This window comes from Ignatzschineria sp. LJL83, from assembly GCF_054871845.1.
The window spans coordinates 1-166,804 of record NZ_JBTXLY010000003.1; the positions used below are offsets into that span (position 1 = coordinate 1).

Sequence of the window (166,804 nt, forward strand, 5' to 3'; positions counted from 1 at the left end):
AAAATCAACGTTTAGATAACCTTGATCCGCAAGCAGTTCAATATGTGGAAGATCTACTAAATAATAGACCTCGAAAGGTGTTAGGATATTTAACACCTTATGAGTATTTGGTCAAAAACGTACTTGTTGCGCTTCGTATTTGAATCTGCCTATCTAATTTTCGGTTAATATCTGATTCTCAAAATAATCTACAGTAGCTCGATCAATTCCGGCATTTGATTGATGATGTAAGTAGGATTTTCTTCTGAAATCGGGCTTCCGAAATTATAGCCATAAGTAAGCGCCACGCTTGCAACGCCGGCATTTTTTGCAGATTGAATATCATTACGAGAATCGCCCACAAACAGAAGCTCCTGTGGATATAAACCAAATGCTCCTAACGTTTGAAAGATCGGTGCGGGATGTGGCTTTCTTGCCGAAACATCATCCGCGCCCAATATAAGATTGAAAAATTGTGCTATTTGCAGATCTTTCAGTAATGCCGGCAAAAAGTGAGATGGCTTATTAGTAATAAGCGCCAGTTGATAGCCTTTCAGTTTCAGATAGACCAACGTTTCCATGACGCCTGGATAGAGCTCATTCCCACTTTTTAAAATCTCGGCATAGAGCTCATTAAAGAGTGCAAATCCTTCTTCAAATTTTGAAAGCGCCGTATCGCTGGCATCTTTCAGAGCGGTTTCCACTAAATTAACCGCGCCATTACCAATCCAAGTCGATACTTTGGCAAAACCGGCAATCGGATATCCTAAGCGTTCCAACATTAAATCGATCGCTTCTGATAAGCCTTTCGCGCTATTAATTAACGTTCCATCTAAATCAAAAGCCACTGCTTTTACGGTAATATCCACTTGAGATGTCATAAATCCGTCCTTTATTGATCGTTGTTCATCATGTTTCGTCATGCTCTACAAGAATTCATCGGTAAAATGATTCTTCAGCATTTATCCTGATTAATGATACATCTTAAATTGAAATCCTTTTATGAAATCCCTTTAATGTGAGAGATATTCTCATCATGACGGCATCTACGATCAAAATCACGAAAGCAGATTCTTAAATAATATATCAACGATATACCATTAATATTTTTGATATTCATATCAATAAATTGTTAACCACTCGATTTTTAACCCATTTTTAGGTATATTGCCCCTTTACCGATCCTTCGGTACTCTTTCAACCTTGCATGGAGATCGCGTAACAATGCATAATTTACCGCCTTGCCCACAATGTGGAATGGAACATACCTACACGGATACAGAATTTTTCTTTTGCCCAGATTGCGGCAATGAATGGTCCACAACAGAAACTGCGGAAGTAGAAGAAGGCCTTACAGCTCGTGATGCTCACGGTACGCCGTTAGTGGATGGCGATTCTGTCACTGTCATCAAAGATCTTAAAGTTCGCGGATCATCAATGGTGATCAAACAAGGTACGATGATTAAAGGCATTCGTATTATTGAAGGCGATCATGATATTGATTGTAAAGTGAACGGCACAAGCCTTCAGTTAAAATCAGAGTTTATGAAGAAAGCTTAAACCTTTCATCATGTAAAATGATCACAACAAAAAGCTCCAAAACGATTCGTTTGGAGCTTTTTATTTGCTTAGTTTAGGATTCTTATCCAAATTTTTTAAATATCTCTTTTGCGAATGTTGATCTAACCGAATCACTTCTTTCGCAAGATTCGTAGGCTATTCATAATCACGAGTAAGCTTGCGCCGACATCTGCAAATACGGCAGCCCACATGCTTTCATAGCCAAAAAGAATCGCTAAGAAAAACACAGATTTAATCCCTAATGCGATAATAATATTTTGTTTAATAAGCCCTACTGTTTTTCGTGAAATATCGATGAAATATGGGATTTTTTCCAAATCATCATCCATAATCGCTACATTTGCCGTTTCAATCGAAATATCACTGCCGATCGCGCCCATGGCAAATCCGACATCTGCTTTCGCTAATGCCGGCGCATCATTAATCCCATCGCCGATCATGCCAATCGCTTGTTGATTGATTTGATAACTTGAAAGAATTGCCAGCTTCTCTTCCGGCAACAGTGCGCCGTGCGCCGTTGCGATACCGAGTTCACCGGCAACATGATTCACAGCGCCTTTATGATCGCCTGAAAGCAGAATCGGTTGAATTCCTTGATGTTGCAGTGCCGATAACGCTTCCGGCGCATTGGTTTTTATGGGATCGGCAACTGTGAAAATTGCCCGAACAATCCCTTGATACGCAAAGATCGTTAAGCTCGCACCTTGTGCTTCAATGCGACCAAGTTCCGATTCCACCGCCATTAACGAAATATTATGGCTTTGCATCATTTTACGATTCCCAAGCAATACGATATTGCCGGCAATCTCGCCTTTCGTGCCATTGCCGGCAATGGCTTCAAAGTTTTCCACCTCTTTAAACGGAATGGTTTTCCCTTGAATAATCGCCTTTGAAATCGGATGATCGGATTTCGCCGCTAAACTAAATGCGAATTCCAAAAGCGCTCGATCTTCTTCCGAAAAGCTACTATCTACTAGCTGATCGCCCTTTTCCGTGAAAAAGAGCGTTTCACTTAATACCGGTTTTCCGAGCGTTAAAGTGCCGGTTTTATCAAATGAGAGATGCGTTAAGTGCGCCCCTTTTTCAATAAATTCACCACCTTTCACTAAAATCCCGTGTCTTGCTAAGGTCGTTAAAGCACTGACAATCGCTACCGGCGTTGAGATCACAAGCGCACAAGGACAAGCAATAATAAGGATCACTAAAGCTTTATAGATCGAATCAAACCATGAAACGCCAAACATTGGAGAAATCACGGCAATGAGAATCGCCACAATAAACACAATCGGCGTATAAATCGCCGCAAAGCGATCAATAAACCGTTGTACCGGCGCTTTTTTCACCTGCGCTTCTTCAATCGTTCTCACAATTTTCGCTAACGTGGAGTTTTCTGAAGTGGAAGTTGTCTGATAATCCACTTCGCCTTGCTGATTAATACTGCCGGCATACACAGTTTCACCCACAGACTTATCCACAGGCATACTTTCGCCGGTAATTGCCGATTCATCAAAGCTCGAAGTTCCCCGGATAATCACACCATCAAGAGGCAATCTTCCGCCGGGAATCACTCGTACTACAGAGTTTAAGGCAATGTCATCTACCTTTTTTTCTTCAACGCCATTTTCCGTAACAACGCTCGCCACATCCGGCGCAAGCTTCAATAACTTTTCCACAGCATTTTGTGCTTTTGTGAGAGATTTCGCTTCAATAATTTCAGCAAGCGTAAAGAGCACAATCACCATCGCCGCTTCCGGAAATATCCCCAGAAAAATTGCGCCGGTAACGGCAACGCTCATGAGCGCATTAATATTTAACGTGCGGTTTTTAAGGGCAACCCAGCCTTTTTTATAAGTCGTTAATCCTACTAAACCAATGGCCATAAAGGCAAATAATGCACTCCAAACCATGCCGAGATCCGCAAACTCACACACTTCAGAGATCGCCGCAAAAATACCGGCAAAGATTAAACGAGGCGTTTCATATTTCTCATAAAAAGACGTTTTATGAACGATTTCTTCGCCAGAAGTGATGAGTTGCGCGGTCATATCCACAGATTTGATGCGCGCCATGATCTTTGCAATATCGCCTCGATGAACAACATAAGCTTCTCGCTTGAGATAATTAAAATTGAGCGCATGAATATCCGTATTATTCGCTAAAGCTTTCTCGATCAGCACTGATTCCATCGGACAATCCATCTCTTGAATATAGAGAATATCTTGCATATATCCTTTTGGAATATCGCTATCTTGAATTGTGGCATTGTGTTCCGAACCGCCACAACAAGAGCCACGATCGTGAGGAGTTTGGCACTTTGTCATATCTGTTTCTTCTATTTTATTCATAATCTTCTACTGCGCTATTTCAGCGCATTCCTATTCTAAAGTTGATCTTGAATAGCGGATTGAAATATTCAATATCTCAATCCTAGATTCTATATTTGCTTTTAGGATATTAAACAGCCTATAGTTACTTCAGGGTCAAGCTTTCAATTAAAGGAGCGTTTATGAATATCGAAACAGTACCGGCAGAAAAAACTCAAACGGGAGCAAATAGTTATCGAATCGGGGAACTGGCAAGCATCAGTAAAGTGCCGGTAGAAACCATTCGTTATTACGAAAAAGAAGCCCTCATTGATGCGCCTGAGAGAACTGCAAATAACTACCGAATGTATCAAAATAAGCATCTCAAAAGATTGTTACTTATTCGTAATTGCCGAGCATTTGATATGAGTTTAGAAGAGATTCGGCAGATCATTTTCGCCACTGAAAACAACCATAATTGCTTGCCGATTAATGAGATTATTCAAGATCATCTTGTGCATATTGATCATCGAATCCAAGAACTTACGGCACTGAAAAAAGAGCTGAGTGATATTCAGGCTCGCTGTGAGCAGAATCATCAAGCCGATAATTGCTCGATTATTGATGAAATTAATCAATTAGAACCTGAGCTCAAACCCGCTTCTTCGCATCTCTCATAATTCTATTATTTTTATATATTTGGTTCTGCTTACGAAATAGGCTGATTCATGGCGGGAGCGAATGTTTGCATGCTTATAGGAATCATGCGCCCGCAATGAACCTCAATCCCTTTTCTACTCATAAAAGATTTTAAATCGAAAACTGACAAACTGAACAGAGAGATTGTGCGATTTCATCGGCATCAGCACGATCTTTTGCCCAATATAATCCTTCTCGTTTTTTAGGAGAAAGTTTGGCTTTTCCTAAAACTGCTTTCGTTTCATTATTTAATCCCGATAACACTACGATAATATTTTTCTTCGCTAAACGATCGAGCATGGTTTTAAAGGCGATGAGCCCTGTTAAATCAATCATCGGTACTTTATCAAGATGGATGATCATCACTTCAATATTGTGATTGAGATACGGCAAGCGATCTAAAGATTCGATGGTTTTTCTCGCAGGTCCAAAGAAGAAAGGCCCTCGAATCTCATAATGCAAAATCAGCGGTGCGGATTCTGCAAGCTCTTCCTGAAGCTCATCTTCAATACCTTTGCCATCCGCATCCATCTCCGGCGTTTCAATCAAAAACTCGGTTTCTGTATAAGTAGACATTCGTGCCATAAAGAGAAAGCTCGACAACACCATTCCCACCGCAACGGCAACCACCATGTCAAAAACGACCGTAAGAATCAGACAGAGAAATAGCACCGCAAGATCTTCTCTCGGCGCCATTTTCACAGTTTCCCGGAAGTAAGGAACATCCGCCATGCTCCAAGCAACCATCAACAATAATGCACCTAAGCTCGCCATCGGTAAATAACCTAGTAAATTGGCGAAAAAGAGTAACGTCAGCAATACAAACAGTGCATGAATCATGCCGGCAACAGGTGTATTGCCACCGGCACGAATATTCGCAGCCGTTCTCGCAAGCGCTGCCGTTGCCGCAAATCCGCCAAAACAGGGCGCAATAATATTCCCAACGCCTTGCCCAATGAGTTCTGCATTGGGATTATGCCGAGTATTCTTCATACCATCGGCAACTACCGAACAGAGAAGTGATTCTATTGCTCCCAATAATGCAATGACAAAGGCACTTGGCAGAAGATCTCGCACAAGCTGAAAGGTCAAAATACTTTCTCCATTTTCAGCAATCCATGGCAGGCTAAACTCCGGCAAAAAGTTGGGAATACCGTGAAAGATTTCGCCTTGATATTCATAACTAAACACGGATTGAATGGTTCGAAATTCCAAACCATAATGCGCCAAAAGCAATCCTAATAGCGCACTTGCTCCCAAAATAATCAAATGTGGCGGAAATTTACTGAAAATTTTCGGCAATAAAATCAGCCCCAAAAGCGTGAAAATGCCAAGGCTAACATCTGTCCAAGAAAACCTCGTTGCCATTTCGCCAATCGCCATAATTCTTTCAATAAAGTTATCGGCTTGAATCGGATCATTAATCCCAAGTAGATCCGGTATTTGAGTCATCGCAATAACAATCGCAATGCCGGCACTAAATCCTGCGGTCACTTGATATGGCACATAATGGATCATTTTCCCGATCTTCAAAATACCCATCAATAACAAAATCACGCCCGCCATGCTTGTGGCAAGAATCAATCCTGTTAACCCATATTGACTAGTAATCGGTTGCAAAATAACAATAAAAGCCGCCGTTGGCCCTGAAATATTAAACCGTGCGCCGCCACACATTGCGATAAAAAAACCGGCAACAATGGAAGTATATAAACCATATTGCGGTGCAACACCGGTATTAATCGCAAGCGCCATCGACAACGGCACAGCAATCATTCCCACCGTTAAACCACCAATGACATCATGCTGAAATTTGGAAAAATTATATCCTTGCAGCATTTGAATCAGAGGAATATTCCACAGCCATGAAAAATATCTCATCTCCACCTCAATTCCGGTTTTATCGTTAATCTTGAATTTTGCTTTAAAATTACTTCGGAAATTCTCATTAATCTTTACCTTATGATACTTAACGGAAAGTTAAGAAAATTTATAAGTAATTAGAAACATGAAGATCATTCTAACATATGGTGTTTTATCGAAAAGATATTCAAATTCCCTGATGAAGAAGGAATGCATTCAATATAAGAACGGTTTATTCACGGCGGGAGGGAATGTTTGCACTCTTGTCAGAATCTCGCGCCCGCAAATGAAGAGCTTGCTCCGAGATAAATGAATCATTAAATTTACGAAACACAAAAAAGACCTCGAAAGCGAAGCTTTGAAGTCTTTCTTATTAAAACTTGGATTTTATCTATTTCTTAGCTATTAATTGACGATCGAAATACCTAATTTCTTCAAATCTCTTTCTGAAGCAATGCCGGTTGCCGGCAATCCTGCTCGTTTTTGGAAGTTGTAAAGGGCTTCTGCTGTATAGCCATTAAAGAATCCTTTATCGATAAAGTCTTCATTTAAATCGCCGGCATTCATTAAGGCTTCTTGCAATAATCGCACGTTGATTCCTGTAGATCCTTGCTGTAATTTTGTCGCCATATCGCCATGTGCAATTTTCGCAAGATCATTCACATGCGCTAATAGATAACGATATTCCGTTCCCACTTCTAATGGCGATGGCATTGCCGATTGCCCTGATAAAATGCGGAAGGTTTGATACCATCCTGTTGGCATATTTGGAGGAACATGATCGCCTTCTACCACTTGGCAACCTGCGGAAGAGAAGCTGATGTTGGTCGGTTTTGTGGTAGATTGCGCACTATGAATATGATCATTCACAATGGATAAAGTCGGAGTGCCATTTGCGAGCTCATAATCATGATTCGGCTTATAAAAACGCCATGCGAGTACCGGTTGCAAACGACTTAAACGAAAAGCACCTTCTTCAAAAGGGCGATTATTCGGTTCATGTGCGCCAATAATATAGCCATAAGCACCCGTTCCTAAACAGTTTGCGATCTGCTTTGAAGGATCTTCTATCTGTTTTTGTTGCCAATAGAGATTTGGAACAGTGGATGCCGGAAAAAGTGCAATTTTATAAGTTTGTAAATTCCAAAGCCCAAGCAAACAGTGAAGGTTTTCACCATCTAACGTATTTTCGCGAATCACAGCATCCGTAAGCCACATGCCATATTCGCCCTTTTCAAGTTTGCCGGCACGAATGCCAAACAAGACGATATCGCCGATTAAAGAATAATGATGATTCTCCACTAATCTCGCCAAAGTGGCGCTACTTAACGTGAAAGCTTCAGAAGCTGTGGAAGGATTTGGAACATAATTCATTATAAAAATCTCTTAACGTTATCAATGAAAAATTCAGGCTACAACGGCATTTACTGCAAAATACTCTAACATATTCCCATAAAAACTACGATGTGCCGTGATATCTATCTCATTTACAAGAACGGAACTTCTTACGAAAGCGTGAATCTTTAGTAGAATAGATTTTGCCGGCACATTTACGGCAATCTAGGATTCTTATTTATTGATTCACGAAGAGCGCTTAATTATGTTAAAGATTCAGAATATTCCCTATTATTTGCAACTCATGCGAGTAGAAAAACCGATCGGAAGTTATCTATTAATGTGGCCAACGCTGTGGGGAATTTGGATTGCAAGCGATGGTGCGCCATCTGCCAAAGTGCTCATCATCTTTATGCTCGGCGTTTTTTTAATGCGCTCGGCGGGTTGCGTGATTAATGATATTGCCGATCGAGATATTGATAAATTTGTAGAACGTACGAAAGATCGTCCGCTCACTTCCGGCAAAGTTACGACCAAAGAAGCGGTTTATCTATTGATTCTGTTAGTTGCAATGTCGGGATTTCTCGCACTGTTTCTCTCATTTAAGACGATTCTGCTCAGTATTCCGGCACTTTTGATTGCGCTCTCTTATCCGTTTATGAAACGCTTTCACTCCTTGCCTCAAGCGCATTTAGGAGTAGCATTTGCCTTTGGAATCCCGATGGCATTTATGGAAATTCAAGGAACTCTGCCATTAACGGCGTACTTGCTCTTCTTTACCAATATTATTTGGACGCTGATTTACGATACGGAATATGCCATGAGCGATCGGGAAGATGATAAATCCATCAATATTAAATCTTCTGCCCTGCTCTTTGAATCTTGGCTTGGGGATAAAGATTATTACATCATTATTGGCTTACAAATTGCGATGACAACTTTGCTTCTTTCCATTGCAATGATCGAAGGTCTCAGCAGTTATTTTCTCGTTTCTATCTTTATTGTCATCAATCTGTTTTATTATCAGATTATACTCATCAAGAATCACGATAGAATGAATTGTTTCAAAGCTTTCTTGCATAATAATTGGGTAGGATTAGTGCTATTTATTGGGCTATTCTTAAACTACTTATCATAAACATTAAAATTCATAATCGTTAGGAGGTTTCATGGGAAATCGTTTATCAAAGATCGTCACAAAAACAGGCGATACAGGTACAACTGGCATTGCCGGCAATATCCGTTTAGAAAAATATCATCCACGTATTGAAACTATTGGTTTGATCGATGAACTTAATTCTCTCATTGGAATTGGCATTGCAGAGATTCAATCAACCTTACACGATTATCCAGAATCAACGCAAGAAGCGCTGAAAATCCTCATGAATGAGTGGTTTGATATTCAGCATGAATTATTTAATCTTGGCGGTGAGCTCTCCATGCCCGGCAATGATTTAGTGACTGAAAATGCCGTCAATACCATCGAAGAACAGCTCATTATCTATAATGAATTGCTACCTGCTCTAAAGGAATTTATTCTTCCTGGGGGATCTCCACTTGTAGCGAAAACTCACTATGTTCGCGCGCTCAGTCGAAAAGTAGAACGTGCATTATGGGCACTTAATAGTAATGATCCTGTGAATCCTCATTCATTAAAATATCTCAATCGCTTATCCGATTACTTCTTCATTACGGCAAGAATGATTGCAAAAATCACAGATACACCGGAAATTTTCTGGAATCATCATAGAAAATGAATCCTGTTTACGCCGTTGTATTAGAAATTAATGATGAGAATATTCAGTGGGCAAAAACGCATTACCCGCAGTTTTGGAATATTGATCTAGGCAATAAAAAACGCACGAGTTATTTATTAAGTCGTGCGCTTTTGCTTCATACATTACAATCTTATTTTCAAATTCATCAGTTGCCGGAAATCAGTTATAACGATCATCAAAAGCCGATCTTTACGAACTGTGATATCTCCTTTAATCTGACGCATTCCAATGATTATGTTGGACTGATTATCTCATCAGGATCGATTCCTTTAGGGATTGATATCGAAGCGATTCAGCCTCGACGCAATTTTTCTGGCTTGCTTAATAGAACATTCCAGCCTGAAGAAATCGAATGGATTTTAGAAAGAAAATGGGATATTTCGACGAATCCTAATTTAGATCTAACTCCCGATGAAATAACCCGTTTTTTCCTCTTATGGTCTGCAAAAGAGGCTTACCTAAAGGCTGATGGACGAGGATTGCAAGGGCTTCATTCAATTGTTCTGAATCCAATGCAATCCACCATGAAAGGTGATTTGAATCATGGTGCTTTACTACTTTCAACACTATCCTTCGCTGAAACTGCAAAAAAACCTAATTCTCTCGCCCTATATTTACCTTCAGAAAGATCGAGTCATTTTTCTCTTCAAATATTGTCTATCTCTTCACTGCTTCAATCAAATTACTTACCCATTCCAATTACATGGCAAGTGACAATGCTTGAAGAGGAATATTAAAATTTAGATAATCATATTGAAATATATTTATTTATATTTTTAATAATAGTGATATACAAAATTTATAAGTTACTTCAAATATTCAAAGATATTTAATTACTCTGCTGATTCTTCTGCTAATAAGAAATCTTCTTTTTTAGCGCCTGCTTCAACTTTCTCTTTCATCCATAAAGGCATTTTTCCACGGCCACTCCAGAGTTGCTCTGGGTTTTCTGGATTGCCATATTTCATTGGTACTTTACGGCCTTTACGACCTACTTTGTCTTTAAATACATCATGGAAAGAAAGACCAGAATGATCAAGAAGCTTCTCGATTTCTTTACGAACTTGCTCTGCTTCAGCAGCGCGACGGCTTTCGATCTCTTGGCTTAATTCTGTAATAAGATTTTCCATTTTATCAATTGTTAATACGTTTAAATTTAACTCTTTCATCACTTTTTGTCTCCATTCAATAAATGATTTTTAAATATTCAGATCATTAATAAACTCCAATTTATTAATGACCACTTCCTAGCAAACTCATTATATACATAATAATAATAATAATAAATATTTTATTTGTGTTTTATTGAAAAACATTGTCTGATTTTGGGATTGCGCTTAAAGTCTTCTGGTAAAGTTGCACTAGAAATATCTTTAATATCAAACAAATTTAACAACTCAGAATCGATCTTAAAACCTCTCAGATTCGTTGAAAACACTAGCTCACCATCTCTCACTAACAGCTTCATTGCATCTGTGATTAATTGTGAATGATCACGCTGAATATCAAGAATTCCTTCCATCCTTTTTGAGTTAGAAAAAGAGGGTGGATCCATGAAAATAAGCTCAAATTTATCTTCATTTCTTCTTAATAATGGCTTGTTTTGCATATTTTCTACACGAATTTTCAGCCATTCCATCACATCAGCTTGAACCAATTCATGACCTTCAAAATGTCCATTGAGCGCCAGATTTTGATCTGCCCAACTCAAATAGGTTTTTGATAAATCAACAGACAATGTTTCAGACGCACCACCATTTGCAGCATGCACTGAAGCACTTCCTGTATAACAGAACAAGTTTAAGAAACGTTTACGTTTTGCATCTTGTCCAATTCTCAAGCGAACATCACGGTGATCTAAAAATAGACCTGTATCTAGATAATCCGTAAGATTCACGAGCAACTTCGCATTGCCCTCTGTAATCTGGAAAAGATTTCCATCTTCCTCAGAATGTCTCTCATATTGCGTTTTACCACGTTGTCTTGAACGTTGTTTAATATGAATATTCGCAACTGACACATCATCAAATAGATGTTGAACAATCTGTACAATTTTATTAAAACGCATCTCTGCCACTTGACGTGTTACAGACGATGGCGCTTCATACTCATAAATCACAATATGATCTTTATAGAGATCAATCGCTACATTAAACTCTGGAATATCGGCATCATATACACGATACGCTTCAATACCTTGTCTATTTGCCCACTTTCCAAGATGTTTCGCATTCTTTGTTAAGCGGTTCATGAATGCTTCACCACCATCAGCGAGTAGTTCATCTAACACTAATCTCTGATCATTGGCATTTGCTTTTTCACGATTCACAAAAAATTGTGGTTCAATATTAAATTGTAAATACACACAATCTAATGCACCGTTCCAAAATTTATTGACCTTTTTCGCTCTGATACCCATCACGCGGCCAAGATCTGGATCTGAAGTAATCACACCTGCTTCAAATCCTTCATAATTTCTCAGAAAATCCCCAAGCTCCATATAAGTGCTCATTAACTGAGATTTATCACCTAAACGCTCACCATAAGGAGGATTCGTAACAATTAAGCCTGTTTTGAAGTTTTCATCACGTGCGTAGTCTTGGAAGCTCATATGTTTGAAAACCATATTTTTTAAGACTTTCGCTCTATCGGCATTCGCTTTCGTAATCCCGATCATCATAGAACTTCGCTCAACGCCCACTAACGTTCCTTGATAACGTGCTTCACCTTCTGCTGCTCTCTTTTTCGCAGATGCGTAGCATTCATCCCACTCAGCTTTCTTGAAAAGTCTCCAGCGCATAAAACCAAAGTCATTACGATATAATCCCGGCGCAATATCACGCGCCATGAGTGCGGCTTCAATTAAAATTGTTCCGGCACCACAAAGTGGATCAATAAAGTTTTGATGCTCTGCAGCTTTTTCTAACCATTTAGAACGATATAAAAGCGCTGCCGCTAAGTTTTCTTTAATCGGCGCAGCACCTTGTTCACTTCTAAAACCACGTTTATGAAGCGGTTCACCACTCATATCTAAATAGAGCGTATAACGATCTTCAAAAATGTGAACATAAAAACGTACATCGGGATCTTCTACATCTACATTTGGGCGAGTTCCCATAAGATCGTTGAAATAATCAACAATCGCATCTTTTACTCTTAGCGCCGCAAAGTGTGTATGGATGTTTCCTGCTCTTTTTGCCGTTACTTTTGTTGAAAAAGTGTCGGTTTCACGCATATGCGCTGACCATGAAAATAGCGCAAGTTCATTATGAAGTTGATCTAAAGATTCAAACTTCCCTTCTTTTAATTCTAAAAGTACACGTGATCCGCAGCGAATCCAAAGACATGCATTGTAAGCATCTTTAAACTCACCGTTGAAAGTGACACCTGTCCCACTTTCTTTGGCATCGATCCCAAGCGCTTCTAGCTCCTCTTTAACATATGGAGCAAGCCCTTGGGCACAGGTTACATAAAATTTTGACATAAAATCTCTCTAAAAACATTTAGTAATTACAATTATTATTCTCTCGTAACTCTAAACGATTTCTTGTGTCATTCCGTAATAATATAAGCATTGATTTTCTTAATAAGGTCGAAAGTATACTATAAAAATTAATCACTAACATATATTAACAATGGAAAATCTTCATTAAAAAAATATACTTAATAAAATCAGTCAAATAGAAAATGTAAATTTCAAATAATTGTCAACTTTATTCAAGAAAGTTGATATTATTCATTGTGTTAATAAGATCTATTTTCTCATTCATCAATAACTTTATCACTTGAAGTATTCCATATTATCTGTCTATATTAGAAGGAATCTGAATTTCGTCGCCTAGAGATAAAATAGCTCTCTAAAATAGAGGCATCGCCTAGATATGACAAGTAATTTTATAAATAAATATAGATAATTCACAATAAAAGGTAGATATATTATGAGCACAGACTTAAATAAAAAAATTCGCCATGAAGCGTATCTAGATAAAATCGTCTCTGCCGAGGAAGCGGCTTCTTGGATTGAAGATGGAATGACCTTAGGAATGAGCGGTTTTACACTTTTCGGTGAACCAAAAGTATTCCCAAGAGCATTAGCAGAACGTGGAAAAAATGAGAAATTCAAAGTAAATCTCTATACCGGTGCATCTTTAGGTCCTGATGCTGACCAAGCAATGGCTGAAGCAGATATCATTAATCTTCGCGTTCCTTATCAAGGAAATGCAGTGATGCGTAAGAAAATTAATAGCGGTGATATTAAATATATCGACCAACATCTTTCACACACAGCAGAAACACTTCGCCAAGGCAATCTTGGAAAAATCGATTACGCAATTATTGAAGCTGCGGCAATTACAGAAGATGGTTTAATCATTCCAACAGGCTCTGTAGGTAACTCGCCAATTTTCCTTGAGAAGGCAGATCATGTAATCATCGAACTCAACACAAGTACACCAGATAGCTATGAAGGCATTCATGATATCTACGTTCCTAGAGATCAAGGTGACAATCGTGAAGCGATTCCTGTATATGATGATCTCAGCAAACGTATCGGTACAATCGGTATTAAAGTAGATCCTGCAAAAGTTCGTGGCGTGATTCTTTCAGATCGCCCTGATATTCCTTCACCACTTTTTGAACCAAATGAAGAGACGCAAGCAATTGCTGATAACTTATTAGACTTCCTTGGTAATGAAGTAGAAACAGGTCGTTTAGGTCCAAACCTTGCACCACTTCAGTCAGGTGTAGGTTCTGTTGCGAATGCCGTTTTAAGTGGTATGGCAAAATCCGATCGTTTCAAAAATCTCACCGTTTCCTCAGAAGTATTACAAGATGGAATCTTTGACTTAATCGATGCCGGCGTTGTCGATTTCGCGGTTGCAACAGCGTTCTCACTTTCGAAAAAACGTGTCGATAACCTTGCAGCCGACCTTGAGAAATATAAAGATAAAATCCTTTTCCGTCCGCAAGAAATTACAAACCATCCTGAAGTGATTCGCCGTATTGGTGTGATTGCATTCAATACTGCGCTTGAAGTGGATATCTACGGCAACGTCAACTCAACGCATGTAAGCGGTACCCATGCAATGAATGGTATTGGTGGTTCTGCGGACTTTGCTCGTAATGCTCGCATTACAATCTTCGTCACACAATCTACGGCAAAAGATGGCAATATCTCGGCAATCGTTCCTTTTGTAACCCATGTAGATCATACAAACCATGAAGTTGATGTGATCGTTACAGAGCAAGGTTATGCGGATATTCGCGGTCTTTGCCCAACAGATGCGGCAGAGAAAATCATCGAAAACTGTATGCATCCTAAATATAAAGCGCAAGCTCGTAAATACTTTGAAGATGCAAAAGCGCAACGTGGCGGAAATACTCCACATCTTTTAGACAGAGCATTCTCATGGCATACAAACCTTGCAGAGAAAGGCACTATGCTTTTAGATGAAGCGTAATCTGCGTTTAGAGCGAAGCTTTAATAACTAAGTTCTAACAAATAACAACGTAGATCCAAATATGAATCATGACAAGCCGGCATTTATCATTGCCGGCTTTTTTATGCATGCTTTTCTATATGTTTTTCTTCGTGTTTTCTTCGTGTCTTCTTCGCATTTCAGGTTCATATTGCCCTATATAAAAGGTTTTTTTATAAAACAAATCTAATTTCATATCTTTTATATCTGGCAAAAATCTTTCAAAGACTCTGCTAATAATCATCAAGTACGACATACAACAAAGCCCTAATATTTTTATCATGATTCATAATGATCATTTTGTGCAGTGCAAGAGATATTTCTTTTATAAAAACAGTTCTTTCTCCTAAAAACTATGTTAATAATGTTAACAATTCATTTTTTTATCGTCATTTAACTTAAATTTTAGCCCCAGATCGTAAAGATAGAGTTTAATAATTTCAATAATGCTCAACATTCTATCGCTAAATATAATAAGCGAGTGGTAAGCTATTTTTTTTATAAAAGTCAGGAGGATTTATGGCTCGTGAGAATTGGAGCAACAAACTCATTTATATCTCAACCGTTGCCGGTGCAACTATTGGTTTTGGTGCAACTTGGCGTTTCCCATATCTTGTAGGGGAAAATGGCGGAGGCGCATACCTTTTTGTCTTCTTCATCGCCATGCTCGTTCTTGGTGTTCCGATGCTCGTTGCAGAACATCTGATCGGTCGCCGTTTACATACCAACGTTGTCGATTCCTTCAGTGGCAAAGGATTAGATCATCCCATCTCCAAACTTTGGAAAGGCGTAGGGATTCTTGCCATTCTCGGCGCCTTTGGAATCCTCGCTTACTATATGGTTCTCGGCGGTTGGGTCATGAGCTATATTGGCGGAATTTCTCTCGGTGAGATTGACCTCTCCACACCTTTAAGCGCAGAAACCGCGAAAAACTTCTTTGAAACATCCACAAGCAACCCTTGGAAAATGACAATCTATACCTTCATTTTCGTTGCCGTCAACTACTACATTTTAGTAAAAGGCATCATTGATGGCATTGAAAAAGTGATCCGTTGGGTCATGCCGATCTTCTTGGTTTTAGTATTTGCACTCATGATTCGTGCGCTTTTCCTTCCGGGCGCAATGGAAGGGGTGAAATTCTACATCATTCCTGATTTCAGCAAGATAAACTCTCAAGTAATTCTGCTCGCATTAGGACAAGTATTCTTCGCGCTTAGTATTGGTTTCGGGGTGATGGTCACGCTTTCTTCTTACTTAAGTAAGAAAGAGAACATCGTTGGAATCAGTATCAGTGCCGGCATTATTAATACATTAATTCCGCTCGCAATTGGTTTCATTATCTTCCCTGCGCTCTTCTCAGCGGGCATTGAACCAGCTTCAGGTCCTTCCTTAGTATTCCAAGCATTGCCGGCAGTATTCTCCACTATTCCATTTGGGGCATTCTTCGCAGTACTTTTCTTCTTATTGCTTCTCCTTGCGGCATTAACAACGTCATTAACGATCTATGAAGTATCCATCACAACACTCATTGAGAAGTTTAAAATGTCACGCCCTATGGCAACATTTATTACGCTTGGCACGATCTTCATCTTAGGAAACGTGCCGAGTATTTTGGCAGAAAGCACATGGAGCAATGTGACGATCTTTGGTAAAAACATCTTTGATGCGTTTGACTACATCAGTGCGAACATTCTCTTTATCACTACAAGTTTGCTCTCTGCAATCTTCATCGGTTTTGTATTGAAGAAAAAAGTGGTATTAGATGAGATCACGAATAATGGTTCGATTAATCAGAAAGTCGCTCCACTTCTTTTCTATCATATTAAATATGTGATTCCGGCATTAATCCTCATCATTTTCGCATTCTCATTTGGTTAATGATTGACGAGAACCCTTATTACCGATCATCAATGATCTAAAACAAAAGGCTTCCTGTAGTGGAAGCCTTTCTTTTTTCTGCGTAGTTTTATAGTTAAAATGGTTTTCGATAGTTTAATTGTAAAACAGAGGCTGAATCATCGCTGGTTCGAACGCTTGCATACTTCTCAAAATCCCGCGCCAGCAAAACCAAGCCTTATTCCCAATTGTTATCCTTCCTTGCTTTTATTACCTAACTTCGCTCGATTGAGCGTTAAAGAGTTAATCAATACGCTCACAGAGCTAAATGCCATTGCGCCACCGGCGAGGATTGGGCTAAGCAGACCAAATGCTGCAAAGGGAATGCCGACCGTATTGTAAATAAAGGCCCAGAAGAGATTCTGTTTGATCTTTCGCATCGTGAGTTCTGATAAGCGAATCATTTTCGAAAGATTCATAAGATCGCCATTCATAATAGTGACATCTGCCGATTCCATAGCAATATCTGTGCCCGTTCCCATGGCAATGCCGGCATCAGCTTGTGCAAGTGCCGGCGCATCATTCATACCATCGCCCACCATTGCGATAATTCTGCCCTTTGCTTGTAACTCTTGCACCACGCTCGCTTTATCTTCCGGCTTTAATTCCGCCACAATCTCTTCCGGCGTTAAGCCCACATCTGCACCAATTTTTGCCGCTGTTCTCGCATTATCGCCGGTAAGCATAATCACCTTAATGCCGAGCGCTTTAAGATTCGAAATAGCTTCTTTCGAGCTTGCTTTAATAGGATCTGCCATCGTAATCATCGCTAAGACTTCTTCTGAATTACTCAGCATCACCACCGTTTCACCTAAAGATTCATGCTGAATCACCGTATCTTTCAATGCCGAGAAATCAATATTAAGATCATCCATCAACCGAGGAGAACCGACAAAATAACGAATGCCGGCAATATCGCCTTGTAATCCCGCACCAATCAACGCTTGAAAATTTTCCACAACAGGAAGCGTTAAGGATTTATCCACACCATATTCCACAATCGCCTTTGCCAAAGGATGTTCAGAATGATTCTCTAACGCCACTAAAATAGCAAGCCTTTTGGCGGATTCAATATCCTGATTATCTGAAATTCCGCTCATTGCAAAATATTGCACGCTTGGCGAACCTTCCGTAATCGTGCCGGTTTTATCTAAAACAATGGTATTGATTTTAGAAGCTCGCTCTAAGGATTCACCATTCTTAATCAAAATCCCATTTTTTGCACCTAATCCTGTTCCCACCATAATCGCCGTGGGTGTTGCTAAACCGAGCGCACAAGGACACGCAATCACTAATACCGCAACCGCATGCATAATCGCCGTGCCCATATCTTGCGTCACAAAATAGCTCATCATGAGCGTTAAAATCGCAATGATAATCACCGCCGGCACAAAAATTGCCGAAACCCGATCTGCTACTTTTTGAATCGGTGCTTTACTGCCTTGCGCATCATTCACCATTTCGATAATGCGCGCTAAGGTACTATCGCTGTCGAGCTTGGTGGAAGTCATAATTAATGCACCGGATTGATTGAGCGTACCGCTAAAGAGTTCATCGCCGGTAGTTTTATCAATGGGTAAACTTTCGCCCGTTAACATGCTTTCATCAATGGTAGAATTTCCGGAAACCACAATGCCATCTACCGGAATGGTGTTGCCGGGATGTACTAATAATTTATCGCCGATAACCACTGATTCTATCGGCACTTCTACATAGCTTTCCGTAATTTTGCCGTCAAAATTTTGCACTTCTTCAATACGAATCGCGGTCTTTACCTGCAATGCCATTAAGCTTCGAATGGCGGCGCCGGTCTGCTGTTTTGCTCGCTCTTCCATATATTTTCCGAGCAGAATTAAGGTAATAATCACGGCACTTGTTTCAAAATAGAGATGCGCCGGATCGCCACCTAAAAAGCCGTTATACACACTATAAAAGAATGCCGCTAACGTTCCGAGGGATACTAATACATCCATACTCGGCGCTTTCGCTCGCAAAGATGCCCATGCCGCTTTGTAAAAGCGTAATCCAATTCCAAATTGAATCGGCGTCGTTAACACCAACTGCACCCAAGGTTCATGTAAAAAATGCACCCAAGGTGCATTCACGCCGAGAACCATTGCAATCATGCCAATCACTAATGGCGCACTTAAAATGGCACTTGTGATCAATAGCCATCGCATTTTTCGAGCATTTTTTGCTTCTTGTTCAAGTAACTCAAGCTGATGATCTTCATCATCAATCATTGCCCCAAAACCTGTTTTCTCGATTGAGGCAATGATTTCTGCTTCTGTAATCTTTTCGGGATCAAATTCAAACATCCCTTTTTTACTCGCAAGATTCACATTCGCACGATAAATACCGGCTTTTTTCCCGAGAACTCGCTCAATCCTGCCGGAGCAGTTCGCACATGTCATGCCGGTAATCGCTAATCGCGAAAACTCCCGATTCGTTAGCGATGCCTTCGTCTCTTCTCGATGAGTTTCCATCTGCTGATCTCCTACTATTTCTGAATATGACAGATACATTGCCCTTTAAAACAGTCACAAGGGATGTCATCTACGCAATCTAATTTTGCTCTTTCAATACTCGCTTCTAAAATGGCAATATCCTCACGAGAAAGCTCTCTTGCGGTAATTAATCCTGCCAATTTTTTCGCCCGATCTTTCGCACAAATAAACCCAAAAAGATCATTGGCCGTAGAATTCCATGCTTCACTTTCAAAAATCGTCGGGCAATAGATATATTTATTGCCGGAGCTTTTCGCTTCCACATACTCTTTCGCTACTAACCGTGACAATAATGTTTTGGTCGTTGTCGGTTTCCAATCTCGTTTTTTCTGTAAGACTTTCACAATCTCACTACTACCAAGATCTCCGTTTGCCCAAAGTACGCGCATCACTTCCCATTCTGATGGGGTAATTTCAATTTTTTTCATCTCTCCACCCTTTATCTACAAATATAGACGACTACAAATATAGATTTAAATCTCTTATTTGTCTACTTATTTATCTACTTTTTTCATAAGAACCATCTCCCAAAATCGGTATGCTTTATATCAAAGTGGCATCGATACCCATTCATTCGAGATTCTAAATTCCAAGCCCTCAAAAAACCTAAAACTTAGTCATTCCCAGCTCTGAGAATACGTCCTTTTTTATCTTCTTTTTTATCCAAATAACCTGTCTATTAATCTACATATCGTCTACAAAATCAAACATAAAATGATCTTTAAAATCAGTCATTGGAAATAACTAACAGATAAGTGATATATAACAATCTATGATGAAATTAATTGAAAATTAATACAATATTCAAGAACACAATCAACCTTTAAAAACCCTGATTTTCATCTGTTAGAAATATATAAGAGCAAGCAGATTAAACAATCCTTTTACATAAGTACATCTAACAAATAATCCATAAATACTCGTACTTTTGCCGGCATATAATGGCTTGTGGGATACACCAGATGCACTGGTTTCCCTTTCGGTCTAAGCTCCGGAAAAATCTCAATCACTCTGCCGGAAGCAAGATCTTCATCGACGGCATAATCAAAAAATTGCATGATCCCAAATCCATTCTTGACCGTTTCATATGCGCCAATGGAATCACTATGAATCATGCTCGGTCTAAAATGAAAAGGCGCATCTAAACCGGCAAAATGCCAAGGAATCACTTCCCGATTATGAGAAAAACGCAAACCAATACATTGATGATGCTGTAAATCATCCAAAGATGCCGGCATACCATATTTGGCAATATACCGAGGCGATGCAACTAATATCGGAATCGCATCATTCACATATTTGGCCACTAAACGATCATCCACCAAATCACCTACGCGCACCGCTAAATCAAACTCATCTTTTGTAAAATTAATATAACTATTACTAAACGATACTTCGATTAAGAGATTTTTTTGGTGCTTTTCCAAGAAGTCATTAATGAGCGGTAACAATTTCTTCACGCCATAACTATTAGGTACACTAATGCGCACAACGCCACTCGGCTCGATGCTATTGGAGATTTGAAGCTCAATATCTCGTATATTATCAACCGCTTCCGTACAGACTAAATAGTAACTTTTTCCCTCTTCCGTGAGTCGCATGGACCTTGTTGATCTATGAAAAAGCTTAATATTCAATTTTTTCTCAAGCCTTGATACCGCCTTACTCACCGCCGAAGGCGTTACGCCAATAGCGATAGATGCTTCCGTAAAGCTTTTACTTTCCGCCGCCCTACAGAAAATTTGAATGTCATTTAAATCGATATCTTGTATCAATTGCATAAATACCTCGCATTAATGCCTGTCAGGCATTAAAGAATTTCTGAGATAATATAGCAAACATCCTGTAAAAAACTTATGATTATTCCCGTTATTTCATAAAAAGTATTCGCCGATCTTCCTAGACGATGACTTCATTCCCGAAGATTTGTAATATTTTTAATGATTGAAAATTTATAAGAATTACAATGAATCATTCGTTCCAAATATTCATTTCAATCGTTTTATTTCAACAAATTTTAAAAACTTTAATTATAGGAATTTAAATCATGAGCACATTCATTTCATTAGCTGAAAAACGCCGTTCTATTTACCATCTTGGCAATAAACTTCCACAATCAAAAGAAGTGATTAATGACATCGTTCTTGAAGCGGCAAAACAAGCACCTTCTTCTTTCAACTCACAAAGTTCAAGAGTTGTGGTACTTCACGGCGATGCGCATCAAAAATTATGGGATATCACAAAAGCGGCATTACAAGCAATCGTACCTGCAGACGCATTTGCGGCAACAGAGGCAAAAATAAACTCTTTCGCAGCAGGCGCAGGAACTGTTGTGTACTTTGAAGATGAGCAAGTTGTAGAAGACTTACAAGCGCAATTCCCAGCATATGCAGCGAACTTCCCAAAATGGTCTGATCAAGCGCACGGCATCACAGCTTACGGCATTTGGCTTGCACTTGCAGAAGTGAACATCGGTGCTTCATTACAGCATTACAATGAACTTATCGAAGCTGCGGTAAAAGCTGAGTGGAATATTCCGGCAAAATGGTCTTTAAAAGCGCAAATGCCTTTCGGTTCAATCGAAACGCCGGCAGATCCTAAATCGTATATCGAAACGGATGCTCGTTTTAAAACCTTCGGTTAATGCGATTTAACCAACACAATTCATCATATTTTAGAGCGCCATCTACTACTTTATATGTATAGCGCTCCAATAATTTTTTAAATAAAATGTGATCGAACGCTACAAGAATCGTGACAACGTATTACCTGTCACGATTCACAAAAAACCCCAATAACTCTCTGCTAGGAACTATTATTGGGGTTTTTCTTTTCTATCATTCTAGCGATTTACTGCTCTATTTCACTTCGGCGCTGAATGCTCATCAAATCTCGAAAAGATCCCCTTTTCTCTCTGTTTATGTGTACTATTAATGAATCTATAAAACATTAAACTGATCTATATATATATCATCTTGGTACATTTAAATGATTATCAAGAATCAGCGAATACTATTTTCAATATTAAAATAAATAGGAGAATCCCATGCTTACGCTTTATTACACGAAAGGCTCTTGTGCGGAAGTTGTTTTAACAATGGCAAATGCTTTAGAGATTGAACTCAACGTTGTAAACGTCAATATCTCTCAGCCGGTTCCAAAACTCGAAGATGGCACGAACTTCTACAGAATTAACCCCAAAGGTTATGTGCCGGCATTACAGCTTGAAAATGGCGAAATCATCACTGAAGTTGTCGCAATCTGCGCCTATCTTTCAGAGCTTAAACCCGGCAATACACTCTTTCCACTCAGCGGAAAAGGGCTCATTGACCAAATCCAATGGTTCAACTTCATCGCAACTGAAATCCACAAAAACTTCATGCCATTTTTCTTCCGCTTATTCGGCAAAGAAACCGGCGATGAATGGATCAAAGTTTCCAGCTCAATCCTAAGCGCGCGCTATGAATATCTCGATAATCTCTTAGCAAATCAGCCATTTCTCACCGGCAACACAATGACCAGCGCCGATATCTACCTCAATCTCACATTAACATGGGCAAAAGTCGTGAGCGTTGATCTCAGAGAGTTCACGCATTTAACGCAATATCGAGCGAGAATGAAAGAAGCGTTGTAATACTAAATAGTTAGTTAAATCCTTATAAAATCAGATAGAGAAAATATATGATTTCAATATTGAATTCTAAGTTCGACACAGAATTAGATAAGATCCTTTTTTATCAAAAATATCCAGTAATGAAACCTTTTATTGGTTCAAAATATGGTGTGGAGTTCCCCAAGACTTTATTATTAGCTGAAAGTCATTATTTACCTAAAATTAATAGCGGTATTCACCTATGCCCTACAACATGGTATGAACTAAACCAATCTCATTTATCAGCAAATAAAAATATAGATAATGAGACAGAGTTATCGTGGATTAATACTCGTAATATTCTAAATAAACCCCGCCTTTCTTCCTCCAAAGGTCATGCTATTTATCGCAATATCCATCAAGCAATTAATGAGTTTTTTCCTAATACAAGGAGCGATAATAACTTCACACACTTTGCATTCATGAATACATTTCTCCGCCCAGCTGAACTTTCAGGAAAAAGTATAAAAATACAAGAAATAGATAAACAAAAATCTAGGGAAACAATTCAACAAGTCATCGACATCATTGATCCCGAAAAAGTAATTTTTATTTCTTCAAAATCCTTCAATGCGATAGCAAAAAATATAAATGCAAAAGCAATATATAAAACACCACATCCTGCTTGTATTTGGTGGAACAGAAAATCCAAAAAAGGCACTGGAAAACAACAACTTATTAATGCTCTTCTAGATAACAAATAATACTTAAACTAAATTTTTACCAATCTAATAATACCCGCACCAATAATATTTGGTACGGGTTCTTGAATGATCTTTATTTAATCTACGCTTTCTTCATGCTCACTAAAATTTTAGCTTCTGATTTATCGTTGAGTAACTTCTCAAAGCCATCTTCTACAATATTTTCTAACTGCGTTTTATTCGTAATCACTTGTTTGACATTAATGCGACCGGAAGCGATGAGATCGATGACTTGTGGGAATTCGTTTACGTACGCTAATGTGGGTTTGATCGTGATTTCTTTGGCTAATGCTTCGAACATATTCACGGCAACAGGTTCCATAAAGAGCGCTAATACTAAGATGCAACCTTTGCGTTTTGTTGCCGAGATCGTTGTGGCTAAAGTTGCTTTCACGCCGGCAGCTTCAAAGGATACATCTACGCCGTTGCCGTTAGTTTCTGCTAATACCGTTTGCACAACATCGACATTTAAAGGGTTTAACGTATGCGTTGCACCCATTTTTTTCGCTAATGCTAAACGCTCTTCTGAAACATCTGTCACAAAGATTTTGGTAGCGCCGGCAGCAAGTGCGCATTGTACGGTTAATAATCCGATCGGTCCTGCGCCGGTTACTAATACCGTTTGTCCTAACTGTAATCCGCTTTCAATAATGCCGTGATAAGCAACCGCCGTTGGCTCGATTAATGCGCCTTCTTCCATCGAAACATTATCCGGCAAGAGGTGGAGTTTATCGGCTTCTGTCACACAGAATTCCGCAAAACCGCCATCGCTCGCAATGCCCACAAATGCCGCATTCGAATGACGACAAACATGATAATTGCCGGTACGGCATTCAAGGCATTTTCCGCAATAGAAAATCGGCTCAACGGTTACACGATCGCCCACTTTCACATTCGTCACTTCCGAGCCAACTTCTACCACAAATCCGGCAAATTCATGCCCTAATGTTAAAGGAGCTTTCTGTCCTGAAAGCGGATGCGGTTCTTGAATCGGCACTAATCCTGCTTCAAAATGGGTGTAAATATGCAGATCAGATCCACAAATTCCCGCCCATTCCACTTCGATTTTCGCTTGACTTGGCAATACTTCTCTTAACTCAACATCGACAACTTTTAGATCTTTTGTTCCATATATAACAGCAGCTCTCATCGTATAAATCCTTTTATATTCAAATGTTATGCAAATGCAATATACTTCCGTGTATTAGATTCCAGTTTTTGGAAAAGTGACTACAACATATTTATTCGAACGTGAACCTTGTAAAACAGCCGTTCCTATTCACCATATCACATGTTGATCATTGTTCTCATGACATCGCCGGCTTACTCCTCCGGCTCATATCCCAAGTTCGGCGCGAGCCATTTTTCTGCTTCTTGTAAGCTCCAGCCTTTTCGTTTTGCGTAGTCTTTAACTTGATCTCTGCCGATTTTCCCAACGCCGAAGTAGTTCGCTTCAGGATGCGCAAAGTACCAGCCGGAAACTGCCGCTTGCGGATACATGGCAAAGCTATCTGTGATTTCAAGACCGATTCTTTCCGTTGGGTTTAATAGCTCCCATAAGGTGCCTTTTTCCGTATGTTCAGGACATGCAGGATATCCCGGTGCTGGGCGAATGCCTTTGTATTCTTCACGAATGAGCGCTTCGTTATCTAAGCTTTCATCCGGCGCATATCCCCAATATTCTCTGCGAACGAGTTTATGGAGATATTCCGCACAGCTTTCTGCTAAACGATCCGCAAGGGCTTTGAGCATAATGGCGCTGTAATCATCATGTTCTGCTTCAAATGCTTCGATATAAGGCTCAATCCCAATGCCGGCAGTACAGGCAAATGCGCCGATATAATCTTCCTCGCCAATAAAATCCGCAAGAGAGCGATTTGGCATATCATTCGGCCTTTCTGTTTGCTGACGAAGATGATGTAATCTCGTAAGTTCCTCTTTTCGAGCATCATCTTTGAATAAAATGGTGCTTTCGCCGGCATTTTTTGCAGGGAAAAAGCCGATGACCGCTTTCGCCGTGAGCCATTTCTCTTCTAAAATTTTCTGAAGCATCTTCTGCGCATCTGCGTACACTTTACGGCACTCTTCGCCGACAATTTCATCATCTAAAATATTGGGGAATTTGCCACGCAATTGCCATGATGCAAAAAATGGCGTCCAATCGATGGTATCCACCAATTCTGCAAGTGGAATTTCAAACTCATGAATCCCCATTTTTGCCGGTTTTACGACATTATCAAAGGCGAGTTTAAGCTTATTATCGGCTGCTTGATTAAAGGGAATGAGCTTAATATCTCGCTGACGCTCCAGATAGGCTACTCGGCGTTTCTCATAATCTTCTTTAATATTTTTCTTAAATTCATCTCGAAGTTCAGGGCTAATGAGCGACTGCGCAACGCCCACAGAACGGGAAGCATCTCGCACATGAACGACTGTATGATCATATTGCGGTGCGATTCGAACAGCAGTATGCGCAAGCGATGTCGTTGCGCCACCAATCATAATGGGAATATCTAATCCTCGGCGTTGCATCTCTTTAGCAAAACCCACCATCTCTTCTAACGATGGTGTAATTAAGCCGGAAAGCCCAATCACATCCACATTTTCCGCAATCGCTTTCTCGATAATACTCGGCGTTGGCACCATCACGCCCATATCGATTACTTCAAAGTTATTACATTGCAACACAACGCCGACAATATTCTTGCCGATATCATGCACATCGCCTTTCACCGTTGCCATGAGGATTTTACCGTTAGAAGTGCTCGTATCGCCGAACTTTGCTTTCTCTTCTTCAATAAACGGAATGAGATACGCAACGGCTCGTTTCATCACGCGCGCGGATTTTACCACTTGCGGTAAGAACATTTTTCCTTCGCCGAAAAGATCGCCGACGACGTTCATACCGGTCATGAGCGGACCTTCGATCACTTCAATGGGTCGATCAAAACTTTGACGTGCAAGTTCGGTATCTTCTTCGATAAAGCCATCAATGCCGTTCACAAGCGCATAGGTTAAACGCTCGCCGATCGGTAATTCTCGCCATTCTAGATTTTCTTCTTTCTTCTGCGCACCATCGCCTTGATATTTTTGGGCGATTTCAAGTAATCGTTCGCCGGCTTCCGGATCACGATTGAACATCACATCTTCAATGCCTTTTCGAAGCTCTTCCGGAATATCTTGATAAATTGCTAATTGTCCGGCATTCACAATTCCCATGGATAATCCACGCTGAATCGCATGGTAAAGGAATACAGCATGAATCGCTTCACGCACTAAGTTGTTCCCACGAAACGAGAAAGAAACGTTCGAAATACCGCCGGAGATATGCACATGCGGTAAGTTTTGACGAATCCATTCTGTGGCATCTAAGAAATCTAAACCGTAACGATTATGCTCAGAAATTCCGGTAGCAACAGCGAAAACATTTGGGTCAAAGATAATATCTTCCGGCGGGAAGTTCACTTCATTCACTAAGATATCGTACGCACGTTGGCAAATTTCTACTCGGCGTTCAAAGTTATCGGCTTGCCCATCTTCATCAAATGCCATGACAACAACGGCAGCGCCATATTTTTTCGCAAGTTTCGCATGGGCAATAAATTCATCAACGCCCTCTTTCATGGAGATCGAGTTGACGATTCCCTTGCCCTGAATGCATTTTAAGCCGGCTTCCAAAATATCCCATTTCGAAGAGTCGATCATAATCGGCACTTTGGAGATATCCGGCTCAGAAGCGATCAGATTCAAAAACGTGACCATTTCCGCTTCGGAATCGAGCATGCCTTCATCCATATTGATATCGATAATCTGCGCACCGTTTTCCACCTGATCTCGTGCAACTTCCAGCGCTTCAGCGTAGTTTTTCTCTTTAATCAGACGTTTAAAACGAAGCGATCCCGTAATATTTGTGCGTTCGCCCACGTTTGCAAAGAGCGAATCATTGACCGTTAAATTACAAGCTTCAAGCCCAGAAAGACGAAGGGATTTCACTTTCACTTCCGGCACTCTTGGCGCAATTCCTTCTACAATGGAAGCAATTTTTTCAATATGATCCGGCGTTGTACCGCAACATCCGCCGACAACATTGAGGAATCCTGATTCTGCCCATTCTTCCATCTCTTTCGCCATTTCAGCGCCACCGAGATCATATTCTCCAAAGGCATTGGGCAAGCCGGCATTGGCATGCGCCGAGAGATAAAATTCAGAAATACGGGAAAGCTCGGCAACATAGTTTCGAAGCATATCAGGACCAAGCGCACAGTTTAAACCCATGGAAAATGGGCGAATATGGCGAAGCGAGTTGTAGAATGCTTCCGTTGTTTGCCCTGTTAAGGTTCTGCCGGAAGCATCGGTAATCGTGCCGGAAACCATCACCGGCAAGCGGATATTGCGCTCTTCAAAAATCGTTTCTATCGCAAATAGTGCCGCTTTGGCATTCAGCGTATCAAAGATAGTTTCCACCATAATGATATCCGCACCGCCATCAATTAAGCCAGCAAGCGCTTCTAAATAGCCGGCAACTAAGATATCAAATGAGGTATTTCGAAAGCCAGGATCGTTCACATCAGGAGAGATGGAAGCCGTTTTACTCGTAGGACCAATCACGCCCACCGCAAAACGCGGTTTATCCGGTGTTGAGAACTCGGTACAAGCTTGTTTTGCAAGCTTTGCCGCTTCAAGATTTATCTCATACGCAAAATCTTCCATGCCGTAATCTGCCATCGACATTTTCGTGGCATTAAAGGTATTGGTTTCGATGAGATCAGCGCCGGCAGCTAAATATTGGCGATGAATATCTAAGATAATCTCCGGCTGCGTTAAGACTAACAGGTCATTATTACCCTTCAAATCTTTATGCCAATCCTTAAAACGCTCTCCTCGGAAATCAGCTTCATCAAGAGCACGTTTCTGAATCATCGTGCCCATTGCGCCATCTAAAATTAAGATTCGTTGCTCCGCAATTGCTTGTAGCTGTTTCTCGGTACTCATGTGACTCATCTCCTCACTCTTCTTTTGTTACGATCTACGGTTTATTCATACTTATCGTTTATATCGATCCATTTTGATCTATTTCGATATAAACCTTAGCAGATTATTGTTATAAATTCGTTTACGATATGTTTTAAATAGTAATCATTAACTTTATTGATATAACTCAAAAATTCACAAGATTTTTGAGTATCTCTGAAAAGTCTTGATTTACCGGTATTTCAAAGCTTTTATAAAATACAAAAAGATCTTCTCATCACGGCAATCTCTTTGATAACGCAATGTTTTTATCAAATTTTACTAAAAACAGACTTAACACAGATTCTATTTATCATGGACTTTTAAGGCTTGAATTTCATTAAAAAAATGTCAGGATTTGCTCTTAAAAGAGGCTACAAATGAGCTATCTTGCTGATAAATGAATATAAATTCATTCCCATATTCTTAAGTCAAAATAGAACTTTTATTCACTTATCCCAGAATCTTAAATGAATTATCACTTGCCTTTTATCTGCCAATTCTCCTATATTGATTCGATCGAGATATTTACAGATTAAACTTATAACTATAATTGTAAAGATTATGAGTAAATATCCTATCTTATCAAGAGCGGCGGAGGGAATGGCCCTGTGATGCCCGGCAACCTGATGACAATTAAGGTGCCAATTCCTTCATCATTCTGTTTTAAACATCATGACGAAAGATAAGTTGCGTAGAGCCAACACTTGATAAGACAAAAGTGCTGGCTTTTTTTATGCCGGCCGACATACCAAGTACAACGATAAAAGGACCCCAAATGAGTGCACAATATGTAGAGCTTTTAAACCAAAGTTTGACGGAAGTTCCTTCGGACGTAAATGTCTCTTTTGAATTTTTCCCGCCAAACAGCGAGCAGATGGTGACAACGCTAAAAAATTCAGTCAATCGTTTAAAAGTTTTAAAGCCAAAATTTGTTTCTGTCACATATGGTGCCAATGCTTCAACGCGCGATAGAACGCATAAAGTGATTCAAGAAATTGTTGAGAAAACGGATTTAACTGCCGTTCCGCACTTAACGTGTGTGGATACAACCACAGAAGAGCTCAACGAAATTGCCGATAACTATTGGGATTTAGGGATTCGTCATATTTTAGCGCTTCGTGGCGATCTGCCTAAAGGCGCGGAAAATCCCAATATCTACGCCGATCATTTAGTGAAAATCCTCAAAGATCGTCATGATTTTGATATCTCCGTTGCGGCATATCCCGAGATTCATCCTGATGCGAAAAATGCGCAAGCGGATTTACTGCATTTAAAACGCAAAGTCGATGCCGGCGCAAACTTGGCCATTAGCCAATTTTTCTTCGATATTGATGCGTTTTTACGTTTCCGTGATCGCTGTGTGGCTGTCGGAATTGAAGCGGAAATCGTGCCGGGATTATTGCCGGTTTCTAACTACGAATCCCTCATCAAATTCGCAGGTCCGCTTAATGTAAAAATCCCCACATGGCTTCATAAACGTTACGAAGGCTTAGAAAATGATCCTGAAACTCGTAATTTAGTCGGCGCCAGTATCGCCATTGATATGGTGCGAGTGCTGCGTAAAGAAGGGATTAAAGATTTCCATTTCTACACGCTCAACCGCTCAGAGCTTACTTATGCTATTTGCCATACTTTGGGGTTAAGACCAGATGCCGGCATTAAAGCATAAAATCTAAGATTCAAGATTCAAGATAGAAACTACTTCTCTAAAAAGCGTATCTCAAGGATATGCTTTTTTTATACCCTTTTTTATGCCTTTTTTAGGCCTTTTTTATCTCCTGTTTGATTCTGTTTTACATCCCTAATTCTCTTATGCCTGATATTGTGAATAATCTCTTTTTTTCAGCTTTTTCAGATTTTTAAGCTCCGCTTTTCCGCTCTCAATAACATTCGTTCAAACGCTTATAAAAAGATTTCATTGCTTTCTATCAAGGGATGCGTTATCTATAAATAGAATGCCAAAACAAAACATACATGAATAGTTTTATGGTTATTTACTTCGCTATTCAGTATTAAAAAAACCATTAAAAACTAATCCAAAAGCAATATAAAAATGAAGGAGTATTTAGAAAATGACGGATCAAAATTGGAGCTTTGACACCCTACAACTACACGCTGGACATATCATTGATGAAACACGATCTCGTGCGGTTCCTATTTATCAAACATCGAGTTATATCTTTGATAATGCGCAACATGCCGCAGATCTCTTCAGCCTTGCAGAACCAGGGAATACTTACACGCGCATTATTAATCCTACGACGGATGTTTTAGAAAAACGGGTCGCAGCCCTTGAAGGGGGCGTTGGCGCATTAGCCACAAGTTCCGGCATGGCGGCAATTCTCTATTCTATTTTAAATGTAGCAACGCCGGGAGATGAGATCATTGCGCTGAGCACTCTTTATGGTGGCACTTATACGCTGTTACATAATCGTCTGCCTTCTCAATTTGGGATTAAAGTTCACTTTGTAGAACCTGATGATTTGGCAGGTTTAGAAGCCGCGATTAATGATAAAACACGGGCAATTTTCTTTGAAAGTATTGGCAATCCAGATATTAACATTCCCCAAATTGATGAGATTGTTGCCATCGCCCAAAAACATCATCTCCTTACAATCGTAGATAATACCTTCGGCACACCTTACTTAATTAATCTCAAAAGCCACGGCATTAATATCATTGTCCATTCGCTCACAAAATATATCGGCGGACACGGTACTTCCATCGGTGGAATCATCGTGGATAATGGTAATTTCACATTCAAAGATAATCCTCGCTACCCTGGATTTAATACGCCAGATCCTGCATATCATGGTTTAGAATATGCCGATCTTGGCGAGGAAGCGTATATTCTTAAAGCGCGAGTTGAGCTCCTTCGTGATACCGGCGCTTGCATTAGTCCTTTCAACTCATTCCTCATTTTATTAGGATTAGAAACGCTCAGTTTACGTGTGGAAAGAATGACGGAATCAGCGCTTAAAATCGCTAAGCATTTAGAGAATCATCCGCTTGTTGATTGGGTCAAACATCCCGGACTTTCCTCCAATGAATTCCATGAACGCGCACAGAAATACTTCCCGAAAGGCGTTGGTGCTATCTTCACTTTTGGTGTGAAAGGTGGCAAAGAAGCGAGCATCAAGTTTATTGATCAATTAGAAATCTTCTCTCTACTTGCCAATGTTGCCGATGCCAAAAGCTTAGTGATTCATCCTGCCGGCACTACACATTCACAACTCGATGAAGAAAGCTTACGAAAAGCTGGCGTTTTACCGGAACTGATTCGCTTATCTGTGGGCTTAGAAGATGTGAATGACCTCATTGCCGATATTGATCAGGCACTAGAAAAATCTCAGGAAAATTAACTCGTTAGCTACATCAAAATAGCTAAATTTGAACTAGCCATATTTTTTCACTCAAAGATAAAGGGATAGCTCTTAGACTATCCCTTAATAATTCATCCATTATTGCGCTATCTTTCAATCTTCTTCCGGAAGAAAAATAATCGAATTCACTCTCTGCATTTCATAGCCAAAGGGATCGGGATTATCATTCCCAAATATGCCGTTAGCTTTATAGGAATCATAGAGCGGGGAAATGTAGTACATCACGTGAATTCCTTCATCTAAAGGATTATCATCGGCACATTCTGTGGTTGCGTATTCTGGCGGGCAATCATCCACTTCAAGCCATAGTTGATTCCCTATTTGGTATTGGAGTTTCACTGTTTTCAAAATCGCATCGGGATCGAATGCTTCCGAAATCTCCGGCAATCCTTTCCCCAATAATTCTTCATTCTTCAATACAACTTGTTTGAGGTCTTGATAACGCACATTCCTCTCTTCATTGAATCTGTTCACGGAAAAATGAGGTTCTAAGGCATATTCATCTAATGCTAACGCCGTAAATCCTTGCGTGAGATATTGCGCATAATAATCTGTTAATAGTGGTTCATTTTCTGAAAATTCAATCGCTCGATATCTGTCCCAAATATCGAAATAACCACTATAATCTTCCTCATAATGATCAATTCCCGGCGATGGTTTAAATTGATCAATAATTTCTAAATTTAGAATTTCCCCATCTTTTACAAGGCAAAGCGAAACATCCACATCCGTGACATATCGTGATCCATTCACATTTTTAGAAAAGAGAGATTTACATAAAATATCGCCTTGCGCATTCATCGCAAGCGGTGCGATCCTTGAAATAATTTCAGAGGCTCCCGATGCAAAACTGACATTCATACAAAGCAGTAACGATAAAATCCAACCATACTTTTTCATAGTATCTCCTCATTTTAAGATCTACGGATTTGTTCAAGATTAAGGTTCAATCCTTGAGGGATCTGCTTCTGCTTCCGGCAGAAAGATCACAGAGTTCACTCTTTGATAATCGTAGGGCATATCTTGGTAGTCGAAAGGAAAGGTATAAAAATTTAAATAGGCATTTTGGTAAGAATCTAGATATTCAGAGCCATCATCAGCTATATACGACAACCAAAGCTGATTATTTATTTGATAAAGAATCTCTGACTCGCAAATTTTATTTTTAAAATCAGTTGGTTCTGAAATATCAGGCTGCGCCTTTGCATTCACTGCAACTTGCTCAAGTTCAGCATAATTAACGCCCCATTTTTCTGAAAAACTTGTTAAAGAAAATTTTGGATCTAAACGATATTCTTCAAGATCAATCGCTCTAAATTCCTGCTGTATGAAATGCTCATACATATCTTCGACTAAAGGAGATTCTTTAGAAAAAATAATACTAGAAAAAAGCTCACTAAATAATTGTCGATTTTCAGCATTAGAGTTTCCTTCATCTTTTGGATCAGGAATAAATTGTTGTAATTCACCAATCAATTGAATAGTTTCATTTTTCACTAAACAGAGAGATATTTCCGCCGGCATTATTCTATGAGAACCCATCCAATTTTCTGTGAAATAGTGCTTACATAAAACATCGCCTTTATCATTGATCGCAATCGGCGTAATCAAAGAGCTCATGGAAGATGGTCCTGTTGCGAAACTCACGCTGATACAAAGCAGTAGCGATAAAATCCAGCCACATTTTTTCATAAAACTCCCTATATTGAAGATCTTAAATATCTAGATCAAAAAAATGCGATTCTTTACGAATCGCATTATGGTATTTATTAAATACCCGTTAAGTATCTATTAATATTAGATAAAAATCATCTATCAATCTTCAAAAGAAGATCTTAATCAAAGGGTCTTGGAATCGTGGATGGCACTAAAATGTGCCTGCCAACATTGTTTACATCTGTTTCTCCGCAGAATGCCATGCTTGTTTCAAACTCATTACGCATGAGTTCTAACGCTTTTGTCACGCCGGCTTCGCCCATTGCGCCTAAACCGTAGAGATAAGCTCTGCCGATCATGCCGCCTTTTGCGCCGAGCGCCACGGCTTTGAGAAGATCTTGTCCTGAACGAATCCCGCTATCGATAATCACTTCCGTAGAAGATCCTTGAAGCGCATCCACAATGGACGGCAATACGGCGATGGAGGAGAGTGCACCATCGAGCTGCCTTCCGCCGTGATTACTCACGACAATTGCATCTGCGCCAACGCTATTGGCGAGCTTTGCATCTTCGGCATCTAAAATGCCTTTTAAGATGATCTTTCCGCCCCACTCTTTTTTAATCCATTCAATATCGTTCCAGTTCAAAGTTGGGTCAAACTGTTGTGTTGTCCATGAAGCGAGCGAGCTCGGATCATCAATTCCATCCACATGCCCGACGATATTACCAAACTGCCGGCGTTTGGTTTTCATCATATTCCAGCACCAACGCTGTTTTGTGAGAAGATTCACCCAATTTCTAAGGGTTGGTTTTGGTGGCACAGATAAGCCGTTTTTAAGATCTTTATGACGTTGTCCAATCATCTGCAAATCAAGCGTAATCACGAGCGCATCACAGCCGGCAGCTTTTGCGCGATCAATTAATCGGCGCATAAATTCTCGATCTCGCATCACATAGAGCTGAAACCAAAATGGTTTATTCACCTCTTTTTTAATATCTTCTAATGATGCAATACTCATGGTGGAAAGCGTATAACGAATCCCAAACTTCGCGGCGGCCCTTGCTGCTAAAATCTCACCATCAGGATGCACCATTCCCACAAGACCTGTCGGCGCAATAGAGAGTGGCATCGCCATTTCAATGCCTAACATCTCTCTTTTGAGCATTCGATTTTCCATATTTCGGGCGACTTTTTGAATCAATTTAATCTTCTGAAAATCCGATTCATTCGCTTGATAAGTCGATTCTGTCCAAGAGCCGGAATCCACATAATCATAAAACATTTTCGGTACACGTTTTTTAGCGATCACGCGGAGATCTTCGATATTCGTAATGGTTGTCATAAAGGTCTATATGTTAATAATTGTTAGCTACAAAAAAGCACGTGAAGTAGAAAAAGAGAGATATACATTCATATTTAAAATAAAAATTTCAAAAAAGTTTCACATAATTGACTGATTTCTAATAATTTTAAATACTTTTAAAAAATTTACCATTAATTACTATACGTCTGAACAGCTTTTCTGACAACCTTTGGTTCACTTCGGAACTAGTTGTTTAAAATGATTAAAACGCACTCGGTCAACGATATAAATATTAAAGATATTTATTATTAACTATTGTTTATTATAAATTAACGATATTAAATTGACTTAATGTCACAAAAATACATACATATATGTTTATGTAAGTTTGTATATGATTGTTTTTGTTAATGTATTAATTTAACATCTGATAATCTGTATTTATTACAAGGACTTAGATGTGCTAAACAAAACCATTTTCATAAAAACTCCATTAGCCGCTGCATGCTTATTAGCTTTCTCCGTTAATATCGCTCTGTCAGCCCCTCATTTCATTGATGAAACAACTCCTTTAGAATCTATTAATGTTCGCGACGGTGTTTCTAATAACCGCGTGACGATTAAAGGTCATCCCGCTGGTGCAACTGTGATCTATGGATCAATTTACGATGTAAGCCAAGATCTGCTACATCCTACAACGAAAGATCTTCGTAACAATGCGATTATCCTCCAAAAAGGAAATCTTGAAAGCTTAGTCGCAGCTGAGTTTAAAGGAAGCAAAACTGCCCCAACTGCTCCAGGAAATGTCAGCAATAATAGTATTACGATAATTAATGAGGGATTCACTCCTGATAGTAGTGCCAATAATATTATTGCCGGCTTAAGTGTTGCTCATAATAATACTCAGCAAAACTCTCATGTTGATGGGAATAGAGTAACGATCAACAACAGTACTTCTATTGCCGGTAAGGAGTACCTGATTGTCGATGATGGTTTAACCTCTCCTTTTATCATTAAAGGAATCTATGGTGGTATTAATGTCAGTGCATCCGGCGCATCTGCAAATCGCAATAGCGTGATTGTAACGAACCAATCTAATATTAAAAACAATATTCATGGTGGTGTTTTAAATACCGCTAGAAGTACGGAAAATGCTCCTAATCTTAACGTCGATGAAGTAAATAACAATAGAATTGTTGTCACTGCTCGCAGTACCATCGAAGGAGATATTATTGGGGGTAAATATATTGGTGGTGCAAATACCCTTAATGGTGCTTATGCTTCCAATAACCGTATTACGTTAAGCGGAGATGTGAAGCATACCGGAGACATTTACGGAAGCCATGCCAGCTTACAAGGAAATGGTAAACGATATTACTCTCAAGGGAACGTGATCGTTGTTGCCAATAGTAATGTCAATGGCGATATTTACGGTGCATATTTAGAAAATGGTTCAGCACAAGATATTAAGTTAACCAATAACCATATTAAAATTGTAGGCGATAGCCACTTTAATCCTTCGGGCTCTATCTTTGGTGGATTAATCGCATCAGGTACACCATCTACAGGCGCATACGATGCTTTCACAGGAAATACCTTTGTATATTCTGGGAATAAGCCTTTAGTTGCCAATGAACTCGGCGGATTTGAAAGATATACGTTCAATATCCGTGCAGATGATTACAGCGCTCCTTTAGTACAAGTCAATACCTTGTATTTAGAAGGCACAATTCGTGATGAACTTGGTCGAGAATATACAAAACAATCGAGCGTAGATATTCAAGGAATTAATGCCGGAAGACGCTTGAACTATGGCGAGAAATTTATCCTCGTAAAAGCGGGAAATATCATCGGCGAAGGGACTAATTGGGGAAATATCGGCGGTATTGGTGGCATTGTTGAAGAAGAAATTGATGATGGCACAATGGAAGACCCTATTAATAATTCTCGCACTACTTTATTTACAACGTCTGCTCTACAAGGTATCTCTTTCCTATATGACCTAAAAGTTATTAAAGATAGTGAAACAGGGGAGATTTCAGCAGAAGTTATCGATCTCGATAATCCTGAGGAACCAGAAGTACCGGTTGACCCTGAGGAACCAGAAGTGCCGGTGGATCCTGAAGAACCAGAAGTACCGGTTGACCCTGAGGAACCAGAAGTACCGGTTGACCCTGAGGAACCAGAAGTACCGGTTGATCCTGAAGAGCCAGAAGTACCGGTTGATCCTGAAGAGCCAGAAGTACCGGTTGATCCTGAAGAGCCAGAAGTACCGGTTGACCCTGAAGAACCAGAAGTACCGGTTGATCCTGAAGAACCAGGGCAACCTGCAGGTAGATTAAATTCTCAACTAAAATCCCTCTCCGAAGGATATTTAGCAGGTGCAATCTTACCAACTCGTGGGGCGGATCTCTTAATCAGTAATGTCATCAACAACATTGATTCAACAACGGTTGGCTATCAAGCAATCGCACAATTAGGCGGTGGATTTACTCGATATTCAAGTGGTTCTCATGTTAAATCGACAGATTACTTAATGGTCTTAGGAGGCAGTTATACGAACTATGATGGGCTCACGCTAGGTGGATTTATAGAAGGCGGTAAAAGCGATTATAAAACGTATAATGAGTTCTCAGATCGCGATACGGTTAGAGCCAAAGGTGATTCGTATTACTACGGTCTTGGTGCTTTCATGAAATTGAAAATGGATGAGAATTTCTATACAGAAGCATCACTTCGCTACGGTAATACTAAAAACAAATATCATTCGGATGATTTCTTAACGAGTGATGGACTTCCTGTAGGTTATAACGCTAAATCTCGTTATTTTGGTGGTCATGTGGGATTAGGTTATGAGTGGACTGTGGCAGATACTATGGTATTTGATCTATCAGCTCGATATTTCCATACGAATGTTAGTGCTGAAGATGTAGAAATTGCCGGCGATCCGATCCATTTTGACAGCTTTAAATCTAATAGAGCAAGATTAACATTTGGTCTTACCAATCACTATTCAGAAAACTTCAGTTATTACGGAAGTATGAGTTATGAATATGAATTTGATGGTTCTGTAAATGCGACTACTCATAGTATTTATGATATAGAAGCACCAACCATTCAAGGCTCTACCGGTATTATTGGTCTTGGTATGGAATACATTCCCAATAATGCACGTAACTTAAAACTGAACGTGAATGCTGAAGGGTATGCAGGTAAAAGACGTGGAGGTAACGTCGGTGTTAGCTTCAAGTACTATTACCAACAAGATCCTAAAGGACAAAGCAGATATTAAAATAACTTAGAGATCTATTGAAAGATCTTAATAGTGCTTCTAAGTTTTTAAATAGGTTGTTTTAACAAAAAGAGAGTGAGTAGATGATTTTTTTTAAATGATCATCTACCGCTCTCTTTTTTCATGCCTTCTAAAAACATACCTATTGGCAATGACTTGTTTTTTTATTCAAAAAAACGGCTGAGATCAGCGGGGAATATAAATATATTTATTCAATGATTCAAATAATTATAAGATTTAAACATCGTTTCCTTGAAAGTATGTATTGACAGCAAATCTAAATAAATGCTAAACATATATGTAATGCCGATTTGACAAAATAGCTTGCGGGCATAAAACAGCTAAAGCATCCATCTCAAATTTGAGATTCTCCTTTAAACCGTGGTGCAACACTTAAGGGGAGCAAGCAAACAGCGGCAGACCATATTGCTAGTTTTAGTTTGTTAAGGAGAATTTTATAATGACAACGGTTAATCCTAATTTACCTATTCTTGATTATGCCCAATTCGTTGCTGGCGGCGAAGAGCGTGAACAATTTCTGAGAAATCTACGTTATGCAGCGCATGAAATTGGATTTTTCTATCTCAAGAATCATGGTATTCCACAAGATCTCATCAAAAAAGCGCAAGATCTCTCGAAAGAGTTTTTCCAACTTCCTTTAGAAGAAAAACACAAGATTCACATGTCTAATTCTCCGCATTTTAGAGGTTATACCAATGTGCATGATGAAATCACTCGTGAAAAACCCGATAGCCGTGAACAGCTCGATTACATGCCGGAATATGAAGCGATTCCTTTAGATCAAATTCCTGCAGATCAGCCGTGGTTACGTTTACAAGGTCCAAACCAATGGCCGGAGTCAATTCCTGAACTAAAACCTACTTTCCAAGATTTACAAGAACGTCAAACCGAACTTGCAAAATCTATGCTTACGGCATTTGCCCTTGCGCTTGGTCAAGATGAAAACGCATTTGCACATACTTACGCGCATAAACCTTCTGTCCTTTCAAAAGCGATCCATTATCCCGGCGTTGATGGCGAACAAGGCGTTGGTCCCCATAAAGATTCGGGCTATATCACTTTCGTGCAACAAGAAGATACGGCGGGCTTAGAAGTTCTCAAAGGCGATGAATGGGTATTAGCAGAGCCCATTGAAGGCACATTTGTTGTGAATATGGGCGAACTTTTAGAGATTGCATCTCAAGGTTATCTCAAAGCAACCCTTCACCGCGTAGCGCCTTCTCCGCTTGGTAGCGATCGTTTCTCTTTAGCGTATTTCTTAACCTCGCAATTAGATGCAACCGTGCCATTACTTCAATTACCAGAAGAGTTACAAGGCGGTGTTGCCGGCATTACTCGTGATCCGAAAAACCCACTCTTCACACAAATTGGTAAGAACTTCCTAAAGGGACGTTTACGCTCGCACACAGATGTTGCGAAACGATTCTATGCCGATATCGCCCTTGATTAATCCATATTCTCAAAGAGCGATTCGATAAAGCTGTTGAAAGAAAATCATTTATAACCACCAAACCTTCAACAATGCTTTTACCCATATAAAAAGTACAGAAACAGAAAAAGTATAACAATAATATGAAAACGATAAATACAATCAATACTGAACTATCCGCAAAGCCATCATTTCTATCGAGTAGCGTTAAAAAAGGACTGGTTGCGCTCTGCATGATCTCTTCTTTACTTCTCACGGCTTGTTCTGATGATAAAGATAAAAATGCGGCAGCTTCCAACAGTGCAAATACCCAAGAAGTGATCAAAATCGGTACTTCTCCCGGCGATTTTGGCGATTTAGTACGAGGTTATTTAGGACCTGAATTAGAAAAAGCGGGCTATAAAGTGGAGCTTTCTGAAATCACCGATATCGTCATTCCGAACGTCAGCGTGGAAGAAGGATCTTTAGATATCAATATCTTCCAACATAAACCTTACATGGAAGAATTTAACCGCGTGAGAAATGGCCATTTAGCGCCATTAGTACAAGTACCAACAGCGCCTTACGGCATTTATGCAGGAAAGCTTAAAAGCGTTGATGAGATCAAAGATGGTGCAACCGTTGGAATCCCTTCAAACGTGACAAACTTTTCTCGCGGATTATTGATTTTAGAAGGTTTAGGCTGGATTGAGCTGAATCCTGAAATTACCGACAAATTCCATATCGGCAAAAATGACATCATTGCTAATCCTTACAATATCGAAATCAAAGAGATTGAAGCACCGCAAATGGTCCGTGCAAAGCCAGATCTCGATTACGCCATTATCAACGGTAACTTCGCACAAGATGCCGGCATTCACTTCACGGAAGCGCTCTCCATTGAACCAAGCAAATACTTCGTGAATTGGGTCGTTGTGAATGAAAAAAATCTCAATGCGCCGTGGGCACATAAAGTAATCGAAATCGTGAATTCTGATGGTTTTAAAGAATTCTCAAGCAACCGTTTTGCCGGTTATAACTTACCGCTTGCGTGGGATTAATAATGATCATTCGCAAATAATTATTAGGCTTGAAACTCATCTTTATCTTATCTCCAAGCATCTCCAACTAGGCATATTCCTAAGATAAAGATGAGTTTTTCTAATACGGATTTTACTTTGCAAAAGTGGAACTCATAATTTCACTGAATCATGTCATGGATGACTTTCTTATTTTTTAATTCAACCGGGAATGCACTCCAATGCATTTACTTCAAAAGACTTACTCTAAAAGGAAATACCATGAAATCTCGTTGGAATATCTTCAAACACTTTCATTCAACTCGCGCGAAAATCTCTTTAATCCTCTTCACGGCAATCATACTTATCGGTTGCGGAGAAGATACCACAAAGTCTAATGCTCAAAATAGAGAAACACTGAAGTTATCGGCATCTGTCGGGGATTTCTCAGATTTTATTCGTCACTATATTGGTCCTGAGCTTGAGAAAAAAGGCTACGATGTAGAACTTCTAGAAGTCACGAGTGCGAATATCCATAACCTCAGCGTGCAAGATGGGTCTATTCATGCCAATCTCTTTCAACATAAACCATACCTTGATGATTATAATCTCAATCATAAAACGAATCTTACGCCATTAGTACAAGTGCCGACGGCACCCTTTGGTGTTTATTCCGGCAAATTGCAGAATTTAGATCAGATTCAAACTCGCTCAAAAGTAGGGATTCCCTCCAATGCTACAAATCTTGCTCGAGGTCTTTGGACATTAGAGCAATTAAAACTCATTAAGCTGAACGAAAATGCTCCTGATCGTTTCAAAGTGACACAAGCAGATATTACTGAAAATCCCTATAATCTACAAATCATAGAAGTACCGGCGGAACAACTTATTAGAGCAAGGCCTGATCTTGATTTTGCGGTTATCAGCGGGAATTACATCATTGCTGCCGGTGTTCACTTTAATGAAGCGCTATATATTGAGTCTAGTAAACATTTTGTGAATTGGATTGTGGTCAAAGATGGCAATATTGATCAACCTTGGGCAAAAGATATTGTAGAGATCGTCAATTCAGATGGTTTTAAAGAATATATTGCAGAAAATTTTGAAGGATATGATTTACCACCAAATTGGTAAGCGGATTCTTAGAAAATCCAAAAAAGAGCACCTACAAAAGTCCTATATTTTTCGATCGTACTTCTCCATGACTAGAAAAATATAGGACTTTTTACATTGATATATTCACATAAAACAAAATACTAAAATATTGGCAAACACTCCCGCCGATGACAAAGAGATGCCAAATGCCGTGCGCATGTTTTACTTTTTCATCTAAGAGAAAGAAAATCACGCCGAGCGTATAAACAACGCCACCCAATATGAGCCAAAAGATTCCCTCGGATGAAAGTGAAAGAGAGAGCGGTTTTGCGGCAATCACGATCAGCCAACCCATAATTAAATAAATCGCTATAGAAAAAATTTGGGTTCGCCGCCCAATCCACACCTCTTGAATCATCCCAATCAGACATAATCCCCAAGAAACGCCAAAGAGCGACCAACCCCAGCCGCCATTTAACGTCACTAATGTATAGGGCGTATAACTTGCGGCAATCAAAATATAGATGGCGCAATGATCGAGAACTTGAAACCGATCCTTCCATTTTCCGGGATGAATACAATGATAAATCGTCGAAACGACATAGAGAATAAAGAGCGCAGAGCCGTAAATGGAAACGCTCACGATTTTCCATGCATCTTGGTAAATGCTCGAATGCACGATCAGAAATACCATTCCTCCAAGTGCTAACAACGCGCCCAAAAGATGGGTATAGATATTAAGCTTTTCACCGTGTGGCATTATCGTTCCTTTCGTGATGTGATCAGCGAACAGATCAAAAACTTATATTATCACGCCAATACTTATACGAAAATTTAAGTGCCATTCCCTTTTTTTGATACTGTATAATGCAATGCTTAATTAGAATTCAAATGACTTATTAGTTTATGGAGTGAAAAATGCGTAAACGTACCTCACAAGTGAATCTCGAAAACTTCCGCAAAAAGCCTAAATCTTTTCGCCTAAAACCGCTTGCAGCCATTGTTGCTTCCGCGCTCATTTTAACTGCTTGTGGCAGTGATAAAGAGGCACAACTCGAAGAAGTGAGCATGTACCGCAATATGGAAGAATGCATCCGTTACAATCCAAGTGGCGATGCAAAATCACTCTGTGAAACCTCTTTCGCACAAGCACAACAAGAAGCCATTGAAACCGCGCCTCGCTTTGCAACTCGTGAAGATTGTGTCGCAGAATTTGGCGAATCAGGTTGCCAAGTTGCACCAGTAGATCAAAGTAATGCACAAGCACAACAATCAAGCGGAAGCTTCTGGATGCCGTTAATGGCGGGATTCCTCTTTGGAAAAATGATGAATGGTTTCGGCGCTCATAAGCCGCTCTATTCTCCACAAAGTGGTCCAAACCAAGGGAAATTCTACGGCGCGGATGGTAAAAGCTTCGGGAATATGACGCCGGGAAGCACAACAAAAGTAAATCCTTCAGATCTTAAACCAGGTGCGAAAGGTCAAACAATGCGCCGTGGTGGTTTTGGTCAGATGGTTTCAAAACAAGCATCGGCTTCTGCAACACAATCTAAATCTGCAAATAGTAGCCAAAATACGCAACGCCGTACAACAGGTGGTTAATCAATGAAGCGAGTTGCAATCACTGAACGTCCTCATTGGCAAGAACAAGCGCAAGAATATGGGTTTAATTTTCACACAATGTATGGCGAACGCTATTGGTGTGAAGATTTTTACTACCAACTCGGCTTAAAAGAGATTGAGTTTATAGAAGATGCTTCTGAAGAATTGCATCAAATGGCGCTAAAAGCCGTTGATCGAGTGGTAAAGAGCGAAAAGTTATTAGAAAAATTCCAAATTCCGCCACAAAACTGGCGCTATATTCGGGAATCTTGGGATCGCCAAGAGCCTTCTCTCTATGGCCGTTTTGACTTTGCTTATAACGGCGAAGGTCAGCTGAAAATGCTCGAATATAATGCCGATACGCCGACTTCTCTGTATGAAAGTGCATTCTTTCAATGGCTTTGGCTAGAAGATCAGATTGAAGCGAAAAATCTGCCGATGATTGCCGATCAGTTTAATAGCATTCAAGAGCAGTTAATCTCTCGTTTTGGCGATCTTCGAGCATATCACAATATGGATCAGCTTCATTTTAGTTGCTGTGAAGATTCGGAAGAAGATCGTGGTACGGTGCAATATTTGGAAGATTGCGCCAATGAAGCCGGACTTGCAACCAAATTTCTCTATATTGAAGAGATTGGCATTAATAGCGAGCTCGAATACACCGATCTAGAAGATGAACCCATTCAAGCGATCTTTAAGCTCTATCCTTGGGAATTTATGCTCGGCGAAGACTTTGCAAGTTATCTGGATATGGGCAAAACTCGTTGGTTGGAACCCGCATGGAAAGCGATTTTATCCAACAAAGCGCTTCTACCGTTATTATGGGAAATGTTCCCGAACCACCAATATCTACTGCCGGCATATTTCTCAGATGATAAAAAAGCAACAAGCTTAACATCCTACGTGAAAAAACCTCTCTTCTCACGAGAAGGCGCAAACGTGGAGATTGTTACCAATGGCGAAGTGCTAGAAAGTGCCGATGGTCCTTACGGCATTGAAGGTTCCATCGTTCAAGAATATGTAGAATTGCCGGCATTTGATGGCAATTATGTGGTTGTCGGTAGTTGGATGGTGGGCGATACGGCGTGTGGTTTAAATATCCGCGAAGATCATTCTCGTATTACCCAAGATCTGTCTCGATTCTATCCACATGCGATTATTGGTTAATTCAAAATAAAATTTTTAAACAATACTCGAGATCAAAAAAGCCCAACGGATTTTTATCCTTTGGGCTTTTCCAAACTGTTTACTACTTAAAAGGTATCTCTAAAGACAAGAAAACTAAAGATAATACATGTAGTTCCCTTCTTCTCCTTGCGCTTCTAGCGTAATATCTGCAAGGGTAATATTGGTCAGTATCTCGGCGATGCCATTTTTCATCGGCGAATAAACCATTTCGACCAATGCTCTTTCGATGTTTTGTGAAGTAGCATTTACCGTTGCATCATTATCTGCAAAGATTGCCGGCTCCACGCTGTGAAGGATATCGTACAACGTGATCTCTTTCGGGGATCTTGTGAGATAATATCCTCCTTGTGAACCTTTAATTGAACCGACAACTTCACCGCGTCTTAATTCTGAGAAGATTCGCTCTAAATAAATTTTAGAGATTTCGAGTTCCTCCGCAATCTCAAGCACCGTAATAGTTGGCTGAGATTCGTGTACGAGCGCCATTTTGACAAGCGATGCGAGTCCATAACGAGATTTTGCAGATAGTTTCATTGATCCCTCCGGAATATTTAATTGACAATCATTTCCTAATCCTGTTAATGTTATATCATTCAGATCAAACATATATTATAGGTATGCTTAATTTTCGTCAATAGAAATCAAGCATCCTCAGCAAAATAAGGAAAGTATTATGGCGACTATTTATGAGAGTTTAACAGATCTTATCGGTAAAACCCCACTTCTAAAGTTGAATCGCTTCTCAAAAGAGCAAGGTGTTGAAACGCCGATTATTGCGAAGCTTGAATACCTCAATCCAGCGGGTAGTGTAAAAGATCGTATTGCTTTTGCAATGATCGATACTGCAGAAAAATCAGGCGTTTTGAAAAAAGGTGCTGTGATTATTGAGCCAACAAGTGGTAACACCGGAATTGGTTTAGCATCTGTTGCAGCGGCAAAAGGCTATCGCATTATCTTAACAATGCCAGAAACAATGAGTATTGAACGCCGTAACTTATTAAAAGCATATGGCGCAGAATTAGTCCTTACGGAAGGCGCAAAAGGCATGAAAGGTGCCATTGCGAAAGCAGAAGAACTTGCTGCTGAAATTGATGGCGGCATTATCTTAGGGCAATTCGTAAATCCTGCAAACCCTGAAGTTCACAAAGCAACAACAGGCCCTGAAATTTGGGAAGATACGGAAGGTAAAGTAGATATCGTGATTGCCGGCATTGGTACAGGCGGTACAATTACAGGTCTTGGCGCTTACTTAAAAGAGCAAAACCCCAATATCCAAGTGATTGCTGTAGAACCTGAATCTTCACCAATGCTGTCACAAGGAACGGCAGGTCCTCATAAAATCCAAGGAATCGGCGCAGGCTTTATTCCAGATACGTTAGATACCAAAATCTATGATGAAGTGATCACCATTTCAGATACAGATGCGTTTGAACTTGCGAAAGAAGTTGCCGGTACAGAAGGTTTACTCATCGGAATTTCTTCAAGTGCGGCGGTAAAAGCAGCGGTTGAAGTCGCAAAACGTCCTGAAAACAAAGGTAAAAACATTGTTGTTATTTTCCCAGATAGCGGTGAAAAATATCTTTCAACGCCACTATTTGAAAAATAAGAATATATCCCCATTATGAAGTTAGAGCGTTTTTAACCTCCTTTTAAACGCCAAAGTTTGCCCAATCAGTATTTGCTGATTGGGTTATTTTTTGACTAATTGATGACTGACTAGAAGAGGTATACCTGCCGATGGAAGAGTTTTCTTGAAGTGCTTGCCATACTTACTCATTTATCTAATCGTTCTCTCATAATATTTGCAAATAACTTAATTTCCGCATAACCATTAGGTCCTGATGGTTTTCCCATAAATGGAATGACCATAATAGTTGTGGAGTCTTTCTCACAGCAATATACTCGCATTTCTTTCTCACCTAGCTGAACCATTTCTTTTTTGACATTATTAAGATCACAGCCAAAGAATCTAAAGTAATTATCTGCTTCTCCAACACTTAAACAGATAATCAATTTTGGTTTATATTTTGCGATTTGCGTTTGAAAAAACTCACCTCTTTCTGCAATCACCGCATCACTATATTGGCGATAATTATAGTAAGGAAGATCCGGCATATTATATTGATCATAGCTATCTGCTCCTTTAAATCTTAAAGGGCGCATATTAATTTTAAAGCCTATCCCAGCCTGCGAACTATCTTCATGAAAAGGATATAAAATCCTATTATTATCCACATATGCTTGGTCGCAATCATCTTCTTGATGTTCGGTATTGCCATATACTCCATAGAAATAAGCAATATATCGATTTAAATTTCCCGGCGCATAAATTGAATCATGATAATACTCATCTTGCCAAGAAAGTGGATTATGATAACGTTCGCTCTCTTTCGCAAAGCTCTCAACTTCTGCCTGATTATCATCAAAATCCCCACCATGCTCCATGCCACAAAACCAAATATCTGAATAAGGATTGCCACCATCACAGCCATAAAATGATTGCATTAATTTTGTTGCCAATTCGTTTTTTGAGCTCATATATTTCACCTTTACCTAAATATTTATACAATGGATTTCGATCATAAACTGATCTCAACTGTACCGAGTTCTTTAAAAAGTTCAATCAGATATACCCTAAATACTAATACTCAGTAAAAATAAAAAATTACCGTCTTAGCGCAGATAAAATGTATCTCTCTGCTGTGCATATTTTTTCATCTGATTGAGAAACTCTGTGAAATAGGTTTGCTCTGTTTGTGCTTCTCGATATGCAGCATAAAGTGTGCAGAGAAGCCCATTTCCTTCATCTACCGGCATTCGTAAGGTTTTTACTAATCCTTGACGCTCAAAGTCATACACAACCCAATCAGGAAGCGCCGCAATCCCGCGCTGATTACTCACTAACTGAATCAACATCGGCGTTAATTGCGTACGGCGAACGTGTTTTGGTTCCACATTTGCCGGCGTGAAATAGTGATTATAAATATCTAATCGGTTCAACTCCACAGGATGACAAATCAGGGTTTCTTTCGCTAATCGTTCCGGCGATAGATCCGTTTCATACAGAAGCGGATGTTGTGGCGATACTACTAATCTTGATTCATATTCAAAGAGCTTTGCATAATGAATACCGGCAACTTTTTTACGATCGGACGTAATCAGAACATCCACTTCCCCATCTAACAAAAGTTGATGTGGCGAATCTTCAAATGCCGTCATAAAGTCTAAATCAATATCGGGATAGGCTTGATTGTAAGCATTCAGAACATGAATCAACCAATCAAAACAGCAATGGCATTCAGAAGCAACCACCAATTTATGAGAGATATTTAGCTGTTGATCTTTAAGTTGCGTGACTGCACCATCAATCATCGGAATCACTTGTTGCGCTAAATCGAGCAGTAATAAGCCATTACTCGTAAATTGAAATGGGCGAGTTTTACGGGAAATAATCTCCACATCGAGCCATTTTTCAATACTTGCAATTTGGTGGGAAAGCGCCGAAGTCGTAATACAGAGCTGCGCCGCTGCTGCTGCAAAAGATCCACATTCAAATAATGCTTGAAGTGCCCGAAGATGCCGTAATTCCAACATAGTATTTCCCTTTACACTGCGAATTAGAGCTTCACATTATGACAATGTGAGAAGGTTTATGCTAGCAAAGATAAAAAAGCTAGTTTACCTGTTTGAATATAGGATTCTACTCTACACCAGATCTTAATCTGTTGACTTTTTTTTTACTTAATTAATACTAAAATCATTATAGCTTTTGAAAAATAATCCTATCTTTTATTAAAAATGGTGATACTTATGCTAAAAATATTGTTTGCAACGTCCTTAATGATCTCAGGGCCTCTTATTTCCTATGCCGATAACCAGCGTTATGCAAGCATTAATCACATTAATTCAGCATACATAAACCGTGGTATTTGCTCCTATAGCTTTATCATTGATAATGGTGGTGCATTTTCTGAGTTTCAGGATATGGAATTAACGATTAAAGCATTAGATATGTTCGGTCGGCTGATCAATTATCATACTCTTGCAATCGAGGCTTTCGGCTCTTCAAATGCGACGCGCTCAACAATGGCGTACTTAGAAATGGAATGCCCGGAACGAGAAATTTATGAATTTGAGGTTGTAGGTGCAATAGAGCATATTGGTAGCCGAAAAATGGAGTTACCGCTCAATATTTTTCATGCTAAAAACCCTAGATTGGCAAGAACAGCCATTCAAACAGCCCCAGGAACCGATACAATTCATAGAAATTTTATTGGAACATGGGTAACAGATAAAAGATTATGTACAAATCCTGAAATTATGAGCGATGAAGACTATATCGTCACTATCTCTGGAGAAACAGCTAAAATGAGAGGCTGGCAATATCGGAAAGTAGAAACATTTAATCTTAATGATGGCGAATCTTCTAATGATTCAGATGTATTTGGTGGTTGGGCTGAATTCTTTCAATTTGCGCCTGATTATTCTCAAACATATGGTACTCACCAGTCAGTATATCGTTTAAATAACAATGTGTTGTCAATGGATGATTGGAATATACAACTATATTCTTGTCAAAGATAAATTCTAAAACGATAAAAAAGCCTATTTCTATTGAAATAGGCTTTTGATATTTATATTACAAATAACAGTTACTAAATATTAGAACTCGTAGCGGAAATCAAATTTCACGCGAGTATCGCTATATGAATCTTTTCCTTTCGTTAAAGTCACGCTACCATCAGCATTCCAACCTAAACGATCTTTCGTTGCCATACCAAACTCTAACTGATAGAGATTTTTAGTACCCGCAATTGCATCAACTTCGTTCTGCTTGCCGCGGAATGTCACACGATAATCCTTACTGTTATGAAGATAATGAACACCAGCATAAGGTGCAAATGTTGCATTCGCATTGTATACACGCACTCCTAAACGAGTTTGTACATTCCCTTTATTTGCAGAAACATTCGTGCCACCCGCAGTTGTATAGTTATCTGCTTTCACATTCATCCACGTCACTTGTGCTTGTGGTTGAACACGAACATTTTCAGTTACAGCGAACGCATGCCCAGCTTCAATCGATGCAAGGAAACCTTTACTCGTATACTTTTCTGATGCTAAGCCCCAGCCATGAACTTTGTTACGAATATGTGCATATTGAACCCACGAATCAATGTAACTATCTTCAGAGAAATTATAGTTAGCATATGCCCCTACCGCAAAACCATCAGAGCTATGATCTGTTGTAAAGTTCGTGTAGTGGTTAATACTCTTACCATCACTCGTTCCATAAGCTCCCATCACACCAAAGTTAAATTTATCCCACTGCAATAAGTCTTTACCAATATGGATAGTATAGGCATTCACTGTTGCATTCAGATCCCTATCTATTTTCACACCAAAATCACTAAACATTCCATGTGTACGAATCCAAAATCCACTATCCCCTGGTAAATATTGGCGATCATGATAACGTATCGCAAACATCTCATTCGCTACTTTCAAGTTCGCAAGGTTCGCCGCAACTTCTGGAGCGATAATGAGTTCAAGAGGTTTTGTTGGTGGATCAACAGGAAAATTATCATCCGGATCTATAGGTTTACTCGGTTCTAGTGGCGTCCATGGAATCGGTGGATCTGTTGGATCGGTTGGATCTATAGGTTTACTCGGTTCTAATGGCGTCCATGGAATCGGTGGATCTGTTGGATCGGTTGGATCTATAGGTTTACTCGGTTCTAATGGCGTCCATGGAATTGGTGGATCTGTTGGATCGGTTGGATCTATAGGTTTACTCGGTTCTAATGGCGTCCATGGAATCGGTGGATCTGTTGGATCTATTGGCTTACTTGGCTCTAATGGCACCAAAGGTCTTTTATACTTACTTAAATACCAAGTTTTAGCCTTACCGTCATGATCCGAATGTGCTTCACTCGCATCACGCATTTCACTATTTAACCAATATTCAACTCCGCCTTCCGTTAAACGATCAGCTTGTGTCAAAGTAAAACCATCATGCTCGCCTAAAACATAAACTAATGATACCCCTTCAGCATCAACCCCATCCTTCTCTATGACGCCTTGAACATAAACTTTACTGGTACCCGTCGCCTTACCATGAATTACTAATAAATCTTTACGTTCCGTTGCCCCAGGATCAAACTCTGAACCATCTCCTTGAATGAGCCCTTTCCCATTTTCTGCTTTATCATACTTATCCGCAGTAATAACACCAAAGTGAATAGAACTGTTAGTTCCACCATGGTAATCGCCTTTAATATTTAATCTTGAACCTTTTTCTTCACCTTTATCAGAGCGACCACCAAGCCCTCGTTTAAGAAAAAGTTGCCCCTCATTTGTTAAATCTTTAAGTGTCTGATCAAATCCATTTAAATGTAAAACAGCACCTGCGTTAACAATATATGATGCGCCATCCGGGAACTCATATATTGCATCCCCTTCTAATTTTCCATTAACAAACTTGCCATTATTTGGATCATTAATAAATTTAGTATAATCGTCTGTAAAACCACCTAGCTCTTCTTTATTATCGTCGATCTCATTATTGTAAATTCTGATCACTTCTCCTTGATGATGAATAAATAAATCACCATTACCATCCGCTCTAATATCCGTTTCTTTCGTTAATTGAGCGTGAAGATCATGAGCCTTCTCTATATCGTATAATCCAGCTCCTAAAGATTCATTTCCACCAGAAACAACTGTTCCCCCTTTAATAGTAAATGTACCTTTAAATTGATGATTTATAGAATCTGGTAATGCATATCTAGTAGGTGCATGAGGATTGTCAGGATCCCTGTACTTCTTCAAAAGATGCTTTTCTGTCATCAGATAGAGCGTACCACCGCCCTCTTTTACATAGTCGGCTCTATCAGTAAGCTCTTCAGCCAAACCAAAATTGCCACCAGCAAGCCCAAAATCAAAAGTACCATTTTGGTGATTTCTAAACTGTTTAGGAATCGGAATTTTGAATGCCAAATCCGGAATAGCCGGATTTGGAGCGGATTGCGAAACTTTAGATAGACTATCAATGAATAATGGGGTTTCATTCGCTTGAACAAACATATTAGAACTCACTAATACTGACGTGACTCCTAAAATTTTCCCAAAATTCAAATGACTCAATGGTCGTTTTTTAGCACCCGTTAAGGTGGGTACAAATTTACTCATATATTAATTCCTCACATACACATCTTTAGTAAAAAAAGGTGATTTTTGATCTAATTTTGCAAAAGATTGTATATCTGCAAATATCTAAATCAAACGGATAATTTTCATATATGAATTATGATAATGATCTTTTTTATTATATTCTATTAACTATTATTAGATAATATTCATCAATATATATATAAATGAAGTTTTGATTGATAGATTAATTGAGAACAAATCATCATTTTCATTAAAAATATATTAATATTCATCATATTATCATTAGATTATATCCCTCATTTACAAAAATTGACCTATGTCACATATTGCATGCAACTTTTATTTTATTTATTGTAAAAAAGTTTCTAAAAGCATTTTTATGATTAAAATATCAATGGATATTGCCACCAATAAGCAATGAAAAATCCAAAAAAATTTTCAGATACACTAAAAAAATAAACTATTAAGTAGTCGTTTATTTTTAATATTTCCTTCCGCCTTCAAAATAATTCACATTATCTGTAAACGAATAAACCAAATATATATTCCGAAGATATCGGAAACAACAAAAAGCCCTTAGCAAATGCTAAGGGCTTTTTTAATCTGGCGGAGGCTGTGGGATTCGAACTCACGAACGGTTTAACCCGTTGCCGGTTTTCAAGACCGGTGCCTTCAACCACTCGGCCAAGCCTCCAATAGAGAAGGACAATTATAATGATAATTTTGTTCTCTGCAACTACTTTAAGTATCTATAGGCAAAAATATTTCTTAATCTTTAAAATTTCACGATAATTCAGTTAGTTATAGACTTGCATTTATAGATCAATCATATTTATTCTTACTCAATATGAAACCCTGAATGAAACTGAACTTGCCCTTTGGGTTCGCCAAGAGTATTGAACAATTTTACCATCACATATTCAGAAGAAATCCCTTCCACAATCAGATCATGCTGATGACGAAATCCAAACCGTTCATAATATTTCGGATCTCCAATCACAATACAACCTTCTGTGCCACTTTTTAATAATCTGTTTAAGCCTTCTTGAATGAGCTGACTTCCAATACGTTGGTTCTGATAATTCGGTAAAACTGAAACAGGTGCCATGACAACCCAATTTAAATCTTGCCCATTAATACTGATTCTCGAAAATGCAACATGTCCTATCAGTTGCCCTTCTAACTCAGCCACTAATGATAAACTTAACGCATCAGCTTCCCGTAAATTATTCACTATCAGATGCTCTATTGTACCTTTCTCGGAATCTTGATGTGGATGATCTTTAAAAGCAGCAAGTATCATCTGCTCTATTTCTTGCTGATCTTTTATGTATTCTGGACGAATGATCATATGAGCCCTTTAAAGAAATTAGCTAATGCCACATCATAACCCTCATTCTGAAATATGAGTATTACAAAGACTAATTCAAACATAGAAAAAGCCCTTAGCTAATGCTAAGGGCTTTTCAATCTGGCGGAGGCTGTGGGATTCGAACTCACGAACGGTTTAACCCGTTGCCGGTTTTCAAGACCGGTGCCTTCAACCACTCGGCCAAGCCTCCAATAGAGAAAAACAATTATAATGGAATTGTTTTTCTTCGCAACTATTTTTTAACTGTTTACGCCACTTTGAGCGCTAATTAATCAATTGTGACGATTCTTAGGCAGTTTGTGCCGCCTTGTTGGAAATTGAAAGAGCCAAATGTTACTAAGATTCGATCACCCGTTTCTACCGCATTATTATCTTTTAATACTTGCACCACTTGACGCTGAATTTCATCATCTGGAGAGGGTTTAAAATCATAAAAAATTGGATTTACCCCTCGGCAAATCGTCAATCGTCCGCAAGTATCTTCATTACGGGTAATGCCGTAAATGGGAAGATCCGTCGTCACGCGGCTCATCAATAATGCCGTTGTACCTGTTTCTGTTAAACATGCCACTGCTTTAATATCGAAATGGTTTGCTAACACAATCGATGACATTGCAATCGCTTCATCGGTTCTTTCAAACTTAAATGGTTCTTCACGAAGAGAGTAAGTGCCTTGCATGCCGGAAGAGTAATTCTCTTCACTTTCAGCCCCTAAACAGATCTCAGACATCGCAGCAACGGTTTTAATCGGATATTTCCCAACGGCTGTTTCTGCCGATAACATGACCGCATCCGTACCGTCTAATACCGAGTTTGCAACGTCCATCACTTCTGCTCGTGTTGGCGATTGATGTTCAATCATCGATTCCATCATTTGTGTTGCCGTAATCACTGCTTTATCTAATTGACGTGCACGTTTAATAAAACGTTTTTGAACACCTACTAATTTCGCGTCCCCAATTTCAACCCCTAAATCGCCACGCGCAATCATAATCGCATCTGATGCTTCAATAATTTCATCGATATTTTCTAACGCTTCTGTACGCTCAATTTTTGCAACAATGCCGGCATTTGAGCCCGCTTTTACTAATAATTCACGCGCTTCCGTAATATCTGCCGCTGTTTTTGGGAAAGATACGGCAATAAAGTCTGTGTTAAAACTTGCCGCACAGATGAGATCTTCTTTATCTTTTTCTGTTAGAGCTGCCGCAGATAAACCGCCACCTTTGAGGTTCACACCTTTACGGTTTGAAAGCGGACCTGCAACCACCACTTTTGTTTGAATTTCATGTTCTGTAACGCCGGTAACATCCACGATAATATTGCCATCATCAAGCAGTAACGTATCGCCGATTTTCACGTCATTCACCAGCTCTTTATAAGCAATACCCACACGTTCATTATTGCCGGCATCATCTGCTAATTGTGAATCAAGAATAAAGGTTTGACCTTCGACTAATTCTACGCGCCCATCGACAAAGTTTTCGATACGAATTTTAGGACCTTGCAAGTCAGATAAAATCCCGACACGAATCCCAAGCTTATCTGCTGCCGCTCGTACCGCTTCTGCTCTAGCGATATGCTCAGCATGCTCTCCGTGAGAAAAGTTTAAACGCACGATATTCACGCCGGCTTGAATAATACCCTCAAGAACTCCTGGCTTGTCAGTTGCAGGACCTAATGTTGCTACAATTTTAGTACGACGCATTGATGATTACCTCTCTTTGACTATGGAAAACTCGCATTGAAAATGAAAAAGCGCTATTCAATGGAGTATAGCGTTAATTTAAAAAGTTAGCTCAAGAAATCGTGAGAAAAGCGCCACAATATCCCCTTTTGCGATATAATAACCGCCATGAAAATGGATTTCTTTCCAAAGTCTTCCGTGAGCGGACGTTCGCTCATTAATCTACTTCGAGCAGAAGCTGATCATTAGAGTACAAAATAATATGACCAATAAAATATTTAACGAAGCCCTCATTGCTAAATACGATAAAGCTGGCCCACGCTACACTTCTTACCCAACGGCGGTACAATTTACAGAAGAATTTGGAGAAAAAGAGTATATCGAAGCAGCGAAAGCTTCCAATGCAAGAAAAAATCCGCTGTCACTCTATTTTCACGTTCCATTTTGCGCAACCATCTGTTTTTACTGTGGCTGTAATAAAATTATTACCAATAACCGCAAAAGATCGCAGCCTTATTTAGATCGCCTTTATAAAGAGATCGAAATGCAAGGTGCTCTTTTTGATAATAAAGCGCCGGTAAAACAGCTCCATTGGGGCGGTGGTACGCCAACGTTCTTATCTCATGATGAGATGCAATCGCTCATGGATAAAACTCGTGAAGAATTTAATATTCTTCCAAATGATGAAGCGGAAATTTCTATCGAAGTTGATCCTCGTGAAGCCAATGCCGATACGGTAAGATTTTTAAGATCTCTCGGTTTTAATCGCCTCAGCATGGGTGTTCAAGATTTTGATGATAAAGTTCAAGTTGCCGTCAATCGTATTCAGCCTAAAGAAATCACCATTGAAACGTTAACTGCCGCAAGAGAATCAGGCTTTAGTTCTATCTCTTTAGATTTAATCTACGGCTTACCATTTCAAACTGTTGATAGCTTTGCTCGTACGCTCGATGAAGTGATTACCTTATCTCCAGATCGTCTTTCGATCTTTAACTATGCACACATGCCGCATATCTTTAAGACGCAAAAGCAGATGAATCCTGAAGATATGCCGTCTCCGCAAGAGAAGCTCTTAATCTTAAAACAGATGATTGAGCGCTTAACAGAAGCAGGATATGTCTATATCGGTATGGATCACTTCGCAAAACCAACAGATCAGCTCGCAATTGCGCAGAAAGAAGGTCTGCTCTATCGTAACTTCCAAGGTTATAGCACGCATTCAGATTGTGATTTAGTGGGCATGGGAATTTCTTCTATCTCACAAATCGGCGATATCTATGCACAAAATGCGAAAATTATGCCGCAATATGAAGAGATGATTGATAACGGTAAATTACCGATTATGCGCGGTGTGAAACTCACACAAGATGATCTGATTCGTCGTCATGTGATTACTGAAATCATGTGTAATCTCAAACTCGATCTCGATCAAGTGAGCAAAGATCTCGGTATTGATGCTCGTGAATATTTCAAAAACGATCTGCCGGAACTCAATGCCATGCAAGATGATGGTTTGATTATTATCGAAAACGATAAGTATTTCGTGCAAGATTCAGGTCGTTTACTAATTCGTAACATCGGCATGGTATTTGATGCATATTTACGAAAAAATGATAATAGATTCTCACGAGTGATCTAAACCGTAGTTTACAAAATTACAAAGGCATTAAATATTCATATAAAGCAGAGATAAAAGTAAAAATAGATATCAATAATCACATTGAAAAAATACATTATTAATTTGCGGCATTAATACAGGATTAATGCGGGATTAACAAAACTGTTTTTATTAATATCTTTCGCAAATATCTTCTATAAATCATTATCATATCGTATCAATTGATAATGATTCATAACGCCATCGGGCGCTAGGAAACTTGGGTAATAGAGTTTTCTAGCGCCCGATTTTTATTTCTAATTTGCTATAAAAAAAAAGCTATGATAGCTTAAAAACATTCTTCAAAGAGAACAAATGGGCGCTTAATGAATCATTTCAAATATAAAAATAGTCCCTATCCGTGACACAATCATCAAAATATCCACCAGAAACATAAAAAATATAATAAAAAAGAGGTCAAGATCAATAAATTTGCTTAAAAAAATCAACAGATTATTTAAATATAAAATAAGATAAATTTATGTAAATATTCAGATAGCTTGTCATTGATTGGCAAATTCCTTATTTCAGATACTTCGATTTCAATTCTGATGAATCAGTCTAGTTTCAAAAATACATTATAAAAAAGATTAACCATTACCAGATACATCATTCAATAACCATAAAATCACCATAACCATCATTAACTATTTCAATTACTGAGGAGGATGACTATGTCCAATGCAAATCAGGAGAATTACAATCGCGAATACGATGAAATGATCGCAGCGATTGGTAAGAATCCGAAATTTTATACGGTCGTCAAAAAGAAGCAGTTCTTTAGCTTAACGCTATTGGCTTTAACATTAGGTTTTTATATTTTACTCATGCTTGCAGTTGCATTTGCACCGAATCTCGTAGGGGAACCTATTTCAAAAGATTCTGTCACTACTTGGGGAATTCCTGCAGGGTTCTTCCTCATTATTTGGACTGTCATTCTGACCGGCGTTTATATTAATCGCACCAATAAAGTATATGACCCAATGACTGAAAACCTTATCAAGGAGGTTGCGAATGAAACACTTAAATAAGCATTTAACCGCAGCTTCTATTCTTGCGTTACCACTATTCACAAGTGCGTTTGCACAGTCAGGCGGAGAGAAGAATTGGACAGCTATTATCATGTTCTTCATCTTCGTCATCGCAACACTATTCATTACTTTCTGGGCGGCCAATAAAACGAAATCAGCATCTGACTTCTATACTGCGGGTGGCGGATTATCAGGCTTCCAAAATGGACTTGCCATTGCCGGTGACTATCTTTCATCTGCATCATTCCTTGGAATTTCCGCAATGGTATTTACCTCAGGATATGATGGTTTAATCTACTCCTTCGGTTTCTTCATCGGCTGGCCTGTGATTCTTTTCCTCATGGCAGAACGCTTTAGAAACTTAGGGAAATTCACATTTGCTGACGTTACAGCGTATCGTTTAAAACAAACCCCCATTCGTATCTTAGCGGCATTCTCCACAATGGCGATTGTTCTTCTCTATTTGATCGCGCAAATGGTAGGAGCAGGTAAACTCATTGAGCTTCTCTTTGGTTTAAGCTACGGCGTTGCGGTAATGATCGTTGGGGTTCTCATGGTTGTATACGTTCTCTTCGGAGGAATGCTTGCGACAACGTGGGTTCAAATGATTAAAGCAGTTCTAATCCTCTTTGGGGCAACAGTCATGTCAGTTGTGGTATTAGCATGGTCAGGATTTGATCTTGGCACACTCTTTAATGCCGCTGTTGAAAAGAGCCCGAAAGGCATCGATATCATGAAACCAGGTCTTCAATTCCCGAATCCTGTAGATGCCATCTCATTAGGCGTTGGTTTAATGTTCGGTACTGCCGGTCTTCCACATATCTTAATGCGTTTCTTCACAGTAAAAGATGCGAAAGAAGCAAGAAAATCTGTACTCTATGCCACTACATTTATCGGTTATTTCTATCTCTTAATGTTCATCATTGGATTTGGCGCAATTGTGTATGTAATGGGTGTTCCAGAGTATATGAGCGGTGAATCTCTCATTGGTGGAAACAACATGGCCGCAATTCACTTAGCGCATGCTGTAGGTGGAAACTTATTCTTAGGATTTATGTCTGCAGTAACGTTTGCAACACTTGTTGCGGTCGTTGCGGGATTAACCCTTGCTGGTGCATCTGCAATCAGCCACGACCTTTATGCAAACGTGATCATGAAAGGAAAGCCTGTCATGAAAACTGAGCTTAAAATCTCTCGTTACACAACGATTGCTTTAGGTGTGATTGCGATTCTTCTTGGGATCATGTTTGAAAACCAAAACGTTGCATTCGTAGTAGGACTTGCGTTCTCAATCGGGGCTTCTGCAAACTTCCCGTTACTATTCCTCTCTATGTATTGGAAAAAACTATCAACACGTGGCGCGGTCATCGGTGGTGCGGCTGGTTTAGTTTCAGCGGTAATCATCATTATCTTAGGTCCTGAAGTTTGGGGAAATGTACTTGGAAATGGCGAAGGCATCTTACCGTATAACAACCCTGCACTCTTCTCGATTCCTATCGCATTCATCGTCACAATGATCTTCTCACTGACGGATCATTCTGAAGAAGCGAAAGCAGAACAAGCAGTATTTAGTCCACAATATGTTCGTTCACAAGTAGGTGGAGAAGGTATTGCAGATGCAATCATGCAATATCGTCAAGTAAACCATCCTGACTTTAACCAAGAACAAAAATAAATTGAATTGAGTTGTGGAGTGAAACTAAGCGCTTCACTCCCACAACTCGAAACAATGTCGAAGCAGTCCTTATGCAGTTGTTTGTCCCCGCTATGCGGGGATTTTTTTATCTCCATTTCCCCTCATTCATATTGTTTCTTATATCTCCTATTTACCCATATAAAAACACTATGAATGCCGTTCTTAAAGAATACGATATCGTTAAAAACTTCTATCTTTCTCATAAAATAATTCAACTATAAGAAGCTCAACATTCCTCATAGAAATCGGTACAATGACCCATCAAATAACATCAATGAAATAGCACAAATGAGAGATTCATTTAATTCAATCATAGGAATTAAACTAGGGATTTAAATATGACATATTATATTGGCGCCCATGTGAGCGCTGCCGGTGGTGTACAAAATACCGTTAAAAATGCCGAAGCGATTGGCGCAAATGCATTTGCATTATTCACAAAAAACAATCGCCGCTGGGAAGGTCCACCGCTCAAAAAAGCAGATATTGAAAGCTATAAGCGTTTTCTAGAAGTTTATAAATTCAGCCCAAAACATATCTTGCCACATGCAAGTTATCTCATTAATCCCGGCCATCATGATATCGAGCAACTTACAAAATCTCGTAATGCACTCTTAGATGAATTTCAGCGTTGCGAACAATTAGGGATTGAGCTTATTAACTTTCATCCCGGTAGCCACTTAAATAAAATGCCGATCAATGAATGTTTAGCGACCATTGCGGAATCCATTAATATCGTTTTAGAGCAAACAGAAGACGTCACAGCGGTCATTGAAAATACCGCAGGACAAGGCTCAAACCTTGGCTTTGATTTTGAACATATCGCAAGAATCATTGAAGATGTAACAGATAAATCTCGTGTTGGTGTTTGTATCGATACTTGCCATGCATTTGCCGCAGGATATGAACTTCGTACAGAAGAAGGCTGTGATAATACCTTTGCGGAGTTTGATAAAGTTGTGGGATTTGAGTATCTCAGAGCGCTTCACTTAAACGATTCTAAAGGTGCTTTTGATAGCCGAGTGGACCGTCATCATAGTCTTGGGAAAGGGGAGATTGGTGAAACACCTTTCCGCTACATTATGCAAGATGATCGATTCCGAAATATGCCGTTAGTATTAGAAACCATTGAGCCGGAAATTTGGAAAGATGAAATTGCATGGTTGCGTTCTTTAGAAAAATAACCATAAGAAATTCGTAGAATTCTTAAAAACAAAACCCCAAATATCATGCTACAACAAGCAGAAATATTTGGGGTTTTGTTCGTTCATCTTTATAGATATTCCTATAAATATGCCGCACTCGCAAAAATCACCCTTCTGATTATCCTTTTTGGCTTTCAAATCACTTTAAATCCTATTTAAAAACACGCTTCTTTTACATGAATGTTTCACGTGAATCATTACCAGTTTTTACTGATTTTGTAAGAAAGTATCAATTTCTGCTCTCCAAGGAACTGCCGGTTGAGCACCTTTTTTTGTCACCGCAAGCGCAGCGGCTGCATGCGCAATTTTTACGGCATCAAGAAGCGCTTTATCTTCTAATAATGCCGTGACTAATACACCATTAAATGTATCGCCGGCACCAATCGTATCTATCGCTTTCACAGAAAATCCCGGCACCAGTTTCTTGGTTTCATGTGAATCATCTCTCTTTTCGCTAACCCACGCACCTTTTTTACCTAAGGTGATGATGACCGTTTCAATCCCCTTTTCATGCAAAATCATTGCTGCTTTTTCAGCATCGTCTTCTGTATCAATGGTAATGCCGGTTAGGATTTTGGCTTCTGTTTCATTCGGCGTGATGATATCAATATTCGCTAAAAACGCATCAGATAACGCTTTTGCCGGAGCTGGATTTAATACCACTTTCACACCTGATTTTTTCGCGGTTTTGGCAGCTAATTCTAACGCTTCAATCGGTGTTTCAAGTTGCATCAAAAGCATATCAGAAGCTTCAATATTCGGTAATATCGGTGTAACAAATTCAGAGGTTACATGAGCATTGGCACCGGCATAAATCCCGATCATATTCTCCGCTTCTTGATTCACAAAGATGAGCGCTACGCCGGTTTTTTCATCTTCAATCACCTCGATTAAAGTCGTTTGAATCTGATCTTTTTTAAATTGCGCTATTGCCTCTTTCCCAACTTCATCATTTCCAACCGCCGCAATAAAGGTAATATCTGCGCCTGCCCTGCCGGCAGCAACTGCTTGATTAGCGCCTTTTCCGCCTAAAGCAACTTGATATTGATCTCCCGCCAAAGTTTCTCCTGGCGTTAAAAAGTGTGGGACATTCAAAATATAATCCACATTACAGCTTCCTAAAATGATCAGTTTCTTCTTCATGGCTTGGTTCTTCATGCTTAGCTCTTCTTGACAATGATTCTTCTCAGAATAAATCGTTACAACTAACTCGTCAAGAACCTACATCAATGAGTTATCAATCCGACAATAAGACCGATATCCATAGTTTTCAACCTCCTTCTTAATCCATTAATTACAAAAAATAACAATCATATAACTTATCTTGAGAAAAATATCTACGCAAAGGGTCTTGCTTTTTTAATAGCCCTAGCCTATATCTAAAGATAGCTGAAAAGATTCAGAAAAAATCATAACAATTTATAAAAAGAGCCGTACCGACGATTCATACTTTCTGTATCACCATACTAATAATAGATATTAAAAAATATCACGTCAGCTTCTGCTAGGGAATCTTAGCAACCAAACAAAGGAGATCATATGAAAAAAACACTTCTCGGGCTTGCGCTTTGCGGCCTTATTTCTATACCTAGCATTACTTTCGCTGAAGAGCTTACCGGCACTTTAAAGAAAATTAATGATTCGGGCTCTATCACTTTAGGGCATCGCGAATCTTCTATTCCCTACTCTTACTACGATAATCAGCAAAATGTCATCGGTTATTCTCATGATGTGAGCCTGAAAATTGTTGAAGGGATTGAGAAAAAACTCGGCAAAAAGATTGATATCAAACTGATGCCAATTACTTCGCAAAACCGTATTCCGCTCATGCGTAATGGCACCATTGATCTTGAGTGCGGATCCACTACTCATAATACTTCACGTGCGCAAGAAGCAGGATTTTCCAATACCATCTTTATTATCAATATCCGCATGGTAACAGATGTTAATTCTGGAGTTTCTGACTTTGAAGATTTAGAGAATAAAGTCGTTATCACCACTGCCGGCACCACTTCTGAGCGAATTCTGCGTAATATGAATGCCGAGAAAAATATGAATATGCGTATTCAAGCGGCGAAAGATCACGGCGATGCTTTTATGATGCTTGCGGATAATCGAGGTGTGGCATTCGTGATGGATGATTCTCTACTTTACGGCGAACGTGCAAAATCTCCACAACCTGATCGTTGGGTTGTAACTGGAGAGTCACAAGATCAAGAAGCATACGCATGTATGATGCGAAAAGATGATCCGGAGTTTAAAGCAGTTGCCGATGAAGTGATTGCAGAAATGTCGGCATCCGGTGAAATGGCGAAGATTTACGAGAAATGGTTTACCCAGCCGATTCCTCCTCGCAATGTGAATCTTGATTTCCCATTGTCTGAAAGCATGATTGAGCTCTTTAACAATCCAACGGATGTTCCTTATCAGTAACATCTTCTCTGAATCACGGGATTTTTATGATTGATCATCGATTGAATATCATCTATTGAATCATGAATAACACTGATAACTCTTCTTTCCCATGATTCTCATTTACAAAAAGGTGCGAAGCCATCATCAATTTCGCACCCTTTTTTGTACGCTTTTTCGTACTAAATATATTCCATATTTCACTGTATACACTATAAAGGTTTCACTATGTTTGAATTAGATTTTTCAATCTTATTTCACGAGGCCGTTATTAACGAAACCTATCTTGATTGGCTTCTAGAAGGCGCAAAATGGACGATTATCTCTTCTAGTGCTAGCTGGTTTTTAGCGCTCGTACTCGGCATTATTGTCGGCACCATGAGAACGCTTCCAAGTAAAACGCTTCGTTTTTTGGGCGCGACTTATGTGGAGTGCCTTCGAAATGTTCCGTTAATCGTGCAACTCTTCTTTTGGTATTACGTTTGGCCAAATCTCATGCCGACAGCCATGGGCGATTGGATTAAAGGTCAAGATCCGTTAGTCCAAATGATGACTGCCGGGATTTTATGTTTAGGACTTTTTACCTCTGCAAGGATTGCAGAGCAAGTTCGCTCAAGCATTGAATCTCTTGCCGGTGGACAAATGCGTGCGGCGCTTGCAAGCGGTTTATCACTGCCACAGGCTTATCGCTACGTGATTTTACCGCAAGCGCTTCGTATTATCTTGCCACCAATGACTTCTGAATTACTCAATATCTTTAAGAACTCTTCCGTACTACAAACCATTGGTTTAGCGGAGCTGACAAGACAAGCAGCGCAAATCAATGATTACACGGCAAAAGCGTATGAATCATTTATTTTAGTCACCGTTGCCTACATCATCATTAATGTCACATTGATGTTTATTATGAAAGCAATTGAACATTTCACCCAACTTCCCACGCTGAAAAAAGGAGCTTAAAATGGATAACTTTTCATTCTCAAGCCTTTTCTCAATCATTGGCGAAAACTATGAATTCCTTCTACAAGGAATGGGCGTTAGCTTACAGATCACGGCGATTGCCATTGTTGTTGGAATTTTATGGGGAATTGTTTTAGCAGTTTTAAGACTATATGCACCGAAACCCATTGCCTTGCTTGCCACGGGTTATGTAAACCTCTTTCGCTCCATTCCGCTTATCATGGTGTTGATGTGGTTCTATCTTGCAATTGGCCCAACGGTTCAGCAATATTTTGGTATTGGGAATAGCTCTAGCGTTCGGCTGATTTGGGCGATTGTGGCATTCTCACTCTTTGAAGCGGCTTACTATTCGGAAATCATTCGTGCCGGTTTTAAAAGCGTGCGCAGTCAGCAGATGTCAGCATCTCTTGCTCTTGGCATGACGAGAATCCAAGCAATCTACTACGTCATCCTACCGCAAGCACTTCGCAATATGGTACCGCTTCTCTTAACTCAAGCCATTATCCTCTTTCAGGATACTTCGCTTGTTTACATTATGAGTTTAAATGATTTCTTTAGAGCCACAGATATTATTGGTTACAACAATAATGCCAAGATGGAGATGATTCTCTTTGCCGGTTTTATCTACTTTATTATCTGCTTTTCACTTTCAAGTCTCGTACGAACGTTGCAAAAAAGGAGACGCACAGCATGATTACGTATAAAAATGTTAGTAAATTTTATGGGGATTTTCAGGTTTTAAAAAACTGCTCGACAGAAATCGCTGAGAAAGAAGTAGTGGTCGTTTGTGGTCCTTCTGGATCTGGGAAATCTACGCTCATTCAATGCGCTAATGGCTTAGAGCCGTTTCAAGAAGGCGACATTATTATTAATGGCCACTCTCTTGCAAGTAAGAAAACCAATATCAATAAAGTTCGCACGCAAGTGGGAATGGTATTCCAGCACTTCGAGCTTTTTCCTAATATGAGTATCGAAAAAAATCTCATGCTCGCACAAACTAAAGTGCTAAAACGTAGTAAAGATGAAGCGCATCTCAAAGCATTAGCGCTTCTCGATCGTGTAGGTTTAAGCAAACATTTGGGAAAATACCCAACACAACTTTCCGGCGGACAACAGCAACGTGTCGCCATTGCAAGAGCACTCGCAATGGATCCCGTTGTAATGCTCTTTGATGAACCCACTTCTGCGCTTGATCCTGAAATGATTCATGAAGTATTAGCGGTCATGACAGAGCTGGCGCAAGAAGGAATGACGATGATGTGCGTGACCCATGAAATGGGATTTGCACGCCAAGTGGCAGATCGCGTGATCTTCATTGATGCCGGAGAAATTTGTGATGATGTTTCCAAAGAAGAGTTCTTCAACGGCGATCCAAGCCCAAGAGCACAACTCTTCTTAAAAAACATCTTCCAGTGTGATTAATAAAATGTTACATAAATATCATCAAATCATAATCACCAAAGCTTTAAGATTTTAGATATCGCAGTATTACTCCATAATACATGTGGTATCTAACTAAAAGGTGTTATAGGACATTTATAAAACATTCCTATAACGCCTCTTTTTTTATCACTATTTACTATTTCTATTCCAAATCTAAAAAATCTACCTCATTTAATGCCATCTGACTTTTAAACCAATATAGCTATCATTAAAATATCCTTTCCGACTTCAGCCTATTAATAGATATCCCACAGCACAAAAATTTACCAAATAATTAATATAATGCATTATCTATAATAATAAATATAAAGCGACATCTAATTAATCATTTCTAATTTTTAAATTTTTCAAGATAGGCAATAATGAATAAATTTTTTATTTTTTTACTAAGTTGCTCCCTGCTTGCAGGATGCGCATCTCAACCGAACTATATATATGAAGCTCAGGAAAATGATGCAAAGATAAAGTTCTCTTCAGACTTTGATTCATATACTTTCTTTTATCTACAACATCAAGGATTACCCTATAAACGCTTAGCATCCTTTCTTCAAACATCTATCATTAAAGATGCTACAACCAAAGAAGAGGTTGTCTACGTACCTAAAAATACTGCTTTAATTCTTGAAGCTCAATATGCGAACAAAGATTTGGCTAGTATCTACTCTGCTACAAGAACCTGTGGTCCTTTAAAGACAATATTGATTACAAAACCTAACCAGACTTACTTAGTGAGAATGAATAAAACAAATCATAATGAAGGAAAGGGCTTTTTTGATAAAAAAGTTGATGAGCAATGCTTCTTAACTATTATTGATGAAAAAACCCAAAAATCTGTATTACTTAAAAAATAACTTAGAAACGATTGATAGAAAAACTATTTCTCCTCTATCAATCGCTCCTATTTATAGCTCATCTAACTTAAAACAAGCCACTTCATGCGGAAAGCCTTTGCTATCGAGATAGGTTTTAATCTCAGGCTGAGATTGCCGGCATTTCTCAAATGCATACTGACATCTTGCATGAAATGCACAGCCTTTCGGTGGATTCAGAGGGCTTGGAAGCTCGCCTGTTAAAGTGATTTTCTCTCGTTTATTTTCCGGATTTAATCTCGGTGTTGCCGATAATAACGCCTGCGTATAAGGATGCATCGGTTCGAAAAAGAGCGCTTCTTTCGAAGCTTTTTCCACAGATTTTCCTAAATACATTACTAACACATCATCAGCAATATGCTCTACTACCGACAGATCATGTGAGATAAAGAGATACGATAATCCAAGCTCATCTTGCAAATCCATCATAAGATTCAAAACTTGCGCTTGTACTGACACATCAAGCGCTGAAACAGGTTCATCAGCAATGACGATATCGGGATTGAGCATTAATCCCCGCGCAATAGCAATTCTTTGGCGTTGTCCGCCGGAGAACATGTGCGGATAACGATCATAAAACTCCGCCCGAAGCCCGACTTTCGCCATAATTTCTAACACTCGCTCTTTCCGCTCTGAGCTTGATAGAGAGGTATTAATCAATAACGGCTCTTCTAAAATCGTCCCCACTTTTTTCCGAGGATTGAGAGAACCATAAGGATTTTGAAAAATAATCTGAATTTTTTGCCGGCGAAGTGCCGAGGTTTTCGGATCATTCTTTAAGAGCGATTCGCCATTATAGAGAAGCTCACCACTTGTCGGCGCTTCAATCATCGTTAACACTTTCGCTAAAGTGGATTTCCCACAACCAGATTCGCCGACAACCGCTAATGTCTTCCCTTTCTCTAAGATAAAAGAGATGCCATTGAGCGCTTTAACTTCGCCCTTCCCTTTCAAAAACCCTCGGCTCACGGGATAAAACTTCGCAAGATCATCCACCTTTAAAAGCGGTTCTGACGAATTTACGGATTGTTGAGAATTAAGATGCGTCATATAACACCTCCACTTTTAAATCTTGAACTAATGGGAAATGGCACTTCACAAAGCGATCATCGATCTGCTTCAATGCTGGTTCTTCTTCCATACAAATTGGCTGTTTATAGGGGCAACGAGGATTTAAAAGACAGCCTTTAGGACGATCATATTTCCCCGGAACAACGCCCGGCAGGGATTCTAATCGAGCTTTTCCTTTGGAAAACTCCGGCAATGATTTCAGCAATGCTTCCGTATAAGGATGATATGGCTGACGAAATAGCTCTTCTGCTTTTGCAATCTCTACCACTTGCCCTGCGTACATCACTACGATTTTATCGGCAGATTCTGCGACCAATGCTAAATCATGAGTAATCAGAAGAAGCGCCATATCTTGCTCTTTCTGAAGCTTCAAAAGAAGCGACATGATTTGCCCTTGAATCGTCACATCTAATGCCGTTGTAGGTTCATCGGCAATCAATAATTTCGGACTACACGCAATCGCCATGGCGATCATTACCCTTTGACTCATGCCGCCGGAAAGTTGATGCGGATAGAGATTAAAGCGATTTGCCGCATCCGGAATCCCCACTTCTGTGAGAAGCTCGATGGTTTTTGCTTTACGCACTCGCCCACTTCCGCCTTGATGCGCTTTGAGCGTTTCCATAATCTGATATCCCACCGTAAATGAGGGATTCAGAGATGTCATGGGATCTTGGAAGATCATAGCAACATCATCGCCTAAAATTCTTCTGCGCTCTTTTCGGCTCAGTGTTTGAAGATCTTTACCATCGAATTCTAAACTATTAGCAGTGACTGTTCCCGGAAAATCTATCAAGCCCATAATAGCTAATGAGCTCACCGATTTACCAGAACCCGATTCGCCAACAATGCCGACAACTTCGCCACGATCTACCGTATAACTAATGCGATCTACGGCACGAAAACGATCCGATTTTTCACCAAACTCGACCGTTAGTGTATCTACTTTTAAGAGTGTCATAATTATCTGCTCCTTGAGATATTAAACTTTCAGTTTGGGATCGAGCGCATCACGTAGCCCATCGCCCATTAAGTTAAATGCTAATACCGTTGTTAAAATCGCAATCCCCGGGAAAGCCACAACCCACCATGCAGATTGCGCATATTGCAGAACATCCGATAACATCGTTCCCCACTCCGGCGTGGGTGGCTGCGCCCCCATTCCAAGGAATCCAAGTGCCGCCATATCTAAAATCGCATTCGAAAATCCGAGTGTTGCTTGCACGATTAGAGGCGCTAAACAGTTTGGCAAGATATTAATAAACATCTGTCTAAAATTACCGGCGCCGGCAACTTTAGAAGCAACGACATAATCTTTCTCCATCTCGCTAAGTGTGGTCGCTCTTGTTAATCGCACATAATGCGGTAACGCCACAAAGGCAAGTGCAATAGAAGCATTGACAATAGATGGTCCGAAAATCGCTACTAAGACAAGCGCTAATAATAGACTTGGTAATGCGAGCATAATATCGACAATGCGCATAATGACGGCTTCAACAACGCCGCCAAAATACCCAGCTAATAGCCCTAATGTAATCCCTAAAATTAAGGAAACCACAACAACGACAACACCCACTAATAACGATAAACGCGCCCCATAAATCAAACGGCTTAAAATATCTCGTCCAACGTCATCCGTTCCTAAGATAAATTTCCAAGAACCCCCTTCCATCCAAACAGGCGGTACCAAAAGCTCTCCTCGAAACTGCTCTGAAGGCGAATGCGGTGCAATGAAGTTTGCAAATACCGCAACAAATACAATAAACAGAATAAAGTAGAGCCCAAGAAGCGCCCCTTTATTCTTCTTAAAGTAGAACCAAAATTGTTGCAGATTCCCTTGTGGTTTTTTTACATCCAGAAGTTCAGGTGCAACAGGTCGATTCTCTTCAAGCTTCATTTCCCCATCTTCTAAGATCACATTGAGATCATTATTATGATTATTACTCATCTGATCCTCCTATTTATGTCTGATACGAGGGTTTACAACCCCGTAAAGCAGATCGACAACTAAATTCACAAGAATAATTAGCGTTGCCACTAATAAAACGCCTCCTTGAACTACAGGATAATCTCGGCGTTGAAGCGCTTCAATTAGCCAACGTCCAATGCCGGGCCATGAGAAAATAGTTTCCGTTAAAATCGCACCGCCGAGCATGGTTCCTACTTGTAAACCAATCACAGTTACCACCGGAATTAAGGCATTACGAAGTGCATGAATTAAGATAATACGCGCACGTCCCAAACCTTTTGCTCTTGCCGTTAAGATATAATCCTCGTTTAAAACTTCTAACATCGATGATCGCGTCATTCGTACAATGACCGCCAATGGAATCGTACCCAATACGATTGCCGGCAAAATCATATGCTGTACAGCATCTTTGAAATCGCCCTTTTCACCGAAGAAAAAGGTATCAATGAGCATAAATCCTGTGAGTGGATCTTGATCATCTAAAAAGACCATATCGCTGATTCTTCCTGATACTGGTGTTAAATCAAGCTTCACCGACACAAGCAAAATCAGCATCATTCCCCACCAAAATATCGGCATGGAATATCCTGTGAGTGAAATTCCTACAGCAGTATGATCAAAGACTGATCCGCGTTTTACGGCAGCTAAAACGCCGGTAGGAACGCCAACAACCACCGCAAAAATCATGGCGCAAGTTGCAAGCTCTAAAGTCGCTTTAAAACGTGGCACAAATTCTGTCCAAACAGGTCTTTGCGTCACAAGGGAATTTCCTAAATCTCCGTGAAAAATGCCTTTGAGATATTCCCAATATTGGATGATGTATGGTTGATCATAGCCAAATTGCGCTCGCAGTTCGGCATATCTCTCAGGAGAAATCCCTCTTTCACCGGCAAGTAGTAAAATCGGATCTCCGGGGATCAGATGGATGAAAATAAACGTCAAAAGGGTAATTCCAATAAAGGTTGGAATAATCATCCCAAGACGCCGAAAGAAGAATTGAATCATAATAGTTCCAGTATTTCTAAGTAAAAATCGGCATAAAATTCAAATAAAAGAGCGCCAGATTTGCAGCTGGCGCTTTCATCTTAACGACAATTAAGTCATTGAATTTATTAATTTTAAAAGAACATTGTAGTTATGTTATTTTTCCTCAATGTCCACTTGATAGAAGTTATGTGTTCCAAGCGGATCAATCGTATAATTCACGACTTCTTTGCGCATTGGCATATACACCGTTGAGTGCGCAATGTTCAGTACAGGCTGATCTTGATGTTGAATTTCTTGTGCTTTGCGATACAGCTCTACACGTTTGTCATGATCTGTTGTAGAGCGCGCTTCTAAGAGCAACTTGTCAAACTCCTCATTACACCAACGAGAATAGTTAGAACCAGATTTCACAGCATCACAGCTTAAGAGGAATGAATAGAAGTTATCAGGATCTCCGTTATCGCCTGTCCAACCCATTAATACGGTATCATGCTCTCCTTTACGGATTCTTGTGAGATACTCGCCCCACTCATAGGTGACGATATTTGCTTTTACGCCGATTTTCGCCCAATCTGATTGAATCATCTCTGCCATTCTTCGAGCATTGGGATTATAAGGACGTTGTACCGGCATTGCCCAAAGTGTGATTTCTAAATCTTTCACACCCGCTTTATCAAGGAGTGCTTTCGCTTCTTCAACGTTATATTGATAATCTTCAATATCATCGTTATAGCTCCACATTGTCGGTGGAATGAAGTTTTTCGCCGCTTGTGCATTCCCTTGGAAAATTGCATCAATAATATCGGCTTTATTCACCGCTAAACTCAGCGCTTGTCGTACTTCGAGCTGATCTAGTGGTTTTTTATCCATATTAAATGCGAGATAACCAATGTTTAAACCTGTTGATTCTTGTACTTCAAGATTCGGATCTTTCTGCATACGATCTAAATCTGCAAGATTAGGATATGGCATGACATGACATTCGCCTTTCTGCAATTTTGCAAAACGCACCGCAGCATCCGGCGTAATAGTGAATACTAAGCGATCAAGCTTTGCAGGCTCGCCAAAGTAATCATTAAATTTCGTGTAAAGAATACGAGAATCTTGCTCGTAAGTTCTAAATTGGAAAGGTCCTGTACCAATTGGTACAAGATCGATCTGCTCTGGTTTGCCTTTCGCTAATAATACTTCGCCATATTCCGCCGATAAAATGGAAGCAAACGCCATAGCAAGATTCGCTAAGAATGGAGATTCTGCGCGAGTTAGGGTGATTTTTACAGTATGATCATCCACCTTTTGCACAGATTCAATCAGCTCGTTAAAGCCCATTGCTTCGAAATATTCGAACTGTCTGCTCGATACATTATGATAAGGATGATCCTTATCCATCTGTCTTTCAAATGTGAAGATCACATCATCAGCATTGAAATCACGGGTTGGTTTAAAGTCACGATTACTATGGAATTTCACACCTTTGCGTAGATGGAATGTAAACTCTTTGCCATCTTCACTCACATCCCAAGATTCTGCTAAACTTGGCTCAAACTCTGTTGTACCGAGCTTAAATTCTGTTAAACGGCTATAAATCGGAATTCCACTGGCATCAAAGGTTGTTCCTGTTGAAGATAGCTGGGGATTAAATGTCTCCGGCGATGCTTCTGAACAGTAAACTAACGTTGCAGCACTGGCACTTCCCATTGCGAGTGTTCCGGCAATCATGAGTGCACTTAAGCCTTTTTTAACGGCGCGACTCATTTTTGATGGCTGTCTATAATCCGTCATAATTTCTCCTCCACGATCTTTATAAGGAATCCAATCCTTTAGCAGATCTGATTTATTAGTATATTTAGTAAAATATTTCGTAGAAAATTAAAAATATTTTATTCATCATTTTCTACAAAAAATAAGCATTAATAATAAGTACCTCTATTTATCTAAAATAGCAATACTCATTGTATACATTTTCCGCAATTGACACGGTTTTCACAGAAAAAGTGGTTATGAAATCAGATAATATCTAAAAATATAACGATCTATGCAAAATCTATACCAACAACAAGATTCCCAAAACTAAAAAATGCCAAAATCTCTTTTGGCATTTCAATGAAAACATCAAAGTTCCCTCTACTTTTTCCTACTTCTCTTCAATATCTACTTGATGGAAGTTATGCGAACCAAGCGGATCAATCACATAATTCACAACTTCTTTCCTCATCGGCATATAGACCGTTGAGTGTGCGATATTAAGCACCGGTAGCTCTTGATGATGAATCTCTTGCGCTTTACGGTAAAGTTCCACACGTTTGTCATGATCTGTTGTGGTGCGCGCATCTAATAACAGCTGATCGAAATCCTCATTACACCAACGAGAATAGTTCGAACCCACTTTTGCACCATTACAGCTTAAAAGGAATGAGTAAAAGTTATCAGGATCGCCATTATCGCCCGTCCAACCAATCAGAAGCGTGTCGTGTTCTCCTTCACGAGTTCTTGCTAAATACTCGCCCCACTCATAAGTAACGATATTCGCCTTAACACCAATCTGCGCCCAATCTGACTGAATCATCTCCGCCATTCTGCGCGCATTTGGGTTATAAGGACGCTGCACCGGCATTGCCCAAAGCGTGATTTCCAAATCTTTCACGCCGGCTTTATCAAGGAGTGCTTTCGCTTCCTCAACGTTATATTGATAATCTTCAATATCGTCGTTATAGCTCCACATTGTCGGTGGAATGAAGTTTTTCGCTGCTTGCGCATTGCCTTGGAAAATCGCTTCAATAATATCGGCTTTATTAATGGCAAGGCTCAATGCCTTTCTGACATCGAGCTGATCGAGCGGTTTTTTCTCGGTATTAAACGCTAAATACCCAATATTCAAACCCGTTGATTCTTGCACTTTGATATCTGAATCTTGATTCATGCGCTCGATATCTGCAAGATTTGGGAATGGCATCACATGACATTCTCCTTTCTGCAATTTTGCATAACGCACGGCGGCATCTGGCGTAATAGAGAATACTAAACGATCAAGCTTCGCAGGCTCGCCGAAATAGTCATTAAATTTTGTGTAGAGAATTCGAGAATCTTGCTCATAGGTTCTAAATTGAAACGGTCCTGTACCAATCGGTACGAGATCGATCTGTTCAGGCTTCCCTTTCTCCATCAAAACATCGGCATATTCTGCCGATAAAATAGAAGAAAATGGCATGGCAAGATTTGCTAAAAAGGGTGCATCTGCACGAGTGAGCGTAATTTTTACCGTATGATCATCCACCTTTTCCACAGATTCAATCAGCTCGTTAAAACCCATTCCTTCAAAATATTCAAACTGACGATTCGAAACATTATGATAAGGATGTTCAGGGTTCATCTGTCTTTCGAAAGTAAAGACAATATCATCGGCATTGAGATCACGGCTCGGTTTAAAATCTCGATTACTATGAAACTTTACGCCTTTGCGTAGATGAAAGGTATATTCCGTGCCATCTTCACTCACTTCCCAAGATTCCGCCAAGCTCGGTTCATATTCTGTAGTGCCGAGTTTAAACTCCGTTAAACGGCTATAAAGCGGCACGCCGCTCGCATCAAATGTGGTTCCAGCTAATCCTAATTGAGGATTAAATGTTTCCGGCGATGCTTCCGAGCAATAGACCAATGTCGCCGCACTCGCACTTCCCACCGCCAATGTTCCGGCAATCATCAATGCGCTTAAACCTCTTTTCACAGCACGGCTCATGATTGAGAGCTTCATCTCATTCTTCATCACATTTCTCCTTTAGTGATACATTTTTAATTATTATTAGTCGCAATTTGATGTTTTATCGTGGCTTTATAAAAATTCACGATAAATCATCAATATTGATAACAAGTACCGCTATTTCGCGAAAATAGCAACTTTCGATCTCGGATTCTCATGAATTAGAATCAGGTTGATGGATATCTAAAAGCGCATTTACTTATTAGTTATTTCAAATGGGTATCTTCTTTTAACTTCAAAATCTGCGATGCATTTTCGCCGATTTGATCAAATAGATGCACCATGATGGATAATCCTTCTCGCGCAATTTCCGGCAGAAAATGTTCATTCGGGCCATGTTGTCCACAAGCAGGATAGGAATGAGGAATCCATAAAGTTGGGAGATTGAGGTATTCAGAAAAAGGATGATTGGGAATGGATCCACCAATATTGGGTAAAAGTGCCGGTACTTTTCCAGTTGCCTCCTCCATTCTCATCATTACCCAAGAAATGAGTGGGTGTTCAGGATTAAACCTCGTTGCCGGGAAAAAGTTTAACTGTGAAACTTTGATCTGTGAGAAACCTTTTTCTATAAGCACTTGTTCAATTGCTGGAATCACGTTTTCAATATCCGTTCCCACAACAAACCGAAGCTGACATACGGCAATGGCTTCATGAGGAATGGCATTCATGGGGTTTTCAGGGTTGCCGGCAATAAACGAAAGGACTTCAAACGTATTCCAGCCAAACAGTTGTTCTGAAGCGGTAAATCCTTTCTCGCCCCAATTATCATGAACCTTAGGATCTGTTTCAGAAAAATGGAGAGGAATATTCCGTAAAATCTGCTGTAACGATTCTGTAAATGCCGGCGGTTTTAACGCATCAATGCGAATTTCGCCTGTTTCACTCACGATGTGTGTAATGCCATGCATAAGTTCAATGGCGGGATTACTGAGTAATCCTCCCCAATTGCCGGAATGATATCCTTGATCTCGCGCTGTAATTTTCAGCTCTATATTTAAACAGCCCCGAGATCCAAGAAATAGCGTAGGAACTTCAGCACTCACTCTTGGGCCATCAGATGCGATAAAAAGATCTGCTTTTAAACGATCTTTGTGTGCCAATACAACTTCTTCTAATCCCGGAGAAGCAAGCTCTTCTCCCATTTCAAACAGGATTTTACAGTTAAATCCAAGCCCGCCTTTTTCCTTTAAAATAATCTCAAGAGCGGTGAAATTTATCGTATGTTGCCCTTTATTATCCGCAATTCCTCTGCCGTACCACTTCCCATCTAGAATCGTAATATTCCACGGCGTTAAACCTTCTTGCCACAATGCATCTTGCCCTTGCACAACATCGCCATGTCCGTACATTAAAATCGTGGGAAGATCATCGGCTTCTATTCGTTCGGCAATTAAAAAAGGTTGCTCATCTTGCAAAACAACCTCTGTTTTAAATCCAAGATTCGATAATTCCGGAATAATAATCTCTTCCAAATATCGATATAACAGCGTTTGATCCTGACAATTTTGGCTGACTGAAGGAATTGCGATACGAGGTTTTAAGCGCTCTAATAGCTCGCCTGAATCGATAAAATCTTCCACAAATGCTTGGTATTTTCCTTGCATAGCTTCTCCTCCAATCCTTTATCTGCTCTAATTTTTAACTGAGAATCTTTTACTTAAAAAAACTGCAAAACCCATTGCGATAATGGATTACTTGGCTCTAATAAGAGCTTGATTGCCATGGCAATACTCATCACGATGAGTAATGGTCTAATCACTTTTCCACCATATTTTACGGCAAAACGTGCGCCTAATTGTGCGCCGATAAATGCGCCAACTGCCATTAACACGCCGAGTAAAACCTGCATCTCTCCTGAAAAAGCGAAAACTAAGAAAGAACCGATATTTGACGCAAAATTTGCGAGCTTTGTTTCGGCAATGGCGCTCACTAAAGTGCTTCCAAGCATTAGAACGAAAGCCACCATAAAAAAAGAGCCAGTTCCGGGCCCGAAAATTCCATCGTAAAAACCGATAATTGGCACGAACGTTAAGAGAAAAAGGGTACGAGAAATTTTCGCCCTCCGCTCTTTTCCATCTAAATTTGGCGAAAATACAAAGTAAGTTGCCACGCATAACAGCAAAATCGGCACGACAATTTGTAAGAACATGTCCGGCAATCTCGTTGCCAATGAAGCGCCGATAATCCCACCGGCTAATGCCGCAAAAAAGACCCATTTGGATTTTTTCCAATCAATCAAACCTTGACGAAAAAAGGCAAAGGTTGCCGAGAAAGATCCGGCTGAAGATTGTAGCTTATTCGTTGCTAATGCTTGCACCGGCGTTAAGCCCGATAACAAGAGTGCCGGCAAGGTAATCAATCCGCCGCCACCAGCAATTGCATCAATAAAGCCGGCAACTAGCGCCACAGCCATTAATATCAGGATCATTTCTCCTGCCATAATTTCCCCACTTTTATCGTTGTTATACTAAGTATTGATGAATATCGTCATCCATCTTTTATAAATTGTTATGCGCTCTATTGGATCGCCCAATCAATAGGCAAAATCTGATTTCAAAATTTCGTTTCATTGTAGCAGAGTCATTTCAAAGCTTAACATTCATTCAAGATCTCTCAATTGATAAAATAAACATCTCCAACAAATGAATCGGGAATCCTCGTGCTTTTAACCCATCCGCTCTTTTCATGAGGTTTTTCTCGCAACTCTCAGAAAAGAGCTTATAATTGCAAGCCTTATTATTAGAATGAATCTATGCCGTTATGAAATCTGCCAATCTTCCCTCTTCCCATTTTGACCTTATTATTATCGGTGCCGGCGCTGCGGGATTAATGGCTGCGGCAAAAGCAGGACAAGCGGGATTATCGGTGTTACTTCTCGATCATGCGGCAAAAATTGGCGAAAAAATTCGCATTGCCGGCGGTGGATTTTGTAACTTTACCAATACGCATATTGATGGATTTGATGCATCGAACTTTTATGTATCGGAAAATCCTAAATTTGTGCGCTATGCACTTTCAAACTATACGGCGCAAGATTTTATCGGGCTTGTGGAAAAGTACCATATTCCCTATACCGAAAAACATCGCGGACAACTCTTTTGCGATCGGGAACAGAAAGCATCTTCTAAAGATATTATCGACATGCTTCTTCGGGAATGTGAACTTGGCAACGTAATATTAACGATTAACTGCCAAGTGCAATCTGTGACAAAAGATGATTCCATATTTCAAATTCAAACAGCGCTTGGGAATTTCTCCGGCGATGCGCTGATTATTTCTACCGGCGGTTTAGCGATTCCAAAAATTGGCGCAACGGATTTTGGCTATCAAGTCGCTAAATCCTTTGGGCATAGCATTATTCCCACAAGGCCGGCATTAGTTGCACTTCATTTTGACTTTTGGGAACAGGAAGGTTTCACGGAGCTTGCCGGAATTTCTCTGCCTGTCGAGGTTTCCACCAATCCCGGCACAAAATCAAAACATCGTGTGACTTTTTCGGAAGACCTTCTCTTTAGACACAAAGGCTTATCAGGTCCCGGCATTTTACAAATTTCCAGTTACTGGGAAGCCGGCAAAACCATTACGTTAAACTTTGCGCCCGATGTGGATATTACAGCTGAGTTACAAATATTAAAGCTCACGCAAAAATATCATTTAGAACGTGCCATTCATGAACTTGTGCCGGAAATGCCGAAACGCTTTATTCAGTTTTGGTTAAACAGAGCGCCTTTTAAAGAGTATCTTGCCGTGCCATTGCCGGAGATTCCTCATAAAATTTTGGAAAGCTTAGGCAAACTTCTGAATGAATGGACTATTACGCCAAGCGGAACTGATGGTCATAAAACCGCAGAAGCAACACGTGGCGGAATCAATACGAAAGAGCTTCAACAAAAAACTATGGAAAGTAAGCTCACGGACAACCTCTATTTTATCGGCGAAGTAGTAGATATTGTCGGTTGGCTCGGCGGTTATAACTTCCAATGGGCTTGGGGTTCGGCAGTTTGCGCTTCTACTGCGATTATTCAACGAAAAGCGGAGCTTCAATAACAGTATCTTTATTTCGTGATTTCAGTTAAATCATCAACTAATCAATGATGAATTATTATGAATCTGCCGATTGCCGATTGCCGATTGCCGATTAGGATTTTAAAAAGATTCATATTGCTGGTGCGAGATTTTCAGAAGCATGCAAACATTCGACCCAGCGATGAATCAGCCTCTGTTTTACCATTGAACTTTCATCTATTTTTCCCATTATTTCCCCGATAAATAACTTTAACGAACGCTTTCCTATCGCATTTTTTCTGAATGTTTATAATAGGAAGAATATTTATGAGCATTTGCACTGAACGAACCATTAATTTGTGATGAATTTCATCATAAATATAAATATTCCGGCAAAAACACGCTCTATTGATTTAAATTTTATGAGATTAAAAGGCCTTATGTCTTACTACACTGAAAATGATCCCAAAATTGGGCAGATGAACCGCTTAACGATTATCCAGAAAACAAAAATGGGACTCATTTTAGAAGGCGATGTGCTACTTCCACAAAGAGAGATTCCAAAAGATCAGCCAACGAGCATTGGCAAATGGTTAGATGTATTTGTCTATTTGGATAACAACAATCATCTGGTTGCTTCCCCGAAAAAGCCCTACACAGCAGTTGGCAAGTTTGCCGATCTGCAAGTGGTGGAAATTAGCGATTACGGTATTTTTGTGGATTGGGGATTGCCGAAAGATCTTCTTATTCCTTTTAGTGAGGAAGTTGGCACCACAAATGCCGGCGATTTTGTCATTGTTTACACTTACATTGATGAAGTATCGGAGCGCATTACGGCAAGTATGAAGCTTGAGAAATTCCTCGATCAGGATATCCATCATTATTCGGAAGGCGATCCTGTGGAACTCATCGTTGAGAGCAAAACAGATCTTGGCGTGAAAGTGATTGTCGATCATAAATTTTGGGGCTTAATCTACCATAGCGATGTGGTGAGCGACCTTGAAATTGGCGATGAAATCTTAGGATTTGTAAAACACGTTCGTGAAGATGGCAAGATGGATATTGCCGAACAACCGGTGATTAATACGGTTGAAGCTCGTGATACTTTGGAAGATGCGATTATGCGCAAACTCAGCGAATATGGTGGTTCAATGCCACTCAGCGATAAGAGTTCGCCAGATGCGATTCATAAAGCATTCGGCGTGAGTAAATCAGCGTTTAAACGTGCTTTAGGGAATCTTTACAAAGAACGTAAAGTGATCGTGAAACCTGATCAAGTCGTTAAAAACCTCTAGTTCTATACTAGAGTTTTATAAGCATATCGAAACATCTAATCTGACACGATTTTGAATTTCCTTTGGTAGCTTCTATTCGCATATTCCAAGCCCAATAGAAGCTACTTCGGTATTGTTTTTTCTGCTCTTTCTATGCTTTCTCTGTTGTATCCGCATCTATAAGTGAGTTTTCCATGATGGATTCCCTACTCAATTCGCTATTATCGATTTTACAAACGGATTATCTAGGGCTGTTCGCCACCGTGATTGGCTTGCTCTATCTCTATTTAGAATTTAGAGCGAAGAAAAGCATGTGGATTGTGAGCATTGTTATGGCAGTGCTCTATATCTATATTTTTTATAGTTCTCAGCTTTATGCAATGAGTGTGATTTACGGTTACTTCTTTCTGATCTCTATTTGGGGCTGGAAAGCGTGGCACAAAAAGCAGTTATCGCCAGCGGGATTAGATGCTTCACAGAAAAGTACCATTCCGCTGGAAAGAATGCCAAAAAAGTGGATTCCCAAAATTGCATTCTATCTACTACTTTCATCATTCGGAATCGGCACAAGCTTATTCCTGTTTACAGAAACAACATGGGATATTCTGCTCGGCGATACGATTGCTACAAGTCTGAATGTTGTCGCGATTTGGATGGCAACTCGCAGATGGGCAGAACAATGGTGTTTACTCATTCCGGCAAATCTACTGACCGGCATCATGCTCCTGCTTCAAGCGCAATATCCTGCCGGCATCATGTTTGTGATCTATTTTATTGTCTCTATTTTTGGCTATTTTCATTGGCGAAAACTTGCGAATCTCGCAAAAAACTCTACAGAAAGTTCCACGTGAAACAATTAGATACTACGAATAACAAAACCATCAAAATTAATCCGGCATTGCTTTAAAGTACGCGTCTTCTATTCCTTTATCTTTCATCTCTTCCGGCATATTCCAACATTCAGTGCCGGTAAGCCCTGGAATATCTTCTGAATAGAACCTTGGGACGATTCCTTGCTTCTTCTGCTCTAAATAGTTTTTCCAAACTTTAATGGCAACACTGCTTAATAGCGTAATTACAGCCAGATTAATGATCGTAACCGCTCCTACGACTAATGTTACCAGACTCCATAAGCCCTCGATATTAATCGCTGTGCCAAGGAGTAAACAGACTAAAACGAATATCCGATAGCTAAAGAGCCACTTCGTATTACGCGTTAAATAATAGAGACTTGATGCACCATAATAATAGTTCGCCATAATGGCTGCAAACGATGTCAGCAGTAAAATAATAGACATATAATAAGGTGCAATTTCTCCTAAATGCACTGTGATGGCAGCTTGTGCTAATAAAAGACCGCCCGGTGCACCTGAAGCATAAAGACCCGATAGTAAAATCACAAAAGCCGTTAATCCACTCACAACGAAGGTATCAATAAACACTCCTAAGCTTTGGAGCAAACCTTGCTTTGCCGGATGCCTTGTATTTGCCGTTGCAGCTGCAATACTCGCACTTCCCATCCCCGTTCCATTAAACAGTAATCCTCGTTTGGTACCTTGAATAATGGCAGAAGCGAATCCTCCCGCAAACATCTCTTTTGTGCCAAATGCATCTTGCACAATTAATATAAAAACTGCCGGGATCTCTTTAATGTTGATAATGGCAATCACTAAAATTGTACCAAAATAGAGGAGAATAATGATTGGAATGATGATTTCCGTAATATGGGAAACTCGTCGTAATCCTCCTGAAATAATCACAATGGTCAGTATTACTAATACAATGGCAATAAACACCGTCGTATCCACTTGGTACGTTGCCGTGATCATATTATTAATGAGATTGGATTGCACCATATTCAATAATAGACCAAATACAATGATAACTACTAAGGCAATAAAGGCTCCAAACTTGGGGCTGTTGAGGCCTTTTGCAGTATAGTAAGAAGGACCTCCATGATAGAGATCATCCTTTTTTACTTTATAGAGTTGCGCCAAAATACTTTCGATAAACACGGCGCCCATACTTAAAAAAGCAATGACCCACATCCAAAAAACAGCACCAGGGCCCCCATAGCTAATGGCATAGGCAACACCGATCACATTTCCGACACCAATACGCCCCGACATGCTTAAACTGAATGCCTGCCACGGCGTGATTCCGACATTACCGTCCGTTCTTTCGAATAAAGAGCTCCATGTTTCTCGTATATATCGTATTTGGATGAAACCTGTCTTATAAGATAAATAAATGCTTACCGCAAAAAATAGAGGCACTAAAAAATAGAGCCAAATAGTGTCTCCTATTACACGATAAAACAGATCATTTATCATATTAATCACGCTCCAAATCGAATTAGTAAACTTTTGTCACATAACTAATTTTAATTAAATAATTGTAAATAAAGTTAAACTGTAAATATTTATCCTAAAAGAAGGTAATAATCCCCATAAAATATCACATTAATCTCTAATAAACATGGATATTTTCAAATCTTTAACCCTATAAATAACGGATGAAGGATGTGGTTTTAGGTGCAACTTCAATGGTTGCGGCAACAGGACAATGACTCTCTACATACGCCATTAATGCCTCAATCTGTTCTTTAGAAGCCGATGTTTCAATATGATAAATCGTTCTGATAGCACTGAATCCGACAGGAACATTCGGATCGCCCATATATCCGGCGGAATCAAAATCTCCTTCTACTTCGATTTCTAATTTGGAATAGGTAATTTTTTGTTGATGCGCGCCCATTTTAAAGACTAAACTTTTACAGCTCGCAAGCGCTCCTAAAAGAAGCTCCATCGGCGTCATGCCGGTATCATCTCCAAAGGGTTTTGGCTCATCCACAATCACGCTGTGATCTCTCGCCGTAATTGCAACCTGACAGCGCTCTTGAATTGCCGCTTTCGCTCGATAAACTTTTTGTGTTTTCATTATTAATCCTTTTATACATTTGATAGAAATTAATAGCATTCATAAAACTCATAGATTTTCATAGAACTCATAGAAGTTGAGGTTCGCTTTTGCGTCTCGTTTTGAGGATTTATGCTTGCTGAAACAGTCTTTTTAATCCTTCTCTATAATAGCCCGATTATCAGGAAGATATGTGCTAACATCGTAAACAATGTATGAATAATATATGGATAAATAGATACATAATGATTCGTTATTAAGGAGCCATGTTTTATGAAGCAATCTTCTACTTCTCGCCGGAAGTTTTTAAAGGTTAGTGCATTAATGCCACTCAGTGGGCTTTTTCTCTCGACAGCAACAGCACAAATCTTCTCTCAAGATTCCTCAAAAATAGTGCCTATTCATGAAAGCTCGGCGCATGATCAAAGCTTCAATAGATACCTTCGAGCAGATATTCGAAGTGTCGATTTTGCTTCTCATAACTTTCGGGAATTTAAGGCAAGCCTTTAAGAATAAATCCTATAGCTTTCAACAGACAACAAAAAAGCCTGATTCTCATCAGGCTTTTTCTATCAAGCTTTGCTTTTGATTACATCATGATTTCTTCATGATGACGTCAGCAAAAGCGATTATTCAAACTCATCGCCGGAGATAATATCAATATTGAGCTCGCCATCAACGATTACAGAATCTCCCGCTTTGAAATCTCCACGTAAGAATGCTTTCGCAAGTGGGTTTTCAAGATGCGTTTGAATCGCACGTTTCAGCGGTCTTGCACCAAATACCGGGTCATAACCAATATCGCCAAGCTTATCTAAGCCTTCTGCCGTTACCGTTAAGATCACATCGTGTTCTGCTAAACGTTTCACAACACGACTGACTTGAAGCTCTGCAATCTCGCGGATTTGCTCTTTTCCAAGCGGATGGAATACAACGATATCATCGATTCGGTTGATAAATTCCGGACGGAAATGCTCGCCCACAACGCCCATCACAGATTCACGAATCGCTAAGTATTGATCTTTCTCGCTCAAATCGCTTAAACGATTCGATTGTTCTTGGATCAAATGTGAACCTAAATTCGATGTCATGATAATCACAGTATTTTTGAAATCTACCGTACGACCTTGACCATCTGTTAAACGTCCATCATCCAATACTTGTAACAAGATATTGAAAACATCTGGATGCGCTTTTTCCACTTCATCAAGCAAAATCACAGAATAAGGACGGCGACGAATTGCTTCTGTTAAATAACCGCCTTCTTCATAACCTACATATCCAGGAGGTGCACCGATTAAACGCGCAACCGAGTGTTTCTCCATGAACTCAGACATATCGATACGAAGCATCGCATTTTCATCATCAAAGAGGAATGATGCTAATGTTTTCGTGAGCTCTGTTTTACCAACGCCGGTAGGTCCTAAGAATAAGAATGAACCAATCGGACGATTTGGATCTGATAATCCCGCTCTTGAACGACGAACCGCATCGGATACTGCTGTAATTGCTTCTTTCTGACCGATCACATTTTCGCCCAATACTTCTTCCATACGAAGGAGTTTTTCACGCTCGCCTTCCATCATGCGATTTACAGGAATGCCGGTCCATTTCGACACAACATCTGCAATCTCATTGCCGGTGACTTTCGTTCGAACGAGTCGATGTTCACGCTCTTCAATATCTTCCGCTTCCTGAGATTCACGAAGTTTTGCTTCTAATTCTGGAATCAATCCATATTGCAATTCACTCATCTTCGCAAGATCGCCGGAACGTTTTGCCGCTTCAAGCTCAATACGCGCCTGATCAAGATCTTCCTTCAATGAAGTGGCGCCTTGCATCAAGCTCTTTTCAATTTTCCAAATCTCTTCTAAGTCCGCATACTCTTTCTCAAGTTTTGCTAACTCTTCTTCCAAGTTCTCAAGACGTTTTTTCGAAGCATCATCGGTCTCTTTCTTAATCGCTTCACGCTCGATTTTGAGCTGAATGATACGACGATCAAGCTTATCCATCGATTCTGGTTTAGAATCAATTTCCATTCTAATTTGGCTTCCCGCTTCATCGATCAAGTCGATTGCTTTATCTGGAAGCTGACGATCCGTAATATAACGATTAGAAAGTACTGCCGCTGCAACAATTGCCGGGTCCGTAATTTCAACGCCGTGATGGATTTCATAACGCTCTTTCAATCCGCGAAGAATCGCAATGGTATCTTCAACCGTTGGCTCTTCTACCAGTACTTGTTGGAAACGTCTTTCAAGCGCCGCATCTTTTTCGATATATTCACGATATTCGTTTAAAGTCGTTGCACCCACGCAGTGAAGTTCCCCACGAGAAAGTGCGGGTTTCAAAAGGTTTCCGGCATCCATTGCGCCATCGGTTTTCCCTGCGCCCACCATCATATGAATCTCATCAATAAAGAGAATCACTTGGCCATCGGCTTTCTCAAGCTCGTTTAATACAGATTTTAAACGCTCTTCAAATTCCCCACGGAATTTTGCGCCGGCAATTAATGCCCCTAAGTCTAAAGATAAAACGCGTTTACCTTTTAAGCCTTCCGGCACTTCGCCATTGACGATACGTTGTGCTAAACCTTCGACAATCGCCGTTTTACCAACACCAGGTTCCCCAATTAATACAGGGTTATTTTTTGTTCTTCTTGACAATACTTGAATGGTACGGCGAATTTCATCGTCACGACCAATCACAGGATCGAGCTTTCCAAGTTCCGCTCTTTCCGTTAAATCGACAGTATATTTGTTGAGGGCTTCACGGTTCCCTTCAGCATTTGGATCTTGCACGCTCTCTCCTCCTCGAATTGAATCGATCGCTTTATTTAAAACTTCTTTCGTAACGCCGGTACTTTTTAAGATTTCAGCTAACTTTTTATTTTCATCTAAGATGCCTAAAATAAAAACTTCTGAAGAAAGGTAGCCATCTCCACGGCGGTGCATCTCTTTTTCAGCGGCAACTAATACGCGCTGTAAATCTTGGCTCACGTGAATATCATTGCTTCCCGACACTTTTGGGAATTTCTCAATCGCTTCATTCACTTTTTGATTTAAAAGTGCAATATTCGCGCGGCATTGTCTAAATAGGGGTAATACTGAACCTTCTTTTTGATTCAGCATGGTGCTTAACACATGCTCTGGTTCAATATATTGGTTATCGTTTGTGAGCGCTAACGTTTGTGCGCCACTTAATGCATCTAAAAACGCTTGTGTAAATTTTTCTTGGTTCATCCAAAATCTCCATATTTGTTATTCAATATCTGATTGAAATATTCGTGTGATCTTGTTCTCGCTTATTGTCTGATGCTCTTATTGAAGAACTTCGATCTTTTCTCTTACCATTACAAAATGGGGTGCGATTTCCACATTTCAAGAAACTATTTACAAAAAAAGACAATTAATAATATTCAACCTATTAATTGTCTTTCCACAAGCCTGTTATTTAATGTTAAATTTTTTTCAACCTTTTTCTGTCAAAAGATCAATAATCGCCTCATGATTTCGCTCTTGTGCAAGAGATAACGCCGTAAAACCCTGCTCACTCTGCAATGTGGAATCTGCTTCTTGCATTAACAAGCTTTTTACAATATCCACCAATCCCATGCTTGCCGCTCGATGAAGCGCCGTAAATCCAAGATGATCCACCAAATTCACATTAGCATTCAACTGTAACAACTTCTCAACACCTTTGAGAGATTTGAGTTCCACCGCATCCATCAACGGCGTTGTTTGCGCTAAAGAACGCGCATTCACATCCACACCATGATCTGCCAACACTTCCATCATTTCATGCTGATCGGTATAGAGCGCCCAATGTATCGGCGAAAATCCATCTTGCGCTAAGAGATTTTTATCCACTAAATCTTGCGATAAAATGAGCTTCACAGAATCTTGATCATTATTGGCAATGGCAATGTGATATGCCGTTGTACTTCGAATCGGTTTATTCGAGGAAAAAATCGCATCTTCATCAAATACGCCCACTTTCGCACGATGACCAAAGAGAGAAAACGCCCAAACTGCCGCACGATTTGGCTCCGATTCAAGCTCATTGAGTAACGGCACCGGCACAGTTTCATTAAGTACATAACTCAGCATTAAGAAATTCACGAGGGCAATCGTCTGATTATCCGTTTCATAACCGCTATCTAAAATCACGCCTTCAATCTCCACAATCTTCAAGCGATCCGCTTCCATCTCAACGCGCGCTTTCGCCACTAATTCTCGTGACCAACTGCGGACAAAATAGATAAACGCACCATCAAAGAAAATCGCCCAACGATCTTCCGGCGATTGCGGTACAAACAGCGATCCTGGATATAACTTACCGGCAATATGATATTCCAAATCACAAGTCACAACACGATCTTGCCCACTTTCAGAAGCCGGCGATAATCCCGAAAATGAAGCGCCATCTTCCATGCTATAAGAATCCAAATTCTTCAGCGCCGCATCTTCAATATCGCTTCCAAGCTGAAACGTAATCGGTCTTAAATCCAAAAGCGGCACCCCATAAGGGTTTTGATCATATCGAATCCACGGAAGCTCCGTCGCCGTATCTTTTACTTCTGCCATAAGTGCTTATTCCTACATTTATTCATTATTCTTAAAAGCTAGTTTAACAAATAAATGGAGAATGCCGAATCCATTTGGATTACCTTTGGATTCCCTTTACCAATCCGTTCTTATGTTAAGATTAAACAATCTTATTTCTTATAAAAGGTCTTCAGTTCATGCTTAAAAACCTGCCTATTGCAACCCGAACATTGATTCTTGCCAATGTCGGGATTTTTATTCTCACAAGCTTACTTTATGAGTTAGACGTGATCAATTTCAGCAAAATTTTTTCTAGCTATTATCCTGAATCGTCACAATTCAGTTGGTATCAACCTTTAACTCATATGTTTTTACATGCAGATCTTGGGCACCTTTTTTTTAATATGCTTGCGCTTCTGATTTTTGGAGCAACCGTAGAATCCCACTTAGGAACCAAAAGATTCCTTTTTCTCTATTTTATTGCCGGCATTGGTTCATTCATTCTTTTTAATATTCAATCCTACTTCACTATTGAAGCTCTTAAAGAAGCTGTTAACAATATTCCTAGTCCTGAAAATTTGAATATCCCCAATATCGTCAATGATTCTATTACAAGAGATATTATGGGAAACTTCTCAGCTCTGAGCTATCACAATACAATTTCTGCGGTTTCAGACCTCATACAAGCTTACATCACGCCAATGATGGGCGCTTCCGGCGCAATTTACGGCGTTTTAGTGGCATTCGGCTTTCTCTTTCCAAATGCCGGTTTATCGCTGATTTTTGTGCCATATCCGATTAAAGCTAAATACTTTATTCCGGGATTAATCATCTTAGAAATCATCTTAGGTTTAATGAATTTATCGTGGAATCCTGTGGCGCACTTTGCCCATATTGGCGGTGCTGTTGCCGGATTCTTACTAGTTTTCTACTGGAAAAAACAGGGAGTCATTCGTTAATGAGAAATCTCTTTCCTGCTATGCAAAAAAGTGGTCAAAAATGGATGCTCCGCACTAGCCTTGTTTTGTCGTTATCGCTATTTACGGCATCAAGCTTTGCAAATCCTCAGATCATGATTCAACCGGCGGAGCTTCAAAGAGTTGCTGAGCAGATTTATAAAAATGAAACCGGCGGGAAAATCGACAATCTTGCTGTGTGGAATAACGGCGAGAACTTTCCTTCTCTCGGCATTGGTCATTTCATCTGGTACAAGGCAAATGAGCCGGCACATTTTGAGGAAACATTTCCGAATTTAGTAGTTTTTTTAGCGCAAAATCAGCAAACGCTTCCTAAAATTTTACAAACAAATCGCACAGCACCTTGGCAATCTCAAGCGGAATTTAATGCCGCCAAATCTCGGGGAGAGCTCAATGAACTGATGCAGTTTTTAGCCAATACGAAGGATTTGCAAGCGCTCTTTATCTATCAGAGATTACAAGGTGCGCTTCAGAAAATGAAAGCGGTTTCTGAATATCCTGACTTTATCGAGATGAAGTTTTATGAAGTTGCCGGCAGTCAAAATGGATTATATGCGCTCATTGATTATGTAAACTTTAAAGGCGAAGGAATTAATCCATCGGAACGTTATCGCAATCAAGGTTGGGGGTTAATGCAGGTTTTGGAGAATATGGATCTCACTTTTGCCGGCAATACTAAAGCAGAAATAGATGCCACAACCTTAGCAAGCTTCCGGCAATCCGCTGAAAAAGTCTTAACAGATCGCGTGAATAACGCAGATCCAGCAAAAGGAGAATCTCGCTGGCTTCCCGGCTGGAAGAATCGTATTCAAACTTATCGACCCTAAAGAAGCATCTCGTTCTTTTAAAAGTGATTCATCACTCATATAAAAGCTGATTTGTGGCGGGAGGGAATGTTTGCATGCTTTCAACAACTTCTCGCCCGCAATTATGGTCATTTCGATTTAAAGTTCTCAAAAGAATGAGGATTGCTGGCATGAGATTTTTAGAAGAGTGCAAACATTCGACCCAGCGATGAATCAGCCTCTATTTTACAATTGAGTTTTCTTAAACCGATTTCACTAGATAATCTTTAACTCAACGAATTCTCCTGATAGAAACAAAAAAGCTGAATCCTTAAAAGATTCAGCTTTTTTCATGTTGTATATCTCTATCTCTCTCAATGAGATCAGTAAGAATCATCATAGATTCAGAGATGATTCTTACTGATTATGCATTTGCTGCTTGCTCTGCATTTAACTGTGCTTGACGCTCTGCATATACCGCTTCAAAGTTAATTGGCGATAAAATTACTGGCGGGAAACCGGCATTTGAAATTAAGTTATCTAATGCTTGGCGCACATACGGATAAAGGATATTCGGGCAATATCCGCCTTTTAATCCTGCTAATTGTTCTGCTGGGAAGTTTGCTAATTGAAAAAGACCTGCTTGCTCAACTTCTGCAAGAAAAAGTACTTTCTCTTCAAGTTTCGCTGTAACTGTTACTTTCAGAGCAACTTCATGAATATCCCCTTCAATCACACTCTCTTCATTGCTGAGTTGAATTTGGATTTCTGGATTTGATGCTGCTTTAAATGCTTCAGGTGCATTTGGAGATTCTAATGATACGTTTTTAGTATAAATTCTTAAAATATCAAATGCTGCTTGGTTTTCTTGACTCATTACTTTCTACCTTTTTCAAATATAAAAACAATCAGTTATTGTGGAAGTTTTCCTGAAAGATAGTCATCTAACTGACCTCTTTTATCTAACATCGTTAAATCATCGCAGCCACCTACATGAAAATCCCCAATGTAGATTTGTGGCACCGTATTTCTACCTGAACGAGTTTGGCACTCTGCCCAAAGTTTTGGATCGCTATCTACATCAATTTTTACAGGTTTTACACCATGACGCGCTAAGATTTCAAATGCACGACGGCAATAACCACAAGTGTCTTTGTAATATACTTCTACTGTTTTCATAAAATTCTCCTTAATTTTTTGAGAGCGGCAGATTCGCTTCCTGCCAACCGGCAATCCCGCCCACTAATACATTGAGTGATGCGTTTGGATGTTGCTTACGAAGCTTGATGCATGCTTCATTCGCGCGCGGATCTGTATCGCTATAGACAATAATTTGTTTTCCACCAAACTGATCTAAGCTCTCTAATTTTTTCTCAAGCTCAGTTGCCGGAATATTCACAGCATTCGGAATATGGAGTTTTTTGAAATCTTTTTTGCTTCTAATGTCGATAAATACGGCATTATCATCATTATATTCTCTAAGCGCATCAGTCACACTAATACGGTATTTTTTCCCTCTTGCTGAGTTAATCTCATTTGCAATCAGAAGGACAACGACAACAACAAATGCCGCGATAAACATCCAGTTCTGCTGGATAAAAGGCATGATAGAATCCATATTTATTACTCTTATGTTTTTGATTATTGTATTTTCGGCATGACGATAAACATCACGCAACCATCGGATATACTACGCTATTTTCAGGGTAAATGATACCAATCCCGGTTAATCCTCAGTGCTTGGGACAAGTGTAAAAGGATCAATGGTGAATATATGGCGACTGAGCTTCCCATTTTCAAGTTTTAAGTAATCTCCTTTTTCATCCCAATCACTTAAAACATAACGTTGATACTTCTCTAAATGCAGATGTTCTCCTGCTCGATGTGTATGTCCATGAATGATCGTTTTGACATTTTTCGCCTCAAAAAACTGATCCACATAACTATTCGTGACATCGACAATCGCTTTTTTAGGCGCATTTTTACTTTTAGTACGAATTTTATGAGCGAGATTTAATCGGTATCGTTTAGGAAGTCTTTTTAAAATCCAGAGTACAAATGGATTTCGAATCCATTTTTTATAACGCTGATATTCCACATCTTCAATGCAGAGCTCATCGCCATGAATTAGCAGTAAGCTATTATCCTCAATCTTCAAAGATTCGCCCACTAACTTCATATTCGCTTTCTTGGCATAACGAGCACCTAATGCAAAATCACGATTGCCGGGAATAAAGATAATTTCCGTACCCAAATTTGCAAGATTCGTCAGCTTTTCTGCCACAGATTCCGTGAGCGCCGTTTCAATATCATCGCCCGCCCAAAAATTAAAAAGGTCTCCCAAGATATAGAGCTTATCGGCAGTTGGCGCAATATTTTCCACGAAATAAAAGAAAGCCGTAACGATATCGTTACGACTTTCACTTAAATGGATATCGCTGATAAAGAGCGAGATCGATTGTTTAGACATTCGCCAATTACTCGCCGATGATTTCAACGCTATCAATGATGATATCTTCAACAGGAACATCACCATGACCACGGCGTGAAGTAGTTTCTACTTTTGCCATTGCATCGATAATATCCATACCATCTGTTACTTGACCAAATACAGCGTAGCCCCAACCTTGTGGTGTTTGTGATTTATGATCAAGGAATGCGTTATCTACTAAGTTCACAAAGAATTGTGATGTTGCAGAATGTGGATCCATTGTACGCGCCATTGCGAGTGAACCACGAACGTTTTTCAAGCCATTGTTTGCTTCATTTTGAATCGGCGCACGATGACCTTCACGTTTATCTTCCATTCCCGGTACTAAACCACCACCTTGAACCATGAATCCTGGGATAATGCGGTGGAAAAGTGTTCCTTCAAAATAGCCATCTTTTGCGTATTGAAGAAAGTTTTTCGCAGTTTCTGGTGCATTTTCATGATCTAAAGTAACTGTAAAATCACCTACATTTGTATGGAACTTAAGCATGCTATATTACCTCATTATTAAGGCTGATGATTTCTCATCAACCTTCTATTATTTTAAATTCAATTGTTGAAATCGTTGATCGTCAGATTCTAATCTCAATCGTTTAAAATCTGAATGTTAAATCCTTTCAAATCTTAACGCTTTGAAGATTACTCTTCTGGTAGAACTTTCTCTAAAGAGTAGTTCAGCGGTGAATCTGTGTTGATGATTTTACCATTTTTATTCGCCGGTCTAAGAACATTCTCTCCCACAAAGTAGCGAATCTCACCATCAGGGCCACCGCTTGTGCCTTCTAATGTAACAACTTGCCCGGCTTTGTTCCACGTGAAACGGCCTTGATTATCAAAGGTTTGATCGCCATTTTTCGTACCTAAATAAGTGGTTTTATAATCGTAATTACCGTTGTAATCGAGCGTTAATTCCACATCAATTCCACTGCAATCAGCGCATGGAATCTGCCCTTTATACACGCCGGCATAATCGAGTGCGCTTTGTGCACTATGCTCTTTATAAAATTCTTCAGTACTGTTTTGCTCAATTACTTCCGGCGTTACGGCTACTTCAGGTGCTGAAATCGCCGGAGTCGATTCTACGGGCGCTACATTTTCTGACGGCGTGGGAGCAGATGCTGGTTCTACTGTTTTATCTGCTGAATCATTACAGGCGGCTAACAGTAAAGATGCCCCTAAAACAAATAAGAGTTTTTTCTTCATAACGTCTATTTCCTATGAGATTAAAATTTCAGTATCTAAGATTATGGCTTCTCAACAAATTTAGCACTTTCAATGATAATTGGATCTACCGGCACATCTGCATGCATGCCTTTATTACCGGTTTTCACTTTCTCGATGTGGTCAACAACATCCATTCCTGACACTACTTTTCCAAAAACAGTATACCCATTGCCATCTTGTCCTGGGTAATCTAAGAAGGGATTGTTTTGAGTATTAATAAAAAATTGGCTTGTTGCAGAATTGGGATCCATCGTTCTTGCCATCGCAATCGTGCCACGCTCATTTTTAAGTCCATTATTTGATTCGATCTTAATCGGTGCACGCGTCTGTTTCTGATTCATATCGCTATCAAAGCCCCCGCCTTGAATCATGAATCCATCAATCACACGGTGAAAAATCAAACCATCAAAAAAACCATCATCTACGTAGTTCTTAAAGTTTTCTACAGTCACAGGTGCTTTCTCTTCATTCAGTTCAAGCACAATATTACCAGCTGTTGTATCCATTTCTACATACAAATTGGGAGCTGAAATGCTATCTGCTGAGAAACCGATATTTGAAACTAACCCTGCAACCATTGCACTCATTAAGACTAATTTTTTCATATTTACTCCTAAGTAAAGATTCACACCAAGCGTGATTAATATTCTGTATTCTAAATGAAATAGACTTATTTCGAAATAATTTTACACTTCTAAAATTTCATAAGACTAATTATAGGATGGATTAACTTTATCTTTATAATATTCTCATTAATCCTTAATCGCGTATTATTCCGAGATAGCCATATAAAGCAATAAAAAAGCTCGACATTTTCGAGCTTCTTTATCAATTTGTTCTATATCCAAATCTATCTTAGACGATTTTATTGAAGAACTTCTAAATAAACAGCTTCAATTTTCACTCTTTCAGGATTACGGCTTTGATCTAGCTCTCCTAAAATTTTAACTTTAACATCCGGAGTGATAGGTTGTCCGCGCCAAACTTTACGATCAATCTCCACGATAATTTCACCTGTTGCATCTTTAAACAGATATTTTTCATGATCTCTGCCTTGTTGCTGAATAATATTACCTTCTACTGTGACATAGGTGTCATCCGCCATTTGGCGAACATCGGCAACATTACTCGTGACAAATGGCGAGACAAATGTGACTGCTGGCGTTAATTCTGCTGCACTTTCACCGGTAAATTGCGCTTGAGCGACCGTTGTTGTACCTACTAAAACAGCTGCGATTAGTAATTTTTTCATCAAACTCCATCCTTGTTTTATCATTGAAATTTATCAAAATGATCACTGATGATCTTATGAAACTTTTTTCATTATAACGAAAGAAGATGATTAGTTAAGCTCTTTTTCAATTAGTTAAATTTTTCATAAGGAATTCTCAACTTTCAAAAAGATTCTTCAAGGTTTCTTAAAAATTGATTGTCATTTTTCTTTACTTAAAACTTTAAAAAGAATGAATACTGCTGGCACAAAATTTGTAAAAAACTGCAAGCATTCGACCCAGCCATGAATCAGCCTCTATTTATAATCGGATTTTCTTAAATCGATTTCACTATATATATACCGATTAAATCAAGCGAAGAATTTCGTAAAAAGGTTTCTAAAAGAATGTTGGTAAATAAGTATTTGTAAAAAATAATTGATCAGAAAGGATTGATCAGAAAACTTTCCCTAGAACAAAGAGAAGAACAGAGGCAAGAAAAAAGGTGAGAATTATCTCACCTTTGAATGTTTTGAATACCTTTGAAAATTTTATATTTATAAATTTTGTATTTATATTGTTTATACTTTCATTTTTATGAATGACTTCATAGCTTAATACAGCAATTATGCACGGCTCGAATACTCTTTTGTTTCTGTATTCACAACGATCATCGTGCCATTTTCAATATACTCCGGCACAGATACCGTAATGCCGGTCGATAATTTTGCCGGCTTATTACGTTTCGTAGCACTTGCACCTTTTAATTCAGGCGCAGTATCAACAACTTCTAATACAACCGTTTGTGGCAATGAAAGCGCAACAGGTGCATCATCAATTAATGATACGTAATAACCGACAACTCCTTCAAGAATAAAGCCGGCATCACTGCCTACAAGCTTTTCACTCAAATAGTATTGGCTGAAGTCTTCGCTATCCATAAATACAAAGTTATCGGCATCTTTATAAGAATAGGTTGCTTCTCTTTTGCTTAATTGCACATCATCTAATTCATCATCTGCTCGCAGAGAGAGATCTAATTTATGATTATCAGGAATTGAGAACATTTGGATTCTAAACGTTGTATTACCACCTCTTGCCGTTGGCGCTGAACGTTCCACTTCGCGCACCAAATAGTAGAGATTATTGTGTAATATGACATCTCCACGACGTACATCATTCGCTTTTTTCATCTGAATATCCTCAATTCCTAGTAAATCATTCTTGAATATCTCAAGAAAGATAACGGCTTATAAAACAATTAGCTTCTAATATTAAGACTTATGCTCGCGCGGATCAATATCAAAATAATCTAAACGTTTTTTCAACGTTGAACGAGTAATTCCTAAGATTTCAGAAGCTTTTGACTGATTACCATCAGTATATTCTAAAACTTTCTCGAAAAGAGGACGCTCAACTTCGTTGATCACTAAACGATAAAGATTCGGTGGGTATTTCCCATCTAACATCCCTGAAATTTCGTCTAACGCTTCTTTTACTGACTCACGCAATGGAATATGGTCTTTAAGACGCTCACGAGAAATCATTTTTTACTCCTAAAATATCTATTTAATTTAAAAATACTAATTTGAAAGAAATCATGGACTTTAACAATCCATAAAAATTTGGCGAATCCAATCGAGTTGATGTTCTGGTACTCTTTCCCGCAACATTTGACTTCGTAACGCTGTGGGAATTTCTCGGTCCCCTAAGTACCACAGGATGTGTTTACGAGAAACACGAATCCCTTTCTCAACTCCATAGAATTCATGAAGTTCACTAATATGGCTCAATACGGTTGCTAAACGCTCTTCAGCTGTTGGGATATACTCTTTCCCTTCCACTAATGAACGAAACAACCACGGATTCCCAAGCGCGCCTCTACCAATCATCACGGCATCTGCGCCGGTAATGGTGAAGACTTTGTTCGCTTTTTCAATGGAATCAATATCTCCATTTGCCATTACCGGAATTTCGACTGCTTCTTTAATTTTCGCAATCGTCTCATATTCCGCTTCGCCAAGAAAACGATCTTCTCTCGTTCTTCCGTGAACAGCTAAGGCTTGAATCCCAATATCTTGCGCATATTTCGCAATCGTTACGCCATTTTTATGTTCTCGATCCCATCCTGTACGGATTTTTAAGGTCACAGGAACATCCACTGACGCAACCACTGCTTTTAAAATTTCGATTACTAAAGGTTCATCTTGTAACAAGGCTGAACCTGCTGCTTTTTTACAAACTTTTTTTGCCGGACATCCCATATTGATATCGATGATCTGCGCACCACTTTCGACACTGTGTCTTGCCGCATCTGCCATCATTTCAGGATCATATCCGACAATTTGGGCACTCACCGGCGTCACTTCACCATCATAGGCAAAGCGAAGCTGTGACTTTTCCGTTTCCCAGAGCTCGGAATTAGCATTTACCATTTCACAAACGGCAAGCCCTGCACCCATCTCTCGACAAATTTTACGGAAAGGAAGATCTGTTACCCCCGCCATCGGTGCAAGCACATATGGCGATGATATTTGATAATGCCCGATTTTCATTACTGTTTTTTAATGCCGTACAAACGTGTCCAGCCATCTAATGTTTTATCAGCTTCAAAGGTAAACTGATCTTGATACGCTTCTTTTACAAAGACCGCATCATGCTCTAATAACCCTGCCAATACAAGATGCCCGCCTGGTTGCACTAAGCTTCCTAAGATCGGCGCTAATTCAACAAGCGGACCCGATAAAATATTAGAAAGCACAACTTTTGCTTGTCCTGGTTTAAAGCCTTCCGTGAGAGATGCTTTGACTTCTACATTATTACGCTCGGCATTTTGCTCCGTTGCGTAAATCGCTTGTGGATCAATATCGGTACTGAAACACTCTTTTGCACCCAAAAGAAGTCCGGCAATCCCGAGGATTCCAGAGCCACAACCATAATCAATAATGGTTTCGTGATTAATCTCTTGATGATTTTCTGATAACCACTCTAAGCAGAGCGCGGTCGTTGGATGCGTTCCTGTACCAAATGCTAAACCTGGATCTAAGCGAACCGTTGCAATTTCTGGCTCAGGAGAAGGAAGATGAGTTGGGCAGATCCATAAATTTTCACCAAATTTAATCGGCTTATAATGATCTTGCCACGCACGCACCCAATCTTTATCTTCCACTTCATGTGTTTCTACAATAGGAAGATCGGAATCCCCTAAATAGTGAGATAAAAACGCCTTAATCTCATCCACATCGCAAGGCACTTCATAAAGCCCTGTGACGAGCGTATTGCTCCATAATGGCGTTTCTCCCGGAAGCGGTTCAAAGATTGGCTCATCATCACCATCTTTCATGGTCACTGCCACTGCTCCTGATTCAACTAATGCTTCATCTAATGCTTCTGCTGTAAATCGCATGTCAGCTTTCAGAGTTAACTCAAACCATTTATTCATCGTTCACCGGGGTCACTAATTTATTGAAGGGGGAATACTAGCTAAGATGTGAAACATAATCAAGCAAAAATGCCGTTGACCGTTCATTATATATTTCTTAGCCGGAGGTAGATCATAGCAAAATTTTAGACTGTTTTGCGCATTTTTTTGACTATTTTCACTTTCAAGTCAATAAAGTGCAGTTCGCTTCTGCAAATAATCTTTCATAAACAATTTGTTCAAAACCTCGGCATTTTTTCTAAAATAAGATTAGCGCTCTCTGAACTTTGAAACATAGTACACTTAAGCCTTACAAATCTTTAGTGTCACCGTTTTTTTATGAAATTTTTAGCTGAAAGAGGTTATGAAATGAGTGAGAAATATGATCTCAGAAAAATAAAATGGCGTTCACGCCGAGGAATGCGCGAACTAGATGCATTATGTGATCGTTATCTTGCGAACCACTTCGAAAGTGCACCGGATACAGAAAAAGATCTCTATCTTTCCCTATTAGATATGCAAGATCCTGAGCTCTATTCTCTATTGATGCATCGTGCGGAATACCCTACGCCTGAGATCAAAGCACTTGTTCTCAAGATGAATCCTGATCTTTTGGACGAATAGATCCAATAATTCCATTTAGAAGAGATGGGCTTATCACTTTGATTCCATCTCTTCTCAAAATATTCAAGACAAGAAAAATCCCAATACCTTTCGGTATTGGGATTCTCTTTTGTATGGTGCCGGCACCACGAATCGAACGCGGGACCTACTGATTACAAGTCAGTTGCTCTACCAACTGAGCTACGCCGGCTGAACTACATTTCAGAATTAGGATTATAGAGAGGAAGATTCTATCTGTCAACACTCTCGATTAAATATGACCACCAGATAACGATAACTATCTGATATTCATAATTTAACAACTATTATTATCAATACTATTACCCCAATAATAGAGAGAAATAACACGATTCTAATAAAAACAAATCAAGATGTAATGACATATTTAATGACATTAAAATACAATTTGAGGCGCTTCATCCAAAAAATTTGATAAAAAAGTCGTAAGTAGTCATCAAGGCTTCAATACTATTTTCATTACAACAACATTAAAACAAACAAAAATCATCGTAAATCACTCCATCTAAATAATTCCGTACTTCTTAGAAAAATGATTTATCTTTTTCGGAATAAGAAAAATCCCAATACCTTTCGGTATTGGGATCTTCTTTTGTATGGTGCCGGCACCACGAATCGAACGCGGGACCTACTGATTACAAGTCAGTTGCTCTACCAACTGAGCTACGCCGGCTGAACTACATTTCAGAATTAGGATTATAGGGAGGAAGATAAGGACTGTCAACCATTGAGCAACAATCAATCAAATCTTCTTGTTTTACTGTTATACCTCGGCAATTCCCCCTCGTAAAAGCGCATTTTTCACAGTATGAAGCGCTCGTTTTTCATTGTGATGCGCATCAATCACAGCTCGGTCTCGAACATCCAATATTCCTTCTTGAGCCTTTTCTTGCAAAATTTTCGTAATTTCCGCACGATATTCACGATGAGAAAGGTTTAACAGCGCATCTGCCCCAAATTTTTGAATGGCTTCCTGAATCCACTCTTGTACATTTTCATCTTCTAAAGATTTCAAAACAACTGCCGAATGTAATCCCGTTGTTTTATCGAGATGAAAGCCTAAATGAGCGATCTGATAACCGATAGATTCCCAAAAAAGTAGTAAATTCTGTGTTAAACCAAAGCTTACAGAGATAAAGTCCACTAACGTTTCTACTTTAGATTCTAAAAACTGTACCATTCTTTGCCCAATCCCTAAACGCCGTAAGGGCTCAATCACAGAGATTCTCGAAATCCGAACCGATTGTTGCAACATGGCTTCAGGAAAATAACTTTGTCCTACTAACATCTGCGCGACTAAATTTCCTTTCGGCCGGCGCACACCATTAAATACCGCTTCTGTTAATGCCGGAGATAATCCACCTTCCTCCATTGCCCAAATCGCACCTATTAATCTTTTCTGATAATAAGCGAGCACAAATACCTGATTCGGCGCATCCATTAAACGCCGTAAATCCTGAATATTTGTTTGGTAATGTGTGTCATTTAACAGTTGATATAGAGCAACTAATTTCGGAAGATTCTCCCGAAGCTCATGGATATTCTCATAGTTATAAAATTCGCAATACAATTCGTAATCTAATGCGCCATGAATCTCTGTTTCTAAACCATCCCAATTATTTTCTACATTGTTTTCGAGGTTAATTACTTGATTCATTCCAATCAGGGAAGATTCCACTTCTGAAAGAAACGCCGTATCGGTTAACAGCTCCTTCGATTCAACTTCCTTCAACTCAAATCTCAACGCATCACACAATTTCGTGAGCGCATCTTTACCGGAGAATCTTTTAAGCTGATGAAGCTGGTAGGAATGATCAATCAATACGAGATCGCCGATCTTCTCTCGTAATCCTTGCCCTGTGCCTTCATAGTTTTCTACCGATGAAATCATTAATACTTTCTGAAATCGCCGGCATAATCTCTCTAAATGCGCTAACGGCATCTTTGCAGCTTCTTCAATAATTAAGGTTTGTGGTTGTTTGTCATTCTCGGCAATACTCAGAAAAAGCGCATCCGGCGCTCTGAAAGGTAAATTTTCAATATGCAGATATTGCGTAATCGCATTTTGATTGGGAGCTGTTAACACAAATGCTTCCGGCGATTCTTCAATCATTGAAGCACCTAACCAAGACTTACCAGAACCACGCGCAGAAAATAACGTATAAATGCCGGCAGATTTCTCTAGGAAGTCTTGTTTAATCACCATCTGTTCTGAATCATCTAATTCTAAAAAATGTTCCTGGGCTTTTGATCTTTCGGGAATGATTTTAGGAATCTCTATTGATAATTCATCAATCTCGGTTGGTGCAATGACCTTTCCATTTTTAAAGAAATACGCATAACGCACCAACATGGCTTGAAGATATTGATGAAAATAGGGCGTTGCAATCGGTTCTGAATGAAATCTTTCGCTCTCTTTCAATCCCAAAACATCTTGCGTGAATAAAACCAAGATTCCGCCAGCACCGATGGTTGCGGCAATCGAAAGAAAATAATCTAAAGGAAAACCCTCTCGAATATCTAGCAATACCGCTTCTGTGGTTAATCCTAAATATTCCCGTGTTTTATTCAGTGGCAGAATAATTGCTTTTGAATTCGCTAAAAGAGATTCTTCATCTGAAAAGCAGATACCTTTTGGAAATAGCTCTAAAAACTCAGAGATCAAGTGAGAAATATCCACATCTTTCGCATCGATCACCACAACGGATCGTTGCTGTACATTTTGAATTATTTGCAATTGCTCAATCAACATCTTCTACCTTATTTTTCGTGAGATTTTAGAATTAGAAAAAGGAAGATTTCTTAAATGACAACGACATTCCTTCTCAAAAATAATTCATGAACCCATTGTGAATGATCTTTTATTCAAGGATTCCTCATTTATCATACGTAAAAATAAAACGATAAATAGAGCAGATACAAAAAAGCCCCCACTAAGTGGAGGCTTTTTAAATTCTATGGTGGGTCATGAGGGATTCGAACCTTCGACCAATTGGTTAAAAGCCAACTGCTCTACCACTGAGCTAATGACCCGTAGAAGAGTTAGTATTATAGAGATTTTTCTTTAATGGTCAACTCTATTTTCGCTATTTTTGACACATTTTTCTTAAAAAATGCATAACTTATTCATTTATCAAAAACAATTTCACAAAAAATCACGTAATTTTCATCCAAGAACTATCTGTAAAAGCTAAATACTTTCGTAAAATGGAAAATATTGATCGTAAATTTAAATAGGGGATACTTTAAAATACTTTGGCAATGTTTTGGAAAGGGTTTTCAATACGAACAAGACCTTTCTGAATCTTTAAGTTTTTTAAATCTGCTAATGAATGAAATCATTCTTACTTTGGAAATCTATCATGCCAGCAATCTCAATTATGTATCGAGATGCCGAGATCGCTCTTATTGTTAGACTTTACTTCCTAATGGGAATGTCGGCAGAATCTAAATAACAGACATAAAAAGACCTCCACATAAGTGGAGGTCTTTTTATAATTGGTGGGTCATGAGGGATTCGAACCTTCGACCAATTGGTTAAAAGCCAACTGCTCTACCACTGAGCTAATGACCCCGAGGAATTAGTATTATAGAGAAATATTTTTCATCGTCAACTCTCAACACATCATTTTTACGGGTTTGCATAAAATAGAGGCACAATAAAATATTAACCACCTGTTTTTTAGTGGTTTTTTATAACTATATTTTTTACAAGAATGTTTTAAAATCACATAAACCTCATCTCTACCACGTTTCTAATCGTCCATACCATATCTCTAATATGGGAATTCCCCCTCCTAAACCTAATATCTTTAGAGCTTTTAAAATGTTTATAGCTTTCCTTTTAATCTCAAAATTGTGCCAATGAAACCTTTCTCCAAAGCCATTCGCAATTTTCTTTTAACATTCTCTAAAATACGCTTTTAACCCTAAAATCCTTGCTTGAAATAACTTTACACTCAATCTCCTTAGACAATAAAATTATTCTCTACTATGATCTTTGATTAAGGAGATAGAAAACATCTTTTTCTTCTAACCTCTTCTATATCAATCTCAAAGGACTTTTACGATGAAAAATCGTGTATTTGGAAGCACGCTAATTATAGCGGGAACCGCCGTCGGTGCTGGAATGCTTGCCATGCCACTCACTTCGGCACAAATGGGATTTGGCATGACTTTCGCCATTCTCTTTTTCTTATGGATATTATTAACCTTTACGGCGTTGCTCTATGCGGAAGTACATCAATACAGTCCCAACGATGCCGGCATTGCCGGAATTACAGAGCAATACTTTGGTCTTACCGGCAAGCTCATCGTCAACTTCATCCTGCTCTTCTTTATGTACGCCGTTTTAACAGCCTATATTACGGGAAGCGGAAACTTACTCTTTAATCTAATTCCAAAGTCTTTAGATCTTGATCCAGAAAAAGCACAAAAAATTGCAGCGCTCGCATTTGCAGTGTTATTTGGAATTATCGTAACCATTGGGATTGCGCTTTCTGATATTACCAATAGACTCTTTTTTGGATTGAAAGTCCTAAGCTTTATTGTTTTACTCTATTTCCTCTTCGGTAAATTTTCTGTCACAAACTTACAATATGCGCCGACAAACAATTTATTAGTCTTCTCGGCACTTCCGATCTTCTTTATGACTTTTGGTTTCCATATCTGTACGCCCACCATTAATGAATACTTACAAGGGGATAATCATAAACTACGCCTTGCATGTATTTTCGGATCTACCGGCATTTTCGTGATCTATATTATTTGGCAGATGGCAACGCACGGCGTATTGGAACAATCACAATTAATCGCAATTTTAAATGAAGATCCAAGCTTAAATGGCTTAATTCATGCGTTTGAAGTAACCACCGGCAGTAAAACCATTAGTGAAATTGTGAGAATCTTCTCTGTTTTAGCATTAACAACGTCCTATATCGGCGTATCACTTGGGTTATCGAATGCCGTAAAAGATCTATTAGCACACTTTAATATGAGTAAAAACAACTTGATGGTGGGAGCGATTACCTTTATTCCGCCGATCATTGTAGGCTTTACTTATCCAAATATCTTCTTAAGCGCCTTTAGCTTTGCCGGCGTAATCTTTGCATTTATCGGCGTGATCTTACCGGTCGCTTTAGCGTATAAATCTCGTAAATTAAATCCAGATGCTAAACATGTTCGTGGTGGCAATCTCTCGCTTATTCTTGCAGTGATCAGTGCGGTGGTGATTATCTTCGTAGGTTCATTCCCAGAGTTACTGAATCTACCTAGCGTTGTCGGTTAATCAATAGATAAAAATCTACACATCAAAAAGGCTACTTCATCAGTAGCCTTTTTTATATCTATGACCCGTCCTGAATCACTACATATCTGTCACTAACCTATTCTTAATGAATTTCAAAACTGACCATTTCTTGTAGTTTGTCAAAATCTAATAATTTAATTTGTCGGTGATTTACTTCAATCAATCCTTGATCTTGTAGCTTTTTCAAAAGGCGACTGACTGTTTCAACCGCTAAGCCTAAATAGCTACCAATATCCGCTCGTGACATACTAAGTGAAAATTCAGTGGCTGAGTAACCTCGGCGTTTTAATCTCGCGGATAAACTTAAGAATAAAGCGATTAATCGCGCTTTTGCCGGTTGAGAGCCGATCATTGTCATCATCTGCTCATCACATTTAATCTCGTGACTCATAATCTTTAGCAGTTGTCTGGAGATATTGGGAATCGTCACTGCAATGGTATCTAGTTGATTATAAGGGATCTCGCATAAACTCGTTGTTTCAAGCGTTTTAGCTCCACAAGTATGTATACCCGAACTTAAAGCATCTAATCCAATAATTTCCCCAGGAAGATAAAAACTCGTGACGTGCTCTGTGCCATCATTCGCAACTTTATATGTTTTAACTGCCCCAGATCTTACCGCATATAGCGATGTAAATGGATCTCCAGGATAAAATACATGTTTTCCTCTAGAGAGAGGTTTACCACGTTGAACGATTTTTTCTAATTTTACAAATTCATTATTTTCTAAACCGACAGGGAGACACAGTTGTTGTAAACTACAATTCCCACATGCGACTTTTATCTTTTTTTGCATGCCCTTTACCTCAAACTAGATTTTTAATCTTTATTATTTTATTATTCGAAGTGCCATTATTGCGCAATAATACCACAACTAACTGCAACAATCACTTTAACAATATAAGATTAATTACAACCGATTGATTTTATAATTATTTATTTTAAATAAATGATAAGAACCTATAATCTTAAGGGAATATCAATATTATTTTTATATAGTTTTTATATGTATAGTTTGATTAATATATCTCAAATATATAACAACTGTTATACATTTTATTTTATTTCTTTGCCTTTATTACACACCCATATCCGCAAGATTTAATAAAACCACACCCACCACAACAAGAGTCAAACTGATAATCTTTTGAATTGTAAGCTGTTCTTTAAAAAAGAGCGTTCCTGAAATTGTCATTAATACCGTGGATAATCCTGCCCAAACGGCATATCCGATACTCATATCAATTCGGCTCATGACTAAAGTAATCAGAAACAAGAAGAGACTATAGCCAACAATAACGCCCGCAAGCGTCCACTTGGAAGATCCGCAACCTAGAAGTTTTAAACTCGTTGTCGCAAATGCACTACAGAAAATAGCAACGATTAATAAAATCCATACATTCACGCTCGCTAAAAAAGTCAATATCTCAGTCATTGACTACCTTTTTTTGTTGTTCAAATGTCAATCCAACAACTCCTAGGCTAATCAAAACAAACGCGATAATTTTCATATTCGATAGATATGCATCAAAAAATAGAATATCAATAATAGAGATCGCAACCATCCCAATCGCCGTCCAAAGGGCATATGCAATCGAAATTTGAACTTTTGCAATACATGCCACAAAAGCGACAAATCCTAAGCCATAAAATATAAGCATCAATATTGAGGGTAAAATTTCACTAAACCCATTTGACAATTTCATGCAAACAGTTCCTATTACTTCGAAACAGATTGCAATCGCCATTAATAATACAGCTGGCATAATCACCTTCTATCCATCATCGTTTAAAATATCGTTGTCATTCTACACACTTTTCAGCGAATCTTCCGATCTTATTCACATCTTCAAATCAACATACATCTGCTTTCATCGGGAAAGAGAACGTCTATCTATAATAATCTTTACATTATGTATCATAACATCTCTGCGGTGCTCCAAAAGTTATTCCACAACTTACAGTTCATCACAATTTTTAAAGATAAAACACGGAAATAAATACTTCCTTTTAATATACGTATTTCAATAAGATAAGTAGAAGCAATTCATTCAGGAAATACAAAACTATTGATTTATTCACATAAACACAAATTATGACTTGCATTTATGTGAAGGATATATATAATAGCTTTCTCATTGACGCGGGGTGGAGCAGTCTGGTAGCTCGTCGGGCTCATAACCCGAAGGTCGTTGGTTCAAATCCAGCCCCCGCAACCAAATATAATAATAAAAGCCCGTTCTTAAACGGGCTTTTTGCTTATCAATTTTTTATGGGAAATGACCTCTATGCGTAAAGACCCTTATAACCTTACAGAACTTCTTTCGCCATCTATCGAGGCAATGGGATATCAACTGTGGGGTATTGAATTTCATCCGAACACAAAAAATGCCATTCTCCGTATCTATATTGATAAGGCAGATGGCATTGGTATTGAAGATTGTGAAATCGTCAGCAATCAAGTTGCCGGTCTTTTGGATGTTCATGATCCTATTACCATGGCATATACGCTTGAAGTATCATCTCCGGGAATGGATCGTTACTTCTTCCATCCTGAGCAATTCGCAGAATATAAAGATCAATTGATCTCTTTCCAATTACGTTCTGCCATGAATAACCGTCGCCGTTTTCAAGGAAAGGTCGTTGATGTGACAGATACTGATTTAAGCATCATCATGAAACTTGAAAATGATCAATTTTCTGAAGAGCCTATTTTAGTTCCTCTATCAAATATTGACAGAGCACAACTCGTCCTCGACTTTTAACATTTATAACAGAGACTTTTCAACATGAATAATAAAGAAATAATGCTCGTTGCGGAAACTGTATCTAATGAAAAAGGCATCTCTAGAGATGAGATCTTTGCGGCATTAGAATTTGCATTAGCGGCGGCAGCTCGTAGAACTTATACCATTGATGTAGATCTTCGTATTGAAATTAACAAAGCAGATGGTTCATATAGAACTTTCCGCCGTTGGATGGTGGTAGAAGATCAGCTTCCACAAGAAGAGCAAGTTCCTACTCGCCAAATCACTATTTCTGCAGCACAAATTGATGACCCTGAAATTGAATTAGGGGAATTTATTGAAGAAGAAATTGAAAATATTCCTTTTGCGCGCATTGGTGCACAAACTGCAAAACAGATTATTTTCCAAAAAATTCGTGAAGCTGAAAGAATGCAAATGGCTCGCCGTTATGAGCATAAAATTGGTGAACTCATTCGTGGTACGGTAAAACGTATTGATCGCGGTAACTTCTATATTGATATCGGCGATAATGATGAAGCTTTCTTACCAAAAGAAAACATGATTCCTCGCGAATCTCTTCGTATCGGTAATCCCATTAGAGCGGTTTTAGAAGAAATCAGTGAAGATAACCCAAGAGGCCCTCAGATTCTTCTTTCAAGAAGAAGTGATAGCCTCATCAAAGCGCTTTTCGAAATTGAAGTACCAGAGATTAACCAAGGGGCGATCGAAATTATCGCAGCAAGCAGAGATCCAGGAAGCCGTGCGAAAATTGCTGTAAAAACACACGATCAACGTATTGATCCTGTGGGTGCTTGCGTGGGAATGCGTGGTTCACGTGTACAAAACATTACTAAAGAACTTGCCGGTGAGCGTGTTGATATTGTGCTTTGGGATGAAAACCCAGTGCAATTTGTCATTAACGCAATGTCTCCTGCAGAAGTTCTATCCGTTGTGGTAGATGAAGATCGTCACATGATGGATATTGCGGTTAGCCAAGATAAGCTTTCTCAGGCGATTGGCCGCGGCGGACAAAACGTTCGTTTAGCATCAAAACTCACAGGTTGGGAACTCAACGTGATGGGGAATGATGATGCACAACAAAAATATGAGAAAGAATCAGGTCGTATTCAAGATCTCTTTATGGATGGACTTAACGTGGATGAAGAGGTTGCTGAAATCCTCATCCGTGAAGGTTTCTCAACCATTGAAGAAGTTGCCTATGTTCCTGTTGTAGAAATGCTAGAAATTGAAGAATTTGATGAAGATATTATCGAAGCACTTCGCGATGCTGCACTTGAAGCATTAAATAATAAAAAAGCACTTCTTCAAAACTTAGGTGAATCAGCACCCACCCCTGAGCTTATTCATGCGCTCGATGAAAACGAGCTTCTCGCAATTACCCTCGCAAAAAGCAATATTCGCACACTAGATGATTTAGCAGAACTCTCTACTGACGAATTATGTGAGTTAATCGAGATCGATGAAGAAGATGCAAGTAAGTATATTATGGCGGCAAGACAGAGCTGGTTTGAATAATATGAATAAATAATTTTAGATAGACATAGAGTGTCTACTTGGAAGATAAGAATGAGTGAACAAGATAAAACAAAAAGCCCATCAAAAATTACGTTAAAGCGTAAAACCCATACCGAGCTGAAAGTAGAAACAGCTCCTGGGCAAGCGCGCACGGTGCCTGTTGAAGTGCGCCGTAAACGTACTTATCAAAAAATTGAAGATAATGTTGTAACACCTGATGAGAATAATCTTGCAGTTACCGCCGAAGAAACGAATACACCTGTTGCTAATGCTGAAACTGTAGCTCAAAACAATGATGTTCCTCCGGTAGACACCCCTAAAGACACTAAAACGACTGAACAAGAAGTTACGACTTCAAAGACTACAGATAAAGTTGAAATGGAAGCAAAACGTAAAGCGGAACAAGAAGCAAAACGCCTTGAAGCAGAGAAGCTTCAAAAAGAACGCCAACTCGCAGCTAAAGAACGTGCAGAGCGTGAATTAGAAGAGAAAAAAGAAGCAGCAAGAGCTAAAAAAGAGCAACGTGATCGTGCACAGCAAGAAGAGATCGCTCGCCTTAATAAAATGGCTTCAGCAACTGAAAAACCTGTTTCAAAAGTAGCAATTCAATTCCAAACACAGGAAGAGCCTGTTGTGGAAGAACCTATTGTTGAAGAAGAGATTATCGATGAAGTCGTTGCGAAACCAGCAAAACGTTTACCAAAGTCAGATGATGACAATAAATCTGATAAAAAATCACGTAAAGCACCGGTAACTCGCCGTAAAGATCGTGATAGCGATCGTGCTGAGATTTCATTGAAGCGTGAAAACAAACGTAATACTCGTCGTCAGCCAAAACGTTCACAACAGCCACAGCAACATGGTTTCCAATTACCTACGGTAACAAAACAAATTGAAGTTGAATTGGGTGAAACTATTAGCGTTGCGGATCTTGCACACAAATTATCTATTAAAGCAGCAGAAGTCATAAAAGCTTTAATGAATCTTGGTTCAATGGTGACAATCAACCAACTGCTTGACCGTGAAACAGCGGCAATTGTCGTTGAAGAGATGGGTCATACCTTTAAATTTGTAAGTGAAAACCCATTAGAAGATGAGTTAATCGCTTCAATTGAACAAGGTGGCGAAAACCTCCTTAAACAACGTCCTCCTGTTGTCACAATCATGGGTCACGTTGACCATGGTAAAACATCACTTCTTGACTATATTCGTAAAGAACACGTTGCAAGCGGTGAAGCAGGTGGAATTACACAGCATATCGGTGCTTATCATGTGAAAACATCTAAGGGCGTGATTTCATTCTTAGATACACCAGGACATAGTGCGTTCGCCGCAATGCGTGCTCGTGGTGCGAAAGTAACGGATATTGTTGTATTAGTAATCGCAGCAGATGATGGCATCATGCCACAAACAATCGAAGGTATTCAGCATGCGAAAGCATCAAATACGCCGGTAATTGTTGCAGTTACTAAAGTCGATAAACCAACCGCTGACAAAGATCGTATCATGTCAGAGTTAACACAATATGGCATCGTTTCTGAAGAGTGGGGCGGTGAAAACCTCTTCGCATTTGTTTCTTCAAAAACAGGGGAAGGGATTGACCATCTTCTTGATCAAATTCTTGTTCAAGCAGAAGTGTTAGAGCTGAAAGCAATCTCTGAAGGTCCTGCTCGTGGTTCTGTGATTGAATCGAAACTCGATCGTGGTCGTGGTCCTGTTGCCTCTATTCTTGTTCAATCAGGTTGCCTCAAAAAAGGCGATATCTTACTTGCCGGTTATGAATATGGCCGTGTAAGAGCCTTAATTGATGAAAATGGTCAACAAGTAGAAAGTGCATCTCCTTCAATTCCAGTAGAAGTGATCGGTTTATCAGGTGTTCCAAATGCCGGTGATGAAGTAATGGTGGTACCAAATGAGCGAAAAGCTCGTGAAATCGCGCTTTTCCGTCAAGGAAAATTCCGTGAGATTAAATTAGCAAGACAGCACAAATCAAAACTTGAGAATCTCTTCAACTCTATGGGTGAAGCAGAAACTAAACGTCTTAACATTGTTCTTAAGGCAGACGTTCAAGGTTCTATCGAAGCGATTGTGGATGCATTACATGAACTTTCTAATGATGAAGTCACAGTAACAGTTGTTGCAAGTGGCGTGGGCGGTATTACTGAATCTGATGCAAACTTAGCGGTTTCTTCAGATGCGCTTGTAATCGGATTTAACGTTCGTGCGGATAACAGTGCTCGTAGAATCATCGAAGAAGAAGGCTTATCGCTCTACTACTACAGCGTCATCTATGATGTGATCGATGAAGTGACGAAAGCATTAATCGGTAAACTTGCGCCACAATTTAAAGAACAAATTATCGGTATTGCCGAAGTTCGTGATGTATTCAGATCTCCGAAACTTGGTGCGATTGCTGGCTGTATGGTAACTGAAGGTTTAATCAAACGTCACAGTCCAATTCGTGTTCTTCGTGATAACATAGTAATCTATGAAGGTGAACTAGAATCACTACGCCGCTTTAAAGATGACGTTAGTGAAGTTCGCGCAGGCATTGAGTGTGGTATCGGCGTGAAGAACTATAATGATGTTCGCGCAGGAGACCAAATCGAAGTATTTGAAACTGTTGAAGTAGAACGAAAACTATAATGAGTAATAATTCACGTTTAAAACGCATAGATGAGCAGCTCCGTCAGGAGCTCTCTATGCTAATTAGAAAAGAAATCAGTGATCCACGAGCAAGTATGGTTTCAATTACTTTAGTTGAAACTGTTCGAGATTTTTCCCACGCGAAGGTGTATGTCACATATTTAGGTCCTGAAGAGGAACGAGGAGAGATCATTGATCTACTCCATGAATATGCGCAAGAATTTCGCCGTCAACTCGGGAAAATCCTCCGCTTGAGAACGATTCCTCGTTTTCACTTTATTTACGATGACCTTCTTGAAAAGAGTAATGCAATGACCTCTCTTATCACGGAAGCGATTCGTTCAGATGAACAAAAAGCCGAGAAAAATCGCACTGATGAACAAGAAGATTAAACATAAACGCCGTCATATTGACGGCATTTTGCTTTTAGATAAACCGAAAGGGATTACAAGCAATCATATCCTTCAAAGAGTTAAACGTCTTTTCAATGCTGAAAAAGCAGGGCATAGTGGCACGCTTGATCCCATGGCAACGGGAATGCTTCCAATCTGTTTTGGAGAAGCCACCAAATTTGCCGGACAACTCCTTGATAATCATAAGTCCTATCAATTTACCTGTAAGCTTGGAGAAAAAAGCTCTACCGGCGATGCAGAAGGCGATATCATCGACACAATGCCGGTGCCGGAAAATCTGACGCAAGCGAAGATTGAAACCATTCTTGAATCCTTCTTAGGAGAAATTGAGCAAGTTCCGCCCATGGTGTCGGCACTTCATCATGAAGGAAAGCGATTATATGAGCTCGCGCGAGAAGGGATTGAGGTAGAGCGTAAAGCTCGAAAAATCACAATTTTGTCGCTGACACTGGATGACATCTCTGAGGATTCCTTCACCGCAACCGTGGCATGCTCCAAAGGAACCTATGTTCGCGTCCTTGCCGAAGATATTGCCACAAGCCTAAAGACATTAGGTCATCTGACGATGCTACGCAGAATTACCATCCATCCCTTTGAAAATGCAACGCTTATTCCTTTTGCAGAAATCGAAGCGCTTGAAGGGGATTTTGAAGCATTAGATCAATTACTTCTCCCCATTGATACAGCACTGACAGATCTTCCGATATTAACCTTTAATCAGGAAGAATCTACACGTATACTTCATGGACAAAGAATACATATTGAAGGTACACTCGAACACGATCTATATCGTCTATATAGTGACGATCACCAATTTTTAGGGATCGGTGCGCCCAATACGCCAACATCTATTGGCCCTAAGCGCATCATCCAAAAAGGCTAATTTTAATTGAGTAACATTTTTTAATTTTTATCTTTATTTTGGAGGTTTTATGACTTATCAACATATTAAAGTTCCTGCGGGCGAAAAAATTACGCTTACTGAGAACTTTGCTTTAAACGTTCCTAACAATCCAATCATCCCTTTCGTTGAAGGTGATGAAGTGGGTGCAGAAATCACACCTGTGATGAAAAAAGTTGTTGATGCTGCGGTTGAGAAAGCGTATGGCGGATCTAAGAAAATTTCTTGGATGGAAGTGTATGCCGGTGAAAAGTCTACAAAAGTATACGGCGATAATGAGTGGTTACCTGCGGAAACGTTAGATGCGCTCAAAGAGTTTGTTGTATCGATCAAAGGTCCTTTAACAACACCTGTTGGTGGCGGTATTCGTTCATTGAACGTGACAATGCGTCAAACACTCGATCTTTACCTCTGCATGCGTCCTGTTCAATACTTCCAAGGCGTTCCTTCCCCTGTGAAAGAGCCTGAAAAAGTAGATATGATCATCTTCCGTGAAAACTCAGAAGATATCTATGCCGGCATTGAGTGGGAAGCTGGATCTGCGGATGCGAGAAAAGTAATTGATTTCTTACAAGATGAAATGGGCGTTAGCAAAATCAGATTCCCAGAAACTTCAGGAATTGGTATTAAACCAGTATCCATTGAAGGAACTAAACGTCTTGTTCGTAAAGCCATTCAATACGCAATCGACAATGATAAGCCAAATGTAACACTCGTTCATAAAGGCAATATCATGAAATTTACAGAAGGCGGTTTCCGCGATTGGGGATATGAGCTTGCTCGTGAAGAGTTCGGCGCAACCTTAATTGGAAATGGTCCTTGGTGTGAATTCAAAAACCCTAAAACTGGGAATATGATTACCATTAAAGATAGTATTGCGGATGCTTTCTTACAACGTATTCTTTTCGAACCTGAAAAATACACCGTTGTAGCAACCCTTAACTTAAACGGTGACTACATCTCTGATGCATTAGCGGCTCAAGTAGGTGGAATTGGAATTGCGCCAGGTGCAAATCTTTCAGATTCAATCGCAATTTTTGAAGCAACTCACGGAACAGCTCCTGATATTGCCGGCAAAAATATTGTAAACCCAGGATCAATGATTCTATCTGCTGAAATGATGTTACGTCATTTAGGTTGGACAGAAGCTGCAGATCTTATCATTAAAGCGCTAAATGGGGCTATTGCTTCGAAGAAAGTCACAGCAGACTTCGCTAAGATGATGACAGACGCAACACAAGTATCTACAAGCGAATTTGGGGATGTCATGATTACGAATATGTAATCATTATTTTCTTGGAATCAGAAAAAAGCCTCTAATAAAATTAGAGGCTTTTTTAATGTTCGGTTATTTTTGTTCTATAGGTTACTAATTAATGCATAACTAACAATTCAATGGAACAACTATATCTCGACTCTCTTTAATTAAACAGGTTTACAAACAGTTGTTTGAAGACCACGATCTGACTCTTTCGCTTCAAACTCAACTTTTTGACCTTCCGCTAAAGTACGAAAGCCATCACCTTGGATAGTAGAGAAATGTACGAATACATCAGCACCACCGTCATCAGGAGTGATAAAACCGAATCCTTTAGATTCATTGAACCATTTTACAGTTCCAATACGCATAAAAAACCTCAAAAATAAAACTTATATGATTTAGAATCATATATAAAAATAGAAACTGCCTACTGCAAGTATTGCCGTAAACAGCTTCTAACATTAAGCGCAAATCTATCTAAATGCAAGATATATATTTTAATTCTTTAAAGGCTTTCATATGCACATAGCGTATTTATCACTCGGTTCAAACCTTAATAATCCTATTAATCAAGTAAATAGAGCCATAATAGAAATTGAAAATATTCCTGAAATACACCTGTTAATATCTTCATCTCTTTATAAAACACCACCGATTGGTCCTGAACAACCTGATTTTATTAATGCTGTTGTTAAAATTTCCACAACGCTTTCAGCTCATGATCTTCTGTTAAAGATGCAAAAAATTGAGCTAGATCATCAAAGAGAAAGAACCATTCATTGGGGTCCTCGAACATTAGATATTGATCTCATCCTCTATGACCAAGACACCATTCGTACCGATATTTTAACAGTTCCCCATCCTTTCATGCAGGAACGCGCCTTCGTGTTAGTGCCTCTTTTAGAAATATCTTCAGACTTACAAACACCGCAACATGGCGATTTAAAAATGATTTTAAAAACATTAGAAGATCGAAAAGATATTCATAAAATCTTAGAAAAAGACCTCATTAACAAGTAATACAAAGATAATATTCTTATAAACCACTTCAAAATAAAAGCGTTAAATAATTTTTTGTTTAAAAAGCATAAATAAAAAGTCACCAGATTTTTAATAAAACAAATCCTCTCAAAAACATTAATGCATTCAATTTAGAGCTGATTTAACAAGTATATATATCCTCATTAATCTTCATTCAATTTCTACAAATAACTCTCCATTTTCACTAACTACAATAGGTATTTCTATGAAAAAAATCGTAATTGCAAGCAACAATGCCGGCAAAATTGCTGAATTTAAAGCACTTTTCAGACCGTTAGGAATTGAAGCACTCTCCTTAAAAGATGCCGGCATTATTTCCGATCCTGAAGAAACAGGACTGACATTTATTGAAAATGCGCTCATAAAAGCAAGAAATGCCGCAAAACTGAGCGGATTACCAGCATTAGCAGATGATTCTGGCTTAGTAGTCCCTTTTCTTAACGGCGAACCAGGAATTTATTCCGCACGATATAGCGAATCAGGAAATGATGAGGCGAATAATCAAAAACTCTTACAAAAATTAAAAAACTGCCAAAACAGTGAACGCGCCGCTTATTTTAAGGCTGTTTTAGCACTAGTTCGTGATGAAACAGATCCTGTTCCACTCATTGCTGAAGGAGAAGTTCATGGCTTTGTCACGGAAAAATTAGAAGGCAATAGCGGTTTTGGTTACGATCCTCTCTTCTATTATCCTGATAAAAAACAGACTTTTGGTGAAATTTCGAGTGAAGAAAAAAATCAAATTTCTCATAGAGCCATTGCTCTTCAAGAATTATCCAAAAAACTAACCCTATTATAATCATAAGGTTAAACCACTTATTCACAGCTCTTACAAATTTATAATGGATAAGTTATCCACAAAAATGTGGATAAGTAGTGGATAACTTTACATTTTTTTATCGACAAACTCATACAGAGTTTTATGCAAGGACTTTTCAACAGCAAAAAATAGGCTTAAGATAAGTTATTCACTGTTTTTACCCAAAATCTGTGGATAACTATAGCTGCTCATCATCATCTATTCTTTATAAAAGAGATGATATTAATAAAAGCTCACAAAAATTTATTCATTTGATAGCAGTTTGGATCCGATCATTTATCCAATGATCTATAAAGCTTAAAAGTATGAAATTTACTGATTCAGTTTTATTTTTTATATAACTCGTTAAAAATACGATGAAAACTCAAATTTAGTAGAGAATTTGTATGTCAAAAAGAACATTATTTATTGGATTTATGTTATTTGCCCTTTTCTTTGGCGCAGGTAACTTGATTTTCCCTCCTACAGTTGGACAATTAAGTGGGGATAATTTTATTCCTGCCATACTAGGTTTTATTGTCACAGGTGTTGGTTTACCGCTTATCGGTATTATTGCCGGTTCATTTTCTGAAAATGGCTTTCAATCTGAAGCTAGAAGAGTCAGTCCTCTATTTGCCGTTATTTTCATGGTTGTGATTTATCTCACAATTGGACCCTTCTTCGCGATTCCAAGAACCTCAATGGTGTCCTATGAAATGGCGATCCTTCCTTTCTTAGAAGGGGGTGTTGAAACCTTTAGTTCTAAGATCTTATTTTCAGTTGTTTATTTTGGGATTGCGTTCTATTTGGCACTTAACCCCACAAAACTGGTTGAGAGAGTCGGAAAGATCCTCACGCCACTTCTGTTAATTACGATCGTTCTCTTAATCATCAGCGCTTTCTTCAAATTAGATGAGCCTATTACAGCGATTAGCCCACAATTTCAGAAAGATCCTTTCTTTGTAGGTTTCTCTGAAGGTTACCAAACGATGGATACCATTGCAGCAGTTGCTTTTGCGATGATTGTTGTGACGGCCGTAAAAGCGACTGGATTAACTTCCCAAAAAGAAGTCTTTAAACAATCAGCAATTGCTGCTGTCATTGCCGGCCTTGGTCTTGGACTTGTTTATGTTTCTTTAGCTTGGATTGGTAATAACTATCCGTTAACAGCACAAGAAGCGAATGGCGGAAATATGGGAACGTCCATTTTAACGGGCGTTGCACGTTTAACGTATGGTGAAGCGGGGCGAATTTTATTAAGCTTGATTGTGTCTCTTGCGTGTTTAACAACAGCAATTGGTCTTATTGTTGCAGTGAGCAGTTACTTCAACAAACTCTTCAATAAAATTTCTTATCCAATCTACGCAGTGATTTTTACGCTCATTAGCTTTATTTTGGCAAGCCAAGGCTTAAGCTCAATTATCATGGGTGCAGTGCCTATCCTTTTAATCATCTATCCATTAACGATCGTTTTAATCGTTTTAATCTTCATTGATAGATTATTGAAAGGAATTCCAAATCTTGCTTTCCAATTAACGATCTATACAACACTTGTCATTAGCACGTTATCAGTGGTTTTAGGGTATATCGGAGACTCCACATTTAAGCTCAAAACAACTGAACTTCTCTCTTACCTTCCATTTGAAGAGAGTTCCATGGGTTGGATGGTTCCGGCAATGATTGCATTAGTGATTGGTATCGCTGTTGGGAAGATCCTCAATACGAAACAAGGTTAATACCTTAAGGTAGTTCACTATTAATATCTAATAGTAACAACTACTTATACCAATAAATTTAAAAGTCGCTTTTGCGACTTTTTTTATGTCTTTTATATTTAAGCCATAGCTATAATTCTCAGCTTGTAACTACCGCTTAGATCTTCAAATGCTTTCTAATATTTCTATATTTTCTATATTTCCAATAAACAATATAACTATTTGTTTATATTCGTAAGCGTATCTCGCAATAAAAATATTTTTCAAAAAAATAGCGCTGTCATTTCATTATGACGAGATTTTATAACTCTTAAAATTCGCTTTAGGATAATTATCCGCAAAAAAACGGTAGAAATCTGTGGATAACTTTAAGATAAACATTAGGCTGACTTATCAGTTTCTTCATCCAAAGATTTATATCAAGAGATATTCACATAAAAAATAGGGGTTAAGACTTGATTAATCCTACGAAATAGGGATAAATTGTGGATAACTCTGTTAGCTTGTCATCATCTATATTTTAAAAAAGAGATGAATACTAATAAGTAGTAACAAGAATTTAAATATCTTTTTCAGTTCGAGGTTCACATGTTAAAAAAACTATTAATCGGAAGTTCCTTACTTCTTGCATCTCAAGTTATGGCTCAAGAAACGATCAAAATCGGGATTGAAGGTTCATATCCTCCTTTTAGTTACATCTCTGAAACTCAGACAATTGAAGGCTTTGAACCAGATTTAGCAAAACTGTTTTGTGAAAAGATGGAACAAAAATGCGAAATCGTTCAAGTGGATTTTGATGCGTTAATTCCATCACTCAACACTAAGCGCATCGATGCCATTTTGGCATCAATGTCCATTACTGAAACTCGCAAAAAAGCCATTAATTTCAGTAATAAGTATTATCAAACACCTGCAAGATTTGTGATTCCAATTGGAAAACAGATCGACATCACAGATGAAGGATTGAAAGGGAAAAAAATCGGCGTTCAAAGTGGGACAATTCATGAAATCTACATGAATGAAAAACACAAAAGAACCTCAGACGTAAGAAGTTACCGAAGTCTTGATGAAGCAATGCTTGATTTAGAAACAGGTCGAATTGATCTCGTATTCGCAGATGCAGTTCCTTTGGATATCGGATACCTTCAAAAAGATTACGCAGATAAGATTGAATTTATTGGACCAGGATTCTTTGAAGAAGAATGGCTTGGAGAAGGCGTAGGCGTTGGAATCCGTAAAGGAGATAATGAGTTATTACAACGATTTAATGATGCGATTCAAGCAACAAGAGATGATGGTTCTTACAAAGAAGTCGAAGCAAAATACTTTACTTATGACGTTTATGGGGAAGAGAAAGAATAGAAAAGCTGTTTTTGCTTAAAAAAGAGACAACAATAGAGATTAAAGACGCTTTTTAAGAAAATGAAATATCGCTTGAATCTTGATTTTAAGCAAGCTTTCAAAAAATGCTTCTATTCTGAACGATAGACAAAATGGATCTTATTTTTATAAGATCTATTTTTTTATCCCCTGAAAAATGTGGATAACTTCTGTATAGCTCTGACATACTTTCTAAAGCCCATACGCCAATAGGAGCTTCTTCCAGAGTTGTGATAAGATCCTTAAAGATCGAGATAGATTCAGGATTGATCCTATTGTTGTTTTATCGAAAAATTGAGTGATCTGATTTTAAAATTTTTTTAAAAGAATGAAGGTGATATGGAAAAACTATTTTTACCAAAAAAAGCAAAAGCTCAGGGAGAAGTGATTATTCCTGGTTCTAAAAGCATTTCAAATCGTATTTTGTTGTTAGCGGCAATGACAGAAGGCGAAACGTTGATTCATAACTTATTGAAAAGTGATGATACTGAACGGATGCTCGAAGCTTTAACGCAGTTAGGGATTGAGGTAAATCTAGTCGATGAAGCAACTCGAACATTTCGTGTAAAAGGTTCAGGCTTAGGGTTTCCCAATAAAAAAGCAGATCTATTTTTAGGAAATGCCGGCACCGCATTTCGTTCATTAACAGCAGCACTTGCCATTAATGGTGGAGAATACGAGCTTTCAGGAATTCCAAGAATGCATGAAAGACCGATTAAAGATCTTGTCGATGCATTGCAAGCGCTAGGATTTGAGATCGATTATTTAGGAAATGCCGGATATCCACCACTGAAAGTAGGCGGTGGATCGTTACAAAAACATCAAGTATCCATTAAAGGAAATGTTTCAAGCCAATATCTTACGGCTCTGTTGATGACATTGCCGAAGTTACAACAAAAGATTGAGATCGTGATTGATGGCGAATTGATTTCAAAACCGTATATTGAAATCACATTGATTTTACTTCGCGCATTTGGTGTTGAGATTCAACATGATAACTATCAGAAATTTATGATTCCTGATAATGCGCAATATAAAACGCCGGGAGAATTTTATGTGGAAGGAGATGCATCAAGTGCTTCTTACTACTTGGGATTAGGATTATTGGAAGGTCCTTTAACGGTGAAAGGGGTTGGAACATCTTCTATTCAAGGAGATATTCAATTTATTGAAGCGCTAGAACTCATGGGCGCTGATGTCACTTGGAAAGAGAATGAAGTGATTGTGGCAAAACCTGTTGATGGAATCATCAGAGGCATTGATTTGGATTGTAATCACATTCCAGATGCGGCGATGACGTTAGCGACGTTAGCAGTGTTTGGAGATCAAAAAACAACCCTGAGAAATATTGGAAGCTGGCGCGTGAAAGAGACAGATCGCCTTCATGCAATGGCAACGGAACTCACAAAGCTCGGTGTAAAAGTGGAAGAGAGCGCAGAATCATTAGTGATTTATCCACAAGATAAGTTACTGAAAGATGTGGAGATTGAAACGTATGATGATCATCGGATCGCTATGGCATTTTCCCTCTTAGCATTTAAAGAAGCATTAACAATTATAGATCCAAAATGTGTGGATAAGACATTCCCGACTTATTTTGAACTCTTTGATAACGTTACGAACTAACGTATTATTAAACAGTGATAGTTATATCTTGCTGTAAAAACCGATTATCTTGAATTTTGGTAACCATGACGAATGTTTAAAAGTTCCTTTAAAACACTTTATAAACAGGGATTTTCATTAGTAGAACTAATGATCCTATCGGTCATTGTTGCCATTTTAATGGCGATGTTTTCTCAAAATGTGCTCGGTATTAATGATGAATCGAAGATTACAAAGGCACATCAAAATTTACGGTCGATTGAAGGCGCTTTAGGAATTTTTCGTGATGATCTGTTGCGATATCCTTCTAGTGAAGAGGGATTAAAAGTGTTAGTGGAACCGATAGATGATCCTCGTTGGAAAGGGCCTTATATTCAAAAAGAGATGATTATCGACCCATGGGATATTCCTTATTATTATGAATTAACGCCAAAACAATACTTTATTATTACTTTAGGGCAAGATCGAAAGATCAATGGTAAAAATTTGAATCAAGATATTGTGTATCAAAAGCATTTAACACTTTACCCTTTTTCCCCTTTGTCTGAAGCTGAAAACTCAGAACAAACAGACCATGAATAAACCGCTTGTGGATAACCTCTTGGATAACTTAGAGTCTTTAGATATCTCTACTGCATTGCCGGCAAAGCCACTTTTAGAAGTGTTATATCAAGATGATGAGATCATTGCCGTAAATAAGCCGAGTGGTTGGTTTGTGCATCGTTCGTTATTAGATCCAAAAGTCACTGATATTGTTTTACAACATTTGCGGGATCAAGTGGGGAAGTATCTCTATCCGATTCACCGTTTAGATCGACCCACTTCTGGGGTTTTACTGTTTGCATTTACGGCAGAAAGTGCGCGATTTCTCTCAGAACAGATGATGAATCATACGGCTGAAAAAGAGTATTTAGCCATTGTGCGTGGATATGTGGAAGCTGAAAATGAGAAGATTGATCATACTCTTTCTTTTATTAAAGATAAGATTGCGGATAAAGATTCTGGAGAAAAAGAGGATCAGGAAGCGATCAGTTATGTTTCGGGAATACATAAAGTAGAACTAAACTTATCCACAGGGAAATACCCAACCTCTCGTTACTCTTTAGTTCGTTTAAAGCCGATTACGGGTCGAAAACATCAGTTAAGACGACATATGAATCATATTTCGCATCCGATTATTGGAGATACGACTTATGGGGATTTAAGGCATAATCGGTTGTTTCTAAAAGAGTTTAATATTGATCGATTAATGCTTCATGCGAATAAAATCACAATGATTCATCCAACCACAAAAAAGGCACTTACAATTGAAGCGCCTTTAGATAGCTTGTGGATAACTCTGTTAATAGAGTTTGGATGGGAATCACTAAAACTTTAGAGTGGCGTGAACGTTTCTAGAATAATTTCAAAAAGATCCTCTAATTCACGTTCAACAGGATTTCGAACTCTTTCTTCTTCTAGGATTTCGGTATCTGTTTCAGGAAGCTCTGTAACTTCATTGAGATAATCAACTTTTTCACAACCATCAATATCCCCTAAGTCGCAAGCGCTTTGATACCATGTTTTTGCTAATCCTGTATTCTCAGCAACAAATTCCCCATGTTCATACATATATCCCACATTGTAAGCGGACTCTTTATGACCTAAGTTTGCTGCCGTTTGATACAGTTCAAAAGACTTTTCTTGATCTTGTTCTGTCCCTAAACCTTGATCATGCATTGTGGCTAAGTAAAAGAGACTTTCCGAATAATTATGATGGGCGGGTTCCATTTTTTCGAGATAGGAAAGCGCTTTTGTATAATCTTCGGAGAAACTATCGCTATTGCCATTACCGTTATAAGCCATGACACCGAGATAAAAATTGGCTTCAGAAAAGTTTTTCTCAGCCGCTTTCTCTAGTAATGTTGTAGCTTGAGCATAAGTATGATTATTACCACTCTCAAGCGCTTCTAAATAAAAAAGATATCCCGCTAAGAAGAGGTTCTCTCCATTATTATCTGTTTGAATATTTTCTAATAATAGATCTGAATTTTCTGATAAAAAGACTCTTGCCCGTTCAGGATCGGCATTTAAAATAGAAGTTGTCGTAAGTTCTAAAGGCGCTACAGGCGTTTCATGTTCCATGATTTGATCAAAGAGAGAATCCAATGCCGGAGAAGCGGCATTATCTTCTTCTAATAACTGAATCGCTTCACAGCCATCTTCATAATTGTTATCACAGGATTTTTGATACCACTCTTTTGCCAGCTCAAGATCAATATCGACAAATTGGCCATATTCATACATGTAACCCACATTAAAGGTGGAAGGATTATGATCTAATTCTGATGCTTCTTTAAAGAGGGCAAAAGATATTTCATAACTTTGTGGAACACCTTCTCCTAAGTCATATTGCACACCACGGCTAAAGATGGCTTCAGGATGCTTTGCGAGTTTTGGATGAGAATAGAGTTCTAGAGATTTATGATAATCTTGTTGAACGCCATTGCCGTAATAGTAGAGCTCAGCTAACTCATACATCGCATTATCAGCACCTAATTCAATCGCTTTTTCGAGCAAGACTTTAGCTTTAATATAGGCGCTCGAATCATATTGATCATCACCGATGGCATTATAGTAAAGACCTAATAGATAGATTGCGTCACTATTTTTTTTCTGTGCTTGTAGAATAATATCAGGTAGAGATTCATTGAGCTGGTTTAGCTGATAATAGGTATCAAGCTCAGTAATCTCAGCAGGATTTGGAAGCGCTTTTCCCGTTGCAGAAAGTGCCGGGTATTCAGAAATAATATCAGTCATTAAATCATCAAAACTAAGCGTGAGATATTTTAGGCGCTCAGTATCGTTACAACTACTTTCATCCCCTAACTCACAAGCTTGTTGGTAGAGTTCATTGGCTTTTTGAAGATTGATTTCCGTAATAGAATCAGTGCCATTTTCATAGTAATAGGCAAGGGTTCTTAATGCCGGTTGGCTCTTGAGCGCTGCCGCTTTTTCAAAATAGGCTAAGGATTTAGGATAATCAACTTGAAACTCATCTGTTTGATAGAGGCTTCCTAAGCTAAAAAGCGCTTCTTTTTGATTTTGAAGAGCTGCTTTCTCATAATACTCGGCTGCGGTTGCATAGTTACGTGAAACCCCTTCGCCGTAGTAGTAGATCTCGCCTAAGAGATAACTTGCTTCTTTTGAACCGAGAGCTTCCGCTTGGAGAAAATACTCTTTTGCCTTTAGATAATCTTCCTCATTACTATTATCTTCGGCTTCTGAATAGTGATAAAAACCTAAGAGAAAAAGATCATCAGCTTGATTTTTTGCAGCCCCTTTTTTAATGGAATCGAGCTGATTGATCAGCGCTGAATGACGATCATAATGATCCATCTCTATAAAGGCATTGACAGGTTCAGTTGCAATCACAGTGGATTGTTGTTCGAATGTTTGATTGATGTAGTCTTCTAAGGGCGTTGTAGCAATTGCCGGAAGAATCAGACTAGAAAGAACTAACGATAATAATATTTTTTTTGCAGGACGTTTAAACATATTTAAATTACCTAGAAAATAGTTTTAGAAGAATAGAGCTAAAATTTCAAAAGAATATTTTGTATACAATATATAAGTTATATTTTAAGTAATAAACAGTATAAACGGAAAGTGGAAGAAATCAGCAGAAATAAAAAAGGCCTTGAACTTTATTTTGTTCAAGGCCTGTGTCTAATAATAGATTAGCGCTTCATCGATATAATGAATAGTCGCTTATTAATCTAAAGCTTTTCCTTTTGTTTCCGGAATCAGGAAGATAAAGGCTAATGCCGATAAGAGATAAACGCCAGAGATTAAACCAAGCGCATAACTAATACTATATTGCATCGCAAGCGTTCCGATAATGAGCGGTGCAAAACCGGCAATTCCACGACCTGCGTTAAAGATAATGTTTTGTGCTGAAGAACGAGCCTCTGTTGGGTAATGTTCAGAAAGAAGTGCGCCATATCCGCCCATCATACCATTTACGAAGAATCCTAAAATTGCACCTAAGAACATTAGTACATAGTAGTTAGATTGTTGGAAGTAGATCCAAACGAATGCCGCGCTCACAAGTAAGAACACAATATAGGTCGGTCTTCTGCCAAATTTATCTGAAGATGAACCAAACGTTAATGTTCCGATAATCATTCCGATTGTGGTAATTAATGTCCAATAGAATGTGCCGGAAAGGGTAAAGTTATGTTCTTTTGCAAGCATCGTTGGCATCCAAATCATAATGCCGTGGAACCCAAAGTTCTGAACGCTTGTTGCGATCACTAAACCAATGGTCGTTAAAGTGGTACGCGTATCTTTAAACAGAGGTTTGATCGAGATTTTGTTACGGTTTTCTCTTTTTACTTGTAACCAAATTTCAGGCTCTTTAAGATTACGGCGCGTCCACCATACTAAAATTGCCGGCAATGCACCGATTAAGAACATTCCATGCCAACCAATATAAGGGGAGAGTAAGCTCACAAGTGCTGCAAGTACGATCCCCACTTGGAAACCAATGGCAACCACAGCGGTTGCGCGTGAACGTTTTTTAGCAGGCCAAGTTTCAGCCACTAACGTCATTCCGATTCCAAATTCACCACCTAATCCAAGACCAGCAATAAAACGAAATACTGTGAACATTTCTGCAGATGTTGAAAGGGCAGCTAAACCGGTAAAGACTGAGAAGAGAAGAATGGTCCAGTTAAACACACGAACTCGGCCATATTTATCAGCGAGCATTCCGAACACGATTCCACCAATCACCGTACCGATAAGCGTAATCGTTTGGATCATTCCACCTTCAGCATCCGTTAAACCAAATTCTGATTTAATGAGAATAAGCGCAAAGGCTAAAATCATAATATCAAGGCCATCCATTGCGTAGCCTAAAGTGGAAGCGAGTAGCGTCTTCCGATCCCCTTTTTCAATAACGGGGGCGTGATTGTGCTGTGTCATAAAGAATCCTTTCATGAACATTTTGATAAAAAATGAGAAATAATGCGAGATTAAACGGCGAATATTATAGCAACTGATCGAGAATTATACATATTTAAAATTTTGATCAATTTTCGGAAAAACGTTGAATTATGGTAACAAAGAAAATACAATGCATCTCGTCAGCGTTAAAGGTAACGCTTGTGGTTCGTAACCATCCCACACTAAAAAACTAGGAATTAACAAAATGACACAAAAAAGTGCGCAGCTTGAAAATTTAACGTTACTTGGTAATCAAGCGACAGCTTATCCTACTGACTATTCTCCTAATATATTAGAATCATTTAAGAATAATCATCCTGGTAGAGAGTATTTCGTCAATTTTCATTGCCCAGAGTTCACAACACTCTGCCCAATGACAAATCAGCCAGATTTTGCAACGATCTATATTTCATATGTTCCAACTATTGAAATGGTTGAGAGTAAATCATTAAAACTCTATCTCTTTAGTTTCAGAAATCATGGATCTTTCCATGAAGATTGCGTGAATATTATTTTAAATGATCTCGTGAAATTAATGGATCCACTCTATCTTGAAGTGCGTGGTGAATTTACACCAAGAGGGGGAATTTCGATTCATCCTTACGCAAACTACGGAAAAGAGAACACAAGATGGGTTGAAGTTGCTGAGAGAAGATTAGAAAATTTTTCATTCTAATTAAGTCATCCAAACTGCGATATTCACAAGATATTTAAACGACGTTGAACCTTAATAAACAGCAACTAGCAAGACGTAAATCTTAATAGAATCGATTGGAGTATGAATTTTATCTCCATTCCAATTAGAACTCATATGACTCATCGATTATTTACTGTTCTAGTTGCTGTTTATTAACCTTATTGAATATCGCTAGAATCTCTAAAAATCAAAATTATCTCCTTCAAATATCACCGTGTGAAACATGGTGATTTTGTCATTTTTATAAAAAGGTTTCACATGGAACATTCAGTTTTTCGATTGGAAGATCGGACAAAAGCATTACCGTGGTTGGTTCTTTTCCATATCGTGGTCATTGCTTCAAGTAACTTTTTAGTACAAATCCCCATGTCCTTATTTGGATTTCATTCCACTTGGGGATCATTCAGTTATCCTTTTATCTTCTTAGCAACGGATTTAACGGTAAGAATTTTTGGTGCAAGACCGGCAAGAAAAATTATTTTCTGCACCATGTTTCCGGCATTAATTATCTCATACCTTGTTTCTGTCTTATTTGATGGCGGAAGTTGGCAGGGTAGTGGTGCGTTTGATTCATTTAATCGCGGCGTTGCACAGATTGCCTTTGCAAGTTTCTCGGCATATGTCATCGGGCAGATTATGGATATCGTCGTATTCAATCGCTTTAGAACTAATTACCAATGGTGGATCGCACCATTTCTTTCCGGCATTATTGGCAATCTCATCGACACGGCAGCTTTCTTCGGCATCGCTTTCTACAAAACGGATGATCCTTATATGGCGGAACATTTAGTAGAAGTGGCTAGTGTGGATTACCTATTTAAAATGGGTGTTTCAGTATTACTCTTCTTGCCGGCATATGGTGTTATTTTGAAAATCATTACCGATATGCTCTTAAGAAGCCATCGGAAAGCAGTTTAATAAACGTTAAAATATCAAATAAACTGATCAAAAAAGATAAAGTTTGAAAATAAAGCGCCGAGATAAAAATGATATCTCGGCTTTTTTGTGCCGGAATATTTAATCTCTATCTGGAAAAAATGAACAATATCAAAAATAGGGTTTTAGAGAGAAAAACGACAATTTATACCATCTTTTTTAGAAAAAGTTTTAAAAACAGAGATAAATAGCGACTATTAATTGAAAAAAATAAACATTACTTACTCGTTGATATAACAATATTATTCTTGGATTTATTTTCAAAAGGTTAATTAAATAATCCATATTATATTATTTATAATTTGGGAAACGCTATCTGAGTTTGCTATGTTGTTAACGAAGGATATGAAACACGCTTTTAGAGCCGATAATCAGGATCTTTAATCCATAAAACTGTGAATCGTTTTATGGAAAAGCGAATATTGAATAGTCATAAAATAAGAGTTCTTACCAATAAAAAAAGAACCGATATAACAAAATATTTGAAAAGAAGCATTCAAAAAAGAAACTTTTAATCAGGATGAGGTTATACCAAAGGAGACTTAAGCAATGAGTATTTTTTCCGCAGGCAAGCGATTTCGAGAAGCGTTATTAGAAGAATCGCCTCTGCAGTTAATAGGTGTGATTAATGCGAACCACGCATTATTAGCAGAACGCGCAGGATTTAAATCGATCTATCTTTCAGGAGGAGGCGTTGCCGCCGGATCGTTAGGAATTCCAGATTTAGGAATCACTACTTTACAAGATGTATTGATTGATATTGATCGAATCACGAATGTGACAGAACTTCCCCTCATTGTTGATGCGGATGTAGGATTTGGAAGTTCAGCATTTAATGTGGCGCGTACGGTAAAGTCGTTTATTAAATCAGGCGCCGCTGGCTTACATATTGAGGATCAAGTTGGTGCAAAGCGTTGTGGACATCGTCCGAATAAAGAAATTGTTCCTTTAGAAGAGATGGTCGATCGGATTAAAGCTGCGGTTGATGCGAAAACAGATCCTGATTTCATGATTATTGCTCGAACAGATGCATTAGCTGTGGAAGGATTAGAAGCTACTTTAGAACGAGCAGAAGCATATATTGAAGCAGGTGCCGATGGATTATTTCCAGAAGCGATTACTGAACTTGCGATGTACCAACTATTTACCAGTAAGATTCAAGCGCCGGTACTTGCTAATATTACCGAATTTGGACAAACGCCACTTTTTACACTTGAAGAATTGAGAAGAGTGAATATCGCTATTGCTCTCTATCCATTATCTGCTTTTAGGGCGATGAATAGAGCAGCAGAGAATGTGTATCAAGCAATCCGAAAAGATGGAACGCAAAAAAATGTCCTCCCACTTATGCAAACACGGGAAGAACTGTACCAGAGTATTCGTTATCACGATTATGAAGATCAGTTAGATCAATTGTTTGCATCAAAGAAAAAGTAGCTGCTTGATAAATTTATAACACTAAAAAAGCACTATTTTTAATTCATAAAGATCTATAAAGATTCATTAAGATTTTCTCTCTATTGAAAAAACACAAAGAACATTGCGTTCTCTATTGTGGGGATTACTACAATTAAAATATGGCATCAAAGTAATCTATCTGTATGAAATAATTATAAAAATATCCTAAGGAGGATAATATGACAACAACTGCATCTAACACTTTTCGACCTAAAAAATCCGTAGCACTTTCCGGTACAATTGCGGGAACCACGGCATTATGTACCGTTGGACGGAATGGTAATGAGCTTCATTACCGGGGGTACAACATTATGGATCTTGCAGAGCATTGTGAATTTGAAGAGGTTGCGCATCTCTTAATTCACGGGAAACTTCCTAATGAAAATGAGCTGAGATTATATAAGAAAAAACTCCAAGCCCTTCGTGGTCTTCCTGTTTCCATGAGAAAAGCGCTCGAAACATTGCCCATGTCCGTTCATCCCATGGATGTTCTAAGAACGGGCGTTTCATTATTGGGATGTATTTCTCCTGAGAAGGATGATCATAATATTGCCGGTGCTAAAGATATTGCGGATCGCTTGATCGCTTCTTTAGGATCGATTCTCCTATATTGGTATCACTATAGTCATAATGGTGTACGTATCGAACTTGATAGTAAGGAAGATTCTATCGGCGGGCATTTTCTCCATCTTCTTCATGGTAAAAGACCTGAAAAATCGTGGGTTGATGCCATGCATACTTCACTGATTCTTTATGCTGAACATGAATTTAACGCATCAACCTTTACGGCTCGAGTGATCGCCGGTACAAACTCCGATATCTATTCTGCAATCGCAGGAGCGATTGGTGCTTTACGAGGACCAAAACATGGAGGTGCTAATGAAGTCGCTTTTGAAATTCAGAAGCGTTATGGCTCTCCGGATGAAGCGGAGGAAGATATCTTAGAGCGAATTGGAAATAAGGAGATCATTATCGGCTTTGGTCATCCTGTGTATACGGTTGCAGATCCGAGGCATGAAGTGATTAAGCAGATCTCGTTAGCATTATCAGAAGAAGCGGGCACAACTCGAATGTATAACATTGCAGATCGAATCGAAGAAGTAATGAAAAGTCATAAAAATATGTTTCCAAATCTCGATTGGTTTTCGGCGGTTTCGTATCACATGATGGGCGTTCCTACAGCAATGTTCACCCCACTTTTTGTAATTTCTCGTGCATCAGGTTGGGCTGCTCACATTTTGGAACAGCGGAAAGATAATAAAATTATCCGCCCGGGCGCTGAATATACAGGCCCTGAAGAACTGCAATTTATTCCTATTTGGGAGAGAGAATAATCTCTAGAGATTTGAGATCAATAGGATCTGCATTATGAATTTTATGAAATGAATGTAACGACTTACTCAATTTTAATAATTAATAGGAGATTTTATAATGGTACAAAAACATGCTCAAACATACGATCAAGTGCTTCAAGATATCGTAGATTATGTCAGAGATTATGAGATTCAATCTGATTTAGCATATGACATTGCCCAATACTGCTTAATTGATACGTTAGGTTGTGGACTTGAAGCTTTAGATTATCCAGAATGTGCAAAATTAATGGGACCGATTGTACAAGGAACGATTGTGCCACAAGGTGCAAAAGTACCGGGAACGCAGTTTCAGCTAGATCCTGTGCAAGCAGCATTTAATATTGGGGCAATGATTCGCTGGCTCGATTTTAATGATACATGGTTAGCAGCAGAATGGGGACATCCTTCCGATAACTTAGGGGGCATTTTAGCGGTGGCAGATTGGCTTTCTAGAGTGGCGATTGCTAATGGAAAACAGCCTTTAAAAATGAAGGCAGTTTTAACCGCCATGATTAAAGCTCATGAAATCCAAGGATGCATTGCGCTTGAAAACGCCTTCAACCGTGTGGGATTAGATCATGTTGTGTTAGTGAAAGTCGCATCAACGGCAGTGATTTCAGAGTTATTAGGATTAACTAGAGAAGAAGCTTTAAGTGCTCTTTCTCTCGCTTTTGTGGATGGGCAATCATTACGTACATACCGCCATGCACCGAATACGGGCTCTCGTAAATCATGGGCAGCAGGAGATGCGACTTCTCGAGCGGTTCGTTTAAATCTCATGGCTCAAAAAGGAGAAATGGGATATCCCTCGGTTTTGACTGCTAAAACTTGGGGATTTTATGACGTCCTATTTGAAGGAAAGCCTTTTGAGTTCCAAAGAGATTATGGTTCTTATGTGATGGAAAATGTGCTTTTTAAAATATCCTTTCCGGCAGAATTCCATTCTCAAACAGCTGTTGAATGCGCTATGACTCTGAAACAGGAGCTCGATAAACTTGGAAAAACCGCTGATGATATTGAGCGTATTGATATCAGAACCCATGAAGCCTGTATTCGTATTATCGATAAAAAAGGACCATTGAATAATCCTGCAGATCGAGATCATTGTATTCAGTATATGGTGGCTGCTCCCCTTATTTTTGGACGCTTAACAGCAAGTGACTATGAAGATAGTATTGCAAAAGATCCTAGAATTGATCAGCTGAGAGATAAAATTATCTGTACAGAAGATCCTGAATTTACCAAAGACTACTTTGATCCAAACAAGCGTTCAATCGCCAATGGGTTAACTATTACGTTGAAAGATGGAACAAAACTCAAAGAAGTAATGGTGGAATATCCTATTGGTCACGCTCGTAGAAGAGAAGAGGGAATGCCGGTATTAGTTGAGAAATTCAAGACTAATCTCGCAAGACGTTTTCCTGTAAAACAGCAGAAAGCGATTTTAGATATTTCATTAGATAAACAAAAACTTTGGGAAATTTCCGTTAATGAATATGTAGATCTTTATGTGATTTAATATATTTCAGGCAGGAAGAAACTCTTTAAATGGATAAAGGCTTAGAGAATATTTTCTGAGCCTTTTTATTACTCTAAAAATATTAATCATCAGACTATCTGAACAATTGTTTAGTTTTAATAGATGACTAAACTCGAAAAAACAATATATATTGTTTGAAAACCAACTTCATTTGAACTAGATAGGATCCGTACAGATTATGAAAATTAAAAATATGATCTTTAGCATCATTATTTTAATGGTTGGCATGGGATTTGGACGCTTTTTATATACGGCAATGATGCCTGTTTTATTGAAAGAAACGCAGTTTAGTTTTGATGAACTTTCGTATATCGCAAGTAGTAACTATTTAGGATATCTTCTCGGGGCGATATTATTATCATTTTCGATCTTCCATAGTTCTCAATATTTAAAGGTATCTTTAGTTTTTAGCTTATTATCGACTGCATTTTTTCTCTATTTATTATCTGTTACTACGAGTTTTGCAGATGTTTTCAGTATTCGTTTTTTAGCTGGAGTGAGTAGTGCGGGAGCTATTATTTATGGCTCGATTACTATTATTAAGTATTTTTCTTCAAGCTTTATGACGGCTACTTTCTTTTCGGGCGTTGGGCTTGGAATTGTAGTTGGAAATGAGCTTGGAATTGTAGTTGGAAATGAGCTTGTCAATTTAGCCTTAGAACGGCAATATTCATCAGAGATGATTTGGTTTTATATAAGTCTATTTGCGTTTATATTGTCGGCTTATATCCTACTATTTTTTCCTAAAAAGGAATCTGAAAACAGATTAAGCGAGGAGAATGTTTCCCGTGAAACACAAACAATAGCTCATAAAAAAGATGAAATATCTTGGATCTCTTTAATCATACTTTATGGTTTTGCAGGATATGGATATATCATCATTGCGACATATTTACCGGTGATCGCTCAATCTTTACCTCAATCACTAATGACAGATCACTTATGGTCACTGGTAGGAGTGGGCGCAATTTTCAGTTGTTATCTGTGGCTTTTTATTGAGAGAAAAGTAGGGGTGATTACCGCACTATTTTTCAATTTACTATTACAAAGTACATTTGTATTTTTATCTATATTTTCTAATTCAATAGGGTTATTGATGATGAGTTCTTTAGGCTTAGGACTCACATTTATGGGAACAACTTCTCTGGTTATGCCTTTAGCAAGACGACTAAAATCTCTTAAAATATTTAACTTGGTTGGCTTAGTAACGCTCACTTATGGGATTGGGCAAATATTAGGGCCAATGATGACGAGCTTGATACAAGCTTTGACAGGATCTCTACTATTAGCAATTATTTCTGGAGCGATATCTTTACTGATCGCAAGTTTGATTGTTTTATATGAAAAAATAAAATCAGCGAAAGTAACGGAATGAATATCGTGAAATCGCTTGAAGAAAGAATTTATGGTATATACTCAATAAAAATATGTAATAAAAAAGAGATCTGGAAGGATCTCTTTTTTGTTGTATCTATTTCATAGAAGAAAATATGTTTTGAAGTTTCTTATTTAATAAGAAATTTCACGATTTATTTTTTCTCTTCTTTAGCAGTTTTTTTGGAATATTCTTCCATTCCAACTTCAATTTCTTTTCCTAAGAAGTAGGAAATTGCAGTTCTAATAACAACAATACCACCAAGAATTAGCATGTCATCAATGGAAGGATTCATAATCGTTTCGATAATATCGGAAGCGATTAAAACTTCTAAACTTAGGAGAACGTAAGAGCCGAGATAGATTTTAATATTGTTGTTTTTTGTGGCAACTTCAAAATGGTTTCCTCTTGAAAACTCATTTTTTATAAAATCAATCGCCGCTTTTACAGCACCCACAAGTAAAATGATGACCGAAAAGGCATTGAGAATATCGACAATATAACGAACAATTTCTTCTATGAGCATGATCTTTATTTACCCCAATTACCAGGATCTTTATTCCATTCTGTTAAGGCAATACGCTCTTCTTCAGTGATAATATCTTTTGCTAAAGCTGTTTCAAGAAGTGCAGGATAGTTACTTAAAGTTGCGTAACGAATATCTTCTTTTCCAAAGTTTTCTGCCGCAATTGGTAACTCATAAGAGAAAATTGCTGCAACGCCGATCACATCAGCACCTGCTTCACGAAGCGCATGAGCACATGTAATAGAGCTGCCACCTGTTGAAATTAAGTCTTCTACGATCACAACTTTTTGACCCGGTTGGATAATCCCTTCGATCATATTTCCACGACCATGTTTTTTCGGTGAGCTTCTTACATATACCATTGGCTTTTCTAAAACAGCACTGACCCATGAAGCGTGTGGAATTCCTGCTGTTGCAGTTCCGGCAATCACTTCTACTTCAGGAAATTGTTCTTGAATGAGTTTAATAAGATTCTTAGAGATAAACTTACGAACTTCTGGGTAGCTTACAATTAATCTGTTATCACAATAGATCGGTGATTTAATTCCAGAAGCCCATGTGAATGGCTCATTTGGTGAAAGTGATACGGCATTAATAGAAAGTAATGCTTCGGCAACGTCTTGTTTTATCATAATGATCTATCCCATTCTTCTTTAACAGTGTAATAAGCTTGTAATGGATCTTTCGCTTGAGTAATTGAACGACCCACAACAATGTAACTTGAACCATTTTTCTTTGCTTCATATGGTGTCATGATACGTCTTTGGTCATCCGCAGCATCTGATGCAAGGCGGATTCCCGGTGTTACGCAGAGGAAACTTTCTCGCGTGTTTTCTTTTACCATTTTGGCTTCAAGCGCAGAACATACAACGCCATCTAAACCTGAGTTATTTGTCATCTTACTATAGTTGATCACAGACTCGAGTAAGCTTGTTTGAATATTTTGCTCACTTTGCATCTCTTGCTCGCTCATGCTTGTGAGCTGCGTTACAGCAATAAGGCGAGGTCTTTTAGAATGACCGCTTCCGATCTCTAAACCTTCCATTGCTTCTTCCATCATTCTTTTACCGCCGGCAGCATGAACGTTGACCATATCTACGCCCATTTTTGCTAAACCGATCATCGCACTTTTTACAGTGTTAGGAATATCGTAGAGTTTTAAGTCTAAGAAAACTTCATAACCTCTCGCTTTTAAAGTTTCAACAAGCATTGGACCTTCATTGTAGAACAGCTCCATGCCGATTTTGATATATAACTCTTCTTCTCTTGGCATCATTTCCAAGAACGCTTTGGTCTCAAGATAGTTTGGGAAGTCGAGGGCAATAATAGGTTTTGTCATTGTGTGCGTCTTTTTGTTATTTTTTCCAAAAAAAAACCGACTGGTTGTCGGTTATTCATTTAAATAAGAAGAACGGTAAGTACATGTTTTTGCAAAATCCATGATATTCTCCTTATTAGATATTCTTTTTACGTTTTCAAAAATTTGCAATATTTTAGCACTAGATTTCAAAAAGATGAAGCGTTTATTTTTTAATTTAAACGGCAAAAAATGTAGCTTGTGGATAACTTTGTAGATAAGTAGAGAGATAACACTTAGGAAAAGCTTTGGATAAAGTTTCTATGGAAGCGTGATAGAAAGTCTTAAGACTGTTTTAATACAGCGCAGAATAAAGGATCAATAAAACTAAAAGAAAATAATTCTCAATAGAGATTAAATTTCATTTGAGAATTAAAACATTGAATGATAGACTCCATTTTAAATCTAAATGATATTCATTATCATTTTGTATTAAGAGAAGATTGAAAAGAATAACCAGATAAATGATCCCTCTTAATAACGATTAAACATTCCCGAAAACGAAGGATGAATAAACCGCTAATCCTAACATTTCCATAGGATTCCATTTTTGAGATAAGAGAGATTTTGATGAAAACTTTATTAAAACGCAGTCTATTATTGTTACCTTTAATGATGAGCCTTACTTTGGCGGATACCGAAAAAACTGCAACAGGAATCGTGATGGATTTTGGAGCGGTGGATACTTTAGTTGTACTTGATAAAGCAGAAGCTATTTCCGCAATTCCTATGCGTAATCTGCCGACCTATTTAAAAGAGTTAAATACTGCCGATATTCAAGATGGCGGTGGTATGAAAGAACCTAACTTAGAGGTTTATGCAGAACTTAAACCGGAGTTTATCGTCATCTCTCCTCGTCTTGCCGGCAAAGTAGACGTGCTGAGTGAATATGCGCCGGTACTGAATTTTACGGCAAATCCAGAAGATTATTATGCATCCGTATCTCAAAATATTTTGGCATTAGCGAAACTTGTGGATGCGGAAGATTCAGCCAATGTTTCTTTGAATCAGTTAAATTCAGAGCTAGATGAAATTAAAGCGAACATTGCGAAGAACGATAAAATAGCGCTAACGATGATGCATAATGCCGATAATCTTTTCGCTTCTCCAACGAGTGGTTATGGCAAGTTTATTCATCATTTCTTAGGTACAAAAAATGCCGTAAAAGCACCGATTGAAGGTAGACAAGCAATTGATATCGATTACTTAAACGAGATCCAACCTGATGTTATTTTTATCATTGATAGAAGTGCTGCAATTGGGCAAACGCCAATGAATCTTGAGAGCTTTCAGTCGGAAATCATCTCGAAAGTAACCTTAGAGAATGGCAAAGAGATTAAAGTCGTCTACTTAGATCCAACGCTTTGGTATTTATCCGGCAATGGTTTAATGAGTATTGAACTTCAGGCCAAAGAAGTCGCTACTGGACTTCAGTAATCTCATATTTCAAGAATGAGTAAATTGTAGAATCTCCTAAGAATAGTGTCGTCAGCGAAGTTTTACTTCCATGAAATATTCGTCTGAAATATTCATCTTTAAAGGAGATTTTCAAAAGATTTTATAGAAGTTTCTGCTCTTGACCCTGACTATTAGAAATGAAAATTTGTTGACTTCCTCCAAAAAAAATGCAAATTATATCCTAAGAATTTCTAATTAAGTCAGGGTTCTTTTTTATTGTCATATTAAAGATTGAGAATAAAAAACCTGAGAAATAGTGCACTTAAGCACAATTTAATTAGAAATATTCAACGAATATTGAAATATAAACATATGTCTTGAACATATACTGAATTTACACTGTTTTAGGAAAAATCCATGATTGCTAATCTTTCTACTCGCAATATCCGACGTTGGTGGTTACGCGCATTTTTGAGCGGGCAATCATTGTACTTGAGTGGAAAATAGAAAAGTAAAACAGTGAGAATAATTGAAGAGCCTGCAATATGCGGGCTTTTTTTATGGCTTTCAGATTGCGGTTCTACACACAAAAGAGAGGAAAAAATGTCAGAAGCCGTATTTAAAAGATCCGAAATTTATACCATTAGCCGTGAAATTTCGATCGACTTTGAACCATTCACATTATTCAAATATTTAGTAAAGGCTGAAGAAAAACCATATGCGATGCTCTTTGAATCAGCCAGAACGGATGATCAAAGTGCCCTTAAAAGCATGATGATCACGAAGGTTTCCTTAAGAATTACGGCGCTCAAAGATATTGTAACGGTTACGGCAACGAGCAAGATCGGCAATACGTTACTGACATTTTTACAATCAGAGCTTAGGGATTGCGTGATTGAATCTGGAGAAGATCTCGGCAATCTTTATGCCAAGTTTCAGTTTGAGAATGATCAAACCCGTTTTCCGCGCGGAGTTCTTACCATTTTAGATCCGCTGTTAAGCTTGAAGAATCCAGAGTTTGATCCCTTTATCGGCGGGCTTTTTGGTTATGATTTAGTGGGCGAATATTATCAGGTGAATATTCCTGAAAAAGGGCGAGAACGAGATCTTTGCCTCTACTTTGCAGAAGAGATGATCGTATTAGATCATCAGGCAAAACGAGCGACTTATGAACACCTCTATCAAGATTTAGGTACATCTAGAATGGAATCGTATCGAACGTTTTCTCTACAAGCGGAAAAGTATGAAACATTAGCGCGAAAGATGAGTGAAGCAAGCATTACCAATACGACTAAGGTATTTACGATATCCTCAGAGTTATCCACAACTAAAGAAAACAACATCAATAATGCCGAGAATCAGTCATCTTCGGAGCTAGTACAGAATTCAACGCAAAAAGGTTCTCCACAAAGTTATCCACAGGATAACTCGAAACATCCCATTGTAAATAGCGATAATGGTGTAGAAGTGCCGGATAGTGCACCTTTTTCAGAAGCCGTTGCGAGTTTTATTGAACAGATTCATGATGGGAAACTTCAGCAGATCGTGCCATCTCGCGCCTTTACGCTTCCATGTGATGATCCTTTTGCGAGTTATGCCATTTTAAAACAAGCTTATCCGAGTCCTTATCTTTTCTACCTGCACGATAGCGATTTCACGCTCTTTGGCGCATCGCCGGAATCCGCCCTTAAATATATGCCGGAAACCCGAGAGCTTGAACTCTATCCCATTGCCGGCACGAAAAAGCGTGGAATGATCGAAGGCGAGATTGATTTAGCGCTAGATCTTGCGATGGAACAAGAACTTAAAACAGATAAAAAGGAAGTCGCTGAGCATTTAATGTTGGTGGATTTAGCGAAAGAGGATCTGGCGCAAATTTCAGAAGTCGATTCTATTGCCGTGAAAGATCTCATGAAGATCGATCGTTACCGATATGTGATGCATTTAGTTTCAAGGGTTTCCGGCAAGCTTAAAACAGGATTATCCCCCATTGATGCCTATTTAGCGGTGATGAATATGGGCACCTTGACCGGTGCTCCGAAGGTCTATGCGATGGAAGAGATTTACCGTTATGAAACAGAAGCAAGAGGCAGTTACGGCGGCGCAATTGGCTATATTCAAGGCACGATGTACGGAGATCGTTTCGATAGTGCCATTGTGATTCGCTCGGCATTTGTGAAAGATGGTATTGCGAAAGTGCAAGCCGGTGCCGGCATTGTGGCGGATTCCATCGTAATCAGTGAAATCGAAGAGACGGAAAATAAAGCCAGTAGCGTGATTATGGCCATCTTAAAATCCCAATTAAAAGCATCTTAAGGTATCTATAAAGCTTCTAAAAATCTCTTGAAGTTTATAGATACAACATAACCTCCTAAAAGTGTGATACGCTCGAATAAGGCTAGTTTTTCAAGGTAAAGCTAGCCTTATTTTTGAGTTTAAAAGAGAGATCATGAATGTGCTTACAAAGCGTGATTCATTTGCAATTTAAGCATTGATAATTTACCCAATTATCAATTAGTTAATGCCTTCTTTTTTAAGGTTTTACGTTCTTGAAATCTTAAGTTCTTAAACCCAAAAATCAAACAGAGATTCACTGGATTGAATCTATCAAGCTATTACATAACTTATTCAAAATAACGATTGATCTCTTTCACTTAAAGGTTAAAGAGCGGTCAATGTTACGCGATTCAAACATATTATTGATGAAAACAGAGGAGTATTTCACCATGCAGGGATTCATTCGCTTAAGCCAATTTGTTGGCAAGACATTTGCCTTATGGGTTCTGCTATTTGCAGGGTTAGCGTTCTTTTCACCCGATACTTTTAAGGTTATTGGCCCTTATATTCCATGGCTTTTAGGAATCGTTATGCTCGGAATGGGAATGACTTTAAAAGTGACGGATTTTAGCGAGATTATTAAGCATCCAAAAGCGGTTATTCTCGGCGTTGTCGCACAATTTGTCATTATGCCCCTACTCGCTTTTGGACTTTCTATGCTCTTTTCTCTACCGCCGGCAATTGCGGTAGGCGTGATTCTTGTGGGTTCTTGCCCTGGTGGCACGGCTTCCAATGTGATGACTTACTTAGCGAAAGGAAACATTGCATTATCAGTAGCTTGTACGTCAATTTCCACCTTATTAGCACCGCTTTTAACGCCGGTAATTTTCTATCTTCTTGCCAGCCAATGGATTGATATTGCCATGGGCGCAATGTTTATATCCGTCATTAAGATGGTATTACTCCCAATTGCGCTAGGAATTGTGCTTCGCATGATCTTCAAATCGAAAATTGAAACCGCAACGGAAGTATTACCGCTTGTGTCTGTTATTGCTATTGTTCTGATTGTAGCAGCCGTTGTGAGCGGTAGTAAGCAAGCGATTATCGATTCAGGATTACTGATTTTTGGTGTAGTGATTTTACATAATGGCTTAGGATATTTATTAGGATTCTGGGCTGCGAAGTTCATTAAATTAGATTATAGCGATTCTAAAGCCGTTTCCATTGAAGTTGGGATGCAAAATTCAGGATTGGGCGCGGCATTAGCGAAAACACACTTTGCCATTGATCCTGTAACGGCGGTTCCAAGTGCCATTTTCAGCTTTTGGCACAATATTTCAGGTCCGATCTTAGCAACTTACTGGGCTTCTAAGACAAAATCTAAGGAAAAAAACGGTTAATCCACGGATTTCAGAAAGAATCTGTATTAAATGATTTGTTGTAGGATTCACAAGATTCATTATTAAGATGCTTCATGCTTATAAGGCTCTATCTATTTAGATAGGGCTTTTTTTTGCTTTAAAACTATACAAAGCATCATTTTTAGTGATAAATTATTAACCAATACCGCTTCAACTTATTGAAATTATATTTAAGAGATATGGATTGCTTGCTTTGTGATCACTCGTGATAAAAGAGCGTTTAAACCTATTCTAAGAATCGAAATTAAAACTCTAAAAGGGCTGAAAATGAAGGTTTTTAGCTATTTATCGGGATTTCCTTCCGATAATTATTGGTTTTAGCGTATGAATTTTTGCTGAGGTTCATGTTTCTATCCATGCGCTATCTATTTTGGGAGCTATTGCCGAAGAGGTATCAGAAAACAAGATATAGCACCCTTTCAGAAGCCTTAAAAACCGCTATCAATCACAAAAAGAGATAGATGGGATTATCATATAATCATAAAATATTAGGCAAATGTTTTTCGGAGATTATATAGATAATTTAGAGGCAAGATCAGCGGTGAAGTGATCCTTTATTGAAATGATAAGAACACCTGAATAACAGATAGAGTCATCCGGATTTTTGAATCTTATAACCCAAGATATGTCTGATAAATGTTGCTGTTTCCCCATAGATATTCATGGCTGAATTCATCTAAAAGGCTGAGAAGTAATTAAAAGCTTATAACGGGTTATAGGTGGCTATAGATGATTTAAGGGGGATTTCCTTAATATATCAGTTGGATAGGATTTTTCGGGTTGTCTGTTTTGAGTGATGTGCTGTATAACCTTTCATAAGCCTGCTTTTAGGTTTGTTGGGCTATTTAGTGTTTAGTATTTGAATGGATATGACTGCTATTGTTAGTTTGTTTCGGTGATTTAGGATCTTTTGCGAGTAGCGATTACGAAAAAACCACTTTAAGATCAATGATCAAGTGGTTTTGTAGCGGGCATTCTAAATGCTTTGTAGTGAGTTTGTAGCGATCGTGTAGTTGGCGGATTGGGAGCTTACCGGCATCTGGGTGGGATTTATGGATTGATGAATCAGCCGGAGTTAATATCGAACCAATATCGAATTGATATCTTTAACTGTTTGTAATGTTAGGGATATTTGTGATGAATAATGGAGTGAAAAGATCGCTCGGCAAGCGGTTTGATAAAAGGATTCCCGTATGACAGTTCTTTGGGAAGCTTTTGAGAGGTTTTTTAAGGGAATTTTTAATAGAATTTTGAATGGGTTAAAGAATAGATGGCAATGAAAATAGAGCAAAAAGTGAAAGGGATTACTCTGTTTTTGCTTTAACAAATATTCACAAATAATAAAAAGACGTAAAAAACCTCAAACAGACTGTTATTCACAAAAATTCACAGATCGTTTGAGGCTCGTTTTTTAAAGATATTTTATAGTGAGCTTATGGAAAACACTTCCATAAATTAATCTTTAGATATGAAGGTGTTATGCCGGCCCTAATGGTAATCCTAATGAGTAATAGATCAGAAATAGTGCCGTCCATGTAGTAATTAAGATCAGCGAATAGGGAAGCATGATGGATAAGAACGTTCCGAACTTAATCTTCGGATTGTATTGTGCGATTAAGGCTAATACCATCGGCAAATAGGGGTTTGTCGGTGAGATAACGTTGGTGGTGGAATCCCCAATTCGATACGCCATCTGAATCGCATCCGGATCAATGCCGAGAAGCATGAGAAGCGGTACAAATACCGGCGCCATCATTGCCCATTGTGCTGATCCACTAAATACCACAAGATTGATTAATCCCGCTAAAATCACAAGTGCACCGAGCATGATGACATTGGGAAGCTCAATATTCACTAAGAAATCCGCACCGGAAACCGCCAGCCAAATGGAGAGATTCGTCCAGTTAAACCAACCGATAAATTGCGCGATGAAGAAGACGAGCACAATATATCCGCCGACATTTTTCAGGGAATTTGCCATTAAGGTTGGGAAATCATCAAACTTTGTGATTTTGCCGGCAAGAACGCCATACACAATCGCTGTTGTGATGAAGAACGTCATAATAATAGGAATCACACCATTTAAAAATGGCGAAGGCACAAGCTGACCATTCGGTCCACGAAGCGGAGAGCTTTCTGGATAAACCGTTACCACTAATAGCGCAATAAATAAGAGTGCAAACAGTCCAGTGATTTTTAATGCTCTTTTCTCTTTTTTAGAGACCGCATATTTTTGACCTTCTGTTGCCGCATGTTGGCTAAAATCTTGCTCTAAAGGAAAACGCGGTTCGATTAAACGATCCGTAATCCATGTGCCGATAACCGTTAAGAAAGGCACCGATAGAAGCATGAAATACCAGTTTGCTGCCGGCGTAATCTCGGCGCCGCTAATAGTTGCCGAAGCTTCATTGGTAATGCCGGATAAAAGCACATCTGTGCCGGCGATGAAGATATTTGCCGTAAAACCTGCCGCAACGGCGACAAATCCTGCACAAATTCCCACCACAGGATTTCTCCCCGTTGCCGCAAAAATAATGCCGGCAAGTGGCGGTACCAGTACAAACGCCGCATCGGAAGCAAGGTTGCCGATGATTCCAACAACAAAGATGGATGCCGTCACAAATTGTTTCGGTGCATGTAGTAGAAGCGATTTAATTGTCGCATCGGCTAAGCCCACTTCTTGCACTAATCCCACCGCAATCATCATACAGAGCACTAAACCGAGCGGTTTAAAGTTGATGAAGTTGCTGACGGTGGATTGCAAAATATAGACTAAACCTTCTCCGCTTAAGAGATTACGAATCGTGACAATTTCATTAGAAACGGGATGGGTAACGTTTAAATTAAGAGAGCTCATAATTGCGGAAATAATGGCAATAATGAGGCAGAGCATCATAAAGAGATAGAGCGGATTGGGAATACGATTCCCAAATGATTCTATTCGATCGAACCATGTTTTTTTCTGCATTTGCTGCATAGATAATCCTCCAAACCTGAAACAAGTTTTCCGAAATAGGTTTTCTGAAACAGGTATTTAATAGCCGGCTTATTAGAATTGTATGTTGCCGAAGTGAAAGGGATGTGGAAAGTTTAAAATAAAATAAGCGGTAAAAGCTCCTTTTGAATAATGATGAAATAGATAAGATAAAAATAAAAACAGAATGAAGCTGTAATTGTTGAGGCTTGGTATTGATTAGAATTGGCATTAATGATGGAAATATCAGTAATGCTCAATATTGCTATTCTGATGCTGCAATCGGTTTAAGAAAGTGTTTTTTTTATAAAAAGGCTGAAACATCGCTGGCTCGAATGCTTGCATGCTTTTGGGAATCGCATGCCAGCAAGATAGATCTTTTGAAGTTTCAGGGTTTCGAAGACTTAAAACCTTAAATCTTTAAAGCCTTGAAACCTCAAATTCTTAAACCGAAATAATGCTATTATTCAGAATAAGAACGTACCAATTCCACGAAAAAGCTTGCGCCTAATGGTGTAATTGCATCATTAAAGTCATATTTACTATTATGTAATCCGACATTTTGATGCTCGGATTCGCCATTGCCGATAAAGAGATAGCATCCCGGCACTTCTTCTAGGAAAAAGGCGAAATCTTCGCTAGTCATCTGCTCTTTAATATCGAGTTTTACATTCTCTTCGCCCACTAAATCTTGCGCAACTTCGATCGCACGCATTGCTTCCGCTTCGGTATTAAAAGTCACGGGATGACTGATTTCTCCATATTTGAGCGTGGCTTCCATGCCGAAAGCTTTGGCGATATTGGGCACTAATAGTTCAAGTTTTTGCTTAATATCCTTACGAACCGCTTTGTCGTGAGTTCTAAAGGTGCCGGACATTTCGGCATAATCGGCAATCACATTTGTGGTATCGCCACAATGAATTTGCGTAATGGAAACGACGAGGGAATCTGTGGGATCAATGGTTCTTGCCACTAATCCTTGAATCCCTTGATAGATATGCGTTGCCACTAACAGCGGATCTTGCGTGTTATGAGGCTGCGCTGCGTGCCCGCTTTTTCCTTGAATAGTAATAAAAATACGATCAGAGCTCGCCATAATACTTCCCGGTTTGATGGCAAATTTTCCGGCTTGTAATGTGGGCCAATTGTGCATTGCGTAGATGGCATCGAGCGGATAACGCTCCAATACTTTCTCTTTAATAACCATGGTTTCAGCGCCGCCTCGTCCTTCTTCCGCAGGTTGGAAAAAGAGTACGACTTTGCCGGAAAAATGACGATGTTTCGCTAAATATTTGGCAGTCATTAAGAGCATGGTTGTGTGCCCATCATGTCCGCATGCATGCATTTTCCCATGATGCTGGGATTTATGATCAAACTGATTCTCTTCTTGAATGGGAAGGGCATCAATATCGGCGCGTAAACCGATGGTTTTTCCCGGTTCAATCCCTTTAATGGTGGCAATCACGCCGGTTTTTGCAAAAGACGTATCAATCGTATCAACGCCGTAAGATTCGAGATATTCGACAATCTTTTTCTGTGTTTGCAGCTCTTCAAATCCCAGTTCTGGGTGTTGATGAATATTTTGGCGGATCTCTGTGGCTTCCATCTGCCATGATTGAAGCGTTTCTAAAGGTGTCATTGTGAATCCTTTGCATAATATCCGGATTTGCCGGCATTTATGGTGATTTTAAATGGGAATAAAGTGGAAAAGGAATTCATCAGATCAATCAGATTAATAGGATCAATCAGATGAATGATTAAATCGGATTTAATGAAATATTGTTTTTCATCATTTTCGGTAATTTTTTACTGTTCCTTTGAATTTAGCGAGAGTTTGCCGGAAGCGCAAGTGTCAAAATAAGGTTCAAGAATGCGCGGTAACCATTTTCAATGGCAATATCGCTGCTAAATTCTTGATCGTTATGACTAATGCCGTTCACGCTGGGAATAAAAATCATGAGCGTTCTCGCAACCGTTGCCATGAAAGCAGCATCATGACCGGCGCCACTTGTCATCAATTTGTAGCTCAAACCCAATTTTTTCGTAATTGTTTCACATATTTTTGCAAGCGATAAATCAAGCGGTACAGGTTCAGTTTGTGTCATCCATTCTAAAGTGAAATTGGTCTTTTTCTCAGTAAGCGCCCGTTGTAATCGTTCGATAAATTGATGTGCAAGCGCATTATCGGTGGTACGAATATCAATGATGATTTCACATTTTCCCGGTACTACATTCATGGCATTGGGGAAGTTGCGGATATTGCCACAGGTTGCGACAAAGTATTGGGGATTTTCGGCGCTGTCAGAGGAAATTTCTGCGGAGATCGCTTCGGCAATTTTTTGAGTTTCGAGAATGCCGTGAGAAGCCATCACAAGCGCATCTTGTCGTAATGACATTGGCGTTGTGCCGGAATGATTACTTGTGCCCTCAAAAGTAAGCTTAATGCGATTAATGCCGACAATGCCGGTCACAATACCGATATCAATATTGAGCGCTTCCAAAACAGGACCTTGCTCAATATGAAGCTCAAGGAAGATATCTTGATCTTCATATTGATCGTTTGAATGGCTTGTATGACTATTTTCCGGCATTTGAGTATTTGCGGAAGATTCAGAAGAAATTAATGGCGGTAAAGTCGGCAATTGTTCCGGATTTCCGCCCATTCTTGAAATGGCTGTTTCAAGACGTTCTTTTGTATCAGGATGTGAAAGGGCAAGATGATCTTTCGTGAGCGCGCCGGTTAATGCTCGGCTTCCGATACAAGAGATTCCCCAATCGGAGGTTTCTTCGGCGAGGAAATCAATAAACTCTAAGGTTTTTACCGGCGTAATATTGCGAGAAGTGAAATAGCGCAGCACTTCTAAGCCGGCAACAACGCCTAAAATCCCATCATAAGCACCACCGCCGGGAACGGTATCGCTGTGCGATCCAAAATAGATTCTGGTATTCGATTCGCCTTGTAATACGGCTCGTAAATTGCCGGCATTATCAATAAAAGGGGAAAGTCCCATCGCTCTGAGTTCAGCAATTAACCATTCCCGACCTTCCAAATACTTCTCTGTAAACGCTCGGCGCGTGAAGGGAATGTTGGGTTCAGTAATGGTTTTTAGGGTTTCAATGTCTTGTAACATACGATCAATATTGGGCATTTTAAGGCTTCCTTCTATAGTGAAATCGGTTTAAGAAAGAGTTATGGCAGGATAGGAGCTGATATGTGGCTGGATCGAAAGCTTGCATTCTTATTAATATCCCGCGCCAGCGAGAAGAATCCCTAATAAATTTTCTTTCCCATTGTGGCTCAGACTAAAACATATTAAAAAAGGTTTCATCCAATATAGATGAAACCTTCTGTTTGGTATTACTACTATTTAAATCCTCAAAAAAACTTAAGCTAATGAAGCATTGGGAAGCTTATTAATCAGTTTTAAAGGGATTTTTCGGCTATTAATAACCAGAATCGCAACCACGATGATAGAACCAATAATATCTGTCGTTGTTTCAGGAATAATGAGCATTAATGCGCCGGCAGCTAAGATAATTCTACCAATGGCACTGAAGCCCGTTTTGTAATATCCTTCCACGGAAGCACTCAACGCAATAATGCCAATAATAGACGTAATTGTAATACTGATAATGTCGAATAACGGTGGCATTGGGAATTCAGTTGCATTCATCGCTAAGCCGGTTGTATCGATCATTAACATCGCCGGATTATAGACAAACATAAACGGTACGATAAAGCCGGCAATGGAAAGCTTGAGCGATTGCCAGCCGGTTTTCATCGGATCTCCGCCGGCAATTCCAGCTCCCGCAAAGGATGCGAGCGCTACGGGCGGCGTAATATTGGCAAATAGCCCGAAGTAGAACACAAAAAGATGCGCCACAATCGTTGGAATTCCGATATTCGCTAATGCTGGAGCTGCGATGGTTGCCGTGATGATATATGCCGGAATCGATGGTAAACCCATTCCTAATACCATGGAAGCTACCATTGTGAGAAGAAGCGTAATAAATAACATACCTTCGCCAGTTCCAGTAATGGCGCCGATGAGATCGGTTGCTGCTGACGTTAAGCTTAATACGCCGATCACAACACCGATGACCGCACAGGCTGCCATCACGGAAAGCGATTGTCTTGCACCATCTTCTAAGGCTTCAAAAATGTTTTTGATGCTCATGCGCGTTGTTTTACGGAATTGGCTCACGACAATGGCGATCGCAATGGTATTAAATGCCGCATAAGCGATCGGCATATTATTTCCAAGGAAATAGACGAGCGCCACAATGGGTAATAGAAGATGACCACGCTCTTTTAATACTTCTTTGATGCGTGGTAAATCTGCTTTTGGAATCCCTTTGAGATCATCTTTTCCGGCTCTAAAGTGAACTTGGGCAATCACGCCTAAATAGTAGAGAAGTGCCGGGAAAAGTGCTGCTAAGGCAATCGTGCCGTAAGAAATACCGGTGGTTTCCGCCATGATAAACGCACTTGCGCCCATGATTGGCGGTAAGATTTGTCCGCCCACAGAAGCACTCGCTTCAACGGCGCCGGCAAAGTTTTTGCTGTAACCCACTTTTTTCATCATCGGAATAGTGAAAACGCCAGTTCCTACAACGTTCCCCACCGCTGATCCGTTAATACTTCCCATAAAGCCACTGGCAACAACGGCAACTTTCGCAGGTCCACCTTGTTTATGACCGGCAATCGCTAATGCTAAATCGTTGAAAAGTTGTCCCATTCCTGATTTATTCAAGAACGCGCCAAAAAGGATAAAGAGGAAGATAAAGGAAACAGAAGCACCGACGGCAGAAGAGTACAAACCTTCCGTTGTAATGTAGAGATGGCCAAAGATATCGCTGAGATCAAACGGACGTGTTTGCAGGATTCTTGGCATAAAACTATAACTACTAATAAACGGATAGATCAGGAAAATCGCCGCTAACGTTGGCAAAATTAATCCCATCACTCGGCGAGCGGCTTCCATGACTAATGCAATGGTCATAATAGAGAGCACGATATCGGTCGTATTGGCAATTCCGCCACGAACCGTTGCAATCGAATTATATTCTCTAAACAGATACGCTAAAGAAACAAACGAAAGCACAACTAAAATCCAATCGTACCAAGCAACCTTATCTCGGCGCTGCGTTCGATATGCCGGATAAATTAGAAATACCAAAGCAATCCCCACAGCCACGTGTGTTGCACGATAGAGAAGCTCCGGCATTGGGTTGTAAGTTGTCCATAAATGGAAGAGAGAATAGAAAATTGCAAAACAAGAGATGAAAATACGAAGATTTTTACTGCTAGGCGTTCTAACAATAGATTCTCGATCAAATTTCTCTAAAATCTGTTCCGTATCTGCCGGAATAGTTTCTGCAATATGATAGGGTTCGACATTATTACGACTCATGACAGTTCCTTGTGAATACACGTTGCCAAAAATTGAAAGGTTGATTGCGAATTTGAATCTCGCTGTAGCGATCAAATTCTCGATAGATTTCCCATGGATTTCCTTGAGGAGAATCATTAGGAAGATTATTGGGAAGGAGAATGGTGGAATAAACTTCATGATCGATTACCCAGTTTATTTCAGGCATAAACTGATTAATCTGATAATGAATCATGGAATCATTGCTCTCGATTACTTTTCCATCGTGGGGAACGCCGGCACCAAACGTTTTAAATTGCGTTTTAGTTAAGAGAAAACCGGCATCTTTCCGCTCATATTGTTCAATCCATGGCGTTTTATCCACAGAGTGAATCCAAGAAAGTGCAAATTGTGGGTTTTCGATCTTACATTGAAAGCTGGGCGTGATGATCAGCGTAAGTCTTTGGGAAGATCCCATTAAGCTGATTAAAAGCAATAAGGTGGTACATAGTACCACCATCATTGTTACGAGAGAGATGGAGGAAGCGTGCTTATTTCGCCGCTTGCTCATCGTAATATTTTTTTGCGCCAGCATGGAGCGGTGCGACTAAACCCTCTTGTGCATCTTCAAGCGAAATTCCTTTTGCCGCTTGGTGCGCATTAGCAAGGTTATCTAAGTTCTCGAAGAATGTTTTTGTGAGTTTATACACATCTGCTTCGCTCATATCTTTACGTACAACGAGTGCATTCACGATCATTGCCGTTGGAATCGGCGCATCATTACCGTAAGTGCCGGCAGGAATTTCTGCTGAAAGGAAATATGCCTGATCTTTTGAAATCTCATCTACCATTGGTTTTCTGATCTCAACGAGTTGCAGATCATATCCTTGCTGAAGTTCCATAATCGATGCATTTGGTAAACCACTTGTTAAAACTGCTGCATCAATTTTTCCGCCGCGAAGCGCATCAACGGCTTCAGCAAAACCTAAGTAATCCACTTGCAGATCATTATAAGTAATGCCGTGACCTTCTAGTAATGCGCGAGCATTCATCTCTGTACCGGAGTTTAAGTCACCTACAGCAACGCGTTTTCCTTTGAGATCATCCATCGTTTTAATCCCGGTTTTTTGGGAAGTCACGATTTGTACATAGTTTGGATAGAGTGCCGCAACTTGTTCAACATTCTCGATTTTTTTCGGGAATGAACCTGTGCCGGCAACCGCTTGGCTTAATACATCGCTCATTACTAAGCCCATTTCCGCTTTACCTTGATCCACAAGATTCACGTTTTGAATAGATGCACCGGTAGATTGTGCTTTTGAGTTCACATCATAGGTTTTGGAATAGATCTGACCAAGCGTTGTTCCGATAATATTATAAGGACCAGATGATCCGCCGGTAACAATCGTGACATAACGCGTATCTAACGCTTTATCATTATCCGCACTTTCTGCTTTATCATCGCCACAAGCGACTAAAACCGTTGAGAGCGCAGTAATCATTAATAATTTTTTAAGCCCAAATTTATGCATCATGCAAATTTCCTCCAAAAGCGTGTCATATAAAGTTGTATAAGATTGTTAGGATTCTTATATTTTCGTTTTTATTTATTATTAGTATTCTGCTTATTTGTAGCCTAAAGAATGAGGCTTGTATAGTGTTTTCATTGTAAAAAACGAGAACTTTCAGAAGAGTTGCATGCAAGACTTAGGCATTATGCGCTTTTTCATAAAATACGAATATTTACCATTTTTGATAATAAACCATAAATATTTTGATATTTACGGGGTTTCGTTAGTTTTCCGGTTGCCAAAACACAAAAGGATTCGATTATAAAAACGGATCGAAAGAAGATATTGGAGGATAATTGGCGAAAAAGTAAGCCTTTAAAAGTAAAGCATTAACCGTCAGTTCCTCAGAAGAGGTATACTAAAGACCATCTGTTTTCATCAGTTTTTATCTGATTCATATTGTTTGATTGTTGTTGTCGTTTGGTTATTAAAGGATCCTTATGCGCTTAAACTCCTACGAGGTTGTTCCGGCATTAAAGAAGCATTCATCGAAGATTGCGGCGTTGTTAGTTGCCGGCGATGAGCCTTATTTGTCGTTAAGTCTTGCAGATCAGGCGCGTGCTTTCTATCGTGAAAATGGCTTTCAAGAGCGAGAGTTATTTGAAGTCGATGGCAAGTTTGATTGGGGAAATTTCACGAACGCAACGCAATCTCTATCGCTCTTTTCAGAGCAAAAAATTATTGAACTGCGTTTTAATAATTCACCGGACAAAAAAGCGCAAGGAATCATAGAAGCCTATTGCGAGAATCCTATTGAAGATATTTTCTTGCTGATTTCCGTGCCGCAACTCAAAGCGGCACAACAAAAAACAAAATGGGTCATGGCGATTGATAAAGTGGGTATAGTTTCAATTCTCTATCCGCCTCGTGTGCATGAATATCCCGGTTGGATTTTTAATGAAGCGAAAATGCGCGGATTAAAGCTTGATAAAGATGCCGTAGATTTGTTAGCGCAAAATAATGAAGGAAATCTCTTTTCTGTGGTTCAAGAACTCGATTATTTAGCGCTCTATTACGGCGATAAAGTGATTTCTGCCGAAGATTTACGAAGCGCTTTAACGCAGAGTTCAAAATTTATCGCTTTTGATCTGAGCGATGCGATTTTATCCGGCGATATTGCCCGAATTAACCGCATTATTACGGCGTTTGAAGAAGAGGGCGAAGCGGCAACATTGGTAAATTTCTTGTTACAGAAAGAGATCTCACTATTAGGAGAAATGTTACTCGATTTGAATAATGGGCAAAATATGCAACAGGTTCTATCGAAAGTTTGGCGCAATAAACAGCCTCTGTATCAGCAAGCACTTTCTCGTTTGAATCTTCGAGCGTGGAAAAATGCCATGAAAATGGTGGTACAAATCGATGAAGCCATCAAAGGGCAGATCAAAGAGAATCCATGGAATGCCATTCGCCGAGTGGCTTTTGCGCTTTCAGGACAAAGATTGCTCTCATTAAGTGCCGTTCCTACGATAAAATAAACGATTCGTTATAAATGCCTTATGGATGGTTTATGGAATGCCGGTAATTAGTTTCTATCAGTTATTTTTTATTTTATTTACATTCATCGATGAAGCATTTAAAAAGCGTGATTAAAATAGCGGTAGAAAATCCTAGAAGCCTATAACTGCGGGCGAGAGATTGATAAAAGCATGCAAGCATTCCCTCCCGCCACAAATCAGCTTATATATGAGCGCATGAGATTAAACGAATAAACGATTCAGTGAATAAACTTCGGGTATCACTTTACATCGCAATTCAGGTATTATTCATATCCGACCTCAATACCGATTTATTCAATAGATTCCCTTCAACAGATCAATAGATAAATATGCCACAGCACGAATTAACAACGTTATTGGAAGCCATTTTAATGGCATCAGAAGTTCCGCTTTCTCTCAAAGAGATCTTATCGATTTTAGAAGAGGAAGATTATGCCGAGAGCGATATTATTAGAGCGCTGTTTGAATTAGAAACTCGCTATCAAGAAGCTGCCGGCGGCATTGAACTTGTGGAAGTGGCTTCTGGTTGGCGCTTTCAAGTGCCGGAACGTTTCTCTGCGTGGGTTGGGAAATTATTTGAAGCAAGACAGCAACGTTATAGTGCGGCATTTTTTGAAACATTAGCATTAATTGCGTATCAGCAACCGGTTACTCGCGGCGATATTGAGGCGGTTCGTGGTGTAACGGTGAGCAGTAATATTATTAAAACCCTTGAAGATCGGGAATGGATTAAAGTTGTGGGCCGAAAAGAAGTGCCGGGAAGACCGATGTTATATGCCACAACAGAACAGTTTTTAGATGACTTAAATCTCAAATCCTTAAAAGAATTGCCGGCATTACCGGAATTAGAAACGCTCTTTAAGGAAGTTGCGATTGAAGAGAGTCAGCAGGAATCGCTAGTGATTTAATAATTTCCATTACTTATTTATGATTATGATGCCCAATCAGTATATTCAACCCATACCCGATCTCTTTTATGAGTAATTAATACTTTCATGATTGCTCTTTGAGATATAGCCCCATGCCTATCGTGGGGTATTTCTTTGGTAATAATCACTTTGTAGTTTTCTTTATGAATCACGTATTCTCCAATATGGTTATCGCTTTTAAATTGGTATCGGACAGATTTACGATCTTCTGCAATTTTTGTGATTTCAATATAAAAAGCCATTTTAAAACCTCTCAAGTAATTTTGTGCTAGTTGTTTGAAGATATTTCTCCCAGTTGTAGTAAAGAAGCTCTTCAGAGCCAGTTTCTCCACTTATAGGCATATATCGAACGATATTTTCGATGCTATCGGGGTAATCGAAATTAGCATAAAGTTCTTCTACAAATGATAATGGATCATTTATTTCATTTTTATAATGAAAACATAATGTTAATAGTAGATATAATCATGTTTCATTTTCTTCAAAATGAGAGTTATCATTGAACATTAGCTGATTTAATAGATTCTCTATTTTATAAAATTCATCTTTTTGTAAACATGCTAATTCAAAATGTTGGCTACTTGAGTGATTAGTTAAAGTTCCTAAAGCAAACTGAATCAAATGTGTATCCTTGATAAATTCTTTTTGTAAGCCAAAATACAATTCTTTCCATGTAATCCAAGGCGCATAAGTTATTAAAAACTGATTATTTAAATATTTGCTTATAATTTTATTCATTTTTCTGATGATGGATCTCTGACAATCATATTCTGACATACAACTCATTATAATAATCAATTATTTACAAGTATCTTTTAAACAGTTTTTGTTTTTAAAACCTGTATTTACCGCTTATTTTTAACATTGAAAATAATGACAATTCAAAATTGTATTTAAAATTTAGAAAAAGCTTAATAATGTGTTTGATTCCTTTATACTAACTTTCTTACTTAACTATAGAATGAGTGATTATGTTCAGACCTTTACCGCTCTTTATCGGCCTGCGTTATACGGCTGCTAAACGGAAAAACAACTTTATTTCCTTTATCTCTTTTGTTTCAATCGGCGGCATTGCACTCGGTGTAATGACCATGATTGTGGTTCTTTCTGTCATGAATGGATTCCAAAAAGAGGTTGCCGAACGTAGTATTGCGATGGCGTTTCATAACCAAATTTTAAATGATCAAACGGGATCAGTGGAAAATTGGGAAGCCATTATGGCGGTTGCCTCTCAGGAGGATAATGTCATTGGTAGCGCGCCTTTTATCGAAGGGCAGGGTTTGATTAATTCCTCCGGCACCATGCTTCCAGTACAAATTTACGGGGTTGATCCGGCATTTGAAGAAAATGTATCGCCGGTTGCCGAATCGATTACGGTGTGGAACGAAGCGCGTGGCGAATATGAAGCCGGAACATTCGATATCCTCAATGAAACCCCATTTAGTATCTTAATCAGCCGAGATATGGCGAGCCGTTTAGGCGTTGGGATTAATGATTATATTTCGGTAATTACGTCTGATATTAACGTCACGGTTGCCGGCGTTTCGCCAAGAATGAAACGTTTGAAAGTTGTAGGTTTCTTCCGTGCCGGCGTATATGAATATGATATTAGTAATGCATTCATGAATATTAAAGATGCCGGCGTTCTCTATCGTGTGCCAAAAGGTGAAGTGACCGGCGTTCGTTTGAAGCTTGATGATCCGATGAAAGCTCGTGAAACGGCATATTATCTTCAAGTAAAACCGGAGATACTAGAAAATTATACGGTGTATACTTGGGTGAATCAGTTTGCAGCGCTCTTTAAGATGATTGAGATCGAAAAAATCTCCATGTTCCTGATTATGAGTTTAATCGTTGCCGTTGCCGTATTTAACGTGGTTTCCATGTTAGTGATGGTGGTTACGGAGAAGCAATCCGAGATCGCAATTTTAAGAACCTTAGGAATGCCGCCGAGAAAAATCATGGCGATTTTCATGGTGCAAGGCACGTTTATCGGCTTCTTTGGCGCAGCCATTGGGATTGTTTTAGGATTATTGATCGCTATTAATGTTGCGAGCATTGTGAAATGGATTGAAGGATTAGTGGGGAAAACCCTCTTCGAGCCAAGTATTTATCCGATCTCTGAAATTCCTTCAATTGTACTCTTCTCAGATGTCGCAACGATTGCCGGCATTGCCTTTATTCTTGCGAGCTTAGCAACGTTATATCCTGCTTGGAAAGCTTCCAGAACTCAACCTGCGGAGGCGCTTCGTTATGAGTAATATCGTGTTAGATGTGCAAAATATCTCTAAAACTTTTGTCGATCAAAAAGAAGAAATTACGATCTTTAAGGATCTGAGTTTTCAGATTAAAAAGGGTGATCGCATTGCGATTATCGGCTCTTCCGGCGCCGGTAAAAGTACATTAATGCATGTGATTTCCGGCTTAGATAAACCGACAAGTGGCGACATCTATCTCAATGGTCATCACTTTAATCGGGAATCTGAAGCGAAACGTGGGTACCTTCGTAATGAATATTTAGGATTTATCTATCAGTTTCATCATCTATTGCCGGAGTTTTCGGCGCTTGATAATGTTGCGCTTCCATTAGTAATTGGCGGTGCTGATATTAAAAAGGCGAGAGATGAAGCGAGAAGCTTGCTTGATCGAGTGGGATTATCTCACCGTTTAACGCATCATCCCGGCAAACTTTCCGGCGGTGAAAGACAACGAGTTGCCATCGCAAGAGCACTTGTGACAAAGCCTGCGGCAGTATTGGCAGATGAACCCACCGGTAACTTAGATGAAGAGAATGCTCATGCGATTTTTGATCTGATGTGTGAAATTAATGATGAAATCGGCACAGCGCTCATTGTCGTGACGCACGATAACTCTTTGGCGCGTAAAATGGATCAATGTTGGCGCTTGCAAGATTTGAAGCTTCAGCCGATTGATCGAGCAGATATTTAAATAGAAGATTTAATAAATAGAAAACTTAAGATAGAACGCTATTTTTATATAGAGATGAGATATGCCGGCATTTTCCGGCATATTTTTGTGATGAACTGTTGCAGAAATGGATTTCGAAACGGATTTTTTGATGATACTTTTTTAATCTGAGATCACGATTGGTTTCATCATAATGAAATGATGTTTAAAATTTTTCTAACAATACTATTTCCCTAAAACAGGATTTTTAAGAGGTTATAAATGGATTGGTTGATGCAAATCATCGATGTTTTTTTACATGTAGATGATTATTTAGAAGTGATTGTGCAAAATTATGGGTATTGGATTTATGCAATTTTAATCTTAATCGTATTTTGTGAAACGGGTTTAGTCGTTACGCCATTTTTGCCGGGAGATTCTCTACTGTTTGCCGCCGGCGCATTAGCAGCGATTGGACTCATGAATATCTGGATTCTCTTTTTCACATTATTAATTGCCGCAATTGTGGGTGATGCTGTGAATTATCAGATCGGAAAAACCTTAGGAACCAAGCCGTTTAAAGAAGATGCGAAGATTTTTAAACTGAAATATCTCCAAAAAACGGAAGAGTTTTATGAAAGACATGGCGGAAAGACGATTATCTTGGCGCGTTTTATCCCGATCGTTCGTACCTTTGCGCCATTCGTTGCCGGCGCAAGTACCATGTGTTATCGCCGTTTTGGTTTCTATAATATTACCGGAGCACTTCTTTGGACAAGCAGTATGCTTGGTGCAGGATTTTTCTTGGGAACGATTCCGATTGTGCAAGAGAATTTCTCGCTGATTGTTTTAGGAATTGTTTTTGTTTCAGCGCTTCCTGTAGGGATTGAAATTTTAAAGGCAATTGTCATGAAATATCGAAATAAAGTTGCGCAAATAGAAGATAAAGAATAGACTTTTACAGATTCTTATCTTTCTACCATTTCTATATTTTTTGTAAGCCAAGTAACTTTGATGGCTATTTGAAGAAATGCGTGGGCGGTCGTTACGCCCAATTCCCACAAAACAATCTTATGTGCTAAGTGAATTTAGAAAACCTCCCTATACTTTGAATAAAATTACTTTATGAATTTAACAGAATTAAAACAGAAAACCGCTCAAGAACTAGTAGCAATCGCCGAAGAATTGAATATTCAAGGTTTGATGCGTGCTAAAAAACATGAACTGATCTTTGCGATTCTCCAAGAACAAGCCGACAAAGGTGGCGAAGTCATTGGTGATGGCGTATTGGAAGTATTAAATGATGGCTACGGATTTTTGCGTGGCGTAGATAGCTCATTCTTAGCAGGACCTGATGATGTGTATATCAGTCCATCTCAGATTCGACGTTTTAATCTTCGTACAGGTGATACGGTTTCTGGCGTGATTCGCGCACCGAAAGATAATGAAAAATACTTTGCGCTTGTGAAAGTGAACGAAGTGAACTACGAGCCGATTGGTAAAAATCGCCGTAAAATTGCCTTTGAAAACCTCACACCCATCCATCCTGATGAGCCATTAAAAATGGAGCTTGGAAATGGATCAAGTGAAGATATTACGGCAAGAATGATTGATATTATTGCGCCGATTGGAAAAGGTCAGCGTAGTATGATCGTGGCACCGCCGAAAGCCGGTAAAACCATTATGATGCAAAATATCGCACAATCGATTGCGATTAATCATCCGGAAGCATATCTCATTGTGCTTTTAATTGATGAGCGTCCGGAAGAAGTGACAGAAATGCAACGCTTAGTAAAAGGTGATGTTGTAGCATCCACCTTTGATGAGCCAGCTCTTCGTCACGTTCAGGTTGCAGAAATGGTGATTGAAAAAGCACGTAGATTAGTAGAGCACGGCAGAGATGTGGTGATTTTACTCGATTCAATGACGCGTTTAGCGCGTGCTTATAACACGGTGGTTCCTTCTTCAGGAAAGGTTCTTTCAGGTGGGGTAGATGCGAATGCACTTCATCGTCCGAAGCGTTTCTTTGGAGCTGCGAGAAATATCGAAAATGGCGGAAGCTTAACGATTATTGCAACGGCAATGGTGGATACGGGTTCGAAAATGGATGAAGTCATTTTCGAAGAGTTCAAAGGAACCGGTAACTCAGAGATTCAATTAGATCGCCGTATTGCAGAAAAACGTATCTTCCCGGCATTGAATGTTAACCGCTCAGGAACACGTCGTGAGGAATTACTCATGAACCCTGAAGAGTTACAGAAAATGTGGATTCTTCGTAAGTTAATCCATCCGATGGATGAGATTGAAGCGGCAGAATTTATGCTTGAGCGCATGAAAGATACAAAAACAAATGCTGAATTCTTCCAAATGATGAAAGGTTAGTAGACGAAAGGCTGCTGAAAAATTTGCAAAGAATGGGGGTTTGCAGTAAAATCCCCATCTTGATTATTTTTTAATGCAGTAAACTTTTGATTGACGAATCTTAAGAGCATTTAAAGATAGGCCAATAACATTAATTAATGGATAAATATTATGTCAAAAGAAAATCAAATCAACTATCGTCCAGTTGTATTCCAAGATGCATCTAGCGATTTCGCAATTTTAACTCGTTCAACAATTTCTACTAAAGATACAATCAAATGGGAAGATGGTAATGAGTACCCATTAGTGCGTATGGAAGTTACTTCTGCATCACACCCATTCTTCACAGGTCAACAAAATATTCTTGACGCTGAAGGTCGTGTTGATCGCTTCCGTAAAAAATACGGTCGTTAATTTCCTGAACGGGAAAATTGATACATTAAAAAAGCATCTCCTATTGAGATGCTTTTTTTTTAGATGTTTTTCCGGTGCTACCTAGCAATATCTATTATAATCAGACAAATTTTTATTCATTATTTTCTATATACACTTCACATACACTTTCTTGTATATTTTCTTGAAAGCACACATTACAACGCTTACTTTTACTCAATTTCTACTTACTAAAGATCAATCCTTATGTTTAAGTCTATTATCCAAAATCTGTTATTTAAAATGGATCCAGAAAAATCTCATTCTCTCTCTTTTACCGGCATTCGTCTTTTTAATAAAATTCCTTTTTTACAGAAAACGATGATTGATTCAAAAGTATTGGACGATCCAAGGCTAGAAAGAGACGTGTTCGGATTAACATTTAAACATCCTGTAGGATTGGCCGCTGGATTTGATAAAGATGCCAAGATCTATAAAGAGCTTGGAAGCTTAGGATTCTCATTTGTGGAGATTGGCACCGTGACGCCGAAAGGTCAGCCCGGCAATCCGCCGAAACGTCTCTTTAGATTAGTAGAAGACTCGGCCATCATTAATCGAATGGGGTTTAATAACGATGGCGTAGATGCTGTAAAACTGCGTCTATTAAAGCGAGATCACGGTTTAATTATCGGTGGCAATATTGGGAAGAATAAAGTTACGCCTAATGAAAATGCCGTAGATGATTATTTAATCTGTTTTGATGCGTTATTTGATGTGGTGGATTATTTTGTGGTGAATGTGAGTTCTCCAAATACACCAAACTTACGAGATTTACAGGAAAAAGAACCGTTATTAGCACTTCTCAAAACGCTCCAAGCTAAAAATTTAGAATATTCACACCCCAAACCGATTTTACTCAAAATTGCGCCGGACTTATCAGAATCTCAATTGAAAGAGATTGTGGAAATTGTGGATGAAGCACATATTGCCGGCATTATTGCGACGAATACAACCATTTCCCGTGAAGGTTTAATCTCAAAAGACAGAGATGAAATGGGCGGATTAAGTGGTGCGCCCTTAACGCAAAAATCTCTTGAGGTTGTACGCTTTTTAGCAAAAGAGAGCGATGGACGCTTTCCAATTATTGGTGTCGGCGGAATTATGAGCGCTGAAGATGCTTTAAATCAATTAGATGCCGGCGCTTCTTTGGTGCAATTATATAGCGGATTTATTTATGAAGGTCCGAAATTAATAGAAGAAATTAACCAAGCACTATTGGCTCGATTAGAAAATTGAATTGGGACTTAACGGGTAAGGCTATTTTAAATTATCATTTTATGTACTAAGATGAGCGGATAACATTATTTATCTCAACTTTGAGTTTTTTTATTAATAAGACTAATGTGGCGCATTATTTAAAAATGTAAAACAACGGTCGGAGGAATGTAGTATGAGTACAAAAGATACTGTTACCTTTAGAAATAATAGAACAGGTCATGAAGCTGATTTTCCTATTTTGGATTCAGTGTATGGCAATTCTGTTATTGATATCGCAAAATTGAACAATGAAATGTCAATGTTCAGCTATGACCCAGGTTATGTATCAACAGCAAGCTGTGAAAGTGCGATCACTTATTTAGATGGTGATAAAGGTGAATTGCTCTATCGCGGTTATCCTATTGAACAATTAGCAGCACAAAAAGATTATCTTGATGTTGCTTACCTTCTTTGGAACGGCGAACTTCCGAACGAAAGTGAATCAAAAGACTTTAAAGAAATCATCATGACGCATTCTTTAATGCATGAAAACATGAAAAGTTTCCTCCAAGGTTTCCGTTACGATTCACATCCAATGGCAATGTTAGTAGGTTCAGTTGCGTCAATGGCAGGTTTCTACCATGACAAAATGAACATCTATGATCCAGAACACCGCATGATCATTGCGCATCGTTTAATTTCAAAAATGCCAACGATTGCAGCGGCTGCTTACAAGCATGGTAAAGGTCAGCCAATTCGTTATCCACGTAACGATCTTTCATATGCAGGTAACTTCTTGCAAATGATGTTCTCTACACCTTGTGCAGATTATGAAATTGATCCAGTTGCAGAAAAAGCAATTGACGTTCTTTTCACACTTCACGCAGACCATGAACAAAATGCTTCAACGTCAACAGTACGTTTAGCAGGTTCATCAGGTGCAGATCCATTTACAGCAATCGCATCAGGTATTGCATCACTTTGGGGACCTTCACACGGTGGAGCGAACGAAGCGGTATTAGTAATGCTTGAAGAAATTGGTCATGTAAGCAATATCGATAAATATATCGCTAAAGCAAAAGACAAAAATGATCCATTCCGCTTAATGGGCTTCGGTCACCGTGTTTACAAAAACTTTGACCCACGTGCACGTATCATCAAAGGTATCGCTGACCAGGTTCTTGCAAAATATGGTAATGATCCATTAATGGAAATTGCTGTGAAATTGGAAGAAATTGCACTTAAAGACGAATACTTCGTACAACGTAAACTCTATCCAAACGTAGACTTCTACTCAGGCATTATCTATAAAGCATTAGGTATTCCAGTAGAAATGTTTACACCAATGTTTGCAATCGCGCGTACAAGTGGTTGGATTAGCCATTGGGCTGAGATGATCGGCGATCCAAACATGAAGATTGGTCGTCCACGTCAACGTTATATTGGTTCAAAAATCCGTAACATCAAATAAATTGATTGAACCTCAAGTTGATCTTTGAGCGATTACGATAAATAATAGAAGGTGTAGCTATTTTGTAGCTGCACCTTTTGCATTTTTATAACATCTATTTGGAGAAATTTATGTCTGCAATTAACTCGATCATTGCACGAGAAATTTTGGATTCACGTGGCAATCCGACAGTTTGGGTACAGGTTACTTTAGAATCTGGTATTAAAGGCGAAGCAGCAGTACCAAGCGGTGCATCAACAGGTGCTAAAGAAGCGGTTGAGCTTCGTGATGGCGAAAAACGTTACGGCGGTAAAGGCGTATTACGTGCATGTGAGAATGTAAATGGCGTAATTGCAGAAGCACTGAAAGGTGTTGATGCAGCAGATCAAAAAAATGTAGATGACATCTTATTAAAATTAGATGGAACAGATAACAAATCAAACCTTGGTGCTAACGCACTTTTAGGTGTGTCATTAGCAGTAGCTCATGCTGCAGCAAATGAGGCAGGTTTACCACTTTATGCATATCTTGCAGATCGTGAAACTTACACATTACCAGTACCAATGATGAATATCGTAAATGGTGGTGCGCACGCAGATAACTCTGTAGATGTACAAGAATTCATGATTCTTCCAGTAGGCGCTTCTTCATTTGCAGAAGCAATTCGTTACGGCGCTGAGATTTTCCATGAGCTTCGTAATGTATTGACTGAAAAAGGTCTTGCAACAGGAGTGGGCGATGAAGGTGGTTTTGCGCCAAACTTGGGTTCTAACGAAGAAGCGTTAGAAGTAATCATGACTGCGATTAAACGTGCAGGTTTTGAGCCAGGAAAAGACGTTTTTTTAGGTCTTGATATTGCGGCATCTGAATTCTTTAAAGATGGAAAATATGTTTTAGCATCTGAAAACAAAGAATTCACTTCAGAAGAATTTGCAGCATTCTTGGAAGATTGGGTAAATCGCTATCCTATTATCACGATTGAAGATGGTATGGATGAAGAAGACTGGGCGGGTTGGGATGCGCTTACTAAGAGAATTGGTGATCGTGTACAAATCGTTGGGGATGACCTTTTCGTAACGAATACAAAAATCCTACAAAGAGGGATTGAAGAAGGCATTGCAAACTCCATCTTAATCAAACCAAACCAAATCGGTACATTAACTGAAACAATTGATGCGATTAACATGGCAGATGATGCAAATTATACTGCGGTTGTTTCACATCGTTCAGGCGAAACTGAAGATACAACTATTGCAGATATCGCAGCAGCATCTGTGGCAACACAGATTAAAACAGGTTCACTTTGCCGTTCAGACCGTGTTGCAAAATACAATCGCTTAATCTGCATCGAAGCAGAATTAGGGGATAAAGCAGTATATGCCGGTAAAGATGGTTTTAAAGCAGTAAAATTTTAGTGAACAGACTGAATAATTTAGTGATTTTTTAGAACTCTAATGAGTTTTAAACGCTAAATGTAAAGAAAGTAATATGGCTTACAGCATCATAAAGTCATATTACTTTTTGCTTTTAAGCTTTTAAAAAAAGCTATTAAGTCACTAAATTACAGCGATTACTAAAACAAATTTGAATTAGGACTAATATAGTACTATATTAGTCCTATATTTATTTTTAGAGAGTCTTTACATTGAGAATTACCCGAGAAACAGATTATGCACTTTTAGTGTTAACAAAACTCGCTACTGAAGAGGAGCGAATGAGTGCATCCACATTAGCCGAGATCTGTGGCTTAAATGTTTCGCTTGTGGGAAAGGTTTTGAAGTTGCTTGTAAAGGCAGAACTTCTAACTTCCACACGAGGTGTTTATGGCGGGTATAAACTACATAAAGATCCTGAAGAGATTACGCTCGTAGATGTGATTGTCGCAATTGAAGGTCCAATGGCAATGAATGCTTGTAATGATCTTGAAAACCCTTGCGATAAATCTCATGGATGTAATTTAGCACCGCACTGGAAAGTGATTAATCAGAAGTTATATGAGAGTTTTTCCAAAGTAAGTTTGCAATCTCTTTTAGGTTCCCCCAATGATTTAAAGGTAGATATTAATTTATCTAACACTTCTTCGAAGCCTCTGTAAAACCCACTTTAGTAAATGATGAGAATGATTGACTATGACAGCAGAAATCACAGAAAAAGATAGAATTGAAGCGCTTGCTGGTGAAGAGTATAAGTATGGCTTCACGACAGATATCGAGCAAGAAACCCTTCCACCTGGATTGAATGAAGATGTGATTCGCCAAATCTCGGCAATCAAAAAAGAACCAGAATGGTTATTGGAATATCGTTTAACGGCATATCGTGCATGGCTTGAGATGGAATCTCCAGATTGGGCGCATTTAAATGTTGATCCTATCGATTACCAAGCGATCTCTTATTACTCTGCGCCAAAATCAATGGCTGATGGTCCTAAGAGTTTAGATGAGGTGGATCCTGAGCTTCTTTATACTTATGAGCGTTTAGGGATTCCTCTTGAAGAGCAAAAAATTCTTGCCGGCGTTGCCGTTGATGCAGTTTTTGACTCTGTATCTGTTGCGACAAGTTATAAAGGTCGTTTATTAGAGCAGGGCATTATCTTCTGTTCTTTCAGTGAAGCGGTACAGGAATATCCTGAGCTTGTGAAAGAGTATTTAGGAACGGTTGTTCCACATGATGATAACTACTTTGCGGCACTCAATGCTGCAGTATTTACAGATGGCTCATTTGTCTATATTCCAAAAGGCACGCGTTGCCCAATGGAACTTTCTACTTATTTTCGTATCAATGCTTCAAACACAGGACAATTCGAGCGTACGCTCATTGTTGCTGAAGAGGGAAGTTATGTATCTTACCTTGAAGGTTGTACAGCGCCTCAACGTGACGAGAACCAATTGCATGCGGCAGTTGTGGAGTTAGTTGCGAAAGAGAAAGCGAGCATTAAGTATTCGACGGTTCAAAACTGGTATCCCGGCGATGAGAATGGAAAAGGTGGAATCTACAACTTCGTAACGAAGCGTGGAATCTGTGATGGCTTCCAATCAAAAATCACTTGGACACAAGTAGAAACAGGATCTTCGATTACTTGGAAATATCCAAGCTGTATCTTAAAAGGCGATGAGTCTGTAGGTGAGTTCTACTCGGTAGCGCTTGTGAAAGATCGTCAACAAGCAGATACCGGCACGAAGATGATTCATATTGGTAAAAATACTCGTTCAACCATTATCTCTAAAGGGATTTCAGCGGGATATTCAGAGAACTCTTATCGTGGACTTGTTCGCATCGGACCAAACGCAACAGGATCACATAACTATTCACAGTGTGATTCACTCTTAATGGGCGATAAATGTGGTGCGCATACATTCCCATATATTGATGTTCGTAACTCAAGCTCAAAAGTAGAACATGAAGCATCTACTTCTAAGATTTCAGAAGAGCAACTATTTTATTGTCAGCAACGTGGACTTTCCGAAGAAGATGCCATTAACCTTATTGTGAATGGTTACTGTAAGGAAATCTTTGATGAATTGCCGATGGAATTTGCCGTAGAAGCGCAGAAGTTAATTGAACTTCGCCTTGAGGGCAGTGTGGGTTAATCAACACTCACGAAATGAATCTTGGCTTTGCCGGCAAATGGTCTGCAAAGCTGACACAAAATACAATAATTATATGAGAGCAGAAACATGTTATTAGAAATTAAAGATCTACACGTAGAAATTGATGGTACAGAAATCCTTAAAGGCGTTACATTAGATATCGAAGATGGAAAAGTACATGCAATCATGGGACCAAATGGTTCAGGAAAAAGTACTTTAGCGAATGTGATCGTGGGTAAAGAGGGTTATGAAATCACAAAAGGCGATATCCTTTTTGAAGGAAAAAGCGTTTTAGAGATGGATCCTGATGAGCGTGCTCAACTTGGTATCTTCTTAGGTTTCCAATATCCTGCAGAATTACCGGGAGTGAACAATCACTACTTCTTACGTAGCGCATTAAATGCAATTCTTCGTTCACGTGGTGAGCAAGAAGTAGATGCACTTGAGTTCTATGAATTACTTCAAGAGAAGATGAAAACCGTAAAAATGGATTCATCATTCTTAAAACGTTCAGTGAACACAGGTTTCTCTGGCGGTGAAAAGAAGCGTAATGAAATTTTACAGATGTTAGTACTTGAACCAAAATTCGCAGTATTAGATGAAACGGATTCAGGACTTGATATTGATGCGCTTCGTGTGATCTCAGAAGGTATTAACTCTCTTCGTAATGAACAACGTGGTTTCCTTTTAATTACGCATTACCAGCGCTTATTAGATTACGTGCAACCAGATTACGTTCACGTAATGACAGACGGTAAGATCGTAAAAAGCGGTGGCAAAGAGTTAGCGCTTGAGCTTGAAAAAGATGGTTACGTAGCATTCCGCGGTGAAGAAGCGGGCGGCACACGTATACATAACTAAGGAGAGCTTCATGCTAACAATTTATAAAGAAAACGCTGCGCGGGAGCGTTTTAAAGATACCCCGTTCCGTAAGATATTTTCAGTTGAATGGAGTGCACCTGTTTCACGTGAAACTTCTGCACCTGTAAATGAAACATTGCCGGAAAATGCTGTAATTTTACCAATCTACAATGGTGAAGTGAGTGCGCGTTGGATCAATGATCTCTCATTGCCGGAAGGTGTTTTGGTTCGTGGATCAAGCAATCTTCTTGAAATTCGTATCGTTGAAGGCGTTACAGTAGATCGCCCAATCGTTATCTACAACTTCACAGAGAGCCAAGATACGGCAATCCAAGTAGATTTTGATATTGTTCTCACCGTTGAGAAAGATGCGACAAGTTCTATTCTTTTAGTTGAAGCAGGAAATGGACAATATCTTAATATCGGCCGTATGAATGTGGATATCGCAGAAAATGCAGATGTAGAATTTATTCGTGCAAGTTTAAACAGCGCACAAGCATCGAGCCTTTTTGACTTTACAGCAGAGCAAGCAGCAAGCAGTAAAGTGCATTATATGAGTTATCAAACGCATGGTGATTTAACGCGTTCAGATATTAATCTTCATATGAATGGCGAAAATGCCTATAGCGAACTTAATATTTTAAATATTGCGGAAGGTCGTGAACATATCTCACATGTGATCAATATGGATCATCGTGTGCCGAACTGTGAAAGTAATCAGCAAGTGAAAAACATCTTAAAAGATCGTGCAGAATCGATCTTTGATGCGCAGATTCATGTGTATCAAGATGCGCAAAAAATCAATGCAGATCAGATGACGCGTTCACTTTTACTCAATGATGGTGCAAGAGCATTAACGATTCCTCGTTTGTTAATTTATGCAGATGATGTTCGTTGTACGCATGGTGCAACGGTTGGGTTTATCGAACCAGATCATCTCTTCTATCTTCGTTCCCGCGGAATCTCAGAAGCTGAAGCAAGAACAATTTTGATTAAAGCATATGCTTCAGAGATTTTAGAAAGTGTGAGCAACGAATCTATTCAAGAGTGGTTATACCATCGTTTGGATCAAGATATCGAAACACTTGCATAGTTTTTGTTTCAAGATCGTTTAAGATCACTTGAAAGTAGGTATATCCCTGTTAATTGTCGAAAGCGAGTTGTCGCAATCGTCGCAGAGATATACCTATTTTAGTAAGTAGCTATTAGATATTGGATTTGGATTTAAGTTTGAATTTAAATTTGAATCATCAGTCAAAACTGATTCATAGTGGAAAATCCTCAACGTATCCCCATCATAAACAGAAAGATTTTCATCTATTTCCCCAAAGAAATTTTATAGAGGCCTTGTATGATTGCATTACCTGAAATTCGTCAGCAGTTCCCGATTTTTAAAGAAGAGGTTAAAGGACATCATGTCGCTTTCTTAGATACCGGCGCATCCGCTCAAAAACCACAAGTGGTGATTGATGCTGAAAAAAACGTTTATGAAAAGTACTATGCGAACATTCATCGAGGCGTTTATTACTTTAGTGAAAAATCCACGCAAGAATATGAAGCCGTTCGAAGCATTGCACAGCGTTTTATTAAAGCGGTAGATGAGAGAGAAATCATCTTCACAAAAGGTGCAACAGAAAGCATTAATCTTGTGGCACAAAGCTACGGCAGAATGGTTTTAAATGCCGGCGATGTGGTGATCATTTCTGAAATGGAACATCACGCAAATATTGTGCCTTGGCAGATGATCTGTAATGAAACGGGCGCAACGTTGAAAGTGATTCCCATTAACGATGCCGGCGAGCTTCTATTAGATGAATATGTGGCGATGCTTGATGAGAATGTGAAAATCGTTTCGGTCACGCAAGTTTCAAATGTGCTTGGCACAATTAATGATGTGAAGTTCATTATTGAGAAAGCACATGAAGTGGGTGCAAAAGTTCTGATTGATGGAGCGCAAGGTGCTGTGCATCAGCCACTGAATGTTGTGGAACTTGATGTGGACTTTTATGTTTTTTCTTCACATAAACTGTATGGTCCGACCGGCGTTGGTGTTCTCTATGGGAAAAGAGCCTTATTAGAAGCGATGCCTCCTTATCAAACAGGTGGCGATATGATTGATGTTGTCTCTTTTGAAAAAACGACTTTCGCACCACTTCCTAATAAGTTTGAAGCAGGAACGCCAAATATTGCCGGCGTCATTGCATTCGGTGAAGCAATGAAGTGGGTAGAAAAAGTTGGCTTTGACACAATCGTTAAACAAGAAGATGCATTACTAGAATATGCAACCGAGAAACTCAATGAGATTCCGGAAGTTCGTATTATCGGTACTGCAAAAGAGAAGGCGGGCGTGATCTCATTTGTGGTTAAGGGAATTCATCCACATGATATCGGCACATTGTTAGATCATGAAGGTGTTGCCATTCGAGTAGGGCATCACTGTGCCCAACCGCTTATGAGAAGAATGAAAGTACCGGCAACGGCAAGAATGTCTTTCGGCGTATATAACAATAGTGAAGATGTCGATCGTTTAATCGCAGGATTGAAGAAGATCATTTCCCTTTTTGCCTAGATGACGATATATGTATGAATGCCGGTAATGTTAAAACGAAGAGCTGGAACATTTTGAAGTAGAGAAAGAATCAATACAAGAAGAGCTATCTATAAAGAGTAGGTAGCTTTTTTTGTTTCTATTCTATTTATAGATAGTACTTATATATGAGAGCTAGAAATTTATAGGCATCCGTTATCAGATAGTTCTCAGTTCTTAGAGCTATATAGAACGATATCTGTTGAATGCCACATAAGAGCGTATATATAAAGAGTAGAAGAAGCTAGGAAAGGCGCATATCGGAAATATTAGGTTTGTTTTGGTGTTTTTGAACTATTTTAGGATATTCAGAAGGAGCTCCAAAGACTTTTATATCGCTTATTTGATCTTTTTTGAAAATAATCCGCTAATAAACATTCTATAAATCATGTATTTGAGTTGTTTGCTCAAAACAAGCGCAGAAGTTTACTTGCCAAAAAAAAATAAAGGCGTAATATACACCTTCTTGATTGACGGTAACGTTGAGAAAGGTTCGGAAGGAAGTGGGTTTTGATAGGTTTGTAGTTTGGGCTTATCGGTGAAAATTAGCTTCTCTCTTTTAAGTTTAAGTTCGGTTTTAGAGAAATTTTGAAATTGAATCAGTGCTTAAAAAGAGATCAAAAATAAAATTGACAACTTCGAATCACTTCTGTAATATTGTTCGTCTGCTTAGGGCGGTGAGAGATTCACCGGGCGGTCAACGAGATGTTGATTAGCTTGCTAAACACTAGCTCCTGAAGTTCTTTAACAATTTAATCTTAAGTAAGTTTGTATGGGGGCTTGTATGTTTTTGCGATAGCAAAAAGTATATAAGTCTAACCACGAACAATTCCAGCAACTATTTTTTTATAAT

At 39.0% G+C, this 166,804-nt stretch carries 137 protein-coding genes, 7 tRNA genes, 1 pseudogene and 2 riboswitches; of the genes and pseudogenes, 75 read left to right on the plus strand and 70 right to left on the minus strand.

All coding sequences use genetic code 11. From position 1 onward, the window contains the following. Positions 1 to 188: 188 nt before the first annotated feature. On the minus strand, positions 189 to 860 hold the full coding sequence (locus ACYSN2_RS02835; protein WP_461748747.1) for a phosphoglycolate phosphatase: 672 nt from the start codon (positions 858 to 860) through the stop codon (positions 189 to 191). A gap of 343 nt (positions 861 to 1,203) precedes the next feature. Between ACYSN2_RS02835 and ACYSN2_RS02840 the strand changes: the two genes are divergently transcribed. Beyond that, positions 1,204 to 1,539: a zinc ribbon domain-containing protein YjdM gene (locus ACYSN2_RS02840; protein WP_461748748.1), complete on the plus strand. Its 336-nt coding sequence runs from the start codon at positions 1,204 to 1,206 to the stop codon at positions 1,537 to 1,539. Positions 1,540 to 1,670: 131 nt separating this feature from the next. Here ACYSN2_RS02840 and ACYSN2_RS02845 read toward each other — a convergent pair whose 3' ends face one another. Further along, positions 1,671 to 3,905, minus strand: coding sequence for a heavy metal translocating P-type ATPase (locus ACYSN2_RS02845; protein ID WP_461748749.1), 2,235 nt, complete (start codon positions 3,903 to 3,905; stop codon positions 1,671 to 1,673). A gap of 161 nt (positions 3,906 to 4,066) precedes the next feature. Here ACYSN2_RS02845 and ACYSN2_RS02850 point away from each other — a divergent pair, with 161 nt between their 5' ends. Continuing rightward, a complete protein-coding gene (locus ACYSN2_RS02850; protein WP_461748750.1) occupies positions 4,067 to 4,543 on the plus strand; it encodes a MerR family transcriptional regulator in 477 nt (158 codons plus the stop codon). A 130-nt stretch (positions 4,544 to 4,673) separates the two neighbouring features. Here ACYSN2_RS02850 and dauA read toward each other — a convergent pair whose 3' ends face one another. Together dauA and ACYSN2_RS02860 are read right to left on the minus strand one after the other, a co-directional pair. Further along, complete coding sequence (gene dauA / locus ACYSN2_RS02855; RefSeq protein ID WP_461748751.1) at positions 4,674 to 6,443, minus strand: C4-dicarboxylic acid transporter DauA; 1,770 nt, start codon at positions 6,441 to 6,443, stop codon at positions 4,674 to 4,676. Between the two features lie 387 nt (positions 6,444 to 6,830). Beyond that, a complete protein-coding gene (locus ACYSN2_RS02860; RefSeq protein ID WP_461748752.1) occupies positions 6,831 to 7,799 on the minus strand; it encodes a peptidoglycan-binding domain-containing protein in 969 nt (322 codons plus the stop codon). A 226-nt stretch (positions 7,800 to 8,025) separates the two neighbouring features. Between ACYSN2_RS02860 and ubiA the strand changes: the two genes are divergently transcribed. From ubiA to ACYSN2_RS02875, 3 genes are read left to right on the plus strand one after another with little or no spacing between them, the layout of a single operon-like run. Beyond that, complete coding sequence (ubiA, locus tag ACYSN2_RS02865; RefSeq protein ID WP_461748753.1) at positions 8,026 to 8,898, plus strand: 4-hydroxybenzoate octaprenyltransferase; 873 nt, start codon at positions 8,026 to 8,028, stop codon at positions 8,896 to 8,898. 31 nt (positions 8,899 to 8,929) lie between these two features. Beyond that, positions 8,930 to 9,517 carry a cob(I)yrinic acid a,c-diamide adenosyltransferase gene (locus ACYSN2_RS02870; protein ID WP_461748754.1) on the plus strand — a complete coding sequence of 196 codons (588 nt, stop codon included), beginning with the start codon at positions 8,930 to 8,932 and terminating at the stop codon, positions 9,515 to 9,517. Continuing rightward, a complete protein-coding gene (locus ACYSN2_RS02875) occupies positions 9,514 to 10,275 on the plus strand; it encodes a 4'-phosphopantetheinyl transferase family protein (protein ID WP_461748755.1) in 762 nt (253 codons plus the stop codon). The genes ACYSN2_RS02870 and ACYSN2_RS02875 overlap by 4 nt, the downstream gene beginning before the upstream one ends. Before the next feature lie 96 nt (positions 10,276 to 10,371). Here ACYSN2_RS02875 and ACYSN2_RS02880 read toward each other — a convergent pair whose 3' ends face one another. Together ACYSN2_RS02880 and rlmKL are read right to left on the minus strand one after the other, a co-directional pair. Beyond that, on the minus strand, positions 10,372 to 10,707 hold the full coding sequence (locus tag ACYSN2_RS02880; RefSeq protein ID WP_461748756.1) for an H-NS histone family protein: 336 nt from the start codon (positions 10,705 to 10,707) through the stop codon (positions 10,372 to 10,374). A 122-nt stretch (positions 10,708 to 10,829) separates the two neighbouring features. After that, positions 10,830 to 13,022 (minus strand): bifunctional 23S rRNA (guanine(2069)-N(7))-methyltransferase RlmK/23S rRNA (guanine(2445)-N(2))-methyltransferase RlmL, encoded by a 2,193-nt coding sequence (rlmKL, locus tag ACYSN2_RS02885; RefSeq protein WP_461748757.1) that lies wholly within the window; start codon positions 13,020 to 13,022, stop codon positions 10,830 to 10,832. Between the two features lie 454 nt (positions 13,023 to 13,476). On the opposite strand from rlmKL, the gene ACYSN2_RS02890 reads away from it, so the two are divergent. Then, positions 13,477 to 14,997, plus strand: coding sequence for a succinate CoA transferase (locus tag ACYSN2_RS02890; RefSeq protein ID WP_461748758.1), 1,521 nt, complete (start codon positions 13,477 to 13,479; stop codon positions 14,995 to 14,997). A gap of 537 nt (positions 14,998 to 15,534) precedes the next feature. Further along, positions 15,535 to 16,893: a sodium-dependent transporter gene (locus tag ACYSN2_RS02895; protein ID WP_461748759.1), complete on the plus strand. Its 1,359-nt coding sequence runs from the start codon at positions 15,535 to 15,537 to the stop codon at positions 16,891 to 16,893. 209 nt (positions 16,894 to 17,102) lie between these two features. Here the strand turns inward: ACYSN2_RS02895 and ACYSN2_RS02900 are convergent, their stop codons facing one another. The 3 genes from ACYSN2_RS02900 to ACYSN2_RS02910 all read right to left on the minus strand — a co-directional run bounded on the left by ACYSN2_RS02900 (position 17,103) and on the right by ACYSN2_RS02910 (position 21,199). Beyond that, complete coding sequence (locus ACYSN2_RS02900) at positions 17,103 to 19,397, minus strand: heavy metal translocating P-type ATPase (RefSeq protein WP_461748760.1); 2,295 nt, start codon at positions 19,395 to 19,397, stop codon at positions 17,103 to 17,105. 14 nt (positions 19,398 to 19,411) lie between these two features. Continuing rightward, the gene (locus ACYSN2_RS02905) at positions 19,412 to 19,846 is read right to left on the minus strand and encodes a CopY/TcrY family copper transport repressor (protein WP_461748761.1); all 435 of its coding nucleotides are present in this window, start codon (positions 19,844 to 19,846) and stop codon (positions 19,412 to 19,414) included. A 456-nt stretch (positions 19,847 to 20,302) separates the two neighbouring features. After that, complete coding sequence (locus tag ACYSN2_RS02910) at positions 20,303 to 21,199, minus strand: LysR family transcriptional regulator (protein ID WP_461748762.1); 897 nt, start codon at positions 21,197 to 21,199, stop codon at positions 20,303 to 20,305. 266 nt (positions 21,200 to 21,465) lie between these two features. On the opposite strand from ACYSN2_RS02910, the gene ACYSN2_RS02915 reads away from it, so the two are divergent. From ACYSN2_RS02915 to ACYSN2_RS02925, 3 genes are all read left to right on the plus strand, one after another. Further along, positions 21,466 to 22,062, plus strand: a complete 597-nt coding sequence (locus tag ACYSN2_RS02915) for a nitroreductase family protein (protein WP_461748763.1) — start codon at positions 21,466 to 21,468, stop codon at positions 22,060 to 22,062. A gap of 402 nt (positions 22,063 to 22,464) precedes the next feature. Beyond that, positions 22,465 to 23,052 carry a glutathione binding-like protein gene (locus tag ACYSN2_RS02920; RefSeq protein WP_461748764.1) on the plus strand — a complete coding sequence of 196 codons (588 nt, stop codon included), beginning with the start codon at positions 22,465 to 22,467 and terminating at the stop codon, positions 23,050 to 23,052. Between the two features lie 47 nt (positions 23,053 to 23,099). Continuing rightward, positions 23,100 to 23,774: a hypothetical protein gene (locus tag ACYSN2_RS02925; protein ID WP_461748765.1), complete on the plus strand. Its 675-nt coding sequence runs from the start codon at positions 23,100 to 23,102 to the stop codon at positions 23,772 to 23,774. Positions 23,775 to 23,856: 82 nt separating this feature from the next. Here the strand turns inward: ACYSN2_RS02925 and ACYSN2_RS02930 are convergent, their stop codons facing one another. Then, positions 23,857 to 24,924, minus strand: a complete 1,068-nt coding sequence (locus tag ACYSN2_RS02930; protein WP_461748766.1) for a 2,3-butanediol dehydrogenase — start codon at positions 24,922 to 24,924, stop codon at positions 23,857 to 23,859. Between the two features lie 173 nt (positions 24,925 to 25,097). After that, the gene (gene metH / locus ACYSN2_RS02935) at positions 25,098 to 28,766 is read right to left on the minus strand and encodes a methionine synthase (RefSeq protein WP_461748767.1); all 3,669 of its coding nucleotides are present in this window, start codon (positions 28,764 to 28,766) and stop codon (positions 25,098 to 25,100) included. Between the two features lie 597 nt (positions 28,767 to 29,363). Further along, positions 29,364 to 29,476, plus strand: a riboswitch (SAM riboswitch). A gap of 86 nt (positions 29,477 to 29,562) precedes the next feature. Between metH and metF the strand changes: the two genes are divergently transcribed. Continuing rightward, positions 29,563 to 30,456 (plus strand): methylenetetrahydrofolate reductase, encoded by an 894-nt coding sequence (gene metF / locus ACYSN2_RS02940; protein ID WP_461748768.1) that lies wholly within the window; start codon positions 29,563 to 29,565, stop codon positions 30,454 to 30,456. Positions 30,457 to 30,859: 403 nt separating this feature from the next. Then, on the plus strand, positions 30,860 to 32,149 hold the full coding sequence (locus ACYSN2_RS02945; protein ID WP_461748769.1) for an O-acetylhomoserine aminocarboxypropyltransferase/cysteine synthase family protein: 1,290 nt from the start codon (positions 30,860 to 30,862) through the stop codon (positions 32,147 to 32,149). A gap of 114 nt (positions 32,150 to 32,263) precedes the next feature. Here the strand turns inward: ACYSN2_RS02945 and ACYSN2_RS02950 are convergent, their stop codons facing one another. From ACYSN2_RS02950 to ACYSN2_RS02960, 3 genes are all read right to left on the minus strand, one after another. Continuing rightward, positions 32,264 to 33,070 (minus strand): hypothetical protein, encoded by an 807-nt coding sequence (locus tag ACYSN2_RS02950; protein ID WP_461748770.1) that lies wholly within the window; start codon positions 33,068 to 33,070, stop codon positions 32,264 to 32,266. A gap of 39 nt (positions 33,071 to 33,109) precedes the next feature. Continuing rightward, on the minus strand, positions 33,110 to 33,862 hold the full coding sequence (locus ACYSN2_RS02955) for a hypothetical protein (RefSeq protein ID WP_461748771.1): 753 nt from the start codon (positions 33,860 to 33,862) through the stop codon (positions 33,110 to 33,112). A gap of 143 nt (positions 33,863 to 34,005) precedes the next feature. Then, entirely contained in the window at positions 34,006 to 35,169 is a 1,164-nt protein-coding gene (locus tag ACYSN2_RS02960) for an alpha-hydroxy acid oxidase (RefSeq protein ID WP_461748772.1), read from the minus strand. Positions 35,170 to 35,590: 421 nt separating this feature from the next. Between ACYSN2_RS02960 and ACYSN2_RS02965 the strand changes: the two genes are divergently transcribed. The 4 genes from ACYSN2_RS02965 to ACYSN2_RS02980 all read left to right on the plus strand — a co-directional run bounded on the left by ACYSN2_RS02965 (position 35,591) and on the right by ACYSN2_RS02980 (position 42,004). Further along, the gene (locus tag ACYSN2_RS02965) at positions 35,591 to 38,422 is read left to right on the plus strand and encodes an autotransporter outer membrane beta-barrel domain-containing protein (RefSeq protein WP_461748773.1); all 2,832 of its coding nucleotides are present in this window, start codon (positions 35,591 to 35,593) and stop codon (positions 38,420 to 38,422) included. A gap of 460 nt (positions 38,423 to 38,882) precedes the next feature. After that, positions 38,883 to 39,893 carry an isopenicillin N synthase family dioxygenase gene (locus tag ACYSN2_RS02970; protein WP_461748774.1) on the plus strand — a complete coding sequence of 337 codons (1,011 nt, stop codon included), beginning with the start codon at positions 38,883 to 38,885 and terminating at the stop codon, positions 39,891 to 39,893. 122 nt (positions 39,894 to 40,015) lie between these two features. Beyond that, positions 40,016 to 40,912 (plus strand): MetQ/NlpA family ABC transporter substrate-binding protein, encoded by an 897-nt coding sequence (locus ACYSN2_RS02975; protein WP_461748775.1) that lies wholly within the window; start codon positions 40,016 to 40,018, stop codon positions 40,910 to 40,912. 240 nt (positions 40,913 to 41,152) lie between these two features. After that, positions 41,153 to 42,004 carry a MetQ/NlpA family ABC transporter substrate-binding protein gene (locus tag ACYSN2_RS02980; protein WP_461748776.1) on the plus strand — a complete coding sequence of 284 codons (852 nt, stop codon included), beginning with the start codon at positions 41,153 to 41,155 and terminating at the stop codon, positions 42,002 to 42,004. Positions 42,005 to 42,095: 91 nt separating this feature from the next. On the opposite strand, the gene trhA is transcribed toward ACYSN2_RS02980, so the two are convergent. Then, positions 42,096 to 42,725, minus strand: coding sequence for a PAQR family membrane homeostasis protein TrhA (gene trhA, locus ACYSN2_RS02985; RefSeq protein WP_461748777.1), 630 nt, complete (start codon positions 42,723 to 42,725; stop codon positions 42,096 to 42,098). Between the two features lie 158 nt (positions 42,726 to 42,883). Between trhA and ACYSN2_RS02990 the strand changes: the two genes are divergently transcribed. Continuing rightward, positions 42,884 to 43,567 (plus strand): DUF1190 domain-containing protein, encoded by a 684-nt coding sequence (locus tag ACYSN2_RS02990; protein WP_461748778.1) that lies wholly within the window; start codon positions 42,884 to 42,886, stop codon positions 43,565 to 43,567. 3 nt (positions 43,568 to 43,570) lie between these two features. Further along, positions 43,571 to 44,734 carry a glutathionylspermidine synthase family protein gene (locus ACYSN2_RS02995; protein ID WP_461748779.1) on the plus strand — a complete coding sequence of 388 codons (1,164 nt, stop codon included), beginning with the start codon at positions 43,571 to 43,573 and terminating at the stop codon, positions 44,732 to 44,734. 114 nt (positions 44,735 to 44,848) lie between these two features. On the opposite strand, the gene ACYSN2_RS03000 is transcribed toward ACYSN2_RS02995, so the two are convergent. Then, positions 44,849 to 45,289 carry an RrF2 family transcriptional regulator gene (locus ACYSN2_RS03000; protein WP_461748780.1) on the minus strand — a complete coding sequence of 147 codons (441 nt, stop codon included), beginning with the start codon at positions 45,287 to 45,289 and terminating at the stop codon, positions 44,849 to 44,851. A gap of 139 nt (positions 45,290 to 45,428) precedes the next feature. On the opposite strand from ACYSN2_RS03000, the gene cysK reads away from it, so the two are divergent. Further along, positions 45,429 to 46,361, plus strand: coding sequence for a cysteine synthase A (cysK, locus tag ACYSN2_RS03005; RefSeq protein WP_461748781.1), 933 nt, complete (start codon positions 45,429 to 45,431; stop codon positions 46,359 to 46,361). 167 nt (positions 46,362 to 46,528) lie between these two features. Here cysK and ACYSN2_RS03010 read toward each other — a convergent pair whose 3' ends face one another. Both ACYSN2_RS03010 and ACYSN2_RS03015 read right to left on the minus strand, forming a co-directional pair. Continuing rightward, positions 46,529 to 47,293 carry a hypothetical protein gene (locus tag ACYSN2_RS03010; protein ID WP_461748782.1) on the minus strand — a complete coding sequence of 255 codons (765 nt, stop codon included), beginning with the start codon at positions 47,291 to 47,293 and terminating at the stop codon, positions 46,529 to 46,531. Positions 47,294 to 47,428: 135 nt separating this feature from the next. After that, a complete protein-coding gene (locus ACYSN2_RS03015) occupies positions 47,429 to 48,349 on the minus strand; it encodes a LysR substrate-binding domain-containing protein (RefSeq protein WP_461748783.1) in 921 nt (306 codons plus the stop codon). A gap of 216 nt (positions 48,350 to 48,565) precedes the next feature. Between ACYSN2_RS03015 and ACYSN2_RS03020 the strand changes: the two genes are divergently transcribed. Beyond that, on the plus strand, positions 48,566 to 49,339 hold the full coding sequence (locus ACYSN2_RS03020) for an IrmA family protein (protein ID WP_461748784.1): 774 nt from the start codon (positions 48,566 to 48,568) through the stop codon (positions 49,337 to 49,339). Between the two features lie 78 nt (positions 49,340 to 49,417). On the opposite strand, the gene ACYSN2_RS03025 is transcribed toward ACYSN2_RS03020, so the two are convergent. The 5 genes from ACYSN2_RS03025 to pyk all read right to left on the minus strand — a co-directional run bounded on the left by ACYSN2_RS03025 (position 49,418) and on the right by pyk (position 55,008). Continuing rightward, positions 49,418 to 51,946, minus strand: coding sequence for an autotransporter outer membrane beta-barrel domain-containing protein (locus ACYSN2_RS03025; protein WP_461748785.1), 2,529 nt, complete (start codon positions 51,944 to 51,946; stop codon positions 49,418 to 49,420). Between the two features lie 586 nt (positions 51,947 to 52,532). Continuing rightward, a tRNA-Ser gene (locus ACYSN2_RS03030) sits at positions 52,533 to 52,622 on the minus strand. Positions 52,623 to 52,766: 144 nt separating this feature from the next. Continuing rightward, complete coding sequence (locus tag ACYSN2_RS03035) at positions 52,767 to 53,279, minus strand: GNAT family N-acetyltransferase (RefSeq protein WP_461748786.1); 513 nt, start codon at positions 53,277 to 53,279, stop codon at positions 52,767 to 52,769. Between the two features lie 121 nt (positions 53,280 to 53,400). Next, a tRNA-Ser gene (locus ACYSN2_RS03040) sits at positions 53,401 to 53,490 on the minus strand. A gap of 78 nt (positions 53,491 to 53,568) precedes the next feature. After that, complete coding sequence (gene pyk / locus ACYSN2_RS03045) at positions 53,569 to 55,008, minus strand: pyruvate kinase (protein ID WP_461748787.1); 1,440 nt, start codon at positions 55,006 to 55,008, stop codon at positions 53,569 to 53,571. A gap of 241 nt (positions 55,009 to 55,249) precedes the next feature. Between pyk and hemN the strand changes: the two genes are divergently transcribed. From hemN to nfo, 4 genes are all read left to right on the plus strand, one after another. Next, positions 55,250 to 56,626: an oxygen-independent coproporphyrinogen III oxidase gene (gene hemN / locus ACYSN2_RS03050; protein ID WP_461748788.1), complete on the plus strand. Its 1,377-nt coding sequence runs from the start codon at positions 55,250 to 55,252 to the stop codon at positions 56,624 to 56,626. Positions 56,627 to 57,318: 692 nt separating this feature from the next. Next, a complete protein-coding gene (locus ACYSN2_RS03055; protein ID WP_461748789.1) occupies positions 57,319 to 57,675 on the plus strand; it encodes a DUF485 domain-containing protein in 357 nt (118 codons plus the stop codon). Next, positions 57,659 to 59,350 (plus strand): cation acetate symporter, encoded by a 1,692-nt coding sequence (locus ACYSN2_RS03060; protein ID WP_461748790.1) that lies wholly within the window; start codon positions 57,659 to 57,661, stop codon positions 59,348 to 59,350. The genes ACYSN2_RS03055 and ACYSN2_RS03060 overlap by 17 nt, the downstream gene beginning before the upstream one ends. A 359-nt stretch (positions 59,351 to 59,709) precedes the next feature. Further along, on the plus strand, positions 59,710 to 60,555 hold the full coding sequence (gene nfo / locus ACYSN2_RS03065) for a deoxyribonuclease IV (RefSeq protein ID WP_461748791.1): 846 nt from the start codon (positions 59,710 to 59,712) through the stop codon (positions 60,553 to 60,555). Between the two features lie 228 nt (positions 60,556 to 60,783). On the opposite strand, the gene rbsK is transcribed toward nfo, so the two are convergent. After that, entirely contained in the window at positions 60,784 to 61,734 is a 951-nt protein-coding gene (rbsK, locus tag ACYSN2_RS03070) for a ribokinase (protein ID WP_461748792.1), read from the minus strand. 381 nt (positions 61,735 to 62,115) lie between these two features. Between rbsK and ACYSN2_RS03075 the strand changes: the two genes are divergently transcribed. From ACYSN2_RS03075 to ACYSN2_RS03095, 5 genes are all read left to right on the plus strand, one after another. Further along, positions 62,116 to 63,009: a glutamate/aspartate ABC transporter substrate-binding protein gene (locus ACYSN2_RS03075; RefSeq protein ID WP_461748793.1), complete on the plus strand. Its 894-nt coding sequence runs from the start codon at positions 62,116 to 62,118 to the stop codon at positions 63,007 to 63,009. Between the two features lie 207 nt (positions 63,010 to 63,216). Next, on the plus strand, positions 63,217 to 63,948 hold the full coding sequence (locus ACYSN2_RS03080; protein ID WP_461748794.1) for an amino acid ABC transporter permease: 732 nt from the start codon (positions 63,217 to 63,219) through the stop codon (positions 63,946 to 63,948). A 1-nt stretch (position 63,949) separates the two neighbouring features. Beyond that, complete coding sequence (locus tag ACYSN2_RS03085; RefSeq protein WP_461748795.1) at positions 63,950 to 64,642, plus strand: ABC transporter permease subunit; 693 nt, start codon at positions 63,950 to 63,952, stop codon at positions 64,640 to 64,642. Further along, positions 64,639 to 65,370 (plus strand): amino acid ABC transporter ATP-binding protein, encoded by a 732-nt coding sequence (locus ACYSN2_RS03090; RefSeq protein WP_461748796.1) that lies wholly within the window; start codon positions 64,639 to 64,641, stop codon positions 65,368 to 65,370. Before ACYSN2_RS03085 ends, ACYSN2_RS03090 begins: the two co-directional genes overlap by 4 nt. A 383-nt stretch (positions 65,371 to 65,753) precedes the next feature. Beyond that, on the plus strand, positions 65,754 to 66,242 hold the full coding sequence (locus tag ACYSN2_RS03095; RefSeq protein WP_461748797.1) for a hypothetical protein: 489 nt from the start codon (positions 65,754 to 65,756) through the stop codon (positions 66,240 to 66,242). 51 nt (positions 66,243 to 66,293) lie between these two features. On the opposite strand, the gene ACYSN2_RS03100 is transcribed toward ACYSN2_RS03095, so the two are convergent. The 8 genes from ACYSN2_RS03100 to ACYSN2_RS03135 all read right to left on the minus strand — a co-directional run bounded on the left by ACYSN2_RS03100 (position 66,294) and on the right by ACYSN2_RS03135 (position 76,487). Beyond that, positions 66,294 to 67,310: a peptide ABC transporter ATP-binding protein gene (locus ACYSN2_RS03100; protein ID WP_461748798.1), complete on the minus strand. Its 1,017-nt coding sequence runs from the start codon at positions 67,308 to 67,310 to the stop codon at positions 66,294 to 66,296. Continuing rightward, positions 67,297 to 68,292: a dipeptide ABC transporter ATP-binding protein gene (gene dppD / locus ACYSN2_RS03105; protein ID WP_461748799.1), complete on the minus strand. Its 996-nt coding sequence runs from the start codon at positions 68,290 to 68,292 to the stop codon at positions 67,297 to 67,299. The genes ACYSN2_RS03100 and dppD overlap by 14 nt, the downstream gene beginning before the upstream one ends. A 21-nt stretch (positions 68,293 to 68,313) precedes the next feature. Next, complete coding sequence (dppC, locus tag ACYSN2_RS03110) at positions 68,314 to 69,228, minus strand: dipeptide ABC transporter permease DppC (protein ID WP_461748879.1); 915 nt, start codon at positions 69,226 to 69,228, stop codon at positions 68,314 to 68,316. Between the two features lie 60 nt (positions 69,229 to 69,288). Beyond that, positions 69,289 to 70,305, minus strand: a complete 1,017-nt coding sequence (gene dppB / locus ACYSN2_RS03115; protein ID WP_461748800.1) for a dipeptide ABC transporter permease DppB — start codon at positions 70,303 to 70,305, stop codon at positions 69,289 to 69,291. A gap of 135 nt (positions 70,306 to 70,440) precedes the next feature. Beyond that, positions 70,441 to 72,042 carry an ABC transporter substrate-binding protein gene (locus ACYSN2_RS03120; protein ID WP_461748880.1) on the minus strand — a complete coding sequence of 534 codons (1,602 nt, stop codon included), beginning with the start codon at positions 72,040 to 72,042 and terminating at the stop codon, positions 70,441 to 70,443. 379 nt (positions 72,043 to 72,421) lie between these two features. Beyond that, complete coding sequence (locus tag ACYSN2_RS03125; protein ID WP_461748881.1) at positions 72,422 to 74,038, minus strand: ABC transporter substrate-binding protein; 1,617 nt, start codon at positions 74,036 to 74,038, stop codon at positions 72,422 to 72,424. A gap of 212 nt (positions 74,039 to 74,250) precedes the next feature. Continuing rightward, a complete protein-coding gene (locus ACYSN2_RS03130; RefSeq protein WP_461748801.1) occupies positions 74,251 to 75,651 on the minus strand; it encodes a M20 family metallopeptidase in 1,401 nt (466 codons plus the stop codon). Positions 75,652 to 75,704: 53 nt separating this feature from the next. Further along, on the minus strand, positions 75,705 to 76,487 hold the full coding sequence (locus ACYSN2_RS03135; RefSeq protein ID WP_461748802.1) for a TSUP family transporter: 783 nt from the start codon (positions 76,485 to 76,487) through the stop codon (positions 75,705 to 75,707). Positions 76,488 to 76,807: 320 nt separating this feature from the next. Between ACYSN2_RS03135 and ACYSN2_RS03140 the strand changes: the two genes are divergently transcribed. The 3 genes from ACYSN2_RS03140 (at position 76,808) to pnuC (ending at position 80,177) form a co-directional block, all read left to right on the plus strand. After that, positions 76,808 to 78,094 (plus strand): BaiN/RdsA family NAD(P)/FAD-dependent oxidoreductase, encoded by a 1,287-nt coding sequence (locus ACYSN2_RS03140; protein WP_461748803.1) that lies wholly within the window; start codon positions 76,808 to 76,810, stop codon positions 78,092 to 78,094. Between the two features lie 398 nt (positions 78,095 to 78,492). Then, the gene (locus ACYSN2_RS03145) at positions 78,493 to 79,347 is read left to right on the plus strand and encodes a CvfB family protein (protein WP_461748804.1); all 855 of its coding nucleotides are present in this window, start codon (positions 78,493 to 78,495) and stop codon (positions 79,345 to 79,347) included. A gap of 173 nt (positions 79,348 to 79,520) precedes the next feature. Continuing rightward, on the plus strand, positions 79,521 to 80,177 hold the full coding sequence (pnuC, locus tag ACYSN2_RS03150) for a nicotinamide riboside transporter PnuC (protein WP_461748805.1): 657 nt from the start codon (positions 79,521 to 79,523) through the stop codon (positions 80,175 to 80,177). 36 nt (positions 80,178 to 80,213) lie between these two features. On the opposite strand, the gene ACYSN2_RS03155 is transcribed toward pnuC, so the two are convergent. Continuing rightward, positions 80,214 to 81,659: an alanine/glycine:cation symporter family protein gene (locus tag ACYSN2_RS03155; RefSeq protein WP_461748806.1), complete on the minus strand. Its 1,446-nt coding sequence runs from the start codon at positions 81,657 to 81,659 to the stop codon at positions 80,214 to 80,216. A gap of 169 nt (positions 81,660 to 81,828) precedes the next feature. Next, on the minus strand, positions 81,829 to 82,266 hold the full coding sequence (locus ACYSN2_RS03160) for an OsmC family protein (protein ID WP_461748807.1): 438 nt from the start codon (positions 82,264 to 82,266) through the stop codon (positions 81,829 to 81,831). 252 nt (positions 82,267 to 82,518) lie between these two features. On the opposite strand from ACYSN2_RS03160, the gene ACYSN2_RS03165 reads away from it, so the two are divergent. After that, entirely contained in the window at positions 82,519 to 82,755 is a 237-nt protein-coding gene (locus tag ACYSN2_RS03165; RefSeq protein WP_461748808.1) for a hypothetical protein, read from the plus strand. Between the two features lie 119 nt (positions 82,756 to 82,874). Here ACYSN2_RS03165 and clpB read toward each other — a convergent pair whose 3' ends face one another. Then, complete coding sequence (gene clpB, locus ACYSN2_RS03170; protein WP_461748809.1) at positions 82,875 to 85,487, minus strand: ATP-dependent chaperone ClpB; 2,613 nt, start codon at positions 85,485 to 85,487, stop codon at positions 82,875 to 82,877. Between the two features lie 228 nt (positions 85,488 to 85,715). Further along, positions 85,716 to 86,831 (minus strand): ankyrin repeat domain-containing protein, encoded by a 1,116-nt coding sequence (locus tag ACYSN2_RS03175; protein WP_461748810.1) that lies wholly within the window; start codon positions 86,829 to 86,831, stop codon positions 85,716 to 85,718. Between the two features lie 158 nt (positions 86,832 to 86,989). On the opposite strand from ACYSN2_RS03175, the gene ACYSN2_RS03180 reads away from it, so the two are divergent. Both ACYSN2_RS03180 and ACYSN2_RS03185 read left to right on the plus strand, forming a co-directional pair. After that, entirely contained in the window at positions 86,990 to 87,751 is a 762-nt protein-coding gene (locus ACYSN2_RS03180) for a rhomboid family intramembrane serine protease (protein WP_461748811.1), read from the plus strand. Further along, a complete protein-coding gene (locus ACYSN2_RS03185; RefSeq protein WP_461748812.1) occupies positions 87,751 to 88,596 on the plus strand; it encodes a hypothetical protein in 846 nt (281 codons plus the stop codon). Before ACYSN2_RS03180 ends, ACYSN2_RS03185 begins: the two co-directional genes overlap by 1 nt. A gap of 382 nt (positions 88,597 to 88,978) precedes the next feature. On the opposite strand, the gene secB is transcribed toward ACYSN2_RS03185, so the two are convergent. The 12 genes from secB to prmA all read right to left on the minus strand — a co-directional run bounded on the left by secB (position 88,979) and on the right by prmA (position 96,922). After that, the gene (gene secB / locus ACYSN2_RS03190) at positions 88,979 to 89,431 is read right to left on the minus strand and encodes a protein-export chaperone SecB (RefSeq protein WP_461748813.1); all 453 of its coding nucleotides are present in this window, start codon (positions 89,429 to 89,431) and stop codon (positions 88,979 to 88,981) included. A gap of 35 nt (positions 89,432 to 89,466) precedes the next feature. Continuing rightward, positions 89,467 to 89,733: a glutaredoxin 3 gene (grxC, locus tag ACYSN2_RS03195; RefSeq protein ID WP_461748814.1), complete on the minus strand. Its 267-nt coding sequence runs from the start codon at positions 89,731 to 89,733 to the stop codon at positions 89,467 to 89,469. A gap of 10 nt (positions 89,734 to 89,743) precedes the next feature. After that, on the minus strand, positions 89,744 to 90,172 hold the full coding sequence (locus ACYSN2_RS03200) for a rhodanese-like domain-containing protein (RefSeq protein WP_461748815.1): 429 nt from the start codon (positions 90,170 to 90,172) through the stop codon (positions 89,744 to 89,746). A gap of 108 nt (positions 90,173 to 90,280) precedes the next feature. Then, positions 90,281 to 91,024, minus strand: coding sequence for a UDP-2,3-diacylglucosamine diphosphatase (locus ACYSN2_RS03205; protein WP_461748816.1), 744 nt, complete (start codon positions 91,022 to 91,024; stop codon positions 90,281 to 90,283). 7 nt (positions 91,025 to 91,031) lie between these two features. Further along, the gene (locus tag ACYSN2_RS03210; RefSeq protein WP_461748817.1) at positions 91,032 to 91,535 is read right to left on the minus strand and encodes a peptidylprolyl isomerase; all 504 of its coding nucleotides are present in this window, start codon (positions 91,533 to 91,535) and stop codon (positions 91,032 to 91,034) included. 149 nt (positions 91,536 to 91,684) lie between these two features. Then, positions 91,685 to 92,248 carry a copper resistance protein NlpE gene (locus tag ACYSN2_RS03215; protein WP_461748818.1) on the minus strand — a complete coding sequence of 188 codons (564 nt, stop codon included), beginning with the start codon at positions 92,246 to 92,248 and terminating at the stop codon, positions 91,685 to 91,687. A 41-nt stretch (positions 92,249 to 92,289) separates the two neighbouring features. Further along, positions 92,290 to 92,874, minus strand: coding sequence for a peptidylprolyl isomerase (locus tag ACYSN2_RS03220; protein ID WP_461748819.1), 585 nt, complete (start codon positions 92,872 to 92,874; stop codon positions 92,290 to 92,292). Between the two features lie 260 nt (positions 92,875 to 93,134). Beyond that, positions 93,135 to 93,521, minus strand: a complete 387-nt coding sequence (locus tag ACYSN2_RS03225; RefSeq protein ID WP_461748820.1) for a YgiW/YdeI family stress tolerance OB fold protein — start codon at positions 93,519 to 93,521, stop codon at positions 93,135 to 93,137. A gap of 585 nt (positions 93,522 to 94,106) precedes the next feature. Continuing rightward, positions 94,107 to 94,673: an elongation factor P-like protein EfpL gene (gene efpL / locus ACYSN2_RS03230; protein ID WP_461748821.1), complete on the minus strand. Its 567-nt coding sequence runs from the start codon at positions 94,671 to 94,673 to the stop codon at positions 94,107 to 94,109. A gap of 81 nt (positions 94,674 to 94,754) precedes the next feature. Next, positions 94,755 to 95,027: a helix-turn-helix domain-containing protein gene (locus ACYSN2_RS03235; RefSeq protein WP_242148376.1), complete on the minus strand. Its 273-nt coding sequence runs from the start codon at positions 95,025 to 95,027 to the stop codon at positions 94,755 to 94,757. A 60-nt stretch (positions 95,028 to 95,087) separates the two neighbouring features. Continuing rightward, complete coding sequence (gene dusB / locus ACYSN2_RS03240; protein ID WP_461748822.1) at positions 95,088 to 96,035, minus strand: tRNA dihydrouridine synthase DusB; 948 nt, start codon at positions 96,033 to 96,035, stop codon at positions 95,088 to 95,090. After that, on the minus strand, positions 96,035 to 96,922 hold the full coding sequence (gene prmA / locus ACYSN2_RS03245) for a 50S ribosomal protein L11 methyltransferase (protein ID WP_461748823.1): 888 nt from the start codon (positions 96,920 to 96,922) through the stop codon (positions 96,035 to 96,037). Before prmA ends, dusB begins: the two co-directional genes overlap by 1 nt. 348 nt (positions 96,923 to 97,270) lie before the next feature. On the opposite strand from prmA, the gene ACYSN2_RS03250 reads away from it, so the two are divergent. Continuing rightward, positions 97,271 to 97,525: an FAD assembly factor SdhE gene (locus ACYSN2_RS03250; RefSeq protein WP_461748824.1), complete on the plus strand. Its 255-nt coding sequence runs from the start codon at positions 97,271 to 97,273 to the stop codon at positions 97,523 to 97,525. A 114-nt stretch (positions 97,526 to 97,639) separates the two neighbouring features. Here the strand turns inward: ACYSN2_RS03250 and ACYSN2_RS03255 are convergent. The 5 genes from ACYSN2_RS03255 to ACYSN2_RS03275 all read right to left on the minus strand — a co-directional run bounded on the left by ACYSN2_RS03255 (position 97,640) and on the right by ACYSN2_RS03275 (position 101,117). Then, positions 97,640 to 97,715, minus strand: a tRNA-Thr gene (locus ACYSN2_RS03255). A gap of 425 nt (positions 97,716 to 98,140) precedes the next feature. Then, a tRNA-Thr gene (locus tag ACYSN2_RS03260) sits at positions 98,141 to 98,216 on the minus strand. Between the two features lie 90 nt (positions 98,217 to 98,306). Next, positions 98,307 to 100,295: a GNAT family N-acetyltransferase gene (locus ACYSN2_RS03265; protein WP_461748825.1), complete on the minus strand. Its 1,989-nt coding sequence runs from the start codon at positions 100,293 to 100,295 to the stop codon at positions 98,307 to 98,309. A gap of 206 nt (positions 100,296 to 100,501) precedes the next feature. Further along, positions 100,502 to 100,576 (minus strand) — tRNA-Lys (locus ACYSN2_RS03270). Positions 100,577 to 101,042: 466 nt separating this feature from the next. After that, positions 101,043 to 101,117: transfer RNA gene (locus ACYSN2_RS03275), tRNA-Lys, on the minus strand. Positions 101,118 to 101,612: 495 nt separating this feature from the next. Here ACYSN2_RS03275 and ACYSN2_RS03280 point away from each other — a divergent pair. Next, entirely contained in the window at positions 101,613 to 102,830 is a 1,218-nt protein-coding gene (locus tag ACYSN2_RS03280; RefSeq protein ID WP_461748826.1) for an aromatic amino acid transport family protein, read from the plus strand. Positions 102,831 to 102,933: 103 nt separating this feature from the next. Here ACYSN2_RS03280 and fnr read toward each other — a convergent pair whose 3' ends face one another. The 3 genes from fnr to ACYSN2_RS03295 all read right to left on the minus strand — a co-directional run bounded on the left by fnr (position 102,934) and on the right by ACYSN2_RS03295 (position 104,617). Continuing rightward, positions 102,934 to 103,647, minus strand: coding sequence for a fumarate/nitrate reduction transcriptional regulator Fnr (fnr, locus tag ACYSN2_RS03285; RefSeq protein ID WP_461748827.1), 714 nt, complete (start codon positions 103,645 to 103,647; stop codon positions 102,934 to 102,936). Positions 103,648 to 103,929: 282 nt separating this feature from the next. After that, positions 103,930 to 104,286 carry a DMT family transporter gene (locus tag ACYSN2_RS03290; RefSeq protein ID WP_461748828.1) on the minus strand — a complete coding sequence of 119 codons (357 nt, stop codon included), beginning with the start codon at positions 104,284 to 104,286 and terminating at the stop codon, positions 103,930 to 103,932. Next, positions 104,279 to 104,617, minus strand: a complete 339-nt coding sequence (locus tag ACYSN2_RS03295) for a DMT family transporter (RefSeq protein WP_461748829.1) — start codon at positions 104,615 to 104,617, stop codon at positions 104,279 to 104,281. Before ACYSN2_RS03295 ends, ACYSN2_RS03290 begins: the two co-directional genes overlap by 8 nt. A 376-nt stretch (positions 104,618 to 104,993) precedes the next feature. Here ACYSN2_RS03295 and ACYSN2_RS03300 point away from each other — a divergent pair. From ACYSN2_RS03300 to icd, 7 genes are all read left to right on the plus strand, one after another. Then, positions 104,994 to 105,070: transfer RNA gene (locus ACYSN2_RS03300), tRNA-Met, on the plus strand. A 69-nt stretch (positions 105,071 to 105,139) separates the two neighbouring features. Next, the gene (gene rimP, locus ACYSN2_RS03305; protein ID WP_461748830.1) at positions 105,140 to 105,616 is read left to right on the plus strand and encodes a ribosome maturation factor RimP; all 477 of its coding nucleotides are present in this window, start codon (positions 105,140 to 105,142) and stop codon (positions 105,614 to 105,616) included. 24 nt (positions 105,617 to 105,640) lie between these two features. Then, entirely contained in the window at positions 105,641 to 107,134 is a 1,494-nt protein-coding gene (nusA, locus tag ACYSN2_RS03310) for a transcription termination factor NusA (protein WP_461748831.1), read from the plus strand. A 51-nt stretch (positions 107,135 to 107,185) separates the two neighbouring features. Then, the gene (gene infB, locus ACYSN2_RS03315) at positions 107,186 to 109,780 is read left to right on the plus strand and encodes a translation initiation factor IF-2 (protein ID WP_461748832.1); all 2,595 of its coding nucleotides are present in this window, start codon (positions 107,186 to 107,188) and stop codon (positions 109,778 to 109,780) included. Next, entirely contained in the window at positions 109,780 to 110,172 is a 393-nt protein-coding gene (gene rbfA / locus ACYSN2_RS03320) for a 30S ribosome-binding factor RbfA (protein WP_461748833.1), read from the plus strand. The genes infB and rbfA overlap by 1 nt, the downstream gene beginning before the upstream one ends. Then, complete coding sequence (gene truB, locus ACYSN2_RS03325) at positions 110,156 to 111,076, plus strand: tRNA pseudouridine(55) synthase TruB (protein WP_461748834.1); 921 nt, start codon at positions 110,156 to 110,158, stop codon at positions 111,074 to 111,076. The genes rbfA and truB overlap by 17 nt, the downstream gene beginning before the upstream one ends. Positions 111,077 to 111,125: 49 nt before the next feature. Next, positions 111,126 to 112,379 (plus strand): NADP-dependent isocitrate dehydrogenase, encoded by a 1,254-nt coding sequence (gene icd, locus ACYSN2_RS03330; protein ID WP_461748835.1) that lies wholly within the window; start codon positions 111,126 to 111,128, stop codon positions 112,377 to 112,379. A 140-nt stretch (positions 112,380 to 112,519) separates the two neighbouring features. On the opposite strand, the gene ACYSN2_RS03335 is transcribed toward icd, so the two are convergent. Beyond that, positions 112,520 to 112,723 carry a cold-shock protein gene (locus ACYSN2_RS03335; RefSeq protein ID WP_461748836.1) on the minus strand — a complete coding sequence of 68 codons (204 nt, stop codon included), beginning with the start codon at positions 112,721 to 112,723 and terminating at the stop codon, positions 112,520 to 112,522. A gap of 151 nt (positions 112,724 to 112,874) precedes the next feature. On the opposite strand from ACYSN2_RS03335, the gene folK reads away from it, so the two are divergent. From folK to truC, 7 genes are all read left to right on the plus strand, one after another. Beyond that, entirely contained in the window at positions 112,875 to 113,375 is a 501-nt protein-coding gene (gene folK, locus ACYSN2_RS03340; RefSeq protein WP_461748837.1) for a 2-amino-4-hydroxy-6-hydroxymethyldihydropteridine diphosphokinase, read from the plus strand. Between the two features lie 226 nt (positions 113,376 to 113,601). Next, positions 113,602 to 114,195, plus strand: a complete 594-nt coding sequence (rdgB, locus tag ACYSN2_RS03345; protein WP_461748838.1) for an RdgB/HAM1 family non-canonical purine NTP pyrophosphatase — start codon at positions 113,602 to 113,604, stop codon at positions 114,193 to 114,195. Positions 114,196 to 114,602: 407 nt separating this feature from the next. Continuing rightward, positions 114,603 to 115,931, plus strand: coding sequence for a branched-chain amino acid transport system II carrier protein (gene brnQ, locus ACYSN2_RS03350; protein WP_461748839.1), 1,329 nt, complete (start codon positions 114,603 to 114,605; stop codon positions 115,929 to 115,931). A 567-nt stretch (positions 115,932 to 116,498) separates the two neighbouring features. Further along, complete coding sequence (locus ACYSN2_RS03355) at positions 116,499 to 117,272, plus strand: transporter substrate-binding domain-containing protein (RefSeq protein WP_461748840.1); 774 nt, start codon at positions 116,499 to 116,501, stop codon at positions 117,270 to 117,272. Positions 117,273 to 117,629: 357 nt separating this feature from the next. Beyond that, a complete protein-coding gene (gene aroA, locus ACYSN2_RS03360) occupies positions 117,630 to 118,916 on the plus strand; it encodes a 3-phosphoshikimate 1-carboxyvinyltransferase (protein WP_461748841.1) in 1,287 nt (428 codons plus the stop codon). A gap of 72 nt (positions 118,917 to 118,988) precedes the next feature. Then, positions 118,989 to 119,477, plus strand: a complete 489-nt coding sequence (gene gspG / locus ACYSN2_RS03365) for a type II secretion system major pseudopilin GspG (protein WP_461748842.1) — start codon at positions 118,989 to 118,991, stop codon at positions 119,475 to 119,477. Next, the gene (gene truC / locus ACYSN2_RS03370; RefSeq protein ID WP_461748843.1) at positions 119,470 to 120,273 is read left to right on the plus strand and encodes a tRNA pseudouridine(65) synthase TruC; all 804 of its coding nucleotides are present in this window, start codon (positions 119,470 to 119,472) and stop codon (positions 120,271 to 120,273) included. The genes gspG and truC overlap by 8 nt, the downstream gene beginning before the upstream one ends. Here truC and ACYSN2_RS03375 read toward each other — a convergent pair. Both ACYSN2_RS03375 and ACYSN2_RS03380 read right to left on the minus strand, forming a co-directional pair. After that, entirely contained in the window at positions 120,270 to 122,432 is a 2,163-nt protein-coding gene (locus tag ACYSN2_RS03375) for a tetratricopeptide repeat protein (protein ID WP_461748844.1), read from the minus strand. The two genes, truC and ACYSN2_RS03375, sit on opposite strands and share 4 nt — an antisense overlap. Positions 122,433 to 122,648: 216 nt before the next feature. After that, positions 122,649 to 123,863: an MFS transporter gene (locus tag ACYSN2_RS03380; RefSeq protein ID WP_461748845.1), complete on the minus strand. Its 1,215-nt coding sequence runs from the start codon at positions 123,861 to 123,863 to the stop codon at positions 122,649 to 122,651. Between the two features lie 176 nt (positions 123,864 to 124,039). After that, positions 124,040 to 124,084, plus strand: a riboswitch (PreQ1 riboswitch). Positions 124,085 to 124,089: 5 nt separating this feature from the next. On the opposite strand from ACYSN2_RS03380, the gene queF reads away from it, so the two are divergent. The 6 genes from queF to ACYSN2_RS03410 all read left to right on the plus strand — a co-directional run bounded on the left by queF (position 124,090) and on the right by ACYSN2_RS03410 (position 131,245). Then, entirely contained in the window at positions 124,090 to 124,560 is a 471-nt protein-coding gene (gene queF / locus ACYSN2_RS03385) for a preQ(1) synthase (RefSeq protein ID WP_461748846.1), read from the plus strand. Positions 124,561 to 124,839: 279 nt separating this feature from the next. Further along, positions 124,840 to 125,499: a 7-cyano-7-deazaguanine/7-aminomethyl-7-deazaguanine transporter gene (locus ACYSN2_RS03390; RefSeq protein WP_461748847.1), complete on the plus strand. Its 660-nt coding sequence runs from the start codon at positions 124,840 to 124,842 to the stop codon at positions 125,497 to 125,499. 567 nt (positions 125,500 to 126,066) lie between these two features. After that, positions 126,067 to 126,954 carry a methylisocitrate lyase gene (prpB, locus tag ACYSN2_RS03395; RefSeq protein WP_461748848.1) on the plus strand — a complete coding sequence of 296 codons (888 nt, stop codon included), beginning with the start codon at positions 126,067 to 126,069 and terminating at the stop codon, positions 126,952 to 126,954. Positions 126,955 to 127,154: 200 nt separating this feature from the next. Then, positions 127,155 to 128,309 (plus strand): bifunctional 2-methylcitrate synthase/citrate synthase, encoded by a 1,155-nt coding sequence (prpC, locus tag ACYSN2_RS03400; protein WP_461748849.1) that lies wholly within the window; start codon positions 127,155 to 127,157, stop codon positions 128,307 to 128,309. Positions 128,310 to 128,406: 97 nt separating this feature from the next. After that, positions 128,407 to 129,849 carry a bifunctional 2-methylcitrate dehydratase/aconitate hydratase gene (locus ACYSN2_RS03405; protein ID WP_461748850.1) on the plus strand — a complete coding sequence of 481 codons (1,443 nt, stop codon included), beginning with the start codon at positions 128,407 to 128,409 and terminating at the stop codon, positions 129,847 to 129,849. Between the two features lie 199 nt (positions 129,850 to 130,048). After that, the gene (locus ACYSN2_RS03410) at positions 130,049 to 131,245 is read left to right on the plus strand and encodes a YbfB/YjiJ family MFS transporter (RefSeq protein WP_461748851.1); all 1,197 of its coding nucleotides are present in this window, start codon (positions 130,049 to 130,051) and stop codon (positions 131,243 to 131,245) included. A gap of 154 nt (positions 131,246 to 131,399) precedes the next feature. Here the strand turns inward: ACYSN2_RS03410 and ACYSN2_RS03415 are convergent, their stop codons facing one another. Genes ACYSN2_RS03415 through pyrF form a run of 3 tightly spaced genes read right to left on the minus strand, consistent with a single transcriptional unit; the run spans position 131,400 to position 133,110 of the window. Next, on the minus strand, positions 131,400 to 131,771 hold the full coding sequence (locus ACYSN2_RS03415) for a DUF1622 domain-containing protein (protein ID WP_461748852.1): 372 nt from the start codon (positions 131,769 to 131,771) through the stop codon (positions 131,400 to 131,402). Between the two features lie 5 nt (positions 131,772 to 131,776). Continuing rightward, a complete protein-coding gene (gene pyrE / locus ACYSN2_RS03420; protein ID WP_461748853.1) occupies positions 131,777 to 132,403 on the minus strand; it encodes an orotate phosphoribosyltransferase in 627 nt (208 codons plus the stop codon). Beyond that, a complete protein-coding gene (gene pyrF / locus ACYSN2_RS03425; protein ID WP_461748854.1) occupies positions 132,400 to 133,110 on the minus strand; it encodes an orotidine-5'-phosphate decarboxylase in 711 nt (236 codons plus the stop codon). The genes pyrE and pyrF overlap by 4 nt, the downstream gene beginning before the upstream one ends. Before the next feature lie 588 nt (positions 133,111 to 133,698). Here pyrF and ACYSN2_RS03430 point away from each other — a divergent pair. The 3 genes from ACYSN2_RS03430 to ACYSN2_RS03440 all read left to right on the plus strand — a co-directional run bounded on the left by ACYSN2_RS03430 (position 133,699) and on the right by ACYSN2_RS03440 (position 138,203). Next, positions 133,699 to 134,565 carry an ABC transporter substrate-binding protein gene (locus ACYSN2_RS03430; RefSeq protein ID WP_461748855.1) on the plus strand — a complete coding sequence of 289 codons (867 nt, stop codon included), beginning with the start codon at positions 133,699 to 133,701 and terminating at the stop codon, positions 134,563 to 134,565. A 564-nt stretch (positions 134,566 to 135,129) separates the two neighbouring features. After that, the gene (locus ACYSN2_RS03435) at positions 135,130 to 136,842 is read left to right on the plus strand and encodes a chorismate-binding protein (protein ID WP_461748856.1); all 1,713 of its coding nucleotides are present in this window, start codon (positions 135,130 to 135,132) and stop codon (positions 136,840 to 136,842) included. Positions 136,843 to 137,252: 410 nt separating this feature from the next. Further along, positions 137,253 to 138,203 (plus strand): bile acid:sodium symporter family protein, encoded by a 951-nt coding sequence (locus ACYSN2_RS03440; RefSeq protein ID WP_461748857.1) that lies wholly within the window; start codon positions 137,253 to 137,255, stop codon positions 138,201 to 138,203. A 1,498-nt stretch (positions 138,204 to 139,701) separates the two neighbouring features. Here the strand turns inward: ACYSN2_RS03440 and ACYSN2_RS03445 are convergent. From ACYSN2_RS03445 to ACYSN2_RS03470, 6 genes are all read right to left on the minus strand, one after another. Continuing rightward, positions 139,702 to 141,201: an AbgT family transporter gene (locus ACYSN2_RS03445; RefSeq protein ID WP_461748858.1), complete on the minus strand. Its 1,500-nt coding sequence runs from the start codon at positions 141,199 to 141,201 to the stop codon at positions 139,702 to 139,704. Between the two features lie 460 nt (positions 141,202 to 141,661). Then, positions 141,662 to 142,837, minus strand: coding sequence for a M20 aminoacylase family protein (locus ACYSN2_RS03450; protein WP_461748859.1), 1,176 nt, complete (start codon positions 142,835 to 142,837; stop codon positions 141,662 to 141,664). Positions 142,838 to 143,021: 184 nt separating this feature from the next. Then, positions 143,022 to 144,347, minus strand: a complete 1,326-nt coding sequence (locus tag ACYSN2_RS03455; protein WP_461748860.1) for a M20 family metallo-hydrolase — start codon at positions 144,345 to 144,347, stop codon at positions 143,022 to 143,024. A 237-nt stretch (positions 144,348 to 144,584) separates the two neighbouring features. Then, positions 144,585 to 146,612 (minus strand): TRAP transporter permease, encoded by a 2,028-nt coding sequence (locus ACYSN2_RS03460; RefSeq protein WP_461748861.1) that lies wholly within the window; start codon positions 146,610 to 146,612, stop codon positions 144,585 to 144,587. Continuing rightward, positions 146,602 to 147,141, minus strand: a complete 540-nt coding sequence (locus tag ACYSN2_RS03465) for a DUF1850 domain-containing protein (protein ID WP_461748862.1) — start codon at positions 147,139 to 147,141, stop codon at positions 146,602 to 146,604. The genes ACYSN2_RS03460 and ACYSN2_RS03465 overlap by 11 nt, the downstream gene beginning before the upstream one ends. After that, entirely contained in the window at positions 147,122 to 148,102 is a 981-nt protein-coding gene (locus tag ACYSN2_RS03470; RefSeq protein WP_461748882.1) for a TAXI family TRAP transporter solute-binding subunit, read from the minus strand. The genes ACYSN2_RS03465 and ACYSN2_RS03470 overlap by 20 nt, the downstream gene beginning before the upstream one ends. A gap of 479 nt (positions 148,103 to 148,581) precedes the next feature. Between ACYSN2_RS03470 and holA the strand changes: the two genes are divergently transcribed. Together holA and scpB are read left to right on the plus strand one after the other, a co-directional pair. Beyond that, complete coding sequence (holA, locus tag ACYSN2_RS03475) at positions 148,582 to 149,619, plus strand: DNA polymerase III subunit delta (RefSeq protein WP_461748863.1); 1,038 nt, start codon at positions 148,582 to 148,584, stop codon at positions 149,617 to 149,619. Positions 149,620 to 149,969: 350 nt separating this feature from the next. Beyond that, positions 149,970 to 150,548 carry an SMC-Scp complex subunit ScpB gene (scpB, locus tag ACYSN2_RS03480; protein ID WP_461748864.1) on the plus strand — a complete coding sequence of 193 codons (579 nt, stop codon included), beginning with the start codon at positions 149,970 to 149,972 and terminating at the stop codon, positions 150,546 to 150,548. 23 nt (positions 150,549 to 150,571) lie between these two features. On the opposite strand, the gene ACYSN2_RS03485 is transcribed toward scpB, so the two are convergent. Then, positions 150,572 to 150,811: a hypothetical protein gene (locus ACYSN2_RS03485; protein ID WP_461748865.1), complete on the minus strand. Its 240-nt coding sequence runs from the start codon at positions 150,809 to 150,811 to the stop codon at positions 150,572 to 150,574. A gap of 1 nt (position 150,812) precedes the next feature. Continuing rightward, positions 150,813 to 151,355: pseudogene (locus tag ACYSN2_RS03490) on the minus strand (DUF2247 family protein). A 185-nt stretch (positions 151,356 to 151,540) separates the two neighbouring features. Here ACYSN2_RS03490 and ACYSN2_RS03495 point away from each other — a divergent pair. The 13 genes from ACYSN2_RS03495 to ACYSN2_RS03555 all read left to right on the plus strand — a co-directional run bounded on the left by ACYSN2_RS03495 (position 151,541) and on the right by ACYSN2_RS03555 (position 165,933). After that, complete coding sequence (locus ACYSN2_RS03495; protein WP_461748866.1) at positions 151,541 to 152,830, plus strand: lipoprotein-releasing ABC transporter permease subunit; 1,290 nt, start codon at positions 151,541 to 151,543, stop codon at positions 152,828 to 152,830. Then, on the plus strand, positions 152,823 to 153,518 hold the full coding sequence (gene lolD, locus ACYSN2_RS03500; protein WP_461748867.1) for a lipoprotein-releasing ABC transporter ATP-binding protein LolD: 696 nt from the start codon (positions 152,823 to 152,825) through the stop codon (positions 153,516 to 153,518). The genes ACYSN2_RS03495 and lolD overlap by 8 nt, the downstream gene beginning before the upstream one ends. A 240-nt stretch (positions 153,519 to 153,758) precedes the next feature. Beyond that, on the plus strand, positions 153,759 to 154,430 hold the full coding sequence (locus tag ACYSN2_RS03505) for a DedA family protein (RefSeq protein WP_461748868.1): 672 nt from the start codon (positions 153,759 to 153,761) through the stop codon (positions 154,428 to 154,430). A 171-nt stretch (positions 154,431 to 154,601) separates the two neighbouring features. After that, positions 154,602 to 155,858, plus strand: coding sequence for a transcription termination factor Rho (rho, locus tag ACYSN2_RS03510; RefSeq protein ID WP_461748869.1), 1,257 nt, complete (start codon positions 154,602 to 154,604; stop codon positions 155,856 to 155,858). 150 nt (positions 155,859 to 156,008) lie between these two features. After that, the gene (locus tag ACYSN2_RS03515) at positions 156,009 to 156,251 is read left to right on the plus strand and encodes a type B 50S ribosomal protein L31 (protein WP_461748870.1); all 243 of its coding nucleotides are present in this window, start codon (positions 156,009 to 156,011) and stop codon (positions 156,249 to 156,251) included. Between the two features lie 225 nt (positions 156,252 to 156,476). Next, entirely contained in the window at positions 156,477 to 157,505 is a 1,029-nt protein-coding gene (locus ACYSN2_RS03520) for a quinone-dependent dihydroorotate dehydrogenase (protein ID WP_461748871.1), read from the plus strand. A gap of 154 nt (positions 157,506 to 157,659) precedes the next feature. Then, positions 157,660 to 158,937 carry a citrate synthase gene (locus ACYSN2_RS03525; RefSeq protein ID WP_461748872.1) on the plus strand — a complete coding sequence of 426 codons (1,278 nt, stop codon included), beginning with the start codon at positions 157,660 to 157,662 and terminating at the stop codon, positions 158,935 to 158,937. 110 nt (positions 158,938 to 159,047) lie between these two features. Then, a complete protein-coding gene (gene eno / locus ACYSN2_RS03530) occupies positions 159,048 to 160,331 on the plus strand; it encodes a phosphopyruvate hydratase (protein ID WP_461748873.1) in 1,284 nt (427 codons plus the stop codon). Between the two features lie 230 nt (positions 160,332 to 160,561). After that, the gene (locus ACYSN2_RS03535; protein ID WP_461748874.1) at positions 160,562 to 161,011 is read left to right on the plus strand and encodes an SUF system Fe-S cluster assembly regulator; all 450 of its coding nucleotides are present in this window, start codon (positions 160,562 to 160,564) and stop codon (positions 161,009 to 161,011) included. 34 nt (positions 161,012 to 161,045) lie between these two features. Then, positions 161,046 to 162,503 carry a Fe-S cluster assembly protein SufB gene (gene sufB / locus ACYSN2_RS03540; RefSeq protein ID WP_461748875.1) on the plus strand — a complete coding sequence of 486 codons (1,458 nt, stop codon included), beginning with the start codon at positions 161,046 to 161,048 and terminating at the stop codon, positions 162,501 to 162,503. An 87-nt stretch (positions 162,504 to 162,590) separates the two neighbouring features. After that, on the plus strand, positions 162,591 to 163,364 hold the full coding sequence (sufC, locus tag ACYSN2_RS03545) for a Fe-S cluster assembly ATPase SufC (RefSeq protein ID WP_461748876.1): 774 nt from the start codon (positions 162,591 to 162,593) through the stop codon (positions 163,362 to 163,364). 10 nt (positions 163,365 to 163,374) lie between these two features. Beyond that, positions 163,375 to 164,457 (plus strand): SufB/SufD family protein, encoded by a 1,083-nt coding sequence (locus ACYSN2_RS03550; protein WP_461748877.1) that lies wholly within the window; start codon positions 163,375 to 163,377, stop codon positions 164,455 to 164,457. Between the two features lie 258 nt (positions 164,458 to 164,715). Beyond that, positions 164,716 to 165,933, plus strand: a complete 1,218-nt coding sequence (locus ACYSN2_RS03555; RefSeq protein WP_461748878.1) for an aminotransferase class V-fold PLP-dependent enzyme — start codon at positions 164,716 to 164,718, stop codon at positions 165,931 to 165,933. Positions 165,934 to 166,804: the final 871 nt, after the last annotated feature.

Excerpts from the sequence above, each read along its gene's own strand:
- rlmKL (WP_461748757.1), bottom strand. The coding sequence starts at position 13,022 with ATGTCAAAATTTTATGTAACCTGTGCCCAAGGGCTTGCTCCATATGTT.
- ACYSN2_RS03130 (WP_461748801.1), bottom strand. The coding sequence starts at position 75,651 with ATGCAAGGAAAATACCAAGCATTTGTGGAAGATTTTATCGATTCAGGC.
- ACYSN2_RS02960 (WP_461748772.1), bottom strand. The coding sequence starts at position 35,169 with ATGACAACCATTACGAATATCGAAGATCTCCGCGTGATCGCTAAAAAA.
- ACYSN2_RS03145 (WP_461748804.1), top strand. The coding sequence starts at position 78,493 with ATGTCTTACTACACTGAAAATGATCCCAAAATTGGGCAGATGAACCGC.
- ACYSN2_RS03200 (WP_461748815.1), bottom strand. The coding sequence starts at position 90,172 with ATGGATTCTATCATGCCTTTTATCCAGCAGAACTGGATGTTTATCGCG.
- dauA (WP_461748751.1), bottom strand. The coding sequence starts at position 6,443 with ATGAGATATTTTTCATGGCTGTGGAATATTCCTCTGATTCAAATGCTG.
- ACYSN2_RS03250 (WP_461748824.1), top strand. The coding sequence starts at position 97,271 with ATGAGTGAGAAATATGATCTCAGAAAAATAAAATGGCGTTCACGCCGA.
- ACYSN2_RS03335 (WP_461748836.1), bottom strand. The coding sequence starts at position 112,723 with ATGCGTATTGGAACTGTAAAATGGTTCAATGAATCTAAAGGATTCGGT.
- secB (WP_461748813.1), bottom strand. The coding sequence starts at position 89,431 with ATGAGTCAAGAAAACCAAGCAGCATTTGATATTTTAAGAATTTATACT.
- ACYSN2_RS03470 (WP_461748882.1), bottom strand. The coding sequence starts at position 148,102 with ATGCATAAATTTGGGCTTAAAAAATTATTAATGATTACTGCGCTCTCA.
- rbsK (WP_461748792.1), bottom strand. The coding sequence starts at position 61,734 with ATGAAGAACCAAGCCATGAAGAAGAAACTGATCATTTTAGGAAGCTGT.
- ACYSN2_RS02840 (WP_461748748.1), top strand. The coding sequence starts at position 1,204 with ATGCATAATTTACCGCCTTGCCCACAATGTGGAATGGAACATACCTAC.
- grxC (WP_461748814.1), bottom strand. The coding sequence starts at position 89,733 with ATGAAAACAGTAGAAGTATATTACAAAGACACTTGTGGTTATTGCCGT.
- ACYSN2_RS03220 (WP_461748819.1), bottom strand. The coding sequence starts at position 92,874 with ATGAAAAAATTAGTCTTAATGAGTGCAATGGTTGCAGGGTTAGTTTCA.
- ACYSN2_RS03020 (WP_461748784.1), top strand. The coding sequence starts at position 48,566 with ATGCTAAAAATATTGTTTGCAACGTCCTTAATGATCTCAGGGCCTCTT.
- ACYSN2_RS02955 (WP_461748771.1), bottom strand. The coding sequence starts at position 33,862 with ATGAAAAAATGTGGCTGGATTTTATCGCTACTGCTTTGTATCAGCGTG.
- ACYSN2_RS02930 (WP_461748766.1), bottom strand. The coding sequence starts at position 24,924 with ATGAGAGCTGCTGTTATATATGGAACAAAAGATCTAAAAGTTGTCGAT.
- sufB (WP_461748875.1), top strand. The coding sequence starts at position 161,046 with ATGACAGCAGAAATCACAGAAAAAGATAGAATTGAAGCGCTTGCTGGT.
- ACYSN2_RS03010 (WP_461748782.1), bottom strand. The coding sequence starts at position 47,293 with ATGAGCTCAAAAAACGAATTGGCAACAAAATTAATGCAATCATTTTAT.
- ACYSN2_RS03295 (WP_461748829.1), bottom strand. The coding sequence starts at position 104,617 with ATGCCAGCTGTATTATTAATGGCGATTGCAATCTGTTTCGAAGTAATA.
- fnr (WP_461748827.1), bottom strand. The coding sequence starts at position 103,647 with ATGCAAAAAAAGATAAAAGTCGCATGTGGGAATTGTAGTTTACAACAA.
- ACYSN2_RS03165 (WP_461748808.1), top strand. The coding sequence starts at position 82,519 with ATGAAGCAATCTTCTACTTCTCGCCGGAAGTTTTTAAAGGTTAGTGCA.
- ACYSN2_RS02835 (WP_461748747.1), bottom strand. The coding sequence starts at position 860 with ATGACATCTCAAGTGGATATTACCGTAAAAGCAGTGGCTTTTGATTTA.
- prmA (WP_461748823.1), bottom strand. The coding sequence starts at position 96,922 with ATGAATAAATGGTTTGAGTTAACTCTGAAAGCTGACATGCGATTTACA.
- ACYSN2_RS02880 (WP_461748756.1), bottom strand. The coding sequence starts at position 10,707 with ATGAAAGAGTTAAATTTAAACGTATTAACAATTGATAAAATGGAAAAT.
- ACYSN2_RS02905 (WP_461748761.1), bottom strand. The coding sequence starts at position 19,846 with ATGAAAAAAATTGAAATTACCCCATCAGAATGGGAAGTGATGCGCGTA.
- ACYSN2_RS03080 (WP_461748794.1), top strand. The coding sequence starts at position 63,217 with ATGTTTGAATTAGATTTTTCAATCTTATTTCACGAGGCCGTTATTAAC.
- ACYSN2_RS02945 (WP_461748769.1), top strand. The coding sequence starts at position 30,860 with ATGACGGATCAAAATTGGAGCTTTGACACCCTACAACTACACGCTGGA.
- aroA (WP_461748841.1), top strand. The coding sequence starts at position 117,630 with ATGGAAAAACTATTTTTACCAAAAAAAGCAAAAGCTCAGGGAGAAGTG.
- nusA (WP_461748831.1), top strand. The coding sequence starts at position 105,641 with ATGAATAATAAAGAAATAATGCTCGTTGCGGAAACTGTATCTAATGAA.
- ACYSN2_RS03125 (WP_461748881.1), bottom strand. The coding sequence starts at position 74,038 with ATGAAGCTCTCAATCATGAGCCGTGCTGTGAAAAGAGGTTTAAGCGCA.
- ACYSN2_RS03055 (WP_461748789.1), top strand. The coding sequence starts at position 57,319 with ATGTCCAATGCAAATCAGGAGAATTACAATCGCGAATACGATGAAATG.
- ACYSN2_RS02875 (WP_461748755.1), top strand. The coding sequence starts at position 9,514 with ATGAATCCTGTTTACGCCGTTGTATTAGAAATTAATGATGAGAATATT.
- gspG (WP_461748842.1), top strand. The coding sequence starts at position 118,989 with ATGTTTAAAAGTTCCTTTAAAACACTTTATAAACAGGGATTTTCATTA.
- ACYSN2_RS03135 (WP_461748802.1), bottom strand. The coding sequence starts at position 76,487 with ATGGCAGGAGAAATGATCCTGATATTAATGGCTGTGGCGCTAGTTGCC.
- ACYSN2_RS02950 (WP_461748770.1), bottom strand. The coding sequence starts at position 33,070 with ATGAAAAAGTATGGTTGGATTTTATCGTTACTGCTTTGTATGAATGTC.
- ACYSN2_RS03415 (WP_461748852.1), bottom strand. The coding sequence starts at position 131,771 with ATGCTCATAGAAGAAATTGTTCGTTATATTGTCGATATTCTCAATGCC.
- queF (WP_461748846.1), top strand. The coding sequence starts at position 124,090 with ATGACACAAAAAAGTGCGCAGCTTGAAAATTTAACGTTACTTGGTAAT.
- pyrE (WP_461748853.1), bottom strand. The coding sequence starts at position 132,403 with ATGATAAAACAAGACGTTGCCGAAGCATTACTTTCTATTAATGCCGTA.
- ACYSN2_RS03455 (WP_461748860.1), bottom strand. The coding sequence starts at position 144,347 with ATGCCCAATATTGATCGTATGTTACAAGACATTGAAACCCTAAAAACC.
- ACYSN2_RS03075 (WP_461748793.1), top strand. The coding sequence starts at position 62,116 with ATGAAAAAAACACTTCTCGGGCTTGCGCTTTGCGGCCTTATTTCTATA.
- ACYSN2_RS03505 (WP_461748868.1), top strand. The coding sequence starts at position 153,759 with ATGGATTGGTTGATGCAAATCATCGATGTTTTTTTACATGTAGATGAT.
- ACYSN2_RS03445 (WP_461748858.1), bottom strand. The coding sequence starts at position 141,201 with ATGCAGCAAATGCAGAAAAAAACATGGTTCGATCGAATAGAATCATTT.
- rbfA (WP_461748833.1), top strand. The coding sequence starts at position 109,780 with ATGAGTAATAATTCACGTTTAAAACGCATAGATGAGCAGCTCCGTCAG.
- ACYSN2_RS03550 (WP_461748877.1), top strand. The coding sequence starts at position 163,375 with ATGCTAACAATTTATAAAGAAAACGCTGCGCGGGAGCGTTTTAAAGAT.
- clpB (WP_461748809.1), bottom strand. The coding sequence starts at position 85,487 with ATGAACCAAGAAAAATTTACACAAGCGTTTTTAGATGCATTAAGTGGC.
- ACYSN2_RS03515 (WP_461748870.1), top strand. The coding sequence starts at position 156,009 with ATGTCAAAAGAAAATCAAATCAACTATCGTCCAGTTGTATTCCAAGAT.
- metH (WP_461748767.1), bottom strand. The coding sequence starts at position 28,766 with ATGAGTACCGAGAAACAGCTACAAGCAATTGCGGAGCAACGAATCTTA.
- ACYSN2_RS03025 (WP_461748785.1), bottom strand. The coding sequence starts at position 51,946 with ATGAGTAAATTTGTACCCACCTTAACGGGTGCTAAAAAACGACCATTG.
- rimP (WP_461748830.1), top strand. The coding sequence starts at position 105,140 with ATGCGTAAAGACCCTTATAACCTTACAGAACTTCTTTCGCCATCTATC.
- icd (WP_461748835.1), top strand. The coding sequence starts at position 111,126 with ATGACTTATCAACATATTAAAGTTCCTGCGGGCGAAAAAATTACGCTT.
- ACYSN2_RS03100 (WP_461748798.1), bottom strand. The coding sequence starts at position 67,310 with ATGACGCATCTTAATTCTCAACAATCCGTAAATTCGTCAGAACCGCTT.
- ACYSN2_RS03430 (WP_461748855.1), top strand. The coding sequence starts at position 133,699 with ATGAAAACTTTATTAAAACGCAGTCTATTATTGTTACCTTTAATGATG.
- ACYSN2_RS03015 (WP_461748783.1), bottom strand. The coding sequence starts at position 48,349 with ATGTTGGAATTACGGCATCTTCGGGCACTTCAAGCATTATTTGAATGT.
- prpB (WP_461748848.1), top strand. The coding sequence starts at position 126,067 with ATGAGTATTTTTTCCGCAGGCAAGCGATTTCGAGAAGCGTTATTAGAA.
- ACYSN2_RS03205 (WP_461748816.1), bottom strand. The coding sequence starts at position 91,024 with ATGTCTAAACAATCGATCTCGCTCTTTATCAGCGATATCCATTTAAGT.
- ACYSN2_RS02970 (WP_461748774.1), top strand. The coding sequence starts at position 38,883 with ATGACAACGGTTAATCCTAATTTACCTATTCTTGATTATGCCCAATTC.
- ACYSN2_RS02845 (WP_461748749.1), bottom strand. The coding sequence starts at position 3,905 with ATGAATAAAATAGAAGAAACAGATATGACAAAGTGCCAAACTCCTCAC.
- ACYSN2_RS02900 (WP_461748760.1), bottom strand. The coding sequence starts at position 19,397 with ATGGAAACTCATCGAGAAGAGACGAAGGCATCGCTAACGAATCGGGAG.
- ACYSN2_RS03460 (WP_461748861.1), bottom strand. The coding sequence starts at position 146,612 with ATGAGTCGTAATAATGTCGAACCCTATCATATTGCAGAAACTATTCCG.
- ACYSN2_RS02925 (WP_461748765.1), top strand. The coding sequence starts at position 23,100 with ATGATTTCAATATTGAATTCTAAGTTCGACACAGAATTAGATAAGATC.
- brnQ (WP_461748839.1), top strand. The coding sequence starts at position 114,603 with ATGTCAAAAAGAACATTATTTATTGGATTTATGTTATTTGCCCTTTTC.
- ACYSN2_RS03095 (WP_461748797.1), top strand. The coding sequence starts at position 65,754 with ATGAATAAATTTTTTATTTTTTTACTAAGTTGCTCCCTGCTTGCAGGA.
- ACYSN2_RS02860 (WP_461748752.1), bottom strand. The coding sequence starts at position 7,799 with ATGAATTATGTTCCAAATCCTTCCACAGCTTCTGAAGCTTTCACGTTA.
- ACYSN2_RS03375 (WP_461748844.1), bottom strand. The coding sequence starts at position 122,432 with ATGTTTAAACGTCCTGCAAAAAAAATATTATTATCGTTAGTTCTTTCT.
- ACYSN2_RS03450 (WP_461748859.1), bottom strand. The coding sequence starts at position 142,837 with ATGACACCTTTAGAAACGCTTCAATCATGGCAGATGGAAGCCACAGAG.
- ACYSN2_RS03410 (WP_461748851.1), top strand. The coding sequence starts at position 130,049 with ATGAAAATTAAAAATATGATCTTTAGCATCATTATTTTAATGGTTGGC.
- ACYSN2_RS02890 (WP_461748758.1), top strand. The coding sequence starts at position 13,477 with ATGAGCACAGACTTAAATAAAAAAATTCGCCATGAAGCGTATCTAGAT.
- ACYSN2_RS02980 (WP_461748776.1), top strand. The coding sequence starts at position 41,153 with ATGAAATCTCGTTGGAATATCTTCAAACACTTTCATTCAACTCGCGCG.
- metF (WP_461748768.1), top strand. The coding sequence starts at position 29,563 with ATGAGTGCACAATATGTAGAGCTTTTAAACCAAAGTTTGACGGAAGTT.
- folK (WP_461748837.1), top strand. The coding sequence starts at position 112,875 with ATGCACATAGCGTATTTATCACTCGGTTCAAACCTTAATAATCCTATT.
- trhA (WP_461748777.1), bottom strand. The coding sequence starts at position 42,725 with ATGCCACACGGTGAAAAGCTTAATATCTATACCCATCTTTTGGGCGCG.
- scpB (WP_461748864.1), top strand. The coding sequence starts at position 149,970 with ATGCCACAGCACGAATTAACAACGTTATTGGAAGCCATTTTAATGGCA.
- ACYSN2_RS03235 (WP_242148376.1), bottom strand. The coding sequence starts at position 95,027 with ATGATTTCTCGTGAGCGTCTTAAAGACCATATTCCATTGCGTGAGTCA.
- dppD (WP_461748799.1), bottom strand. The coding sequence starts at position 68,292 with ATGACACTCTTAAAAGTAGATACACTAACGGTCGAGTTTGGTGAAAAA.
- ACYSN2_RS03185 (WP_461748812.1), top strand. The coding sequence starts at position 87,751 with ATGAGAAATCTCTTTCCTGCTATGCAAAAAAGTGGTCAAAAATGGATG.
- ACYSN2_RS03000 (WP_461748780.1), bottom strand. The coding sequence starts at position 45,289 with ATGAAACTATCTGCAAAATCTCGTTATGGACTCGCATCGCTTGTCAAA.
- ACYSN2_RS03405 (WP_461748850.1), top strand. The coding sequence starts at position 128,407 with ATGGTACAAAAACATGCTCAAACATACGATCAAGTGCTTCAAGATATC.
- ACYSN2_RS03180 (WP_461748811.1), top strand. The coding sequence starts at position 86,990 with ATGCTTAAAAACCTGCCTATTGCAACCCGAACATTGATTCTTGCCAAT.
- hemN (WP_461748788.1), top strand. The coding sequence starts at position 55,250 with ATGACCAATAAAATATTTAACGAAGCCCTCATTGCTAAATACGATAAA.
- ACYSN2_RS03485 (WP_461748865.1), bottom strand. The coding sequence starts at position 150,811 with ATGGCTTTTTATATTGAAATCACAAAAATTGCAGAAGATCGTAAATCT.
- dppB (WP_461748800.1), bottom strand. The coding sequence starts at position 70,305 with ATGATTCAATTCTTCTTTCGGCGTCTTGGGATGATTATTCCAACCTTT.
- truC (WP_461748843.1), top strand. The coding sequence starts at position 119,470 with ATGAATAAACCGCTTGTGGATAACCTCTTGGATAACTTAGAGTCTTTA.
- ACYSN2_RS02915 (WP_461748763.1), top strand. The coding sequence starts at position 21,466 with ATGAGCACATTCATTTCATTAGCTGAAAAACGCCGTTCTATTTACCAT.
- efpL (WP_461748821.1), bottom strand. The coding sequence starts at position 94,673 with ATGAAAAAAGCGAATGATGTACGTCGTGGAGATGTCATATTACACAAT.
- ACYSN2_RS03440 (WP_461748857.1), top strand. The coding sequence starts at position 137,253 with ATGCAGGGATTCATTCGCTTAAGCCAATTTGTTGGCAAGACATTTGCC.
- ubiA (WP_461748753.1), top strand. The coding sequence starts at position 8,026 with ATGTTAAAGATTCAGAATATTCCCTATTATTTGCAACTCATGCGAGTA.
- ACYSN2_RS03175 (WP_461748810.1), bottom strand. The coding sequence starts at position 86,831 with ATGGCAGAAGTAAAAGATACGGCGACGGAGCTTCCGTGGATTCGATAT.
- lolD (WP_461748867.1), top strand. The coding sequence starts at position 152,823 with ATGAGTAATATCGTGTTAGATGTGCAAAATATCTCTAAAACTTTTGTC.
- nfo (WP_461748791.1), top strand. The coding sequence starts at position 59,710 with ATGACATATTATATTGGCGCCCATGTGAGCGCTGCCGGTGGTGTACAA.
- infB (WP_461748832.1), top strand. The coding sequence starts at position 107,186 with ATGAGTGAACAAGATAAAACAAAAAGCCCATCAAAAATTACGTTAAAG.
- ACYSN2_RS03435 (WP_461748856.1), top strand. The coding sequence starts at position 135,130 with ATGTCAGAAGCCGTATTTAAAAGATCCGAAATTTATACCATTAGCCGT.
- ACYSN2_RS03155 (WP_461748806.1), bottom strand. The coding sequence starts at position 81,659 with ATGATAAATGATCTGTTTTATCGTGTAATAGGAGACACTATTTGGCTC.
- ACYSN2_RS03210 (WP_461748817.1), bottom strand. The coding sequence starts at position 91,535 with ATGCTTAAGTTCCATACAAATGTAGGTGATTTTACAGTTACTTTAGAT.
- sufC (WP_461748876.1), top strand. The coding sequence starts at position 162,591 with ATGTTATTAGAAATTAAAGATCTACACGTAGAAATTGATGGTACAGAA.
- dusB (WP_461748822.1), bottom strand. The coding sequence starts at position 96,035 with ATGAAAATCGGGCATTATCAAATATCATCGCCATATGTGCTTGCACCG.
- ACYSN2_RS03280 (WP_461748826.1), top strand. The coding sequence starts at position 101,613 with ATGAAAAATCGTGTATTTGGAAGCACGCTAATTATAGCGGGAACCGCC.
- ACYSN2_RS02920 (WP_461748764.1), top strand. The coding sequence starts at position 22,465 with ATGCTTACGCTTTATTACACGAAAGGCTCTTGTGCGGAAGTTGTTTTA.
- ACYSN2_RS02975 (WP_461748775.1), top strand. The coding sequence starts at position 40,016 with ATGAAAACGATAAATACAATCAATACTGAACTATCCGCAAAGCCATCA.
- prpC (WP_461748849.1), top strand. The coding sequence starts at position 127,155 with ATGACAACAACTGCATCTAACACTTTTCGACCTAAAAAATCCGTAGCA.
- ACYSN2_RS03520 (WP_461748871.1), top strand. The coding sequence starts at position 156,477 with ATGTTTAAGTCTATTATCCAAAATCTGTTATTTAAAATGGATCCAGAA.
- ACYSN2_RS02850 (WP_461748750.1), top strand. The coding sequence starts at position 4,067 with ATGAATATCGAAACAGTACCGGCAGAAAAAACTCAAACGGGAGCAAAT.
- ACYSN2_RS02995 (WP_461748779.1), top strand. The coding sequence starts at position 43,571 with ATGAAGCGAGTTGCAATCACTGAACGTCCTCATTGGCAAGAACAAGCG.
- ACYSN2_RS02910 (WP_461748762.1), bottom strand. The coding sequence starts at position 21,199 with ATGCAATTGATACAAGATATCGATTTAAATGACATTCAAATTTTCTGT.
- pyrF (WP_461748854.1), bottom strand. The coding sequence starts at position 133,110 with ATGACAAAACCTATTATTGCCCTCGACTTCCCAAACTATCTTGAGACC.
- ACYSN2_RS02870 (WP_461748754.1), top strand. The coding sequence starts at position 8,930 with ATGGGAAATCGTTTATCAAAGATCGTCACAAAAACAGGCGATACAGGT.
- dppC (WP_461748879.1), bottom strand. The coding sequence starts at position 69,228 with ATGAAGCTTGAAGAGAATCGACCTGTTGCACCTGAACTTCTGGATGTA.
- cysK (WP_461748781.1), top strand. The coding sequence starts at position 45,429 with ATGGCGACTATTTATGAGAGTTTAACAGATCTTATCGGTAAAACCCCA.
- ACYSN2_RS03090 (WP_461748796.1), top strand. The coding sequence starts at position 64,639 with ATGATTACGTATAAAAATGTTAGTAAATTTTATGGGGATTTTCAGGTT.
- ACYSN2_RS03355 (WP_461748840.1), top strand. The coding sequence starts at position 116,499 with ATGTTAAAAAAACTATTAATCGGAAGTTCCTTACTTCTTGCATCTCAA.
- ACYSN2_RS03380 (WP_461748845.1), bottom strand. The coding sequence starts at position 123,863 with ATGACACAGCACAATCACGCCCCCGTTATTGAAAAAGGGGATCGGAAG.
- ACYSN2_RS03265 (WP_461748825.1), bottom strand. The coding sequence starts at position 100,295 with ATGTTGATTGAGCAATTGCAAATAATTCAAAATGTACAGCAACGATCC.
- ACYSN2_RS03085 (WP_461748795.1), top strand. The coding sequence starts at position 63,950 with ATGGATAACTTTTCATTCTCAAGCCTTTTCTCAATCATTGGCGAAAAC.
- ACYSN2_RS02990 (WP_461748778.1), top strand. The coding sequence starts at position 42,884 with ATGCGTAAACGTACCTCACAAGTGAATCTCGAAAACTTCCGCAAAAAG.
- ACYSN2_RS03465 (WP_461748862.1), bottom strand. The coding sequence starts at position 147,141 with ATGAGCAAGCGGCGAAATAAGCACGCTTCCTCCATCTCTCTCGTAACA.
- eno (WP_461748873.1), top strand. The coding sequence starts at position 159,048 with ATGTCTGCAATTAACTCGATCATTGCACGAGAAATTTTGGATTCACGT.
- ACYSN2_RS03525 (WP_461748872.1), top strand. The coding sequence starts at position 157,660 with ATGAGTACAAAAGATACTGTTACCTTTAGAAATAATAGAACAGGTCAT.
- ACYSN2_RS03140 (WP_461748803.1), top strand. The coding sequence starts at position 76,808 with ATGAAATCTGCCAATCTTCCCTCTTCCCATTTTGACCTTATTATTATC.
- ACYSN2_RS03160 (WP_461748807.1), bottom strand. The coding sequence starts at position 82,266 with ATGAAAACACAAAAAGTTTATCGAGCGAAAGCGGCAATTCAAGAGCGC.
- ACYSN2_RS03290 (WP_461748828.1), bottom strand. The coding sequence starts at position 104,286 with ATGACTGAGATATTGACTTTTTTAGCGAGCGTGAATGTATGGATTTTA.
- ACYSN2_RS03060 (WP_461748790.1), top strand. The coding sequence starts at position 57,659 with ATGAAACACTTAAATAAGCATTTAACCGCAGCTTCTATTCTTGCGTTA.
- ACYSN2_RS03390 (WP_461748847.1), top strand. The coding sequence starts at position 124,840 with ATGGAACATTCAGTTTTTCGATTGGAAGATCGGACAAAAGCATTACCG.
- pyk (WP_461748787.1), bottom strand. The coding sequence starts at position 55,008 with ATGCGTCGTACTAAAATTGTAGCAACATTAGGTCCTGCAACTGACAAG.
- rho (WP_461748869.1), top strand. The coding sequence starts at position 154,602 with ATGAATTTAACAGAATTAAAACAGAAAACCGCTCAAGAACTAGTAGCA.
- ACYSN2_RS03215 (WP_461748818.1), bottom strand. The coding sequence starts at position 92,248 with ATGAAGAAAAAACTCTTATTTGTTTTAGGGGCATCTTTACTGTTAGCC.
- ACYSN2_RS02895 (WP_461748759.1), top strand. The coding sequence starts at position 15,535 with ATGGCTCGTGAGAATTGGAGCAACAAACTCATTTATATCTCAACCGTT.
- ACYSN2_RS03035 (WP_461748786.1), bottom strand. The coding sequence starts at position 53,279 with ATGATCATTCGTCCAGAATACATAAAAGATCAGCAAGAAATAGAGCAG.
- ACYSN2_RS03120 (WP_461748880.1), bottom strand. The coding sequence starts at position 72,042 with ATGAGTCGCGCCGTTAAAAAAGGCTTAAGTGCACTCATGATTGCCGGA.
- ACYSN2_RS03555 (WP_461748878.1), top strand. The coding sequence starts at position 164,716 with ATGATTGCATTACCTGAAATTCGTCAGCAGTTCCCGATTTTTAAAGAA.
- holA (WP_461748863.1), top strand. The coding sequence starts at position 148,582 with ATGCGCTTAAACTCCTACGAGGTTGTTCCGGCATTAAAGAAGCATTCA.
- truB (WP_461748834.1), top strand. The coding sequence starts at position 110,156 with ATGAACAAGAAGATTAAACATAAACGCCGTCATATTGACGGCATTTTG.
- ACYSN2_RS03225 (WP_461748820.1), bottom strand. The coding sequence starts at position 93,521 with ATGAAAAAATTACTAATCGCAGCTGTTTTAGTAGGTACAACAACGGTC.
- ACYSN2_RS03495 (WP_461748866.1), top strand. The coding sequence starts at position 151,541 with ATGTTCAGACCTTTACCGCTCTTTATCGGCCTGCGTTATACGGCTGCT.
- pnuC (WP_461748805.1), top strand. The coding sequence starts at position 79,521 with ATGATGGATTCCCTACTCAATTCGCTATTATCGATTTTACAAACGGAT.
- rdgB (WP_461748838.1), top strand. The coding sequence starts at position 113,602 with ATGAAAAAAATCGTAATTGCAAGCAACAATGCCGGCAAAATTGCTGAA.